This window comes from Collinsella ureilytica (assembly GCF_019795105.1).
Classification (GTDB): Bacteria; Actinomycetota; Coriobacteriia; order Coriobacteriales; family Coriobacteriaceae; genus Collinsella; species Collinsella ureilytica.
This window is the reverse complement of the sequence record NZ_JAIMFO010000006.1, coordinates 57,672-288,357: the sequence shown is the minus strand read 5'-3', so window position 1 is coordinate 288,357 and position 230,686 is coordinate 57,672. Positions and strand designations below refer to the sequence as shown.

The 230,686-nt window shown below is 51.8% G+C and carries 195 protein-coding genes and 6 tRNA genes (2 of these 201 only partly in view); 138 read left to right on the top strand and 63 right to left on the bottom strand.

Annotation, left to right across the window (positions count from 1 at the left end):
* Nucleotides 1-2,487 carry the 5' portion of a discoidin domain-containing protein gene (locus K6V98_RS05570; protein ID WP_222199531.1) on the bottom strand. It extends 2,343 nt beyond the left edge of the window, so only the first 2,487 of its 4,830 coding nucleotides appear in the window; the start codon lies at nucleotides 2,485-2,487; its stop codon lies beyond the left edge, outside the window.
* Nucleotides 2,488-3,122: 635 nt separating this feature from the next.
* Between K6V98_RS05570 and K6V98_RS05565 the strand changes: the two genes are divergently transcribed.
* The 3 genes from K6V98_RS05565 to K6V98_RS05555 all read left to right on the top strand — a co-directional run bounded on the left by K6V98_RS05565 (nucleotide 3,123) and on the right by K6V98_RS05555 (nucleotide 8,314).
* Nucleotides 3,123-3,674 carry a glutathione peroxidase gene (locus K6V98_RS05565; RefSeq protein WP_222199530.1) on the top strand — a complete coding sequence of 184 codons (552 nt, stop codon included), beginning with the start codon at nucleotides 3,123-3,125 and terminating at the stop codon, nucleotides 3,672-3,674.
* Between the two features lie 471 nt (nucleotides 3,675-4,145).
* Nucleotides 4,146-7,592 (top strand): MSCRAMM family protein, encoded by a 3,447-nt coding sequence (locus K6V98_RS05560; RefSeq protein WP_222199529.1) that lies wholly within the window; start codon nucleotides 4,146-4,148, stop codon nucleotides 7,590-7,592.
* 44 nt (nucleotides 7,593-7,636) lie between these two features.
* Entirely contained in the window at nucleotides 7,637-8,314 is a 678-nt protein-coding gene (locus tag K6V98_RS05555) for a class B sortase (protein ID WP_222199528.1), read from the top strand.
* Between the two features lie 85 nt (nucleotides 8,315-8,399).
* Here the strand turns inward: K6V98_RS05555 and K6V98_RS05550 are convergent, their stop codons facing one another.
* Complete coding sequence (locus K6V98_RS05550; protein WP_222199527.1) at nucleotides 8,400-8,666, bottom strand: hypothetical protein; 267 nt, start codon at nucleotides 8,664-8,666, stop codon at nucleotides 8,400-8,402.
* Between the two features lie 120 nt (nucleotides 8,667-8,786).
* On the bottom strand, nucleotides 8,787-11,516 hold the full coding sequence (locus K6V98_RS05545) for a M28 family peptidase (protein ID WP_222199526.1): 2,730 nt from the start codon (nucleotides 11,514-11,516) through the stop codon (nucleotides 8,787-8,789).
* Between the two features lie 197 nt (nucleotides 11,517-11,713).
* Here K6V98_RS05545 and K6V98_RS05540 point away from each other — a divergent pair, with 197 nt between their 5' ends.
* Both K6V98_RS05540 and K6V98_RS05535 read left to right on the top strand, forming a co-directional pair.
* Nucleotides 11,714-12,736: a helix-turn-helix transcriptional regulator gene (locus tag K6V98_RS05540; RefSeq protein ID WP_222199525.1), complete on the top strand. Its 1,023-nt coding sequence runs from the start codon at nucleotides 11,714-11,716 to the stop codon at nucleotides 12,734-12,736.
* Nucleotides 12,726-13,694: a helix-turn-helix transcriptional regulator gene (locus tag K6V98_RS05535; protein ID WP_222199524.1), complete on the top strand. Its 969-nt coding sequence runs from the start codon at nucleotides 12,726-12,728 to the stop codon at nucleotides 13,692-13,694. The genes K6V98_RS05540 and K6V98_RS05535 overlap by 11 nt, the downstream gene beginning before the upstream one ends.
* Here the strand turns inward: K6V98_RS05535 and K6V98_RS05530 are convergent.
* Nucleotides 13,691-16,549: a helicase C-terminal domain-containing protein gene (locus tag K6V98_RS05530; RefSeq protein ID WP_306792774.1), complete on the bottom strand. Its 2,859-nt coding sequence runs from the start codon at nucleotides 16,547-16,549 to the stop codon at nucleotides 13,691-13,693. The genes K6V98_RS05535 and K6V98_RS05530 overlap by 4 nt on opposite strands.
* Nucleotides 16,550-16,589: 40 nt before the next feature.
* Nucleotides 16,590-17,543 carry a D-alanine--D-alanine ligase family protein gene (locus K6V98_RS05525; protein WP_222199522.1) on the bottom strand — a complete coding sequence of 318 codons (954 nt, stop codon included), beginning with the start codon at nucleotides 17,541-17,543 and terminating at the stop codon, nucleotides 16,590-16,592.
* A gap of 146 nt (nucleotides 17,544-17,689) precedes the next feature.
* Between K6V98_RS05525 and rlmN the strand changes: the two genes are divergently transcribed.
* The gene (gene rlmN / locus K6V98_RS05520) at nucleotides 17,690-18,763 is read left to right on the top strand and encodes a dual-specificity RNA methyltransferase RlmN (RefSeq protein WP_222199521.1); all 1,074 of its coding nucleotides are present in this window, start codon (nucleotides 17,690-17,692) and stop codon (nucleotides 18,761-18,763) included.
* Nucleotides 18,764-18,921: 158 nt separating this feature from the next.
* Here rlmN and K6V98_RS05515 read toward each other — a convergent pair whose 3' ends face one another.
* The 9 genes from K6V98_RS05515 to rpmH form a co-directional block, all read right to left on the bottom strand.
* Nucleotides 18,922-19,173: a hypothetical protein gene (locus K6V98_RS05515; protein WP_222199520.1), complete on the bottom strand. Its 252-nt coding sequence runs from the start codon at nucleotides 19,171-19,173 to the stop codon at nucleotides 18,922-18,924.
* A 2-nt stretch (nucleotides 19,174-19,175) separates the two neighbouring features.
* Nucleotides 19,176-20,006 carry a ParB/RepB/Spo0J family partition protein gene (locus K6V98_RS05510; RefSeq protein WP_222199595.1) on the bottom strand — a complete coding sequence of 277 codons (831 nt, stop codon included), beginning with the start codon at nucleotides 20,004-20,006 and terminating at the stop codon, nucleotides 19,176-19,178.
* 43 nt (nucleotides 20,007-20,049) lie between these two features.
* Nucleotides 20,050-20,850, bottom strand: coding sequence for a ParA family protein (locus tag K6V98_RS05505; RefSeq protein WP_371734529.1), 801 nt, complete (start codon nucleotides 20,848-20,850; stop codon nucleotides 20,050-20,052).
* A gap of 108 nt (nucleotides 20,851-20,958) precedes the next feature.
* Nucleotides 20,959-21,723: a 16S rRNA (guanine(527)-N(7))-methyltransferase RsmG gene (gene rsmG, locus K6V98_RS05500; protein WP_222199518.1), complete on the bottom strand. Its 765-nt coding sequence runs from the start codon at nucleotides 21,721-21,723 to the stop codon at nucleotides 20,959-20,961.
* Between the two features lie 107 nt (nucleotides 21,724-21,830).
* The gene (locus tag K6V98_RS05495; RefSeq protein ID WP_222199517.1) at nucleotides 21,831-22,403 is read right to left on the bottom strand and encodes a Jag family protein; all 573 of its coding nucleotides are present in this window, start codon (nucleotides 22,401-22,403) and stop codon (nucleotides 21,831-21,833) included.
* 36 nt (nucleotides 22,404-22,439) lie between these two features.
* The gene (locus K6V98_RS05490) at nucleotides 22,440-23,216 is read right to left on the bottom strand and encodes a YidC/Oxa1 family membrane protein insertase (RefSeq protein WP_222199516.1); all 777 of its coding nucleotides are present in this window, start codon (nucleotides 23,214-23,216) and stop codon (nucleotides 22,440-22,442) included.
* Nucleotides 23,217-23,234: 18 nt separating this feature from the next.
* Nucleotides 23,235-23,477, bottom strand: a complete 243-nt coding sequence (yidD, locus tag K6V98_RS05485) for a membrane protein insertion efficiency factor YidD (protein ID WP_222199515.1) — start codon at nucleotides 23,475-23,477, stop codon at nucleotides 23,235-23,237.
* 3 nt (nucleotides 23,478-23,480) lie between these two features.
* Nucleotides 23,481-23,849: a ribonuclease P protein component gene (gene rnpA / locus K6V98_RS05480; protein WP_222199514.1), complete on the bottom strand. Its 369-nt coding sequence runs from the start codon at nucleotides 23,847-23,849 to the stop codon at nucleotides 23,481-23,483.
* Nucleotides 23,850-23,864: 15 nt separating this feature from the next.
* The gene (rpmH, locus tag K6V98_RS05475) at nucleotides 23,865-24,008 is read right to left on the bottom strand and encodes a 50S ribosomal protein L34 (protein WP_222199513.1); all 144 of its coding nucleotides are present in this window, start codon (nucleotides 24,006-24,008) and stop codon (nucleotides 23,865-23,867) included.
* A 315-nt stretch (nucleotides 24,009-24,323) separates the two neighbouring features.
* Here rpmH and K6V98_RS05470 point away from each other — a divergent pair, with 315 nt between their 5' ends.
* From K6V98_RS05470 to K6V98_RS05435, 8 genes are all read left to right on the top strand, one after another.
* Nucleotides 24,324-25,661: an ATP-binding protein gene (locus K6V98_RS05470; protein ID WP_222199512.1), complete on the top strand. Its 1,338-nt coding sequence runs from the start codon at nucleotides 24,324-24,326 to the stop codon at nucleotides 25,659-25,661.
* A 23-nt stretch (nucleotides 25,662-25,684) separates the two neighbouring features.
* On the top strand, nucleotides 25,685-27,448 hold the full coding sequence (locus K6V98_RS05465; protein WP_222199511.1) for a DnaA ATPase domain-containing protein: 1,764 nt from the start codon (nucleotides 25,685-25,687) through the stop codon (nucleotides 27,446-27,448).
* Nucleotides 27,449-27,675: 227 nt separating this feature from the next.
* A complete protein-coding gene (dnaN, locus tag K6V98_RS05460; RefSeq protein ID WP_222199510.1) occupies nucleotides 27,676-28,779 on the top strand; it encodes a DNA polymerase III subunit beta in 1,104 nt (367 codons plus the stop codon).
* Between the two features lie 9 nt (nucleotides 28,780-28,788).
* On the top strand, nucleotides 28,789-29,994 hold the full coding sequence (gene recF / locus K6V98_RS05455) for a DNA replication/repair protein RecF (protein ID WP_222199509.1): 1,206 nt from the start codon (nucleotides 28,789-28,791) through the stop codon (nucleotides 29,992-29,994).
* Nucleotides 29,981-30,535, top strand: a complete 555-nt coding sequence (locus K6V98_RS05450; protein ID WP_222199508.1) for a DciA family protein — start codon at nucleotides 29,981-29,983, stop codon at nucleotides 30,533-30,535. Before recF ends, K6V98_RS05450 begins: the two co-directional genes overlap by 14 nt.
* Before the next feature lie 127 nt (nucleotides 30,536-30,662).
* Nucleotides 30,663-32,684 (top strand): DNA topoisomerase (ATP-hydrolyzing) subunit B, encoded by a 2,022-nt coding sequence (gyrB, locus tag K6V98_RS05445; RefSeq protein WP_222199507.1) that lies wholly within the window; start codon nucleotides 30,663-30,665, stop codon nucleotides 32,682-32,684.
* Between the two features lie 120 nt (nucleotides 32,685-32,804).
* The gene (gene gyrA / locus K6V98_RS05440; protein ID WP_306792794.1) at nucleotides 32,805-35,519 is read left to right on the top strand and encodes a DNA gyrase subunit A; all 2,715 of its coding nucleotides are present in this window, start codon (nucleotides 32,805-32,807) and stop codon (nucleotides 35,517-35,519) included.
* Nucleotides 35,520-35,781: 262 nt separating this feature from the next.
* The gene (locus K6V98_RS05435; protein WP_222199506.1) at nucleotides 35,782-36,996 is read left to right on the top strand and encodes an iron-containing alcohol dehydrogenase; all 1,215 of its coding nucleotides are present in this window, start codon (nucleotides 35,782-35,784) and stop codon (nucleotides 36,994-36,996) included.
* 237 nt (nucleotides 36,997-37,233) lie between these two features.
* Here K6V98_RS05435 and K6V98_RS05430 read toward each other — a convergent pair.
* Together K6V98_RS05430 and K6V98_RS05425 are read right to left on the bottom strand one after the other, a co-directional pair.
* Nucleotides 37,234-37,309: transfer RNA gene (locus K6V98_RS05430), tRNA-Ala, on the bottom strand.
* A gap of 60 nt (nucleotides 37,310-37,369) precedes the next feature.
* Nucleotides 37,370-37,446 (bottom strand) — tRNA-Ile (locus K6V98_RS05425).
* Nucleotides 37,447-37,584: 138 nt separating this feature from the next.
* On the opposite strand from K6V98_RS05425, the gene K6V98_RS05420 reads away from it, so the two are divergent.
* The 3 genes from K6V98_RS05420 (at nucleotide 37,585) to typA (ending at nucleotide 40,570) form a co-directional block, all read left to right on the top strand.
* Nucleotides 37,585-38,103 carry a bifunctional nuclease family protein gene (locus K6V98_RS05420; protein WP_222199505.1) on the top strand — a complete coding sequence of 173 codons (519 nt, stop codon included), beginning with the start codon at nucleotides 37,585-37,587 and terminating at the stop codon, nucleotides 38,101-38,103.
* Nucleotides 38,104-38,113: 10 nt separating this feature from the next.
* Nucleotides 38,114-38,563: a hypothetical protein gene (locus K6V98_RS05415; protein WP_371734528.1), complete on the top strand. Its 450-nt coding sequence runs from the start codon at nucleotides 38,114-38,116 to the stop codon at nucleotides 38,561-38,563.
* Nucleotides 38,564-38,728: 165 nt separating this feature from the next.
* Entirely contained in the window at nucleotides 38,729-40,570 is a 1,842-nt protein-coding gene (gene typA / locus K6V98_RS05410; RefSeq protein ID WP_222199503.1) for a translational GTPase TypA, read from the top strand.
* Nucleotides 40,571-40,727: 157 nt separating this feature from the next.
* On the opposite strand, the gene K6V98_RS05405 is transcribed toward typA, so the two are convergent.
* A complete protein-coding gene (locus tag K6V98_RS05405; protein WP_222199502.1) occupies nucleotides 40,728-41,582 on the bottom strand; it encodes a trimeric intracellular cation channel family protein in 855 nt (284 codons plus the stop codon).
* 184 nt (nucleotides 41,583-41,766) lie between these two features.
* Between K6V98_RS05405 and K6V98_RS05400 the strand changes: the two genes are divergently transcribed.
* The 26 genes from K6V98_RS05400 to K6V98_RS05275 all read left to right on the top strand — a co-directional run bounded on the left by K6V98_RS05400 (nucleotide 41,767) and on the right by K6V98_RS05275 (nucleotide 71,667).
* A tRNA-Ser gene (locus K6V98_RS05400) sits at nucleotides 41,767-41,857 on the top strand.
* A gap of 46 nt (nucleotides 41,858-41,903) precedes the next feature.
* Nucleotides 41,904-41,994 (top strand) — tRNA-Ser (locus tag K6V98_RS05395).
* 204 nt (nucleotides 41,995-42,198) lie between these two features.
* Nucleotides 42,199-43,428 (top strand): DUF4013 domain-containing protein, encoded by a 1,230-nt coding sequence (locus tag K6V98_RS05390; RefSeq protein ID WP_222199501.1) that lies wholly within the window; start codon nucleotides 42,199-42,201, stop codon nucleotides 43,426-43,428.
* 333 nt (nucleotides 43,429-43,761) lie between these two features.
* Nucleotides 43,762-44,058 carry a 30S ribosomal protein S6 gene (rpsF, locus tag K6V98_RS05385; protein ID WP_222199500.1) on the top strand — a complete coding sequence of 99 codons (297 nt, stop codon included), beginning with the start codon at nucleotides 43,762-43,764 and terminating at the stop codon, nucleotides 44,056-44,058.
* A 51-nt stretch (nucleotides 44,059-44,109) separates the two neighbouring features.
* Nucleotides 44,110-44,589, top strand: coding sequence for a single-stranded DNA-binding protein (locus tag K6V98_RS05380; protein WP_222199499.1), 480 nt, complete (start codon nucleotides 44,110-44,112; stop codon nucleotides 44,587-44,589).
* Nucleotides 44,590-44,633: 44 nt separating this feature from the next.
* Nucleotides 44,634-44,900 carry a 30S ribosomal protein S18 gene (rpsR, locus tag K6V98_RS05375; protein ID WP_222199498.1) on the top strand — a complete coding sequence of 89 codons (267 nt, stop codon included), beginning with the start codon at nucleotides 44,634-44,636 and terminating at the stop codon, nucleotides 44,898-44,900.
* A 14-nt stretch (nucleotides 44,901-44,914) separates the two neighbouring features.
* Nucleotides 44,915-45,469 (top strand): 50S ribosomal protein L9, encoded by a 555-nt coding sequence (gene rplI / locus K6V98_RS05370; RefSeq protein ID WP_222199497.1) that lies wholly within the window; start codon nucleotides 44,915-44,917, stop codon nucleotides 45,467-45,469.
* Between the two features lie 1,090 nt (nucleotides 45,470-46,559).
* Nucleotides 46,560-47,948, top strand: coding sequence for a replicative DNA helicase (dnaB, locus tag K6V98_RS05365; protein WP_222199496.1), 1,389 nt, complete (start codon nucleotides 46,560-46,562; stop codon nucleotides 47,946-47,948).
* Between the two features lie 248 nt (nucleotides 47,949-48,196).
* Nucleotides 48,197-49,477 carry an adenylosuccinate synthase gene (locus K6V98_RS05360; RefSeq protein ID WP_222199495.1) on the top strand — a complete coding sequence of 427 codons (1,281 nt, stop codon included), beginning with the start codon at nucleotides 48,197-48,199 and terminating at the stop codon, nucleotides 49,475-49,477.
* Between the two features lie 70 nt (nucleotides 49,478-49,547).
* Complete coding sequence (gene purD, locus K6V98_RS05355; protein ID WP_222199494.1) at nucleotides 49,548-50,861, top strand: phosphoribosylamine--glycine ligase; 1,314 nt, start codon at nucleotides 49,548-49,550, stop codon at nucleotides 50,859-50,861.
* 68 nt (nucleotides 50,862-50,929) lie between these two features.
* Complete coding sequence (locus K6V98_RS05350; RefSeq protein WP_222199493.1) at nucleotides 50,930-51,565, top strand: NUDIX domain-containing protein; 636 nt, start codon at nucleotides 50,930-50,932, stop codon at nucleotides 51,563-51,565.
* A gap of 50 nt (nucleotides 51,566-51,615) precedes the next feature.
* Nucleotides 51,616-52,500, top strand: coding sequence for a hypothetical protein (locus K6V98_RS05345; protein WP_222199492.1), 885 nt, complete (start codon nucleotides 51,616-51,618; stop codon nucleotides 52,498-52,500).
* 403 nt (nucleotides 52,501-52,903) lie between these two features.
* Nucleotides 52,904-53,800 (top strand): pyridoxamine kinase, encoded by an 897-nt coding sequence (locus K6V98_RS05340; protein ID WP_222199491.1) that lies wholly within the window; start codon nucleotides 52,904-52,906, stop codon nucleotides 53,798-53,800.
* 1,090 nt (nucleotides 53,801-54,890) lie between these two features.
* Nucleotides 54,891-59,204 (top strand): beta-N-acetylglucosaminidase domain-containing protein, encoded by a 4,314-nt coding sequence (locus tag K6V98_RS05335; protein WP_222199490.1) that lies wholly within the window; start codon nucleotides 54,891-54,893, stop codon nucleotides 59,202-59,204.
* A gap of 172 nt (nucleotides 59,205-59,376) precedes the next feature.
* Nucleotides 59,377-59,847: a 5-(carboxyamino)imidazole ribonucleotide mutase gene (gene purE, locus K6V98_RS05330; RefSeq protein WP_222199489.1), complete on the top strand. Its 471-nt coding sequence runs from the start codon at nucleotides 59,377-59,379 to the stop codon at nucleotides 59,845-59,847.
* Between the two features lie 61 nt (nucleotides 59,848-59,908).
* The gene (locus K6V98_RS05325) at nucleotides 59,909-61,090 is read left to right on the top strand and encodes a class B sortase (protein WP_306792773.1); all 1,182 of its coding nucleotides are present in this window, start codon (nucleotides 59,909-59,911) and stop codon (nucleotides 61,088-61,090) included.
* A gap of 63 nt (nucleotides 61,091-61,153) precedes the next feature.
* The gene (gene purF / locus K6V98_RS05320) at nucleotides 61,154-62,830 is read left to right on the top strand and encodes an amidophosphoribosyltransferase (protein WP_222199488.1); all 1,677 of its coding nucleotides are present in this window, start codon (nucleotides 61,154-61,156) and stop codon (nucleotides 62,828-62,830) included.
* A gap of 87 nt (nucleotides 62,831-62,917) precedes the next feature.
* The gene (gene purM / locus K6V98_RS05315) at nucleotides 62,918-64,024 is read left to right on the top strand and encodes a phosphoribosylformylglycinamidine cyclo-ligase (protein WP_222199487.1); all 1,107 of its coding nucleotides are present in this window, start codon (nucleotides 62,918-62,920) and stop codon (nucleotides 64,022-64,024) included.
* 32 nt (nucleotides 64,025-64,056) lie between these two features.
* Nucleotides 64,057-64,953 carry a phosphoribosylglycinamide formyltransferase gene (purN, locus tag K6V98_RS05310; protein ID WP_222199486.1) on the top strand — a complete coding sequence of 299 codons (897 nt, stop codon included), beginning with the start codon at nucleotides 64,057-64,059 and terminating at the stop codon, nucleotides 64,951-64,953.
* Between the two features lie 99 nt (nucleotides 64,954-65,052).
* Complete coding sequence (locus K6V98_RS05305; RefSeq protein WP_222199485.1) at nucleotides 65,053-66,342, top strand: peptidylprolyl isomerase; 1,290 nt, start codon at nucleotides 65,053-65,055, stop codon at nucleotides 66,340-66,342.
* A gap of 98 nt (nucleotides 66,343-66,440) precedes the next feature.
* Nucleotides 66,441-66,884, top strand: a complete 444-nt coding sequence (locus K6V98_RS05300; protein WP_222199484.1) for a GatB/YqeY domain-containing protein — start codon at nucleotides 66,441-66,443, stop codon at nucleotides 66,882-66,884.
* A gap of 509 nt (nucleotides 66,885-67,393) precedes the next feature.
* Nucleotides 67,394-68,125 (top strand): amino acid ABC transporter ATP-binding protein, encoded by a 732-nt coding sequence (locus tag K6V98_RS05295; RefSeq protein WP_306792772.1) that lies wholly within the window; start codon nucleotides 67,394-67,396, stop codon nucleotides 68,123-68,125.
* Nucleotides 68,126-68,181: 56 nt separating this feature from the next.
* Nucleotides 68,182-69,024, top strand: a complete 843-nt coding sequence (locus tag K6V98_RS05290) for a transporter substrate-binding domain-containing protein (protein WP_222199483.1) — start codon at nucleotides 68,182-68,184, stop codon at nucleotides 69,022-69,024.
* Nucleotides 69,025-69,113: 89 nt separating this feature from the next.
* Nucleotides 69,114-69,866, top strand: coding sequence for an amino acid ABC transporter permease (locus K6V98_RS05285; protein WP_222199482.1), 753 nt, complete (start codon nucleotides 69,114-69,116; stop codon nucleotides 69,864-69,866).
* Nucleotides 69,867-69,869: 3 nt separating this feature from the next.
* The gene (locus tag K6V98_RS05280) at nucleotides 69,870-70,523 is read left to right on the top strand and encodes an amino acid ABC transporter permease (RefSeq protein ID WP_222199481.1); all 654 of its coding nucleotides are present in this window, start codon (nucleotides 69,870-69,872) and stop codon (nucleotides 70,521-70,523) included.
* A gap of 256 nt (nucleotides 70,524-70,779) precedes the next feature.
* On the top strand, nucleotides 70,780-71,667 hold the full coding sequence (locus K6V98_RS05275) for a cytidylate kinase-like family protein (protein ID WP_306792771.1): 888 nt from the start codon (nucleotides 70,780-70,782) through the stop codon (nucleotides 71,665-71,667).
* A 107-nt stretch (nucleotides 71,668-71,774) separates the two neighbouring features.
* Here the strand turns inward: K6V98_RS05275 and K6V98_RS05270 are convergent, their stop codons facing one another.
* The 7 genes from K6V98_RS05270 to K6V98_RS05240 all read right to left on the bottom strand — a co-directional run bounded on the left by K6V98_RS05270 (nucleotide 71,775) and on the right by K6V98_RS05240 (nucleotide 78,116).
* Complete coding sequence (locus K6V98_RS05270) at nucleotides 71,775-72,680, bottom strand: phosphotriesterase family protein (RefSeq protein ID WP_222199480.1); 906 nt, start codon at nucleotides 72,678-72,680, stop codon at nucleotides 71,775-71,777.
* A 5-nt stretch (nucleotides 72,681-72,685) separates the two neighbouring features.
* On the bottom strand, nucleotides 72,686-73,831 hold the full coding sequence (gene dgoD, locus K6V98_RS05265) for a galactonate dehydratase (RefSeq protein WP_222199479.1): 1,146 nt from the start codon (nucleotides 73,829-73,831) through the stop codon (nucleotides 72,686-72,688).
* A gap of 71 nt (nucleotides 73,832-73,902) precedes the next feature.
* Complete coding sequence (locus K6V98_RS05260) at nucleotides 73,903-75,171, bottom strand: PTS galactitol transporter subunit IIC (RefSeq protein WP_222199478.1); 1,269 nt, start codon at nucleotides 75,169-75,171, stop codon at nucleotides 73,903-73,905.
* Between the two features lie 30 nt (nucleotides 75,172-75,201).
* Entirely contained in the window at nucleotides 75,202-75,501 is a 300-nt protein-coding gene (locus tag K6V98_RS05255) for a PTS sugar transporter subunit IIB (protein ID WP_222199477.1), read from the bottom strand.
* Nucleotides 75,502-75,514: 13 nt separating this feature from the next.
* Nucleotides 75,515-75,961, bottom strand: coding sequence for a PTS sugar transporter subunit IIA (locus tag K6V98_RS05250; protein ID WP_222199476.1), 447 nt, complete (start codon nucleotides 75,959-75,961; stop codon nucleotides 75,515-75,517).
* Between the two features lie 22 nt (nucleotides 75,962-75,983).
* The gene (locus K6V98_RS05245) at nucleotides 75,984-76,613 is read right to left on the bottom strand and encodes a bifunctional 4-hydroxy-2-oxoglutarate aldolase/2-dehydro-3-deoxy-phosphogluconate aldolase (protein WP_222199475.1); all 630 of its coding nucleotides are present in this window, start codon (nucleotides 76,611-76,613) and stop codon (nucleotides 75,984-75,986) included.
* Between the two features lie 492 nt (nucleotides 76,614-77,105).
* Entirely contained in the window at nucleotides 77,106-78,116 is a 1,011-nt protein-coding gene (locus tag K6V98_RS05240; RefSeq protein ID WP_222199474.1) for a phosphoglycerate dehydrogenase, read from the bottom strand.
* A 469-nt stretch (nucleotides 78,117-78,585) separates the two neighbouring features.
* On the opposite strand from K6V98_RS05240, the gene K6V98_RS05235 reads away from it, so the two are divergent.
* The 10 genes from K6V98_RS05235 (at nucleotide 78,586) to K6V98_RS05190 (ending at nucleotide 88,795) form a co-directional block, all read left to right on the top strand.
* Entirely contained in the window at nucleotides 78,586-79,365 is a 780-nt protein-coding gene (locus tag K6V98_RS05235) for a GntR family transcriptional regulator (protein ID WP_222199473.1), read from the top strand.
* 375 nt (nucleotides 79,366-79,740) lie between these two features.
* On the top strand, nucleotides 79,741-80,445 hold the full coding sequence (locus K6V98_RS05230; protein WP_222199472.1) for a triose-phosphate isomerase: 705 nt from the start codon (nucleotides 79,741-79,743) through the stop codon (nucleotides 80,443-80,445).
* A 2-nt stretch (nucleotides 80,446-80,447) separates the two neighbouring features.
* Nucleotides 80,448-80,969: a YjbQ family protein gene (locus K6V98_RS05225; protein ID WP_222199471.1), complete on the top strand. Its 522-nt coding sequence runs from the start codon at nucleotides 80,448-80,450 to the stop codon at nucleotides 80,967-80,969.
* Between the two features lie 24 nt (nucleotides 80,970-80,993).
* Nucleotides 80,994-81,278, top strand: a complete 285-nt coding sequence (locus tag K6V98_RS05220) for a PTS sugar transporter subunit IIB (RefSeq protein ID WP_222199470.1) — start codon at nucleotides 80,994-80,996, stop codon at nucleotides 81,276-81,278.
* 368 nt (nucleotides 81,279-81,646) lie between these two features.
* Nucleotides 81,647-83,050: a PTS galactitol transporter subunit IIC gene (locus K6V98_RS05215; RefSeq protein WP_222199469.1), complete on the top strand. Its 1,404-nt coding sequence runs from the start codon at nucleotides 81,647-81,649 to the stop codon at nucleotides 83,048-83,050.
* 121 nt (nucleotides 83,051-83,171) lie between these two features.
* Nucleotides 83,172-83,714, top strand: coding sequence for a hypothetical protein (locus K6V98_RS05210; protein ID WP_222199468.1), 543 nt, complete (start codon nucleotides 83,172-83,174; stop codon nucleotides 83,712-83,714).
* A gap of 72 nt (nucleotides 83,715-83,786) precedes the next feature.
* Nucleotides 83,787-84,443: a class II aldolase/adducin family protein gene (locus K6V98_RS05205; RefSeq protein ID WP_222199467.1), complete on the top strand. Its 657-nt coding sequence runs from the start codon at nucleotides 83,787-83,789 to the stop codon at nucleotides 84,441-84,443.
* Between the two features lie 81 nt (nucleotides 84,444-84,524).
* Entirely contained in the window at nucleotides 84,525-85,421 is an 897-nt protein-coding gene (locus K6V98_RS05200) for a class II fructose-bisphosphate aldolase (protein ID WP_222199466.1), read from the top strand.
* Nucleotides 85,422-85,461: 40 nt separating this feature from the next.
* Complete coding sequence (locus tag K6V98_RS05195; RefSeq protein WP_222199465.1) at nucleotides 85,462-85,938, top strand: PTS sugar transporter subunit IIA; 477 nt, start codon at nucleotides 85,462-85,464, stop codon at nucleotides 85,936-85,938.
* A gap of 127 nt (nucleotides 85,939-86,065) precedes the next feature.
* Nucleotides 86,066-88,795, top strand: coding sequence for a Rib/alpha-like domain-containing protein (locus tag K6V98_RS05190; RefSeq protein WP_222199464.1), 2,730 nt, complete (start codon nucleotides 86,066-86,068; stop codon nucleotides 88,793-88,795).
* A 284-nt stretch (nucleotides 88,796-89,079) separates the two neighbouring features.
* Here K6V98_RS05190 and gltA read toward each other — a convergent pair whose 3' ends face one another.
* Both gltA and K6V98_RS05180 read right to left on the bottom strand, forming a co-directional pair.
* On the bottom strand, nucleotides 89,080-90,546 hold the full coding sequence (gltA, locus tag K6V98_RS05185; RefSeq protein ID WP_222199463.1) for an NADPH-dependent glutamate synthase: 1,467 nt from the start codon (nucleotides 90,544-90,546) through the stop codon (nucleotides 89,080-89,082).
* The gene (locus K6V98_RS05180) at nucleotides 90,534-91,370 is read right to left on the bottom strand and encodes a sulfide/dihydroorotate dehydrogenase-like FAD/NAD-binding protein (RefSeq protein WP_222199462.1); all 837 of its coding nucleotides are present in this window, start codon (nucleotides 91,368-91,370) and stop codon (nucleotides 90,534-90,536) included. Before K6V98_RS05180 ends, gltA begins: the two co-directional genes overlap by 13 nt.
* Nucleotides 91,371-91,656: 286 nt before the next feature.
* Here K6V98_RS05180 and relB point away from each other — a divergent pair, with 286 nt between their 5' ends.
* Both relB and K6V98_RS05170 read left to right on the top strand, forming a co-directional pair.
* On the top strand, nucleotides 91,657-91,893 hold the full coding sequence (gene relB / locus K6V98_RS05175; protein WP_222199461.1) for a type II toxin-antitoxin system RelB family antitoxin: 237 nt from the start codon (nucleotides 91,657-91,659) through the stop codon (nucleotides 91,891-91,893).
* Complete coding sequence (locus tag K6V98_RS05170) at nucleotides 91,877-92,140, top strand: type II toxin-antitoxin system RelE family toxin (RefSeq protein WP_222199460.1); 264 nt, start codon at nucleotides 91,877-91,879, stop codon at nucleotides 92,138-92,140. The genes relB and K6V98_RS05170 overlap by 17 nt, the downstream gene beginning before the upstream one ends.
* A gap of 183 nt (nucleotides 92,141-92,323) precedes the next feature.
* Here the strand turns inward: K6V98_RS05170 and K6V98_RS05165 are convergent, their stop codons facing one another.
* The 3 genes from K6V98_RS05165 to pth form a co-directional block, all read right to left on the bottom strand.
* Nucleotides 92,324-93,616, bottom strand: coding sequence for a hypothetical protein (locus K6V98_RS05165; protein WP_222199459.1), 1,293 nt, complete (start codon nucleotides 93,614-93,616; stop codon nucleotides 92,324-92,326).
* 281 nt (nucleotides 93,617-93,897) lie between these two features.
* On the bottom strand, nucleotides 93,898-94,407 hold the full coding sequence (locus K6V98_RS05160) for a hypothetical protein (RefSeq protein WP_222199458.1): 510 nt from the start codon (nucleotides 94,405-94,407) through the stop codon (nucleotides 93,898-93,900).
* A gap of 364 nt (nucleotides 94,408-94,771) precedes the next feature.
* Complete coding sequence (gene pth, locus K6V98_RS05155) at nucleotides 94,772-95,401, bottom strand: aminoacyl-tRNA hydrolase (protein WP_222199457.1); 630 nt, start codon at nucleotides 95,399-95,401, stop codon at nucleotides 94,772-94,774.
* 171 nt (nucleotides 95,402-95,572) lie between these two features.
* Between pth and K6V98_RS05150 the strand changes: the two genes are divergently transcribed.
* Nucleotides 95,573-96,412, top strand: coding sequence for a pirin family protein (locus K6V98_RS05150; RefSeq protein WP_222199456.1), 840 nt, complete (start codon nucleotides 95,573-95,575; stop codon nucleotides 96,410-96,412).
* A gap of 64 nt (nucleotides 96,413-96,476) precedes the next feature.
* Here K6V98_RS05150 and K6V98_RS05145 read toward each other — a convergent pair whose 3' ends face one another.
* From K6V98_RS05145 to K6V98_RS05135, 3 genes are all read right to left on the bottom strand, one after another.
* Complete coding sequence (locus K6V98_RS05145) at nucleotides 96,477-97,460, bottom strand: ribose-phosphate diphosphokinase (RefSeq protein ID WP_222199455.1); 984 nt, start codon at nucleotides 97,458-97,460, stop codon at nucleotides 96,477-96,479.
* Nucleotides 97,461-97,506: 46 nt separating this feature from the next.
* On the bottom strand, nucleotides 97,507-98,889 hold the full coding sequence (gene glmU / locus K6V98_RS05140; RefSeq protein WP_222199454.1) for a bifunctional UDP-N-acetylglucosamine diphosphorylase/glucosamine-1-phosphate N-acetyltransferase GlmU: 1,383 nt from the start codon (nucleotides 98,887-98,889) through the stop codon (nucleotides 97,507-97,509).
* 191 nt (nucleotides 98,890-99,080) lie between these two features.
* Nucleotides 99,081-99,284 carry a hypothetical protein gene (locus K6V98_RS05135; RefSeq protein ID WP_222199453.1) on the bottom strand — a complete coding sequence of 68 codons (204 nt, stop codon included), beginning with the start codon at nucleotides 99,282-99,284 and terminating at the stop codon, nucleotides 99,081-99,083.
* 17 nt (nucleotides 99,285-99,301) lie between these two features.
* On the opposite strand from K6V98_RS05135, the gene K6V98_RS05130 reads away from it, so the two are divergent.
* The 4 genes from K6V98_RS05130 to K6V98_RS05115 all read left to right on the top strand — a co-directional run bounded on the left by K6V98_RS05130 (nucleotide 99,302) and on the right by K6V98_RS05115 (nucleotide 104,853).
* Nucleotides 99,302-100,162, top strand: coding sequence for an energy-coupling factor transporter transmembrane component T (locus tag K6V98_RS05130; protein ID WP_222199452.1), 861 nt, complete (start codon nucleotides 99,302-99,304; stop codon nucleotides 100,160-100,162).
* Nucleotides 100,159-101,751 carry an ATP-binding cassette domain-containing protein gene (locus tag K6V98_RS05125; protein WP_222199451.1) on the top strand — a complete coding sequence of 531 codons (1,593 nt, stop codon included), beginning with the start codon at nucleotides 100,159-100,161 and terminating at the stop codon, nucleotides 101,749-101,751. Before K6V98_RS05130 ends, K6V98_RS05125 begins: the two co-directional genes overlap by 4 nt.
* Nucleotides 101,732-102,715, top strand: a complete 984-nt coding sequence (locus K6V98_RS05120) for a DUF6580 family putative transport protein (protein WP_306792769.1) — start codon at nucleotides 101,732-101,734, stop codon at nucleotides 102,713-102,715. Before K6V98_RS05125 ends, K6V98_RS05120 begins: the two co-directional genes overlap by 20 nt.
* 125 nt (nucleotides 102,716-102,840) lie before the next feature.
* Nucleotides 102,841-104,853, top strand: coding sequence for a monovalent cation:proton antiporter family protein (locus tag K6V98_RS05115; RefSeq protein WP_222199450.1), 2,013 nt, complete (start codon nucleotides 102,841-102,843; stop codon nucleotides 104,851-104,853).
* Nucleotides 104,854-105,081: 228 nt separating this feature from the next.
* Here K6V98_RS05115 and K6V98_RS05110 read toward each other — a convergent pair whose 3' ends face one another.
* Nucleotides 105,082-105,897 (bottom strand): exodeoxyribonuclease III, encoded by an 816-nt coding sequence (locus K6V98_RS05110; protein ID WP_222199449.1) that lies wholly within the window; start codon nucleotides 105,895-105,897, stop codon nucleotides 105,082-105,084.
* Nucleotides 105,898-106,078: 181 nt separating this feature from the next.
* Between K6V98_RS05110 and K6V98_RS05105 the strand changes: the two genes are divergently transcribed.
* The 3 genes from K6V98_RS05105 to K6V98_RS05095 all read left to right on the top strand — a co-directional run bounded on the left by K6V98_RS05105 (nucleotide 106,079) and on the right by K6V98_RS05095 (nucleotide 109,291).
* Nucleotides 106,079-106,831, top strand: coding sequence for an NAD-dependent protein deacylase (locus K6V98_RS05105; protein ID WP_222199448.1), 753 nt, complete (start codon nucleotides 106,079-106,081; stop codon nucleotides 106,829-106,831).
* A gap of 72 nt (nucleotides 106,832-106,903) precedes the next feature.
* Entirely contained in the window at nucleotides 106,904-108,646 is a 1,743-nt protein-coding gene (folP, locus tag K6V98_RS05100) for a dihydropteroate synthase (RefSeq protein WP_222199447.1), read from the top strand.
* A gap of 252 nt (nucleotides 108,647-108,898) precedes the next feature.
* Nucleotides 108,899-109,291: a DUF4298 domain-containing protein gene (locus tag K6V98_RS05095; RefSeq protein ID WP_222199446.1), complete on the top strand. Its 393-nt coding sequence runs from the start codon at nucleotides 108,899-108,901 to the stop codon at nucleotides 109,289-109,291.
* 102 nt (nucleotides 109,292-109,393) lie between these two features.
* Here the strand turns inward: K6V98_RS05095 and K6V98_RS05090 are convergent, their stop codons facing one another.
* Nucleotides 109,394-110,194, bottom strand: a complete 801-nt coding sequence (locus K6V98_RS05090) for a type III pantothenate kinase (protein WP_222199445.1) — start codon at nucleotides 110,192-110,194, stop codon at nucleotides 109,394-109,396.
* A gap of 317 nt (nucleotides 110,195-110,511) precedes the next feature.
* Between K6V98_RS05090 and K6V98_RS05085 the strand changes: the two genes are divergently transcribed.
* Nucleotides 110,512-110,588, top strand: a tRNA-Met gene (locus K6V98_RS05085).
* A 411-nt stretch (nucleotides 110,589-110,999) separates the two neighbouring features.
* Entirely contained in the window at nucleotides 111,000-113,123 is a 2,124-nt protein-coding gene (locus K6V98_RS05080) for an acyltransferase family protein (RefSeq protein ID WP_222199444.1), read from the top strand.
* A 279-nt stretch (nucleotides 113,124-113,402) separates the two neighbouring features.
* On the opposite strand, the gene K6V98_RS05075 is transcribed toward K6V98_RS05080, so the two are convergent.
* Nucleotides 113,403-114,302: a LysR family transcriptional regulator gene (locus K6V98_RS05075; protein ID WP_222199443.1), complete on the bottom strand. Its 900-nt coding sequence runs from the start codon at nucleotides 114,300-114,302 to the stop codon at nucleotides 113,403-113,405.
* A 239-nt stretch (nucleotides 114,303-114,541) separates the two neighbouring features.
* Here K6V98_RS05075 and K6V98_RS05070 point away from each other — a divergent pair, with 239 nt between their 5' ends.
* From K6V98_RS05070 to K6V98_RS05035, 8 genes are all read left to right on the top strand, one after another.
* On the top strand, nucleotides 114,542-115,981 hold the full coding sequence (locus K6V98_RS05070) for a non-oxidative hydroxyarylic acid decarboxylases subunit C (protein WP_222199442.1): 1,440 nt from the start codon (nucleotides 114,542-114,544) through the stop codon (nucleotides 115,979-115,981).
* Between the two features lie 16 nt (nucleotides 115,982-115,997).
* A complete protein-coding gene (locus tag K6V98_RS05065; protein ID WP_222199441.1) occupies nucleotides 115,998-116,204 on the top strand; it encodes a non-oxidative hydroxyarylic acid decarboxylases subunit D in 207 nt (68 codons plus the stop codon).
* A gap of 145 nt (nucleotides 116,205-116,349) precedes the next feature.
* Nucleotides 116,350-117,747 (top strand): SLC13 family permease, encoded by a 1,398-nt coding sequence (locus K6V98_RS05060; RefSeq protein ID WP_222199440.1) that lies wholly within the window; start codon nucleotides 116,350-116,352, stop codon nucleotides 117,745-117,747.
* Between the two features lie 228 nt (nucleotides 117,748-117,975).
* The gene (locus K6V98_RS05055) at nucleotides 117,976-118,548 is read left to right on the top strand and encodes a UbiX family flavin prenyltransferase (RefSeq protein WP_222199439.1); all 573 of its coding nucleotides are present in this window, start codon (nucleotides 117,976-117,978) and stop codon (nucleotides 118,546-118,548) included.
* Between the two features lie 74 nt (nucleotides 118,549-118,622).
* Nucleotides 118,623-119,615 (top strand): isopentenyl-diphosphate Delta-isomerase, encoded by a 993-nt coding sequence (locus K6V98_RS05050; RefSeq protein WP_222199438.1) that lies wholly within the window; start codon nucleotides 118,623-118,625, stop codon nucleotides 119,613-119,615.
* A 364-nt stretch (nucleotides 119,616-119,979) separates the two neighbouring features.
* Nucleotides 119,980-122,037: an ABC transporter ATP-binding protein gene (locus K6V98_RS08690; RefSeq protein WP_306792768.1), complete on the top strand. Its 2,058-nt coding sequence runs from the start codon at nucleotides 119,980-119,982 to the stop codon at nucleotides 122,035-122,037.
* Nucleotides 122,037-123,887, top strand: coding sequence for an ABC transporter ATP-binding protein (locus K6V98_RS05040; protein ID WP_222199437.1), 1,851 nt, complete (start codon nucleotides 122,037-122,039; stop codon nucleotides 123,885-123,887). Before K6V98_RS08690 ends, K6V98_RS05040 begins: the two co-directional genes overlap by 1 nt.
* A gap of 140 nt (nucleotides 123,888-124,027) precedes the next feature.
* Nucleotides 124,028-124,789 carry a tyrosine-protein phosphatase gene (locus K6V98_RS05035; protein WP_222199436.1) on the top strand — a complete coding sequence of 254 codons (762 nt, stop codon included), beginning with the start codon at nucleotides 124,028-124,030 and terminating at the stop codon, nucleotides 124,787-124,789.
* 139 nt (nucleotides 124,790-124,928) lie between these two features.
* On the opposite strand, the gene K6V98_RS05030 is transcribed toward K6V98_RS05035, so the two are convergent.
* Nucleotides 124,929-125,819, bottom strand: coding sequence for an ROK family protein (locus K6V98_RS05030; protein WP_222199435.1), 891 nt, complete (start codon nucleotides 125,817-125,819; stop codon nucleotides 124,929-124,931).
* A gap of 339 nt (nucleotides 125,820-126,158) precedes the next feature.
* Here K6V98_RS05030 and K6V98_RS05025 point away from each other — a divergent pair, with 339 nt between their 5' ends.
* The 7 genes from K6V98_RS05025 (at nucleotide 126,159) to K6V98_RS04995 (ending at nucleotide 133,419) form a co-directional block, all read left to right on the top strand.
* Complete coding sequence (locus tag K6V98_RS05025) at nucleotides 126,159-126,638, top strand: PTS sugar transporter subunit IIA (protein ID WP_222199434.1); 480 nt, start codon at nucleotides 126,159-126,161, stop codon at nucleotides 126,636-126,638.
* 41 nt (nucleotides 126,639-126,679) lie between these two features.
* Nucleotides 126,680-126,982, top strand: a complete 303-nt coding sequence (locus tag K6V98_RS05020; protein ID WP_222199433.1) for a PTS fructose transporter subunit IIB — start codon at nucleotides 126,680-126,682, stop codon at nucleotides 126,980-126,982.
* Between the two features lie 47 nt (nucleotides 126,983-127,029).
* Nucleotides 127,030-128,130 carry a PTS fructose transporter subunit IIC gene (locus K6V98_RS05015; RefSeq protein ID WP_222199432.1) on the top strand — a complete coding sequence of 367 codons (1,101 nt, stop codon included), beginning with the start codon at nucleotides 127,030-127,032 and terminating at the stop codon, nucleotides 128,128-128,130.
* 67 nt (nucleotides 128,131-128,197) lie between these two features.
* Complete coding sequence (locus K6V98_RS05010; protein ID WP_222199431.1) at nucleotides 128,198-129,058, top strand: class II fructose-bisphosphate aldolase; 861 nt, start codon at nucleotides 128,198-128,200, stop codon at nucleotides 129,056-129,058.
* Nucleotides 129,059-129,100: 42 nt separating this feature from the next.
* A complete protein-coding gene (locus tag K6V98_RS05005) occupies nucleotides 129,101-130,003 on the top strand; it encodes a ketose-bisphosphate aldolase (protein ID WP_222199430.1) in 903 nt (300 codons plus the stop codon).
* A gap of 236 nt (nucleotides 130,004-130,239) precedes the next feature.
* Nucleotides 130,240-131,106: a MurR/RpiR family transcriptional regulator gene (locus K6V98_RS05000; protein WP_222199429.1), complete on the top strand. Its 867-nt coding sequence runs from the start codon at nucleotides 130,240-130,242 to the stop codon at nucleotides 131,104-131,106.
* A 132-nt stretch (nucleotides 131,107-131,238) separates the two neighbouring features.
* Nucleotides 131,239-133,419 carry an LTA synthase family protein gene (locus K6V98_RS04995; protein WP_222199428.1) on the top strand — a complete coding sequence of 727 codons (2,181 nt, stop codon included), beginning with the start codon at nucleotides 131,239-131,241 and terminating at the stop codon, nucleotides 133,417-133,419.
* A 4-nt stretch (nucleotides 133,420-133,423) separates the two neighbouring features.
* On the opposite strand, the gene K6V98_RS04990 is transcribed toward K6V98_RS04995, so the two are convergent.
* Complete coding sequence (locus tag K6V98_RS04990; protein WP_222199427.1) at nucleotides 133,424-134,635, bottom strand: class I SAM-dependent methyltransferase; 1,212 nt, start codon at nucleotides 134,633-134,635, stop codon at nucleotides 133,424-133,426.
* 272 nt (nucleotides 134,636-134,907) lie between these two features.
* Here K6V98_RS04990 and K6V98_RS04985 point away from each other — a divergent pair, with 272 nt between their 5' ends.
* The 5 genes from K6V98_RS04985 to K6V98_RS04965 all read left to right on the top strand — a co-directional run bounded on the left by K6V98_RS04985 (nucleotide 134,908) and on the right by K6V98_RS04965 (nucleotide 141,264).
* A complete protein-coding gene (locus tag K6V98_RS04985; protein ID WP_222199426.1) occupies nucleotides 134,908-135,639 on the top strand; it encodes a GntR family transcriptional regulator in 732 nt (243 codons plus the stop codon).
* Nucleotides 135,640-135,847: 208 nt separating this feature from the next.
* A complete protein-coding gene (locus K6V98_RS04980) occupies nucleotides 135,848-136,690 on the top strand; it encodes a Cof-type HAD-IIB family hydrolase (RefSeq protein ID WP_222199425.1) in 843 nt (280 codons plus the stop codon).
* 420 nt (nucleotides 136,691-137,110) lie between these two features.
* Entirely contained in the window at nucleotides 137,111-137,569 is a 459-nt protein-coding gene (locus K6V98_RS04975) for a MarR family winged helix-turn-helix transcriptional regulator (RefSeq protein ID WP_222199424.1), read from the top strand.
* Nucleotides 137,562-139,349, top strand: coding sequence for an ABC transporter ATP-binding protein (locus K6V98_RS04970; protein ID WP_222199423.1), 1,788 nt, complete (start codon nucleotides 137,562-137,564; stop codon nucleotides 139,347-139,349). Before K6V98_RS04975 ends, K6V98_RS04970 begins: the two co-directional genes overlap by 8 nt.
* Nucleotides 139,336-141,264 (top strand): ABC transporter ATP-binding protein, encoded by a 1,929-nt coding sequence (locus K6V98_RS04965; protein WP_222199422.1) that lies wholly within the window; start codon nucleotides 139,336-139,338, stop codon nucleotides 141,262-141,264. Before K6V98_RS04970 ends, K6V98_RS04965 begins: the two co-directional genes overlap by 14 nt.
* 275 nt (nucleotides 141,265-141,539) lie before the next feature.
* On the opposite strand, the gene K6V98_RS04960 is transcribed toward K6V98_RS04965, so the two are convergent.
* The gene (locus K6V98_RS04960; RefSeq protein WP_371734526.1) at nucleotides 141,540-142,595 is read right to left on the bottom strand and encodes a YitT family protein; all 1,056 of its coding nucleotides are present in this window, start codon (nucleotides 142,593-142,595) and stop codon (nucleotides 141,540-141,542) included.
* 388 nt (nucleotides 142,596-142,983) lie between these two features.
* Entirely contained in the window at nucleotides 142,984-143,169 is a 186-nt protein-coding gene (locus K6V98_RS04955) for a DUF362 domain-containing protein (RefSeq protein WP_222199420.1), read from the bottom strand.
* Between the two features lie 692 nt (nucleotides 143,170-143,861).
* Between K6V98_RS04955 and dnaK the strand changes: the two genes are divergently transcribed.
* The 4 genes from dnaK (at nucleotide 143,862) to K6V98_RS04935 (ending at nucleotide 148,157) form a co-directional block, all read left to right on the top strand.
* Nucleotides 143,862-145,748 (top strand): molecular chaperone DnaK, encoded by a 1,887-nt coding sequence (gene dnaK / locus K6V98_RS04950; RefSeq protein WP_222199419.1) that lies wholly within the window; start codon nucleotides 143,862-143,864, stop codon nucleotides 145,746-145,748.
* Between the two features lie 66 nt (nucleotides 145,749-145,814).
* Entirely contained in the window at nucleotides 145,815-146,663 is an 849-nt protein-coding gene (locus K6V98_RS04945; protein WP_371734525.1) for a nucleotide exchange factor GrpE, read from the top strand.
* A gap of 92 nt (nucleotides 146,664-146,755) precedes the next feature.
* Entirely contained in the window at nucleotides 146,756-147,697 is a 942-nt protein-coding gene (locus tag K6V98_RS04940) for a DnaJ C-terminal domain-containing protein (RefSeq protein ID WP_222199418.1), read from the top strand.
* Nucleotides 147,698-147,743: 46 nt separating this feature from the next.
* The gene (locus tag K6V98_RS04935) at nucleotides 147,744-148,157 is read left to right on the top strand and encodes a heat shock protein transcriptional repressor HspR (RefSeq protein WP_222199417.1); all 414 of its coding nucleotides are present in this window, start codon (nucleotides 147,744-147,746) and stop codon (nucleotides 148,155-148,157) included.
* A 165-nt stretch (nucleotides 148,158-148,322) separates the two neighbouring features.
* Here the strand turns inward: K6V98_RS04935 and K6V98_RS04930 are convergent, their stop codons facing one another.
* On the bottom strand, nucleotides 148,323-148,463 hold the full coding sequence (locus K6V98_RS04930; RefSeq protein WP_222199416.1) for a hypothetical protein: 141 nt from the start codon (nucleotides 148,461-148,463) through the stop codon (nucleotides 148,323-148,325).
* A gap of 249 nt (nucleotides 148,464-148,712) precedes the next feature.
* Between K6V98_RS04930 and K6V98_RS04925 the strand changes: the two genes are divergently transcribed.
* The 3 genes from K6V98_RS04925 (at nucleotide 148,713) to clpB (ending at nucleotide 157,719) form a co-directional block, all read left to right on the top strand.
* Nucleotides 148,713-154,157, top strand: coding sequence for a glycoside hydrolase family 2 TIM barrel-domain containing protein (locus tag K6V98_RS04925; protein ID WP_222199415.1), 5,445 nt, complete (start codon nucleotides 148,713-148,715; stop codon nucleotides 154,155-154,157).
* A gap of 166 nt (nucleotides 154,158-154,323) precedes the next feature.
* On the top strand, nucleotides 154,324-154,806 hold the full coding sequence (locus K6V98_RS04920) for a hypothetical protein (protein ID WP_222199414.1): 483 nt from the start codon (nucleotides 154,324-154,326) through the stop codon (nucleotides 154,804-154,806).
* 297 nt (nucleotides 154,807-155,103) lie between these two features.
* The gene (clpB, locus tag K6V98_RS04915) at nucleotides 155,104-157,719 is read left to right on the top strand and encodes an ATP-dependent chaperone ClpB (RefSeq protein ID WP_222199413.1); all 2,616 of its coding nucleotides are present in this window, start codon (nucleotides 155,104-155,106) and stop codon (nucleotides 157,717-157,719) included.
* 100 nt (nucleotides 157,720-157,819) lie between these two features.
* Here the strand turns inward: clpB and K6V98_RS04910 are convergent, their stop codons facing one another.
* The 3 genes from K6V98_RS04910 to K6V98_RS04900 are packed head-to-tail and all read right to left on the bottom strand — an operon-like array spanning nucleotide 157,820 to nucleotide 160,643.
* The gene (locus K6V98_RS04910) at nucleotides 157,820-159,376 is read right to left on the bottom strand and encodes an ABC transporter ATP-binding protein (RefSeq protein ID WP_222199412.1); all 1,557 of its coding nucleotides are present in this window, start codon (nucleotides 159,374-159,376) and stop codon (nucleotides 157,820-157,822) included.
* Nucleotides 159,370-160,059, bottom strand: a complete 690-nt coding sequence (locus K6V98_RS04905; protein WP_222199411.1) for an energy-coupling factor transporter transmembrane component T family protein — start codon at nucleotides 160,057-160,059, stop codon at nucleotides 159,370-159,372. The genes K6V98_RS04910 and K6V98_RS04905 overlap by 7 nt, the downstream gene beginning before the upstream one ends.
* Entirely contained in the window at nucleotides 160,059-160,643 is a 585-nt protein-coding gene (locus K6V98_RS04900) for an MptD family putative ECF transporter S component (RefSeq protein ID WP_222199410.1), read from the bottom strand. The genes K6V98_RS04905 and K6V98_RS04900 overlap by 1 nt, the downstream gene beginning before the upstream one ends.
* Nucleotides 160,644-160,983: 340 nt before the next feature.
* Here K6V98_RS04900 and K6V98_RS04895 point away from each other — a divergent pair, with 340 nt between their 5' ends.
* A complete protein-coding gene (locus K6V98_RS04895) occupies nucleotides 160,984-161,256 on the top strand; it encodes a hypothetical protein (RefSeq protein WP_222199600.1) in 273 nt (90 codons plus the stop codon).
* A 201-nt stretch (nucleotides 161,257-161,457) separates the two neighbouring features.
* Here K6V98_RS04895 and K6V98_RS04890 read toward each other — a convergent pair whose 3' ends face one another.
* Together K6V98_RS04890 and K6V98_RS04885 are read right to left on the bottom strand one after the other, a co-directional pair.
* Nucleotides 161,458-161,922 (bottom strand): hypothetical protein, encoded by a 465-nt coding sequence (locus K6V98_RS04890; RefSeq protein ID WP_222199409.1) that lies wholly within the window; start codon nucleotides 161,920-161,922, stop codon nucleotides 161,458-161,460.
* Between the two features lie 52 nt (nucleotides 161,923-161,974).
* On the bottom strand, nucleotides 161,975-162,925 hold the full coding sequence (locus K6V98_RS04885; protein WP_222199408.1) for a DUF1177 domain-containing protein: 951 nt from the start codon (nucleotides 162,923-162,925) through the stop codon (nucleotides 161,975-161,977).
* 269 nt (nucleotides 162,926-163,194) lie between these two features.
* Here K6V98_RS04885 and K6V98_RS04880 point away from each other — a divergent pair, with 269 nt between their 5' ends.
* The 10 genes from K6V98_RS04880 (at nucleotide 163,195) to K6V98_RS04835 (ending at nucleotide 174,524) form a co-directional block, all read left to right on the top strand.
* Complete coding sequence (locus tag K6V98_RS04880) at nucleotides 163,195-164,628, top strand: C1 family peptidase (protein ID WP_222199407.1); 1,434 nt, start codon at nucleotides 163,195-163,197, stop codon at nucleotides 164,626-164,628.
* A 72-nt stretch (nucleotides 164,629-164,700) separates the two neighbouring features.
* The gene (locus K6V98_RS04875; protein ID WP_222199406.1) at nucleotides 164,701-166,326 is read left to right on the top strand and encodes an ABC transporter substrate-binding protein; all 1,626 of its coding nucleotides are present in this window, start codon (nucleotides 164,701-164,703) and stop codon (nucleotides 166,324-166,326) included.
* 275 nt (nucleotides 166,327-166,601) lie between these two features.
* Nucleotides 166,602-167,564: an ABC transporter permease gene (locus tag K6V98_RS04870; RefSeq protein WP_222199405.1), complete on the top strand. Its 963-nt coding sequence runs from the start codon at nucleotides 166,602-166,604 to the stop codon at nucleotides 167,562-167,564.
* On the top strand, nucleotides 167,561-168,451 hold the full coding sequence (locus K6V98_RS04865) for an ABC transporter permease (RefSeq protein ID WP_222199404.1): 891 nt from the start codon (nucleotides 167,561-167,563) through the stop codon (nucleotides 168,449-168,451). Before K6V98_RS04870 ends, K6V98_RS04865 begins: the two co-directional genes overlap by 4 nt.
* A 9-nt stretch (nucleotides 168,452-168,460) precedes the next feature.
* A complete protein-coding gene (locus K6V98_RS04860; protein ID WP_222199403.1) occupies nucleotides 168,461-169,483 on the top strand; it encodes an ABC transporter ATP-binding protein in 1,023 nt (340 codons plus the stop codon).
* On the top strand, nucleotides 169,480-170,553 hold the full coding sequence (locus K6V98_RS04855) for an ABC transporter ATP-binding protein (protein ID WP_306792766.1): 1,074 nt from the start codon (nucleotides 169,480-169,482) through the stop codon (nucleotides 170,551-170,553). Before K6V98_RS04860 ends, K6V98_RS04855 begins: the two co-directional genes overlap by 4 nt.
* Nucleotides 170,554-170,744: 191 nt before the next feature.
* A complete protein-coding gene (locus K6V98_RS04850; protein WP_222199402.1) occupies nucleotides 170,745-172,007 on the top strand; it encodes a M20 family metallopeptidase in 1,263 nt (420 codons plus the stop codon).
* A gap of 24 nt (nucleotides 172,008-172,031) precedes the next feature.
* The gene (locus tag K6V98_RS04845; protein ID WP_222199401.1) at nucleotides 172,032-173,360 is read left to right on the top strand and encodes a M18 family aminopeptidase; all 1,329 of its coding nucleotides are present in this window, start codon (nucleotides 172,032-172,034) and stop codon (nucleotides 173,358-173,360) included.
* A 54-nt stretch (nucleotides 173,361-173,414) separates the two neighbouring features.
* Nucleotides 173,415-173,490: transfer RNA gene (locus tag K6V98_RS04840), tRNA-Arg, on the top strand.
* Nucleotides 173,491-173,867: 377 nt separating this feature from the next.
* Nucleotides 173,868-174,524, top strand: a complete 657-nt coding sequence (locus K6V98_RS04835; RefSeq protein WP_222199400.1) for a hypothetical protein — start codon at nucleotides 173,868-173,870, stop codon at nucleotides 174,522-174,524.
* A 144-nt stretch (nucleotides 174,525-174,668) separates the two neighbouring features.
* On the opposite strand, the gene K6V98_RS04830 is transcribed toward K6V98_RS04835, so the two are convergent.
* Nucleotides 174,669-175,562 carry a Rib/alpha-like domain-containing protein gene (locus K6V98_RS04830; RefSeq protein ID WP_222199399.1) on the bottom strand — a complete coding sequence of 298 codons (894 nt, stop codon included), beginning with the start codon at nucleotides 175,560-175,562 and terminating at the stop codon, nucleotides 174,669-174,671.
* Nucleotides 175,563-175,610: 48 nt separating this feature from the next.
* Entirely contained in the window at nucleotides 175,611-176,192 is a 582-nt protein-coding gene (locus K6V98_RS04825) for a hypothetical protein (protein WP_222199398.1), read from the bottom strand.
* Between the two features lie 235 nt (nucleotides 176,193-176,427).
* Here K6V98_RS04825 and K6V98_RS04820 point away from each other — a divergent pair, with 235 nt between their 5' ends.
* From K6V98_RS04820 to K6V98_RS04775, 10 genes are all read left to right on the top strand, one after another.
* Nucleotides 176,428-176,934 (top strand): IS1634 family transposase N-terminal domain-related protein, encoded by a 507-nt coding sequence (locus K6V98_RS04820; RefSeq protein WP_222199397.1) that lies wholly within the window; start codon nucleotides 176,428-176,430, stop codon nucleotides 176,932-176,934.
* Nucleotides 176,935-176,952: 18 nt separating this feature from the next.
* Nucleotides 176,953-178,152: an IS1634 family transposase gene (locus tag K6V98_RS04815; RefSeq protein WP_222199396.1), complete on the top strand. Its 1,200-nt coding sequence runs from the start codon at nucleotides 176,953-176,955 to the stop codon at nucleotides 178,150-178,152.
* Nucleotides 178,153-178,562: 410 nt separating this feature from the next.
* The gene (locus tag K6V98_RS04810) at nucleotides 178,563-179,432 is read left to right on the top strand and encodes a MurR/RpiR family transcriptional regulator (RefSeq protein WP_222199395.1); all 870 of its coding nucleotides are present in this window, start codon (nucleotides 178,563-178,565) and stop codon (nucleotides 179,430-179,432) included.
* Between the two features lie 239 nt (nucleotides 179,433-179,671).
* On the top strand, nucleotides 179,672-180,538 hold the full coding sequence (locus tag K6V98_RS04805) for a ketose-bisphosphate aldolase (protein WP_222199394.1): 867 nt from the start codon (nucleotides 179,672-179,674) through the stop codon (nucleotides 180,536-180,538).
* A 17-nt stretch (nucleotides 180,539-180,555) separates the two neighbouring features.
* The gene (locus K6V98_RS04800; RefSeq protein WP_222199393.1) at nucleotides 180,556-181,008 is read left to right on the top strand and encodes a PTS sugar transporter subunit IIA; all 453 of its coding nucleotides are present in this window, start codon (nucleotides 180,556-180,558) and stop codon (nucleotides 181,006-181,008) included.
* A 32-nt stretch (nucleotides 181,009-181,040) separates the two neighbouring features.
* Nucleotides 181,041-181,355 carry a PTS fructose transporter subunit IIB gene (locus tag K6V98_RS04795; protein WP_222199392.1) on the top strand — a complete coding sequence of 105 codons (315 nt, stop codon included), beginning with the start codon at nucleotides 181,041-181,043 and terminating at the stop codon, nucleotides 181,353-181,355.
* Between the two features lie 49 nt (nucleotides 181,356-181,404).
* The gene (locus K6V98_RS04790; protein WP_222199391.1) at nucleotides 181,405-182,502 is read left to right on the top strand and encodes a PTS fructose transporter subunit IIC; all 1,098 of its coding nucleotides are present in this window, start codon (nucleotides 181,405-181,407) and stop codon (nucleotides 182,500-182,502) included.
* Nucleotides 182,503-182,567: 65 nt separating this feature from the next.
* The gene (gene xylB, locus K6V98_RS04785; protein WP_222199390.1) at nucleotides 182,568-184,088 is read left to right on the top strand and encodes a xylulokinase; all 1,521 of its coding nucleotides are present in this window, start codon (nucleotides 182,568-182,570) and stop codon (nucleotides 184,086-184,088) included.
* Nucleotides 184,088-185,152, top strand: coding sequence for an aldose 1-epimerase family protein (locus K6V98_RS04780; protein ID WP_222199389.1), 1,065 nt, complete (start codon nucleotides 184,088-184,090; stop codon nucleotides 185,150-185,152). The genes xylB and K6V98_RS04780 overlap by 1 nt, the downstream gene beginning before the upstream one ends.
* A 27-nt stretch (nucleotides 185,153-185,179) precedes the next feature.
* Nucleotides 185,180-185,887 (top strand): D-lyxose/D-mannose family sugar isomerase, encoded by a 708-nt coding sequence (locus tag K6V98_RS04775; RefSeq protein ID WP_222199388.1) that lies wholly within the window; start codon nucleotides 185,180-185,182, stop codon nucleotides 185,885-185,887.
* Between the two features lie 108 nt (nucleotides 185,888-185,995).
* Here the strand turns inward: K6V98_RS04775 and K6V98_RS04770 are convergent, their stop codons facing one another.
* Nucleotides 185,996-186,631: an Eco29kI family restriction endonuclease gene (locus K6V98_RS04770; protein WP_222199387.1), complete on the bottom strand. Its 636-nt coding sequence runs from the start codon at nucleotides 186,629-186,631 to the stop codon at nucleotides 185,996-185,998.
* Nucleotides 186,603-187,721 (bottom strand): DNA cytosine methyltransferase, encoded by a 1,119-nt coding sequence (locus K6V98_RS04765; protein ID WP_222199386.1) that lies wholly within the window; start codon nucleotides 187,719-187,721, stop codon nucleotides 186,603-186,605. The genes K6V98_RS04770 and K6V98_RS04765 overlap by 29 nt, the downstream gene beginning before the upstream one ends.
* A gap of 228 nt (nucleotides 187,722-187,949) precedes the next feature.
* On the opposite strand from K6V98_RS04765, the gene K6V98_RS04760 reads away from it, so the two are divergent.
* From K6V98_RS04760 to K6V98_RS04735, 6 genes are all read left to right on the top strand, one after another.
* Nucleotides 187,950-189,230 carry an O-acetylhomoserine aminocarboxypropyltransferase/cysteine synthase family protein gene (locus tag K6V98_RS04760; RefSeq protein WP_222199385.1) on the top strand — a complete coding sequence of 427 codons (1,281 nt, stop codon included), beginning with the start codon at nucleotides 187,950-187,952 and terminating at the stop codon, nucleotides 189,228-189,230.
* A 413-nt stretch (nucleotides 189,231-189,643) separates the two neighbouring features.
* Entirely contained in the window at nucleotides 189,644-190,453 is an 810-nt protein-coding gene (locus K6V98_RS04755; protein ID WP_222199384.1) for a glucose-6-phosphate isomerase family protein, read from the top strand.
* A gap of 70 nt (nucleotides 190,454-190,523) precedes the next feature.
* Nucleotides 190,524-191,150 carry a 3-hexulose-6-phosphate synthase gene (gene hxlA / locus K6V98_RS04750; RefSeq protein WP_222199383.1) on the top strand — a complete coding sequence of 209 codons (627 nt, stop codon included), beginning with the start codon at nucleotides 190,524-190,526 and terminating at the stop codon, nucleotides 191,148-191,150.
* Entirely contained in the window at nucleotides 191,147-191,713 is a 567-nt protein-coding gene (hxlB, locus tag K6V98_RS04745) for a 6-phospho-3-hexuloisomerase (RefSeq protein WP_222199382.1), read from the top strand. The genes hxlA and hxlB overlap by 4 nt, the downstream gene beginning before the upstream one ends.
* Nucleotides 191,714-191,803: 90 nt before the next feature.
* Nucleotides 191,804-192,556 (top strand): MurR/RpiR family transcriptional regulator, encoded by a 753-nt coding sequence (locus K6V98_RS04740; protein WP_222199381.1) that lies wholly within the window; start codon nucleotides 191,804-191,806, stop codon nucleotides 192,554-192,556.
* 112 nt (nucleotides 192,557-192,668) lie between these two features.
* Entirely contained in the window at nucleotides 192,669-194,528 is a 1,860-nt protein-coding gene (locus K6V98_RS04735; RefSeq protein ID WP_222199380.1) for a glucose PTS transporter subunit IIA, read from the top strand.
* A 47-nt stretch (nucleotides 194,529-194,575) separates the two neighbouring features.
* Here the strand turns inward: K6V98_RS04735 and K6V98_RS04730 are convergent, their stop codons facing one another.
* Entirely contained in the window at nucleotides 194,576-195,538 is a 963-nt protein-coding gene (locus tag K6V98_RS04730; protein WP_222199379.1) for an FAD:protein FMN transferase, read from the bottom strand.
* A 170-nt stretch (nucleotides 195,539-195,708) separates the two neighbouring features.
* On the opposite strand from K6V98_RS04730, the gene K6V98_RS04725 reads away from it, so the two are divergent.
* The 10 genes from K6V98_RS04725 to K6V98_RS04680 all read left to right on the top strand — a co-directional run bounded on the left by K6V98_RS04725 (nucleotide 195,709) and on the right by K6V98_RS04680 (nucleotide 209,002).
* Nucleotides 195,709-196,737 carry a twin-arginine translocation signal domain-containing protein gene (locus tag K6V98_RS04725; protein WP_222199378.1) on the top strand — a complete coding sequence of 343 codons (1,029 nt, stop codon included), beginning with the start codon at nucleotides 195,709-195,711 and terminating at the stop codon, nucleotides 196,735-196,737.
* A 561-nt stretch (nucleotides 196,738-197,298) separates the two neighbouring features.
* Entirely contained in the window at nucleotides 197,299-198,234 is a 936-nt protein-coding gene (locus K6V98_RS04720) for an ROK family protein (RefSeq protein WP_222199377.1), read from the top strand.
* A gap of 250 nt (nucleotides 198,235-198,484) precedes the next feature.
* Entirely contained in the window at nucleotides 198,485-199,564 is a 1,080-nt protein-coding gene (locus K6V98_RS04715) for a LacI family DNA-binding transcriptional regulator (RefSeq protein WP_222199376.1), read from the top strand.
* Nucleotides 199,565-199,891: 327 nt separating this feature from the next.
* Nucleotides 199,892-200,407 carry a Panacea domain-containing protein gene (locus K6V98_RS04710; RefSeq protein ID WP_222199375.1) on the top strand — a complete coding sequence of 172 codons (516 nt, stop codon included), beginning with the start codon at nucleotides 199,892-199,894 and terminating at the stop codon, nucleotides 200,405-200,407.
* On the top strand, nucleotides 200,404-200,883 hold the full coding sequence (locus K6V98_RS04705) for a type II toxin-antitoxin system death-on-curing family toxin (protein WP_222199374.1): 480 nt from the start codon (nucleotides 200,404-200,406) through the stop codon (nucleotides 200,881-200,883). The genes K6V98_RS04710 and K6V98_RS04705 overlap by 4 nt, the downstream gene beginning before the upstream one ends.
* 446 nt (nucleotides 200,884-201,329) lie before the next feature.
* Nucleotides 201,330-203,198, top strand: a complete 1,869-nt coding sequence (gene glmS, locus K6V98_RS04700) for a glutamine--fructose-6-phosphate transaminase (isomerizing) (RefSeq protein WP_222199373.1) — start codon at nucleotides 201,330-201,332, stop codon at nucleotides 203,196-203,198.
* Between the two features lie 206 nt (nucleotides 203,199-203,404).
* Nucleotides 203,405-203,716, top strand: coding sequence for a CDP-alcohol phosphatidyltransferase (locus K6V98_RS04695; protein ID WP_222199372.1), 312 nt, complete (start codon nucleotides 203,405-203,407; stop codon nucleotides 203,714-203,716).
* Between the two features lie 758 nt (nucleotides 203,717-204,474).
* The gene (locus K6V98_RS04690) at nucleotides 204,475-205,410 is read left to right on the top strand and encodes a hexose kinase (RefSeq protein ID WP_222199371.1); all 936 of its coding nucleotides are present in this window, start codon (nucleotides 204,475-204,477) and stop codon (nucleotides 205,408-205,410) included.
* A 12-nt stretch (nucleotides 205,411-205,422) separates the two neighbouring features.
* Nucleotides 205,423-207,213 (top strand): ABC transporter ATP-binding protein, encoded by a 1,791-nt coding sequence (locus K6V98_RS04685; RefSeq protein ID WP_222199370.1) that lies wholly within the window; start codon nucleotides 205,423-205,425, stop codon nucleotides 207,211-207,213.
* On the top strand, nucleotides 207,194-209,002 hold the full coding sequence (locus tag K6V98_RS04680; protein WP_371734524.1) for an ABC transporter ATP-binding protein: 1,809 nt from the start codon (nucleotides 207,194-207,196) through the stop codon (nucleotides 209,000-209,002). The genes K6V98_RS04685 and K6V98_RS04680 overlap by 20 nt, the downstream gene beginning before the upstream one ends.
* Before the next feature lie 131 nt (nucleotides 209,003-209,133).
* Here K6V98_RS04680 and cysE read toward each other — a convergent pair whose 3' ends face one another.
* A complete protein-coding gene (gene cysE / locus K6V98_RS04675) occupies nucleotides 209,134-209,841 on the bottom strand; it encodes a serine O-acetyltransferase (protein ID WP_222199368.1) in 708 nt (235 codons plus the stop codon).
* Nucleotides 209,842-210,159: 318 nt separating this feature from the next.
* Here cysE and K6V98_RS04670 point away from each other — a divergent pair, with 318 nt between their 5' ends.
* The 6 genes from K6V98_RS04670 (at nucleotide 210,160) to pyrE (ending at nucleotide 215,770) form a co-directional block, all read left to right on the top strand.
* A complete protein-coding gene (locus tag K6V98_RS04670) occupies nucleotides 210,160-210,816 on the top strand; it encodes a VTT domain-containing protein (protein WP_222199367.1) in 657 nt (218 codons plus the stop codon).
* A gap of 259 nt (nucleotides 210,817-211,075) precedes the next feature.
* Complete coding sequence (locus K6V98_RS04665; RefSeq protein ID WP_222199366.1) at nucleotides 211,076-212,116, top strand: branched-chain amino acid aminotransferase; 1,041 nt, start codon at nucleotides 211,076-211,078, stop codon at nucleotides 212,114-212,116.
* Nucleotides 212,117-212,566: 450 nt separating this feature from the next.
* Nucleotides 212,567-213,424 (top strand): amino acid ABC transporter substrate-binding protein, encoded by an 858-nt coding sequence (locus K6V98_RS04660; RefSeq protein ID WP_222199365.1) that lies wholly within the window; start codon nucleotides 212,567-212,569, stop codon nucleotides 213,422-213,424.
* Nucleotides 213,425-213,560: 136 nt separating this feature from the next.
* Nucleotides 213,561-214,214, top strand: a complete 654-nt coding sequence (locus K6V98_RS04655) for an amino acid ABC transporter permease (protein ID WP_306792765.1) — start codon at nucleotides 213,561-213,563, stop codon at nucleotides 214,212-214,214.
* Nucleotides 214,215-214,262: 48 nt separating this feature from the next.
* Entirely contained in the window at nucleotides 214,263-215,036 is a 774-nt protein-coding gene (locus tag K6V98_RS04650) for an amino acid ABC transporter ATP-binding protein (RefSeq protein WP_306792764.1), read from the top strand.
* A gap of 47 nt (nucleotides 215,037-215,083) precedes the next feature.
* Nucleotides 215,084-215,770, top strand: a complete 687-nt coding sequence (gene pyrE, locus K6V98_RS04645; protein ID WP_222199363.1) for an orotate phosphoribosyltransferase — start codon at nucleotides 215,084-215,086, stop codon at nucleotides 215,768-215,770.
* A 114-nt stretch (nucleotides 215,771-215,884) separates the two neighbouring features.
* On the opposite strand, the gene K6V98_RS04640 is transcribed toward pyrE, so the two are convergent.
* From K6V98_RS04640 to trxA, 8 genes are all read right to left on the bottom strand, one after another.
* Nucleotides 215,885-216,571: an HAD family hydrolase gene (locus K6V98_RS04640; protein ID WP_222199362.1), complete on the bottom strand. Its 687-nt coding sequence runs from the start codon at nucleotides 216,569-216,571 to the stop codon at nucleotides 215,885-215,887.
* Between the two features lie 204 nt (nucleotides 216,572-216,775).
* Nucleotides 216,776-217,804 carry a hydrogenase expression/formation protein HypE gene (hypE, locus tag K6V98_RS04635; RefSeq protein ID WP_222199361.1) on the bottom strand — a complete coding sequence of 343 codons (1,029 nt, stop codon included), beginning with the start codon at nucleotides 217,802-217,804 and terminating at the stop codon, nucleotides 216,776-216,778.
* A gap of 45 nt (nucleotides 217,805-217,849) precedes the next feature.
* Entirely contained in the window at nucleotides 217,850-219,028 is a 1,179-nt protein-coding gene (hypD, locus tag K6V98_RS04630; RefSeq protein ID WP_306792763.1) for a hydrogenase formation protein HypD, read from the bottom strand.
* Entirely contained in the window at nucleotides 219,025-219,291 is a 267-nt protein-coding gene (locus K6V98_RS04625; RefSeq protein WP_222199360.1) for a HypC/HybG/HupF family hydrogenase formation chaperone, read from the bottom strand. Before K6V98_RS04625 ends, hypD begins: the two co-directional genes overlap by 4 nt.
* 135 nt (nucleotides 219,292-219,426) lie before the next feature.
* Entirely contained in the window at nucleotides 219,427-222,441 is a 3,015-nt protein-coding gene (locus tag K6V98_RS04620) for a carbamoyltransferase HypF (protein ID WP_371734523.1), read from the bottom strand.
* Between the two features lie 21 nt (nucleotides 222,442-222,462).
* Nucleotides 222,463-222,945, bottom strand: a complete 483-nt coding sequence (nikR, locus tag K6V98_RS04615) for a nickel-responsive transcriptional regulator NikR (RefSeq protein ID WP_222199358.1) — start codon at nucleotides 222,943-222,945, stop codon at nucleotides 222,463-222,465.
* 2 nt (nucleotides 222,946-222,947) lie between these two features.
* The gene (locus tag K6V98_RS04610) at nucleotides 222,948-223,196 is read right to left on the bottom strand and encodes a hypothetical protein (RefSeq protein WP_222199357.1); all 249 of its coding nucleotides are present in this window, start codon (nucleotides 223,194-223,196) and stop codon (nucleotides 222,948-222,950) included.
* An 87-nt stretch (nucleotides 223,197-223,283) separates the two neighbouring features.
* Nucleotides 223,284-223,604, bottom strand: coding sequence for a thioredoxin (gene trxA, locus K6V98_RS04605; protein WP_222199356.1), 321 nt, complete (start codon nucleotides 223,602-223,604; stop codon nucleotides 223,284-223,286).
* A 132-nt stretch (nucleotides 223,605-223,736) separates the two neighbouring features.
* On the opposite strand from trxA, the gene K6V98_RS04600 reads away from it, so the two are divergent.
* On the top strand, nucleotides 223,737-224,378 hold the full coding sequence (locus K6V98_RS04600) for a hypothetical protein (protein WP_222199355.1): 642 nt from the start codon (nucleotides 223,737-223,739) through the stop codon (nucleotides 224,376-224,378).
* Between the two features lie 31 nt (nucleotides 224,379-224,409).
* Here K6V98_RS04600 and K6V98_RS04595 read toward each other — a convergent pair whose 3' ends face one another.
* Genes K6V98_RS04595 through nadA form a run of 4 tightly spaced genes read right to left on the bottom strand, consistent with a single transcriptional unit; the run spans nucleotide 224,410 to nucleotide 228,341 of the window.
* Nucleotides 224,410-224,952 carry a transcription repressor NadR gene (locus K6V98_RS04595; protein ID WP_222199354.1) on the bottom strand — a complete coding sequence of 181 codons (543 nt, stop codon included), beginning with the start codon at nucleotides 224,950-224,952 and terminating at the stop codon, nucleotides 224,410-224,412.
* On the bottom strand, nucleotides 224,949-225,830 hold the full coding sequence (gene nadC / locus K6V98_RS04590; protein WP_222199353.1) for a carboxylating nicotinate-nucleotide diphosphorylase: 882 nt from the start codon (nucleotides 225,828-225,830) through the stop codon (nucleotides 224,949-224,951). The genes K6V98_RS04595 and nadC overlap by 4 nt, the downstream gene beginning before the upstream one ends.
* Before the next feature lie 2 nt (nucleotides 225,831-225,832).
* Nucleotides 225,833-227,335, bottom strand: a complete 1,503-nt coding sequence (locus K6V98_RS04585) for an L-aspartate oxidase (protein ID WP_222199352.1) — start codon at nucleotides 227,333-227,335, stop codon at nucleotides 225,833-225,835.
* 28 nt (nucleotides 227,336-227,363) lie between these two features.
* Nucleotides 227,364-228,341: a quinolinate synthase NadA gene (gene nadA / locus K6V98_RS04580; RefSeq protein ID WP_222199351.1), complete on the bottom strand. Its 978-nt coding sequence runs from the start codon at nucleotides 228,339-228,341 to the stop codon at nucleotides 227,364-227,366.
* A 207-nt stretch (nucleotides 228,342-228,548) separates the two neighbouring features.
* Between nadA and K6V98_RS04575 the strand changes: the two genes are divergently transcribed.
* On the top strand, nucleotides 228,549-229,436 hold the full coding sequence (locus tag K6V98_RS04575; RefSeq protein WP_222199350.1) for an aldose 1-epimerase family protein: 888 nt from the start codon (nucleotides 228,549-228,551) through the stop codon (nucleotides 229,434-229,436).
* 226 nt (nucleotides 229,437-229,662) lie between these two features.
* Nucleotides 229,663-230,686, top strand: the 5' portion of a protein-coding gene (prfA, locus tag K6V98_RS04570; RefSeq protein WP_222199349.1) for a peptide chain release factor 1. It continues 47 nt past the right edge of the window; only the first 1,024 of its 1,071 coding nucleotides appear in the window; its start codon is at nucleotides 229,663-229,665; its stop codon lies off the right edge, out of view.

The window sequence follows — 230,686 nt, the reverse complement described above, 5'->3', positions numbered from 1 at the left end:
ATTTTCGCGGCGGCCTGTCATATCATTCCACACTGCAAACGAGCCACCGAGCATCTGTTTGTCGCCTGCCGGAATCGTAGTGCGCCCGATAGTGTTAATAGCGCTGTTATACACCGTTGCCGGATTGAGATAGTCGCCATAGTAAGTAGCATTCGGCACCATATAGTACGTTCCATCATTACTGTTAATGAGGCCGAATCCGAGCTTGTACATCTCTTTCATATCGGCCCATGTGCCGTTCCACAGATTGATCTCGCGCAGTTTACCTGAGGCTGATGTGCCCTGAACTGCTACATTACCGCTTCCGCGAATGTGAGACAGGCTTCCCCAGATACGTGTCGTTCGCCCTGTAGCTTCAATATGTGCAAACAAATCATTTACGAAACGACGGTATGCGTCACCATCTGCTTCAAACTCATCAGCACCAATATGGAGAGTTGTTTGTTCATCAAAAACAGGGTTTTCACCGCTTATATATTCATCCCACACACTTTTCACGAAGGAAAGTGACTCATCATACTTTGTCGCAATATTCAGATGATCATTTCCGCGGTGCGTCATGCTTCTTGGTGTTCTTAAATCGGGGCGCACTTTAGTAAACGCCAACGAATGCGCCGGGGTATCAAACTCCGGAACCACGTTGACACCAATAGCCCGTGCTTGAGTAATAAAATCACGGAAATCTTTTTTGCTATACCAGACATCTTTGCTGGTGAGGTCTGCCTTATTACGACCGCTATCGCCCCCGGCCTTTATATCAGACTCAAGACGAAATCCTGAGTATGCCTCATCAACCTTGTCGTCGGTATACTCTTCAACCCAGATATAGTTATCGTTGAGATGAACCTGCAGATCGTTCAGCTTATACCAGGCAAGCTCACGGCTGAGCTGTTTCAAAAAATCAAGCGTAAAGGTTTTACGCCCCACATCTAAAATAAGTCCGCGCACCCTATACAAAGGATAGTCGCGAGCAGTACCTTGCGGAATACTCTTGGTATTTGAGCCTACCAGCGCCTGCAACACCGTCCGCGTAGACCAGTAAGCACCCTGAGGGCCTCCCGCACGGACAGTAACCGCATCGCCAACCTCCATATAGTAGCCCTCGTTTCCCAATTCATTATGGTCAGTGCCTGCTGGCGTCAATAAGATGTCTCCTGCTTGCGCATCAGAACCTGCAACTACCTCGAGCTGTGTACCAAATAGATCGGAATAATCATTGGCAAGCTCGTCAGCTGCATGTTTATAAGCTGGATCAGCATAGAGAATACGTGAGGTTGGACAGATCGAAAACACTCCAGATCCACCCTTCCACTCACGTAGCTCAGGGATAATTTTTGGCGCTGGATTATCTTCAGCCTCCACGGTATGAGATCCAGGAACAGTAACGGGGATCTCGCGGAAAATCATATTTCCGGGGTTCTCTTTCTCAACAACCTTAAACGACACAACAACCTGAGTATCCACGATAGGCTTGTAAATCGTTAGATCGTCTCCGATCACCTGCTCATAATCAGTTCCGTTATATGTAGCCATAAAACGCTGCGACTGTGGGAGCTGTATGTTGAGCTTAGTGTCTGTGGGCCCTGGCGTGGTAAGGCTGATAGCTGCAGCCACATCTTCTAAGGTCTCAGATACAGGCGGTTCACCACCATAGGCTTCGATTTCAAACAGCGAGATATTTCCCCAGGCAACGCCACCATCGGGGTCTGCATAGGTATTTTCATCCACATACAGCCTCAAATAACGACCGGTCGCTACCTGATTCAGACGGATCATATCTCTGAGTGCCGATGGATGAGACGGATTTTCATACACCGTCTGCCATGCAGCGCTATCAGCCGCTGGCATCTGATCCCCTGTTGCAATCTGGATGCGGTATCCCTTGGCTTTACGCATTTCCCAAAAGATACGGACGGTTTTAATGCTCCGCTCTTTGCCAAAATCAATGGCAATCCAATGAGGTCCGCCGTTTCGGTTTTGGCTGGCATCTACCACACTGGACCAACGTGAAGAGCGAGAGCTGGTATCCCCATCCACCGCTTTTGATGCGGGCAAGCTCGGTGCTTCTACAGAATCAGCTACAACCTGCATACCTCGAGCGATATTTTCTGCAGGATCTTGTGCTTCGGCAGGAGCTGCTGCTAACACGGTATGAGATTTTTCGTTTTGCGATGCTTGAGCATCTGAGGATAGGGCGTCTGCGTGCGATGCTGTTGGTGCGAAAGTTGCATCAGATAATGCAGTGACTTCCGCTTCAGCAGTGGAGGTAAGTACTGCGGATGTATCGAGCGCAGAGGCTACTGTTGGTTCAGATACCGCTGCTAAAGCCGGACGAACACCTGTGGGGCTCAGAGCAAGGAGAGCTGCTACAAAAAGCGTAGCAAGACCGGAGCGTATACTCAGGTTTTTCGGTCGGCGTTTTTGTAACCACAGCTGATCCACTCTCGTGGAGCTGTTGCTTTGTACCGTCTTCCTTGCATCGCCCATACCGTACACCCCTTGTTATTCTCATGCTCTGTCTGCACATACGACGAGACCTCATGCTGCGACCTCATGTTGCGCAATCCTCATAATTTTCTGACTGAGGGTAAGGACGCTTAGGTTGTACGGAAATATATTTCGGTGAACGGTTTTATGAAGAGTATCAACGGTATTGAATTCCCGCCTAGATTCATACAGGTATTGCAGACTTATTACCAGTAGAACCGCTCTTTCATGCATAGGTTGGACACGCCTGTTTCTTGATCTTTCATCCATGGGCTGGGCGCGATGGGAGCGTTCTAGGACTGAGACTCTGTGCCCTCGGCATTTGTGAGCAAGAGGATGAATAAGGGCTGGCGAGCAATGGTGGCTTATGCGCCTTGCTGTTTTGTTTACAGGTTTTCTTACGCGCAGCTCATTGTTGTAGTCCATTGTTGTAGTCATCGCTGTAGTCCGTTGTTGTAGCCCATCGCTACATCCCATCGCGGTAGTCCATCGCCCACCCATCTCATCTCCCTCTGCAAAACAGCAACTCTCCTGCTGGCGTGCATAGATAGAAGAGCTTCCGGGCAAGAGAGATACAGGTTGGGCACGGAGGGTGCCCTCGTAAAGTCGCCTCGCGACTAGAATGGAGAGATCAGATGAGCTCCGTCTACGATTTCACCGTACAAGATATGCAGGGCAATGATGTACATCTTGCCGACTACCAGGGAAAAGTACTGCTTATTGTAAACACGGCTACCGAGTGTGGGTTTACCCCCACCTATGCTGATTTACAAAAACTGTATCAAGATCTTGGAGATCAGGATTTTGAGATTCTTGATTTTCCTTGCAACCAGTTTGGCAACCAGGCACCTGGTACCGCTCAAGAGATTCACACCTTTTGTACAGGGCGCTTCGGTGTCACCTTCCCGCAGTTTGCCAAGGTAGAGGTGAATGGCGAGCATGAACACCCCTTATTTACTTGGTTAAAGAAAGAGCAGGGTTTTGCTGGTTTTGACCCGAACCACAAACTCACACCCATCCTCACGAAGATGTTTGATGAAGATGATCCTCATTGGAAGCAAAGCGCTGATATTAAGTGGAATTTCACGAAGTTCTTGCTCGATAAGAACGGCCAGGTTGTTGCACGCTTTGAGCCTACGGCAGATATTGCCACCGTTGTGCGTCCTGCAGTGGAAAAGCTGCTCTAGGCTTTGAAGCACACCCTCGCATGCCAAGCCTACTCAGGCCTAGTAACCTGTTCCTGTTAGTGTTGCAGCTTTGTAATGTGTTTGTACACGCACTCGCTCAGGTGGACTCAGGGTTCAACCACCGCATACATACATGCTGTCCCCACTCATACGGGTATGTGGGCTCAACCATCACAAAGCACATGCACCCATGAGAATTGCAGCTGTCTGTTTATTGGCACGCGGTCAAAGGGTCTACGTAGATGCAGACACCACCTCCAAGAGGTGGTGTCTTTTTTGAAGAGACTCCGCTCATGTAATGGATCACTTTTTTCCTATATTCCATATGAGCCGACCCAAGGTACTGGCTTGTTAGTTTTTGCTGAGTTGTCGGATCATCCACTGTGAGCATTCTGCCCGTCTCCACCTCTATTTTGTAAGAACTCCTACGGTACGCTCAGCCTCCAATCTCAGTGAAGAAGGGGGCTTGTTGTGGTTAAGAAAGCGTATCTACCTGCATGTGCACTCATCGCACTACTTATTGCAGGAATTATGTTGCTCAGCCCTGCACGTGTTCGTGCGGAAGCTGATGAAACAGTTACCGTCACCTCAATTACGGTCGGGTACTCTCATCGTGACCCACCGCCTCAGTTCATCCGTGTAGACGGCAACAGCGCAGGCAATATTGGTTACTGTGCACAGGGTTACTTAAAGATTCCCCTTGAGGGACAACGTCTCACATCTGGAGGAAAGCTCGGAATTCCAGAGGTCGATTATGTGCTCTACCACGGATACGACGGTGAGATTGTTCGTGAGATAGGAGGACTGCAAGGTGAGCGTGCGGAGCTTGCAACCGCCTTGGCAGCGTGGCTCGCTATTGCAGATCAACGGCCAGATCTTTTGACCTTCACCGGTAAGACGACAAGCTATCACGGTAATCGCTACTACTATGAGCGTTGGGCAAAAGAGCCTGATCCCGAAGTGAAACAAGTTGCGTGGGATTTATACCAGGCCGGTCTTGCGTACCGCAATCAAGGTGAGAAAGCTCCTGAACAAGGATGTGCCCATCTATGGCTCCAAAGCGAAGGGAGCTCTTCTCCCCATCAATCAATCCTCACTGCCACCAAAAAGATCCCCATTATCATCGAGAAACGCTCAAGCTCACCTGAACTGACTGGTAACAATCCATCGTATTCACTTGCCAACGCGCAGTATGAAATCTTTCGTTCAGACACCCATGAGCGTGTAGCACATCTGATAACCGACGAGCAGGGAAATGCTCACTGCTCACTTGCTCCGAATCAAAACTACTACGCCGTTGAAACGGCGGCATCCCCCGGCTATCTCGTAAATCCTGAACAGCTGCGTGTGAATGTTGAAACGACTCCGCTCACGGTACACGCGCCTGAGCAGCCAGCATGTGCCCGTCTCGTTATCAGTAAACGCGACTCTGCCACGCTTGGAATCGCTCAGGCTGGCGCCACGTTAGAAGGTGCTGTCTATCACATCAGCTCACGCTCAACCCCAGGCTGGGAAGCCACGGGAGCAACCTCAGCAGAAGGTGTAGTAATTTTTGAAAATATTCCTTTAGGCACCATCGACGTTCGAGAGCTTAAAGCACCGGTGGGCTATCTCTTAGATGAGCGTGTGCATACCTATGAAATTACCCCGCAAGGTCAGAATGAGGCGGGCATCATTGAGCTCATTCCTGAGGCAGACTTTGTAGAGCATCCCCTTACCTTTGATATTGAGATTTCTAAATTCCTTGATGCCCGTGATGATCAAGGATCCAAACTGGAGCGTCCTGGGGTTGGGATCTCGTTCGACATCATCTCTGGAACCACGAATGAAACGGTAGGAACGATTACCACTGACCACGATGGCCATGCTACAACTGCAGGCCAATGGTTTGGTGCTGGGGATCACCACGAACACATCCACGGTGCCTTACCTTACGATCAAGCAGGCTATACCGTGCGAGAGCGTGCAGAAACCGTACCAGAAGGCTTTGCTCCTGTTTCAGATTGGACAATACCGGCAGATCAGATGGTTAATGGAGCAACGCTGCGCTACACGGTAGGCAACCGAGCGCGTGCGTCACGTCTACAAATCATTAAGACTGACGCAGAAACAGGAAAGACTGTACCGCTCGCTGGCTTTTCATTTCAGATTCTAGATTTTGAGGGAAACCCTATTGTTCAAAAGGCTTGGTATCCATCACCTTCGCATCTCGATACCTTTACCACCGGCGATGATGGAACAGTCACGCTTCCCGGCCTGTTGCAGGCAGGCTCATACAAGCTGCGTGAAATCGCCGCCCCAGCACCTTATGTAGTCACAATAGAAGAGCTTCCTTTCACGGTTGAGGGAGAAGACCAGGGCGATCCCTTCGTGGTCATACGCGTGGCTAATGATCGCGCTTACGGTCGCCTCCATATCCTAAAAACACCTCAGAACAGCGACGAACCACTTGCTGGCGCTCGCTTTGACATTGCCGCTGCGCAAGACATCGTTTTACCAGATGGCACGGTCATAGCCACAGAAGGCCAGGTTATGGATCATATTGAAACGGATCAAGATGGCAGAGCCGAATCTCGCCCCCTGCCACTTGGAGGCCATACAACCCAGTTCCACCTCATCGAGCGCAAGGCTCCACTCGGATATGTCATGCAAGCTGAGCCGATTCTAATTGAGTTCACATGGCATGATCGGGATACAAAAGAGGTTGTGTTGGAGCAGGTTGTTGCTAACGAGCCGACCAAGACTGAATTGAGCAAGCGTGATGTGAGTACAGAAAACGAGGTTGCCGGAGCTGAACTTGCTCTTTTTGATGCAGAGGGCAACGAGATTGCTTCTTGGACCTCAACCACTGAACCACATCGGATAGAAGCGCTGCCCCCGGGAACATACACACTCGTTGAGCGCATGACACCCAGAACCTATGACCTTGCTAACCCTGTTGAATTCAGCATTTTAGAAACGGAAGAAATTCAAACGGTCGTAATGCATGATGCTCCGCTCACGATTTCTGGCGAGGTGGATAAACAACAAGAGGTAGCACGGCCCTTGGCTCAACACGTAGAAGCAGCCTGTGAGGGAGGTGTTCCTGCGCAAGAATCCGAAGATGGATCGTATGCCTATACGATCGCCTTTCGGAATACCTCGAACTCCTGGACAGATGAGTGCACCGTTGAAGACGAGTTGCTTGCAGTAAAAGAAGGACGGGCAACCTTAGTTGCCGTCACCACTCCAGTTACGGTTGGCGACGCTGACAATAAGATGAATCTGTGGTTTCAAACCAACCACTCGCAGAGCGAAGATGCAGTCCAGGCATCCGATGCCAATGCAACGCTTACAGACGGTGTAGACAATCCTTGGCTGAGCCATCCTGAAACCAAAAAGACCTTGGGCGACGATGGGCGTGCACTTGATTACACCGGCTGGAGGCTGTGGAAACAAGACCTTCCAACGGATAGCAGTACGACACTGTTCGTTAGCGATCTTGGGCTGGACCCAGATGAGCACGTAATTGGACTTAGGTTCGAATACGGACGAGTTGAGAAACATTTCACCACTATAGGCACAGACTGGAACCGTCCTGATCGAAAACGCCCTCATGACGATATCAAAAGCGCTCAAAGCCAACGCGCACATGATGCAGAGGCAGCAGAGCCGGCACGTATTCAGCTCAAGGTTACCGACTCCTATACCGAAGGCTCACCTTTGGAAAACTATGTACAGCTGTCTTTGTATCGCAATGGGGGTGGAACCGGCCTTGAAGGACACGATGAAGACCATGTTATTCAGCGTGCCGTGCCCAAACATACGCCTTTGCCGCAAACCGGCACGACGAACCTGCTCCCAGCCATCGTCACCACAGCCACCATTGGTTGTGTCTCCGTTATACAGCTCCTCTTGCATGTGAGACCAAGACTATGAGACGTACGTATACGCGTCGCATATTTGTAGCAGGGAGTCTTTTTGTGAGTGGGATTTTGGGAGCATGGGCAACGCACTCAGAATCCCACTCCACAAAACCCGAACATGCCTCACATCCCAAGAGGCTGCTCGATGAGAATACCCCTCCAGAAACAGGAGCTGATTGGGAGAATCTTCAGCAGCTCAACCCGGATATTGTTGCCTTTCTCGAGCTCACGAAAAGCTCCCTATCCCAGCCTATACTTACCCCTCGTGACACAGATGACAAAGAGTTTTATCTCTGTCATAACCGTAATCGTCAGCCCGATCCCTATGGCTGCCTCCAGCTTGACTACCGTTGTAATCTGTTCAGCGATCACGCGCTGGTGTATGGGCACCATATTCTCGATGATGAATATGTGGGATTGGGCACCATCTACCGAGCATATGAGCCAGAGGTATTTCAAAGTTTGGGTACGCTTAAAATCACACCAAAAGGCAGCGCTGATCCTTTGATATATTTCCCACTGCTTGCATGCAAAGTTGATGCCTCATACACCACAATTCAGCGGTTTGAGTTTGAGAGTGCACATGAAAAAGCAGCCTGGATTGGCGAGTTGCAGCGCTACGCTTCAGCTCGCGCCGAAACGTCACCTTTGTCCGATCACCTTATTACCCTTTGTACCTGCTCTTCTGATGTCACTGGGCAACGAGACCGCACCCTGGTAGTTTTTGCTCGCTGAGTCTGTGACTATACCCGCTCAGCGTAAATCCTCGTAGGGGATCTACTCACACACAGCCAATTGATGTACGTGTTAGCTCGTTCACTTACTCAGCTGAAGCGTTACCTGATGCCTCACTACCGACCTTAGAAGAAGGTTCAGCAGACCCTTCAGCGTTTGCTGTACTGGAAGCCAAACCTTCACTTCGCTCAAGTACTGTTTGTCCCTGCTCGGCTGCTATGCGCTTTGCACGCAACTCAGGAGGCGTAGATCCTTTTACACCCACAATATAGGCTGCCGCTGCACCTAAAAGGACTGCCGTAACAGCCAAAAAAACGTACACTTTCCAGTGCATTTTAATAAACTGAATCACGGCACCTCCTTTTGTTCCATCTACATCCATTATCTACCGAACCAGCAAGCATGCATACAAGCAAACATGCATACCAGCATACGCAGGCCTCACCTCCTGCGTATGCTCAAAATTCTCTACCTATGAGCGACGAATTACCTCAGTAACTACATCAGCCACAACCTGAACATTTTCTGCATCAACGTTGAACGTTTGGTCTTCATCAGTTCTTGCACACGCCAAGCGAGTGCCATCCATACCAGCGATCGTCAACGAGCGCAGGCTCATTTGCATGGCAGCATAGGCATCGGTATCAAAGGGAAGGTGTGCGGTTGCAAAATCATGATGGAAGTCTGCAGACACACGCGAGACCAACTTCATGATACGACGATCCCCCTTGAGCTGGCGCTTCTCCCCTTCGGTGGTAATGATTGAAAGCTGGCCAGCACCCACCGATTCAAGGTTGATGAGAAAGACCCCGCGCAACTTATCGCGATGTTCAGCTAAGAAGGCATTGATGCCAGCATTGCCCCACTCAGATGAGCCGGTTGCTACAAACCAAATATCGTGGCCGAGAAGCTCATCGTCGCCAAGCGAGGTAATTGCCTCAACCAGATCAGCGGACTCTGAGCCTTCAGGGGCGGCGGCACCGCCCTTCCAGCTTGAGTCATCATCCGAGTCAAAATTGTCCCAAGATCCAATCTCTCCACCGGTTTTCTTAGCGTTAAAGTCCTTATCAACGCCGAGCCACTCACTCATGCTCTCGCGCTTCTTTTTCTTTCTTCCACCAAACAGGCGCGCGAGCCCCCGAGGCTCGGCAGGCTCATATGGCTGTACTTCATCTTCAGTATCTACCGCAACAGGAGGTATTACAGCAACAGGCTGCTGAGCCTCAGGCTTTTGCTCTGGTGCCTTCGCCTCCACGTGAGGCGTCCTCTGACCAGCATCCACAACCGAAAAACCAGCGCGCGATGGTGTGTGTAGTGCTGAGAAAGGATCTACTGTAGTATGCGATGGATCGGGAACATCAAACAAGACATTTCTGGTCGCTGAGTGGCAAGTCTGCAGTGCAGAGGCATCGGGAACGACTGGTGGAATCTGACGTGGAATCGAGCGGGTACTATCAACCCCTCTTGTTCCTGTCTCAGCGGCGTTGATCTCTGCCATCAATGAGTCAACGGTCTCTGTTGGATGATAGAGCTGCGTTTTCCCCGGATCAGCAGTAGTTGCATCCTGGTCATCTCGCGCGGTTTTCATATCCCGTGCGGCCGGGCTATTCTTCACCTGAGCGACTGGTTGAGAAGCCTCGTCTTGCTCAACACCGGCAGTCTGATCAGAAGTAGCATCACCAGCCTCATCTTCATGCGCATGCTGAGCCGATGCTTCATGTTGAGCCTCACAATGCTCGTCGGCTGCCACAGACGCCTGGTTGTCCTTGACCTCCTCGTGCAGCTCTTCACCCTCAGCAACCAACTCAGCCACCGAGCTGGGAACAGAAAGCCCATCTTCGCCACGTGACGCATCTCCCTCGAGATACTCATCGTTGGTCACATCAGCATCTTGATCGATTGCGTGCACATCTGCCGAACGATCATTAGCTGCAGCTATAGCAGAAAGATCTCCGGCCTCATCGGGATCATCTTCAGTGCTCTCATAGACAATCCGACACGCATCTGACACCATACCGAGCGAACGAATAATATCTTCACCAAAGCGCAGGTTGCCATATGCATTTACTGGGAGCGACGAGACGGGATGATCCTCAACTTTAGCGTCTAAGCCGCCCTCGTTTGAAGACCCACCATCTTCATCTTCCGTAGTCGCCATTTCAACCGTTGCATCAGAAGACTTTATCTCAGCATGTACGGTGGAGAAAGCTCGCGTTGATGCGGCGTCTCCATCACTCATGCTCCGATCTTGATCGTATTGATCATCGGATGCCGCTTGCGCGCCCTCGTCATCAATATGAGAAGCAGCATCGGAGATGAGGCCGGTATCAGAAAGGTCACGTTCCACCTGATCAATCTCCTGCTCTTCTTGCTCATCATCTAAAGCAACTGCTGCTTGTGCAGCAAGATTCGCTGCCAACTCTTGCTGTTCGGCCATAAACTCATCAAAGGGCATGTCATCAGGAAATTCCACTTCTCCTTGATACGGAGAGGTTGCTTCCATAACACCCAACATGGCTGCAACAGATGACTTATTGCAAACTGCGCCTGAGGTGTAGGGCAAAATGAAGCGATTTGCAATAATCGCCACTGCATATGACAAAGGTACAAGCGCCACCAGCAAAGAAAGTAACCAGAGCAGCGTCTTAGCAGCACCCGGGAGGGGCAACAAGTTGAGAACGGAAACTGCAGCAGGAATGATCATGGCTGGCAAAAGCGCGCGCATCAAAAGCGAACGATATTGAGCAAAGGGCATCTGCGCTAAGAAATCAACCCGAGGAGAGTCGTAGTGGGCAACAATGACCACCGGGCGATTGCGCGGGGAAGCCATAGGCCCTGAAGCCTGGTGGTAGGCAATAACATTTTGAGAGAGTCCACCGTTGCCCAGATGCGTTAACACCGGACGCCCCATGCGCTCAAGGCAATATATAACTGCTGCTGCAAGGTTCAGCAAAAAGCCAAAAATACCAACTGGCCCGCCAAAGCCCATGAGCAGCGTGCCGAGAAATACAGCCACTCCCAAGACAGCTTTTGCATAGGTAGCGGTTGAGCTTGAGGTGAACTCTTGAATTTGAGGATCAAAACCATGGTGCTTGAAGATCGCGGCAAGACGCTCAGCTGCTGAGCGCTCCTCCTCACTGCATGCTGGGGTAATACCCACCTGCTGGAGGAGATGGTTAAGATACTTCTGCGTACTGGCCATACGGGCTCCACATCAGCTGTTCGTTATCCAGACCATTGCACATTCAACAATGGATGCACATATGAAAAACTATACAGCTAGCATTCTATCAAATGACATAGCGTCGCTGAAATGCAGGAATTCTATCGCGTGGCTTTCGTGTAATAGAATGAGTACGCCTCACTTCTATCCCCTTCTTGCTGGAAGGTTTGATTTTTATGCGTCATAGGCAAACAACCAGATCTACTGATGCGATTTCAGCAGCTCAGCGCCTGATGAATCTTATTTTTATGGTATCGGTCTCGCCAGTTCCTCCAACAACTGAAGAGATTATTGCCGACTCGGATCTTGGCTATGGATCAGAAAATCCTGAGTCTGATAAAAAGAAGTTCCAGCGCGACCGAGCAAATCTTCGCGAGCGCGGCATTATTATTCGAGAAATTAAGCCTGATGGGTCGCTCCAAACTGATTCCAGCACCTGGATGCTTGATCGAGAGGCTACCCATGCTCAAATGGGTGTCATCCTTCCTGAAGATATTGCTTTGCTTGAAGACGCCCTTGAGCTCTATCAGAGGCGCTCTGATATCCCTTATTCACAAACGCTGGATCGCTTGCGTATTAAACTTGCTGCCGCCCAATCCGGTCGAGTTGATCTTGGTCACAAACATCTGGATACAAACAAACAAAACGAGACAGATGCAGGTGTACGTGAGGCTGTATGGGCAGCGCTTTGTATGCAAAAGCGCCTGCCTTTCTCCTATCAAGATGCTTTAGGTAGAAAAACTGATCGCACTGTAGCTGTCTATGGCATCACGATGCAAGATGGCCATTGCTATTTTGTTGGTGCTGATGATGAGAACAACATACGAACGTTTCGCACAGATCGTGTTTTGAGCGTGCGTGCCCCGCAAAAACACTACGAAATCCCAAATGACTTCACTGCTGCAGACTATCTCTTCTTACCCTTTGATTTTCCTGCTGAGCAACCAGCTGAAGTTGTTTTCTCGTTTCCAAGAGGCACTGGAAAGCAAGAGCTTGAAGCGCTTATACAAGGTCGTGGCATCCTTACATCGACCGATGAGGAGTGGCTCTGGAAGACTGAAGTGCAGAACCTTACGGCAGCTGCGGCTTTTGCTTTAAGCCATGCCTCAAGTCTGGGTATGCGTCCCGTAAGCCCACCGCAACTGCAACAAGCATGGAGCGAGCACCTCAGAAAGGTGGTTGAGGCTCATGTCTCATAACACGCAAGACACGCGGCGCACACAAGCTCACTCTGACGACCTTACGGTCGCGCTTGATCTTCTCACGATGCTCTCTGCTGCTCCTCACCATACGCTCGATCGCACAGAGATTGCCCGTGTCTTACAGCTCGATCAAGACCAGATTGGCCAGGCGCTCAAGATTATTGGCTCGTTGGCTGATCGTATGAGCGGAGCACGAGCTGCTGTGCGTGATGAGGATGGCACCGTTGAGCTGATAGGAGACGCAGCTCGTATGAAGCCTATGCGCCTCACCTTGCCTGAAGGTATGGTGTTGAGCCATCTCTTAGATGTGCTTCAGATTGACGAGGCTGTTAAAGCACGTATTTTACGGTCGTTACTCCCACTTGATGCCTCACCTTCCACCGCTCATCTGTCGCAAGGAAGTGAGCCGGGGAAATACTACTCCGTCCTTACCGAAGCAATACAAGATGGCGTGCGGTGTTCTATGCTCTACCGCAAACGTGGAGAAACAGCACCATCTTGGCGTTCTATTGATCCTGGTTATATTGAATTCGAAGCAGGAACGGCGTATCTCATTGCCTGGGATATTGATGCAAATGCTGAGCGTCGCTATCGGATAGATCGTATCGCTGAGCTTTCCTATACCGAAGACTCGGTCATATCGCACGATTGGTCACATACCAGCACCGCAGAAAGCCTGCACCAATCCGGCCAGGTCGCTCATATACGGTTTTCGTCTGCCGAGCTTTTAGCATCGCGCACCTGGGCTGGCATGGGCAAAACAACTGCCGAGCTGCAAGATGACCACCCTACCGGAGCCCTTACAGCCGAGCTTGCCTATACATCTGAGCCTTGGCTTTTCGATCAAATCCTCGCTGCAGGGGGAGAAATTCAGCTCATAGCCCCACTTGATCTTACCGAGCGGTTTATATCCTATGCACGCGCCCTCATAGATAGTGCAAAAGAGCTCGCCTAGTGTTGATCAAGATATTGTTGCCAGCGAACAATGCGATCTCCCACCTCTTCTACGCGAATACGCTCAAAGCCTGCCGGTAAAGACGATAAGAATTTCTTACCGTAGCCCTTACTCACGAGGCGAGAGTCCGCGAGCACTAAAACGCCCGTATCGGTTGACGTCCTCAGTAAGCGACCAGCTGCTTGCTTCACCGCAAGAACTGCCTCTGGTAGGTCGTAATGAGCCCATGCGCGGGGATCTCGACGGCGGCGCTCAAGTGAGAGCGGGTCGGTGGGAATGGCGAAGGGTAGTTTTGGAATCACTACACAGCGCAGGGTGTCTCCAGCTGCATCAAAACCCTCCCAAAAAGACTTAAGGGCAAACAGCGAGGAGGCTTTATTGTGGATAAACTCATCGCGCAGACGACGCGTGCTTATTCCTCTCAACTGACACGTCAGTGCTAAACCCTCCCGAGCAAGCAAGGGCTGGATGCTCTCAAAAAGCTCCTCCATATCGCGGCGATTCGTAAAGAGCGTGAGCACCGAGCCATTCATACTCCGATGAATATCAACCAGCATGTCTTTGAGAACTGCCAGATATGCATTCCGATTGCGTGGATCCGGCAGATCTTCTGCAACAAAAATCGCCATATTCCGCTTAAAGTCATAGCTTGAGTTGAGGTGAAGCGACCGATGAGCGTTGCGTGTTAGCCGACTCAAGCCAATCGAGCTTACGAAATGCTCAAAGGAGTCTGACACACTCATCGTAGCTGAGGTAAAGGTAACGCTTTCCATCTCTGGAAACCACTGATCAGCGAGCATTTCCCCAACGTCGAGGCATTCTGCGCGAAACCGCTCTCCCCCGGCTCTCACACGAAGGGGCACGGTGAGTGAATATACATACCGTTGGTCAGTACCTGCACATATGAGATTTAAGGCTTTTTTCATCTCACGAATACGGCGCACACAGTCTGCCACATCACCGATCATCTCGGGTTTTTCAGCGCCAACTGTTTCAACAAGTGCCGAAAGATTTAAAACAAGCTGATCAAGCGCACGAATTGCAAGCTCCTGTGCTTGCGCAACCGGTATCCACTGTGGTTGAGCTCGCAGCTCTTCTCCTATCCATATGCTTGGCGCGGATGACTCAAGATCTTGAGCCACCTTGCGAGCCTCCTCGAACAAGGAAGCCATAGCAGTTGAAGCCCGAGTAGCTGCTGCTACTGTTTTAGAAGAGATGCCCATGAACAGCGTTGCTGCATCTGAGCCTGCGAGTTCACGAATCAGATGACCTAAGGCACCACTTCGCTGTCCACCCACATGCTCAAAGATTGACCGGGTTTCATCAGCTGAAACCTCCAGCGCCCATTGTCGTCGTGCTTCAGCTTCTGCAGAATGTGCCTCATCAATTACCCAGTGCCGAATTGGTGGCAAAATCCTGCCTTCTGCTGCAACATTGCGAAAGAGCAGTGAGTGATTAGTTACCACCACGTCAGCTGAAGCCGCGCGTCGGCGCGTACCATGGATAACACAGCGATCAGGAAAGAATGGGCAGAGTCTGCGCGTACAATCTTTTGAGGTAGTTGTCAGCTCTGAACGATCAATGCGACGCCACCGAATCCCAAGGGTATCCAAGTCAAAGCTTGATCCCTGGCAAGCTGTGGCAAAAATAGTAGCAAGCGCTGTCATAAACGCTTCAGGATCCTTTAGGCTCGCTGCATCTTGCGCATGAAGGGCACGTTCCACCTTCTTTAAACAGGGGTAATGGTCATATCCTTTAAGCGCAACAAAAGACAGATCATCTCCTAATTCCCGCGCTAAACGTGGCAGCTCTTGATTCATTAACTGATCAGCAAGGTTATTTGATTTGGTTGCAATTCCAACCGTAATCTTATTGAGGCGAGCTGCAGCAACCAGAGGTACGAGATAGGCAATTGACTTTCCAACACCTGTTCCTGCTTCAATGACTCGATGCGTGCTGGTCGCAATCCCATCACGTATCTCGGAAGCCATCGTTACCTGCTCGGATCGCATCTCAAATCCTGGATACATATGTCCTACGAGACCATCTGCATCAAACTGCGACTTCACCTCATCACGACTTGGCATGAGAAGGCCTGATACATCGGACGCATCCCGCTTAGGTTCTCGCTCCGTTTCGCGGATAACCTGTCCCCGCTCATCAAGGAAAGAGAAGGTGGCACCGGGGTTTTGTCCAGCTAGAAAAGAAAAAATTGGGCGATAACTCCAGGTATGCTCAGGATGCATATTCGCAAGCGCGCGGAGCAATCCGCTTGGTAACTCAGACAAGGCAGTCAACAAGATTCGCCACACACCCGCCAAGGCACGAGCGTCATCAATTGCCCGGTGAGACACAGCAGAGATATCAAATATCTCTGCTAAAAATGACAGACGGTGCGAGGTGAGACGTGGTAAGGCAATACGTGAGAGTGCCAGTGAATCTATCCATATTGAGCTTACCTGCTCACCACCGGCAACCGCCTCGATAAACGCTCGATCAAAACTTGCGTTATGAGCAATGACTGGTGCCCCACCAACAAAGGCTTCCAATTGCTCAATAACATCCGTTGCTGCAGGAGCATCTACAACGTCTGTATTGCGAATGCCGGTGAGCCTTGTTATTTCTGCTGGTATTGAGGAATGAGGCTTCACAAAGGTACTGAAGGTGTCGATCACCTCACGACCACGAAGGCGCAAGGCTCCAACCTCAATCAACTCGTTTTCTGATGACGACAGACCAGTAGTTTCGGTATCAAACACCACGACATCGTCTTCGATGAGGCCAAACGATCGAACTTTTGACCATTCACTCAGATTCTCATAGATCTCCCGCACGCGGTCAGGAGTATCTGGCAATAACGCCTCTTTAATTCGTTGCATCCTTACCGTCAAACGATCAAAGTCCCGCACGGCGGCGTGCTGCGTGTATGAGTTGAGCGCAAGCTTCAGGAAATGTCAGATCTCCTGTGTGGGCAATCTCATCTGGAAACAGCGACGCGTCCGTCATACCAGGAATACTATTGGTTTCCAAAATTACCGGACCATCATCAGTCACAATAAAGTCGCTGCGTGAGAGACCCGAGCATCCAAGCGCTCGGTGAGCACGACAGGCAAGCCCTTGCACCATCAGATTGTTTTCCTCTGAAATCTCCGCAGGAATACGATGAATTTTTGCTGGATCGATATACTTCACATTTAAGTCGTAAAACTCAGCGCCCTCATTCTCGCAGCATACTTCTACGACTGGCAGCGCACGCAAGTCACCGGTATCCAAGACACCAACCGTAACCTCAGTGCCACACACACGCTTCTCTACCAGCACTTTATCCCCGTACTCAAATGCCTTGCGAATAGCAGCATCGAGATAGCGTCCATCCTTAACCAAGGTAATACCGTAGCTGGATCCATTATCTGCGGGCTTCACAAAGCACTGGTCACCCAAGTTCAAAATGATCGTTTCCACGTCATACGACTCATCTTTTACGATTGCAACGCTTGGAGGCGTTGGGATACCCGCTTTGCTATAAAGCAGTTTTGCTAAATCTTTATCTGCACACGCAACGCTTGCAGCTACGTCCGAGCCAGTATACGGAAGACCAATGAATTCCAAAAATCCCTGAATAATACCGTCTTCTCCCCCTGCGCCATGAAGTGCGAGAAAGGCGGTATCCCAGTGCTCGGTTGTGATCCTGGCAACAAAATCTGTGGCAGCGGTATCAAGCAACTCAACATAACCAAACCCAGCTGTCTGAAGCGCTCGTGTAGCGTTTTGACCTGATGCAAGCGAGATCTCGCGCTCACTTGATGAGCCGCCGGCAAGAACCGCAATCCTCATCTCAGAGACCCTCATCGACCCTCACATCCTTTCTCGTTCACACATGTGTAAACGATGCGTCAAGTATGGAGCCTGAGACCCAAGACCTATGGCGGGCGCAGGCAGCTGGCTGTTCAAGTATTGTAGAGGTACACGCGCGTTTTTTCCTTGAAAGGAACGGTATGCAACGATCCACCACGTACCAAGATATTCGTACCCTCTCACAAAAAGAGTTAGAAGAACTCACCCATGAGCTTGGACAACCTTCTTTCCGGTCTAAACAGCTTATATCGTGGCTGTTTGAAAAGAACGTATGTTCGTTTGATGAGATGACCAATCTACCAAAGTCTTTTCGCAACCAACTCGCAGAGCGCTTTTCCTTTAATGTGCCAACCGAGAAAGCTCAACAAGTATCCCGTGATGGATCACGTAAATATCTTCTTGAGTTTTCTGATGGCACCTCGGTAGAAACAGTCGGTATGCCGAATCGCAATCGCTTGGCGGTATGCATTTCCACACAAGCAGGATGCGCTATGGGTTGTGCATTTTGTGCCACTGGTTTGCACGGTCTTGCTCGATCGTTGGCCGCCCGTGAGATGGTGGACCAGGTTCTCCATGTGAAAAAAGACTTTAACGAGCGTGTGACGAGCGTTGTGTTCATGGGACAAGGCGAGCCGTTTGCTAATTTTGATGAAACACTTGCTGCACTTCGCATACTCAACGACCCTCAGGGCCTCGGTATTGGAGCCCGGCATCTCACCGTTTCTACCTGTGGACTCATTCCTGGAATTCGAAAATTTGCCACGATAGAAGAGCAATTCACCCTTTCCGTCTCGCTACACTCCGCTGTGCAAAGCACACGCAACTTATTGATGCCTGGTGTAAAGAGGTTCACGCTGCTACGCCTTTATGAAACCCTACAGGACTATACAGAAAAGACCGGACGTCGCCCCAGCTATGAATATGCCATGATTGATGGAGTGAATGACACAACCCCTGAGATGAATGCGCTCATTGATTTTTGTCAGGGTACCCTCTGTCACGTGAATCTCATTCAGTTAAACGATATTGCTGATAGCCCTCTTAAACCCTCTCCTCTTGAGAAGGTTAAGCTCTTGCAACGTCGTCTCAAGATGCACGGTGTTGAGACCACGATTCGAAACTCTCGCGGGAGTGACATTGATGCTGCTTGCGGACAGCTTAAACAGCGCTTCTCGGTGCCGAATCTTGGCTACCTTCCATCTATAGTGAGTTAACCTTCTCTATTACACCTTTCACTGGTAACAATAAGTTCATGAGGACGAGCGCACAGTCGTATGACTTCAAAGAAAAAGAGAGCAGGATACAAATACCTGCTCTCTTGTTGATTGAATATTAGTTTGGTACCTAACTAATAGCTATAACCAAACTTTTTTTATATGCCAAACTGATCCCATTGCTTTGCAACCCATGCTTGATTTGCATCCGCATCATTCATGAGCTCAGACTTAATACGCACGATTGATTCATCAACGGTCTTCATGACTCCATATGCCTGGCTTTGAAGCCCCCGGATAGTATTTGCCGCTTGCTCACGCCGCTTAGGATTCTTTAATACCTCATATCCAAGGAAAACACCAATTCCAACCGCTACCGTACTAATAATAAGCTTCGATATCAACTTCATCTCTACACCTCCTCTGACGAGGCTCCAACCATAGTTTCCATAATCCGCGTAAGGTCGTCTTCGTCTTTAAACTCAATCTCAATCTTATGCTTTCCGCGTAAGGTTTTAACACGAACATTCGTATCAAAAAGCTTTCTTAATACTCGTGAAGCCTTTTTAAAGGATTGAGGTGTTGGAGGTCTTCCAGCTTTTTGCTGATTTCCGACTGAAAACAATGGAGCAAGGTTTTCAGTCGCACGAACCGATAGACCCTCAGTTACAACTTTATCAGCTAGCTTAACCCTTTGTTCATCAAAAGGAACTGCAAGGATTGCACGAGCATGACCAGCGGTGAGCGATCCAGCAAATAGATAGTCCTGAACTGCTTGTGGTAGATCTAAAAGTCGTAAAGAGTTTGTAATCGTCGAACGTGATTTTGAAACGGCTTGGGACAGTGCCTCTTGAGTCATGCCGCTTTGTTTGATTAATTGCCTGTATCCACGCGCCTCTTCAATAGGATTTAAATCCGAGCGCTGGAGATTCTCAATCAATGCAATCTCGAGCATTGTTTGATCATCAACATCTTTAATAATTACAGGCAGTTCATCAAGCCCAAGCTTACATGAAGCCTGATATCTACGCTCGCCAGCAATTATTTCGTACTTCTTACCCTTTTTGCGTACTAGAAGCGGTTGCAACACCCCATGAGCTTGAATTGAGTCTGCTAGCTCTTGTAGTTCATCCTCATTAAAATGCGTTCTTGGTTGGTTGGGATTTGGGTTGATTGAACCGAGTGGAACAGACACAGGCCCACTTTCACTGGTAAAGCCTGTTTCTGATTGCGCTTCTCCCATCAACGAACCAAGCCCGCGGCCGAGTGAAGAGCGTTTTTTTGGACTAGGCACGTTTGATCACCTCCCGAGCAAGACTAATATATGCCCGCGCACCTTTATTCATGGGCGCATACGTAATGACTGGTTCACCAAAAGATGGAGCTTCGGATACTTTCACCGATCTTGGAATAACAGTTTTAAAAGCTTGATTTCCAAAATATGCTCTGACTTCCTCGACGACCTGCTTTGATAAGCTTGTACGAGAGTCAAACATAGTCATCAACACACCAAAAGTCTCCAGGCTTGGGTTAATGCGCCCTTTCACCATGCGCATTGACTCTAGCAGCTTGGTAACACCCTCAAGTGCGTAGTATTCACATTGAATTGGTATTAATACGCTATCAGCAGCAGCTAATGCATTAATAGTGAGAAGACCCAATGATGGAGGACAATCAATAAGGATAAAGTCAAAGTCATCACGAATCGGGTTTAAAAGGTCTTTTAAGCGTGATTCACGAGCCATTGCTGATACAAGCTCAATTTCTGCTCCTGCTAACTGGATAGTAGCTGGAATAACAAAGACTTTTTTATAGGCGGTATCTTGAATAATCTCTTCTGCTGCAACATCATGTAGCAATGCATCATATACGCAGTATTCAAGCTCTTCTTTATCTATTCCAAAACCACTCGTACTATTACCTTGAGGGTCAAAATCTACGAGTAGAACTTTTTTATATTGTTCACCAAGGGCAGCAGCTAGGTTCACTGCTGTTGTAGATTTTCCTACTCCACCTTTTTGGTTAATGATTGCAATTATGCGAGTTTCTTTCTCGTTTTTTGATCGCGGAACTTCTTTGAAACCCACGATCCCTCCTTTACATGCAGTATTGGATATCATCACCTATGTTTCACGTGAAACATCTTTCTATCCTTTAGAAGAATACTTTAACTCATTATGTTTCACGTGAAACACTCAAGCAAGGGGTTTCTTACGAGCTAATCCAGTAATGCGCGGTAAGCTCACTGAAGAGTCATCTATCACCTTAAATGAAAGCAAAGTCCGATGTCCTAAACCAAGAGGGAGATTAAACTCTTTTGAATATACTGAGGAAAATCCAAGAACCTGTACAACCTTATAAGCAGATTCAAGTTCATCCTGCTCAGGGATACCCTTAGAGACAATCAGCTTTCCACCAATTTTTAGAAATGGACGTGCATATTCCAATAAGACTGGCAGAGGAGCAAGAGCTCGTGCAGTAACAACATCAAACTGAGCCTTCTGCTGTCTAGCAAAGTCTTCAAGTCTTGCATGCACAGGAACACAGTTCTGGAGCTCCAACTCATTACACACTAAAGATATGGCAAACACTTTCTTCTTTACTGAGTCAAGCAGTGTCCATGTACCACCTTTTGCACGAGCGAGCGGGATACCTGGAAAACCAGGACCTGTACCCATATCAAGAGCGAAGGAAAAAGTATCTGGCATGAGTGAAATAAAAAGAAGGGAATCGAGAATATGAAGCACTAACGCGTCTGGGAATTGCGTGATCCTGGTAAGATTGATGATCTTATTAAGCTGAAGTACATATAACAAATGCTTCACACAAGATTGAACGTCCTCATACTCCAAATCAAACTCATAGGATCCGTTTTGTATGAGTGAGAGGAGCATCTGGGTATAGTCATCAACCTGCTTTTGATCTAGCTCGGATAAGGATAATGGTTGGCGCTCATTCATAATCTTCCTTCCATTCTTTTGCCTCAACTTAGCGTACCAAGAACTTGAGACAAAAAGAGGGGTGACATGCACCCCTCAAGAGAATCTCTGTATGTAAACGAAACTGATTAGACCGGCTCAACTACCACATGACGCTCGGCATCCATACCCTCAGAATGAGTTACCACATCTGCACGCTCGCGCAAACTAATATGAACAAGCCTGCGCTCATACGCGCTCATCGCTGGAAGTGAGATGGAACGATCCTGACTGACCGCACGATCAGCTGCAGACATTGCCATCCCAACAACCTTGTCATGGCGACGCGCTTTATATCCCTCTATATCAACAACAATAGGGAAGCGGAAACCAATCTTTCTGCTCACAATTAATGAGAAAAGCATCTGGAGAGATTCAAGTGTCCGACCATGGCGACCAATAAGTACCGCAAGATCAGATCCATTGATATCAAAAATCAACTCTCCATCATTACCTTCAAACTCATCAATGGTTACATGATCAACCCCAAAAGACTGAAGCAGCTCTTTTAAAACGTTGAGAGCGAGATCTGCAATACGATCAATATCCTCATCCTGAAGGCCTGCTCCAGAACGATATCGTTCAGCAATCAGCTCAAAGAGTGATGCGTCTGTATCTAATGTGTCTAATTCCTCGTGCAACTCTAATTCTTGTTCATCCATAGTTACCTCCATAGTAAGGTACCTAAATATATATGCTTACTTCTTTTTTCGGGGGCGAGGAGCGCGTTCACGACGTACAACATCGACCTCGATAGGTTCGTCTGCAAACCGTGCCTCTTCATCTTGCTTCGCTTTTTCCATAACACGCTGGGTGACCAGAAGCTGTTGCACAACCTGCCAAAGCGACGATACGTCGTAGTACAAAAGGACGCCCGCAGGAAGATTCCAGCCCATCCAAAGCATCATAATAGTCATAACGATAGCCATTACACGCATACTTTGAGCCTGGGTACCTGTTTGATTGCGCGACTGATACAACGTTGGAATCAGTGTGAGGACTGCAAATAACAGCAGCACCACCACATACGGAAGAGCCACCTCGACACCGTGCGTAAACGCAAGCGAGGGCGTCATCGTTAAGTCAGGAAGAATATTGTAAAAAGAGAAGTGACTGGTTGAATCGGGGAAATAGTCTGGAAGGTTACGTAAGAGTGTAAATAAGGCAAAAAGTATTGGCATCTGCACCAGCAGCGGTAAGCAGCCAGCAAGCGGATTAAACTTATTCTCACTATAAAACTTCTGCATCATCTCTTGCTGACGCTGAGGATCGTCAGCATAACGCTCTTGAATCTCCTGCAGCTTAGGCTGCAAAACCTGCATGCGCGCAGAAGCCTTGGTAGACTTCAGAAGCAGTGGGGTTAGGATCAAGCGAATAATTAAAACAAGAATGATGATTGAAAGTCCCCAGTCAGTTGCAAAGCCCTGAATGAGCTGCAACACCTGGAAGATAATATTAACGATCCAATCCCACATGAGATTCCTTCCAAAGAACTACCGTGCCGGAGGCACTGGGTCAAATCCACCAAGATGAAATGGATTACAACGAAGAACACGGCGAAGAGCAAGCCATGATCCACGAAGAGCCCCGTGAGACATAAGGGCTTCAACAGCATACTGTGAACAAGTCGGTATGTATATACAGGCGTCTGGAAGCAAAGGAGAGATAACCTTTTGATATAACTTGACAAGCGCGATTAATGCGTGCGTACCAAGATTTAAACGGTTCTTACACATCTTCTACCAGCATTCTTTATTCGTATTCAAACACTGGTTAACCTGAGCTGTAGCTCCTGAGCGTCTCACGAGCTTTTGCAACGCTTGAGAGAGTTCATCTATATGCGCCGCAGCAGTGTCTTTCGTTGCAAAGAGAATGAGGTCATACCCCGGTAGTGGGAAACCGCATTGATATGCCGCTGCTCGCAGCATACGTTTCGATCGGTTTCTAAACACCGCTGTTCCCAGTCGCTTTGCAGCAACAAAGGCGACCCGACCAGGATCGCCTTCATCTAAACACGTTTGAATGACCATACGGAGTAAGGGATGGTTATATCGTTTACCCCGTGAAAACACCCGCTCAAAATCTTGAGGGGACTTGATGGTCCTCATAGGTTCGCGTTGCTCTTAGTTATCGCTCACTGTGAGACGCTTGCGTCCTTTTGCACGACGACGAGCGAGTACCGCGCGGCCGCCTTTCGTAGCCATACGTGCTCGGAAACCGTGAGTTTTGGCGCGCTTGCGATTGTTCGGCTGATAGGTGCGCTTCATGGTGGACATCCTCCTGGTGCATATGGATAGCCTGTTATTAAGGCTCGTGAGCTAAGAGATTGTAGGGAATGCGCTGTTCGACTGTCAAACGAAGGTGAGGAAATACCGAGATGAATCGCAGTGTCCTCACAGAGATCTCATTCAGTCTTTTTTTCTTTTCATGATTCTTTCAAGGTTTTCCACAGGTATTTCCATATATGTTGATAACTTTTCTTTCTTTTCTTCATCTTTCCACAATTTTGGAAAACATGTTGAAAACTTTGGAAGCCTCGGTCGTTGTATCCTAGACGGGCACCTACGAAGAATGAGAGTGTGATGACCGACACGTTCTATCCGTTCGTCGATTCAGGCGATCCGGTACCAGACAACTCACATCTCAAAAGCCTTGCAGTACAGCAGGGTACGGAACGTGCTATCGAAGTTAATTATGACAAGCATGTCAACGAGGGTACTGATCAAGATTCTGACCTTGTATCTCACCTAGCTACAGAAGCCACATCTGGAGCAGACGGCTCAAACCAATCAGAACAGCATGAGCTCAAAACAGCTGAACAGGTACGTTACGCCACTCGTATTGCAGTGTATGACGATATGCTTTCCACCCCGCGCGTCATCATTATTGAACCGCGTGACGTCCGAAGCTACCTAGAAGACGTTACCAATACTGTTTATCGATGCATGAGAGAGCAGGGTGGACGAATCTCACTCATGGTGATCCGAGAGATTGTCGAGAACTTTATCCACGCGCACTTTGTTGAACCGATTATTTCGGTTTTAGATGATGGAAACACTGTTCGGTTTGCAGATCAAGGACCAGGTATTGCAGATAAAGAGCGTGCCTTTGAGTTTGGTATCACCTCTGCAGATCGTGAACAGAAGCGCTATATCAGAGGAACTGGCGCTGGGTTTCCGATGGTGCAACAGTATTTAGAAAACGCCGGTGGAGCCATCTCGATTGAAGATAATCTGGGAAAAGGGACCGTGGTTACCGTCACCATTGATCCTGCTCGAAAAGACCAAGTCACCCAAGCAGGTGGAAGAGGTGCTGCTGTTCGCGGAGATCACACACATACTGCAGTTACCGCAAGCCCTACTGATATAAGTAACACGAATCATCAGACTCCGGCGCACGTATATGGCACAACCTCACCAGATACACCCTACTCACCAACACAGGTAGTATATCCAGAACAGACTACATATCCAGAAACCGCACCCGCTGCACCATCATGGGTACCTCCTACACCACCCAACCAATCCCAGGTACCACCTCGCACAATTTGGGATCCCATCACACAACGATGGTATACGCACAACGTACAAGCACCTCCATCATCAGCCCCTATAATGTATCACGGATCATATGGAACACCGTATAGCTATCCTGCTCCGTATGAAGTTCCGGCTCACGCAGTCTCACCGACTATCACCGAACCACAGATTTCTGAGCGCGGCATGGCTGCTCTTCAGTTTCTTGCAACTCACACCACTGCAGGACCCACCGAACTTACCGCCGCACTTGGATTATCAAATGCCACATGGTCACGCGAGCTTGAAGCACTTACAAAAGCAGGCCTTGTTTTGAAGTCAGGACAAAAGCGGATCTTGACCGAGATGGGCAAGATTTGGATAGAACAACATGCAGGTAGATGACGTTAAGATGATAAAGGATTGATATGGAAAGCGAAGCGAGTATCCTTCTCACTGATGCTGTGGCTTATCTTCAACACGACGGACACGACGAGCGTCTGGTACAGATGCTCGCTCAATCTCGTGCGGCTCACCTCACCGATCATAAGCTCACCATTGAGGCACCGAGCCGCTTTGCAAGCTCATATCTCGAACGTAATAAGAACCTCATTGAGGGTTATCTCGAGCAAATTGCCTTTACTCCACTCACATTGGTTATCTCAGAAGAAGGGGTTATTCCTCCTCCAACCTTGCCAACTCCCCAATCCTCACCAATACGTACACCAGATCAACGGCAGCGCGTAACGCATCAAACAGCACAATCACAGTCACCTCTTTTATCTGTCAGCAATACCAACACGGGTGAGTCGCACGCAGAAGACGAGCTCTATGACACACCAACAAACGCGCATGCTGGATCAGTGATAAACGCACGGGCAACACTTCCGGTAGCACCTCATCAAAAGAGTGGCTTTGCAGATCAGCCCGAGTTTGAGCGCGATCAGCAAGAACGTGTAAAAGAGCCGGCAATTAAGGTTCAAAACACGCTGAGTCATGAGGACTACCTCAGGATGATTAAACGGGTTCAGGAAAGTCCCGCAGTCGAGGTAACTCCTACCACAAGCACAAAGGCACCGTCGGTTCATATCAATTCAAAATTTACCTTTGATACCTTTGTATATGGTGATGAGAATAAACATGCCTATCATTCGTCTCAGCGCTTTGCCGCCTTTGCAGATGAACCAGGTCAGTGCAACTCTCTTTTCATCTATGGGGGGTCAGGTCTTGGAAAGACGCATCTATTGCTCGCAATCAAAAACTATCTTGCCGAGCATAAGCCTCACATCCGCGTAAAATACGCTAACTCTCAGGCGTATATTGATGACTTTATTAATGAAATCGCACGACAAAAAACTGAGAATCGAGCAATCTTGCGCGACTACCATGATGCAAATGTTTTGATTATTGACGATATTCAAAACATCATTGGTAAGCAGGCCTCAATTGAGTACTTCTTTAGCCTAATGGATGAATTTATCCGCGAGAACAAAAAGGTTGTTATTGCCTCAGATCGAGCTCCGAAAAAACTCGGTATGGATGAGCGACTCACCAGCCGTTTTAACGCAGGCATGCTCTGCTTGGTTTCTGAGCCGGGCTTTGAGATGAAGTACACCATCTTAAAGCGCTACTACGAGACTATTATTCTCGGGGGTGATAAGGCTGCTGAGATGAATGTTGACGCAAGTCTTCTCGGAGCCTTCCAGACTCATGAAGGCAAGCTCACCGACGAACAGCTTCGTCATATGTCTGAAATTTCAGGAAATAACATTCGAGAGCTTGAAAGCTTCTGCGAGCGTTGCGCAAGCCTCTCGTTTGAAAGAGAGCAATCCGGTACAGAGCTTACTGCTGAAGATATTGAGCGTGTCGCAGATGAGTACTTTGATACAGCTCATAAGATCATTCATATCGATACCATCCAGGCGGTGGTAGAGGAGTTCTACCATATCAGCCATGAAGAACTGATTGGGCCTCGCCGCTCACGCGATATTGCGTTTGCGCGCCACGTCGCAGTCTATCTTGCAAATAGCCTCTGCGATTTAAGCTCAAAGGCCATTGGTGAGCAGTTTGGAGGACGCGACCATTCAACGGTTATCAATAGCTTGAAGGTTGTTGAGAAAAAGATTAAAGAGGATCGACGAATCTGTGAGGATCTCCAGCAGCTCAAGAACAAGATCACCCTCCGTTCATGAGAGCTGTTGAAAAGTCGGTGGAAATGATTGGGAAAAGTCGTGCATAGATCACGTAAGCTAGGGGAGAGATACAGACGCATGTCAGAGATGTTGAGAAGTCGAAAAGTTTCCCACACCTTCGTTGGGTATCTTTTCCGCGTATGAAGTGAGGGAATGCTCCTTATCCACAAGATTAACGCCTTTATTATTATTGTTACTAGTATTTACTTAAGGAAGGAAGAATAGGGATGCAGTTTACGGTCAGCCAAGCCTCACTCGCCAGTGCTCTCTCAGTTGTTATGAAAGGAGCTTCTGGAACCTCAACCCTTCCCATCCTAGCGGGCGTTTTGATCCGTGCTGAAGATGGAGTTATTGAATTTCAAACATCAAACTACACGATCTCGATTCGTCATCGCATTGCTGCGCGAGTTGATGAAGCAGGGGCTGTGGTTATACCTTGCAAAATCTTAGCCAATATCACCAAAACCCTTCCGGATGCCCCCGTGTCTTTCACCACTGAGGATCGTCAGGTTTCTATCACCTGCGCTAAAAGCTCATTTCGCTTAAGCACCCTCGATGTGGGCGATTTTCCTGAGTTTCCAGCGTATACCCTCGTGAATTCAGTAGAGCTTCCTGCAGGGGTTTTATCTGAAATGGTCGGGCGTGTCTGGCGTGTGACATCAACTGATCGCAATCGTCCTGTTTTAAATGGTGTGTTTACCACTGTCGAAAACAATACGGTGCGTCTGGTTGCTACCGACTCATACCGGTTAGCGGTCTGTGACACACATGTTGAGACATCCTCGCTTGAGGGTGCTTTTGAGTTGAACGTTCCAGCAGAAGCCTTATCTGATGCACTCTCAATAACGGGTGGTGAAGGATCAATTCTCATTGGTGCCACTGAGACACAGGTTGTGTTTGTTGCAGGAGACACCACCTATATCGCTCGAAGAATTGAGGGTACCTATCCAAATTATCGAGCTCTTTTGCCGTCTACCTGTGCGACCATGGTAAAAATTGACGTCGAAGCGCTGAAAGCTGCTCTTAAGCGTGTGGCAGTCATTGCTCAAAATAACTCCGCCGTGAAGTTTGATATTGACGCTGAGGCAGGCATTCTGGCACTTTCCGCCATCTCAAATGATCAAGACGCTGCACACGAGACGCTTGAGGTTGAGGTTCAAGGGGAGTCGGGCGTTATTGCCTTTAACTACCACTATATTTTTGGCTGCTTAAACGTGTTGTCTCAAGAGAAGGAGATGACGCTCGAGTTGCAAAGCTATACGCAGGCAGGTGTGTTTAAGAGCGCAGATACGATCAATTATCTCTACCTCGTTATGCCCGTGCGTATATAAGAGCAGTACATGTCGTTAATTGCTCGCACGCTTGCTCTTAATTTATTTCGCAGTTATACAGCGTTTGACCTTGCCTTAGGGCGTGGTACAACCATTTTGGTGGGACCGAACGCTTCCGGTAAGACCAATCTTATTGAAGCAATTCAGCTGTTAACAACCGGTCAGTCGTTCCGCCGTCCCGCTCCTCAAGATTTGATTCACGTAGGTGATATGCGAGCAAACATTGAACTTCGCCTTGAGGGTGAGGGACGACAGATTGATATGGCATGCGAGATAGAAAAGGCAAGAAAACGTTTCACGATAAACACGAAGGCAGTTCGTGCAAACGGCGTGCACGGCATATTACCAAGCGTCCTGTTCTGTCCTGATCATCTTGATATGATCAAGCGATCTGCTCATATACGGAGAGATGCGCTTGATGATTTTGGATCTCAGTTAAATGGAAAATACGCTGAGCTCGTGTCTACCTACACAAAAACGCTTGAGCAGAGAAATGCACTCTTGAGAGATGGTTTGACTGATCAGTCTCTGCGAGCTGCGTGGGATGAAGCGTTGGTTTCTGCAGGGTCCCAACTCATGATTCACCGAGCGCGTCTTCTGACTCGGATTGCTGAGCGGATGCATGAAGTACATGCTCGTTTCGCACCTCAGGAGCGGCTATCGATACAGTATGCTCCTTCTGCTCCTATAGTTCAGCACGTGCATGAATACGATGAGTTGTCTGGTGAAACAGATAAAGATCAGGTATATGAGGGCTTACAAGACAAAGAGTATCTATTCAATTGCCTTCAGCTGGACTCGAATACAATCGAGCTGAATCAGGAAGAGATTAAGCGAGGGTTTTTAGATGCATTGCATACTCGCCAAGCTGAAGAAGATCGTCGTGGACTGACCCTCACCGGCCCTCATCGAGATGAAATTCTATTTCAGATTAACGACTGTGATGCACGGAGTTTTGCGAGTCAAGGTCAACAGCGCACCTTAGTACTTGCATGGAAGATAGCCGAGGTCATGGTCACAAAAGATATCCTCGGTCACTATCCTATCTTGTTATTAGATGATGTCATGAGTGAGCTTGATCAAACGCGAAGAGCTGCCTTTATGACACTGCTTGATGATGGGATTCAATCGGTTATTACAACAACAAACCTCGGGTATTTTGAAAGCGATATGGTAGAGAGGGCTCAGGTGGTGAAGATTCATGGCACATCGTAGTTCTTCAGCATCTGAGCACAGTACTTTTTCTCTTGGTGATGTTGCAAAAAAGATGGCTCAAGACATCTATCGCCAAGCAAAGCCTAAAGAGCAAGCTCAGATGGATGCGGCACGTCGGAGAGTTCTGGTCTTTCGTGCGTGGAATCACGTTGCTCAACATACTCGAGAAGGCAGACATGTGACTGGTCTGCATTATCTGCCAGAAGATAATGTGCTGGTGGTATATGCTGACGCAGCTGCGTGGGCGCAAGAGCTCTTTATGATGCGTGAGATTATTCGAGCGCGTATGGCTCACTATGGAGTGCATATCAGTTCGATCCAGGTGAAAACTTCACGCCCAGGATATGTACGGCCAAAAACCTGGGCTTCAAAACCTACGAACTCACAACAAAAAGCTCCTGTTCTTACCACGCCACTTACGCAAAAAGAAGAAAAGCAGCTCGATCAAGCACTCTCGGTGGTTTCTGACAAACGCCTCCGTGAAGCCTTAAAAAAAGCCGAGAAGGCACATCTTGAGTGGAAAAAGAGCCAAAAACCGTAAAGCAAGGCGTAGAAGGCATTGTGTTGTCTTGTAGCCCTATTTCCAACCAAGAGACAGTACGGCTGTTTTCCGGTAAACTAATACAGTTGTGAAGATAGAGAAAAAGATTTTGAGAGGAGCTGCAGGCGTGGCAAAGAAGAACGAGTACGGCGGTGAGGAGATCAAGATCCTCGAGGGCCTTGATGCAGTGCGCAAGCGCCCTGGCATGTATATCGGTTCCACCAGTGCAAGTGGCCTGCACCACCTCGTCTACGAGATTGTTGATAACTCCGTTGATGAGGCAATGGCAGGATATGCAACCCGCATTTCAGTGACCATTCATGCTGATAATTCCATCACGGTTGTTGATAATGGTCGAGGTATTCCGGTTGATCGTCATCCCGTGAAAAAAATCCCAACCTTAGAAGTGGTTATGACGATCCTTCATGCTGGAGGTAAGTTTGACAACTCAGCCTATAAGGTGTCTGGTGGCTTGCATGGCGTGGGTGTTTCGGTGGTAAATGCACTCTCAAAACATATGGTTGTTCAAGTCAAACGTGATGGCAAGATTTATGAGATGCAGTTCTCACGTGGCCATACAACCGAGAAAATGAAGACCGTTGGAACCTCGAAAGCAACGGGTACTACAACAACGTTTTGGCCTGATGAAGAGATCTTTGAGACGACGGTCTTTAACTACGACACTTTGCGTGATCGCCTACAAGAGACAGCATTTCTTAATAAGAGTTTAAAGATCACCATTACCGACGAGCGTGAACTCGCTCCCCGGGTTGAAGAGTTTTGCTATACCGGCGGCATTGTTGACTTTGTCAAATTTCTCAATGAGGGTAAGTCAGTCCCTGATGGGCTCAAGCGGCCAATCTATCTCACAGGTGCTTCTGAACCGGATGCTCCGGTTGAAAGAACCGGTGAAGTAGAAGTTTCTATGCAGTGGAATACCTCGTATTCCGAGACGGTGCTCTCATTTGCAAATGACATTAATACGCCTGAGGGTGGCATGCATCTAGAAGGGTTCCGCACTGCGCTCACCAAGGTGATTAATGACTATGCGCGCAAGCAAAATATCCTTAAGGAAAAAGACTCAAACCTTACCGGTGATGATGTTCGTGAGGGTTTAACAGCGGTTATTTCCGTCAAGCTTTCTGATCCCCAGTTTGAAGGTCAAACAAAGGCTAAGCTTGGTAGCTCGTTTATGCGTACACTCGTACAAAAAACCGTTACTGAGGGTCTGACGGACTACCTTGAGGAGCATCCCAAACAAGGTCGAGAAATCGTTAAGAAGGCTCAACAAGCAAGTAAGGCTAGAAATGCCGCCCGTAAAGCTCGTGAGGCAACACGGAGAAAGAGCTTGCTTGAGACCGCGAGCCTGCCTGGCAAACTCGCTGACTGTTCCGTGCGCGATCCCGAGATGACTGAGCTGTTTATCGTAGAGGGTGACTCGGCAGGTGGCTCTGCAAAGGATGGTCGCCGCCGCGATATTCAGGCAATTTTGCCACTCCGTGGAAAGATCTTAAATGTTGAGCGCGTAGGCGATCACCGAGCCTTTTCATCAGAGACGATTCAGTCGCTCATTACCGCCATTGGTACTGGTGTGACCACGGGTCTAGGTGATGGGGGAGACTTTGATATTACCAAGGCGCGCTATCACAAGATTATTATCATGACGGACGCTGATGTAGACGGTGCTCATATTCGTATTCTTTTACTCACCTTCTTCTATAAATACATGCGTCCGCTCATTGATGCCGGCTATGTGTATGTGGCATGCCCGCCTATTTTTGGCGTGAAAGTGCGTAACAAGATTCACTACGTCTACCCCAATGGACGCCAAGCAGAAGATGAGATTTTGGCTGAGACTATCACTGAGCTTGGTCTTGCACCTGAAGAGCCTGAAGAAACCAAAGATGGTAAGCCGCAACGCCGCCGCCGTGGTTATACCGTTCAGCGCTATAAGGGTTTGGGTGAGATGGATCCCAAGCAGCTCGCTTCTACCACAATGGATCCGAAGACCAGGATTTTACAGCGCGTCACCATTGATGATGCGGTGATGGCTGAGCGGGCAGTTCGTGAATTGATGGGTAGTGAAGTGAGCTACCGCCGCGACTACATTGAAAAGCATGCTCGCGACGCCCGATTCCTGGATGCGTAAACACACCCAAGTCCTTACCTAAGGCACTTGAACATATGAGCGATCTGCTAGGAGGATGCAGTGGCAGACGATATCGTCAATGATGGAAATGAGCACAACACCGAGGATACTCATGAGGGTATGCCTGAAGATCTTCGCCGCTTACTTGAGCGAGCGGAGCATGATGAAGATAGTGATGTGTATGATCCAGACGCGCGCGCAGAGGATGAGATTGATCAGGATGAGGAGCTCGAGGAGAGTTTTGGCGAGGTAGATCGTGGTGAGCACGCAGGAGAAGATCTTCACGGTGGTCGCTTACAGGTCTCTGAGTTCGGCCAAGAGATGAAACAAAGCTTCATCGAGTACTCCATGTCGGTTATTACTGCTCGTGCGCTTCCTGATGTTCGAGATGGTTTAAAACCGGTTCATCGCCGCATTTTATATGCCATGAATGAGAGTGGTATCTTCCCTAACCGCGCGCACAAAAAGAGTGCGTGGACGGTTGGTGAAGTAATTGGTAAGTACCACCCACACGGAGACTTGGCTGTCTATGACACGATGGTGCGCCTCGCTCAATGGTTTTCGATGCGCACACCTTTAGTGGATGGTCATGGTAACTTCGGAAATATCGATGGTGACTCTGCGGCTGCCATGCGTTATACCGAAAGCCGCCTTGCTAAGCCTGCCATGGAAATTCTCCGCGATCTTCAAAAAGAAACGGTAGATTGGCAACCAAACTACGACGAGTCGCTCTTGGAGCCTCAGGTTCTACCAGCGCGCTTCCCCAATCTGTTGGTGAATGGTTCCAATGGTATTGCGGTTGGTATGGCAACCAATATGCCGCCGCACAATCTCTCTGAGGCGGTTGAAGCAACCTGCTATTTCATCGACAACCCAGAGGTGAGCGTCGATGAGCTGATGAAGATTATGCCTGGCCCGGACTTTCCAACCGGTGCCCTCATTATGGGTAGAGACGGAATTCGTCAGGCGTATGAGACGGGTCGTGGATCGATTACTATCCGCGCGAAAGCTCATGTTGAGTCAACTAAAACCGGTAAGAACCGCCTCGTGTTCACTGAGGTTCCTTACCAGGTGAATAAGGGCACCTTACAAGAGAAGATTGCTCAACTGGTGAATGAAAAGCGCATTGAAGGTATCTCTGATATGCGCGATGAGTCCACCTCAAAGGGCATTCGTCTGGTGATTGAGCTCAAGAAAGGGATTATCCCTCAGGTTGTTCTCAATAACCTCTATAAGTACACCTCGCTGCAAACGACCTTTGGTGTGAATAACCTTGCCTTGGTCGGAGGCGTACCAAAATGCCTCTCCCTGCCCGAGATTTTGCATCACTATGTGAATCACCAGGTAGATGTTATTACTCGCCGCACACAGTTTGATCTGAAAAAAGCACGCGCACGCGCTCATATTCTGGAAGGATATTTATTAGCCCTCGATCATATCGACGAGGTTATCTCAATCATCCGGTCTTCTCAGACGGACTCAGAAGCATCGAGTCGCCTGCGTGAGCGTTTTGGATTCTCACCGGAGCAGACAACGGCGATTTTAGAGATGAAGCTCCGCCGCCTCACCGGTCTTGAGCGTGACAAGATTGAGGAAGAGCTTGAAGGTCTCCGCCGGGCGATTGCCTACTACGAGGATCTCTTGGCTCATGAAGACAAGATCTTGGCAGTTATTAAGGAAGAGATGCGAGAGATCTCAAAGAAGTTTGGGGATCCGCGTCGTACCGAGATTACGCAAGCCGAGCGCGATTTAGATATTGAAGATCTCATCGCTGATGAGGATATGGTGGTGACGATTACTCACACGGGCTATGTGAAGCGTATTCCTGTTGCTACCTATCGCAGCCAGCGTCGTGGTGGCAAGGGTGTCTCGGGTGCCAACTTAAAAGAAGATGACGTGATCGATGAGATGTTTATCGCGAGCACGCATGAGTTTGTTCTCTTCTTCTCAAATCGTGGCAAGGTATACCGCTTGAAGGTACATGAGCTGCCCATTGGATCTCGCCAGGCGCGCGGTACCGCTATCGTGAACCTACTGCCGTTCAGTGAGGGCGAAAAGATCGCAAGCGTGATCTCCTGCCGCGAGTTTCCAGATACTGATTTCCTGATGTTCTCAACAGCTTCCGGCATGGTGAAAAAGACGGTGATGAGTGCTTATGGTCGCGTGCGCCGCGATGGCATTATTGCCATTAAGCTTCGTGACAACGACCGCTTGCTTGGTGTTCGCCGTGTTCGTGAGAACGATAAGGTCATTCTTGCAAGCTCTGCAGGGAAAGCCATTATGTTTGAAGAGTCTGATGTACGTGCAACCGGGCGAGATACCTCAGGTGTTCGTGGCATGACCTTAAAGGGCAATGCTGAGGTATTAGGTATGGAAATTACCAACGGTCGCGGTGACCTCTTTGTGGTAACTGAGCGCGGCTATGGTAAGCGTACACCGATTGAGGATTACCCCACGCAAGGTAGAGGTGGACAAGGCGTCTATACGATCCAGATGACGGATCGTAAGGGTAATCTTGCTGCTATGAAGGTCATCGGTCCTCAGCATGAGCTGTTCATTATTACGGAGGAAGCAACGGTCATCCGCGTGAAGACCGCTGAGATCTCTCAGACTGGGCGTGCAACACAAGGCGTCAAAATGATGAATGTGTCTGATGGTGACAGTATCGTGGCAGTCGCTCGTATGACGAGTGCAAAGAAAAAGCCTAAGGCAGCAGGGGTCGCTGAAGGTCAACGTGCGCTTGATTTAGATGCCGCAGGAGGAGATGGATCTGATGATGAGCGCGTTGATATTGGCTCAGGTGATGAGGCACTCGAGGATCTGATGGATGAATAAACCAGTGTTTGTGTAACAACATGGTGCAATAGGCACTACCTCTCATATAGGTAATAATCGTCGCCCGCCGTACGCTCATTCTGAGGTGTATGGCGGGCGATTGGTATGTGATATGCAGGTACGCCCGGTGCTATACTTATAGATACACCAAACGTGTTGCGTCATATGTTCGCCGTTGCGCACAGAGGGCTATTACGGGGCCGATTCGGTGCCCCGTTTGTAATTCGAAGGCCATGTGGCCTCGGAGTGGGAGGGAATCGATATGGGACAGTTTACTAACCCACGCGACCTGTTCTTTGGTGAGGGTGCTCGCCATGAGGTCAAGAAGCTCAAAGGTGAGCGTGCCATGATTGTCACCGGTGGTGGCTCCATGCGTCGCGGTGGCTTCTTGCAAGACATTGAGGCTGACTTACAAGAGGTTGGTTTTCAGGTTGAGATTTTTGAGGGCGTTGAGTCTGACCCTTCAGTAGAGACCGTGATGCGTGGCGCAAAGGCTATGCAGGACTTCCAGCCTGACTGGATCATTGGTTTGGGCGGAGGCTCACCGATCGATGCTGCAAAGGCTATGTGGCTCTTCTATGAGTATCCTGATGAGACCTTTGAGCAGGCCGTCGTGCCCTTTAGCTTCCCTGAGCTTCGTCAGAAGGCAAAGTTCTGCGCTATTGCCTCTACCTCTGGTACCGCAACTGAGGTAACGGCCTTCTCTGTTATTACTGACTATGAGAAGGGCATCAAGTACCCGCTCGCAGACTTCAATATCACGCCTGACGTGGCTATTGTTGACCCTGAGCTTACCTATACGATGCCGCAAAAGCTTTGCGCACACACCGGCATGGACGCACTGACTCATGCAATTGAGGCATATGTATCCACTGTCTCCTCAATGTTTACCGACGCCAATGCTCTGCACGCAATTCGTGAGATTGTTGAGTGGCTGCCCCGTTCGTATCAGGGTGATCATGAGGCACGCCGCCACATGCATGAGGCTCAGTGCATTGCAGGCATCGCCTTCTCGTCAGGTTTGCTGGGCATTGTTCACTCTATGGCTCATAAGACCGGTGCTGCCTTTACGGGTGACCACATCATCCATGGTTGCGCAAACGCCATGTATCTTGGCAAGGTTATTCAGTTCAACGCAAAAGATGATCGTGCTCGGAGCCGGTATGCCTATATCGCTCGCGAGGTCTTGCATCTTGATGGCGAGACTGACGAAGAGCTCGTATCCTCTCTGGTACAAAAGATCCGTGAGCTCAATGATGCCCTCAATATCCCGCAGGGTATTAAGAACTACGGTGCTGGTGGCGTGAAGGCTGACGAGTCTGTCATCGACTATGAGGAGTTCAAGTCCAAACTGAGCGACGTGGCAACAAACGCCATTGCAGATGCTTGCACGCTTTCCAATCCGCGCACACCTACGCAGGAGGAAATGGAGCGTCTCTTGGAGTGCGTCTACAACGACCAGGACGTTGACTTCTAAAACAACTGAGTACGCCTGATCGCTCTAGGAAAGAGTAGCGAGCGTACACAATGAGGATACGCTCGCCTTAGATGTGTTGGAGCTGTGGGGGTAAGCCCCGCAGCTCCAATTCGTTTGATGAGCCGTTTTGAGAGGACAGATTAGGGTTATAGGTTGAGTGCGAAGCTAAGAGCGTATTCGCACCCACAACACTCAAAACGATATTCAGATGCATGATGTAGGTGTAAGAAAGAAAAATGGTGGAGGTTAGGGGGATCGAACCCCTGACCTCAGGCTTGCAAAGCCCGCGCTCTCCCAGCTGAGCTAAACCCCCACGGTAATAAACACTCCAGCGGCGACTCGGCTCTCGCTGGAGTGTTTATTGCGAAAGAAGTGGTGGACCTGACAAGATTCGAACTTGTGACCTCCCGGTTATCAGCCGGACGCTCTAACCAACTGAGCTACAGGTCCATCGCTCGATCGATAGTAGCCTAGGTGTTCTCGATTCGTCAACACTTTTTTCTGGGTAGATGAGAAACATGGGTTGAATCACAGAAATCGGGTACGATACCGTCACTCTATGAGACCGGATGGAGCAAGGAGGAGAGCATGATCCGCGTCGATATTGAAACTATTATCATGGCGGACGGCCCTGTGCCATCCGTTGTTATTCTGCGAGAGCGGGGAGACCGTCCAGATCCCACGACGCCCCTTCGCGCCTTATCAATCAGAACAGGTACGGTGGAAGCGGCCTCAATTGGTCGAGGGATTGACCGATCTGCCAGCAAAAGGCCGATCACGCACGATCTGATGACTGAGGTAATTTCTAAATTAGGTGCCAAGCTGGAGCGCGTCGAGATTGACCGGGTCGATGCTCCCATCTTTTATGCCAGCCTTATTATGGTCGACGCAGAACAAGAGCATGGAAGCTCTACTCGTGAACTTCGCATTGATGCGCGCCCAAGTGATGCCTTGGCACTTGCTGTACGTTCTAACACGCCAATCTATGTTGATGATGATGTGATGAATCGTGCAGGAAATATCGTGAGCGGCACTGATAGCAATACTGATGATGAGATTGGTCGCTTCGATGATTTCGTAAAAAACCTCTCTCCAGATGACTTTTAAGGAAGATGGCGTGAAGGATCACAGCGAGAGCACCGATAAGGTTTCGCTAGAGCTTGATACCATGGTGCAAGACATGCTCAACCATATGCTTGATGCGCTTGCAGAAGGCGAGTGGGATGGAGTCATCTTGTGTTATGAGGACGCTCAGGCAAATCGGTATGACGCGACCTTTACCGAAGATGGGCTAGAAGCCTGCCTTAGTGCTGCTGAGCGTATGGTTGTTCATGATGCTGGGAGTACTCCTTCGCAAGGGATCGGAAAGATTGTGCGCTATGCCATTGCCTATGTGGGCATGGTGCAAGATGGCGATACCTATCAAGATGCGATCCTCGTGAGCTTTTACGAGCGTGGGCAAAAGAGTGGATACTCTGCCTACCTTCCCATTGCAAACATTGGTGAGGGTGATCGGTTTGTGTGGGGAGATCCACTCCCAGCTGGCGCTGAAGATCCGCTCATCTAAGTGTGAGATACCAGATAACACCCTGAAAGAATTCCGTGAGAACCGTGGTGGCTCTGTGATGGTCAAGTGAGGGTAGCCTCCTTGTCTTGCATCGAGCGTGCTCGTCGGTATGATTTTCACGTTTGAGTGGCAGACGGCCACCATATTTTGAGTAGAAGGATATGCATGCGCATCGAGAATCTTCGTAATATCGCAATCATCGCTCATGTCGATCATGGGAAAACAACCATGGTTGATAAGCTTTTGCGCGCAACTGATGCATTCCGCGCCAACCAACAGGTGCAGGAGCGAGTACTTGACTCAAATGACCAGGAGCGCGAGCGCGGCATTACAATTCTCGCAAAAAATATTTCAATCGAATACAAGGGCGTCAAGATCAATGTGATTGATACGCCTGGCCACGCCGATTTTGGCGGTGAGGTTGAGCGTGTGTTGCGTATGGCAGACGGTGCCTTACTGTTAGTGGATGCCTTTGAGGGACCTATGCCGCAAACTCGTTTTGTCTTGCGTCACGCCATTGATACTGGCTTAAAGATCATGATTGTGATTAACAAGATTGACCGGCCAGGTGCTGAGCCTGAGCGTGCGTATAACGATTGCTTGGATCTGATGGCTGATCTGGGCGCTACCGACGAGCAGCTTGAGTTTGCAATGGAGCACGTTATTTTCGCCAGCGCGGTGAATGGTTTTGCCCGCCTGCATCCGTCTGATGAGACGATGGATATGTATCCTTTGCTCGATATGATCTTGGATGACATGCCAGCTCCTGATGCAGATCCAGATGCTCCTTTGGCGATGCAATGCGTAACCGTTGATCATTCTAATTTTGTTGGCCGTATTGGTATTGGACGTGTGTGGTCAGGCACGATTCATGCAGGAGACACCCTGCTTGTGGTCAAAAACGATGGCAGTACACAGACAGCACCAGTAAAACAACTCTTCACCTTTGACTATCTAGGCCGCACGGAGTGCAATTCGGTTTCTGCGGGAGATATTGCTGCGGTTGTGGGAATTGAAGGTACGGATATTGGAGATGTGTATACCGATCCTGCATCCCCGGTTGATCTGGATCCTATTGAGATTGATCCACCAACACTTTCTATTGTATTTGAAGCATCAACGTCTCCTTTGGTGGGACGTGAGGGTGATATTGTTGGAGCTCGCCAGCTCAAGGAGCGCTTGTTTGCTGAACGTGAGAACAATGTCACGATGAAGATAGAAGAGTTGGAAGATAAGAGTGGTGTCGAGGTTTCTGGCAGAGGCATCCTTCATCTTTCAGTTTTGATGGAAACCCTTCGTCGTGAAGGTTTTGAGTTTCAGGTTGGCCGCCCTCAGGTACTCATCAAAAAAGATGAACAAGGGCGTACGGTGGAGCCAATCGAGCAGGCAGTTGTTGAGTGTCCCGATGAGTATGCGGGCAAGGTGATTGAAGTATTTGGTAATGCCGGTGGCACAATGACTAATATGGCAACCGGCACAACGGTTACCCACTTGGAGTTTACGATCCCCACACGTGGAATCATGGGACTAAAGAATCGCGTGCTCAATGTCACACATGGTGAGGGCGTCTTTTACCATAACTTTTTAGAGTATGGTCCGTATGCCGGAGATATTGGTGGCCGCAATAATGGTGCCATGATTTCTATGACAACCGAAAAAGCGGTTGCCTATGCCCTAGGTACCCTGCAAGAGCGCGGCTCGCTCTTCGTGTCTCCGGGCACCGAGTGTTATGAGGGCATGCTGGTAGGAGAGCGCAATCAGCCAGGAGATATGGTCGTCAATATTGCCCGTACAAAAAACCTGGGCAACCAGCGCTCATCGACTGCGGATATTTCCGTTCAATTGGTGCCACCTCGTACCTTCTCGCTGGAAGAAGCACTCGAATACATTATTGATGATGAGCTGGTCGAGATTACTCCGAAAACGATTCGGATACGCAAGCGTCTCTTGAATGCAACCGACCGCAAGAAGGCAGCTGCTCGCGCCCTCAATTCCAATCGGGCGTAAGTTTTCCGCTCACTACTGCTGTCGTTACTGTTGTGTGAGGCTTCTGCGTAGCTTGATCTGCATGCAGATATACGGTCTGCGGCTGAGATGTGCCTGAGATATATGGCTGGCTGTGCACGTACGTTACCGAACAGTGAGTGAGGCGTCAGGTAGTTGCCTATTCAGCCTTCGATTTTGCCTGCCCTCGCCGTTTTGAGCGTCGGCGGGCAATTTCTGCTTGAACTCGTTCACGACGCTCATCAAGAGCTTTTTCTGATCGCGGAGGCTGTTCAACACGGGTAATGGGCTCAATGGTTTTTCTGCTACCAATTTGGCGGAGCGGTCGTGTTATGCGGCCAAGATCAGCCTCGGTAGGGCTCAAGATGTTATATCGAAGGGACAGCCAACGCAGCACCATGGTGAGTGCCGTACAAAGAATCAAAGCAGCCATCTTTGGCATACCAACAAGCTCAACTCCACCTACGAAGGTGATCGCCCCAGCAATAGCGGCAATTGCATAGAGATTGCTCTGTCGAAAGATTACAGGAACTCGGTTCAGCAAAACATCGCGGATCATGCCACCGCCCACTGCGGTAAAAAATCCCATCATGACGCAGATGAGTGGTACATGCCCAAATCGCATTGCCTTCTCTGCTCCCATGGCTGCATAGAGGCCAACGGCAAAAATATCCAAAATTGCCAGGCTTTTATCTGATCGCTCCACCAAATCGGGAAACGCAAAGGTAAGTGTGGCGGCACCGATAGCGATAGGAAGCGCTAAGGGTTGACTGATGATATAGACATCGCCTTGCTGCAAAATCATATCGCGCAGCAGGCCTCCGCCTAAACCGCAGGCAATGGCAATACCGACCGTTCCAACATAGTCTAGATCATCTTTTCTCGCACTCATCACGCCTGCCGCTGAAGCGGCGATCACCGCTAGCATCTCGATGGCCACGGGTACCGAGACAGGATCAGCTGAGATATGAGGAAACACCGCAAGCAATGTGGGGAGTGAATGAAAGAGCGCCATTCTCAATAACCTCCAAAGCCTGTTGCCATGAGTGCTCTATACGCACGAATCTATGGTGAAATACGTACTGATGGTAGTTCATATACGGTATGCAAAGTGCTACGACTTGTCGCGATTCGGAATATGTGTAATCCGACCTCTTGCGCACTGCTCCGATTCCGCTAAAATTACCTGTGCACTTCACGGAGAGTTGTCCGAGTGGCCGAAGGAGCACGATTGGAAATCGTGTAGGCGCCAAAAGCGTCTCCAGGGTTCAAATCCCTGACTCTCCGCCAGTATTTCTCGTCATGCTAAAACGCATACATGACGTTCACCCCATGCGGAGGGGTGGCAGAGTGGTTGAATGCGGCGGTCTCGAAAACCGTTTACGGGTGTTCCCCGTACGAGGGTTCGAATCCCTCCTCCTCCGCCAGCTTTTTCATGTTCTCGCACTCATACATCGAAGTATCTCTATATCGAAACGGTTCTGACTCAATCGAGCCAGTCGTATTTGACGATTAACCGTATCTGATCAGGATTTATAACTCGTCTAATGAGCTGGAGTTTACTGAGTGCTGAATTGTTTCTTACGTTTTATAAATATAATTAAGAAATGTAATGTATGAGAGGAGCACCTATGCAAGCGCAGAATCCAAGCTTTATGAGCTCTTGGAAGTCACTGACGCGGGATAAAGGTTGGATTAAGCCCGTACTAATACTTGCCGTATTATCATGGATTCCTATCTTTGGATCGATCGTATTTTTAGGCTTTGCAAATGAGTGGGCTCGTCTGAGTGCCTGGGGTGTAAATTCTGCACCTAAGCAGTCTGGTGTTGATCGGAACAAGATTCTTACTACCGGAGTCCGCGTATTTTTGGTTCGCCTCAGCATGGGTTGTGCGCTTGCCATCATTCAAAGCATTCTCTTATTTCATTCTTTTGACTGGCTGAGCTTGGCATATGGGAATACTGATCTTCTTCCCTTAGCGTTTGCAAGCAAAGGCTTGTCTTACGCTATTGTTGCGGTCGTGTTCAACTCACTGATTTCTGTGGTCATCATGGCCGCCTCGCTGCGCGCGGTTCTGTATGACCGATTTCAGGCCGGTTGGCGTCTCGATCGTATCTTTGAAATGATTTCTCGCGATGTTCGGGGATTTTTTAAGACCTATTTAGTTGCGGTGATTGCAGGCGTGATTGCTGCTGTATTCGCAGCCTTTGTGAGTTTTCTCGCGATCATTGCGTTCTCACTGTTCTTGATGAACAGCCTATCTGCTGCCTTTATTGTGCAGTCTGCTGAGTTGAGTAGCAGCGAGTTTATCTCTCTTTTAAGCCGTGAACTTCTTACATCAGGGGGAGGTGCGGTGATGGGATTAGTTGTATTGGGCATCGTAGTGCTCTTTATTGGGGCTGTCTTAAATACCGCGCTGAACTTGGTGACGGTACATGCTGTGGGACAGTGGTTTTCTCGCTTTGATGTAGAGCATTGGGGTAAATCGGAAGATCCACTGCCAGCAGGTGTGCCAGTGCAGGTCCAGCAGGCATCTACAGCTCCTACTGAGCCAGCTCAACCTGTGACCCCTGTTGCGCCCACTGTCTCAAAGCCTACAGAAGATGTAAATGTAGCAAACGTAGCCTCTTCTGCAACACCTACTACCAATGAGCAAGCAACAACCGTGCTTGCGCCAGAAGCTGCCGGAGATGCTCAGCAACAAGATGGTGTTGAGAAAGCTGAGGAAACCGAGGGATCTCAGGAGCTTGATGGCGACGCTCAGACGGAGCACATCGTGAGCCCAGCGAGCTCGCTGCCGCTACCTCAGAACGATAATGAGTCTTCTCAATCCTGTGGAGATGTTTCGGAAAAAGAGTAGCTAATCCGATGCTCACGCCTCGCACGCCTGCCTGTGAGCTGTGGTGTTAAAACACCGTGAGACTACCGTGAGAACATGCATAGGCTCTACAGGTTATCTGTAAGTTCTTGCAGGTAAGATGGCTGATGTGGTATGGAAGAGAGCGTGTGAGAGCGCGCATAAGCACCTCGCTTGCAGAAGCTATGTGTACATAGGCTGAGCACATGGGCGCTTTGATGAAAGAACAGCTCATATGCTTGCAGGCAGCAGGGTAGCCGTCTATACTGTCCTGCGTCTTCCTGCTCCAGGCGCACCTTCACGACCTGGAGCCTTATGCCCAGAGGAGGTGACACTATGAAGGCTTATGAACTGCTGTTCTTCGTTGACCCGTCCCTGGATCCCGAGACTCGTCTCGCGGTCATGAAGCGTATCGATACCACGATCACTGAGGGTAACGGTAAGGTCGACAATGTTGACGAGTGGGGCAAGCGCCGTCTCGCCTACGAGATCAACAAGCTCACCGAAGGTGATTACACCCTCATTAACTTCCATGCCGATTCCTCTACGATCGCTGAGCTCGATCGCGTTCTCCGTATTACCGATGCGGTTGTACGGCACATGATCGTCCGTCGTGAGAATGTAGCGGAGTAAATACATGGAAGTGGGCGCGTACGCGCTTTGATTGAGAGGCAGTGAAACAAGATGAGCATCAACCGAGTTGTCATATCTGGAAATCTCACCCGCGATCCTGAGATGCGCGCCACATCTGGTGGTACGCAAGTCATGTCGTTTGGCGTTGCCGTGAATGATCGTCGGCGCAATCAGCAGACCGGCGAGTGGGAGGACTATCCCAATTTTGTGGATTGCACCATGTTTGGCACCCGCGCTGAGGCTGTTTCTCGCTACCTCTCCAAGGGCGCGAAGGTAGCAATCGAAGGGAAGCTGCGTTACAGCTCCTGGGAGCGTGATGGTCAACGCAGAAGTAAACTTGAGGTCGTTGTAGACGAGATCGAGTTTCTTTCTCGCAACCAGCAAGGTGGCCAAGGAGGGTATGCTCCGCAGGGCAACTATGTTCAGCAGCAAAACTCCTATACCAATCAGGCTCCTTCCGCTCCTGCACCCGCTGCGCCTGTACAGACCCCACCTACGGTTGAGGTCTATGATGAGGATATCCCGTTCTAGCCTAACGGCGCGGGGTGTCCGAGGTACATGAAAGGTATGTAGACATGGCTAATGATTACGCAACACGTCAGCCGCGTCGCAAGTACTGCCAATTCTGCAAGGAGAACACTGAGTTTATCGACTATAAGGATACTCAGCTTCTGCGCAAATATATGACTGATCGCGGCAAGATCAAGCCGCGTCGCGTCACTGGCGCTTGCACACAGCATCAGCATGACATCGCGAACGCCATTAAGCGCGCTCGTGAGATGGCACTGCTTCCGTACACCGTCCCCGTGGTTTCCTCCCGTGGTAACCGCAATCGCGACTAGGGAAGGAGGCAGCTATGAAAGTCGTTCTTCTTGACGAGATCAAGGGCAAGGGCGGCGAGGGTGACGTCATCGATGTTGCCCAGGGATACGCCGAGAACTACCTGATCCCCAAAAAGCTTGCCGTTGCCGCTACAAAAGGTAACCTAAAGCAGCTTGAGCAGCGTCGCCGCAACATCGCAAAGCGCGAGGAGGTTCGTATCTCCAACGCCAACACGATGCAGGAGGCACTGTCTGGCAAGTCTGTAAGCGTTGACGTTAAGGTCGGCGAAGAGGGTGTGCTTTTTGGTTCAGTGACTGCTCAGATGATCGCTGATGCCATCAAGGCTCAGCTTGGGGTTGAGGTTGACCGTAAGCGCGTTGAGCTGGGTCGCCCTATTAAGCTCGCTGGCGTGTATCCGGTTGAGATCTCGCTGTATCGCGAGATTCGCGCTGAGGTAACTGTGCTCGTGGGTGCTCCTGAAAAGGATCAGGATGAGGAGGCTTCTGAGGAAGCTGAGGCATCTGAAGAGGCAACCGATATGCCCGCTGAGGCAGCTACCGAAGAGGTAGAGGCTCCCGCCGCTGAGTAAGCGCTTGCTGATATACACTCACAGAGGTGGAGGTGAAAGGATCCAGGTGCTGAGCATCTGGATCCTTTCCTTATGAAGCAAAGTCTGTCTCTTTGCTTTGGCGTGTATGCAGCATCATGCCAGTATGGTTGTAAGTCCAATCTCACCGAAAGAGGGCAAACTCATACACCCTCATACGTATACAGTCACTTCATTCCGTGTATCCGTTTTATTGTTGCTGCCTTGGGTACGGCCACATAATTTCGCTGAGTCATCGTATTGTGGTCACCTTGGGCACAGCACACTGGCTTAATGGTGACATGACACGCGCTTGATTCAACCAAAGTATGCTCTGCGCGATTCTGCTTGACTTTTAGATGGTGATAGATTTCCACAGGTAGAAACCGTAAGAAGTGGAATAGTGGCTACAGAGCACGCAACCCTCATAATTCCTAACACCAACGCTCTGACCATAGGAAAGACGAAACGCGATGAGTTTCAAGGAATACTTGAATACGTTTACCAGCTGTTTCACGAAATACACATATACCTGTATCATCCAGCATTGCTACCTGTCGGTGTAAAAAGAAGCGTCTCAGGCCTAACGATGAGCCTGTGGAAAACTTTTCCTCCAGCAGAGATCTCCTGTGGAAAGTGTTGATAAGTATCATTTCCCCCGCTCGTTTGCGGCAAGCTTATCCCCAGTGCTCTGTGGAAGATGAAGTCAGTAAACTGTTTTGAAAACATTTTGACCGCTTTGTTATAGGGCACATACGTGGCACGCCGATGCACCAGCTCTGTGAAAACCTGCATCCACCGAGCCGCCTCGGAGTGCGTGACTTGCGTAACAACGCAACCCTTCCTACCATGGAAACCCTTTCTCGCTCCGTGCCGAAAAGGCTGCAGGCGTAATCTCTGCTTGTTTAGCTTTGAGTGTGTGGGCAAGAATGGAAGCAGTGAGAAAGATGTTTACTCTTGTGGTAGGTGTGACGGGCATATAAGAGTGCGGCTCAAGACACACGGCAGATGCACAAGTGAGCATCAAAGGTCGTAAGCTCAGGCTCGAGTGAGCCAGAGTTTTAACATGCAGGTAGACACGCGGGGGTCTCGTATGGATGCAGCAGAATACGCATGGGCACCTTCAGGCGTTGCTGAGCGCGGTGCTCGCTTGCAACCTCCCCATAACCTTGAGGCGGAAGCCACCGTGCTTGCAGCCATGCTCTTGGCACATGAGGTCGTCGAAGAGGCCTTGGTTGAGCTTATGCCCGATGACTTTTATCGTCCGGCAAATCGCACGCTCTTCTCTGCGATGCATGATATGTATGAGCGGAACCTTCCGATCGATTCAATTAGCCTGATCGACTACCTTACCTCGATCGATAAGTTAGCTGCAGTGGGTGGCGAGGCGTATATCCTCGAGCTGATTGGGAATACGCTCGCCCTTGTAAACTGGCAACACCACACCGGAATCATTCGCCGCGATGCCATGCTGCGCGAGATCATCGGTGCGACCAATCAAATCAATGCCCTTGCATACGATGCTCCAACCGATACCAAAGAGGTTATTGAGCGTGCTGAGAGCATGCTGCTGTCTGTTACCGCGCGTGAGGTAAAAAGCTCATATAAGCCTCTGCAAGAGTTTATGATCGAGGCATATCAAGAGGCAGAAGAAGTAGCAAATGCAGGGGGAGAAATCCAAGGCGTGCCTACGGGATATCCGAGCCTTGATCGTATGCTCATGGGTCTTCGTGAGGGACAGCTGGTCATTATTGGTGCTCGCCCAGCTGTTGGTAAAACCTCATTCGCCTTAAACCTCGCGCTCAATGCTGCTGCAGAAGGATATACCGTTGGATTCTTCTCGCTTGAGATGAGTGGAAAAGAAATCGCACAACGCTTTATCTGCGCACACGCTCAGGTTAATATGTCCAACTTTAGAACCGGGCGCATTTCACCCCAGGAGTGGGCAAATATTAATGAAGCAACCGAAGAGCTCTCAAAACTCGATATTTTGATTGATGATACGCCGGGTACGACCGTGACCGAGATTCGTGCAAAAGCGAGGCGTATGTTGCACAACCGCGAGAAATCGATCGTGATCCTAGACTATTTGCAGCTTGTGAGCCCTCCGGCAGGCAGACGCGCTGAGAGCCGTGCCGTTGAGGTATCGGAGATGTCTCGCGCCTTAAAAATCATGGCCAAAGAGCTTGGGGTACCCGTCGTTTCGCTCTCCCAGCTTTCCCGTCAGGTAGAGAGCCGAACCGGTAAACGTCCACAACTTTCTGACCTGCGCGAATCGGGATCTATCGAGCAAGATGCAGACATTGTTATGTTCTTGGATCGTTCGAGCTCTGAGCAAGAAGCCGCTCGAGACGATCGACCTGATGAAGGAATTACGCGCGTTATTTTGGCCAAGAACCGTTCAGGCCCGATTGGCGATGTTGATCTGGTCTTTATGCCAGCCTCAACCAAGTTCTTTGAGCTGAGCGACCGAGAAGTGTAGTAGTGTCGCCGCGATTCGTACTGTATGAAGTGCGAGCGCTGCACCGTATGCGCCAGACGCTACCCTCACCAAAGCTGGAGAATTGTGAACGCTCGCCCCTTGATATGTGCGAGGAGCCAAATTAAGCCCACTCGCGCATCTTGCCTCTATAATAGGTATGCCAAAGCGCGGCCGGTAAGTGCCTTGGATCAGATCTTTTGGGTATCTACGTAAAGGTCTGAGTGCGAGCTAACGATCAAGGAGATGGCATGGGATCAACGGTGCTGGTTGGAACCCAGTGGGGAGACGAGGGCAAAGGGAAAATCTGTGACCTCATCGCACCTGGGTTTGATGCCGTCGTGCGCTATCAAGGCGGTAATAATGCGGGGCATACCATCGTAGTAGGCGAGCGTAAGTATGGCTTGCACCAAATTCCATCAGGCATTATGTATCCTGACTGCCTCTCAGTTATTGGTAATGGATGCGTCGTAAATCCCAAAGTTTTGCTTGAAGAGATTGCCATGTTTGAGCATGATGGCATCTCAACTGCAAATCTTAAGGTTTCAGGTAACGCGCATATCATCATGCCGTACCATATCGCGCTCGATGGTGCCTTTGAGCACCGGCTTGGTGAGAAACTGATTGGTACTACCAAACGCGGAATTGGACCGTGCTATCAGCATAAAATGGATCGCATTGGTCTGCGTATGCAAGACATGCTCGATGAACAGCGCTTTCGCGAGAAGCTTGAGCTAGCTTTAATTAAGGTAAATCCCGAGCTTGAGTATATTTATCAGCTCCCAACCTATACGGTTCAAGAAATTTGTGATGAGTACCTGCCGTATGCAGAGCAGCTGCGTTCGTATATTGCAGAGACGGGCATGATCTTAAACGACCTAGCAGAGTCTGGTGGGAGCATCCTGTTTGAGGGGGCTCAAGCAACGCTGCTCGATATTGATCATGGTACCTATCCGTTTGTAACTTCGTCCAATTGCACGGCAGGTGGAGCGGTTACCGGTTCAGGCGTTGGTATGGGTCATATTGATCGCATTTTAGGAATCATGAAGGCTTATATCACACGCGTTGGCTCAGGTCCTATGCCAACCGAGCTTGACTATGATTCCGATCCAGCAGGACACACCCTCACCGAAGAAGGTGGAGAGTACGGTGTTACCACTGGTCGCCGCCGGCGCTGCGGGTGGTTTGATGGCGTCATCGCAAACTATGCTGCCCGAGTAAATGGCTTGACCGATATTGCCCTCACCAAGCTCGATGTCCTCTCTGTTTTTGACACGATCAAGGTCTGCATTGCCTATGAGTGTGAGGGTATTCGCTATACCTGCGTTCCCGAGCATCAGGATCGCTTTGATAAAGCGGTGCCCATCTACCAGGAAGTACCTGGTTGGAAGTGTGATATCACGGGATGCAAGAGCTTTAATGAGCTTCCTGAAGAGGCTCGTTCCTATGTGGGCTTGATTGAGGAACTGGCGCATACTCCCGTTTCGTATGTCTCGGTAGGTCCTGCCCGCGAGCAGACCATTATTCGCTAAATCTGTCCGAGTCTCGCTGCCTACGGCGGAGAGGCTCGCCGGCTTTTATCCTGACCTGCAAGGAGTGATCATGAGCGCCACCGAGCAAACCAGCGACCCCATCGATATTCTCATTGTTGGAAGCGGAGGAAGAGAGCATGCCTTAGCGCTTGCACTTGCTGCGAGCCCACGCTGTGGCTCTCTCTATATTGCTCCGGGCAATGGTGGTACCGCTGAGGTGGGAGAAAACGTTGCGCTGAATGCGGAAGACCCTGAGCAGGTGGCTGCATTTGCGCGGGAGACCGGCTGTGGTTTGGTAGTCATCGGCCCTGAGGCCCCTCTTGTTGCTGGCGTGGCAGATGCGGTGCGAAACGAAGGCATTCCGTGTTTTGGTCCAGGTGCTGCTGGTGCTCAAATCGAGGGCTCAAAGCGCTTTTCAAAGCAGATGATGGATCGGGCAGAGGTTCCTACTGCTGCCTGGGCTTCATTTACCGATGAGGATCAAGCTCTTGCGTATGTGCGCGAGCATGCTCATCCGGTGGTAGTCAAAGCCGATGGTCTCGCTGCTGGCAAAGGTGTGATCATTGCTGACCATACCAAAGAGGCGGAAGAGGCCATTCACTCATGTTTCTCGGGTGCTTTTGGAAGTGCTGGAACAACGGTTGTGATTGAAGAGATGCTCACCGGTCCTGAGTGCTCGCTTTTGGCATTTATAGATGGAAAGAGCATGTATCCGATGCTCACCTCTCAAGACCATAAGCGTGCGCTTGAAGGTGATGAGGGTTTGAACACCGGTGGTATGGGTGCCTATAGCCCTGTTCCGATTGTGACAGACGCTGAGTATGAAGCCATGGTTGATGCGATGGAGCGTACGGTTGCAGCCATGGCAGATGAGGGCATTGATTATCGAGGCTGCTTGTACGGGGGCTTTATGCTCACTCCTCAAGGACCTCAAGTGCTCGAGTTTAATGCACGCTTTGGAGACCCAGAGACGCAAGTGGTACTACCGCTCTTAAAAACCGATCTCGTAGATGTGATGCTTGCCGTTGCTGATCAGCGCTTACACGAGATTGAGCTTTCTTGGGACGAGGGGTCTGCACTGACCGTGGTGTTAACGAGTGCGGGCTACCCTGGGTCGTATGAGTGTGGCAAGCGTATCTCAGGCATTGATAAGGCATCGTTGCTTCCGGGGATAACGGTATATCAGGCAGGAACTGCCCTGACGGATGAGGGTGATCTCATTACATCCGGCGGGCGTGTGTTGGCAGTTACCGCTGTTGCTTCAAGCCTTGAGGCAGCGCGGGAGAGGGCGTATGAAGCCTGTGATCTCATTGGTTTTGAGGGAAAGACTCTGCGCCGCGATATTGGTGTTCGCGCCTTAGCTGGCCGATCTGCCTGGGCATAGGTAGCAGCTGAGAAGCAGCTTAGTTTGCTGATACGTGTGGTTATGAGGGGACGAGCAAGGAGACTGGCATGGAGACGCCCAGAGATGCAAAGATCGTCGACGAAGAGAGTGAGGCTCATACCGAAGAGGTAGGCCTCGTGCTTGGGGATGAGGATCCTGAGGATGCTGCCCTGCATGAAACAATTTTAGACGAGGAGCCATCCTGGAAAGGGAGAATCCTCGATGTACGCACCGTGAAGGTTGAGCTACCAAATGGCCGCATCACCACCCGCGATGTCGTGCGCCACCCAGGTGCGGCGGCGGTCGTTGCGCTCACAGAGACAGGAAAGATTGCCCTGGTGCGCCAATATCGCACAGCAATTGATCGGGTAACGGTTGAGATTCCAGCAGGTAAGCTTGATCCTGGCGAGGATCCTGAGGTATGTGCCGCGCGTGAGTTGCATGAAGAAACCGGTTTTCGAGCAGGCAAGATGCGTCATCTCACCAGCATTCTTACTACCTGCGGTTTTTGTGACGAGATCATCCACATCTTTATGGCAACAAACCTTACCTTTGATGGTGCCACGCCTGATGAGGATGAGTTTGTAAACGTGGATCTCGTGCCTTTAACCGAGCTCATCGATGCGGTGCTTGATGGCAAGATTGAAGATGCAAAAACCGTGGTAGGTGCCCTTGCCTGTGACGCAATTGCTCATCGCCTCTAATTAGGCAGGCAATTGAACAAGGGAGTTTCGTGTGTGTTGTGGGAGGTATGGTGGCTAAAACATCGAAGCTTAGCGATGAGGAAGTCATCGAGCTCTTCTCTCAACTTGATGAGACGGGTGTGGTTAACCCGCAGGTAGATGGTGCGGCCAAAGCCGGTAGTTTGCCGCAGGTTGATCCGCTTTCAATGGCAGATCCTTCCGGATCGCGCACAGGTGAGGCAATCTCTCGTACCGCACTTGTGGTAATTATCGCAGCTATTTTGCTCATTGTTGGTTTGCAGGTGGGCTATGGTGTGAGCCGCCGGTTAAATACCGCCAATTTGTCTGCCAGTGCCACTACCGACTCGGTACGCCATGCCCTTGAAAGCGGTGTGGAATGGGGAAATGGATTTACCCAGTTTCCAGAGACCTTTGAAGTTAACGAAGCAAATGAGAAAACGGGTGCGGTAGAGGTTTCGGTCACCGATACCCGTTCGCACAATGAGCTTGAGCTGCTCTCAAACTCACAGATTCAAGCAGCAGCTCTTGCTACCAATGCGTTGCTCAATGACAAGATTAATCGGGTTACCTATCGCGTGTTTGCCTACGTACATGAGGATGGAAGCTATCAAACCGATCAGTTCTTTGGTTTTCTGAAAGCGAAGGGGCAGCGTCGTCCCATTCTTACCTTTATCTGGACAAAAGAACGCGCTGCATTTACGGGCGATATTAATTGGCAGCTGAAGATCATTGGTATGGATGACAAGACTGCCCTTCGGATTCAAAAGCAGGTGAACGCGGTGAGCTCGCTGATTGAATACAAGGGTATCTCCCAGCGCAAGCTTGACAAAGAGTTCGATGAGGTTCGCCGTGAGCATCTCCTGCATGGATCAGAGATCTTCTGGGGAGGAGCGCCAGAGAAAAAGCCCGATAAGAAATGGGCAGAGCGGCGCTAGAGAGCTGTGTTAAGAGATGAGCTGTCGAGCAGCGGCAGGAAGCTGCGCGCAGAGCACCGCAGGCGAAATGCGTTCAAGGAAAGTTCAGAGCTGCGTTCGGAAGAAGTGCTCAGATACGAGAGCTAGAGAAAATCTCAGAGCCAGGCTAGGAAGAAGCGCTCGAGAAAAGCGCCAAGCGCAGCTCCAGTCAGCAGTGTCAAAGCCGCGCTAGAGATGAGCTAGGAGGAAGTGCTCAGAACCACCAGCCCAGAGCCGCACGCTCAGAGCCTCACCTCAACCCACCAGAGCAGAGCCGCATCTAAAGAAATGTAACAGATCAAAACACAGTGCCCGCTCATGCTGATCGTGCTATCCTGAACGCTCGTACGCAGGTCCATAAGTCCGCGGATGAAAGAAGGAATCCATGACCAGCCGAATTGCAGGCGGCGATTCTGCCGTCCTCTACCACCGACGTGGGACGTATATCCCGCGCGTTGCCGCTGTACACGATATGTGCGGCTACGGGAAATGTTCGCTCACGGTGGCAATACCTGTGCTCTCTGCAGCAGGTATCGATGTATGCCCGGTGCCAACAGCACTTTTTAGTGCGCATACCAAGTTCCCTACCTTTTATATGCATGATACGACCGAGATTTTGTCGGACTATCTTGATGCATGGAGAAAAGAACAGGTAGATCTTGATGGCGTGTACTCAGGGTTTTTAGGTTCGGCTGAGCAGGTAGGAATCATTCGTCGTCTCTATACGGAGTACCCCCACGCTCTTCGCATTGTGGATCCCGTAATGGGAGACGCTGGAGAGATCTACCCCACCTATACCGATGAGATGTGTGAGGCAATGCGGAGCCTGGTTGCAGGTGCTGATATCCTGACTCCAAATCTCACGGAAGCCTCAATCCTTACTGGTCTTGCGTATGAAGGCCAAGATATTTCGTCTGAACAAGTACGTCGTATCACCGATGCTCTGCTTGATATGGGCGCTGGTGCTGTGGTGCTAAAAGGTATTATTCGAGGCGATGAGTCGATCATTCGTAACTACCTTGCATGTGCTGACCGCGATGGCGGAAAGCCTGTTGAGGTTGCTGGCGAGTTATTGCCGTATATGCTCCATGGAACGGGAGACTTATTTGCAAGCGCGCTTTGCGCTGCCGTCTTTGCTGGTCATAGCCTTGATGAAGGCGTGGCATTTGCAGGAGAGCTGGTGCGTGAAGCGATGCAAGTTACCCGTGACCAGCCTGAGTATGAGATGCGCGGTGTGAGCTTTGAGACAACCCTTGGAAAGGTTGCAGCACTGCTGAGCTAAGGTAGAGAGAGCCTTTGATTTACCTGCCTGGGGAGCTGTCTTCTGATTTCCCTACTGGGAGAGACTGCAGCATTGCTGAGCTCGGGGAAAGTTCCTTTTGAGTTCCCTCTGGGAAAGGTTGCGACACCGCTAAGGTAGGGGAGCTGCCTCCTGATTTCCTTACTGGGAGAGGCTGCAGTACCGTTGAAGTAGGGCGAGCTGTTTTTTGATTTCCCCATCACGTTTGTTTATATGAGCGCAAGCGTACCCGCGTGGCAAGCCGAGAGAAATGGTTTTGCGGGTGCGCTTGCATTTCTGTGTGCGTGATCGTGCCTGCGCGGCTGGTACGTTTACGCACGCCTAAGTTTATGCCACACGTGGAGCTGCGTGTGTGCACTACTCGCACACGCGTGCGTGTCTGCTAGTGCGTTGGGCTGCGGTGTGTGCACCTCTTGCCTATGCGGTGTGCGTAGTTGTGGGTGTGTGATCACATACGTACGCTCGCGAACACGTGTGTTCATGCTTCCCGCACCCTTCTGAGCGGATGCGTCGCTCCCATATACCGTGCGTGCATTTTGGTGTCGTGAGGAGCATTTTTGCCCGCACTTCGCGTCAAATCGTTGCCTCGAGGGCAATAAATGTACTAAATTAAACCCCCTATGCGAGATGGAGATCGATAGCTCACCTGAATTGTCGTGAAATTCAGCTCCTCTCAGGCGCATCGCGTCGTCTGCCAGGCATACCTCAGCCACCCGTCAAGGCATCGCAGCTTCATGTCAGGCCATCTCATCTCCTCTCAGGCGTGTCTCTGCCATGATCATGCTAACGACAACATCACAATAAAATAGAATAATACTGGAAGAAAATCAAAGAAAACGAATCAGAGGTGACGAACTGAGAGCTCAGAAGGTATGATTTCCACCATACCTGCTGGCTTTATCTGCCCATACCACCTGCCATTCACCGCGTCCAATCAACCGTTTACGGGTCGACAGACCTCAGCATCTACGCGCGCATTTCTACACTTGCTTTATCCGTATGTTGGGAAGATATATCGATCCTGGCGCAGATTCACAAGCGTCTGCGGCAGGAGTTTGGGAGAAGGAGACCCATGGGCAGGCATCTCACGTTTACGCGCGCGGCACGTCTTGCGTTCACGGTGCTAACGGCGTTTTTCGCCCTTGTTTTAGTGCGACCGGCAGCTGCAGAGACCAGTGAGTATCAGATCTATCCTACTCCGCACGATATAACGTATAACGAAGGTACCGCTACCTTAGGTTCAACGGCTACCCTTGTTTTTGACGCGGGCATTGATGAGGCAACGCAGGCTCGAGCCACGGAAGCCTTGCGCGTCAAAAACATTGAAGGCACGGTTGCAAATGCGGCAGGAGAGGGCACGAACCTCCTGGTCGGCATTGTGGCAAAAGATGGAACTGCGCAAGGGGTAGCTGAGCGTACGCTCGTGGCCGCAGGCATCTCTCATCCGGCAGAGCATTTTGCCAAAACCGATGCATACTCCCTAGACATTTTGGCAAACAAGGATGGGTCGGCCACGATCGTTGTGATTGGTGCAGATACCGATGCAGCCTTCTATGGCCTTTCCACCCTCTATCAGATTTTCCAGCAACTCGACGGTGCATCAGTTCGCACCCTGACGCTCGAGGATCACGCAGACATTATTACGCGCGGTTTTATTGAGGGCTACTACGGTGAGCCGTGGAGCACTGAGGATCGCGTGAACCTTATGAAGTGGGGTGGCTACTACAAGCTCAATGCCTATATGTACGCCCCGAAAGATGACCCTAAGCACAATAGCGCTTGGCGTGATCCCTATACTGACGAAGAGCTTGTTGAGAAGATCGAGCCTCTGGCAACGGCTGGCAATAATTCAAAATGCCGCTTTGTGTTTGCCTTGCATCCCTTTATGCACAACCCCATTACCAGCGCAAACTATGATGAGACCGTGCCTATTTTGAAGGAAAAGTTCAAGCAGGTCATGGATCATGGTGTGCGCCAGATCTGTATCTTGGCAGACGATGCACGTAACCAAGGTGCTGATCTGTATACACGCTTGCTGCGCGATATGACCGATTGGGTTCATACCCAGCAACAAGCTACCGGCCAAGATGGTCAACTTTTGTATCCCGGTCTTAAAGACACGATCATTTTCTGCCCGGTGAACTACATGGGCTTTGGCGAGGGCTGGTATGCCAACTTGCCAGCGAATATTCAGGTCATCAACACCGGTGGCCGCGTATGGGGCAAGGCAACGAATAGCTTTACGACCCGCTTCCAGTCCACCTCTGGTGTAGCTCCTTTCATGTGGATCAACTGGCCGTGCACCGATAACACCAAGAACAGCCTTTCTATGGGAGGCTACAAAAACGCCTTAGGTGACGATGTGCGCCCGGGATCTGTGAAGGGCGTTGTGCTGAATCCCATGCAGCAGTCTGAGCCTTCTAAGGCCGGCATCTTTATGAATGCAGACTTTAGTTGGAACCTCTGGAAGAGCTACGATCACGCTGATCAGGTTTGGCAAGACTCCTTTAGCTATGTTGATCACGGCTCACCTCTTCCCACCGAGGCCTCCAATGCGTTGCGGGCACTCTCAAACAATATGCGCTACTACAAAGGCGGTGGGGTCGACTTCGTTTCTGAAGAGTCGGAGCTCGATGTGGATGGCCGTCCGGTAGTCGAAGGTGCGCGCTCAGTGCGTGCTCGGATTGAGGCGCTGAGTGCCAAGCTTACTTCTGGCTCTTTAGCTGCTGAGGATATTGCTGAGGGCAAGGCACTCTTCTCAAGCTTGCTTGCACACGTAGATGCCTACACCAAAGATCCAGGCAACGCCGCTATGGCTGCTCAGATTGAGCCCTTCATGGGAGCGTGGCGCGATATGTGCACAGCTGCCATTGGGTATTTTGATGCCTATGAGGCCTCGCTCACCAATGATGCCACGGCTCTAGCCGAGCGTTACTTTGCTGCCCGTGCTGCCTATATGGCCATGGACGGACACGGATATCCGTATGTCAATCACACCGAGTATGCCTCGGTGGGTAACCGCTATATCAAGCCGTTTGTGAAGGCGCTCAATAAAGAAGTTACCGAGCGCGCACAGCGCGGCATTGATCCGATGCCCACTGCCCCTGCTCCAGAGTCTCAGGCTACGGCTAGCTTGGTTGGCCTGAATGTGTACAACTCCAACTCAGTTGACCGTGTGGTAGACGGTAGTGAGTCAACCTATGGCTGGTTCCACCACAACAATGGCAATATTCAGACGAACGATGCCGTGATGGTGAGTTATGAGCCGGCAAAAACCATCGGCTTTGTGCGCTTGGTGCAGGACTCGGGCGATAAGCTGGTAGCTGGTGCTCTTGAGTACACCGAGGATGGATCCTCCTGGCATAAGCTCGCCGATATTTCTGGTGAGGCAGTTCAAGAACTTCGTTTCCCCAACGTAGTTGCAAAGGCGATTCGTGTTCGTGCAACACAAGGAACTGATCGCTGGTGGAAGGTGGCAGAAATTATGTCTGCCGCTGGTAAGAGCACCGGCGATGCAGGAGCTATTGTGTCTGATGCTTCCGATGAGCCGGGAATTTCTGGAGAAGTCCGGAATGGTTCGGGAAGCATTCACGATGGTACGGTGGAGCTGAAGGCCAATACCTATCTTGCTATCGATCTTGGTGCAGTTCGTACTCAGGTGATGGTGAATCCGCATGCTACGACCCTGCCTGATGGGGCTCAGTTGGTCGCATCAGTGAATCGTCTTGAGTGGACGCCACTTGTTGCAAACAAGCCGCAGACTGCTCGCTTTGTCGGTGTGCGTATGGGCAAAAAAGATGGCAACGTTGCATTCAAAAACTTCGCACTCAGCTACGCGTTTGCCACCGATCCATCCATCGATGCTTCATCAACGCTTCGCCGCACGGATGCCATGGATGTCAACGCCATCTTTGACGGCAAGCTTTCTACCGCTGCGAAAAACGCTCAAACACCGCGTACTGATGACACGATTGTGTTCGACCTGGGTATGGAGCGAGAGATCAACTCAATTGCGTACTATATTACTGAGGCAAGCCTAGATCCCGTCCGCAACGGTGTCATTGAGGCGTCGATGGATAAGTCGAGCTGGACGCCCGTGCTATCAATCAATGGAACAACGCCGGTATCTGAAGACGGCTGGCAAACGGCCACCGCCAAAGACGCCCCGTGGTTGACGCACGATGCGGATAATCCGGGTTATATGTACACCGCAAGCCCCAAGACCGAGGCAACGAAGGGGAATGTTCAAGATCCCAACGGCACCGATCCGCTTTCGGTTAAGGCTCGCTACCTGCGCCTGCGCTTCACCGCTGGCTTCTCAAAGCGCTGGGTTGAGATAAGCGAGATTGTGATTAACAACGGTGAGTATGTTTCAAACTATCGCGATGCCGACATCAGCGCGTCGAGCCTCGAAGAGCGTGGACACAGTCCTCATAACGCCATCGATGGTGATCTGAATTCAACGTGGGTCTCTTCTGGTAAAACCGCTACCGGTGAGGACGATACGACCAAGACACTTACCTATAGCATTTCTGAGCCGCTTGATTCAGATGACAAACCCATGACGGGCGTGCGCATCATTTCGCTTCCGTCTGCTGCTCCGCACCGCGTCCGCCGCGATGTGTCTGCTCAAGCGCAGATCGAGGAACCCCGGGTCTATGCTGATCTGTATACCGATAACACCTACACCAAGACAGATCGTGTTGAGCTTGGCTACCTTGATGGCAGGGTGAAGGACTTTGGTTTTGGTGGCAAGGTTGCTCAGCGTGTGGTGATCGATTGGTCTCATGGTGGAGCTGCGGCTCCAGAGGTCGGCGAGATCTACTTAATCGGTGCCGCTTCAAAGGTTCAGGCTCCGGCCTTGCCTGAGCAACCCGTCTTCCCGAAGGACGCGCCCGATCCAGGCGAGACTCCCGATCCAGGCAAGCCGCATGATCCTTCAACCGATGAGCCGGGTTCAGGCGAGACCCCGAACCCAGGTGAGACTCCGAACACGGGTGAGACGCCTGATCCTCACACACCTGGCTCAAGCGAGACGCATGAGTTTATGATTCGCTTTATGGATGGCGAGAAGCTCTTGTACGAGGTACAGGTTGCTGATGGAAAGCAACTTGCAGTCCCAACGGCACCTACACGCGAGGGCTATAGGTTCGTTGGTTGGGAACTGCCAGATGGCACGCTCTTCGATTTCTCCAAGCCCGTATCTGCTGATATGACACTTGTAGCACGCTTTAAGAAGAAGGATGAGACTAAGCGGCCTCGCCGTAAGAAGTCAGCTGCTAAGTCCCAGCTGCCAAGAACCGGGGGTAACTCCTTGGTTGTAGTTGCAGTTTCTATGGTTGGCGGTATGGGAGCTCTGTGGGCAGCTCGCCGTCGCCGGAGCTAATCTCGCTTCACAGGGTATGACAGAAAGGAGTCCTTCGGGGCTCCTTTCTTCTTTTCAAATAAGCCCTCCTTATGAGTGGGGGCTTTGAGGATGTGAAGATGAGAGCCTGGGACAGATGAGTTCTCTGTACTATCGTATGTGCAGGTACGCTCAACGTATAACTGGAGGAAGTATGGCTGAAACCGGAAAGACTCCACTTGTGGGTATTATCATGGGCTCTACGTCCGATATGCCTGTTATGGAGAAGTGCACCGAGGAGCTTGATCACCTGGGTATCCTGTATGAGCTCATCATTGCAAGTGCTCATCGCAGTCCTGCTAAGGTGCACGAATGGGCATCGACCGCAGCTGATCGTGGCATAAAGGTCATCATTGCTGCCGCAGGTAAGGCAGCGCATTTGGGAGGCGTGGTTGCTGCATATACACCGTTGCCTGTCATTGGTGTTCCCATGAAGACCTCGGACTTAGGCGGCATGGATTCTTTGCTTTCTATGGTACAAATGCCCTCCGGTGTACCGGTGGCATGTGTGGCCATCAACGGTTCTAAAAACGCTGCAATCTATGCTGCTCAGATCTTAGGCACTGGCATGCCTGAGTATCGCGAGCGCATCTTTGAGCTCAAGCAGCAGATGGCTGAGGCATAACACGTGCGTGTGCGGGTAGAGTCTGCCCGCTGTTGTATTCCTTACGAGAAAGAGATCCGCGATGACGCGCTTTCGCTCTGATAGTCAACCTGAAAACCCTGTAGGGGGTCGTCACTTTAGCTCAGATAAGGCATCTGGGCAGTCTGCAGGCAGCGTAGGTGGGCGACCGGCAGGTGCTCACCCAGCTGGGATCAAGCCTGTTGGAGCTCGCCTTGCAGGTGGTTCACGCTTTGCTCGCTCCTCTCACGGGAGTGTATCTGAATCCACCGCGCACACGCAGGCTCGAGGCGTACGCCCGGTCACGAGGTCAACGGGTAGGCGTTTTGCTACCGCCTCCGATGCCCAGTCTCCAAAGAAAGAGAGAGCGTCGCGAGCCACGTATGGCAGGCCTTCGAAAAATAAGCAAGGCAAAGGGCCGCGCGACATCATCTCAACTATCTTGATTGTCGTAGGCATAGCTCTGTTGTTGGTAGCTGGTGGCATCTTTATCCACGCTCAGCTTGGGTATCGTGAGGCGCAGGCTTCCTATAAGCAGCTTGAGCAGTATGCGGTAAAGGATAAAGAGGGCGATGGCCTGCCCCAGGTTGATTTCGATGAGCTTTCCAAGATCAACCCCGATATTGTGGGCTGGATCTATGTTCCAAATACCGTGATCAACTATCCCATTGTGAAGACCAACGATAACGAGACCTATCTATATCGGCTCTTCGATCGCTCGGGCAATGGGTCCGGCACGATCTTTATGGATATGGACAATGCAGCTCCGGGCATGATGGACGAGCAAACAACTGTGTATGGCCACCATATGAATGATGGCAGCATGTTCAACTATATTGACCAGACGCTCAAGCAGGACGCTTTCAATACCATCAAGACGGTCTACTACATCACGCGTGATGCAACCTATACCTGTACGCCGCTTTATACCATGCAGGTTGAAGACACGTATAACGATGCCCGCGTGCCCAATTTTGGCGATGGGAAGAGCTTGGAAGACTATCTACGCGATGGTCTTACCAAGGCGAAGGCTCAGGCACCAGACGCTGAAAGTCGTATTGGATCTACCAAGCAGGTATTCTCACTCATTACGTGCGCAGGCGAGATTATTCCGCGTACCACGCGAGCAGTGATGGTGTGCTCGGTGGATAAGAAGACCGATCGCGCTCCGGCAAGTCCAGACCAGACTCACGAGGGTGAAAACGCTGGAGAAGCTGCGGGAGGCGAGGGCAGCAACGAGGGTTAAGCTTCGTGTGCAAGATGGTGCACGAGTAGTTTTTAGATCATCCGATCTGATCGAGGGGAAGTTATGTCTCAAGAAACCGTCCGTGCGGCTGAATTGGCTGCTGCGCGTACGCAGGCTCTTTGTGCGACAGCAGATGATCTTGAGCGCGATGAGCTCCATGAGGAGTGCGGTATCTTTGGTGTGTGGGCTCCCAATCGCGGTGTTGCTCGTCTGACCTATTTTGGTCTTCGTGCCCTGCAGCATCGTGGCCAAGAGTCAGCAGGTATTGCAGTGGGAGACGGCGGAACGGTTATGGTTCGCAAAGATCTTGGCTTGTTAGGCCGGGTCTTTTCTGACGCGGATCTTTCTGCTCTAGCAGGAGATGTGGCCGTTGGGCACGTGCGCTATGGCACGGCGGGAGCGAAGAGTTGGGAGGCAGCTCAGCCCCATCTCTCAACAATCAACGATGTGATCATCGCACTTGCTCATAATGGCACCTTGGTGAACACCGATGAGCTGCGCCGTCAGCTCATTGAACTGGGAGTTCCCTTTCTTTCTAATTCGGATTCAGAGGTAGCCGCGAAGCTGATTGGCTACTTTACACAGCGCACGAGCCACTTACGCGAGGGAATTCGAAAAACCATGGAGATCGTCCGTGGCGGCTATGCAATGACCCTCATTACTGAACAAGCCTTGTATGCCTTTCGCGATCCGCACGGAATTCGCCCCTTGGTATTAGGGCGTTTGGTGGATCAGGGCCTCGATCAGCTCGACCTAGAGGCCGTCTCAACGCTGCCTGTTGATGGAGATCCGGCGGCTGCTGCGGCAGATGAGCCGGTGGTAGGCATTGGCGGCTGGGTGGTGGCTTCTGAGACCTGCGCCTTAGATATTGTGGGAGCCGAGTACGTACGTGATGTGCGACCCGGAGAGATCCTGCGTGTGAATGCCGAAGGCTTGATATCTGAACAGGGCGTTCCTGCTGAAACCCCGGGAGCAAGTTGTATTTTTGAGCAGGTATATTTTGCTCGCCCCGATAGCATTATGGATGGTAAGTCGGTATATGCCTGCCGCTATGATATGGGTCGCCAACTAGCAATTGAGGCACCGGCTGAGGCAGACCTCGTTATTGGTGTGCCAGATTCTGGCCTGCCGCCGGCCGAGGGCTTTGCGCATGAGAGCGGCCTGCGGTTTGGCGAAGGCCTCATCAAGAATCGCTATGTTGCCCGTACCTTCATCGAGCCCACTCAAGAGCTTCGTTCCATGGGTGTGCGCATGAAGCTCAATCCACTGCGCGATACCATTGCGGGCAAGCGCTTGGTAGTGATTGACGACTCAATCGTGCGCGGTACGACGATGGTGCAACTCGTGCGTATGCTTCGCCAGGCTGGTGCCCGCGAGATTCATGTACGTATTAATTCTCCTGAAGTGATCTGGCCGTGTTTTTATGGCATTGATACCGATGTTCAGTCTCAGCTTATTAGTGCCAGCAGAAGTGTTGATGAGATCTGCGAGATGATCGGCGCAGATTCACTCGCCTTTCTCTCTATGGAAGGACTGCTCAGGTGTATGCCTGAGCGTTCGTATTGTGCCGCCTGCTTTACGGGATGTTATCCCGTGGCAATTCCTGAAACATTTGGTCGGGAGAAGTTCATGGATGGGTATCGTCCGCGCAACCTTGGAGAGGACGCCGTGGTAGACGAAGATGCGGTTGTTCAAAAGGGGAAGGATCGCACCTGGGAGCTGGCACATCAGAGCTCGTAAGAGGGGCAACTTTCTGTATGGCGTGTGATTGCTCAACGGGGCACATGGTAGTATTAGCTCGTGTTTGCGCAGGTGAAAGGGGAGTTCATGGCTGATTCGGTCGGACATATTACCTATGAAGACGCAGGGGTAGACACAGCGGAAGGTGCGCGAGCGGTTGATGCGATCAAGCGCATGGTGAAAGAAACGGCTCGTCCAGAGGTGATCGGTGGTATCGGCGGCTTTGGTGGGCTTTTTTCCGCTGCTGCCTTGAAAGACATGGAAGATCCGATTCTGATCTCTGGTACCGATGGTGTGGGCACCAAACTCGTGTTAGCTCAACTGCTTGATCGTCACGATACCGTTGGCCAGGATCTGGTTGCCATGTGCGTGAACGACATTTTGGCCTCAGGTGCTGAGCCTTTATTTTTCTTAGACTATGTTGCCATTGGCCACATTGAGGCTGAGCATATGGCCAAGATTATTTCTGGCGTGGCAGAAGGGTGCAAGCTTGCAGGCTGTGCTCTTATTGGTGGAGAGATGGCTGAGCATCCTGGTGTAATGCGCGCAGATGATTATGACCTCGCTGGCTTTACTGTTGGTGTGGTCGACAGACCAAAGATGCTGCAGGTAGAGAATGTACAGGCAGGGGATGTAATCCTCGGTCTTGCAAGTTCAGGTATTCATTCCAACGGATATTCGCTCGTCCGGCGTGTACTGGGAGTGGATGGTCTTTTGCCAGGTACACCTGAGGCGGAAGCGAAGCGGAAAGAGCTGGAGCAGTCCCTTGCTGAGATTGGTGGTAGTTCGCTGGCCGATGCCTTGCTCGCGCCCACTCGAATCTATGTGCGGCCGGTGCTCGATCTTTTGCGCTCTGGTGTGGAGGTGCACGCGCTTGCCCATATTACCGGTGGTGGCATTTCTGAAAATCTCAATCGAGCTTTGCCGGGAAATGTCGATGCCTTAGTGAATCGCGGGAGCAAGACGATGGGTTGGGATGTTCCGCCCATTATTACCTATATTGCCGACGCCGCTCAGCTCAGCCTTGATGAGGCCTGCCGTACCTTCAATATGGGTGCTGGCCTTATGCTCATCGTGGCTCCTGAGGATGAAGCGCGTGTATCTGAGGCGTTAAGCGCCGCTGGTGAACAGGTATTCCGCGCCGGTGTTTGCGTGGATGGTACGGGCGAGGTGCGCTATACCGACCAGGCATAAGGGTATGCACAGTTGTATGTGAGAGGAACTACATGTCTACGCTTGATGAAGAGTATCGTCGGCTCATTGAGGAGGCGGGGCTTCCGGCAGACGCGCTGCCGAGCGATTTGTTTTATAGCGGAGCTGCTGAGCGAGAGGTTGATCAGGCTCGTGCAGATGCGGTAACTCAAGAGCAAGTTGGTCTTTTGCGCTCAGAAACGACTACGTGGGACGGGAGCTGGGAGACGCTCGCTGAGCTTGCGCCCGGCTCGTTAAGCAGCAATGATCTGCAGCAAGGTATTGCCGAGCGCAGAGCTGCTGGCGATGTCATGCAGCCCTTACCGATCGCTGTTTTGATCTCCGGTTCAGGTACCAATCTTCAGGCGATGATTGACCAAATTGCTGCAGGTACACTTAATGCAGAAATCAAGCTCGTCGTAGCAAGTCGCCCTGATGCGGCTGGTCTTAAGCGAGCTGAGGCAGCGGGGCTGCAAACACTCACCTTATCGCGAGAGATTTACAAAGATCCCATTATGGCTGATGAGGTGATAGCCACCGAGCTGTATCGAGCTGGTGTGGCCTATGTGGTTATGGCTGGCTATATGCGCAAGGTTCACGCGCCGCTGCTCATAAGCTTCCCGGATCGCATCATTAACTTACATCCTGCACTCTTGCCGAGCTTTCCAGGAGCCCATGGCATTGAGGATGCCCTTGCTCGTGGCGTGAAGGTAACCGGCGTGACCGTACATATTGCCAATGCAGCCTATGACGCAGGCCCAATTATTGCTCAGACACCCGTGACGATTGATGAGGGTATGGACGCAGAGGCGCTCGCTCAGCGCATCCATGCCGTGGAGCATGATGTGTATCCTCGGGTCGTGCAGATGCTGAGTGAGGGACGTGTGAGCATTCGGTCAGATCGCACTGTGGAGATTGCGCCACAGGTATAGCGTGCCTCAACGCTCGCCACGTTTGCTGTGCGACAATTAATCCAACTCTGAACATCTGCCCAGAGCATGCTGCCCGTCCATGAGAGGAATGTCTCATCTATGAAGATCAAGCGCGATCATTCCACCGAAACCGTTTCCGCCGCTTCTGAGAAGCGCCTGCCAAATCGCAAGCAGGTAAAGGCTGGCCTATCAAAAACAGGCAAGATTATTCTTGCTCTTGTGGGCGCGGCTGCCATGTTGCTGTCGGTAACTGCCATGGCGTGCTCTGGCGTGCTCAACCAAATCAGCTCAAAGCAAAGCTACCAGCTCACCGGTGGTGTTGCGGCTGTGGTAAACGGAACAAATATTACCGAGGATACCGTTACCAAGCAGATTATGAATGCCAAGATGACTGGTGGGTTTGAGAAGGATGAGGTGTGGGCGAGCTTTTTGGTGCAGCAAGGTCTGACGCCTGAGAGCTATCGAGAACAGGTCATCAAGAGCATTGCAAAAGAGTTCCTCACCAAGCAGGCAGTACACGAGAATCATGTGACGATTTCTGATGAGGAGATCGATGAGTCGTATAAGAAGGTTGTTGAGCAGTACGGCGGCATGGACTCATTTAAGAAAATGATGCAGGCCACCGGTAATACCGAGAAGAGTTTCCGCGAGTCGTTGCGCGAGAGCTTGCTGCAAGACAAGCTCCGCGACGTGGTAGCACCTGATCGTGAGCCAACGGACGGCGAGATTATTACCTTCTTTAACGAGGGTTTTGATACGTACAACAATGCGCGCCGCTCTGAAAACCTCCTTATAAAGGTCGATGCTTCAGCCGATGAGGCTACCAAGACTGCAGCACGTGAAAAAGCAACAAAGATCCTTGAGCAGATCCGATCTGGAGAGATCTCTTTTGAGGACGCCGTGAAGGAAAACTCCGATGATACGGGCTCAAAGGAGTCTGGCGGAGACGTGGGTTGGGATAAGCTCACCTCGTTTGTGCCTGAGTATCAACAAGCCTTAGCTCAGCTTGGAAAAGACCAGGTGAGCGATGTGGTTGAGACCACCTATGGCTTCCATCTCATTAAGTGCACTGAGGTATTACAGCTCTCTGATCGAGCAACCTCGATTGATCAGCTGCCTGAGAGCTTCCGTACCTATATTGCCAATGTTTTAAAGACGCGCTCCAAGACTGAGGACTATAACGCGTGGATGGATGACTACCTTAAGAAGGCTGATCTTAAGATCAATCCCATGCCAGAGAATGTGCCCTATAACGTGAGTCTTGAGGGTGTGAGTCCGCTCGACGAGAGCAAGCCTGACCCGGCTTCTCCAAATACTACAGACTCCTCGGCTCAGGTGAGCTCGTCCACTGAGGTGAACGCTGGTAAGGAAAACTCAGAGCAGAAGTAGGTGTGATTCACTGAACTGTTTGCAGGTCTAAATATCTGATACGGGTGCGGGCTGAGCATGTGTACTCGCTCGCTGCCGTTTGATACACGAGGTGTGAGATGAAAAAAGAAGAGCTTAAGAGCCAGATGATCGCCGCTATGAAGGCAAAGGATAAGCCGAGGCTTTCAATCATTCGCCAGGTTATGGGAGAGGTAACCAATATCGAAGTAAACGAGAGGCGCGAGGCTTCTGAGGCGGATGTTGACGCGATGATTAAGCGCCTTATTAAACAGACGGGCGAGACGCTCGAGATGTCAAAACAGGCAGGAAACGATCCTGATCGTACAGCTCTGCTGGCTACCCAAATTGAAATGCTTGAGCAGATGCTGCCCGAGCAGGTTTCTGGTGAGGCACTTGAGGAGCTCATCAGCCGTGTGCTTGAAGAGACGGGTGCCACAACCAAGCGTGAAATGGGTCAGGTCATGGGCGCGCTCCACGGGGCAACAGGTGGAAATTTTGACAAGCCTGCCGCTGCTCGCATATTGGGAGAGCGCTTGGCATAAAGCCTCTGCATCTCTGTTTGTCCAGGGCGTGCGTGACGCGATGTCATATCTGTTTGCGCATCTTGCGTGCGAGAAATTTAAACCGACGGTCATTATAATTTGAGCGATGTGCGCGAAGGTTTTCGTTGTGTGCTGGCGGGGCGATAAGCGGTCGCGTCAAAGGGTTTCGTTGCGTATGCGCGTAGCGCCCACATTCAATTCCGTAATTTTTGCCTCGTTGGCCAAACGCTGCGAGGCAAAGTCTTCTGCGCACCTGACCTCGTGATATTTCCATTCAATGGCGAATTCGGGCACGTAGACCCGCATGGGGTATAATCAACCGAACGCATAAGCTGCACCTGCGTCACCGGGCTCGGCCACTGTTTCGTAAGTTTGCAGGTCATGCATAGTGCGGGGACGTGTCCGAAGCCATACATGATGGATTGGGAAGCCTGACGGCGTGGTTTGGCGTGATGCAGATTGTATCAACGCCCTCTGTCCGGCAGCGTTATCCGGGAAGGAACATCTTCATGGCAGATATGATCCAGATTAAAGGGCTCAACAAGTACTTTGGCGATCTTCACGTATTAAAAGACGTGAATCTAAACGTTAAAGAGGGTGAGAAGCTCGTTATTATTGGGCCTTCAGGCTCGGGTAAGTCCACGCTTATTCGCTGCGTTGACTTTTTGGAAGAGCCCACAACGGGTGAGGTCATTATTGATGGTACAACGCTCACCCGCAAAAACCATCTAGAGATGGCTCGCCGCTATTCCAGCATGGTATTTCAGCAGTTCAACCTCTATCCCAATATGACGGTTTTGGGCAACCTCACCTTGGCTCCCATTAAGCTGCAGAAGAAGAAAAAAGCCGAGGCGAACAAGATTGCGATGGCAGCCCTTGAGCGCGTTGGGCTTTCAAACAAGGCGGGGGAGTATCCGCAAAATCTTTCCGGCGGCCAGCAGCAGCGCGTAGCAATTGCCCGAGCACTGTGCACGAAGCAGCCCATCATCCTGTTCGATGAACCCACGAGTGCTCTGGATCCTGAGATGGTTCAAGAAGTGCTCGATGTTATGGTTGAGCTTGCGCAAGAAAATATCACCATGATGTGCGTTACGCACGAGATGGGTTTTGCTCGCCAAGTGGCAGATCGCGTCATCTTTATGGATGATGGGCAGATTTTAGAAGAAGGCACGCCCGATCACTTCTTTACTGCACCGCAAAACCCGAGGTGCCGTGATTTCCTCGCGAAGATTCTTCACTAATACCTTGCCGCACATTGCGGTGCTGCCAGAAGTAATACCTAGAAAGGGGTATGGATATGAAACTCTCACGTCGTCAATTTCTACAGGTCGCTGGTATGGGAGCACTCAGCGTGGCAGGCATTTCTGCGCTGACCGGCTGCGGAGGCTCAAAGTCTGATTCTGGCTCCAAGCTGGAGACCATTACGTCTCGCGGCAAGCTGAAGGCTGGCGTTAAAAAAGACGTGGTAGGCTATGGCCTGCTCGATACGGCAACGGGTAAGTATCAGGGGCTTGAGATTGATCTTTGCTATCAGATTGCTGCTGCTACGCTTGGTGTGAGCTATGAGGAGGCAAAAGAGAAGGAGCTCGTTGAGTTTACTGACGTAACTCCTAAGACCCGCGGACCTCTTATTGATAACGATACGCTCGATATTATCTGCGCGACCTATACCATTACTGATGAGCGCAAGAAGAGCTGGGACTTCTCTACTCCTTATCGCACCGACCATGTGGGTGTGCTGGTGAAGAAGGCTGCCGGTATGAAATCGATGGGCGACCTAGATGGCAAGACCATTGGTGTCTCTCAGGGTTCTACCACCAAGGATCTTTTGATGAAGATGCTTGCTGATCAGGGCTTGGACGCCAAGCCTGAGTTTAAGGAGTTCCCGGACTATCCGTCCATCAAGTCTGCTCTGGATGCAGGGAATGTTGACGCCTTTGCTATGGATCGCTCCACCCTCAAGACTTACACCACCGATGATTGTGAGCTGTTGCAGCCCGAGATCGAGTTTGGTTCTCAGGACTATGGCATTGCGACCAAGAAGGGTTCAGACCTTTCTAAGGTGGTAGACGAGACCGTGGTTAAGCTCAAGGACGAGGGCTGGCTTGACGAGGAGTATAAGGTCTGGGATCTGCTCTAAGACCGAGCCTGCAGGTAGATCTGCTCGGTTTGTGTGATGGTAAGGCCTGATGAGGCGGGTGGCTTGCCCGAAGCTCGGAAGGGAACACTATGTTCGAAGGAATTCTTGATCCCATGCGATGGGAGATCACGTTGGCTCAAATGCCGGCCTTCTGGGAAGGCTTTGCATTTACGCTCCAGGTGGTCATCGCTGGGCTCGTGCTTTCGATTGTGCTTGGCACCGTGCTGGGCGTTTTCTCAACCACCCGCTCTGCTATTTTGCGTGGCATCAGCCGTGTCTACGTGGAGTTTTATCAGAACACACCGCTTCCGGTGCAGGTCTTTTTCATGTATATGGCAGGTCCTAAGATTTTGCAGGTCATCACTGGTGCTCCGACTCCGGTGCGTATCAGCTCATTTGCCCTTGGTTTTTTAGGCGTGGGGCTCTACCACGCAGCCTATATTTCCGAGGTTATTCGAACGGGTATTGAGTCGGTTCCGCGCGGACAGATGGAAGCCGCGCTGTCGCAGGGCTTTAGCCGGATTCAAGCATATCGCTACGTGATTTTGCCACAGACCTTCAAGATCATTCTTCCGCCTATGACCAACCAGGCGCTGAACCTTGTTAAGAATAGCTCGGTGCTCGCGCTGATTGCTGGCGGAGACCTGATGTATGCGGCAGACAATTTTGTTTCTACCTGGGGTTATCTCCAAGGCTATTTCTTGGCGTGTTTGATTTACTTCATTATCTGCTTCCCGTTGGCCATGCTCGTGCAATTTCTTGAGCGCCGGTCGAAGGAGCGCCCAAAGGCCAAGGTGATTCCTGGCATTACCGATGTCGCAGCTGCCGGAAGGGAGGCGTAAGCAATGGATTTCTCTATGTTTACCGCCGCCAACGTCAGCTTTATTATGAACGGCTTTTTGAAGACCGTTCAGATCTCTGCCTTGGCAATCATCTGCTCGCTCATCTTAGGCACCGTGCTCGCTATGGTGAAGCAGTATGCCACTGGAAAGCTTCGCCCGCTTTCTTGGCTGGCGAGTATGTATATCGAGCTATTCCGCTGTACACCTAACCTCTTGTGGATCCTGTTCATCTACTTCACGGTAAAGGGTTCCGATCTTTTTATTTCCGTGCTGGCGTTTACGATCTTTACCTCGGCAGTTATGGCAGAGATTGTCCGTGGTGGTTTTAACTCGGTTCCCAAGAGCCAGTTTGAGGCTACTCAGTCACAAGGGTTTGGCTTTTTTGCTGCCATGCGCTACGTGATTTTGCCGCAGACGTTTAAGAAGATCATTCCCGCGCTGTTCTCGCAGTGCACCACAGTCATTAAAGACAGCTCGTATCTTGCTGGCGTGAACGTTGCTGAGTTTATGTACTCATCACGCGTGGTCATGGCTCAGACCTCTGATTTGGGCGGAGTGCTGACGCTCTATGGGTTTGTATTTGCCATGTATTTTATTTTGAATTTCAGCATTTCGCTGATCGTTCGCGCCTATCAGCGTCGTCAGGTTGCTGCATAAGGTGGTTACGTGCGAGTGGGTGTATGGTAGGCTGAGCTTGCAAAGTACGCTGTGCGTGGCTGGGCGCTCACTCGGGCGTGAGAGCGTGTTTGGTTGAGTGTTCGGCTGGGCGTCCCGTTGAGTGTTCGGCTAGCCGTTCGGTTACGTGTTTGGTTGCCTAGCTGAGTGCGTGGTCGCGTTAGACTACACGCGCGCGACTTGAGTGAGATTGAGTAAGACATCGCCTTTCCCAAAGGGGAGCTGAGGAGGCACAACAATGGCTATGTTCAAGAAAAGCGTCACCTCTGACCGTTGGGGTATCGAGGAGCCGGTCATTCAGGGCGATGTGATGCGTGCTGGTCAGCCGGTCGTAATTACGATTGCGCGCGACTATGGCGCTGAGGGTCACGAGATTGGCAAGATGCTCTCAGAGGAGCTGGGTATTCCGCTCTACGATAACGAGCTGCTCGTCCGTGCATCACTGCGCAGTGGTGAGGCCATTGATGAGCTGGCAAATTACGATGAGCGCATGGCACCAGATTTTATGGCCTTCTTGCCTGATCGTATGGACACTCGAACCCTGTCCGATCGTCTTTTTAGCTCAATGTCTGAGGTGATCGTTGATCTGGGTGCGAGCGAGAGCTGCATTATTGAGGGTCGGCTGTCTGACTATCTGCTGCGTCAAAATCCCAATCATATTGCGGTCTTGGTCACTGCGCCGTTCGATGATCGAGTACAGATTGTGGCAGACAAGCGTGGTCTTTCTAAGCGTAAGGCCACGCGTTTGGTGCGCCGGATGCAGCGCGCTCGTGAGGCATTTTATAAGAGGTACTCAGCGGGTAAGTGGCGCTTGTCTGACGGCAAAGACTTAGTGGTAAACCGCTCAAAGTTGGGTCGTGCTGGTTGCGTAGAGGTTATTGCTGCTGCGTACCGCTCAAAACTTGCTGCCCTTGGTTTATCTGAAGCGCCTGCACGAGTTTCGAGGTTTGCTCCCTTGAATGCTCAGGCTGCTGTGGAGACTGCCTCTGCGAATGAGGGCACTGGCGGTAAGCCTGATGCTGACGGCTCTGGCGTTTTGAATGGGGCGTGCTCCAGCGCTTCTGAGCCTGAGGTGGCTGGTGAGGCGAGTGTGAGTGCTGCTGAATCTGAGGCTATGACCGAGTAGCGCCTTTGAAATTCCCCTGCGTGTTTTGCGACCACTCTGCAGCTCTGTGCTGGTACGAGTGGTCGCTTTGTTTGGTTCTGCACGAGCGACCGGCATGCATTGCGGATTTATGACCAATCGAGTACCCGATGAGGATTATCTACAAGCATATTCCAGTAATCGTCTTCGTTGATCTCCTTAAGTAGGCGATCTTTGAAGTCGGTCAAAATATAGTCAAGACCTGGCTTCCCGCCGTACGATTTGAAATAGCTTTTCTTCCCCATATCTCCTGCAAGGCATACCTGGCCACCAAAGCCTGACTCCACGAAATCGCGGAGGATATGTATCCGATCCTCATCAAATCGAACCAAGTCCCTACCGACGTGATCAAAGGAAAGTGATACTCCTCGTTTCATTAGCTTTTTCATATATACGGGATCCAATGTCAGATCTGTGTGGGAGAGGCAAACGTGAGCCAGGTTCATATCCTGGGCATCTAGTAAATCAATCTGCTCTAATCCCATTGTGCCCTTATCGCAATGGGTGATCATTGGGAGTTGGTAGCGCACCGCAATAGATGCAGCTAGTTTTATTGCTCGTTTCTCTCGGTATGTAATCTTAGAAAGTGAAGTTCCTATTTTAATTGCGGCGGGTTTTACTTTTGAGTAACCAATTCCCGTCTCAACCTCTCGCGCGAGCTCACTTAAGATTTCTTCGTCTGAAAGATCATCAAACCAGCGGGGAAGCCATTTATCTTTGTGAAACCCTGTGACGCAGAGAATGGTGACGCCAGTTTGTTGAGAAATCCAGCGAAGAGCCTCTGTGTTCCTGCCGTAGGACAGAGGTGTCAGATCCACGATTGTGCACCCTCCCGCATCCTTGAAAAGCTTCACCTCATCGACGCTTTTCGAGGGCACATCCAGGGTATAGTCATAGTATCGTTCAAGCTCATCAGGGGCGACGTGCAGATGTTCGTGGATATACGTCACTCCTAAATTGCTCGATGATCTTTCACCAAGCACAGTATTGATCATTGTCCCTACCATTCCGCAATGGTGCCATCATAATTCTTCCAGCTTGGATTCGTCCAAACGAGATTCTCAGCGGAGACTGCTCTAACCTTTTCTTCGTCAACGTGGAGACCCAATCCCGGCTCTGTAGGTACGGCAACATAGCCATCTGAATACTGGAATATCTCTTTGTTTTCCACGAAATCGAGAAGATCAAATCCTTGATTGTAATGAATGCCGAAACTCTGCTCCTGTATAAAAACATTAGGAGAGCATGCATCCACCTGCAGCGTTGCGGCAAGCGCGATCGGGCCGTAAGGAGCGTGAGGTGCCGCTGCAATATCAAATGCTTCTGCCATAGCAAGAATTTTCCGCATTTCAAGTATTCCGCCACACAGAGAAACATCAGGCTGGATGATATCTATGGATCCTTGAGTAAAAAGATGCTTAAAATCCCACCGTGAGTAGAGACGTTCCCCTGTGGCAATAGGAATGGGCACTTCGCGTGCAATGTGATCGAACGATTCCCAGTTCTCCGGGAGCACGGGCTCTTCGATAAACATAGGATGATAAGGAACAAGGGCATGCGCAAGCACTTTCGCCATAGGCTTGTGTACGCGTCCATGAAAGTCGATGCCAATCTCAATGTCGCTACCACAGGCTTCTCGGATGGAGGAGACCCTATCAACCACCTGCTTGACCTTATCATACGTATCAACATAATGTAGCTCTTCTGATGCGTTCATTTTCACCGCACGAAAGCCCTTTTGTAGCCTATCCATTGCACCGTCAGCAACATCTGACGGTCGATCTCCGCCTATCCACGAATACACGCGAACGCGATCACGAGCCTTACCGCCAAGCAATTCCCAGACCGGGACGCCGAAAGCTTTGCCTTTGATATCCCACAGAGCCATCTCGAGTCCAGATACAATTGTTCCGTTAATTGGTCCCCCGCGAAAAAAAGATCGGTGAAGCTCTTGCCAAATGCGTTCAATTTCAAAGGGATTACGACCGAGTATTCGCTGAGATAGCTCTTTCGCTCCCTCGACAACTGCTCGTGTCTTGGTTCCAGAAACCAGCTCTCCCCATCCGCTTATTCCTTCATCAGTTTCAACCTTGCAGAAAATCCAACGTGGCTTGACTTCAAAAACATTCACTCCGGTGATTTTCATCGTATAGTCCTTCCTATTAGAGAAGAGGGGTAAGGTTTCATACCTCACCCCTCATAGGATCGCGTGATTATCTAGACGAAGAACCCTGCAATCAGCTGTTGGAGGTAGCCAATAAGGTGCTCACCCGCATCTTCTGTCGAGATAAACTGCATGCCATCAGGAAGGTTAAAGCCGCCAGCAATTGCCAGTTCTGTATGAACGGGAGCAAGTGCCGTCGCGATCCAGAGGACTATGCAAGTGATAATGGTTGTGGAGAGTATCCCGCGGAAAATATTTCCTTTGCCGAATGCAACAGGCCACGCTGCTAGCCACATAGCCTGATAAGCAATATCAGCGATAGGTAGCAGCTTATTTCCTGGCAGTACTGCTGCTAGGATCAATGTGATAGGAACCATAATGATTCCAACCGTAATTGCCGATTCGTTGGCGACGGTAAGAGCCGCATCGATTCCCATAACAAAGCTGGCTCCGGGAAAACGTCTCTGAAGGATAGATTTAATTGCGTTGGCGAAGGGGAGCAGACCTTCCATAAGAATCTGCATCATTTTAGGAGTGAGGATCATTGTTGCGGATGTACTCATAGCAACGACGAGAATCTTATCGATTGAGTCTCTTGCGAGGAGTCCGATAGCGCCACCGATGATAAAACCCATGAACATAGGTTCGCCAACAAAGCCAAATCTTTTTTGAACACCTCTAGGATTGAGATCAATCTTATTGATGCCGGGAATTAAATCCCAAACTTTATTAAGAGCAAAAGCGAGTGGTGCCCAGATTACAGAATTCGATGTCGGGAAGTTGACCCCTTCGAGCTCGAAATAATCTTCCACTACAGGCGTTGTCCAGTCAGCAATTTTTATTGTAATGATGAAATCAATAGCTGATGCAATGATCGATAGCCATGGATTACCGTTTGTCGCGTACCAAACGAGTGCACCGGTAAAAATAAAGTGATTGTAGGACCAGAAGTCGACCATGACCGTCTTTGTTGATTTGGTCACTAGCATAAGAGCGTTAACTCCGAGCACGACAAAGACTACAATCGCAGCGAGAGGAAATGCCCAGGTCGCAGCTGCCCTAGCCGGCCAACCTACATCCATGATCGAAGTCTGAATTCCCCAGTTCATAACCATGTTGGTTACAGAGTCCGCAACTTGAGTTACGAACCAGTTGATCACCATGTTGACTCCGGCGAAGCCGATTCCGACCAAAAGAGCCGATTTCAAGAGGACATTTATCTTTACTCGGAAGATGAGTCCGAGAACCAGAATGATAATCGGCATCATGACCATAGGGCCCACTGAGGCGATTGTTTGAAGACCAATTACAGCAAAGTCCATTGTCGGTACCTCCTTAGTTGCAGCCTGGGGCTATGATTCAAACTGAGCTTCGATTTCTCTTACTACTTCTTCCTCTCCGACACCGGTAACAAAGGCCGTACCCTTAATTACAGGTACGTTGCCTGTTTCGACTCCTTTTAGCTTGCCGGTTGAAACAATAAAATCGACATCGTTCGATGCAAGATTTCCTTGAACCTCTGAGAACTTACATTGAATGATATGAGGTTCTGGCAGGCCGCATGAGTCTGCTATCTCCTTAACTTTGGACACCGCCATAGTTGATGTGATCATTGATGAGGCGCAACATACGATGACCGTTTTTTTCTCCATAATGGCATCCTTCCTAATTGAAAAACTCAATTACCTGTTGAGCGTTACTGGCGGAAATGATTTGCTTGACGAGGGTCTGATTCTGCAGAGTGCCTATGATTTTCTGAAGAGCTTCCAATTGATATTCAGGTTTATCAAATACGGATAAAACTACGAGACGTACAGGGATTGCCTCTTCCGCATCCGCCATGTTGTGCCAGCTAACTTGCGGATTAAGGGTCATTACCAGAATCTGGGTAGTATTTGCGTGTAGATAATCGGTATGGGGAATTGCAACATTGAAATTGCCCATTTTCAGTCCTGTCGGATACTCTCGCTCACGCATTAGTAAGCTCTCTGCGTAGGATTGCTTTACTTTTCCTGCTTTGAAAAGGTGGCTAGAGGCGATACGTAGCGCCTCCTCATAACTCTCTGCTTTTACATTAAGAAGCACATCTTCTAGAGGCAGCTTAAGAGACATTTGAGCCTATCCTTTCTATCGTCTACCAACGGATCTTCTGCTCAAAAATTTCGATATCTTCTTTGAGTCTTTCAACATCCATTCCAACAATATGTATAGGGTCGAAAATGCCGGAGCCTATGCCTGCATACAAAGCTCCCTCATCGAAGAACTGCTGACAGTTGTCTCCATTGACACCTCCAACAACCATGATTGGCATTGGATTGAGCGGTGCTTGAATATCCCTGATGTACTTTGGCCCGAGGGTGCCTGCTGGGAATATCTTCAAGATGTCAGCTCCCATTTCAAACATGTGCCATGCTTCAGATGGAGTAAAGGCGGAAGGAACGGTCAAGAGACCATTCACTTTGCAGATTTGAAAAATTTCATTTGTAAAACAGATTGGAGAAAGAGCGAACTTGGCACCGGCTTTGACTGCTTCGTTTGCACGATCTACAGATGTTACTGTTCCTGCACCGACTAAAATAGCATCACCAAACTCTTCGGTGATCTTCTTGATAATTTGGCCTGCGTCAGGCGTGTTCATTGCGACTTCGACAGCGCCGAGCTTGCTGCCAACCATGCTCTTAACGACGCAGCGAACCTGGTTATATTCGTATCCACGGAGGATTACTGTAATTTTAGGAAATTCAGTAAGGCTTGGATCTATCACTTCTGTCCTCCTACTCGGCCTACCATCAATTCTTGGTTTGAATCATTTCTTATTCTAATAAAAATAAGTCACATTATGAACATAACTAAGACTAGCTTTTTACTATTGAATTATTTCTTAGTAGTTTAGTATTAAATATTAGAAACAACTGGTAATAGTATTTAGAGTATGTATATAGTAGTTAATATAATATTGATCAACACACTATTTCTACATACTAATATATTAAATAAAGGATACCTCGTTTTTAGTCTATGAATAAAAATCTTTATTTTTGTATATTCGTAGGCATGATCAACCGTATTACAGTGACAGATCTTTTGCTCTACTACGCAACGAAGTTTGCATATGGCGGTATCAGGATCTCAATAGCTACAGGGCGCATTCGTCTTGTACTGAGATCCCCCGTGTCAGCTCTATAGCAAGCGAGGTTCAAACGCGGCTGCGTATGCTTGACTCCTAGTTGGTTGCTTAGAGGACAGTACAGGATGATCACTTGTCGTTAACGGGTTGACCGGTTAGCAACATAGATTCGTATAAGTGCTGGGGTGTGATGGGATCAGGCGGGTCGACCCCCGACATTACTGCAAGAATATTATCGACAACAATATTTCCCATGCGCCGGCTACTTTCATAGGTATTGCCTGCTACATGTGGGGTTACGAGCACATTATCATATTCATAATAGGGTTGGTGTTCAGGCGGCTCTGTAGAAAAGACGTCGATAGCAAAGCCTGATAACCGTCCAGATTGGAGAGCGTTGTCGAGAGCGCCGTGACGAACAATGCCTGCGCGTGCAGTATTGACAAGAATGGCTCCAGATTTAACAAGCCTAAGTTCACGTGCACCTATTAGATTTTTCGTCGTTTCGTCCAATGGTAGGTGGATCGTAATGATGTCAGCTCTTCTTAACAGATCATTCAGGGTAGTGTAAACAACCCCATAAACAGTAGCCTCGTTACGATGTACGATATCGTAGCCGAGAATGTCCATACCAAAACCCATTGCCCTTCGGGCAACGGCGCATCCGATCTGTCCAACACCGATGATGCCGATCGTCTTGCCATACAGGCTTCTGCCGGTCAGTTTAGTCCATCCACCTGAGCGGGTATCGATCACCATCTGCGAAATGTGACGCTCTAGGTCGAGAATGAGTCCGAAGGTGAAATCCGCCGTTTCTTCTCGGTTTGAAGCGGGGGCATAGGTCACTTCAATACCAAGCGCGCGGGCTTCAGCGACGTCCACCCCATCGAAGCCGACTCCGTAACGAGCAATAATCTTCAGTCTTTTAAGTCGGCGAATGACGCTCGTTGTCAGATCATCGTTACCTAGGATAATAGCGTCAGCATCTCCCGCAAAATCAAGCATTTCAGATTTTGTGAGAGGCCTTCCAAACGGATTGAGCCGTACCTCGCATCCGGCCGCTTTAAGACGCTCAATTGGTTCGCTTGATCCACGCCCGAAGGTTACTGCCGTAGAACAAACAATCCAATTCGAACCCATGTCTTTCTCCATAGCAAGTCATAGTAGAGTGCTCGTGTAACGTCTTATCGCTGTTGGCCTGATCGTATACTATAGATGAACTCATTGAGAGAGGTGTTTCGAGGTTTATCGAATGCCTACATATACAGTATGTAGCTGCGACGCAAGGTAAGAGACTGTCTTAACTTATCTAAGGTATCGACTTGGTGAAGGTATGTCCACCAATGAGTGCTGATCCTTACATGCTGCTGGGCTTCAATATGCTGTTTGCGAGAGCGCGCTCAATATCTCTGCCCCACTCCCATGCGGCTTACACCACCGCAGACACTTTCTCGATGCCCTAAACTTGTGCATTAAGTTGTACACACGTATACTCAAACAGCTTTGATATATACATGGATGGTCTCATTTCTGATGGCGTGCTCACGTCCGCTCAGATTTGACCGTTTCAACAATTGAAGAGATACATAGAAGAGATACGAGCCTCGAGATGCAGAAAAAACTAGCGGCGAATTGCAACGGGTGCGCACAGCAAGCTCAAGGTGATCGAGATACGGAAAAGCTCCTTTATCTCCAGCTTGCAGACTTTATTCGAGAAAAGGTTTATGCAAAAGAGTGGCGAGCGGGGGATCGGATCCCTTCTGAGCATGCACTCATGTCGATGTTTGAGGTGGCGCGAGGCACCGTGCGAAAAGCACTCAAATTGCTGGTTGATGAAGGGATGCTGCATCAAGTACGAGGGAGCGGAACCTATGTTTCTGAACCCGGCATTGCTCACCCCGTTGGCGGCAGACCGCTCTCGTTTGCAGATTCTTTAAAGGCACAAGGAAAAGACTTCACAACGCGCGTAGTTGATCAATGGATAGGTCCTGCATCAGACGATGTTGCGAGCGCTCTTAAGGTGCCGATTGGTTGCACGGTCATGTTTATGCGGCGCGTCAGAAGCGTGGATAATATCCCAATTATCTGCCAAGAGAGCTGGCTGAATCTCCGCGAGTGTGCTGGCTTGCAAGATATTGATTACACCCAGGAGTCTCTCTTTAATGCTGTGCAGCAATGCTCAAAAAGAAAAATTAAAACCTCTGATATGCGCTATACCGCTCGTGTTGCAGGCAGTGAGCATGGAGAGTTATTAGACTGTGATGAGTCAGCGGCCTTGCTCATGCTGGAGCAGGTTATTTCTCTTGAAGATGGAACACCCATTGAGTGGTGCAGCACTTGGTTTACGCCTGGCCAATCGGTTGTAGGCACTGCGGTACAGCCCGACTAATACAGCTCGATTAAGCATCTCAGAACACAGAGGCGCTTGCGTCCCGGAGGATATTGACAGTGACCCTGTATGCAGAGCCTCCGAGTCCAATTTCTGTACGCGTGCCTATCGGGTGATCCTGGTAGCGGCTCTCTCACTGCGCATTCCTGAAACAAATGCCCCGGTTATCGGTGATCCAATGCAGCCCAACTCAGTCTTTTTTGCTCAAATACCGCTCAGCGACAAACTCATACCGCTCGCGCTGATCCTCTTGATACGGCTAAAGTTGTTCAGTATGGTGTAGACAATTAGTTGTATAGAAGAAAATATACAACTTGTATTCCGTTGGATGTCGCCGCTGAAGATCGATCCGAATCAAGAGGGAAGGTCGGTGTCATGGAAAAGGCAAAGCTCAGAGCCCCGTTTTTTGTTGTAAACCCAAAGTCATACCTGTATGGAGAGGAGCTCCTGCGTCTTGCGCGCAAGGCGGATGAGCTCGCGGCAGCCTATGATTTTGACGTTTTGTTTACCGCTCAGCTCATCGATTTGCCGCGTGTGATTGATGCATGTCCGCATCTCATCCCCTGCGCACAGTTCATGGAGAGTTTAAAGCCAGGACGTGGCATGGGACATGTTTTGCCCGAGGCACTGGCAGAGGCAGGAGTGCGCGCTACCTTTTTAAATCATGCAGAAAACCCTTCCGGCGTGCATGAGCTGGCAGCGGTTATTGAGCGCGCAAACGAGGTTGGCATTCTTACAGTTGTTTGCGCTGATTCTGTTGAAGAGGGTAGATGGATCGCAGGGCTTAAACCTGATGTCATGGTCTGTGAACTGACTGGTTTGATTGGAACCGGCACGACAGCAGATGAGGCCTATATGCGAAGCTCTACCAAGGCAGTCAAAGCCATCTCGCCTACGACACAGGTCTTGCAAGCGGCGGGCATCTCGTCAGGTGAAGATGTGTATAACGCCATCAAGTTTGGTGCCGATGGTACCGGTGGCACATCGGGAATCGTGGCTGCCCCAGATCCCTTTGCTGCCCTTGATGAGATGTTCGCAGCGCTTGATCGCGCGCGTACGGATTTTTGTCAGGAGGCATAAACATGGCTGTGTACAAAGACGTTATCAGTATGGAGACAGAAGCCGGGAAGCCCACGTATGTAGACATTACAGACGAGGTAGCAGAGGTTGTAGCTGCATCGGGTGTGCAAGAGGGCATCGTGACGGTCATTTCATGTCATACAACCTGCGCTGTATTCTCAGAGGAATTTGACCACGATCACACGCCTTCGGGAGACACCTTTTTGCAGGCAGACTTAAGTGAAGGCCTGAACCGGATCTTCCCCGAACAACATGACTGGAACACCTACCGCTACCCAGGTGTGCAACATTTTGAAGAGGTTGAATCCTGGCCTGATCCAGAGTCGTGGCTACCAAATCTTGATCGCACCATGCTCTGGAACGGAGATGCGCATTTGCGCTCAACGCTTATTGGAAGCAGCCAAACCTTTGAAGTTGCAGATGGCAAGCTAGAAATGAACGGTCTTGCAAGCATCTTCTTCGTAGATTTTGATCGCACGCGTCCCAGAACGCGCCGCGCCAAGGTCTGCGTGATAGGGGAGTAGTACTCAATACTAAGGAGGAGCACGATGAAGAAGATATTGTTGGCCTGTGGTTCGGGAATCTGTACATCGACGGCGGTAAATAAAAAAGTTGAAGAAATGCTTAACAGCAAAGGCTTTGCAGGTCAATTTGAGATTACTCAATGCAAGGTCTCCGAGGCTCCGGCTAAGTCGGCAAACTATGATTTCTTAATCGCCACTACCATGGCACCGGCCGGGCTAAAATGTCCCTATGTGAATGGAATTCCTTATCTAACAGGCGTTGGCGTTGATGCTGCCGAACAAGAAATTGTTCGTCTCATGAACGAGTAGCTGAGCGATCACTCGTGTATCTCATCGGCTATTGAAAGCGCTCTGCAGTCGTGTGTGCACGCACGATGCAGTAAGTCTATCAATGAGCAGTCGATCAGCTAACCTAGGAGCTGTTCGGTACTCACAAACTTTGTTCTTGCATGGAACGGCAGCTGAGTCCAAGCAGGAACGCGATCATCCAGTATTCAAAACAGGTATTAAAAACAAGGATTGTCCGCTTCATGTGATGTGTAGCTGAGCGGGATAGGGTTTCGCCTAGCTATACATACGGCACTGGCATCACGGTACTGAGGGAGCCTTTCAGATAATTGGGTGTCTGACGATTGGCTTCGATATGGCTCCTCCAGACAAGACAAGGGGTCGCTGAAATGGATGCAGTATTAGGTTTCTTTTCATTCATTAGTTCTTTGGGTGTATCAGTGGTTATGCCCATCGTCATTACCATTCTTGGATGTGTGCTCGGCGCTGGTTTTGGAAAGAGCCTGCGCGCCGGTCTCACCGTTGGTATTGGTTTTATTGGCCTGAACCTCGTTATCAATAGCCTGCTGGGTACTACCTTGGCACCAGCAGTGCAAGAGATGATTGAGCGGTTCGGCTTCAATCTCTCAGTCATTGACGTAGGCTGGCCAGCTGCAGCAGCAATTGCTATGGGATCAGTTGTGGGAACGATCATCATTCCACTTGGTCTCATCGTGAATATCGTGATGCTGCTGACCAATACGACACAAACGGTTGATGTAGACATTTGGGACTATTGGCACTTTGCTTTTACCGGTGCCCTAGTTGCGATCGTTACCGACAACCTGGCTTTAGGTATTATCGCTGCAGTTCTGAATATGATCATCATCATGGTGCTCGGAGACTATACGGCACCGCAGGTAGAGAAGTCGCTCGGCATGCCTGGTGTTTCTCTGCCTCATGGATTTACCACGGCATATGCGCCCATTGCTATGCTTTTTAATGCCATCTTTGATCGTATTCCTGGCGTTCGCGATATCGATATCAACATCGATGAGATGCAGCAGAAGTTTGGTATCTTCGGTGAGCCGATGATCATTGGTTCGGTTATTGGTCTCACGATTGGCGGTTTGGCATATTGGGATTCCGCTATGGTGCAAGAATCGATTATTAAGGTACTTACCACGGGTGTATCGCTCGGTGCCGTATTGGTGCTCATCCCCAAGATGGCTGCCTTGCTCATGGAGGGCTTAATCCCTATTAGTGATTCTGCGTCGAGCTTTGTGCAGGAGCGCTTTAAGAATCGTGGAAAGATTTATATCGGTCTCGATTCTGCAGTTGGTGTTGGTCATCCCACCACGCTCACGATCGCATACATTTTGGTTCCTCTCATGATCGTTCTCGCCGTGTTGCTTCCGGGGAATAAGGTTTTGCCTTTCGCAGATTTGGCAGTCGTGCCTTGGATGTTTGTTTTGATTACCCCCATTGTGAATAACAATGGCTTCAGAGGCATTATTATCGGAATTGTTGTACTTACTATTGGACTGTATATTGCAACCGATTTGGCTCCGCTTATTACGCAGGCAGCAAACAATGTTGGGTTTGATATTGCGGGAGCTACGGGAGCTGCGGACACGATGATCTCTTCCATCTGCGATGGAGCGAATCCGCTGACCTGGATTATTACACGCATGAACGGCTGGTTTGGCTATGTAGGCGCAGCTGTTGTCGGCGTTCTCACGATCGCGCTGGCCGTGTGGAATCGTGGTCGTATTCTCAAGGAAGCACGTGAGATGCACGCAGCTGAAGCGTGAGACAGCGCGATGAAGGCTCGTTCATCTCTATAAACCCGATCGGCTCGGCAGATTTCACGTATACGTGTTGGCTTCGGCGCGACGCTTCATCTAAACGTTGCGCCGAGCTACGGGGAGAAGCATGAAACGTTATAGCTATATAAGAAGGTATTTTGTAATCGAAGTACTGCTCACAGGCCTGTTATCTGGTGCGGTAGTCGTTGTTGCCCCCATCTTGGCGTATCGAGGATTCTATCCAGGAATCATGCTTGTCCTTATGGTGCCGGCCGTCTATCAGCTGTGGAATACCTTTATTGCAATTTCGAACCCTCAGACTGTTGCACTTGATGAGGAAGCAATTGAGTTTTCTGCCTGGGGAAGAACTGATCACTGGGAGTTGGCACAGATTCAGAGTTTTCGTGTGCGTGAGTTTCCCAGTGCGGGAAAGATGTATATACGCATCAACGGCGGCGGCATGCTGCGGGGAAGATACTGGTTGCAGACGCGTGTGATGACAGAGGGACGAGAGCTCTTCCAAAAAATATGCGATCTGGAATATAAGATGCATCCCAATACGCTCAAGGCATACGCGCGAAGAACGAGCAGCGTGCAGAAGCGGACGAATCCTAAAGCGAAGGCCAAGGATACACAAGCTCAGACAGCAAAAGCACAGCCTCATATATAAAAGTACTGGAGCATTTCTGGGCTTATGTGCGCGCTCATGCTGCGTCTCGTTCTCATTCAAAAAGGAGCAAGAATGTTTGAAAAAGAAAAAGAGATGGTACTTGAGGCAGCGAAGAAACTCGATCGATATGGCCTCATTGCGCTCTCTGGTGGCAATGTAAGTTGGAGGATGTCTCAAGATGAAATTCTTGTCACTCCTTCTGGAATGATCTATGACGACATGGTGCCCGAGGATGTGTTGGTGGTTGATTCGGCGGGCACGGTTGTTGAGGGTAAGCGGAAGGTGTCCGTGGATACCGAGGCGCTCCTCTATATTTTTCAGCATAAGCCCGAGGTGCATGCAATTATCCATACACACCAGCCGTATGCTACTGGCTTAGGTCTTGTCATGGATGAAATTCCCTGCAACTTGTCAACGATGGCGAATGCTACCGAAGGGCCAGTGGCAGTGGCGGCATATGGGGATCCGGGCAGCTTGTCTATGGGTGTAGAGGCAGTGCGGTCACTTGGTGATCGGCTGGCGGTTGTCTTGAAGCACCACGGTGTTATAGCGGTTGGTCGTGATCTGAAGCAGGCTCTCTACTCATGTATTTATCTGGAAGAGGCTGCAAAAACGGTGGCAGTTGCTATGTCTACGGGACGCCCCATGGCCACGATGACCGAGGCACAGATAAAAGAAGCGGTTGCGGTATTTCATAGATATGGTCAAACACCTGAGGCTACTCAGTAAGAACGCAGTGTAAGAGTGCAGGCTTAATTTGTGAGTTGATAGTAAGAAGCAAGAGAGAATCTACGGTTGAAAGGGGTTTTCATGCTGATTAATTTACGTGATATCTGTGCGATAGCCGAACAGGCACAAATTGCAATTGCTGCATTCAACGTGCCGAGTCTTGAGGCTGCTCGAGCGGCGATTGATGCCGCAGAAAAGACAGGACTCCCGGTTATTTTGCAACATGCTGAGGTGCACGAAAACATTGTTCCACTTGATGTGATGGGCCCTGCCATGATTGCGTTGGCTGCGCGATCTGAAGCGCAGATCTGTGTTCATCTTGATCACTGTGAGCACCTCTCCTATATGCGTCGTGCGCTTGAGATGGGCTTTACCGGAGCCATGTACGATGGCTCCATGCTGCCCTATGAAGAGAACGTTGCAAATTCCGCTCGTGCTGCGGCTATGTGTGCGCCTTTTGACTGCGGGCTTGAGTGTGAGCTGGGAAGCATGGGTTCGCGCGAGGGTGATGTGGTTGAGGGTGAGCAGACTGCCCCGCAGCAAGCTGCTGTGTACACTGATCCTGCGCAGGCAGCTCAGTTTGTAGCAGATACTGGTCTGGATATCCTTGCATGCTCGTTTGGCACGGTGCATGGGCTGTATAAAGGAGAGCCTCATTTGTCATTTGAGGTGCTTGAGCAGGTTCGTGCTCACGCGGGCGTTCCGCTGGTTATGCACGGTGGTTCTGGCGTTTCTGATGCTGATTATCAAAAGGCGATTGCTGCGGGTATTCGAAAGATTAACTATTACACCTACGGCGCTAAGTTTGCTGGAGAAGCCGCTGCAGAACTGGTGCGCCAAGCTGGATCTGAGCGTGTGGTGTATTGGCATGATCTCACGAGGGTAGCCTACGAGCGTTTGCTTGTAGATGCAGAAAAGGTCATTACCACGTTTGCTGGTCGGGCGGATGGTAGTGAGCCAACCTGCTCAGTAAGCTAATGCGAGAGACGCTTAGACGATACGCGAAAGGGGCTCACCGATGAGCGCAGTAGATATTGATCTGTTCAAACCAGAGCTTGTCTTTTTTGATTTTGAGGCGAAGGATCGGGCGGAGTTTTTCCAGAAGTTAGCAGTTGAGCTCAGCACTCGTGGCTATATCAAAGATACCTGGCTTGATGCGATTGTTCAGCGCGAGCGCGAGTATCCGACCGGTCTTGCGTGTCAGGCAATGAGCGTGGCGATTCCGCATACTGACCCAGAGCATCTGCAAAAACCGTATATTGCAGTCATAAAGCCTCAACATCCCATTACGTTTGAAGCTATGGCGCATATGGGTGATGATGTCTCGGCAGAGTTGATTGTGAACCTTGGCCTGCTTGCTCACGCCGATGAGCAGGTAGCGGTCTTGCAGGCGTTAATGGGCATGTTTATGGATGAAGCTGCCTCACGAGAGATTCTTGAGCAAACTACACCTGAAGGTATGGTAGAGGTGATGTGCCGCCGCTGTCAGGCATAAGCACTGATAACGCGCAGTGCCTGGTGATAAGCAACCCCTTCACTACATTAATAGACATAAATAGAACTCTGTCATATTATCTACTCTAGCAAAACGGAGTATGTTGCCTATGGCGGAGGAGAAGTGCGTGAGCCTTAAAAAAACGCCTGTCGTTCATGCTGCAAGCAACTGCCAGTCGGAGGCGTGCAGCGTGCAAGCAGCTCAGGATGTCCCAGTTCAAGCAGGGTCTGAAAACCTGCAGTTCAAAGAGGGTACAGCAGGCAAACGAGCTCAGGATGCTCGCGTGGGCACTGCGCCTGGCATTCGTCCAGCTTCAGTGGTATCAAGCTATCCAGCTTCCATCTTGGGACCTCAGCGCGTCGGAAGAAAGATTACAGCATCGTTTACTTTGCTAACAAAGGCTGCTGTGTTGACAACGCTGCTGGCGAGTTCGCTTTTTGCTCCCGTAACAGGAGCATATGCTGCTGAGCTTTCAGGCAAAGCGAGCGCCCCGGTAGCAGTTGCGCTTCATAGTACATCTGCATCAGGAACAGAGGGCGACCAAGCTGCAGGCACCGCTGAGGTGTCTGCCGTCTTGCCTGCAGCGGCGTCTGCTCCCGAAAGCGCGGACTCCACAGCAGACTCATCTCAGGCGGCGCGTCCGGCACCTGCGGCATCGGAGAACGAGGCTACAGGCTCAGCTGTTGCAGATACTGGCATCCTAGCTCCTTCTGGCACGGCAGGCTTACGCGCAAACGCTGCAGGTGCGAGCTCAACAGCGGCAGATCCAAAAGACGCGCAAGCTGCCGCCACAGATCCCGGTGCCGCAGCACCTGGAGATGCCACTGCTGCCGAGGCAGTATCGCCAGCCGCTGTACCAGCAGATTCCGCGCCTGTGCCGCTCACGGCAGAAACCGTCCGCCTCATCGCAGAGGGAAAGATCCGCCTAGAAAACTCCCACGTCGATTCTTTGCTCTATGGACAAGCTGCTCTTGATCCGGGTGCGGATGATGATGGGGATGGCAAGACGAATGCCGAGGAGGTCTATACCTATACAAAGGGTGGGCGCACCTACTATGGCTACCATAGTCATCCTCGCATTAAGGATTCCGACGGAGATGGCCTGCCAGACGGCGCTGATGATCAGCCGCTTCGTTGGAATGTGAGCGCACGCGATGCAGCGCTGATGATGGAGCTTGCCTATACCGGAGATGCTGAGGCGGCAAACCTCCTCACCGAGGGTGCTGAATCAATTGACACTCATGGTGGCAATCATACGTATGATTTGATTCATCGGGAACTGGCTCCGTTTTGGACGGTTGTTGAGTCGTTTCATCTCGACAATGGCTATGATGCACACCTACTAAAAACCGCGAGTCGCTTTCCGTATCTTGAGCAAGGTACAACCCAGATGCTCGCGATTCGCGGAACGGACAGCTCGTCTGACTACGATGATGACGCGAAACTTGCCCTTGGCTTCAATCCAGGACAAGCGACGAGCCAAGAGAGTGTGCTGGATTCAATTCACGCCCGTGGACTCGCAACCAATCTAACCGTAACTGGACACTCCCTTGGTGGCTATCTAGCACAGCGCGCGCTTATCTATGCGAGCGGAAAAGGCTATCCATGGATGGTGAAGTCTTATACCTTTAATGCACCGCGCATTATTCGGAGCTTCTTTTCATACACCATGCGCCGCCTTGCCGACGCGGGTGATCGCCTCACACAAGAGGGCAAGGCGGTTCACTATAAGGTGGATAACGACAACGTCATCCGTCCTGTTGGTTGGTTTGACGGAGCAGTGAGCGTTGGATCAAGCGCCCATGGCCATGGATCGCAAAGCTACTACGAGCCTGCTATGGACACCCGCCCGGACTTCAATATTGGAGATCGCCAAGGCATGAGCGGCGTGGGCTATGTGAATCCACTCCTTGCTCAGCTGAACTTTGATACGTCACTTACCGATGCTGACGTATATAGCTTCACGGCAGCTCCTGAAGAGCTCGTTGAGGGAAGCCCAGCCAATTTGCTCGATAATCTTGATTTAAAGAGCTTGCCAGCAGGAGCAGAGCTGCACGACGTAACTGATTATGCAGCAGTGGATCTTTCAAACCCGGGTGATTATGAGGGTACGCTGCGCGTCGTCTTTCAAGATGGTAGCAAGAAGGACATCCCGGTAGCGATTCATGTGAAGGCAAAGCCTTTCAGCGAGCTCTATGACGTAGTTGCCGATGCATCTCTTGTGCAGCCAGCTGGTGAGGTGCCAACTGCTGAGCAGATTATGTCTCATGTGCGCGTGGTTCTGAAGGGCACCAGTGAGTTGGCTCCCGCTTCAGCATATACAGTTGAGCTGGTAGGCTCTGTGCCAGAGAAGAATGGAGCGGCACAGGTACAGGTAACGTGGTCAGATGGTAGCGGTACCGTTGTTCGGTCGATCAGCGTTCAGTACAAAGAGCCGGCTGCACCAGCACCGGCACCCGGGGATAAGCCGACGCCTCCTGCTGATAAGGGGATCATTGAGCGCATTTTGGATGCGATATTCGGCCCATCAGAGCAGCAGCCTGATACAAGCCAATCTGATAAGCAGAAGCAGAAAAAGGATAGTCAGGTATCGGATAGCGAGCGTAAGAACGACCCGCAAGCTGGCGACCAACAGAAAAATGGACGGAAGCCAGACTCTCAGCAGCCAGGCGATTCGAAAACCGGCAAAGGACGCGTGCCGACAGGTTCAAAGGAAGCTCTGCGTAAGAAGAAGCAGGCGAAGCGCTTGCCTCAGACTGGAGACGCAGTCGTGCTGAGCACCGCAAGCGTTGCGCTTGTAGGACTCGGAGCAGGAGCGGCTGGAGTGTATCGGAGCCGTCGCCGAACGAAGGCATAAGTAGGCGCGAACTATCGGGCGCGAGCTACCGCCTCAGCTCACCTCAGCAGATAAGAGCGCGGAAGTAGCCCGCGCAACGTGAGATAGCAAAACGGGTCGCAACCTTGAGCTGCGACCCGTTTGTTTATGCGTCTGCATCAGAGCGGGCGTAAACCCCCGTGCTACTCCTGAGCCTTCTCTGCAGCGAGCGAACAGCTGAGTGCCGAGCATGCGTCGTTGCAGCCTTGCAGTCTTTCTCACATGTTCTGCCGCCTGCACGATTGGCTACAGCAGAAAGCTCGCTTCTACTCGCCAGCCTTGTCTGTGGCTTCGGTCTCCTCGGTCTCAGCAGCAGGGTTTGCAGCTGCCGAGTCTCCCAAAAGCTCACGAGCAATAGAGCGAGCAGCGCGCTTACCGGCACCCATGGCCAAAATAACCGTGGCAGCACCAGTTACGATGTCTCCTCCAGCCCAAATGCGCGGATCAGAGGTGCGCCCGTCCTCATCGGCTTCAATGAGACCCCAGCGATTGGTGTCAATATCAGCCAAGAGGGTGGCGAACGGATTCGCGCGCGTGCCAATAGCGGTAATTGCTACATCACAAGGAATCTCAAAGGAAGAATCTGGCACGGGAATCGGACGGCGACGTCCAGAAGCGTCAGGCTCACCAAGCTCCATGCGCTCTAAGGTGACTGAGGCCACAAAGCCATCTTCGTCTGCGGTGAACTCAAGCGGGTTGACCAGCTCAAGAATGTGGACGCCTTCTTCCTTGGCGTGGTGCACCTCAGCCAAACGCGCGGGCATCTCTGCTTCAGTACGGCGGTATGCCAAGGTCACGCTTTCGGCACCAAGGCGAAGGGCTGTGCGTGCAGCATCCATAGCAACATTGCCGCCGCCAAAGACCACAACGTTGCGACCATGGCGAATAGGCGTGTCATAGAGAGGGAACTGATAGGAATGCATAAGATTCGTGCGCGTCAGGTACTCATTTGCGCAATACACACCCGGCAGATTCTCGCCATCAATGTGTAAGAAGCGGGGAAGTCCTGCACCGACTGCGAGATAGAGGGCGTCAAAGCCATCTTCCTCAAAAAGCTGCTCTGCCGTAAAGAGGCGACCAGCAACGGAGTTGTACTCAAAGGTTACGCCGAGCTGCTCCAAGCCCTCAATTTCGCGCTTTACGATGTCTTTCGGCAGACGGAACTCAGGAATACCATAGGTGAGCACGCCGCCGCCGGTAAAGAAGGCCTCAAACACCGTGACTTCAAAGCCTGCACGAACGAGTTCGCCTGCACATGCAATGCCACTCGGGCCAGAGCCAATCACGGCAACTTTGCGGCCATTTGAAGGCTGGTGCTCAGGCTCTTGTCCGACCTCGTCGGCCATGTCGCCCAGCATGCGCTCGAGCTGGCCAATAGCCACCGGCTCGCCCTTGCGACCCAAAATGCACTTACCTTCGCACTGATTCTCCTGCGGGCATACGCGTCCGCAAACAGAAGGCAGGAGGCTGTCTTCTTTGATGATGGCCAAGCCGCGAGCCCAGTCTTGGTCGCGGATTGCCTCAATAAACCGGGGGATCTGAATGCCCACCGGGCAGCCCTCAGTGCAAAATGGACGCTTGCAGTCGAGGCAGCGGTTAGCCTCAGCCACAGCGTCTTCTTTGGTAAAGCCTGTGTCTACGGGACGAAAATCGCGAGCACGCTCGGCAGCAGGCTCTTCGTTTGCCGCAATGCGTGGCCCGCGGCTTGGGCGGTATCTGGTTACCTGTGACATGCGCACGCCTCCTCATAGCGGCTGAGTGAATCTGCTTCCTCGCGGGTGTAGGTTGCCTGACGGCGTGCCAGGTCATCCCAGTCAACGAGGGTTGCGTCAAAGTCAGGGCCATCAACGCAGGCAAACTGCGTCTCGCCTCCAACTTCAACGCGGCAGCACCCGCACATGCCCGTGCCATCTACCATGATGGGGTTCAAGCTGGCAACGATGGGAATATTGTGCTCGCGGCAGGTGAGCGTTGAGAACTTCATCATCGGAACCGGCCCCACCACAAAGGCGGAATCAATCTCTTCGTTATCACAGAGACGGCCGAGCGGCAGGGTAACGACGCCCTTTTCTCCCATAGAGCCATCGTCGGTGGTGACATAGAGATTCTTGAGCGGTAAAGCAGCAAACTGCTCAAAGAGGATCATGAGGTCTTTTGAGCGCGCGCCCATGATGACGCTTACCTCTTTACCCTGTTCACAGGCGGTGCGTGCTACGGGATAGGCTATAGCTAAGCCAACGCCGCCGCCAACGACCGCTACGCGGTCACCTTCAATCTCGGTGGGCTTTCCCAAAGGACCGGTTACATCGCGAATAAAGTCGCCCTCTTCAAGCTTGGATAAGCAGCGGGTGGTTTTACCGATCACCATAAAGATGAACTCAACCCAACCCTCTTCTGCATTCCAATTTGCAAAGGTAAACGGGACACGCTCGCCCGTTTCATCAACACGCACCATAAGGAACTGACCGGCGTGGGCTGCCCGAGCCATCCGTGGTGCGTGGACGCGGAACTCGAAGACCTTCTCCGAGAACTGCGTCTTTCTCAGGATCTTAAACATGAGCCCCCTCTTCCCGGGATCGCTGCCAACGGCACGGCAAGCCTTGAGCGCAATTCCCGTATCTATGGTTCAGAGCGTCTGGTGTATGACGCACGCTAACTGCGATTATAGCGCAACGGGGGTGCTGGACGGACGCTCTGCTGGGAGCGGTAGTTTGCTGGGCAGAAAGTGACACTCAGGCTATGGATCGCTCTGAGAGGTAATCCCTTGTAGGGCATGAAGCCTCGTGGAGAAGTGTTAACATGTATTACGTGTAATACAGCTGATAGGCAGAAGAAGGATGAATATGGCAACAAAGACTGCAGCGTTACGACTTCCAGAAGATCTGGCTTCCCGCTATGACCGCTTAGCACAGGCTACCGGCCGTACTAAAACGTATTACATGACTGAAGCGCTCGCCAGCTCAATCGATCGGCTTGAGTACGAGTATCAGATTCTAAAAGCTGTTGAAGAGTACCGTGCTGGAACTCTTGAGACGGTAAGCCTTGACGAGTTGGAGGAAAGCCTTGGCTTGGAGGATTGAGCTCGACAAGCGCGTTCAGCGAATGCTGAAAAAGATAGATAAGCAAACTGCTCGGAGGATTATCGCAAAACTGCGTGAAATTTCTTTGCTTGAAGACCCCAGGAGTACCGGCAAAGCGCTGGTAGGAAATGTAGCAGGATTATGGCGCTATCGAGTAGGAGATTATCGAATCCTTTGTCTCATCGACGATGACGTACTGGTGGTGCTGGTAGTTGATATTGGCCATAGGAGAGGCGTATATCGGTAGGTCTACGTAACAGAAAACGGCTTCGCTTGTTATGAAGCATGCGGAGCCGTTTTGTTTGTTGATCTGGTAGGAGAGCTGCCAGATCTGTGTGGGCTATAGCTTACGCGTTGGTGCGGAAGCGACGACGCGCAATTGCTGTGGCGCAAGTCGTAAAGATACCCGAGGTAGCGAGGGCAGCAGAGACTACGGCAGAAGCATCAGAGATCTGAGGCAGAGCTTTGTCTGACTTCTTGTTCTTCTTACCGGCCTTGGTGTTCTGATCTGCTTGGTTCTCTTGGGTCTCCTTTTGCTGCTGTTCTTGCTCACGGAGTTGCTGCTGGCGAAGAAGCTCCTCTTGCTGAGCCTTTTCGGCTGCCTCCTGAGCGGCCTTTTCAGCGGCCTTGCGAGCGGCCTCTTCAGCAGCCTTCTTCTTAGCAGCTTCCTCTGCTGCCTTTCGCTCAGCCTCTTTCCGCGCAGCTTCTTCCTCAACAGCCTTCTTCTTGAGAGCGTCAAGCTCCTCAGGGGTTGGGTCTGCTCAGTAGGGTTCGTGGAATCCTTAGGATCAACTGTTGGAGTATCGGAGTTGGTCTCGTCATGGTTTGGTGTCGGCTCCGGTGAAGTTCCTGGCTGATCGCGCGAAGGACCAGGAGTGGGATCTGGATCGTCCGGCTCCTCCTCCCTGGGATCCGGAACACCTGGATCCTCGGGTTCCTCATCTCTAGGATTTGGCATTGGATCCGGATCAGTTGGTTCCTCAGGAACAGGCGCAGGAGGCCGAGTCTCCTCGTCTTTTTCAAGGAACCATGATTCAGCTCTTTTTAGGACAGAATACACGTTGCTAGCGCATTTGTATGCGCAGTCGGCATCATCTCGTATCGCTTTGCGATCCTTGAGGTCTTTTTCAGCGGTGGCAAGAGCAGCTGCAGCCGGTGCCTTGGTGTCGTTGTACGCTGTCTCAGCGGCAGTGCGGGCAGCGGCGGTCTCAGTTACCTTATCCTGAGCGGTCTGCTGAGTCTGTTGAGCGGCTGTTAGATTGGCATTCGCATCAGTTAAGGCTTGAGCCTTTTGTTTAAGGGTGGTTAGATGAGCGTTAGCTGAATTAACTGTTTGGTTGGCATTTGAATGTTTGATGGTAGCGGTCTGGACAGTATGCTGCAGAGGGCGAAGCTCAGCCTTTTTAGCGTCGAGGGCGTGCGCTGCATTATCGAGAACCTTCTTCTTCTCGGTTTTCTTTTTCTGTGCATTGATAGCCTCGCGCGCAGCAGCTTCCTTCTTGGCTTTTGCCTGGTTAAAGGCATCAGTAGCAGCTTGATATGCATCGTGGTTGTTGCGATCAGTGCCCCGCAGACGCTCTTGTGCCTGGTTTAGTCCTTGCTGAGCATCAGCTGCTTTCTTGGTAGCAGCAGCTGTTTCCTTCTCAGCGTTGGCATAGTCCGAGGCAGCTGCCTCATGGGCAGTATTGAGATCATTTACCTCAATGAGCTTCTCACCAGCCAAGCACTTTGCTTCGTCAAGCTCAGCCTTGGCAGTCTTGAGATTATCGAGGGCGTCATTGACCTCATTCTTAGCCTGGTCAATCGTGTCTTGAGTTGCTTCCTTGGCAGCCTCAGCAGCAGCGGTCTGAGTTGTTTGAGCCTCCTGGAGAGCCTGCTTTGCCTCCTCAAGCTTTTGTGAAGCGGTATCACGAGCAGCGGTCTTCTCATCAAGCTCAGCCTTGGCAGCCTTCTCGGCATCAGTCTTGGTCTTGGCATCTGCCTCGGCGTTATCAACTGCTGCAGTTAGACGGCGGCGTTCTGAGCCTCTTTTAAGGCGTCGTTTGCCTTGACGTGAGCAGCATCGGCAGCCTTATGAGATTCTTGAGCCTTTGCAACTGCGGCCTCAGCATCGGCATGAGCGGTCTTCGTGCGCTCTACTTCCTTCTGGGCATCTGCAGCCTCTTTCTTGAGGTCGTCAAGGCTCTTGGAAGTCTTGGGCTGGTCTGTAGGAGCAGCGGGAGTCTTGGGGTCTGCGGCCGGAGCGGCAGGCGTTTGCTCAGCAGGCGTGCTCGGTGTGGGAGCTGCCGGGCTTGGTGCCGGAGTAGTCTCTGCAGTCACCGCAGGTGCTTGAGCACCCGGTGCAGCCGGAGTTACGGCAGGAGCAGCTGGAGTGGTGCCAGCAGCATCTTGGTTGCCCTCAGCAAAAGCGATCTGAGCGCCGCCCATAAGCGGATTACCAATTAATGCGGCAGACACAGCGGCCACCGCAAGGCATGATCCAATTCGAGTTCCGTTTAAGCCTTGCTTCCTCATTCGGTCTCCTTTTTGTTCGTGGCCGGGGCTTCGACCGGATTTTTCGAAAAAATCGAAGATGCATAATAATAAAAGTATGGAACGTTCCGAATGACCAGCGAATGAGTTTGTTGCACAACTCACTGAAAATATACGGACCTTTAAAATCATTGAATCGACACGCGAAATAATAGGCTATCTACCAGCTATTATGTACAGATGTAACTAAGGTATCTCTCTAGGAATACATGCACTGTCTTACGCCGGATTGCGATGATAAAAAATGTACCTACAAAAGATTCAATTTTGTTAGCCCGCACTCACTGAGTAAGAAACTAGATAACACCTGTTCAATAAAGAAAGTGATGCATAAAAATTTTTAACCCTAGTGCTTGCCGTTGTTGGCTGCGCTTCCATTAATATGGTCGCGAGCAAAAATAACACCTTGGGTAATTGCTAAGCCGGCAGCATCTGCCGCGCGTATGCACGTGTCTGCAAAAGCCTCAATCTCACGCGGGCGGAGCTGCTTTAACACAAAGTCAGCAACGGCCATGCGTCCTGGAGGATCGCCGATTCCCACGCGGATTCGGCTAAAGTCTCGGCTGCCAAGTTTTTCAATAATTGAACGCAGTCCATTGTGGCCAGCGTGACCGCCGCCGACCTTGACACGAACATCGCCTTCAGGAATATCTAACTCATCGTGGATGATGAGAACCTCTTCTGGGCGAATATTGTGCTCGCGGCAGAGCTTGGAGATCGGTCCTCCGCTGGTATTCATAAAAGATTGGGGCTTTACGAGCAGTACCTCGCGGGTGCCACTCTCTAACGACGCATCGTTTACAGAAATAGACGCAACCTCGGCACCAAGACGTGTTTTCCAATATGAGACAGCTGTCTGGTGCGCAAGGGCATCAATGACATGAAAGCCGGCGTTGTGGCGCGTGTCGGCATATTCGCTTCCGGGATTGCCAAGCCCTGCAACCAGGCGAATAGATCCGGGCACTCCTGCTGCCATGCGGCTCCTTTCTGAGATGTATCCACCCGATCATACCTCAGGGAGCAGAGGCTGGAGTTGGTGATGCAGCTGATGCAGCCGTGATGGACTCATGAGGAGGCGAGGGGGTTGGGGCTTAGTCTGAAGAACTCGGGTAGAAGAAGAGGGACATTCACAAAGAAAGAGGGGACTATGAAACGCACGATTACACAACAGGTTACGGGGCATCGCACGGTAGATGGGGCTGGCGTGAGTTTAGTACGCGTGTTAGGCCACGACACGGTTCAGGCATTCGACCCTATTTTGATGCTCGATTCGTTTGATAGCACTAATCCAGATGAGTACACGGCGGGCTTTCCGCTGCATCCGCATCGTGGCATTGAGACCATTAGCTATGTCTATAAAGGCAAGATGAAGCATAAGGACACCATTGGTAATACCGATACGGTGAGCGATGGCGAGGTGCAGTGGATGAATTCTGGCTCGGGCATCATGCATGCTGAGGAAGTGCCTGCGGCAGACCGCTTGCTGGGCGTTCAGCTCTGGCTCAATTTGCCAGCTGCACAAAAGATGAGCTCTCCTACCTACCGAGCACTTCATGTTGAGGATATTCCTGAAGTAGCCATAGAAGGTGGCAGGATTCGCGTGTTGGCAGGTGCGTATGGTGAGGTAGAAGGCCATAAGAGTGAGCATCTGCCCTTCACCTATTACGATATCCACCTCACTAAGGGAGCAAAGATTGGGCTGCCTACCGTGCATGACGATTCGATCATGCTCTTTACCCTAAAGGGCGAGGCCATCATTGATGGCGTGGTTGTACAAGAAAAGACAGCTGTGAAGCTCAGTGAGGGAGATTCGATTCTTATTGAGGCTGCAGGTGATAGCTCGCAGGTTTTGTTCATGGCGTCGCGTGCGCTCAAGGAGCCGGTTGCCTGGGCAGGTCCCATTGTGATGAATACACAAGAGGAACTTGCCCAAGCTTCACGCGAGCTGCAAGACGGCACCTTCATCAAAGAAGGTATGGAGTACTAAGAAGTACGTGCAACAGAGGAATCCCTGCTTGCAGGGAAGGATCCTGGTGAGAAGGGAGCCCTCTTTACAGGGCAAAGTCTCCGCCAACAATCTTGGAAACCGACTGTTCGTTGTACACGGCTGAAATGGCGTTGGCAAACTCATCTGCCACGGTGATGGTTTTGATTTTGCCAGCGCACTCAACCGCAATGGCGTCGGTTACGACACACTCCACAATGGGAGCGTCGTTTAAGCGCTCGATCGCAGGGCCTGAGAAGATGCCGTGAGTAGCGCAGACATAGATGTCGCCTGCCCCCATCTTCTTAAGTTCACGAACGCTTGCGCAGAGGGTGCCAGCGGTATCAATCATGTCATCGTTAATGATGCAGGTCTTGCCATCAATATCGCCAATGATGCCCATGACCTCGGCGGCATTGTGGCGCGGACGTCCCTTATGGGCAATTGCCAAGCTACAGCCGAGCATGTCTGAGAGCTTCTTAGCGGCCTTTGCGCGACCCACGTCAGGAGAAACAACAACGAGGTTTTCGGTATCAAGACCCATATCGTTGTAGTAATCGGCAAACAGCGGCAGGGCAGAGAGGTGGTTGACCGGAATATCAAAGAAGCCCTGGATCTGACCCTGATGCAAGTCAAGCGTAATAATGCGGTCAATGCCGGAGGTCTCTAAAAGATCAGCTACCAAGCGAGCGGTAATTGGCTCGCGAGGACCTGCTTTGCGATCTTGGCGCGCATAGCCGTAATGCGTAATAACAGCGGTGACCGAGCGAGCCGAGGCGCGCATGGCGGCGTCTGCTGCAATGAGGACTTCCATGAGCATGTCGTTCACACGACCAGAAACCGATTGCACGAAGAAGACATCTGCTCCGCGAATGGTCTCATCATAGCGGGCATAGATCTCGCCATTAGCAAATTGCTCGAGCGTAATAGGCGCGAGCTCGACACCAAGACCCTGGGCAATCTTCTCGGCCAGCGGGCGGTTTGATGAGCCCGAGAACAGGCGGAGGCTCTTGCTTACGCAAAGGGCTTTCTTGGGATCGTGTGTCGGCATAGTCTCCTTCTCCTTCGCTGATAGCCGAACCGCCGGATGCGGAACGTTATCGAGCCTGCCGTTTTTTGGCATAGCCTTCTATGACGCGCTGAGGTGAGCGCTCAAGGGCAAGCGCCTCCTCAGGAACATCCTTCGTAATGCAACTCGCAGCACCGGTGATTGCGTGATCGCCAATGGTTACGGGTGCAACCATCATGGTATCGGAGCCAATAAAGACCCCGTCTCCAATGATGGTGGAGTGTTTACGCGCTCCGTCGTAGTTGCAGGTAATGGATCCGGCGCCTACGTTTACATCAGAGCCCATGGTGGTGTTGCCAATATAAGAGAGGTGAGGAACTTTGGAACCCTCACCGATGGTTGATTGCTTGATTTCTACGTGTGTGCCCGCCTTGGAGCCGCGCTGCATATGCGTGCCAGGACGAAGATAAGCCCTGGGGCCGCAGGTTACGTCGTCGTCCAACATGACATCAATACAAATGGTCTCATCCACGATGCAATTCGAGCCAACCTGGGTATTCGTAAGGCGCGTGTTGGGGCCAATCTGGCAGTTTTCACCAATGATGACCTGGCCAATCACGTGCGTTTGCGGCCAGATAATCGTATCTTTTCCCACCTGTGCATCAGGGCTTATCCAAGCTTGGGAAGGATCAATAAAGGTCACGCCTTCTGCCATTAAGCGCGTGTTAATACGGTCGCGAGCAATAGCAGAAACCTCTGCAAGCTGAGCGCGGGAGTTAACGCCGAGTCCGTCTTGATAGTCTCCACAGCGGCTTATGCCTACGCTCAAACCCGCCGCCTGCAAGATTTCCACCATATCGGGCAGGTAATACTCTTTCTGAGCGTTATCGCAGCCAATCTTTTTAATATGAGCAGTGAGTGCTGCGCCATCAAAGGCGTAACAACCGGCATTTGCTTCACGGACGGCCGCCTCTTCTGGCGTGCAATCTTTTTGCTCAACAATGCGTTCAATCTCGCCTTGGGCGTTGAGGAGGATGCGCCCGTATCCAAAGGGATCAGGCGGGGTCATAGTAAGGACGGCACCCGCCAACGTGCCAGAAGAAACTGAGTTTGCAAGATCGGCGATGGTTGCGGGTTGGATGAGGGGGAGGTCTCCGTTTAAGACAACAACAGAGCCAGCAGGAGACCCAATCGCATCAAGAGCGATGCGAACAGCATGCCCGGTGCCCAAGCGTTCAACCTGCTCAACCGTTTCTACCGGGGCCGTGGCATAGGAGGAATGGATAATGGAGCGAACCTCATCTGCGTGGCTGCCCACGACCACAACAATACGATTGCACTCAGCTGCTAGGGCAGCATCAATAACCCAGCTAATCATGGGCTTACCGAGAATTTTATGTGCCACCTTGGCATGCTTGGATTTCATGCGGGTACCCTCGCCAGCGGCAAGGATGATGGCGGTGACGTCCATAGGGCTCCTCAATGAATGCGTGCGATGCATTCCGATAATACCCCATGGAGATCAACCAAAGTACGCCCGGACCGTTTGTTCGCAAACAGTACGCTTTCCACGCACTGTCTGAGCGGGACTGCGGATTATGTGTTTGAGCGGCTACACTAGCAAGGAAGCAAACATGGGTGCGCAACAGGGGGTGACAGTCTCTAACATGAGGTACAATCGAGGTTCGACAGGCGCTGGATGGCCTCTTTGGCGAGTCCCGATACATCGGGCATATGCTTCTGGATTCTCGTCCATACGCCTGTCTTTTCGTTTGTATAGATATTTCTTTGAGCGCCAATCGCATCTAAAGCAAATTCAAACAGCAGCGCCAGATCATTTCCGTGACAAGAGCGAACACTCGTCATATGAGTCCGACCAACACATGAGTGAACCTCCCGCTTCCTCGCTTCATCCGGCTGTTTTGGCTGCGTATTTGATCTTTACTCTGGCGTTTACCATGTTTGCGCTGGAGCCGGTTCTGGTCGCATTGTCCTTTGCAGGCGGGCTTGCAGCCGTTTGTGCTCTTCACGGTTTTGTTGATGGCATCGCTTCTTTGCGCTGGCAGCTGCCGCTCGTGCTTATCGCTGCTGTGGTCAATCCATTCTTTTCTGCTGCAGGCTCAACAGAGATTGTGCGCCTTGGTGTGAGAGCCATCTATCTTGAAAGCCTTGCTTGTGGAGCCACGATGGGAGCCATGTTGTGCGCTGTTGTGCTGTGGTTTCGTGTTCTTGATTCACTGCTGCCCTTCGATCGCGTGATGACCTTATTTGGCAATCTGCTTCCGGTTTGCACGCTGATGGTTGCTATGGTGATGCGTATGATTCCTCGCCTCGTGCGCCAGGGAGCCTCGATTTTGAACGCAGAGCGAGTAGTTACGCGTAGTTGGAGAAAACATACCGATCCGGTGCGTTCGCGCCTGAGAGCATCTGGCGTCTTGGTGGGATGGGCGCTTGAAGATTCACTTGAGACGGCTGATGCTATGCGGGCACGCGGTTGGGGTGCCAAGGCGCGTCGCACGAGCTATTCGCGGTATCGGATGTCCACCTTTGATCTGGGGTTGCTTGCTGTGGTCGTTATCTCTGGCTGTGTGTTGGGCATGGCCGTGCTCAATATGGCGGCTTCATTCAGCTTCTTTCCCGTGCTTTCGCCGCTGAAGTTTGAGCGTGCCATGCTTGCTGTGGCCGTGTGGATGCTTGCCCCCGCTATATTGCTCCTGCTCAACAAGTGGGTGTGGGACATATGATTCAAATCAACCAGCTGAGCTTTACCTATGCGGGAACTCACGCCCCACTCTTGCATGACCTTTCATGGGAGATTGACGATGGGGCGTTTTGTTTGCTAACAGGCTCAACTGGATCAGGAAAATCAACCCTGCTTTCTTTGATTAAGCCAGAGATTGCTCCGAGGGGTATGCGTGAGGGAAGCATCCTGGTAGCTGGTCGTGAGACCGCTCAGCTTTCTGTTGAGGAATCTGCTCGCCTCATTGGCTATGTGGCACAAAGTCCCGAGAACCAAATTGTGTGCGAGCGCGTGTGGCATGAGCTTGCGTTTGGCCTTGAGAATCTGGGAACTCCTCCGGATGAGATGCGAAGGCGCGTGGCAGAGGTCAGTTATTTATTTGGGATGGAGAGCTGGATTCGCTCGGAGACTGCAAGCCTTTCTGGAGGGCGCAAGCAGTTGGTAGCGCTCGCCTCCGCTCTTGCCTTGCAGCCTTCGGTGCTTCTACTCGATGAGCCAACTGCTCAGCTCGATCCTATCGCCGAGAAAAACTTTTTGCATGCGCTCTTTCGGATTAACCGCGAGTTGGGCTGTACGGTCGTGGTTGCAACGCATCGGCCTGCTCCGATGGTTGATTATGCGACCTGCGCGTGGGAGCTCAAGTCAGGTCGCGTACGAAAGATTGAAGATCTTGAGGTGCTGAGACGCCGTGAGTCCCTGCTGGAGGCCTCGGGGCGGAGCGTGAGCGGCGCGGGAGCTGGCGCGTTTGCCGTTGCGAGAAACGTGCGAGCGTCCGGCGAGCGGGCGAGTGCAGATGGAGGCTCTATGTCGGCGGATGTGCCGAGTCGCCAGCGCTCGAACCGTGCGCCTACAGGTGTGCAAGCCTGCATACGTGATGAGTCTTCGCATGCGGTTAGAGGTGCTGGGCAAGTTGGCTCGTACGCCGTAGAGGTGCGAGATGTGTGGTTTCGCTATGAGCGATTAGCGCCTTGGGTTTTGCGCGGACTCTGCTTGATAGTTGAAGCAGGTGATGTTCCTGCGAGGCTGGGCTGTATACACGCGGTGGTTGGCGGGAACGGATGCGGCAAATCAACCTTGCTGGCAATCATGGCTGGTGTGCATAGGCTGCGCCGAGGTTCGGTGCGACGTGGTAGCCGTGCGTGCGCTCTTTTGCCACAAGACCCTCGCGCGTTGTTTGCAAAAGATACAGCGCTCTCAGAGCTTATGGAGTGGTCAGACCAGGCGGGCTATAGCGAGCACGATGCCAAGGTCATCCTTGCTCAACTGGGGCTTTCAGCCTCCCACAAGGTGCACCCGCTGGATCTTTCGGGAGGGCAGCGCCAATTGCTTGCCTTAGGAAAACTGTTGCTCCTTCACCCAAAGCTCCTGTTGCTTGATGAGCCAACCAAGGGGCTCGACCTTGCCTCACGTCGGCTCATCGCCGGTGCTCTCAAGCGTGCTACGGCTGAGGGGGCAAGTGTGATTCTGGCTACGCACGATTTAGATTTTGTAAGCCAAGTGGCCGATGTTGTATCCATGATGTTTGACGGAGAGATTGCTTCAACGTCGTTAGGGGAGGAGTTCTTTCGCACGAATGTCTACTACCGACCCTGAAAACATCTCGGCTGCAGGCGCGGGTGCTTTGGAAGATGAGCGTGCGTCCAAGGCTCAATCAGCGGATGAGCGGCCTGACGATCCGTCAGCTGCGCCTCAACATTCCCGAATAGAGACCAGCTCATATCATGCAACTCATGCAAGTGTGCCTGCGAGTGTAAGCGCGCCTGCGGTGCCTGCGGCAGATGCTCTTCTGCGTGTAGGCACGCCTCAACATTCCCAAAGAAAGCCAAGGTCACATCACGCACCTCTGAGCCTCGGTGCTCGGATCCTTTCAGTGCTAGAGATTCCGATTCTCGTAGTTGTACCTGCTGTAATGGTAGCCTTGCTGTTCTCGTCTCGCCAAGATGCGGCGGGGATACAGCTCTTGGTGGCTATCAGTTCGCTTGGCTTGTTTTTTGGTGGCTACGAGGCATCGCGCTCGTCGCTTCGCCAAATCATGCCAACAGTTGTGCTTGCTGCTTTGGCTGCAGCTTCGCGCATTCTGTTTGCGCCCATCCCGAGCTTTAAGCCTGTTTCTGCCATTGCGATTATTGCGGGTGCAACCTTAGGGCGACGCAGCGGCTTTATGGTGGGAGCCCTGGCTGCGCTCACGAGCAATTTCTTTTTTGGCCAGGGCATGTGGACGCCTTGGCAGATGTACGCCTGGGGTTTGGTTGGCTATATGGGCGGTGTGGCAGGAGCGGCTGGTTTTTTTCAGGATCGTCACGGGCAGGTGCGGCGCTGGGTGCTTCTCGTGGCTGGCCTTTGCGCAGGCCTCTTGTTCGGTGCAATTATGAACACCTATGACATCCTGGGTTTTGTACGACCGATTACCCTTGAAGGTGCTCTGGTGCGCCTTGGTGCCGCGTTGCCGTTTGATGTGGTACATGCTGCTTCAACGAGCCTCTTTTTGATCGTCCTGTATGAGCCGTGGGTTAAAAGAATCGAAAGAATCGTGCGTAAATTCGCGCTAGGCGGGTAGGAGAAGATAGACTTATTTAGACACACATCCGATGAGACGCCCGCTCTCAGCTCCATTTGCTCCGCTTGGACGCGCGGGGATATCTATGGTGGATGCGAATCTTTTACGACGCCTCTGGAGGTTCTATGCACGGAGAAACCATTCTGCTTCTCACGTTTGTACTTGCGCTGGTTGCTGCTTTTGCTGGCGGTATGGCGGCGCGCATGCTCAAGCTCCCGCCCATTGTGGGCTACCTGATTGGTGGCCTTGCGGTGGGGCCGTTTACACCGGGCTTTATTGGCGACTCTGATGCTATGGCTCAGCTCGCAGAAATTGGTGTCATGTTCATCATGTTTGGCACCGGTCTGCATTTCTCGCTAAAAGACTTAAATGAGGTTAAGGGCTTGGCGGTGCCTGGTGCGGCCGTGCAAATTACGCTGGGAACACTCGCTGGTTATGCCCTGGGTCTTTCCTTTGGATGGACTCCTGAGGCAGGTATTGTGCTGGGTCTCGCGGTCTCTGTTGCTTCAACGGTGGTTTTGATTAAAAACCTCACCGATGCGGGGCTTTACCAAACAGTTGGTGGGCGTGTGGCAACCGGCTGGCTCATTGTTGAGGATCTGGCCACCATTGTGATTCTCGTGGTGCTGCCGGTGGTCTTTGGTCCTCAAGAGGTTTCTGGTGCAGAGCTTGGCATTCAGATTCTGATTGCGCTCGCCAAAACGGTTGCCTTTGTGGCGCTCATGCTGGTGGTAGGTGCTAAGGTCTTGCCCGTTTTGCTCTCTCGTATTGCTGCAGTTGCTCCGCGCGAGCTCTTCCAGTTGGCGGTTGTAGTGGTGGCCTTGGGTACCGCTATGCTCGCCGCAGTGATTTTTGATCTTTCTGTTGCCCTTGGGGCATTTTTGGCAGGCGTCGTGGTTTCGGGATCGAAGATCTCTCACCGCGTGGCAGCTGAGTCCATCCCATTCCAAGATCTTTTCTCTATCATCTTTTTTGCCTCGGTCGGCATGATGGTAAACCCCATGATTTTTGTAGAGAATCTGCCCCAGCTCTTAGCCCTTGCCGCCCTGGTGATGGTGGGTAAGTGGTTCATTAACATGGGGCTCGGTATGATCTTTTCTGCCGGGCTTCATACCTCGCTGACGGTCGGTGCTGGTCTTTCGCAGATTGGTGAGTTTTCCTTCATTATTGGCCAGGTTGGCATGGCACTCGGTGTGCTCAATCCCGATCAGTACAGCTTGATTTTGGGAGCGGCGGTTGTATCCATCGCACTGAACTCCTTTGTCTTTAAACTTGAGGAGCCCTTTGAGCGTTGGGTTCGCAAACATCCGGCTTTGGCTCGCCTGTTTGAGCGCCACGCTAAGACCTTTGATGCGCCGGATGAGAACTTGGCGAACCATGTGGTGGTTATCGGCTATGGCAGAGCTGGAGCCGCTGTTACTGAGGTCTTGTCAGATTTAGACGTTCCTGTTTTGGTGGTTGAGCGGGATCTTCCTACAGCCGAAGAGGCTGAGGAGCGCGGGGTTCCCGTCTTGGTGGGAGATGCAGCAAATTCCGAGATCTTGTCTCATGCTCATTTAGACCGTGCAAGAAACCTGGTGATTACAACCAGAAACGAGAGTTCGGCAATTAAGGTTGCCCTCGATGCTCGCGCAGCAAATCCTGAGCTGCCGATGGCTGCCTTGGCAATTACTGATGAGGGCATAGAAGAAATGGTAGCTGCTGGTGTGCGCGAGATTATCCGGCCTGACCTTGAGGGCGGTATCGAGCTGTTGCGCTACACCTTGCTCGATTTGGGCCTGCGCTCTCGCCAGATTCAAGGCTATGTTGATGAGTTGCGCTCTCAAGGCTATGAGGCGCTTGATGAGTCGGCGCGTCCCCTTCGCAAGAGTGCCTTTGAGCACATGATGGCAAGTCTGGTTGAAGCTGATATGACCTGGGTTGAGGTTGGCGCTGCTGAGGTGTTTGGCAAGACGTTGGCCGAGCTTGATCTGCGTGTGCGTACTGGCGCTCAGGCGGTAGTTGTGTGCCATCAAGGCGAGGTTGCACCCATTGTGCGAGCTGGCATTCCTATTGCTCAAGGCGATGCGCTTGGCCTCATTGGTACCGATGAGGAAATTGAGGCTGCGGTTGAGTTGCTTGGTGGCAAGGCGCACTAAGGGATTACGGGATTGCTAGAGGCTCGGGTTATCGCTGCGCGCAATAAGAAGCGGCACGCATGTGACGTGCCGCTTTTCTTCGCGTGTTGAGGTGGCTGCAGCTGAGGGCGGTACCAGGTGCGCGGGTTCATGGCTCGTCTGCCTCCTCGCGCGCCGCAGTAGCTGCAGCTGAAAGACATGCCAGGTGATCAGGCTCGCGCTTTGTCTATCATCTCGCGGTTCACTTTGCTAGAGCTCGATGGTCAGGGTAACAGGGCAGTGATCTGAGCCAAAGATGTCACTTCGAATGCTGGCATCTTTTACCTGGTCTGCAACGGAGTCACTCACCAAGAAGTAGTCAATCCGCCAGCCAGCATTGTTCTTGCGAGCATTAAAGCGATAACTCCACCAGCTATAGGCACCCTCAAGATCGGGATTGAGGGTACGGAAGGTGTCGGTAAAGCCGGCATCGAGGAGTTCGTTGAACTTGCCGCGCTCCTCATCAGAAAACCCAGCATTGCCCCGGTTCGATCGTGGGTTCTTAAGATCAATCTCGTTATGGGCAACATTAAAGTCGCCACAGGTGATGACCGGCTTTTGTGTCTCTTTCTCAAGACCAGAAAGGAAGGATCGATAGGCGTCGTCCCAGGCCATGCGCACGTCAATGCGGGCAAGCTTGTCCTGGGCATTGGGTGTATACACGTCTACAAACCAGAAGCGGTCAAACTCGAGGGCGCAGACGCGTCCTTCACGAGACGCTTCATCTACGAGCGCAGCATCTTCGCCATCGGCGTGTGCCAGCACGGCATCTGCGTGGCGAACCGAGCGGGGTTCCTCGCGGCTAAAGACTGCTGTGCCCGAGTAGCCCTTGCGCTCTGCATAGCTCCACACCTGATGGTAGCCGGGAAGCTCCAGATCAACCTGGCCTTCCTGCAGCTTGGTTTCTTGCAGCGCTAAGATATCGGCATTCAGGTCGTCGGCAACATCTAAAAAGCTTGGGTCTTTTTTCAGTACGGCGCGCAGGCCATTTACGTTCCACGAAGCAAAGGTATAGGTTTTTAGCACTGAGGCTCCTTACGCATAATCGGACGAAATGAACGACCCCATGGTAGCAAGGTATGAGGCACATTGAGCTTCCTGCAAAGAAAGCAGACAGGCAGAATACGAGCACCCAAGTTATATTCTGGGATAATGCAAGCTCAGAGTAGAGGTTCAGGACAGAGGTATACGGTTTGAGGAGAAGCATATGAGACGGGCAATTTCTGATACAGCGCAAGCACAGGCAGCCTTAGCGGATGTATTCGCATCACATGAGCGTGTGGTCTTTTTTGGAGGCGCTGGCGTGTCTACCGCGAGCGGCATTCCAGACTTTCGCAGTGTAGACGGCTTGTACCACCAGCATTTTGCGTATCCGCCTGAGATGATGCTCTCTCACGAATTTTTTATTGAGCATCCATCTGAGTTCTTTGAGTTTTATCGGACACGCATGATCGCGCCAGATGCAAAGCCGAATCAGTGTCATAAAAAGCTGGCTGAACTCGAGCGTGGTGGATCTCTTTCGGCAGTCATTACACAAAATATTGATGGTTTGCACCAAGATGCAGGCTCTCATACGGTTTGGGAGCTCCATGGCTCGGTGAGGCGAAATATCTGTCAGAGCTGCAAGGCTTGCTATGATGCTGATTGGATTCTTGCACGCGAACATGAAGATGAACAAGGCGTTCCTCGGTGCCCCGCATGCGGCGGGCGCATCAAACCAGAGGTTGTCCTCTATGGTGAGCAGCTGAATGATCAGGTGATACGTGGAGCCGTGGGAGCAATTGCTCAAGCGGACGCCTTGATTATTGGTGGAACCTCGCTGGTGGTGTATCCCGCTGCTGGCTTTACTCGGTATTTCTCAGGCTCTACCTTAGTGATTGCCAATCGCGATCCAACGCCACAAGATAGCAGGGCAGATCTTTTGATTTCCTGCGATATTGCAGAGGCTTTTGATTTCTGATGTGTGCTGTCTACGTGGCAATGTCTGACTTGGATACAATAGAAACAATCGATCGAACGTGAAAGGATCCCCATGGCAAATGACAGCAAATCATGGCGGTGCGGCAAGTACACGCTCACCTTCGACCGACCGCGAATTATGGGTGTGCTGAATGTTACGCCTGATTCGTTCTCGGACGGCGGTGAGCATTTTGACCATGAGGCGGCGATTTCGCATGGCCTTGAAATGCTCGATCAGGGAGCAGACATTATCGATGTAGGCGGCGAGTCTACTCGTCCTGGCTTTGAGCCGGTCTCTCCTGATGAGGAGGCGCGCCGGGTGTTGCCGGTGGTTCGCGCCTTGGCTCAGCACGGCGCTCTGGTTTCCATTGATACGCGCCACGTTGAGGTTGCCAAGGCAGCGGTGCGCATGGGTGCGAGCATCGTAAATGATGTGACGGGATTTACCGATCCGCGCATGATTGACTTTGTAAAGAACAGCACCTGCGGCGTGATTATCATGCATGCGGGCGATCCCATGGAGGAAGTGCCGCGCCGCCACACGGCGGTGCAGCTGGATACCTCTGCCGCTGCTTTTGCAGCCGAGCGAGCACGAAAGATTGCGGAAGCTGCTCGTGAGTCTGGTTCAGGTAAAACCCGTCGCAAGGGCGTGTTAGGCGGCCTTCAAGGCCAGCTCCCTTTTGCGGGCATGCAGGCTCCTAACGGATCTGCTGCAGGGGTGGAGGTTGAATCTCTAGCGGAAGATGCTGCTGGCAAAGATGGCGCTCAGGTACAGCAGCGAGCTTCTGGAGAAAAAAACGCGTTGCCCGAGCGCGAGACTGCTCCTGAGCGAGGCTCTGCTGAGGCTGCAGCAGATGAGCTGGCTGCCATTATGGCGCGTTCAGCCAAGCGAGATGCAGCTACAGGAACCACCTCACAGCTTCGCCGGTTTACCTTGCCAGATTCTGCCCCCATTATGCGGCGTGTGATGGGCTTTTTGTCCGACCAGGCGCGCGCTCTTATGCAGGCTGGCGTAGATCGGAATCGTATCTGCATCGATCCTGGCCCGGGCTTTGGTAAGGATGCAAACGAGGATATTGTTATTCAGCGTGAGACCGCCAAGCTGGCCTCACTTGGCTATCCATTGCTTTGCGCCGTATCGCGCAAGCGTTTGGTTGGTGCGGTCTCGGGAGTGAAGGCTGCAGGAGATCGCGATGCAGCTACCTTTGGCGTGAGCTTAGGTGCGATTTTGCTCGGTGCCAATATTGTGCGCGTGCACGATGTGGCAGGATTTTCTCAGTTCCTCAACGGCTTTTGGGCAATTGCTCGCCCACAGCCTCGCCGTGCCTTTGTGGCTCTGGGCTCCAATATGGGTGCGCGCACAGATAATATCCGCGCTGCCAAGGATCTCATTGCAGAGATTCCAATGACCTGCGTTTCCAATTGCTCGCGGATTTATGAGAGCGAGCCGGCATATGAGGAAAGCCAGGATCCCTTTGCCAATGCAGTCATTGAGATTAAGACCGAGCTTGCTCCTTTGATTTTGCTGGATCAGCTCTTGAGTGTTGAGGAAAAGCTCGGTCGTACACGAGGTCCAGAGGTGCGTGAGAATGGCCCTCGCACGATTGACTGTGATTTGGTGTGGATGGACGGAGAAATTCACGGCGGCTCCAAGCTGCAGCTTCCGCATCCGCGGCTCGGTGAGCGTGATTTTGTATTGGTGCCACTGGAAGATCTCATGCATGATCCAGCGCGGTTCTTCCGTTTTGAGGGCGTTGATGTAAAAGAACCTGAAGAGCGCCTGGGGCATGTGATTGGTGAGCTGGGAACCATGTAGGCTTTTTGGCTCGCCGTTCATTGGCAAGCTTGGAACGCCGTAGGCTTTGGCGCGCCGCGCACGAGTGCGTGTGTGGATGTGGGCGTGTGTGCGTGAAGCGTGCGTGTGACGTGAGCTCGTGGTCGTGGATGCGAGCGTACGTGCGGCGTGAGTGCGAGCGGATGCAAGGGCGTGTGCGAATGCGAACACGCATGAGTCGTGAGGTCGCGGCCGCTTGGATGCAAATGCGCATGAGTTGTGAGAGCATGCCCAGTGTCGAACTATCTGCATCAGATTGGCGCTGGGCATCTTGGCATGTTAGAGCTTTGGCACAATGAGCTCGACGCTCGTCTTGAAGGGATGGTCATGAAAGAAGATGTGATTTGTTTTGAGCGGATTTTAGACGAGTCCAATGAGGTGCTTGATGGAGTTGAGGCGGCCTTAGATCGCCTGGATGCTAATCGTGAAAACTACCAGGCGTTTCTGGAGTATTACGGCAGCGAAGCCTATATGAAAGACGTTGAGATCTCAGATGAGACAGATGACTATGCCGACATTGCTCATGGGGTACTCAGCGAAGATCTGCCATACGACCTGGTAGGACGGATGTTTCAGACCTCTATTCGGATGCTTGAGCTGGCTACGACCTTAATCAAAGAGCGCTAGGCACAAGGGCAGTGCGGGGTCTTGAACTTGGCTGGGGTGAGTGCGGGTGAGCAGCTCTACACGGTAGGGCGCCGGTGCGAGCGTGAAGTTCTACGCGGTGAGCTACCGGTGAGCTTGTGCCCAGATCTCGCAGATACCTTCTAGGGTGAGCAGCCGATCTACCGTGTCAAACAAATCGGTGCAGCTGGCAACGAGATCCGCCATGCCTCCTGTGGCAATCACCTGAATCTTTTGAGCTGCTTCGTTTGACTCGTCGGTCTTGTCCATAAGAAGCATCTCTTTTGCAATGCGGGCAACCAGGCCTTCTGCCATAGCCGCCGCACCAATAACCGTGCCGCTTTGCAGAGCTTCGGTGGTGTTGCGCCCCAGGGCGTGGTTCGGTGCCTCGAGCGAAACGCTCGATAGCTTTGCCGCGCGAGCCACCAAGGCATCGAGTGAGACGCCAATGCCTGGAGCAATAGCTCCTCCAATATAGAATCCCCGCTCGTCAATCACATCTACATTAGTTGCTGTTCCAAAGTCCACGACAATGCATGGTGTGCCATAAAGGGTGGCTGCAGCAACCGCGTTTGCAATGCGGTCTGCCCCAACTTCTTCGGGATGAGGGGCATCAATATGAATTGCTGGGCTGCACCCGGGCTTAACCTGCATGAACTCAAGACCCATCTGCGCAGCAACTGCCTTCCACTCCCGCAGAAGCTGAGGCACTACGCCGGCAAAGGCAATCGCTTCAATTACTTGAATATCGAGGTTATATAGGCTAAAGAACCCTAAGAGCCGAACATGAATATCGTCTTTGGTAAGGCTGCGATCAGTTGGCATACGCCACGATTGAACGAGCTGCTTTCCATCAAACAATCCAAGGGCTGTCTGGGTGTTTCCCATATCGACTGCCAGCAGCATATCGTTCCTTCCTGATGCTTGCGCGCGTGATTGGTCGTGTGTTCGCGCATCTTTTGATCAGCGCTCATTGTATACTGACTCGTCGCTGAGGTCGTTGTTGGTGTGAGTGCGGAGGGTTCGCTCGCTGGTGCGAGCTTGCGTAACAGCCGGGGCATATGCGGGCAGCTGGATGGGGCTTGCTCCGTGATGAGTGCATGTGAGTTTGTGTTTTGGCGCGCGAGGGAGCATGCGCAAGATGTGGAGATTCTGCCAGACCCTTGCGTCTGCCGTGCATTTCACGTAAGGTATTTTCTTGCGCACTAGATGCGCCCAGATATTGCGGGGTGGAGCAGTCTGGTAGCTCGCCGGGCTCATAACCCGGAGGTCGTTGGTTCAAATCCAGCCCCCGCGACCACGAACTCTGAACTACCTGCGACAGCGCGGGTAGTTTTTTTCTCAGCCTGAGCTTTGCTCAGCCTTTAGAGCCCTATAGCCCCCTTTTGTCCTATAACCCTCGTTTTTCAAGTAGAGGTGTTTGTGAAGCAGATAAAGCAGCTCATAGGCGCGAGCTTGCGGGACGCTTTAAGTAGAAAGTGGGACGACTTTCAGTAAAATCTGCCTCTTCGCGCACTTGTGATACCTCGAAGTAGAGAATCGGTGTTTTAGCTTCAGAGCAGCAGAAAGTGATTATTCGTGCAGCTGTGTGCCGTGCTGACGATACAGGCTGGAGCGAGAAAACGTGAATCCGTAGTTGATTCGAACAGGTCACCTTGTCTTGGATGCATGCAATAATCAATATACTTTGAGAGGGAAGAAAAGGAGTCACATGAATTCTGCTCGTCAGCGTCGCCTGCGTTATATTCCGTCGCTTGACGGCATCCGCGCGCTCGCTGTAGCTGCAGTGGTTCTCTATCATCTCAATCCGGGCGCGGCTCCCGGAGGCATGATTGGCGTTACCGTTTTCTTCGTTCTCTCTGGGTATCTGATCACACGCCTGCTTATTCGAGAATTTGTTCTCACGTGCGACATTGATTTCAAGAGTTTTTGGAAGCGCCGCCTGCGCCGGCTGTTGCCTGCAACAGTTGTTGTTATTGTTGCGACGGCGGCACTTTGCACGATATGCAACCATGTCATGCTCACTAAGATGCGGACAGATATTCTGCCCTCGCTACTGTTTTTTAATAACTGGTGGCAGGTTGCACATGAGGTTTCGTACTTCAACAATATTGGCAATCCTTCGCCGCTCACGCATTTCTGGTCGCTGGCAATTGAAATGCAATTTTATCTTGTTTGGCCTGTGTTGCTACTCATCTCGTTTCGCCTGCGTGTGACACGGAGAGTTTTGCGACGTGTAACCTTAGCGTTGGCGCTTGCATCGGCAGTCGCTATGGCCTTGCTCTATAGCCCGGGCGCTGATCCAAGTCGGGTCTATTACGGCCTTGATACAAGGGCATGTTCTCTTTTGATGGGGTGCTGGCTTGCACTGCTCCCAGCTCAAGCGCTATCAGTGAGGTGGATATACCAGCGCCTGCAAAAGGCTAGAGTTCTTGCTCTCCAGCATGCTGAGGCAGCCGGAGGCGCTTCTGCTGCTTTTACTCCTGAGGCCGCTTCGATGGCTGCTGAGGAGACCTCCAACGAAAATAACCTGCCCACAGCCGCTCGCGTTGGTGACAAGCTGCCAAGGTCGAAGCGCGCTGATAACGGCTCTGCTCGACATAGCACGCGGACTTCTTTAGACGCGCTTGGGGTTATTGGCCTTGTCGGCCTTGTTCTCATGTCCATCTTTACGAATGGCTACGACGCCTTTTCTTACCGTGGGGGCACCTTGCTGGCAACCATGCTCACGCTCGCGGTTATTGCTGCATGTGCGTGGCCAGGAAGTCGGTTGGCGCGCATCTTTTCTAACAAGGCGCTTGTATGGATTGGTCAGCGATCTTACAGCATCTATCTCTGGCATTATCCGTTGTTGCTGTTAATGAATCCTGCGAGTGACGTTTCTCAGAAGCCGTGGTGGGTGCTTGCCCTTCAAGTCGTGCTGGTGGTTGCGATTTCTGCTCTTTGCTATCAGTTTATTGAGACGCCGTTTAGGCAGGGTGTCTTTGATCAAATGCTTACTACAATTAAAGGGCATCGTGAGGAGATACCCGCGCTTGCTCGCCGTCATGCTGCTGTATGCCTTTCTGTTTCCGCTCTGCTGTTGGTCTCTATAGGAGGCTTGCTTTTCGTGCCGGATACCTCGGCACTGAGTGCGGAAGGCGCAGCCTTGCTTCAAGAGAGCGGGTCAGCGGAGTCTGAGCAAAAGGACAAGGCTGACGATAAGGATGGTAAGTCGACTTCGTCAAAGGATGAGAAGTCGGACAGTAAAGATAAAGCGGACGAGGACATATTCCCCGCAGGCTCTTATGATGTGCTGCTGATCGGTGACTCGGTCTCATTACGTGCCGTTCCTGCTTTTCAGGAGACCTTTCCACATGGGCAGATAGACGCACTCATAAACCGGCAGTTCAGCGCTGGTATTGAGGTTTTTGATAGCTATGTGCAAGAGAGCCTCGCTGGCAAGATTGCTGTATTTGCCTTGGGCACGAACGGGCCGGTAGACGATGCAATGATTGATGAGCTTATGTCTGAGGTTGGCAATAAGCGATCGGTGGTATTTGTAACTACGCGAAGCCCTACCTCGTGGGAGGGTAGCACGAACGTCGCGCTGTGGAATGCAGCTAAGCGCTATGCCAACGTGCGCATTGTGGATTGGTACGGCTACAGCACTGATCGAAGCGATTTGTTCGATGGAGATGGTACGCATCTGTCCGAGGGCGGCGCACAAGAATATATCCAGCTCATCTACAACGCCATTGCTGATGTGCTGCCCAAGCACCCCGAAGATGCGCAGCAGACGGAAGAAGCGGCCTCCACGGATGCCGCTGCTGCTCAGGATACGTCGGGCTCCTAGCTTATAGCGAGTATCTGGGATGCACCGGGTACTAAGGATGCGCTCGGTGCCTGGGATGGTTCGGGCACCAAGGCCGCGCCAGGTGCCTAGGGCGCGAGATGACGTACAGGCGTGCGTCCTAAAATCAATTTTTTACCCGGGGTTGCGTACATTTTGGTGTCGTTACGACCATTTTTGCCCGCACTTGGCGTCAAATCGTTGCCTAGAGGACAATAAATGTACTAAATCAAACCCCCTCTATCAGAAATGGACGTGTGATTTCCCCTTGTGCCGCTCCGGTTACGCTTCTTTCTCCGTATTGTTATGCAGGTGTTCAGCAATAAAACTAACGAAGTTCTGGGCAACTTCATTCAAGGGCTTGTCGGCGAGCCAAGCAAATCCAAGCGTAGAGTAGAGGGGATCCTGAAGAGGAATGCCAACGACGTCGCTCGCATGTGCGGTTGTAATAAGACGGCGGGGGAGAAGTGAAACGCCCATGCCGCGCTGAACTGCCTTAATAACCATGTTGTGGCGCGAATGGTGAAGCGGCATGCTCGGGAAGAATCCAGCCGCTTCGCAGGCACGCTGAAACAGCTGAGTGATGTCCGACTTTTGCTCAAGCATAATAAACTGCTGATTTCTGAGGCTGCGGATATCAATTTTGGAGAGGGAAGCGAGCGGATTGCGCACGGAGCAAACAAACATCAGCTCATCGGTTACGAGCGGTGTGGAGTCAAATTCTTCATCAAGCAAATCGAGACGAATGAGTGCGAGATCTACGCGATGTCTACGCAGTTTATCGATGAGATTTTCTTGGCTACGCTCAATGAATTCAATTTGAACTGAGGTATTGCGAACCCAATATGAGCTAAAGCAATCTGATATTCCGTACTCATCAGTTAGCGGAAGCGCCCCAACGATCAGGGGGTATTTGTTGTCTTCACGGTAGAGCTGCAGGCGCGCAACGGCATTGCGGTACTCAGGAAGAGCGCGATGTGCATATGAGTTGAAATCATAACCGGCCTGGGTGAGCTCAACCCCGTTACGCGTTTTCTTAAACAGTCTTACCCCGAGTTCATGCTCGAGTTGTGACATCTGCTTCGAAAGTGATGATTGTGAGATGAATAGCTTCTCTGCTGCTTCGGTGAATGTGCCGGTAGCTGCAATGGTGAGAAATGCCTCGAGCTTCCTAATTTCCACCGACGTCTCACCTCCCAGTGAGCATGGTTGTTGCTCCTTTCAATTTGAACGGTATCAGCTGAAAACCTTTTGCCGATATCGATTGTATGCGATTCATCTTTCCAAAATGGAATAACGGCCGATCAGAACGAGGGATTATGCCATTTACGAAAGCGCATATTCCTAAGTCGAATTACACGGATGAATAGCCCCCATGAAGATGGTGGTGTCGGATCACAGACCCTGGGAAAGGAGCTTTCATGGCCAAGGTCTATCAAGATCTCCGTACGTTCCTAGATACACTTGAGAAGGAGGGTCAGCTCGTACACATTACCGACGAGGTGATGCCAGAGCCAGATATTGGTTCTGCTGGACGTGCTGCAAGCCGTATGCCCAATGGCCCTGCGGTTATGTTCGACCACATCCATGGTTACCCTGCGGGCAGGCGCGTAGTCACGAACGTTCATGGATCCTGGGCAAATCACGCTCTCATGATGGGCATGCCAAAGACTGCCAGCACAAAAGAGCAGTTCTTTGAGCTGAACCGGCGCTGGGATCTGTTTCCAGTAAAGCCAAATGTTGTATCTCGTGATGAAGCACCTTGCAAAGAACATGTGATTGATCACGACGTGAACCTCTTTGATCTCCTACCGCTCTATCGAATCAATGATCAAGATGGCGGCATGTTCATTTCAAAGGCATCCATCATTACTGGGGATCCTTCTGATCCTGATAATTTCGACAAGATGAATGTCGGTACATATCGAATCCAGGTTAAAGGCAAGGATCGTATCGGCATGCAATGTCTTGCCATGCATGATATTGCCAAACAGCTCGCAGAGGCTGAAAAGCACAATGAGCCATTCCCTATCTGCGTTACGTTGGGCAATGCGCCGTTGGTCACCTTTATGGCTTCTACGCCTGTGGGTTATGCGCAAAATGAATATGAGTTCGTTGGCGCGTTGAACGATGGCGTTCCTGCTGATGTGGTCAAATCTGATTTGTACGATCACCTCTATGTACCAGCAGGATCAGAGGTTGTTCTTGAGGGCTATATTATGCCGCGCGTTCGTACGTGTGAAGGGCCGTTTGGGGAGTTCCCTGGCTCATACTCGGGCGCTCGTGCTCAGTGCGAAGCAAAGATTACGCACATTACGCATCGCACAGACCCAATCTTTGAAAACCTGTACTTAGGGATGCCGTGGTCTGAGATCGACTACTTGATGGCTCTGAATACATCCGTGCCAATCTTTAAGCAGCTGCAGCCTGATTTTCCTGAAATTGTTGCAGTGAATGCCATGTATACACACGGGTTCACAGAGATTATTTCAATTAAGCCCCGCTATGGAGGCCAGGCAACAGGCGCAGCGTTCAGGCTACTGTCTACGCCTCACGGTATGCCGTATTGCCACAATGTGATCCTTGTAGACGATGTGGTTGACCCGTTCGATCTCAACCAAGTTATGTGGGCACTATCTACTCGCGTGCGCCCGGATAAGGACGTTAAGGTCATTCCAAATTGTGCAGGCATGCCGCTTAACCCATCAGAAGAAGTTCCTGGTATGACGGCCAAGCTCATCATTGATGCAACAACTCCAGTTGATCCAGAGCCTAATAAGCGGTCTGTTGAGTTGCTCCGCGATCCAGTGAAAACCGCTGAATACACCAAGATCATTTCTGATCTTATGAGCCAGAAATAATAAAGGAGGATGGAATATGAACTGCCCTCGCTGTGATCATGATGCGATTGAAACAATCGCCACTTCTCCTGTAAAGGGAGCTTGGGAAGTCTATCAGTGTGAGACGTGCTTTTATTCGTGGCGTTCAACCGAGACTCCTCATGTAGATGATGTATTCAAGTTGAACGATGAGAAGATCGCCAATCTGCAGGTTATTCCTGCGGTTCCTCCGCTTGAGGCGTAGCAGTATGGTGAGCCGACCCGGAAGCGATAGGCGGCCGGGTCGGCTTTTCTTGCAGAGCCTTTGGAAGCGCATGGACGCTCTAAGACTCGCGATTGTTTAAAACGTATTAACTGAATTTCCTTAAGTACACAGGAAGGGAGGAAGCATGGGAGTTGCTGGCCTAAAACTTGATAAGCGCCTCATTGGCTTTGTGCTTGGGATCGTAGCTGCGGTTGTTATTTGGATGCTTCCTTTGGATGGCCTGCCAGATGAAGGCAAGAAATGTCTTGCGCTTACGATCATGACCGTGATTTTTTGGGCGTGCCAAGTTGCGCAAGCGGGGTTTGTATCAGGCATTCTGCTGGCTTTGATGGTCATATGGAAGGTTGCTGAGCCGGCGGTTGTTTTTAAATCATGGACAGGCTCTACCATGTGGCTCGTGGTGGGAGCATATTTGATTGCGAATGCCGTCAAAACTTCTGGTTTGGGTGAGCGCATTGCATATTCCTATATGCTGCGCTTCGTAAAAGATTACCGAAGCATCATCGTCGGTATCTTTGTATTAACGCTTGTGTTGTCTCTGCTCATCCCGCATCCATGGCCACGTGCATTCCTGATCATGTCGATCATGGGAATTATCATTAAAAGCTCCGGTATCCCCAAAGAGGATGCTGTAAAAATAGGCTTTGCGGTCTTTGCAGCTTCTGTACCGCTATCTCTTGTATTTCTTACTGGAGATTCGGTCATTAACCCGCTCGCAGTTGCTAACTCGGGTGCGGAGGTATCCTTCATCGACTGGCTGCTTTACATGGGACCGCCTTCATTGGTGGCTGGCCTTTTGACCTGCGTCCTCTTTCTGATGCTCTTCCGCCCCGCTCGTGAGATTGAAGTAAATAAGCAAGAGATACAGGCAAAGCTTACATCTCTTGGCTCCATGAGCGGTGTTGAGAAGCGCACGGTATTTTGGATTGTCCTGGCTATTGTGCTCTGGCTGACTGACTCAATCCATGGGATTGATATTGGATGGATCACGCTCATTATTGGAATGCTCATGGCAATGCCTATCATTGGCGAGGTCGTGAAGGCTCCCGACTGGGCGTCTGTCCCTATGCAAGTACTCATTTTTCTGACTGCAGCAATTGCGATTGGTGTTGTTGGTGGAGCTACTGGTATGAATGCGTGGATTGCCCAGACACTGTTCCCAGCTTCTGCCCCAGAGAACATCTTCGTGCTCTCTGCGTTTATTACGGTCATCTCAATCGTGCTCCATATGGTGCTAGGTAGCGTTATTGCGGTTATGGGCGTTGCTGTTCCAGCGATACTGGCCTTCACGAGCTCGATGGGATTAAATCCCGTGGTACCGACTTTCATATGCTATATGGCGATCGCGATGCATTATCTATTCCCGTTCCAGCACTTAAACGTGCTTGTTGGTGCGAGTGAAGACACGGGTGGATATACACAGAAAGAGACGCTGCGGCTGGGCATTCCGCTTACTGTCGTTGTTTTTGTCGTAACGATCGCCGTGATGCTGCCTTGGTGGATGTTGATCGGTTTGATTTAGGCGTGAGCTTGCCTGCAAGAGGATTCTCAGGCAATAGCTGTTCGGATATAGGCATATGTATGCTGGTCAGACGGTGTATGGATGAATGATTGTAGTGGTCAACTGCTGGCGCGTTCCAACGTGCTTGGGCATTCTTTTCCGCGCTGATTATGAGGCTGCCCGTCTGGCCAGCTGCGCCCGTTTTCAAATGCTGCGAATTATTCGCACTCGATGTCTATAGGAGGAACAATGGAGAAGCGGCGGATAGTCGTTGGTGTTTCTGGAGCAACGGGTGTTTGCATGGCTCGCTACCTTCTCACGGAGCTTGCTTCACATGAGTGCGTAGAGACACATCTTGTTGTTAGTGCTGGCGCGCGCCGCACATGGGAGTTGGAATGTTGCGAGCCAATCGACGCCTTGCTTGCCCTAGCAGATCATGTGCACAGCGCTGAAAACCTTGCTGCTTGTATTTCTAGCGGCTCATTTCAAACGGACGGCATGATCGTGCTTCCTTGTTCGATGAAAACGCTGGCTCAAATAGCACACGGCATTGCTGACAATTTGTTATCCCGATCTGCAGATGTTTGCCTCAAAGAAGGACGGCGGGTCGTCTTGGCTCCACGTGAGATGCCGCTCGGCGCTGTTCATCTGAGAAACCTGAAGCTTGCTGCTGAGCTTGGATGCGTCATTATGCCTCCTATGCTGACCTTTTATAACGGGCCTGTCTCCGTGGAGGATCAGATTTGGCATATTGTTGGAAAAATCCTTCGTCAATTCCATATTGAGCCACAGAGGTTTCATGGCTGGGAAGGTGCGGAGTAGAACCAGCGGAAGTGGATACAGAGATCCTAGAGGTGCTGGATGCGATGTGCAGAACATGCTAGGGCGGAGATCGTATGCAAGAGATAGCCATAGTTGAGGTGCAGGTAGGTGAACCACCATTTGCTCTGGGGGCTGTAGCGGTGGTTATGCCTCAAGGGATTACCGTAACTGCTTATTCACCAGCGCATGCACACCTTGGCGCCACCGCTCAGGCAATTCCGCGCCCAGAGCCCGGCAGAACTGCGACCGTGAGCATACTGGCCGTGCCCTGCCATCGCGATGAAATACCAGCACGTGAGATTGCCGCTGCGCTTGCGACGCGTTTTGATGTACCGGTTGCTGCAAGTGCTGGCCTGCATGTTGATGCAGCAACCGAGGACGATATCCATCAGCTTTTAGACGTAACACAGCAGCTCATTAAAAAGCTTATTGAAAGAATCGAGCGGATTCGGCGGGCGACATGGGCTAATGAAGAGCAGGTTGTTGCAGTTGATTCGTCTGGAAAACCAGTGCGACCAATTTCTAGACACCTGGCACACCAGGGCGACGGGATTCTTCATCAAGCGTTTATGATATTTCTTCTGCAGCGCACGGAGCATGAGCCACAGCTGTTGCTCTGCAGGCGCAGTCGCTCGAAGCGGCTATGGGGAGGTGTACTCGCTGATACCTGTTCGGGGCATCCTTTGCCTGGAGAAGAGCTCGCAGCGGCTGCAGTGCGCCGCCTCAAGGAGGAGACCGGAATTGAGCTCGGCTCGCAGGATGTATCTATGCTGGGCCATGTGGTGTACCAGGAAGATTATGGTGATGGCAGCTGTGAACATGAGTGGTGCGCGGTTTTCGCCGCTGAATATGATCAAGCCGATGTTGCGATACGTTCGAGCAGGGGCTCTGGCGCAATGAATGGTCTTCCAGTCAATACTGATGAAATTGAGGAAGTTATTCCGGTCAAGCTGCATGAGATTCCAGGGTATTTGTGTGGGGATCCAGAGCCGCTTGCGCCTTGGACGTTGGCAGCCTTGTCTGATCCTCAGATTCAAAAAGCACTTGAAACGTTTGTATACAGCTGAGATGTATGGCGCTCTGGGAACGCGTGCATTTTGGTGTCGTTACGACCATTTTTGCCCGCACTTGGCGTTAAATCGTTGCCTAGAGGGCAATAAATGTACTAAATATAACCCCCTCTATCGGAAGTGGACGTGTGATTTCCCCTTGTAGCGCTCAGAATTGCATCAGGGGCGATTGCGAAAATCGAAATGGATGTGCGATTTCACCTTGCACCGCTCAGAATTGCATCTGTCTTTGCCCCTACCATCGGTAGGTAAGCACTCTGTAGTCTTTTGGCAGCGGAATGACCCATCTGCGCTATGATGGGTTGACGTGCTCGTGCACCAGTCCGTGTGCGTGTGAATCGAGATAAGGCATCGAGGATGCATGCTTGAGCTGCTTAAACGATATGGATCTGCATACCGCCGACAATTGGTAGTAGGCCCTGCCTGCAAGATTATCGAAGTGGTCTTTGACCTGCTGACGCCCTTAGTCATTGCATACATGATTGATAGGGGGATTGCCTCTCAAGACACAGGACTTATCCTTCGCTGCGGTGGTCTTCTATTTATCATGGCCACCACGGGCATGTTGTTCACCTTTATTTGTCAGAAAATGGCCGCCTTGGTGTCACAAGGCATAGGCACAGATGTTAGACGTGCCTTGTACCAGCGCATCAATGCGCTTGCTTTTGTTGATTTAGATCGATTCGGCACTCCCTCGCTTATTACGCGCATTACGAGCGACGTTAATCAAGTGCAGCTTGCTTTAGCGCTTGGAGTTCGCCAGCTCATTCGCTGGCCGATTTTGGCAATTGGCTCTATGGGTGCATCTCTGCTCATTGATGTACAGCTTGGTATCGTATTTTTGATTTCTACTCCCCTTATTGGCCTGGTGTTTTGGGGCATCATGGCAGCTTGCGTCCCGCTTTTTGGGAGGATTCAAGCCGCCCTGGATCATATTGGTTTGCTCACGCGCGAAGGGCTATCAGGTGTTCGTGTGATTCGTGCCTTTGTTCGCGAAGATCGGGAGCGAGCACGTTTTCGCGATGCTGCACGTGACCAAGCAGGGCTTTCTATTGTAGCTGGACGCTTAAGTGCGATTCTCAATCCTGCAACGTTTCTTGTAATGAATCTGGGCGTATGCGCTATTTTGTGGCAGGGGGGCATGGCCGTTCAGATTGGCCGACTCACGCAGGGTGAGATCGTGGCGTTTGTGAACTATATGACCCAGACCCTGCTCTCTATTGTGTATGTAGCAAATCTTGTCATCGTTTTTACTCGGGCAAGTGCGAGCGCCACGCGCGTTGTTGAGGTGCTGGATTGCGAGCCGAGCATTGTTTCTCCTGTAAACGGCGTAGACGTGGGGGAGGCTACAGGGGAGATCGAGCTGACCGCAGCTCGAGATATTGAGAGGGGATCTGAATCTGACCAGGCGACAAAGGGAAATGCGTCTACGCAAGATACGGTGCCAGCTGAGCGTGTCGCGCCGGTGTCAGACGCGGTGTCGGTTGAGCATGTTGAACCCGCGCAACGTACGGTGTCAGTCGCCTCTTCGGCTGCCCGGCAAGTCGCCCCTTCGGCTGCCCGGCAAGTCGCCCCTCACGCTGCCCCGCAAGCTGCCCCGCCAGCTGAGCATTTCGCGGCAGCCTCAGAACAGCTAGCACCAGCCCTGCGCTTCTCTCATGTGAGCTTTTCCTTTGGACAGGCAAGCACACCTGCCCTCGATGACATTTCGCTCGAACTGGCTCAAGGTCAAACCTTGGGGATTATCGGCGGTACCGGTTCAGGTAAGTCCTTGCTCGTTTCTTTACTGCCTCGTCTGTATGATGTCGATTCTGGATCAGTTGAGGTGCTCGGAGCTGATGTGCATACATGGAACCTCCAGGCACTTCGGCGCGCAATTGGCTTGGTGCCGCAAGGATCCTCGCTGATCTCAGGCACGATTCGCTCTAATCTACTATGGAGAGACGCTCAAGCAACAGACGATGAGCTTTGGAATGTGCTTGAAACTGCGCAGGCTGCTGAGTTCGTGCAGAAGCTCCCTTTAGGTCTTGATGCACCGGTAGAGGCAGGGGGTCGCAATTTTTCAGGCGGCCAGCGTCAGCGTCTTACTATCGCACGCGCATTGGTGGGACGTCCTCGTATGCTTATTTTGGATGATGCTGCCTCAGCGCTTGATCTTAAAACCGATGCAGAGCTTCGCCGAGCAATTCATCATCGTACAGGGCAAGCAGCTGTAGCAGGCGAGCCTCTCAGTACGGTTATCGTGTCGCAGCGTGTGTCATCTGTTCGAGAAGCGAACCTCATTTGTGTGATGAGGCGCGGTCGCACAGTCGGGCTTGGCACCCATGATGAACTGCTTGCGACCTGTGAGGTGTACCGGGAGATTTGCTCCTCACAAGGCATCGCGCTTCCCGAGCCATCTGAAAGAGGGGAGGCTTGATGAATCCGTATACCTCCGCAGGCTCGGTCTCCACCGTTACTGCCTCCGCTGCAGGCGCAACTGGCAGAAACGACACGGTGAGCTCGCTGGCTCCTCCCATGTCTGGCACCGATCTGCTTCGCCGTTTGATCGTCCTCATCCGTCCGCGAGCAGGACTAACCATCCTCGCGCTTCTGTCTGCCCTTACTGCCGTGAGCTTGGCGCTTTTTGTTCCCATTCTTATTGGACAGGGTATCGATATCATCATCGGCGCTGGTCAGGTCAACTTTACTCAGCTCATGTCACTCTTGTTTGAGCTGGCAGCAGTTGTTTGCCTCGTTGCCCTTGCCCAGTGGATCCAAGGCATCACCTTGAGTCGGCTGGCTTATGGCACAACCTGTGATTTGCGAATTGCCGTGAGCGAAAAAATTGGGCGCATGCCTCTTTCGTTCATTGATTCACACCCGCACGGGGATCTTATGTCCCGTGTGGTGAACGACGTTGACCTGGTGGGCGATGGTCTGCTACAAGGGTTGACTCAGCTGTTTACTGGGGTGGCGACCATCGTTGGAACCCTTCTTTTTATGCTTTCGATTTCGGTTCCCATGGCGGTCATTGTGGTGTTGGTGACACCGCTTTCGGTCTTAGCCGCCTGGCTGATCGCACGTCTTTCAGATCGCAGCTTTGCCGCTCAGCAGGCAATTTTGGGTCAGCTTGGAGCTCACGTAGAGGAGTATGTGGGCAATCAGCGCCTCGTCTCTGCCTTCGCATTTGGAGATCGAGCCCAGGCGGGGTTTAACACTATCAATGCAGAGCTCTATGACGCGGGTGAGCATGCGCAATTCTTAAGCTCACTCTCAAATCCTGGGACGCGCTTCATCAATAACCTCATCTTTGCCATCGTGGCAGGCATCGGTTGTATCTCGGTGATCACCGGAAAGCCGGCGGTGCTGACTGTAGGCGGCGTTCAGGTCTTTTTATCCTACGCCAATCAATACACACGCCCCTTTAACGAGATCACAAGTGTGATTACGCAGATCCAAACGGCTCTGGCGAGTGCGCGCCGCGTATTCTCCTTGCTTGATGCAAAGGAAGAAGATCCCGACCATGCGTCAGCCATAGAAATAACGGCACCGCAAGGCCGTGTGGATCTGAACCACGTAGATTTTTCGTATGTGAAAGATCGACCCTTGCTCCAAGACATTTGCGTACACGCGTCTGCCGGACAGCGCATAGCGTTGGTGGGGCCTACGGGCTGCGGCAAAACAACCCTCATTAACCTGCTCTTGCGCTTTTACGAAGTTGATGCAGGTGAGATTTTGCTAGACGGGCAGGATATTCGAGGGCTGACCAGGCGGAGTCTGCGTACGAGTTTTGGAATGGTTTTACAAGATAGCTGGCTTTTTGAAGGAACGATTCACGATAATATTGCGTACGGACGTCCCGGTGCTACCCGCGAAGAGGTTCAGGAGGCTGCCCGCCGCGCTCATGCCGATGGTTTTATTAATGCGCTGCCCGAGGGCTTTGATACCCTCATTATCGATGATGGTAGTTCGTTTTCGCAAGGTCAGCGCCAGCTGTTGTGCATCGCTCGCGTTATGCTAACCGATCCCGCAATTCTGCTGTTAGACGAAGCAACGAGCTCGATTGATACCAGAACAGAACTCCAGGTACAGGCAGCTTTTGACGAACTCATGCGTGGGCGAACGAGCTTTGTAGTCGCTCACCGTCTCTCAACCATTCAAGACGCCGATATGATCCTCGTTATGCACGAAGGGAACATTATTGAGTGTGGCACGCATGAGGAGCTCTTAGCTCGAGGTGGCTTCTATGCAGATTTGTATGAGGCTCAATTTGCCAGCACAGAGTAGATAAAGTTAAGATTATCTAACTCGTCCTGCATGGGATTGGTAAGGGAACGGTTCTGACCCCGCATGAGTGCTGAGACTCGAGTATAGTTTTAAGCGACGGGCGCACGTGTTCCGAGTCGTGCCCCTTGTTTTGGAGGAACATGCCGCAAGCCCCAGATCCCGAGCCGATCCCGCTGCGCTTTGTTAAGAACCTGCGCGATTTGGGAGGCTATCCCTTTTCTCGCCCTGATGGCACGACAGGGCAAACTGCCTTTGGCGTATTTTTGCGCTCAGGCTCACTCTGGCTTTTGACCTCTGCGGGAAGAGAGGTGCTAAGAGCTTGTGGTGTGAGGCGCGTTGTGGATCTTCGTAGTGCTTTTGAGCTGCGATATTGGCCAGGGCCGTATCTGAGACATCCGGATCCTGAGATCGCATATACGAGTGTTCCGATGCTCGACCAGATGAATGTGATCGCGGACTCTGGCAATCTGCCCGAGTCAATGTTTGAGATCTATCGGGATCTATTGGATGACGACGCTCAAACGATTACCTCGGTCATGCGCGCCTTAGATGGACCTGGCTGCTCGCTGTTTCACTGTCGTGCTGGTAAGGATCGAACCGGCGTAATTGCCATGCTGCTCTTAGGGCTTGCCGGTGTGGATGACGATCATATTGTTGAGGACTATGCAGCAAGTGGAGAGCATATGAGTCCTGGCAAGGCATTGCAATTTGTAGGCCTGAGTATCCTGATGCGGAGGCGCGCCCCAAAGAGCCTTTTTGTAGCTGAGCCATCTCAGATGCGCCAAGCCCTTGCTCACCTGCATGCGCATTACGGAAGTGCTCGCGAGTATCTGCTGCACCACGCGGGATGTGAGGCAGAGGTGCTCGATCGCTTGACTGCCCGTTTGCGCGGTGACGCGTGATTACGAGAGGGATGCCTAGCCACGAGAGGGTCGCTCGTGTCGAACTCACGGGTGTGATGCGATGCGAAAAACCTATCCTGTTCGTGCACGGGCGTCATGCGAGCGTGAGTCCGCACCAGTACAAAGTCCTGCGAGCCGATTAGCTTTCAAGCGCGCGGCGTGCGAGTTCTAAACAACCCAAAATTCCCTGACGGCCGTCCAAGCTATTGTTCACGATGTACGTGTCAATATTTTCAATTTCAGGCGTTACTAAATAGCCGTTAAGCAGCTCGCGTACGCGTGGACGCGCCAAGGCTACAAGGGGTGTGTGGTCTGCAACCCCTCCGCCAATAATGATCTTTTTTGGGGAGTAGCAAAGAATATAGGTTACCAGCGCCTGTGCTAAGTACCCAGCTAACAGAGCCATGGCCTTTGGATCATCTGCAAGCTCACTTGCACGTTTGCCACCCCAGCGCCGCTTAATCGCAGGGCCTGCGATTAAACCTTCAGCGCAGGACGCATGATAGGGGCAGCCGCTCTCAGTTCCAATGGGGTCAGCGGGATCGCGAGTGAGCAGGATGTGACCTGCTTCAGGATGCATCATGCCGTGCACGAGCTGATGGTTCACCATAACGCCAGCGCCAATGCCGGTACCAATGGTGAGGTAGACCACATCAGACATGCCCTGGGCGCATCCAAAGATAGCCTCACCTAAGCAGGCTGCATTTACATCGGTGTCATACCCACAAGGAACTCCAAGTGGTTGCGCAAGTGCGCCAAGCAGATCGACATTCCTCCACGCAGTCTTAGGAGTTTCAAGAATACTTCCAAAACGTGGCGAGGCGGGATCTACGGCAGTCGGTCCAAAGGCTCCAATACCAAGTGCTTGAATATCATGACTGCTAAACCATGCAACAACCTGCTCAAGCGTGGCTCCCGGATCAAGCGTTGGAATTTCCGAGGACTCGAGGATTGTGCCATCTGCATAGCCAGTGGCACAAACCATCTTTGTTCCACCTGCCTCAAGGGCTCCTAACAGTGGCTGATCCATCATTCGTCCCCTTTCACACACGCCTGTATTGCAACCATATCTGCGACTAGATGGTTATAGGAATCATTGTAGCCGTTTCTCAAATACTAATTAATAGAAACAAATACGCAGCAACAAAGATTGATCCAGAAAGTATTCGCGCTCATAGAATGTAGCAACATACAACTCAATACAGATATAAAATACCAGAATAGAAACTAAATAGGGTCTGCAGATAATCAGAACCGCTCACCCACAGAAGCGCTACCGTTCACCAACTAGTCAGACTGTGAAACAGCTATTTGTTTCACAAATTGATATAAATATGAAATAAAGAGGAACGACATGAAGGGAGGGAACATGTCAGAATTCAATATTTCCTCAGTCATTGATCAGGATCTCATAGCGCTCAATCTCAACGTTTGCAACAAAACAGAAATGATCGAGAGCTTAATCGAGCTTCTGGTAGCAAAAGGCAAGGTAGCGGATAGACAAGCGTTTTACGACGACGTGATGTGGAGAGAGCAAGAGGGAGCAACTGGAATTGGGGAAGGGGTTGCAATACCGCATGGTAAATCTCCGGCGGTGACACAGACGGCACTTGCAATCGGGACCTCCCGCTCACCGATCGTGTGGGAGTCGTTGGACGATGCGCCGGTCAGCGTTGTCATTTTGTTCGCGGTCACTGATGGTGATTCAGATGTTGTTCATCTCAAATTACTTCAGCACGTCGCAAAGCTCTTAGCGCATGAATCTTTTATTAGACGTCTCCATGCGGTGAAGAGCAGAGGAGAAATGCTTGAGTTGCTCACGCTAGATCCTGATGTATTTGAGGCATGAGATGTGCCCTGTTTGTACATCCGAGAGAAAGGAGAGGTGCGATGAAATTGGTTGCAATCTGCGCATGCACATCGGGGATCGCCCATACCTATATGGCTAAGGAGAAACTCCGCCGTGCTGCGGAGTCGCTCGGTCATGAGATTCGTATTGAGACCCAAGGAACGATTGGCGTTGAAGATGAGCTCACGCCAGAAGAGATTGCAGCTGCTGATGCTGTGATTCTGGCGGTCGATATCAAGGTTGATACCAGCCGCTTTAAAGGTAAGCGCGTGATGGAAGTGCCCACTAGCCTTGTGCTCAAGGCAGCAAAGCAAATTGTTAGCAAGGTGGAGGCAAGTCTTTAGACCTGAGTCGCTACGGGTCTTGTTTGCGCACGTAAGAAGGGAAGACCATGAAGAAAGTCCTGCACGATATTAAGAAGCATGTGCTGACATCAATCAGCTACCTGCTCCCGCTCGTTGTTGCAGCGGGTCTTTTGATTGCCATCGGCAATCTTCTTGGCGGATCGGTTATGGAATCCTTTGAGGAGCTATCGGTTCCGAGTGCCCTCACAACGGTTGGCGTCTTTGGTATGGGATTGATCCCATCGTTTATCGGCGGTTTTATTGCCTACTCAATTGCCGACAGGCCAGGCATTGCCCCTGGTTTTCTTATGGGTCAAATTGCCTCATTTTTAAATGCTGGCTTTCTTGGCGGTCTGATCGGTGGACTCATCGTAGGTTATATTGCCCTGGCGATTGAGAAGAATCTTAAGGTTCCGCGCTGGGCTGAGGCGCTCATGCCGATGATGATCGTTCCTACAGTCTCCACCATTCTCGCAGGCCTGATTATGCTCTTTGTGCTGGGAGCGCCTCTGGTTGCCCTTACGCAGGCACTTAACGACTTCATCATCAATCTTGATCAGTCACAAAAGCTTGCATATGGCTTTATTATCGGGTGGATCGGCTGCATCGATTATGGTGGAGCTATCTCAAAAGTACCGAATCTGATCTGCGATGGCCTGATGGCAGATGGCATTTACGGCCCTGAGGGAATCAAGGTACTTGCCGCCATGGTTCCTCCCTTTGGAGTAACGTTCGGCTTGTTGCTCTCCAAGCTGGTCAAGAAGCCCATTTTTAAGAAGACCGAAGAAGAAAATATCAAAATTGCCTTTCCTATGGGCGTCTGCATGATCTCTGAGGGTGTTATTCCCATAGCTATGAACGATTTGGTGCGAACCGTTATTTCAACCTCGATTGGCTGCGGTGTTTGTGGTGCTATCGCCTTTTCGATGGGGGTAGAGAGTCGGGTTCCATCAGGCGGTGTATTTGTCATTCCAGCTATGGCAGAGCCTTTGTGGGCAGTTGTTGCTCTTTTGGCCGGGTCGTGTGTTACGGCACTTTTGCTTGTACTAATCAAAAAGCGCCTCGCTCCCGAAGAGATTGATGACTTGGGTCTTGAGGTTGAAGAAGTTGAGCAAGAGGTTGATCTCTCTGCATTCAATCTTTCGTAACGGGTGTTGATCGGGCTCGAAAGAGCCCGATCTGTATGAGCGGCGCTGTATAAAGAAAGGTCACGAGATGTATGAGTCCATGAAAGATATGCTGCATCGTGCGCATGAGGGCGGCTACGCTGTGATGGCAATTAACGCGATCAATCTAGAGACAGCGCGCGGTATTATTGCTGCCGCTGAGGAGCTCCGTGCTCCAATCATCATTGATCTGTTGCAAGACCAGCTGAAAGCCTATTTTGATGGGGATCTGTTGATTGCTCCGTTGCGCCGCATGGCCGAAGCCTCGCACGTGCCTGTTGCAGTGAATCTTGACCATGGACATGACATTGCACATCTGAAGCGTTGCTTGCATGAGGGATTTTCAAGTGTCATGTGCGATGCGTCAGCCTTGCCTGTTGAGGAAAATATTCGCATCACACAAGCGGTTGTAGAGCTTGCTCAAATCTATGGTGCAAGTGTTGAGGCTGAGGTTGGCTGTATGGGATGCTCGCAAGGTGCGGGTGCACACTTTACCGATGCAGCAATGTATACAGATCCACATGTTGCTATTGATTTTATTCAGCGCACGGGTATTGATTGCTTGGCTGTGAGCTATGGCTCAACGCACGGGGATTATCCACCTGGTTATGTGCCAACGTTTCAGTTTGAGATTGTAGAACAGATCAAGGAAGCGACAGGTTTGCCGTTAGTGTTGCATGGTGGATCTGGAGCTGGAAAAGAAAACATACAAGCGTCAGTACGTGCAGGCATCAATAAGATTAATGTGGGCACAGATTATATGGTGACACAGCGCGATCATGCCGCGCGCACTCTAGCAGCTAACCCAGCCTGTGATTGGCCTCAATTGCTACAAGACTGCTGGGCTGCGGGATCAGAAAAAATCAAAACCTATATTGAGCTATCAGGTTCCGCAGGAAAAGCTCACTAATGCTTTATATACAAGCAAAACGAATGGAAAGGTTATACGTCGATGCTCATTACTATGAACCAAATGCTCTCGCTCGCTAAGGATCGTGGCTTTGCTGTTGGAGCGTTCAATATCTCAGAGTCAAATCTTGTGCGCACGGTAATCGAGGCTGCAGAAGAGAACGATGCCCCAGCCATTATCTCGGTGCATCCGACTGAGCTTGCTTACTGTAAAGATGAATTTATGGGCTACGTTGCTGCTCGTGCGGCAAATAGTCCGGTGCCATTTGTGATTCATCTTGATCATGGAGACAGCATTGAGAGTGTCATGCGTGCGATTCACTGTGGCTTTACCTCAGTCATGATTGATGGCTCCATGCTTCCCTTTGAGGAAAATATTGCAAAGACTGCAGAGGTCGTGCGTTACTGTCACATGCTCGACGTGTCGGTAGAAGGTGAGCTAGGAACCATTGGCGACACGGGCACGTCCATTGAAGGCGGTATGACTGAAATCAAATATACCGATCCTCAAGATGCACGAGTATTTGTGGAAAAAACCGGCGTGGATACACTGGCGGTAGCGATTGGAACGTGTCACGGTCTGTATCCGAAGGGTGTAACACCAAAGCTGCGCATGGATGTGCTGCGTGAGATTTCCTCCGCTGTTGATATCCCGCTGGTTCTACACGGCGGCTCGGGTAATCCGGATTCTGAAATTGCTGAGGCAGTGCGCATTGGCATTCAAAAGGTGAATATTTCTTCCGACTATAAGAGTGCATTCTTTGCCAAAGCTCGTGAGATTCTCTCGCAAGAGAGTTCAGGCTGGGATCCCAATACAATATTCCCGGAGTGCATTGTTGCAGCAAAAGCAGTGATCCGCCAAAAAATGGAGCTTTTTGGCTCCATTGGTGCAGCTGCGTTGTATCGGGAAGCGCACGTGCGTCAATGGCGGAGTGAGTTCTGCTAGATAGGGCAGGGGCAAAGGAGATGTATCGAGCAAAGGGGCTGTATCGTCAAAACAGCCCCTTTGTGCTGTGGTTTATGCCAGAAGAGCGCCGCTTCATATATCCGACTAGAGCTCAATAGTTCTCGTGCAAGATGCAGCGTGCCTCATGGATTCAGATGCTGCTCCGTTTGTGTGATCCGCTTTCATGATTGAGGTGGGATATGATGGGTTTCACACAAATGAGGAGCGTGTTACACATGGGGACAAAAGGCAGCGTTATTAACGTAATTTGCTCTCTATACGATCGTTTTAGCGAGAGCGAACGGCAAATTGCCGATTTTGTCTTAGCAAATCAAGCAGAAGTTCTTTCGATGACTACGCGTGAGATTGCTGCTGCGAGCACAACATCGGCTCCGACTGTCTCACGTTTTGTGCGCACGCTTGGCTATTCAAGCTTTGCTGAGATGCGCGCCATGATGAAGCTCGAAGATGAGGATATACCTGGCGGAGCTTCTGCTGGCGCAATTTCTATTGCTGAGCCACGAGCCGCTATGGAGACGGTGCTTACAGCTAAGGTTCGCGAGCTCTACGATACACTCAGTCTCATTGATGAACAGACGCTTGTTGGTGCCGTTGAGCTTATCGAGCGGGCGCATTCGATTGAGTTTGCTGCGGTGGGCAATTCAATTCCTGCAGCACTTTCGGCCTCGTTTCTCCTTGCGCAACTCGGCATTCGAAGCAGTTGCGCGCCAACTACTGAAGCAATGATGCTTTCGACACTTGCCATGAGGGACGAGGATCTGTTGATCTTTATTTCAAAGTCAGGCCATTCCAAGCGCCTGAGTACCATGATGGATAATGCGATTGCTGCAAAAACGCCAACGATTGTGATTACGAACATCCCGGATTCCCCGCTCGCACAACGGGCAACCTGCGTTTTACATGCGGCAACACGCGATAGGATGCTCAATAGCGAGCTTCCGTTCTCGCATAATTCAATCAACTACATCATAGAAGTCCTCTTCTTGCTGCTCTGTTCTAAGGCTGCAGATTTTGATGCGCACTCTGGTGCTATGTGGCGAGCCTTGGGCGATGACAAGGGAGTTGAGCACGAGGTCTTCTAGGTCGTGAGGCGTTGCCTCCGAGCACCGCACTGGGTAAAATTGCGTTCTTCGCGTTTGATTCACACCTTACGGCTATGATATGCGGATGCTTAGACGGACGGGTCGAGCATATTCGATTTTGCTAGGAGCCTCATGCTCATTTCTCTTCTTTTTGCTGCTACCGCCTTAGGCATTCCGATTGCGCTGAGCGTATACGCTCGCACGCAGGCACGTACTGAGGCAAGCTCTTTTCCGTGGGCATCGCTTGGATTTGCCTTGGTTCCGGCGCTTTTATGTGTGCTTTCGCTTCTTGGCTTTGTTGATACGCATCCTGCGGCTGCTCTTTTCGTATGCCTTGTCTGCGCCTCTGGAGCAGTTCTGCGGATGAGCCGAGGCCATCTAGAGCGGCTTCGCGAGCGATTGGTACGGCCTGGCCTCATCCAGATCCCGCTGGTACTGCTTGTGGGCGTGTGCGCCACGCTCAGCCTTGAGTTGCCATCGAACCCAGCAATTCTTGACATGTATCCACTTTGCTTTGTGCTTGAGTGGTGGCTGCTCACCTCCGGTGTGCTCGCTCTCTTTTTCTTAAGCCAGCGCCGTGGCATGCCAGCATCAATCGTGGTGGCTATCGCATTTCTTGGAGGCCTCGCTCAGTATTTTGTGATTGCCTTTAAGGCTCAGCCCATTCAGCCCGGTGATCTTTCTGCTCTGTCTACTGCAGCGGCGGTGGGGGCGGGCTATCAGTATGTGCTCTCCACAACTTGCCTGGTGGGTTTGGGCTTTGCGCTTATGGCGCTTGTCCTGTTAAACCTTGTTGGAACGCTTCGTCCTCGGCACCTTGCTGGTTCGGCGCAGCGGGGTCGCGTGGCGCTTAATCTCGCGCTGGGGCTTGCGTGCGTGGTAGCTCCTGTGGCGCACGTTACGTTCATTGACTATTACAACACCTTATACGTGCGGGTATACACCTGGCGACCGCTCGATAGCTATGCTCATCAAGGCTTTTTGCCCTGCTTTATCTCTTCTGCTCAAACCATTGCGCCTAAGCGTCCAGCTGGCTATAGCCTTGAGAGCGCCAAGCAGCTTATTGCTGAGCGTGCGGCTGAATATAATGAGACTCAAGGCGGATCAGAGGCGCGCACAGCAGCAGTGGCCCAGTTTGATGAAGAGAAGCCCTGCGTGATCGCTGTTATGAACGAAACCTTTGCTGATCTCTCTATCTATCAGAATATGCATGCAAGCTATGAGGGGCCGAGCTTTTTCAAATCCTTGTCTGATACCCTGGCGCGAGGCCGCCTGTTTGTTTCTGCCTATGGTGGTGGCACGGCCAATAGTGAGTTTGAGTTTTTGACCGGCAACTCCATGGCATTTTTAGGGCCGGGTGTGTACCCCTATACGATTTATGATCTCACGCGGACGGAAAACCTCGCGGCTCAGTTCAAGCAGTTGGGATATAAGACGCTGGCCATGCATCCCAATCATGCAAGCAATTGGAATCGCGAAAATGTCTATCGACACTTTGGCTTTGATTCCTTCCTTTCCATTGGAGATTTTCAGGGCGCGGAAACGCTCCGAGGCATGGTGACCGATCGAGCAACCTATGATCGGATCTTGCAGGAGCTTGAAAACGATCCAAGCCCACAGTTCATTTTTGATGTGACGATGCAAAATCACTCAGGCTACGACACAGGAATGCTGCCAGCAGATAAGCGTCTCTCCTATCCCATTGATGGGGTGGCAGATCCTGAGGTAGACGAGTTCTTATCCCTTATTCATCAGTCTGATGAGGATCTGCGTTATCTCATCAGTAGGCTGCGCGCCATGAAGCGCAAGGTCATTTTGGTCTTTTTTGGCGATCATCAGCCGTTTTTCCCAGATCGATATAACGACGCCTGGTTTTCCGGCGAGTCTGTGGCTGAGCATGCTCAGCGTCTCTGGCAGACGGACTATATTATCTGGGCGAATTATGAGGTTGCTGGCAGTGAGGTTGGCGGTGAGCCAGAGGATCTCTCAACCAACTATCTTTCGTCTCACATGATGGAGATCATTGGTGCTCCGCTTTCTGACTATCAGCGTGCGCATCGCGTGCTCAGGCACCAGCTGCCGCTTATTAACTCAACGGTGCTGGCTGACCCGACAGGCAGGTGGCATCTCTCTCAAGGAGATGGGGGAGGTACGCTTCCACAGGCGCAGGTTGATGCTCGCCGCGAGCTCGCTGTTATACAGTTCGCCGAGCTTTTTGGTGATGGGTCTTCTATTTTTACGAAAGACTTGCAGAGCGCTGCGAACGAAACAAATCCAAACTTGGCACCAAAAACAGGACAGCGCGCCCAGTAGCTCGCTAGCTCTGCGCGTGCCGAACAAGGTAGCAGTGATGGATGCGCGCGTTTCTTGAAAAGTCTTCAGGAATTGTTTGATCGGTAATCTCGGTGAGCTCAACACCAGCGGCCTCAAGAGCTTCAAGATCTGGTTTGAAGCGCCTGAGGTTGCAGCAAAAGATTGCTTCACCATCTTCAGTTAACAAGCCTACGATTCGAGTGAGCAAGCCTACGTGATCGCGTTGTACATCCCACGTGCGCACGCCCATTTTGCTTGAGTTAGAAAAGGTTGGTGGGTCGCAAAAAATAAGATCCCAGCGGTTGGTGCCTTTGAGCTGATCGTCCATCCAAGCGAGGCAATCATCACGTACAAAATGGTGATCTGGACCACAAAAGCCATTGAGCTCCATATTGCGCTCAGCCCAGTCTAGATAGGTGTTTGAGAGATCAACCGTTACCGTTTCTTGCACACCTGCATCGGCGGCATAGCAGCTGGCGGTGCCGGTATAGGCAAAGAGGTTTAAGAAATAGCGTGCATGTCGTTTCTGCGCGCGGCTGCGAATGAGCTTTCGAACGAGCCGAGTGTCCAGAAAAATCCCGGTATCAAGGTACGATGCAAGATCAATTTCAAAAGTGAGCCCGCCTTCTTGAATAAGGGCGTGTCCCGTGTCTGGCATAGCTTCTGGAGCTTTGCGCTTTTGAGCATACTGGGAGCCACCACGCGCTCGACGCCTAGTGCGATCAAAGGTGCAGTTCGGCTCCACATCTAAAATGGCAGGAGCGAGGTTCAAAATATCCGCCATACGCGCTCTCGCCAGATCTTTGTCAACGGTGGCGGGCGGAGCGTATTCAGCGATAGAAAGCCAGCGCCCCGGGGTTTCTGGGCTGCCTTCATACAGATCGATAGCAGCAGCGTAATCGGGGAGATCGGCATCATAGACTCGATAACAGCTCACACCCGTCCGCTTTGCCCAGCGCCTGCGTACGCGAGCGTTCTTGCGCAAGCGGTTTGCAAATTGCTCGGATTCAGGAATGATCACCGGGATCTTTTTGCCATTGCCTAGCTCAACTGTGGCAAGGTGTTCGCTTGGCTTTTCGGAGTTCGTGAGAGGAGAAGTGGGAGGAAAGATCATAAGATCGGCCTCTTCGTTTGTGGCTGCAGTCCGTGTGGCAGGCGCTCTATCAGAGCTGAGTTGGATGGCAGATCCATTTTGAGAACTGTTTTCAGAGCTCATCAGTCCAATCTCTTTTCAGGCATATGTGCATAGAATACCCGCTTGGGAGATTATCTCACGCCCGGCCGGCACCATGCCCTCAGAGCGACCAAAGAGGTCTCAATGAACCCCGCAAGGTAGGTCTGTATAAAGATATATTCACTGCGGGGTTGATTATGATAGCCCTGTGATACTATAAGCACGGTAACATCTTCCGTATTGAACATGTTCGCAGTACAGGTGCGTAAACGAGGTCAAGATCGGGTCCGCACCAATAGATCGGGGGGACTGCGATGCTGGAGCTTGATTTCAACGGCAAGAAAAGATTGTACGCGCAACTCTACGATATTTTGTATCAAGAGATTGCTCAGGGAACCTACGGGATCGGGGATCTTATTCCCTCTGAGACCGAGCTTATGAAAACGTTTAACATATCGCGCGCCACGGCCAGAAAGTCCATGGAGATGCTCGCAAATAATGGACTCATCCGTAAGCGGCGCGGACATGGCTCTGAAGTCATTGCGGATCGGCCAAATATGATCCCACGCAAAGTCTCGAGCTATGTACGCAAAAACCCTGGTGTACCTGAGCCTGATACGTGTGTACAAATGGATGCCTGCGTCATTCCTGCAGATGAAGAGATATCTGCTCAGCTTGATCTTGCTGAGGGAACCGAACTCTTTTCTCTTCGCTTGCTGCACGGCACCAAAGACGAGCCCTACTATGTTGAGGACATCACGGCTGAGCTGGCATATGTTCCAGCCGCTCCTGATCGAGATTTCGAGCAGCTGTCGTGGAGAGATTTCTTAACCGATGAATGCCAAGTTCGCTGGAGCCGGGTATGCCAGCGTGTAATTGCAGTAGCGGCAAGTGAGGAGCAGGCAGGTATTTTAGGCGTTCCTCCGGGTTTCCCGCTCATGCAGGCTGAATGCATCCTGTATGACATAGACAAGGTGCCGCGTGAGGTTGTTCGGGCGGTATATCGCTCCGATCTCTATCAGGTGGCAATTGAGATAGAAGCATAAAAGTCTCAGCAGGCGTGATGCTCTGCGCAGGTGTACCGCCAGGTGGTAATTGCGATAGAAGCGTACAAGCAAGAAGAGGGGCTATGATCGCTCCGCTACCTTGTACGCGCTGATCGCGAGCGCTACCTGCTCTTTTAATTTCGCATCGTGTTCTCGGCTCATCTGCAGCGGCGATGGGTATGATGAGGTGGATGCGAGAGGAACATGTATGTATGATCAGATGAAGCAGAAGAGTCCCCAGGGGGCTTGCGCTCTCTTTTTTGATGTTGATGGAACCCTAGTTGATGCAAGTGGTGCCTCTGATCCGGGAGCAGATATTACCGCAGCGCACCCCTCACCGGGCGTGGTAGATGCCTTTGCTCGCCTTCGCAAGCGTGGTCACGCGACATTTATTTGTACAGGTCGTACCCACCATATTGTCTCTGATGAGCTGCTTGCACTCGGTGCCACGGGCATGATTTGTGGCGCAGGAGCGAGTGTGTATATAGGCGATGAACTCAAATACAAGACTGAGATTGCTCAAGATCTTTTGCGCGAAAGTACAGAGCGCTTACTGGATGCCGGTGTGCATGCCATGCTTGAGGGAGAAGAGACGAGCGTGGCGCTCTCTGCAACCGGTGAGACGTATGAGGGCATCCCAGGAGTTAAAACGGCGAGCACCTTTGCTGAGGTTGCTACCTTTGCCCCTGAGCTTTCATTTAGCAAAATTGTGTTTGATGCTGCCTCGTTTGAGGCGTTTCGGCCGCATGAGGAGTTCTTCCGTTCGCACTATACCTTGTGTGACTTGGGCGTTGGCCTGATAGAAATTAGCATGATTGGGGTCGATAAGGGCTTTGGCGTTCGCCATGCCTTAGCGCTCTTGGACTATCGCCCTGAGCGCGTTTTTGGGTTTGGAGACTCAGAGAACGACCTGGCAATGCTTGCGGCTGTAGAGGTGCCTGTTGCGATGGGAAATGCTTTACCGCAGGTAAAGGCTATTGCTGATCACATTACTGATCCCGTGCAAGAAGATGGAGTAGTGAGTGCGCTTGAGCACTTCGGCCTGATCTAAAACCTGCCTGAGTCCACAATCGCCGCGCGCGTGGTGCGTGTTCTTTTGCGCGTTGGCTCGATCTTAGCCGGCCGCTCCTGAGTTGGATATGCGGATTGCGCGCGAACGGGCATGCGAACGTGCGCGCAGTCGCTCCCCGCACCAATTTGTTCTTGACATCATTCGGTACCTTACTAGAATGGTGCGGTACCAAACTAATGACTCGAGCTGCTCGGCGATTTGCAGCCAGATAGACGCTTGGTTTATTTCGAGCGAGCGTACATGGGCTGGATGCAAGCTTGAGCTCCGCGAGCCTTTGTGCGGTGCAAGCGCTCGGCCAAGGCGAGCAGGTCGCTGCAAGGCCTACGCACATGATCCGTTTGACCAACTCTCGTGAGGCGTTGCTTATCGCTTACCTCATGCCAACAAGAGGGGAAACTCATGAAACATCTCAAACCAATACCTAACCCTGCAGAAACTCCTGAGGAAAAGCGTGCTCTTTCAATTCTCGAACTGTTGGGCTTTTGTGGGCACTACCTGCACTTTAGGGTAGGTGGCCGTTCTGGACAGTCCCCGATTCTCTGCCTTTTGGCGCTCAATGGTGGGCGGCTTTCACAACGCGAAATCGGCCTCAATTTTGATCTCAAACCCGGTTCGTTGTCAGAAATTTTGACGAAGCTTGAGGCGGCTGGCTTAGTTGAGCGCGAGCGCGTAGAAGCCGATCGTCGCCAGCGTATTGTGAAACTCACCGAGGAGGGTGCCGTCACTGCTGAGCGTGAAATGCAGGCACGGCGGGCTTTTCGAAATCGTGCGTTTGCTGTTCTTAGCACGGAGGAGCAAGAGCAGCTTATCGCCTTGCTTGGAAAGGTGAGAACAAGCTGGGAGGAGCAAGATGATTAAAACCCTCGCGAGCAGCATCCGCCAATATCGTGGTGCAGTTATTGTAACGCCGCTCCTCGTGATGGGTGAGGTCTTATTTGAAGTCTTGATTCCCTTTGGCACGGCGGCTCTCATTGGTCAGGTGAAAGCCGGAGCCCCCTTACCCGAGCTCTTTGCTTCTGCTGGTGTTTTGGCGCTGATGGCACTCATCTCACTTGGATTTGGAGCAGCTGCAGGCCTTACCTGCGCTCGGGCTTCGGTTGGATTTTCTAAAAACCTGCGAACAGATATGTTCCGCGCGGTTCAGTCCTTTGACTTCTCCACCATCGATTCATTCTCGAGCTCTTCGCTTGTAACGCGCATGACCACCGACGTGCAAAATGTGCAAATGGCTTTTATGATGCTCATCCGCACCGCCTTTCGAGCACCCCTCATGATCATTTTTGCCTTTAGCGTGGCCTATGTCATGGGAGGCTGGCTTGCCTTTATTTACCTCGCGGTCATTCCCGTTTTGGGCATTTCTCTTTTTGCCATTATTCGCACGGCTCGGCCGATCTTCAAGCGCATCTTTCGTAAGTACGATCGCTTAAACGAGTCTGCAGGAGAGAATCTTGCCGGCATTCGTGTCGTAAAAAGCTATGTGCGCGAAGACTATGAGATTGAGAAGTTTGATGCGGCGGCCGAAGAGGTGCGCCGAGAGTTCACACGAGCAGAGCGTATCTTAGCGCTCAACTCGCCCATCATGAATTTTTGCGTCTACACCGTCATGGTGTTCGTCATTGGCATGGGCTCATTTGCCATTATCGATAGTCGTGCAACCCTGATTGACGTTGGGCAGTTCTCAAGTCTCATCACCTATGGCTTTCAGATTCTTATGAGCTTGATGATGCTATCGATGGTTTTTGCCCTAGTCACAATTGCAGAAGAGGGCGCAGGCAGAATTTATGAGGTGCTCACTGCCAGCTCACAGATTACAAGCCCCGAGGGAGGCTTAACCGAGGTCTCCGATGGTTCAATTGATTTTGAAGGCGTGGGCTTAAGCTATGGCGGCGCAAAAGATCGCGAGGCTCTCTCTGATATCAACTTGCATATTGCATCCGGAGAAACCATTGGCATTATTGGCTCAACTGGCTCGGCAAAGTCGAGCTTGGTGCAGCTCATTTCTCGTCTTTACGATGCAAGCCGGGGGCGGGTGCTCGTGGGCGGCCACGATGTTCGTGACTATGATCTTGATGTCTTGCGAAGCGAAGTCGCCATGGTGCTTCAGAAAAACCAGCTCTTCTCCGGCACGATTGCCGAGAACTTGCGGTGGGGTAACCCCGAGGCAACCGATGAAGAGGTGCGTGAGGCAGCAAAGCTGGCGCAGGCGGATGAGTTTGTGCAAGGCTTTCCTGATGGCTATGACCATATGATTGAGCAGGGCAGCACCAATGTCTCTGGTGGACAAAAACAGCGCCTGTGTATTGCGCGGGCGCTCTTGAAGCGGCCTCAGGTGCTCATATTGGATGACTCTACCAGTGCTGTTGATACCAAAACCGACCGCCTCATTCGCGATGGACTGAAGAACTATTTGCCCGAAACTACCAAGATCATCATCGCGCAACGAACTGGATCAGTAGAAGACGCTGACCGGATTATTGTGATGAACGAGGGAAAGATTGATTCCATCGGTACGCACGAGGAGCTATTGCACGAGAGCGAGATTTATCGCGAGGTATATATCTCTCAAAACAAGCAGAGCCACGACGAGCGTGTTGATGAGCTCGAAGAGGAGGAGGTGAGCGAAGATGGCAACAACTAAGCGTACACCGAATGCATCGCGCCGTGGTGCATCGCGCGATATGGGCGGTACTGCCCTGCGAGTTTTGAAGATGATCAAGGGTTTTTACCCAAAGCTGCTTCCGGCGGTAGGTGCGGCAATTGTCTTAAATGCGCTCGTACAAGCCGCTCCAAATGTGTTTATGCAGCGCGTGCTCGCGATCGTGCAGGACTCCTGGGCAGCTGGTCAGTGGGATCCCGTATCGGGCAAAATTATTGCCAATGTTGTCATGCTCATCGTGTTCTACCTAATTGGCCTGATTTGTAACGCATTTGGGCAGCAGGCTATGGCCATCATTACTCAAGGCTCGCTGAAGAAGTTCCGCTGTGCCATGTTTGAGCATATGCAAACCTTGCCAATTAGGTATTTTGATTCCAATCAGCACGGCGACATCATGAGTTATTACACCAACGATATCGACGCGATGCGCCAGATGATCTTTCAAAGCCTGCCCATGCTTACCATGACCGGCCTTACGATGATCTCCGTTGTGGGCATCATGATTTATTACAGCATCCCCATGGCGCTGATCGTAACCGGTGGAGCGATACTGATGGCCTGGGCAACCAAGTTTTTGGGAGGTCGCTCAGCGTGTAACTTCTTGCGCCAGCAGCGCGCGGTCGCCAGGCTTGAAGGCCACGTGGAAGAGATTATGAGTGGACAAAAAGTCATTAAGGTCTTTACGCACGAGCGCCAGGCAGAAGAGGATTTTGAGCGCATTAATGCTGCATGGGAAGAGACGGCGCGCACAGCCAATAGCTATGCCAACACGCTCATGCCCATCCTGTTTAATATGGGCAATTTCCTCTACGTTGTTGTGGCAATCTCGGCAGGTGTGCTCATCACCTTGGGTGCTCCAAATCTTTCCCTCTCAGGCCTTCCGCTCACCATTGCGGTTGCGGTTCCATTTCTGAACATGACGCGACAGTTCGCAGGACAAATTGGGCAAGTTTCCAACCAAATTAACGCAGTGGTTATGGGACTCGCGGGTGCTGAGCGCATCTTTGAGTTGCTTGATGAAGCGCCCGAGGAGGATGCAGGCTACGTGACGCTCGTCAATATGGCCGTTAAGGGCGGTGCGCTGGTAGAGAGCGAGGAGCGCACGGGGCTTTGGGCGTGGAAGCATGCCCACCAGGCCGATGGATCGGTTGAGTATGTTCCGTTGCGCGGAGATGTGCGCATGGAGCATGTTGACTTTGGCTACCAGCCTGATCACGAGGTATTGCACGATGTTTCGGTCTTTGCAAAGCCTGGCCAAAAGATTGCCTTTGTTGGAGCTACGGGAGCGGGGAAGACCACGATCACCAACCTCATCAACCGCTTCTACGATATTACTTCTGGAAAGATTCGCTACGACGGCATCAACGTGCAAAAGATCCGAAAAAGCGATCTCAGGCGGTCGTTGGGCGTGGTGCTCCAAGACGTGAACCTGTTTACAGGAACCGTGATCGACAATATTCGTTATGGCAAGTTAGATGCTACCGATGAGGAATGCATTCGGGCGGCCAAGCTTGCAGGCGCAGATGGATTTATCTGCCGTTTGCCTGAGGGCTATAACACGGTGCTTACCGATAATGGCTCACAGATCAGCCAAGGTCAGCGCCAGCTCATTTCTATTGCGCGAGCAGCGGTGGCCGATCCTCCTGCGATGATTCTGGACGAGGCAACTTCGAGCATCGATACCCGTACCGAGGCAATTGTGCAGCGCGGTATGGACGCCCTCATGCAGGGGAGAACAACCTTTGTGATTGCGCATCGCCTGTCGACGGTTCGCAATGCCGATGCGATTATCGTGCTTGACCACGGGCGTGTGATTGAGCGCGGCACCCACGATGAGCTCATTGCGCGCAAGGGCTACTACTACCAGCTGTATACCGGAGCCTTTGAGCTGGAATAAGCTTTGCGAGACTTGGATCCTCAACCGCTTTGTAGCCCGATCGGGTACCCTTCGGAGCTGTCTTCGCTTCGCTGCGGAGGCGCTTGCGGGAACCCGATCGGAGCTGTGGGCATGGCTCCCGTGAAGGGAATGTCTTATCAGGCGGTGAAGCGGGCGTTCTCCACTGCCCAGTGGACGTCGCGGATATAGTCCCGCGTGGCAGCGGCGTCTCTACTGCTGTGACGGTGTGCTGTTCTTGCTTTGCACACATCCCAGTTCGCAGGAGAGGGGCGCATCTACTGCTTGGAAGGCGTGCTGCTCTTGCGCAGATGTCTTCTTGAGCGTGGGCGGCGAAGCATCCGAGGTTCAAATCCGGCACCCCGGCGCATGCGGCTCATAGCAGCAAGCAGGGGATCCACCTCGGGAGTTGCACGCACGTGTGCCGGCAGCGGCTCATCAATACCTGCGCGCCTGAAGTTGCCAACAAAGTCTTCGTTTGGCATGACGTTAATAACGGCAAAGGGGTCAACTGAGCGTACGAGCTTGATGGCATCGCGCACCTCATAGGTTGAAAGCACCGCGTGAATAATGCCTACCGGCTCTCCGCTAAATGCTCCGGTTGCGTCGATGATGCTCGCGCCATGATCCATTTCTCGGGTGTATGCGCGAGCAACCTCGGTTGGTTGCTTGGTAGTAATGAGTAGCACAGAGCGCTTGTATCGATGGTAAAACCCGTCTACCGTACGCGTGGCTATAAATTGAAAGATGATTGAATATGCCGCTGGCTTCCACCCAAAAAGCCAGCCAAAGATGGCGAGCATCAAGGCATTGACTACAAATACCGAAGTCCAGATCGTTCGCCCTGTTTTGTTTGAAACATACAGAGCAATAAAGTCAGTTCCTGCGGTGGAGGCACCGCCCCAGAGAGCGACCAAGGTAGAAATGCCAATGAGTACACCACCAAAGAGCACCTCAATAAAGGTGTCTCCGGCAAGTGGCTGAGGAAAATCGAAGAGATTCAAAAACAAGCTCAAAAGGGCAACTTGCAGCATGGAAAAAAATACAAAGCGCGTAGAAATGCTTTTGCGGCATGCAAGAGCAACTGGGATATTGAGGGCGAGCACACCGAGCCACGTAGGAAAGGAGAGCCCAATGAGTGAGGCTACGCGGTCGATGAGAATTGCTGCTCCCGTAAAGCCTCCGGCCAGCAGATTGGCTGGCTCTACAAAGGCCTCAATCACATAGGCCTGCATAAAGGATGAAAGCGTAACGGCTGCCAACGTGATAGCTCGACGCACACTGGCATATCGACCCAGCGACCGTATTCGTTCAATGAGCTCAATCGGCGACACGCTAACCCTCCCCATTGCGTTAGATGTGAACTACCTGATGAGGGTACCAAGATTTTTGCCCAAAAAAGTCTGATCTAAAGACTTCGCCGTTTAGCCACTTCTTGGAAATTATTTTTGGGATGTAGTTGCACGCGGCCTGCAATGAATACATAAACTGTTAAGAGTTTATGGGCAAGAAATAGGAAAGAAAACAGCCACCTCTCGCTGGAACGAGAGATGGCTTGAGTGCGTTCTACTGTTGTAGGATAGCTGGTTGAGCGCGGTTGCTACTGCTGCGCTGCAACAATGGCTGCCACTACGCTGCAACACCGACTGCCACCTTTGGATGGTGGCTGCCACTACGCTGCAATAGCCGCCGCCCTTGAGCGATAGCTCCTGAAAGCGGTTGCTACTCCTCGACGATCTCGGTGATGGCACCGGTGGGGCAGGCGTCCTGGCATGCCGCACAGGCAATGCAGGAATCCTCGTCTGCCACGGTGGCAACATCGTTCATTTCGAGCACGTCGGTGGGGCAGGCGTCAACGCAGACTCCGCAGGCGATGCACTCATCAGCTTCAATAACTGGATGCGACATAGTGATTCCTCTCCTCTTATGTTTGACTCGCGGTGCACGAGTCAATCCCTCGACGCTACGATAGCACGCAGGGACGTCAAATCAAGGCTCGTGACCCGCTCAAATTGACCGTTCGCCGAGTCACCTGCTACTAACTAGCTGGGATTCCGTCACATCACGTCACAAGGCCGGTGTGACGCGAAGCTCAGCGCCGCAGATGCGAAGCGCTTGCGTGAGTTTGGGTGAGTTTATGAGGAGTGGCATCGCGAGCGTTTTCAATTGTGCGACTGAGCGCCTGCAGTAGCTTCTGTGCGTAAGAGGAGCGGCGCAGTTGGCAATCCTGCGATTGAGATGTCGCAGCAGCCTCTGCGTATATGAGAAATGGTACAGCCACCAGCCTGTGATCGCGTGCATGAGCGCCTACAGCAGCCACTGCGCATATGAGAGAAGGCGCAGCCGCCAGCTTTCGATCGCGCGTGTGAGCACCCGATGCTGCTTCTGCGCGCACAAAAAAGGAGCGCATCCGGCAGTTTACAACCTGAAAAAGATGCGCCCAAACGGGTGTCTGACCAACCTTATAATGTAGAGATCAAGAAATCTTATAAAGACTGACTTAGATTTTGTATATCAAGTCGTATAAGAGGATATAGTAGCTGAGATGAGAGAAACGGGGAGCGGCCATTGGGCGGTTTCCGGTATAGGAAGGAATTACTATGAGCAAGATTCTTGGAATCGACCTCGGAACAACGAACTCTGCCATGGCCGTCCTTGAGGGCGGGGCACCTACCACCATCGTGAACGCTGAGGGCGACCGCACCACCCCGTCTGTCGTTGGCTTTCGCTCAGACGGCGACCGCATTGTAGGCAAGGCTGCTAAGAACCAGGCTGTTACGAACCCTAAGAACACGGTGTTTTCTATCAAGCGTTTCTTAGGCCGTAAGTTCTCAGAGGTAAAAGACGAGCTGAAGACCGTTCCTTATGAGGTGCGCGAGGGCTCAAATGGCCGCTGTGTGGTTGTTATTGAGGGTGAGGAGTTCACCCCTGAGCAGATCAGTGCGATGACGCTTTCTAAGATGAAGGCAGATGCTGAGAAGTACCTGGGCGAGACCATCACCGATGCAGTTATTACTGTGCCTGCATACTTTAACGACATGCAGCGCCAAGCAACCAAGGACGCTGGCCGCATTGCTGGCTTGAACGTCAAGCGTATTGTGAACGAGCCTACGGCATCTGCTTTGGCATACGGCTTGGATAAGAAGGATCGCGAGCAGAAGATCCTCGTCTTCGACCTTGGCGGCGGTACCTTCGACGTGTCCTTGCTTGATTTAGCAGACGGCGTGTTTGAAGTTCTTGCAACCAACGGCGATAACCACCTGGGCGGAGACGACTGGGATCAGCGCGTTATTGATTGGCTGGCAGATAAGTTCAAGAGCGACAACGGCATTGACCTGCGCCAGGATCCCATGGCACTGCAGCGCCTGAAGGAGGCTGCAGAAAATGCCAAGAAGGAGCTTTCAAGTGCTCAGCAGGCACAAATTAACCTGCCTTTCATTACGGCAGATGCCACCGGTCCGAAGCACCTTGATTATTCGCTGAGCCGCGCTGAGTTTGAAAAGATCACCCGCGATTTGCTTGAGCGCTGCAAGGCTCCGGTTACGAAGGCGCTCGCCGATGCTCACGTTGCCCTCTCTGAGATCAACGAGGTCATCTTGGTTGGTGGCTCCACGCGTATGCCAGCGGTGCAAGAGCTCGTGAAGAATATGACGAGCAAGCAGCCCAATATGTCGGTAAACCCCGATGAGGTTGTAGCAGATGGTGCTGCAGTTCAGGGCGGCGTCTTGACTGGTGACGTTGAGGGCATCTTGCTGCTTGACGTGACTCCGCTTTCCTTGGGTGTTGAGACCTTGGGCGGCATGATGACCAAGATGATCGACCGCAATACCACCATCCCAACCTCTAAGACCGAGATCTACTCCACTGCCGCTGATAACCAGACGAGTGTAGAGATCAATGTCTTGCAGGGTGAGCGTGAGCTTGCGCAAGACAATAAGAGCCTGGGCAAATTCCAGCTCACTGGTATTCCGGCTGCCCGTCGTGGCATGCCCCAGATTGAGGTTACCTTCGATATTGATGCGAACGGCATTGTGAAGGTTTCTGCAAAGGACAAGGGCACGGGTAAGGAGCAGTCCATCACGATTTCTGGATCCACTGCACTTTCCGATGAGGAAGTGGATCGCATGGTTAAGGACGCTGAGACTCACGCTGAGGAGGATAAGCGTCATCGCGAGCAGGCTGAGGTTCGAAATCAGGCCGATTCGCTCGTCTATAGCACTGAGCAGACCCTTTCCGAGCTCGGAGATAAGGTGCCGGCAGATTTGAAGGGTGACGCTGAGGCGGCAGTGTCTGATACCAAGACCGCGCTTGAGGGCACCGATCTTGAGGCAATCAAGACATCGAGCGAGAAGCTGCAAGAGGTTGCCTATAAGCTTGCTCAGCTTGTATATGCAGATGCTCAGCAGCCCGCAGGCGATGCCCCGGCTGGTGGCGATGACGTGGTTGATGCCGACTATGAGGTCGTAGACGATCAGGACGAGAACTGATCAGAGACCACGTGAGGGGTCTAAGGGGGTATTCCTACCCCCTCGATCTCGAAGAAGGAGGAAGCTGTGAAGATACCTGTGGGAGGTGCTGAGGAGCGCCCCAAAAAGCACGTGGATGCTGATACACCAGATTCCCGTAAGGGGCAGGTGTCGGCAGATGCTCATAACGCGTCAGCTCAGATGGAGGCCGAAGATACAGTTCGTGCAGATGAGGCCGTCGCCGCAGGCGCAGGTGAGGCTCAGGCACATGGTCAGGTCGATGGAGCGTCTCAGGCGCTGACTGAGGAAGAGATGGTGGAGGCTGCAATTCGCGCAGGCGAGCAAGCAGCTGAAGACGATTTTAAGCTCGAGCTTGAGCGCACGCGGGCAGACCTGCTTGCAGTTCGTGAGGAGCTGAATGCGGCAATTGATGCTCGCACTGAGGCCGATGTCCGCGCACAAGACGCTGAGGAGCGCTGCGGCCGCTTGCAGGCTGACTGGGAGAACTATCGTCGCCGCACGGCTCGTGAGCGCCTGCAAGAGCAGGAGCGCGCAACCGAGAAGCTCATCGTGGCACTCTTGCCGGTGGTTGATGATATTGAGCGCGCGCTCGATCACGCTCGCGCTCAAGAGATGGATGAGTCCTTCTCTCAGTTTGTTGATGGGGTAGATGCGGTTCGAACCAAGCTGCTTGGCGTATTTGAGCACGAAGGTGTTGAGCCAGTTGATCCGGTTGGTGAGGCCTTTGACCCTGTGATTCACCAAGCGGTTGGCCGTGTGGAAGACTACGACCAGTTTGATGAGACCGTAAACGACGTGTACCAGAAGGGCTACCGGATGGCTGGCAAGGTGTTGCGCTCAGCCATGGTAACTGTCACGCACGGAGGCCCTGCTCGTCCGGCGCCTGAAGAGACCGATTCAGACGAGAAGGAGTAACCCAAAGGCTCTGGGAGCTGGCTTGATTTTGATGGTCGGCTCTCAGGGCAGCTCTTCTTGTTCACGTTCGTGTAATGAAAGGAGGCAGACGTATGCCTGCGGCAAAGAACTTTTACGACATCCTGGGTGTATCAAAAGATGCCTCCGAGGACGAGATCAAGAAGGCGTTTAGAAAGCTCGCCGTCAAGCATCATCCCGATAGCGGCGGCGATGAGCAGAAGTTTAAAGAGATCAGCGAGGCGTACGAGACCCTCTCAAATCCCGATAAGCGCCGTGAATACGACCAGCTCCTCATGTTTGGGGGCATCCCAGGACATGGCGGTGCCGGTGGGTATGCGTATAGCGGCCAGGCAGCAGGTGGCTGGAACGATATTCTCGACAGTCTCTTTCGGGGTGAGGGTGCCTTTGGTTCCGATTGGGGCCAAGGCTTTGGGCATCCCGGTGCCGCTGCTCGCCCACGGAAGGGAAGCGATCTGACGCTTTCGGTTGACGTGAGTGCCGAAGAGGCGTTTCGTGGCGTGACGCGCAAGGTTACGTATCGTATTCCTTCAACAGGTGAGCAACAAACGATTTCTGTTGCGGTGCCTGCAGGCGCGGTGAATGGCGGAAAGCTTCGCTATGCACGGCGGGGTGAGTTTGGAGCAAACGGAGGCGAGCGGGGAGACCTGATCGTTGTTACGAATGTTGCTGAGCATCCCTTGTTTAAGCGCAAGGCCGCAAACGTAACTATGAAGCTGCCGATCTCTATCTATGAGGCGGCTCTGGGTTGTACCGTTGAGGTACCCACGCCGGGTGGTGCGACGGTGCGCTTGAAGGTGCCAGCAGGCACACAAACCGGTCAGACCTTCCGCTTTAAAGATATGGGCGCACCCGATGTGAAGCATCGCGGAAAAACGGGAGCGTTGCTGGTTACCGTAGTTGTTCAAACGCCTGAGCATCTCTCAGATGATGAGCGAGCAGCGCTTGAGCGCCTGCGTGATGCTGATATGAGAGACTATCGAGCTGAGATTGAGCGCTTTCGCGCTACGATATAACCGACAACGGAGCGCTTACATACGCGCAGGAAGAAGGGTATGGGACATGGCACGAGAGGGACGTGATAAGCCGCTGTATATGATCAGTGTGGCCGCCGAGCTCACGGGTATGCACCCGCAGACGCTTCGCGTGTATGAATCAAAGGGTCTGGTGAACCCCAAGCGCTCTGGCGGCAATACGCGGCTGTATTCCCAAGGGGATATTGAGCGGTTAAACCTCATCAATCAACTGACCGGGGAGGGTATTAACCTTGCTGGTGTGATGCGCATTCTTGATATGAAAGAGCGTGCAGATGAGCGAGAGCGTGAGCTCAGCCGCGTGCGCGAGCAGCTTCGCCGTGCCGAAGAAGAGCTGCACGAGCTTCGGATGCAAAAGAAAATTACGGCACTGGTACCGCTTGACGGATCGGCTGATCCTCAGCAGGTATTGCGTGGTCTCCTTGGAGGAGATATTCACTAGGAGCGCCTGTCGTGAGGCGTGTTTGGAGTGAGATTCAGCTGTCGTGCGGCGCGTTTGTAGCGAGAGCTGCCCATAGTGAGGGGTACCCGCAGTGATGCGTGCCTGCGGTGAGGCATGTCTGTAGAGTGAGGTGTGCCCGCAGTGGAGGTGCACCTGTTGCGAGAGCTATCCGCAGTGAGGCATGTCTGTAGAGGTAGACGCACCTATAGCGAGGGATGCCTGTAGCGAGGCGTGTCCGCAGTGAGGCATACCGGTAAAGCTAGGCATACCGTCAGACTTGAGCATGCCTGCGATCGCGATATCCACAACTTGTTGCTGCGCCTTGGCGCGTAAGGGCGGTGTCGTACATTGGGTCGCACTGGTTTTTGAGTTGCTATACCTCTTTCCCTACCCGTTTGCTCAAATCTACCATCAGCGCCTCCTCTGATACCGTTCACCGGTGGCTTTATCCCGTCTATCCAAGAGAGCCGTCAGACCCCACCGTAAAAAAGTTAACGTTAACAACACCTGTATGCCGCCGAGAAGGTGGCTTGTTGAACGAACGGTGGAGGTACCATGGCACGTATCGCCGAGTCCGCAAAGAGAATCGCTGAGGAGCACACGCGTGTGCCTCAGTGTTTCAGCTATCTTGCTGCAGCGGCTCTGACCGGTGCGCTCCTCTTGGGCTCACCCCTTCATGCAGTCTTTGCAGATGCGGGCGATCCAACAGTGAGATCGCAGTCTACAGAGCAGATGAGCTCAGCTCCTGAGGTTGTCCATATCAATGCGGTAACGGATCCTGCCATTCGCCGACAATCATTTAATGAGAGTTGGAAATTCAAACTTGGCGATCCATCTGGTGCAGAGGTGGCTACCTTTGATGACTCGTCGTGGTCTCAGGTTAACCTTCCACACGATTTTAGTATTGACCAGCCCTATACCCGCTCTGGTGAGGCGGAAAGTGCGTATAAACCCGGCGGCGTAGGCTGGTATCGCAAGACCTTTGAGGTATCAAAGGCGTTACAGGGCAAGCGCGTCTTTCTTGATTTTGATGGCGTGTATATGGACTCTACGGTTTGGGTGAACGGCCATGAGCTGGGCAATCATCCCTATGGATATAGTCCGTTTGCCTTTGATATTACCGATGAGGTTGTTTTTGGCGGCCAAAATACCGTGGCCGTGCGCGTGAATGCCCAGACGCCTTCGAGCCGTTGGTACTCCGGCGCAGGAATTGGGCGCGATGTGGATTTGGTTGTAACCGATCCGGTGCACGTTGAGCGCGATGGCGTGCGTGTTACCACGCCAAACCTTGCCAATGAGGCTCAAGGCTCTGTTGCTACCAAGCTTGCAACTTCTATTAGAAATGATGGCAAAGAGGCCGCTACGCTTCGTGTGGTGCAGACGATCTTTGCCAAGGGCGCAGACCCTGCAGCCCCTCTTGCAAGTGTTACCACCGAGCGCAACGTGGATGCTGGTGCCACCGATACCTTTGAAGCAACTGCGACTACAACTGCTGCTCCAGCGCTTTGGGATACCGAGCATCCCAACCTCTATATTGCGCGCACAACCATTGAGCGCGATGGCAAAACGATCGATACCTATGACACGACCTTTGGCTATCGCTTCTTTACTTTTGACGTCAATCGAGGCTTCTCGCTCAATGGACGCCCCGTAAAGATCAAAGGCGTATGCATGCACCACGATCAGGGTGCCTTAGGTTCAGTAGCTACACGCGATGCAATAGCACGCCAGGTGGCAATCCTCAAAGATATGGGTGCAAATTCGATTCGTACCTCGCATAACACCCCTTCTCGCCAGCTTGTCGAGATCTGCAATGAGGAGGGCATCCTCCTTGATCTGGAGTTCTTTGATGGCTGGGCGGCTCAAAAGAACGAGAACTCAAAAGATTACGCGCGCTTCTTTGGAAAGACCATTGGAAATTCGCGCCTCATCGGTGCTCGTTCAGAGGATACATGGGCAAAGTTTGATCTTGAGCAAACGGTAGGCCGCGATGCAAATTCTCCTGCCGTTATTATGTGGTCGCTCGGCAATGAAATGAACGAGGGTACAGTTTCTGGCGTGCCCAACTTTAATCAAGTTCAGAATAATCTGATTGCCTGGACGCGCGCCGCCGATCCAACGCGCCCGGTTACCACCGGAGACAATCGTTTTAAGCGCAATGGTTCGCTTGAGTACAATCCTGCGGCTCTTGCAGCAGCCGGTGGCGTGAATGGTTTTAACTATATTGATGGCGGCCAATATGAGCGGGCGCATCGCAATGCTGATTGGAAGATCATCGGCTCCGAAACCGCTTCGGCCATTAATAGCCGTGGTGTGTACCACACGCATGGTCAAGATAATGGCGTTCAGCAAATGACGTCGTATGACTATAGTTGCGTGAGCTGGGGTCACGTTGCCTCACAGGCCTGGTATGACGCGATTACTCGCGACTATGTAGCAGGCGAATATGTGTGGACGGGCTTTGATTATTTGGGCGAGCCGACGCCTTGGAATGGTACGACGCCGGGCGTACGTGGTCGCTGGCCGTCTCCGAAGAATTCGTATTTTGGCATCATCGATACTGCTGGCTTGCCGAAGGATTCCTTCTACCTGTATCAGAGCCAGTGGAACGATTCCAAGCACACCCTGCATATTCTGCCCGCATGGAACAGCAATGTAGTTAAGCGTGATGGGCGCGGCAATGTGGACGTCGTCGTGTATTCCGATGCTCCAACCGTCAAGCTCTTCTTTACACCGGCAGGCTCTACTGAGCGCAGAGAAATTGGGTCTAAGACCTTTACGCACAAAACAACACCGGACAATCACTTCACCTATCAGATTTATGAGGGACAAGGGGCTGACCGCGCACAGCACCGTAATCTCTATCTCACTTGGAAAGTTCCTTACGCGGATGGAACCATTACGGCTGAGGCCTACGATGAGCATGGCGATAAGATTGATACGTCTGACTGGGATGGACGTCAGTCGGTTACCACTGCAGGGCCTGCCGCCAAGCTGGTGGCAACGGTCAACCGCACGGGTATGAGTGCCAACGGAGTGGATCTGGCTTACGTCAGGGTGAGTGTGCAAGATGCTGCCGGTAATTTGGTGCCAAATGCCGACAATCGCATTGCGTTTGAGGTGAGGGGCGCAGGCTCTCTTGCTGGTATTGATAATGGCTGCTCGCCCGATCATCAGTCCTTCCGAGATGCTGATCGCAAAGCCTTCTCCGGTGAGCTGGTTGGCATTATTCAAGCTGGCACTGAGGCGGGAACCGCCACGGTAACGGTAAGCTCAGAAGGCCTTGCTCCGGCAACGGTAACCATTCCGGTTGCTGCGGTTGAAGGTTCTAGCTCTACCGCGCGCCGCGTTGATAGCCTCTTCTACTCTCGTCATATCTATGTAAAGACGGGCTCCAAGCTGAGCTTGCCTGAAAAGCTCGAGGTGCGCTATTCAGATGCTACGGTTGCTGACGAGACCGTTGCGTGGGATGCCTATGACGAGGAAGCGCTTGGTCATGCAGGTACCTTTACGGTGACCGGTACGGTTGCCGGTGTGCGTGCAAACATCTCGGTTACCGTCCTTGATGACATTGTGGCGCTCATGAATTATTCAGCCACAACGCCGGTTGGCCGTGAGCCCATTCTTCCCGATGCACGCCCTGCCATCCAAGCTAATGGCACGGTGCTACATGCAAGCTTCCCGGTGACGTGGGAGGATCCTGCAAAGGGTGCGTATGATCAGGAAGGAACGGTTGTTCTCAAGGGAACGGCTACGGTCTTTGGACGCGATCTTCCGCTGACGGCAACCATTCGTGTGCAGCGCGAGACGATCAGCATCGGATCAAATTTGGCTACCGTGTCCACGCCTTCGCAAGATATTCCTGAGGGCAAGCAAAACGATACCTTGTCTGCAGTTGTTGATGGGTCAACTGAGGTAAGCGCCAACGCTGGTGGCGGCATTAACCCCAGTGGCTGGACCAACTTCACGTGGTCTCAAGAGGGGCATACAAAGGCTGCCATTACGCTCAGATTTGCAACACAGCAGCGCATTGGCCAGGCTCGTGTGCACTTCTTTGTTGACACGTATTCTGCTCGTTTGCCCAAGCCGGGAACGACTGTGCTTGAGGTATCTGAAAATGGTCAGGACTGGACACCGCTTACCGTAAAAGAGACGGTAGGCAAAGCTGCTGGCCGCGTTACTCCGTATACCTATGAGTTCACGCCGGTATCGGCAACCTTTGTTCGCATAACGGTTACGAACTCCGATGAGGTGCTTTCAGGCCCCAAGCCTTGCACGGGCATTAGCGAGATCGAGCTCTTTGGTGTTATCGGCCGCTTTGATACGGGAGATGCAGCTGAGCTTTCTGCCCTGACTGTAAATGGTAAGAACGTTTCTGAGCAGGCGCTGAGTGCAGGCCACTTTGATACGCCGGCAATTATTGCAAACGTAGATGCCACAGGAAAAGACAATGCTGCGGTTACCGTGTTGCCCGCCCATGAGCAGGCAGTAAAGATCGTGCTTGAGTCTGAAGATCATATGGTTCGTGGTCTCTATACGATCAATTTGGGCACAGAGGCTGTGGTAACCCCAGACGATAGTTCTCGGGATTATCCGGTTGCAAAGATTACGGCAACCGCTGGTAGTGAGGTTGAGGATCGTCACGCTTCTGCAACTGAGGGCAAGATTGCTCTCGCCTTTGACGGTAAAGAAGAAACGCATTGGCACTCAACCTGGGCTCCCACCCCAGCTTCTGATCACTGGGTTGTTATGGAGTTGGCAGAGCCGACGGCCATCGATGGCCTGCGGTATCTGGCACGTCCTGGTTCCGCTTCTGCCAATGGCGTGGTAACTGAGGGTGTACTTGAGTACAGCACCGATGGCGTAGCGTGGCAGGCAGCTGCTCCGACAGCTGCGGGTGAGGCGGTAGCCCCAGTTCGTGCTCGCCGCAGTGCCGAGCGCACCTGGGTTGAGGCTGGACGGGCAACATGGCCGTCTCCGAGCGATTCGGGCTATGAGCGTGCATGGCGGCTGATTCAACTTGATCAGCCAGTAACGGCAAAGTACTTCCGCTTCCAGGGTCTTAACACCTACGCCGATGGCGGTCGAACTAATCAGTTCGTTAGCGCGTCTGAGATTCGTCTGCGTATGGCAAAGCAAACGACAGATATTTCTACGGCGACCCTTGAAGCCCCGAATGATCTGGGAGTCTTTGTGGTAGATGCTGAGCACCCAGCAACCTTTGATCCCTCCAAGGTGAGTGTGAGCTTGGGAGACAAGAAGCTCGCCTATGGTATTGACTATGTCTTGGAGTACGAAGGCAATACGGATGCGGGCGAGGCAACGCTTCGTGCACGCGGTATTGATGAGTATGCTGGCCAGACCAGTGCCCATACTTTTACGGTTCAAATTGTGAAGCCCGAGGTTGAGGGCATTTCGGTAGCTACTATGCCAACAAAGCATGTGTATCAGGTGGCCGAAAAGCTTGATCCTGCAGGTCTGGTGCTTACGCTTGCGATGAGCGATGCATCGAGTGCACAGGTGGTATACGACGATACAACAAAGGCTGATGTGAGCTTTGAGCCATCACTGGATACTGCCTTTGCAACTGCTGGATCTCAAGATATTCGGGTGAGCTATAAGGGTCATACGGCGACCTTTACCGTAACGGTGCTTCCCAAAGACAATGGCGGTACCGATAACGGTGGCACTGATACTGGAGGTACGGGTAACAGCGGTACCAACAACGGTGGCACTGGCAATGGCGGCACCGGTGGGTCAACAGGCAATACGGGAACCGGCCAAGGTACAGGCACGGGTACCAATGGCGGTACGGGTAACACCGGCCAAGGTGCTGGCCAAGGTGGCGATCAAGGTAGCGGCCAAGGTAAGCAGCGCCAGAATCGTAAGCACCATCACCTGCCACGCACTGGCGATATTGCTGGGCTTGCGGGTCTTGCCGGGCTTGCAGGTGCTGGAGCAATTCTCGTAGCGGTTGGCGGCAAGAAGCGCTCTCGCTAAAGCAGTCAGCTCTACAACGAAGATAGGGGACGTCCCAGCGGCGTCCCCTTTTTCATATCGATCAAATGGGTGTTTGAAATTCTATAAAACGGTAGCCTATGAGGTGTCTCTTTTTCGATAGAATGGGTGGTGAAATAGTATGGGCTTTGCGATAGGAGGTCGAGCCGTGCGCTCCTCAACACATAAACTAACCAGCCCTGCTTCGCTTGCCTTTCGGATTGCTGTCACCGTATGCTTTTTTGCTACCTTCTATATCCGGGCTACGTGTCAGTATGTTGGCTATGATGTGGGATTTACTGACTATGGCTTGCGCCTTGAAGGCCTATGGCTTGATGACTATTTGTTATATGGCAGCATTATCGCACTGCTTCTTTACGGAACATGGAGAGAGCGCGTGCCTGTCCGCGCTCTTATTATGCAAGTAATTGCTGTGGGAGCAATGTTTTTCGACGACCCTTACAGCTTGATTGGCTGGTGGTATCCCGGGTACCCAAAGAACTATATTGATAATTCCAGCTTAATGATTACCGAGTATACGCAGCCTGCTTTTTGGGCGGTACGGGCAATCGAGCTCGGTATTATCGTAGCTTGTATCATTCGTTGCTTGGTAGTGCGGCAGCGTCAGTACCGTGGTGCTCACGCTGCGTAAGTTTTGAGCAGCCTGTACATCGGCTGTATGCGTGATCTTTTGTGTGCTCGACCAGGGTGCCGGGCTCGGACGGTTGTGAGATGCAAGCAGCCTGCTTTGCGTGGATGGGCTCCGTGCGGACATGGGATAGCCTGCTTAGGCAGGCTATCTATTTCATCACTTAGAAAATCTTATATGAAGTCACTTAGATTCTGATTAAAACGCTCAAGAACGGCAACAAGAGCCTTGACTGTATGACGCTGCCCCGTAGGGCGGCAGCCGCGAGACCTCGAGCGGCATGTGGGAAAGGTAAGGCCTATGAGAATCGATAAGCTGGCCATGACTGCGCGTCAGGCTTTACAAACAGCAATTGGAATTGCGGGAGACGCCAAGGCGGGCGCGGTTGAGCCAATTCACCTGCTTCTCGCACTCTTTGAAGCAGAGGAGCGCAATATCTCCGTCATCATTGAGCGGATTGGCGCTGATCCCCGTCGTTTGGCAGCTGATGCAAAAGAAGCCATAGGCCGGGCTCCGCAGGTGGAGGGTGCCCAAATCGGCCTTTCAAATGAGCTGACGCGGGTGCTTGAGCGTGCAGAGCGCCGAGCCTCTGAAATGGAAGATAGCTTTGTGGTGACCGAGCACCTGCTGATGGCCTTGGCCGAAGATAAAGGGGTTGCTGGGCGCATCTTGGCGGATGCAGGTGTTACGCGCGTGCGAATTGAGGAAACCTATCGAGAGCTGCGTGGGGACGACCGCGTTACCAGTGAGGATAGTCAGCTGCAATTTGAGGCACTCAAGCAGTATGGCCGCGATATTTGTGAGCTTGCTCGTGCGGGCAAATTGGATCCGGTGATTGGCCGCTCAGACGAAATTCGTCGAACGATCCAAGTGCTCTCGCGCCGTACGAAAAACAACCCGGTTCTCATTGGTGAGCCTGGTGTAGGAAAGACCGCCATTGTAGAAGGCATTGCTCAGCGAATTGTTGCTGGAGATGTGCCAAGCACCCTGCGTGATCGCGACCTCATTGAGCTGGATATGAGCGCGCTCGTGGCAGGAGCAAAATATCGCGGTGAGTTTGAGGATCGCCTTAAAGCGGTGCTCAAAGAGGTTGAGCAGGCGGCAGGTCGCGTCATTCTTTTCATTGATGAGCTGCACACGATTGTGGGAGCCGGAGCTACTGAGGGCTCGATGGATGCGGGCAATATCTTAAAGCCCGCCCTTGCGCGTGGTGACCTACATGCCATTGGCGCTACCACCTTGGACGAGTATCGAAAATATATTGAGAAAGACGCAGCGCTTGCCCGGCGCTTTCAAACCGTGCTGGTTTCTGAGCCGAGCGTCGAAGACACCATCTCAATTCTGCGTGGTCTCAAAGAAAAATATGAGATCTTCCATGGCGTGCATATTGTAGACGGAGCGTTAGTTGCTGCGGCAGACCTCTCTGATCGCTATATTGCTGATCGCTTCTTGCCGGACAAGGCCATCGACTTGGTAGATGAGGCGGCAAGTCGGCTGCGCATGGAGCTCGATTCCATGCCTGCAGAGATTGATGCCTTAACGCGCCAGCTCACGCAGCTGCAAATTGAAGAGCAAGCGCTCATGAAAGAGACCGATGAGGCTTCTGCTGAGCGGCTCGACGTGCTCCGCCAAGAGATTGTCTCCTTGCAAGAGGAACTTGATGTTGAGAAGGCAGGCTGGCTCAATCAGAAGAATGCGATCGACCGCGTGCGCGAGCTCAAAGGTAAGCTCGATGATGCTCGCGGAGAGCTTGACCGGGTTACGCGTGAGGGAAATCTTGAGCGCGCCGGAGAGCTGCGCTATTCGGTAATTCCTGGTCTTGAACGCGATATTGCAACAGGTGAGCAAGAGCTGGCAGAGCGATCGGCAGCTGGTGAGGGAGGCTTAAACGAGCAGGTCACCACAGAAGAAATTGCACAGGTGGTAAGTGCTTGGACAGGCGTGCCCGTGTCCAAGATGATGCAGGGCGAGCTTGATAAGTTAAAGCATCTTGAAGAGGTGCTGCACCGCCGGGTTATTGGTCAAGATGAGGCCGTGCGAGCGGTCGCGGCGGCAGTGCGTCGTTCTCGTGCAGGCCTGTCTGATCCCGATCGGCCTATTGGCAGTTTCTTCTTCCTCGGTCCTACCGGCGTGGGTAAAACCGAGCTTGCTCGAGCACTTGCAGAGAGCCTGTTTGACGATGAGCGGGCGCTCGTGCGAATTGACATGTCTGAGTACATGGAAAAGTTCAGCGTGCAGCGCCTTATTGGTGCCCCTCCGGGATATGTGGGCTACGACGAAGGTGGGCAGCTCACCGAGGCTGTGCGCCGTCGCCCCTATTCGGTCATTCTCTTTGATGAGATGGAAAAGGCTCATCCGGACGTGTTCAATGTCTTGCTTCAAGTCCTCGATGACGGTCGGCTTACCGATGGCCAAGGTAGGCAGGTCAGCTTTAAGAACACGATTATTATCATGACCTCAAATGTGGGATCGCAGATTATTGCTGAGCTTGCAGGTGTGGATGAAGAGGAGATGCATCGTCAAGTTGATGACCTGATGGCGCGCACCTTTAGACCTGAGTTTTTGAACCGTATTGATGAGATTGTGACCTTCCATCCGCTTGCCATGGCGCAGATCGAAAAGATCGTGGATATCCAGCTTGATGATGTACGACTCCGCCTTGCGAAGGATCGCATGACACTTGAGGTAACGCCGGCAGCCAAGCAGATGCTTGCAGTTGGTGGTCTCGATCCTGTCTTTGGCGCACGTCCGCTTAAGCGCCTGATCCAGCGTGAGGTGGTTGACGCAATTGCGAGCGCCATTATTGAGGGGCGAGTTTCTGAAGGCGACCACATTACCTTAGGCGTTGCTACCAATGGTACCTTCACGGTAGATGTGGCTCCGCAGGCTGACTATGACGTGCCCGAGGAAGCATAAGGTCTTGTGAGCCTCATGCTCAGCGCCTGCTTAGGCATGAAGGATTGTAAGGGGATCGAAGCAGGGTAGTTGCGTGAGCCGGACGTTCACGGTGTGAGTGTCATGCACCGTTGAGCGTCCGGCTCTCAGCGTCGTTCGAATACGTCTCTAAATCAATCAGGTAGTCGGCGGTACAGTTGAGAAACTCTGCATCATGGGACACGATCAGGATGAGACTATCTTTTCGTGAGTACTTTTTAATCAGTGTTGAAATGCGCATCATGTTGCCGTAATCCATGCCGCTTGTAGGCTCATCTAAACAGATGAGATCATGGTTTGTTGCAAATGCAGCTCCTATGGCAACGCGCTGTTTTTCTCCACCTGAAAGGCTCATAGGATGGCGATCTTTGAGCTCTAAGATTCCTAAGGTGGTTAAGATCTCATTGAGTTCATCATCGGAGAGCTTATGTTCGAGGTTGATTTCTTGCGCAACTGAATCGGTAAATAGCTGGTGATTGACATCTTGAAACACCGAACTGCTGCGTTTGATGCGCTCCTGTTTATTCACTCGTCTTCCGTCAACACTCACGACGTCATGCGTTGTTTTTTCAAGCCCTAATAGTGCCCGCACAAAGCTCGATTTTCCAATGCCGTTTCTACCTATGATTCCGTAGATTGAGCCTCTGCACAGCTGAAGATTTGATACAGAAAGCGTCTGCTTTGGGTAGGAGTTCTGAGAACGCATCATCCAGTCAAAGGGCTTTTTTTGAGCAGAAGAAAACTCTATGGTGAGCTCATCGATCTTCCACTGACCTTCATGAGGTGCCGCGCTCAAAGTAAGAGGCTCTCGCTTGGATCCGCGCAAGCCTCGTGCATGCAGATCCTGTTTCGATAGTGCGCAAAATTCATCGCGCGTATAACGCTGTGCAATCTTTCCGTCTTGCACTACATATACGGTATCTACTACATCCATAACGTAGTAGAGCCGGTGCTCTGCAATGATGAGAGTAACGCCTTGGCGCTTCAGTTCCAGAAGCATCGTTTCAAGCACATCAATTGATGCGGCATCTAAATTAGAGGAAGGCTCATCTAAAATAAGCGTCTGAACACCCGAGATATATGCTGCCGCCACGCATAAAATCTGCTTTTCTCCACCTGATAGCTCAAAAATTGAGCGGCCAAGTAAATGCTGAATGGGAAATACCTCAAGCAGATGCTTGAGTCTTTTTTGCATTTCGTTTAACGGAGTGCCCAGATTTTCTAGATGAAAGAGCAATTCCATAGTGGTATCAACATTGAAGAAGTGCGTCTTTGGATTTTGAAATACGTTTGCAAGAAGCGCGGCTACTTCGTAGAGCTTGAGTTCCGTTATGGGCTTGCCACAAAGTACTATCTCTCCTGTATGAGTGCAACCATCGTAGGCAAAAGCAAGACCATTGATGGAGTTAATAAGCGTTGACTTTCCTGATCCACTTGCGCCTGCAAGCAATACGACCTCACCTGGAGCCACGGTAAGATTTACATCGTGTAGTCGGGTTTTATCGTTTTGGTAGGTCACGGACGCATTACGGATAACTACAGGTGCGGTGTTTTCTAACGCGTTTGATCTGCTACAGGCTGCACTTGCTTCAGGTACTACAGGTTTTAGTGCAGCTCCGGCTTTCTGCTCATCTACCATATCCATCCTCCGATCATGAGCAGAGCGGAAAGCCCTCCAAATCCAGCATCGACCAGACCTAAAGTAGCCGAAACATATCGAGTTTTTTCTACAGGATTTTCAATGCCTTTTGTCTCAGCGGCCTTTGCAATATCGTCGGCAATGTTTGATGAGATGATAAGAAGTGGCACTGAAACGTACTCAAGATACTGTAGGGGATTAAGAAGGTTTATACCTCGAATGTTCATAGCTCGGCGCACGTGTTTGCGCTCTTCGCTAAATGCAGGAAAGTATCGAAACATAATGGCCACAGGAATGCTTACTGCAAGGGGAGCATGGATCTTATCAAGCGAGCTTAAAACACCACCAACATCTGCTGTTTTAACAAAAAATACGCCAGCAAAGAGCGGAAGATAAAACATGTTTGCCATGAGCAAGACACCAATAGGAATTTGCAGCACTACAGGAAGGGCGCTTGCCGTATCTAAGCTGGGGAGAGCCGAGGTAATTCCATAGCCCACAATACCCTTAAGAGCCGTTGCTGTGTGGTTATTCAGCACCAGAAAAAGCGCAATAAGGAGTGCCATGCCCCACGAACTTATCTGATTGAGCGGGTGCATAATGTTAAACCCCAATGCTATGACCACTGCAAGTTTGACCAATGCATTGGGGTTCAGCCCATGACTAAAACGTATAGGTTCCACTACACAACACCTGCTTTTTCAAAGTGCTTTTTAAGCATTGCTTTGCCAAGGAATGCACCTGCGATGCCTCCCAAAAAGGCACCAAGTGCAACGAGTGCCATGCTGGGATACGTGATGAGCTTTTCAAGTGCGTTCAAGTAGTCGGGACCCATCATGGTGGCAACCATTTCCATATACCGCTCTTTTACAAGAAGTATTTGGCTGAGGGACGAACAAGTCCATAAAGAAAAGAACGCATATGAAAGCATATTACACTTGAAAGACTTGTAGTCTCCCATGCGCCGAATAAACTCTGCTATGAGCATAACGATTAACGAGATGAGCGGCACAATAAAGGTATACCCCATTGCAAATGTAGCCAGAGGGACGATCATGCCTAAGATGAGCAGAGCCCATGGTTTTTGAACCTTTGCCATAAACAGCATGATTACAACGCCGCCAACAATGGCGCAAACCGTTGGCCATACTAAGTAGAGGATGGGAACAAACCCCATGCATCCGGTAACAAACATCACCACAGAATAGACGACCGCAAAAATACCAATGGTAACCAGGTCTTTTACGGTCAAGTTCTTTTCTCTCACTGCCGCCTCCTTGTAGCCTCTGCATTGCACTGGTATATACGCTGCATCTGCTCTATCAAGCGCGACTCAATTCATATACACGCGTACATCCCGTACAGTCATGCCGCCTAACTATCTGTCCCGAGCTGCATATAGTTAAACACAGGTAACTCTTTATTAGAGTAGCGTTCTGATTTGAAAGATTCAATAAGAAGTTGTGCGCAGTTTTGTATGAAACGGGGGAGGCCTTATTGCTCAGGTTGTGCTGTAGGCTGTCTTGGGCGGATACTGAGGAATGCTTACTTGTAAGGTTGTGCTGCAGGAAGGCAAGGGCGGATAATCGCCGTGGTAAGGAGGCGCGATGACGAGGCAGATCCAAGGACATCCGTACGCAGATGAGCTCGGCGCTCAAGTACCGACTGCTGGCTCATATGTCGACTGTGGTGTTGATTCACAAGCGAGCAAGCTGCCCAAGAAAAGCGATCAGAAGCGCACGCCCGTGAAGCAGAAGAAGCTTGTAGAGCCGACCGATCCGTATATTCGAGCAGAGGCCGAAGACGACGATGGGTATGACCCCTATTCTGATCGTCGTCCAGAACCCGAGCCCTTATTTGAGGCAGATCCCTGGCGATAGGCGCGCTGAGAACTGGCGCAAGCGCTCCGTCACGCCTGTGAGCATGGAACCGCTGCGGACGTTTTGTCGTGGCTTTGAACACGGATCTGGTGCAGTCGCTGCGCTAAGGCCTTGAGTGCAGCAATCATGAACGCCGGGCAGAGCAATGTCGCGCTAAGAAAGTCGTGGTTTGAAGCGCGTGTATCATGCTCCGTGCACCGTCTACAGCGTAATTTCTCCCTTAACGCGCTTGTCCAAGATGGCCGCTGCAATGCTCAAGATAAACAGCAGTGTCCCGAGCCCCATGAGATTGATATTCATGATGAAGGCACTTTCTGCCAGGGTATCTTGTACGTGTGCCAGGATGCAGATACCAGTTGTGCACGCACCAGAGATGGCACCGAGTATGGCAATCAATCCATGCGAGCCAAGTGAGCGTGGCCGGTTTGCTCCACGGATTCCTAAAACCGAGGCCATAGTGCACAAGAGGCCAGCTGCGAGCGTAACAACACCGCTGCCAAGGCTCAGCTGTACGCTTGCTCCGTTTGTAGATGCAGTAAGGCTGGCATGCGAGCTGCCGTCACTGAGCACTCCCACAAAGACGAGTACGCCGAGGACGATGAGGGCAACGCCTAAGGGGAATTGAATGAGGCTCACGATTTTGAGCAGCTTGCGATTCTGAGACATCAGGCCTCCTTGGGATGTACGGGGCGCGGGTTGCTTGTGTGTATGATACCCATCAGTTTGCTTGCTGCCCAGACGTTCCCTTAGTCTGGAGATGCTTCATGGATCCGTACAGATCAGTGAGGCGAGAGAAATCCTCCTCATCAAAGAAAGCACAGCTGCGCGATCCAAATACCTTTGTAACTTCGAGCGCAAAGCGAGCAGCGAGCTCGACATCTTGGGCATGTGAGGCTCCCGTGGCGCAGCCTGCTACCATCTGCTCGGTGGTAATTGCCACGCCAACCACTGGAGCGGTCGTGGCAGTTGCAGGCTGCAAGATGCTATTCAGGTGATAGAGGTTGTTTCCATAGGGGGTAATGTCTTGCTGCGAGAGCGCAAAGACTGCGGGCATCTTGCCGGTTACGCGCGTTTGAATATCGAGTAAGTCTGGAGCTACGGGCAAGATCCAGCCCTGGCGCACGGTGGGCGATATGGCAATGCCGTTTTGATTAATTATGCGATTCCCCTTGGTGGTATCGATGGAGAGGATTGCCTCCATACGCGGATCAACCTCCATCCGATTCATGGCATCCATATCAATGGGGGAATCCATGAACGGAACCGGATCGTGCGGAAGCGTAGGAGCATCCGGGCAGATATGAGTTGCCACAATAACGTCTCCCGGCAATACATCGCCTTGTTTGTGCATCTCAGCGAGCTTGAGTGCGCAGGTAAGCGCTGCAATTGCTCCATCGCCATCAGAGACGGCACCAATCATTTCTGGTCGAGCACCGAGCCCTCCGAGTCGTCCAATTACGCCAAGCGTGGGCGCATCTCCGCCCGATATGCGGCCGTTTGCACCGGGAATACAGATCTTGATGCAATCGGTTGAGCCCCTGCCATTTCCAACACTTCGCACAACAACATCTGAGGCACCGCGCGAGCGGATGAGATCGGCTACAGCATCTCCTGTTGCATGAGGGGTATCAATCAGGTCATAGATTTCAAGCAGTTGTCGTAAGAGCATGGGCTCTCCTTTCAGTCGCGCCACGGCAGTTTTCGCAGGTATTCAAGGGAGTAGCAGTTGTATAACTCTATACACAAAAGCGAATGTAGACCCCAGAATGCCTTGAGTATGCAAATCGACATCCATAGTGTTTCACAGCTATGAAAACATCCTGATGAAACTTTAACAGAGAAAAGTACCCGATATACTGAACAACGAACGAGGTGCTTTTTTGAGCATGCGTACGAGCTTACTTTCGTGCTCAGGTAGGGTTTTCAAGGAGGGGTGACGTGCAGGAATCAGCCGGTAAGGTGGTTTTGGGAGAATCGGTAGATGTTGGGCGCATGCAGGATCTTGCGCGCACATTCTCCACGGATCGTGCAAACAGAATCGCACGTAATGCGGTTACTACGACCGGCATCGTAGGTGCCGCTCGCGATCAACGAGCCGTTCGCTCCTATACCGATACGTATGGCATTGAGCTTGCCGCTGCACGCACGGTAACCGATCAAATGCAGTCGGGTCGCTGCTGGATGTTTTCTACGCTCAATGTCATTCGGGCGAAAACCATGGACATCCTCGACCTCGATGACTTTGAGTTTTCTCAGGCCTATCTCACCTTTTATGAGAAGCTTGAAAAATCAAATGCCTTCTTAGATCGCATCATCGAAACGGCTGAACTTCCACCTACCGATCGCATTGTGAATCACCTCACCATGCATGCGGCTTCAGATGGTGGCCAGTTCATGTTTTGCGCCAGCTTGGTTGAAAAGTGGGGGCTTGTTCCCAAAGAGATCATGCCTGAGACGGCTTGCTCGCGCGATACAAAGGCTATGAACGAGGTCTTAGGCGAGCTTTTGCTGCACGATGCTGCTCAGCTGCGCGTCTGGTATCGCGAAGGCGTGAGTAAAGAGGAGCTCTGTGAGCGCAAGGATGAGATGCTCAAAGCGGTGCACCGTGTTCTTTCGTGTTGCTTGGGCGAGCCGCCTGTGACCTTTGACGTGCTTATGCGCGTAGGCCCTGCCGCTCAGGTGCCTGCCCATCGCCTAGAGATCGATGCTCGTCGCGATCGGCGACTACTCAGTGAGCACGGGATCACACCTCAGGAATTTGCTTGCCGCTATGCTCAATTTGATGCGAGTTCCTATATTGAGCTTTCGAGCTTGCCAGGTGAGACCCGCCCCTTTAGCCACCTCTATAGTTTTAGGTGGTTTGATCCAGTTATTGGTGGACGACCGGTCAAGTATCTAAACGTTGAGATGAGCCGACTTGAAGAGGCTGCAATTGCGTCGCTTCGCGGATCTACACCGGTGTACATGATGTGCGATGTGGCGAAGCGAAGTCTTCGCTATGCAGCAGACCATTCGGGAGTTCTCGCTCTTGATTGCATGGATCTTGAGGGTCTATTTGACATCGATTTGAGCATGAGTCGAGCCGCCGCTTTAGATCTCAACGCTATGGGCATGTCTCATTGCATGGTGTTTCAAGGCGTACAGCTTGATGGCGATGGCCGCCCGCATGCATGGCGTGTTGAGAATAGCCATGGCGCTGCTGAGAACAAAAACGGTTACTACATCATGAGCGGAGATTGGCATCGAGCTTATGGCGGTGTCGTGGTTGTAGAGCGTCAGTTTGTCCCAGAAGACCTGGTAACGCTTTGGGACACACTTCCAGTTGAACAGGTGGATCCCTGGACAGGATTTATTAACTATCGGCCGTGGTAGGCCTCAGATGGCTCTAACGGCTGGAGTGCTTCTGGCCGCAGCGCATATGCACATATACAGAAAGGTACAACCATGAATCAGATCAACACCTATCTCACCAAGAAGACGATCTCTCGCCGGGGCTTGCTTGGTGGTCTCGGCGCCCTTGCGCTTGGTGGTGCAGCACTTTCGCTCGCCGGTTGCGGAGACTCTTCAGGGGCTGGATCGGGCACTGGTGGGGGCGGAGCTGGCGGCACACTTGCCATTTCTCTTGCTGCTTCTCCTGCGTATTTGGATCCCATCAAATACACCGGCGTGTATGAGTCGCAGGTCATCAACAGCGTCTGCGATACCCTCGTGCAGTACTCCATGGATCTCTCCAAGATCGCGCCTTGCTTGGCTACCGTCTGGGAGATCTCAGAAGATGGAATGACCTACACCTTTGATTTGCGCTCTGACGTTGTGTTCCAAAAGGGCGAGTATCAAGACGGGCGCGCAATGACGGCGGAAGACGTGAAGTTTTCACTCGAGCGCTCAGCTCAGCAGTCTGCTCTCAATCGCTTAGCCATGCTTGATCACTGCACGGTTATATCTGACACGCGGGTTGAGTGCGTACTCAAGACTCCTTCAGCCTCGTTTTTAGCAGCCCTTACCGACGCGGGTAACGCCATTGTTCCCAAGGAAGAGGTTGAGGGCTGGGGCGATGCCTTTGGTGAGCACCTCATTGGCACCGGTCCTTTTGTGCTCAAGGCCTTTATCCGCGATCAGCAAACTGAGCTTGCGCGCAACGATACCTACTGGGGTGCGAAGCCTAAGCTCGACGGCGTGGTGTGGAAGGTGATTACCGATAACACTCAGGCTGCAAATGCCCTGTTCACCGGTGACGTGGATATGGTGACCGATCTTTCTGGCGAGTCGCTGCAAACGGTTAAGGCGAATGACGCCTATGAGGTGGAAGAAAAGCAGGCGCTGCATATTAGTTATATCTATATGAATAATGCGAACGGGCCTACCGCAGACCAACGGGTGCGCAAGGCAATTCTTATGGCGGTCAAGCGCGAAGATCTTGTTGCTGCAACCTTTCCCTATGGTGGTGGCCGCGAGGCAAAGCTCCCCTTGCCAGCAGAGAGTTGGGGCTATGACGCATCCGCAGAAGAACTTGTTCCGGCCTATGATCCTGAGGAGGCAAAGCGCCTGCTCGCTGAGGCTGGGCATGCGAATGGCTTGACACTCAACCTCTATATCACCAATGCGCCTGACCGTGTGGATATGGCAACGGTCTTTCAGCAGCAGCTCAAAAAGAATTTGAATATTGACGTGAAAATTAATACGTCTGACTGGGGCACCTTCTCTGCTACCGCTGCCTCAGGTACCGCAGATATCTACGCCATGTCGTGGACGTGGTATCCGGATCCGTATTTCTTCCTAAACCAGATGTTCCATACGACCAATATCGGCGCTTTGGGAAATGGTGCAGGCTTTAATGATCCTGAGGTCGATGCCTTGCTTGATGAGGCAAATCGGGTGATTGATCAAGACGAGCGCGCCAAGGTGTATAAGCAGGCGCTTCGCAAGATTGTGGCCAAGGATCCCATTTTGGTGTATGGATCGCGCGATATGTGCACAGGCCTCAACAAGCTGGTTGAGGGCTATGTCCCTCGTGCTGATGGTCATGTCCGGATTGTGAACGACGAGGTAAACGTTGGTAAGCGCTCCTAGGCATGCAGGCGGGGCGCGGCTGATGCTGACACATACGCGCCCCTTCCTGTTTGTATGCGTGGCCACGCGGTAGATGCGTTTGGGCTTTTGCTGGCGGGCAGGTGCTCCTGCTATGAACTGCGTTGTTCGGGTCGTCCAAGCGTCAAGAGGCTGAGGTTACTCGCTTGAGCCAGCGTTTAAGCAGTTCATGGGTGGTTGTTCATGAAACGTAAGGCGGCAGGCAGCTTGCAAAACCTCGGCACGCTCTCAGCCAAGATATGAAGGGATTCGATGACGTGGCAAGAACAATTTTGAGGCGCGTGCTCCAGGCCATACCGGTTCTGTTTGTTGCCATTAGCACTACGTTTATCTTGACGCGCATGATTCCCGGGGATCCGGCAGCTCAGATGCTCGGTCCCCAGGCACCTCCTGATGCGATTGCGGCGCTTCGAGTCCGGCTAGGAATCGACCAGCCAATTCCCGTGCAGTATATGCAGTATTTTGCGGGGGTCTTACAAGGAAATTTTGGTTGGTCCACCTCGTATAATCAGCCAGTTATGCCGCTCATCTTACAGCGCTTACCTGCAACGCTCATGATCACGCTGACGGCTCTTTTGCTTGCGGCGATTGTTGGTATCCCGCTTGGGGTCGAAACAGCGCTTCGGCAAAACACCTGGTTTGATTACCTTTTTATGGTGCTTGCGCTCGTGGGCGTATCAATGCCAATTTTCTGGCTCGGCCTTATGCTCGTACTGACGTTTAGTGTAGGGCTCGGCTGGCTTCCTGCCATGGGCATGGGTTCGTTTTCAAATGGCGTGCTCGACGTAGTGAGCCACATGGTGCTCCCCGTGCTTTGCTTGGCAACGATTCCCATGTCTACCTTTGCTCGGATATCACGTTCAAGCATGTTAGATACTATAGGCGCAGACTATATTAAGTCCTTGCGTTCGCGGGGCATTAAAGAGTCTGCAGTGATTTGGAAGCATGCGCTCAAAAATGCTCTGCCGCCTATTGTGACTGTGTTTGGCCTGCAGCTTGCTGCGGCGTTTACGGGCGCGATCCTGACCGAAACCATCTTTTCGTGGCCAGGGCTTGGCACACTTATCGTCAATGCTGTTAATGCCAGAGATTACTCCTTAATCCAGGGCATTGTGTTGTTCTCTGCCGTTGTGTTTGTAGGGGTCAATTTGGTTGTAGACATTGTATATGCCCTGATCAACCCACGTGTTGGCTTAGAAGAAGGGGGTGAGGGCAAATGATGAGCAAACATGACCACACAGCACAGCTTGAGATGATCCGAGCTGAGCGTCGGGCAAATAGCCCATGGGCAAAGCTGCGGCGCAATAAGATGGCGGTTGTTGGGTTGGCGATTGTTGCCAGTATGGTTGCGATGGCTCTTTTGGCTCCGCTCCTTGCTCCGGCAGATCCGAATCAAGTTGATATGAGCAAGACATTTTTAGCTCCAGGCACGGTAGGACACCCCTTAGGAACCGATGCCTATGGCCGTGATCTCTTATCGCGCATTATCTTTGGGGCACGGATTTCTATCTTTGTGGCTGTTGGCGGCACGGTCTTAGGCGCCGTGGTCGGTGTGCTCTTAGGACTTGCTGCAGGCTTTTTTGGCGGCATCCTCGATACGCTCATCATGCGAGTGATGGATGGCATGATGGCATTTCCCTTCATCTTGCTCGCTCTGATTTTAATGACCATCTTAGGCCAGGGCACGGTGAACGTAATCATTGCAATTGGTGTGGCGAATGTGCCCTACTTTGCTCGTGTTGTGCGCGGCCAAGTGCGGATTGTAAAAAACGAAGAGTATTGCAGTGCTGAGCGGGTGTTAGGTGCTTCTCCTGCCCGTATCTTGTTTGCTCATATCCTTCCAAACGCCATCTCTCCCATCATTGTGTACTTCACCTTAAATGTGGCTGGAGCAATTATTTCTGAGGCGGCACTTTCCTTTTTGGGCATGGGTATCCAGCCACCAACGGCGTCCTGGGGCAATATTTTGGCAGGCGGTCGTACGAGTCTCAGAACCTCTCCGCATATAGCAACGGTTTCTGGCTTGGTGATTTTAGTAACCGTGCTCGGCTGCAATCTTTTGGGAGACGGTATTCGTGACGTATTCGATCCAAAACAGAAGCGGTAGGTGGGTGTAGTGAAGCAAGCTATGGAATCAACTGCCGCACCGCTGCTGTCCGTGCACAATCTGAAGGTACACTTTGATACCTCTGCAGGTGTTGCGCGCGCGGTTGATGGCGTCAGCTTTACGCTGGATGCCGGTAAGACCTTAGCGATCGTGGGAGAGTCAGGCTCAGGCAAAAGCGTGACTGCCTCCTCGGTCATCAGACTGTTGCCAAAAAATGGCTCGATTGTGGACGGATCTATCTCGTTCGACAAGACGGATATGCGAGAGATTGACCTGCGCGAGCTGCTCGCAATTCGTGGGCGCGATATTGGCATGATCTATCAGGATCCTATGACCTCGCTTGATCCGGTTTTTACCATTGGATCTCAGATGATTGAGCAGATCATGACGCACGAGCAGGTGAGCCGTGGTGAGGCGCGTGAGCGTGCGATTGAAATGCTTACCCGCGTGGGCATCCCTGAGCCTCACCGGCGGATGGATGCCTATCCATATGAGCTCTCTGGCGGGATGTGCCAGCGCGTGATCATTGCTATGGCTATGTCGTGCCATCCTAAGTTCATTATTGCCGATGAGCCCACAACGGCGCTTGATGTGACGGTGCAGTCGCAGGTGCTCGATCTGCTAAAAGACTTGCAATCAAGTTTTGGAACAGCGATTTTGCTCATCACGCATAACCTCGGCATTGTGTGGAAGATGGCGAGCGACGTTATGGTGATGTATGCAGGTCGCACGGTGGAGTATGCATCGGTATCCGCTTTGTATGCAACGCCGTTACACCCGTATACCTGGGGCTTGTTAGATTCAATGCCGAGCTTGAGCGGCGAGGCACAAGAAGACTTGAAGGCTATCCCGGGAGCCCCGCCCGATCTGCGCCTTACGGGTACCTGCTGTAATTTCTACAATCGATGCCCGTATGCCATTGATCGGTGCAAGCACGAGATACCGGAGCTGATCGAAGTTGCTCCCGGTCATTTGGCTGCTTGTCATCGTCAAGGTGCTGGATCAGTACTTACGCGGGAGGGGCACCAATGAGTGAGCGCCATGCAGCTATGAATCAGGGATCGGGTGTGTCAGCCCAGCTTGGGCAAGACGAGAGTGCAGCCGCGCCTGCGGGTTCGTCTGAGCCGATCCTCTCTATTCGGAACCTTTGCCGAGATTTTTCTCTTCGCAAGGTTGGATTGTTTGGAGCTCAGCGTACCCTTCATGCGCTCACAGACGTATCGCTTGATGTGTACGAGGGAGAAACGCTCGGCCTTATTGGAGAGTCGGGTTGCGGCAAGTCTACGCTTGGGCGCTGCGTGGTGCAGCTTCACCGGGCTACGAGCGGCGAGATTCTCTATCGCGGACGAGAAATTAATGGCCTTACGGGCTCTGATCTCAAGGCTATGCGGCGCAATATCCAGATGGTGTTTCAGGATTCATTTTCTTCGCTCGACCCTCGATTTACGGCAGCCCGCGCCATAGAGGAGCCGCTGCTCATTCATGGAACAGAGGCAAGTCGCGAGGCAAGAGAGCAGATCGTTTTAGACATCATGCGCGAGGTTGGCCTCGATATTCAGCATCTTGAGCGCTATCCGCATGAGTTTTCTGGTGGTCAGCGCCAGCGAATCAATATTGCACGTGCTCTGGTGCTCGATCCTAAAATCATTGTGTGCGATGAGCCGGTGAGCGCGTTGGACGTGTCTATTCAGGCACAGGTGCTCAATCTCTTCCGCCGCTTGCAGCGTGATCGTGGTCTGACCTACCTCTTTATTAGCCACGATCTCTCGGTGATTCGGCATATCTCAGACCGGATTGCCATTATGTACCTTGGTCGGGTGGTAGAGATCTGTCCGGCGCATCGGGTGTACGAAAACCCGCTGCATCCCTATACCCAGGCCTTGCTTTCGGCCGTACCGCCTGAGAGTCCTTTTGAAGTGGCGGCAGAGATTAAGCTCACGGGAGAGATTGCAAGCCCGATAGGCGAACAGGTGGGGTGTCCCTTGGCGGGGCGCTGTCCATTTGTGATGGAGCGCTGTCGGAAGGAGTGCCCGGCGCTTCGGGAGGCTGAGCCTGAGCATCGGGTGGCATGTTTCTTGCACGGTGATGAAGCGGCGGCATAGGGTTGTTCGAGTTGTGGAGCTGAGACGTGTTTCTTGCAGGATGATGAGGCAGCAGCTTAGATTCGCTCAACGCATGTGACTCAGGTGTGCTGCCTGCATGATGATGAGGCTGCGGCGTAGATTCGCTCGGCGCGTGGAGCCTAGGCATGCAGGTTGTTGCAAGGTATGCAGCTTGTTATGGGAGGTAGAAGGTGGAACTAACAAAGGCTGATTTACATCGTGAAGTGTTAAAAGCAAAAGATGAGCTGATTGCCCTCTGCTGCGATCTCATCAAGATTAAAAATCAAAGCCCAATCGATTCTCAACGCCCCGCAATTGACTTTGTGCGCGCATACCTCGCATCTCAAGGCATTGAGTCGCAGGAGCATATTGGAGACGCTGGAGAGGCGTATCCAATCGTAACCGCGCGCATTGGATCGGATGAGGGTTTTCGGGTCGTGCTGAACGGGCATGTGGATGTGGTGCCTGTCGGCCAAGCTTCTGGGTGGCGCTTTGATCCATTTCTTGGTGAGGTGGTTGACGGCAAGATCTGTGGGCGTGGAGCCTCAGACATGAAGTGTGGCCTGGCTGTGCTGCTTTTTTCTATGGCGATTCTTAAGCGGAGTGGCGCGGTACTCGCTGGAGATATTCGCTTGCATATGGCCTGCGATGAAGAGATTGCGGGCACCGGTACGAAGTGGCTCTGTGAGAACGGCTTTGCTGAAGGCGCGGATGCCGTTATGGTGGGCGAGCCAACCGGGCATGACACGATTGAGATCGGACAAAAGGGCATCTTGCATCTCACACTGACCGCTCATGGTGTGCCCGGGCACGGCTCTACCGGGAAATACAAGGGAGAAAACGCTATTCTCAAACTTGCTCGTGTCCTGTTGCATGTGGATCGTCTGACTGAAGTAGCGGGGCATTTTGACCCTGAGCAGGCGCAAGCTGTTGCAAACTCAAAGATTATTGCCAAGCGCACGATTCAGGCACCGGGCGTGGGAGATGTGATCGATCATCTCTCGGCAAATGTCGGTGTTATTGAAGGTGGCGGCAAGATCAACCAGGTGCCCGATTTGGCCACCGCAAAGATTGACGTTCGCCTTCCGTACGGTACGGTGCGTGAAGAGGTTGTAGCAGCGGTTGATGATATGCTCGCCCAAGCTGGGGCGGAAGGCGTTGAGGCTAGGTATGAGTGGATTGCTGAGGGCAATGCTACGGATGATGCCAGTCCGCTTGTGGTGAGTTTGAAGCGCAATATTGAAGCAGTTTGGGGCGAGGAGTGCTTGCCTGCATACCAATGGGCTTCAAGCGATGCTGCCCATTATCGGAAGCTCGGCTGTCCGACGATTCAGTTTGGGCCTGCAAACAATGCGGGGATTCATGGCTACAATGAGGATGTAGATGTGGAAGATGTAGTCCGGGCTGCAGAGATCTACATGCTCACCCTGTGTGATCTCTTGGGCGTGGAGTAGCGCATACGAGAAAGGAAGCCAGCCATGGCTCACGGTGTTTCTACCAAGCTGATTGAGTTTATTGAGGCATGTCCGAGCATGTTTCATACAACGGCTACGATTCGCACACGCCTTGAGGCGGCGGGCTTTGAGCACCTTTCTGAAGGCGATTCGTGGAACATTGCCGCTGGTGGGCGCTATGTGATCACGCGGAACAACTCGAGCGTTATTGCGATACGAGTTGGCAAGCAAGCCCTTAATCATGAGGGCGGAATGCATTTTCAGCTCACCGCCGCTCATGGCGATTCGCCTACGTTCAAAATTAAATCGACCGGTGAGCTTGAAGGCCCTGGCAAGGCATTGCGCCTCGACGTTGAGGCCTATGGCGGCATGATTGACTACACGTGGTTTGATCGGCCGCTTTCGGTAGCGGGTCGGGTACTCGTGCGTGAGGGAGACTCAATTGTGAGCCGCCTGATCGCTCCTGACCGTGATCTGGCAATTATTCCGAGCTTGGCTATTCATCTGGACCGCAGCGTCAATAGCGAGTTCTCTCCCAACCGAGCAGTCGATCTGGTACCACTCATTTCGGTAGGTAAGCTTAAAGCTGGCGATTTTGAGGCGTATATTGCCCAAGAGGCTGGGGTCGATCCAAGCCAGGTGCTTGCCCGCGATCTCTTTTTGGTGAACCGCCAATCTGGCCGCATTTGGGGAGTTCAGCAGGAGTTTGTGTCGGCACCCAAGCTCGATGATCTGATGTGCGCGTTTGCATCGCTTGAGGCATTCATGCAGGCAGAAAATGAGCACTGTGTAAGCGTGTATTGCTGTTTTGACAACGAAGAAGTTGGTTCAAATACTAAGCAGGGTGCCATGTCTACCTTTTTGGCAGATGTTTTGAGTAGAGTCTCGACTGCTCTTGGTTTAACGGCCGAGGAGCATCTCTGTGCTATTGCCCGCTCTATGTTGGTGAGCTGCGATAATGCTCATGCCCTGCATCCGAATCGCCCCGAGCGCTACGACGAGATTAATCGCTGCTATCTCAATGGGGGCGTGGTCATTAAGGAAGAGGCTGGTCAGCGGTATTGCACGGATGCCTTTAGCCGCGCGGTCTTTGTGGCTCTGTGTGAGCGTGCTGGTGTGCCATGGCAGAGCTTTGCGAACCGAAGCGATAGCGTTGGTGGATCAACGCTTGGCAATCTTTCGAACATGCAGGTGAGTGTGCATGCCGTTGATATTGGCTGTCCGCAGCTGGCCATGCATGCTTCTTATGAGACGGCTGGCGTGCGCGACGCGGCATATATGATCGATGCACTCACTGCCTTCTTTGAAGCAGATCTTGCAATTGATGGAGCTGATGCTGTAAGCATAGGCTAGGTGGCGATTCGGGCTCGATGTGGGTCGGGCTTTTGCTACACTGTGTAGCTGTGCGCCTCCGTAGCTCAGGGGATAGAGCACCACTCTCCTAAAGTGGGTGTCGGCCGTTCGAATCGGCCCGGGGGCACCAGGCAATCTGTCGGGTCAGAGACATATCGCTCTGACCCGTTTTGCTTGCATGTTCTAACCTAGCGTGGTTGTGCTGGGACTGCAAACTGGTATGGAAATCAAGATATATGTTGGTCTTCTGCTGATAGGGCTTGAATGGTCTGTTGTGGTGCATACAAGTGAGAATTTGGAGACAATGATCGCATAGAGGAGGTTCGACCTGCAGCTCGACTCTCCGTGAGCCGGAGTGAATCCGGAGCACACTGAACCCGGATGTCTCGGAAGCATTCGGGTTCATGCTTTTTGTAGCACGGCTGCGCTTACAGCCCTTGACCTTATAAGCGCCTCAGCTCATGATGGCATAACCCCCTTTGCACGCGCCTCATTGAGGAGCGTGCTATGAATTTGTTCCTAGAAACTCCAGAGCAGATAGCGGCTCGGGCTGCACGAGCCGGATCGTCTTCAGGCGGAGCTGAGGCTTTGGCAATGAGGATCTTTAAAGATCCTGTACCTGCGCTCAAAACTGATGCATCTGCGCAGCAAAAAAGAAGGTTGAACGTAGATCGCTCAACCTCAGAGGGCTCAATACTGGGTGCGCTGATGGGACTGAGACTCCCATGGCGCCAGAGCGTTGAGCTCCATGACGCGCAGGCAAAGTCTTCTCAAGCCAGGAGCGGATTTCAGTATCCCTCGGCGGGTTATGAGCAGCGTGAGCACGGAGCGTTACGGAGTCAGCCGGGGTTCGGGCGCAATTCGATGAACGTGCGACGGGAGCAACGAGGCTTCAGCTCACATGAGCGCTTGCCCTTGTATGAAGAATATCGACAAGAAATGGCTTATGCACGTAAGCGAGCCATGCATACGCGCCTTGCCCTGATTGCGCGCTGGGTTATTATGGCGTTACTGTTGCCCATTCTGCTTGCAGTTGTATTTTTAGCATCCTATGCCGTGACAATCATTGCAAGTGGGGCGACACCAGATGACGTAATGATGAGAATGACTCAGCTGATCTCGCGCTTGGAAGGCTTTGTGCGCACCGCGCTGGGCTTGCTATAGGACGACTCAGGAGTGTTCGGGCAAGAGCATCTGGGAGAGGCTGTAGACGTAGAGAGATACAACAAGACCGGAAGACTGAGCCTTCCGGTCTTGTTTACGGTGCTATGTCGGGCGGGCGAGCCCGCGTGCCGAGCGGCGATCTACTTATGCGCGCTTTTTGCGAAGCACAGAACCGGCTACGAACATGCTTGCTGCGCTCGCAGATGCGAGCAGAGCAGCGATGCTGGACGCATCGGAGGTTTGCGGGAGGCTCGTACCCTTGTCCTTCTTGATGGATTTGGTCTTCTTGGTCTTAGGAGTCTTCTTCTCAGAGTCCTTCTTCTTGATCTCAAGCTTGATCACGATGCGATCAATCGTGCCATCAGGCTGTGTGACAACAATTACCTGATCGGTGGTACCGATCGTGTCGGTAGAAGGTGTGTGCTCCCACGCAAAGGTGGTGCCATCTGGCAGGTCATTGGCGTTTGCAATACCGGTCTTTGCATCAGGTGCCGGGCTTCCCTGCTCAACCGTTACCGGCTGGCCAGTTGGAGTCACATGCTTTTTGGTGACCTCAAGCTTTACGGTGACGCGCTCAGCGGGGCTATTGGGCTGTGTGACAACAATTACCTGATCGGTGGTACCGATCGTGTCGGTAGAAGGTGTGTGCTCCCACGCAAAGGTGGTGCCATCTGGCAGGTCATTGGCGTTTGCAATACCGGTCTTTGCATCAGGTGCCGGGCTTCCCTGCTCAACCGTTACCGGCTGGCCAGTTGGAATTAAGCGCCATACGGCCTGGAGCTTATAGGGCTTTTTGACGGCAGTCGTGAAATCAAACTTTTTGCCGGTTGCAAGGTCTTGCCAGTACACAAATGTATAGCCTTCACGCGTGGGGTCTGCGGGACGCTTAGCGTACGGTGAATTGGGTTCAATCTCTTGCTGAGCATCTTCTGGCTTTGCTAAGACACCGCCGTTTACATCAAAGCTAACGAGCGGGTTGTAAGAAGCAATGTAGCGAACGAAGTTCCTGAACTTGCATTTTTCTGGACCGAATGGCAAGGAGCGATAGCCCCGGTCAAACCATCCTTTAAATACATAGCCCTCAAACTACTTGCCCTCAGGTAAAGCACCCGTAAGCTCGTGCCCAAAGAGGTGCTCTTTAACCAGAGCGGGAGTTGGGTTTACAGCAAGCGTGCCGTCATCCTGCAGATCTTGCTGATAGAATGCAACACGAGGAATGTAGACAACCTGAAGCCACAGGCTGGACTTCAGCTTTCCATCGTTCATGTGATCGCGGATCAGCTGCTTGAGCTCGTCGCTCGTAGTAAACTTCTTGTTGAGCGTTTGCGCTTCAAAGTAGGCACCAAGCGTGGACTCCTTATAGCCTCGCTCGTACTCCCAAAGTGGCGTGGGAACCGAGATCTTATCAATATCGTCCTCGCTGTTGAGGACGAGTTTTGCATTAAATTCTCCCTTGTTTCCAGGCCATTTCTCTGCATTGGGGCCAGCGTTGGTAATGTCCAGATCCGGCTTGGTCTCAGTCGAGGATGCAGGGGGCAAGAATTGAATCTCGAAGGGGTACGAGATTGCGGCAAATGCCGGTACCGTAAAGATAAAGAACAACACTGCGGTGAGTGCCGATGCGCACATCATTTTGACGTGCTGAGAAGGAGGCAAGTAGTGCTTCATAGTGACCCGGTTTTCCTTTCTTGTACAGGTGGGTATAGATAGCGGTTGGGAGGATAGATTTCCTCAGGCTGATAGATGCTCTAAGAGTAACACCTCCACTTTTCCGCAGCAACTTTATCTAGATCTCTTTGAAAAGATATGCCGTGACCTGCCCGTTTAGGGCTTTTTTCTTGTGTGGTATTGCGTGGTATGTTGTATGCTTATGGGAATAAGGGTGGAAGGAGCCTGGATATTTTTGAAGCAGATTCCGCAAGCAAACGGACGGGTTAAGCTCGCTATCTATGAGAGCTTTCGTGAAGGAGCTCGCACAAGACAGCGCACGGTTCGCTCTCTTGGCTATCTTGATGAGCTTGTTTTAGAACATGCTGATCCTATTGCGTGGGGAAAGGCTGTAGCGCGCGAGATGACTCGGGCCAAACAAAGCGCTGAGCGACCAGTCACGATCGATATCCATCCGATGCAGCGCCTCGATAAACGAACACCTTCGGTTAAAAACATCGGCAGTGCTGTAGCGTTTGCCTACTACTCTGCTTTAGGTATTGGAACTACCTTGAAGCGTGCTGCTCGAACATCGAGTACAGCGTATAGCTTAGATGCCGTATGTAGGCTTCTGGTCTTAGAGCGCTTAGTTGATCCTGGATCGAAGCTTTCTGCTTGGAATCATCGCGAGCGCTATTTCTTTCGCAGTCCCTTTTCAGATGATGATGTCTATCGCGCACTTGATGGTCTGGCTCTTGCCTGAGATAGCGTGGTGTCTTCTATGAACCGCTCAATTGCAAAAGGGTGTACGCGTGATCTGTCGTCGGTGTACTACGACGTGACCAACTACTACTTTGAGATAGATACGGAAGACAGTCTGAGACGTCGCGGTGTTTCTAAAGAGCACCGAAAAAGCCCGATCGTGCAGATGGGGCTTTTGCAAGATGGGCGTGGCATACCGATTGCGTACCGCATATTTCCCGGCAATACATCTGATAGCAAAACGATGATACCGACCTTACAAGATCTGAAGTGTGACTACGGTCTTGAGCGTGTGGTGACAGTTGCTGACAAAGGACTTAACTGTTCGGAAAATATCGCAGCTACCCTCGCTACAAAAGATGGCTTTGTCTTTTCCCAGTCACTTCGTGCAACCAAGTCAGACAACGAGCTCAAAGCATGGGTCTTAGATGAGGCGGGCTATACGGCTCGGAGCGACTTTAAGATGAAGTCCAAACAAGGAGTAAAGACCATACATCTCAAAGCCCAAGATACAGCAGACAACACAGCAAAAGACGTCGTGGTTGAGGTGAAGTATGTCGCGTTTTGGTCACGGAAGTACGCTGAGCGTGCCAGGCGTGAGCGAGCACGAGTGATTGAAAAGGCAAAGGCTTTAATTGCAAACCCTGGTGCTTATACACGCGCCACGAGCTTTGGTGCTGCCAAATACGTACGAGGCTTGCACTTCGATACAGCAACCGGAGAGATCGCAGATGCTCGCGCACTTGCTCTCGATACAAAAGCCATCGCTCAAGCAGAAGCCTTAGATGGCTACTATTTGATTGTCACCAGTGAGACCTCCTGGTCAGCTGAGCAAATCATTGATACCTACCGAGAGCTTTGGAGAATTGAAGAGTCATTCAAGATCACCAAGTCAGAGCTTGTGGCTCGCCCGGTATACGTCTGGACACCAGCACATATTGAGGCACACTTTCTCACCTGCTATATAGCGCTGGTGATCTTGCGACTCTTACAATGGGCAAGTGGGCTCACGTGTGCGCGCATACGAGAAGAAATCGCACAGATGAACTGCGTGAACATTGACGCAAACTGGTGGGTATGTACGCACCGAAGTGATGACTCAGACAAGCTGGTAGAAACTGTTGGTCTCGAAGAGCTCAAGCTTAAAAACCTACGTACAAAAGATGCCAAAGCAATTATGGCAAAAGCAGCAAAGGCCAAACTACCACACAAGAAATGATCAGGAAAAATCGCTCGTATTCGCAGCTCAGTGGTATTGTTTCCTAAAATTTGCTACGGAAGTCAGGCTTCATAGTGACCCGGTCTTCCTTTCTTGTACAGGTGGGTACAGATAGCGGTTGGGAGGATAGATTCCCGCAGGCTGATAGATACTTTAAGAGTAACACCTGTGCATATAGTTTTGTGCGGCACGGCAGTTTATTGATGCGCACATCATTTAGCTGTAAACGGTTACGCTCGTGCGCTTAAAGCAATCGAGGTAGATTAAGGCTTTTTTATATGCGTGATCAGGAGCAGTGTTTCCCCCTTACCGAGGAGTAGCAGCCGTGTATAGGCCGGCTGACTCAGCATGCTCGTCTTATTGCCTATAATGCACAGATAAGGAAGCAGTATCGACGAAAGGGGGTTTGCATGGCGGTTCCGCAGAGCCCTCCTGAGGAAGCCATGCGCTCGGTGGTTGATACGCTGGCAAGTGGTTTTGATCACTTTTCACGCGCTGAGCAAAAGGTTGCCCGCAAGGTGTTAGAAAACCCCTCTGCCATTGCTGAGCTGAATGTTTCTCAGCTTGCTGAGCTTTGCCAGGTAAGCGATGCAACTGTTGTTCGTATGAGTCAGCATGCAGGGTATTCTGGTTACTATCAGATGCGCATTATGTTGATGAGCGACCTCAGACAGCAGGCGGAAGATATTGACGGAGGCACTCCACGAGATCCGGTAACGTATTCTTTTACGCAAAGCCTTCTTTATCTCAAGCTCTTGTGTAATCCAAAAAATGTCGCCTGTATTGATCAAGCAGCTGAGCTTATTTTGGAAGCTCCGACAGTTTATGTTGCCGCTATTGGTAACTCAGCTCCACTGGCAGATGACCTTGAGTTCAGACTGAATACGCTCGGCGTTCGTGCGTTTACTGGCAGTAGGATTGAAACGAAAATTCGACATCTTTCCAATGCTGAGCCGGGAGATGTGTTGATTGCAATTTCTCGATCGGGTGCATCTACGGGCTTATTGCGGCTTGTAGAGCTTGCGCATGAGAAACAGGTTGAGATCATCGCGATTACAGGGGATAAGGTATCGCCTCTTACGCGCCAATCCAAAGTTGTAATCTCCTCTGCTAACCCTGCTCGCGTTTTTCAGCCGATCGCGCCGCGCGTGGAGTCGCATCTTGGCGAGTTCTTCTTAATTGATGCGTTAGTCTTGCGCATTGATCTCATGATGAGGTCACGGGGGGATGAGCTGAGTGCCGATGAGCTGGACTTGCTCCTCTCAGAATTTAAGCTGTAATAAACTTTCATCAAGCTTCGCTCTGCTTAAAACTTCATATAAGACAGCTTGAATATAAGTTGAAGAGATGCCGTTCGCGCGTCAAAACATACCGCTTACGGTTTAAATTTCCCCAATTACCAATACGGGATCTAAAAATCGTAGTATCTAGGTGAAATGAAATTACAAAAGTTAAGTCAATCTCAATTTATAAGTAATTTCATTCCATATCTAAGAGGCTCGAAGAAAGGATCACACTCATGTTGCGGAATATGGCAGACCTCTTACAGGTTGCTCATGAGAGGAACTTTGCAATACCTGCATTCAATGTTTCTCAAGACTCTATGCTCAAAGCTGTTATAGAGTGCTGCGAAGAGGAGAGCGCCCCAGTTATTCTTGCCATTCATCCCAATGAGCTGGAGTGGGTTGGCGACAGTTTTGTAGAGATGGCAAAAGATCTGGCGCACCAAGCGAGCGTGCCGGTCGCTATCCATCTTGATCATGGTGGCTCACTTGAGCAGGTGTATCGAGCTGTACGAGATGGCTTTACTTCCGTCATGATCGATGCATCTTCAAAGAGTTTTGATGAGAATGTAGCGATTACAAAAGAAGTTGTGGCAATAGCGCACCCTCTTGGAATTTCTGTTGAGGCAGAGCTTGGAACCATCGGAACTGCGGATAATAATCCAGAAGGTAATTGCGATGAAATCATCTTCACCAAGGTGGAAGACGCCATCGCTTTTGTACAAGAAACTAAGGTCGATTGCTTAGCGGTTGCTATCGGAACAGCGCATGGCCTGTACCCAAGTGATTTCCAGCCGCATCTCGAGCAAGAACTGCTTTCAGAAATTAAGGCAGCGGTAGATATTCCACTTGTGCTGCATGGTGGTTCTGGCAATCCTGATAGCGAGATTGCTGAGGCAGTAAAGCGCGGAATCAACAAGATCAATATCTCTTCTGACATCAAGGCGTCTTTCATGCAGCAAGCCCGCATTGTGTTGGAAAATCCCCAGGTTCGCGAGCCGCTGGATATCTTCCCTTCGTGTGTGGAGGCGCTCAAAAAGACTGCTGCTCATAAGATTCATCTGTTTGGGGCGAACGATAAAGCCCACTTTTACACCTGCTAACCGGTGAGGGGGAGGAAGTGGAGCTCAAGGATATTCTTCGTCCAGAAAATATACGGCTCAATGTGAGTGCTGCAAACAAAGCTGACGCATTGCGACAAATGTGTGAGGTGCTTGCGGGTAATGGCCTTATTCCAGATGCAGAAGCTTTTTTAAACGACGTAATCGAACGAGAAAAGCTTGGCCCAACTGCTATTGGGCAAGGCATCGCAATTCCTCACGGCAAGAGTCCGCAAGTTGTCGAAGCGACGATGGCAGTTTTTAAGCTCCTTCATCCTGTGATTTGGGAGTCGCACGAGGGAGATGCAGACGTTGACATCGTGATCATGTTTTGTGTTCCCGCCAGTGTTGAAGGTGCTGAAGAACACCTGAGACTTTTGGCACAAACGGCTAGAAGGCTGGCACACGATGAGGCAGTTAAGGAGCTGAGCTGCGCTGAGAATCCGCAAGAGATTATTTCAGCGTTGGTGTAACGAGCTCGAGAGTAAGAGAGGGGTGTATCCACATGAACATTGTTGGGGTTTGTGCTTGCGTTGCTGGAATTGCTCATACGTATTTGGCGCAAGAAAAGCTTACTCAGGCAGCAGAAAAGCGAGGGCATGTCATTCATGTAGAGACGCAGGGGGTGATTGGACAGGAGAGCGCACTTACGCAGGAGGAGATTGATCAGGCAGACGTTGTGATCCTTGCTGTGGATGTTTCCATTTCTGGTAAGGATCGGTTTAAGGGAAAGAAAGTAATTGAAGTTCCCACTAAGACTGTGGTTCACAACTCAGATGAATTGATCCAGAAGATAGAAAACTTGCTGGCAAAGAACTAGTACGAACTATCAATCCAGTCAGATACCTCAGATGAAAGGGCGTGTAGCCATGAAACAGCTTCAGCTAAAGAAGCATATGATGACCGCCATCGCCTACCTAATTCCTTATGTAGCATCCTCCGGTATGCTCATGGTCATCGGCAATATTATGGGCGGCAGTTTTGTCGACAGCTTAGGTGCAGCGACTCCTATTCCAGACCTTCTTACTACGCTTGGTGGAACCGCTCTTGGATTTATTCCAATCGTTATTTCAACGGGCATCGCATATTCCATTGCTGATAAGGCGGGTATTGCACCTGGCTTTGTACTCGGCTTGCTCTGCAAGGTAGATGGATATGGCTTTTTAGGTGGATTGATCTCGGGCTTCCTCGTAGGCTTTTTGACCAAGTGGCTCCTGAAGGTTGTAAAAGTTCCTGCTTGGGTGCGTGGCCTTTTGCCTCAGTTGATCCTTCCACTGCTTGTTGCCTTAATTATTGGCCTTGCCATGCAGTATGTAATTGGAGTTCCCATTCTTTGGCTCACTGAAGGAATTACCTCCCTTTTGAGGAGCATGCAGGGAAATCCCGGTGCACAGGTTGCCTTTGGTGCACTTGTTGGAGTTTTGTCGGCAGTAGATTATGGTGGGCCCATTAACAAGGTAGTCTTCACTTTTGCTATTGGCTTGCAGTCTGAAGGAATTGGTGGCCCCATCGCCAACCTTATCCAAGCTTCGATGATCGCGCCACTTGGTCTTACGATGGGATATTTCATCTCACGCGCACTTCGCCGCAACCTCTTCTCTGATCAAGAGACCAACGCCCTCAAAACAGCTTTTGTCATGGGATGCTTCCAGATCACGGAAGGATCGTTCCCAATCATCTTGAATGACTTGCTCAGGATTACCGTTTGTACGGCGTTGGGATCGGCAGTCTCCGGTGCGCTTTGCGGCTTCTTTGATGTCGCATCAAGTGTTCCTTCTGGTGGATTCCTTGCAATCCCGGGCATGAATCATCCAGTTGAATGGGTAGCTTCGATGCTTATTGGCTCGCTGGTGTTCGCCCTTGCCTTGCAATTCCTCAAGCGCAATCCAAACACCCTAGCACCAGAAGAGCCTCAGGAGTCCGCATCATCAGATGCCCTTGATGAGCTTACGTTCACTGAGCTGTAAGAATGACTTGAGGGGTACGGAAGGTGTTTCGTACCCCTTTCTTCTTTCAATAGAGAGGAGGAACTATGAGTCTGTATATTGGCATTGATGTTGGAACATCTGCAACCAAGGTGCTTATATGCGACGAGATGGGAAGGCTACAGGCTCAGGCTAGCGTTGCATATACATGTGAGCACCCGCACGACGGTTGGTCTGAACAGGATCCGGATCTTTGGTATCGCGCAGCGATAGAGGCAGTGAGCACAGCGGTTTCAGGAGCTGATCTTAATGCAGCAGAAGTATGCGGCATAAGCTTCGGTGGGCAGATGCACGGGCTTGTACTCCTAGATGAGTATGATCGTATTATTCGTCCAGCGATTCTTTGGAATGATGGGCGGAGTGAGCAAGAGAGTGAGTGGCTTAATGAGGTAATTGGCCGCAATGTGCTAACTGAGCGATGTGGAAATATATCGTTTCCAGGCTTTACAGCATCAAAACTACTCTGGATGCGCGATTACGAACCTGAGAACTTTGCTCGCATTGCCAAAATATTGCTTCCCAAAGATTATCTTTCATATCGCATGACCGAAGCCTTTGCAACGGATGTGTCCGATGCGAGCGGTACGCTATTTTTTGATATTTCAAATCGATGCTGGTCAGACGCAATGCTTGAGGTGCTTGGTATTTCAGTCAAGCAACTTCCCCGTGTGTATGAGAGTTGGGAACGAGTAGGTTCTTTGTGTCCGGCCGCTGCTGCAGACCTTGGGCTTGCAGAAACCGTACAAGTCATTGCTGGTGCAGGGGATAATGCCGCAGCTGCGATTGGCATGGGGATTGTACGACCGGGAGACTGCAATATTTCATTAGGAACAAGTGGAACGGTATTTTTGCCAACGTCTGAAATGATGTGTGATGCAAACAATAGTCTACATTCATTTGCAGATGCTTCTGGGCGTTGGCATGTTATGGGCTGTATCTTATCTGCGGCAAGCGCTAATTCATGGTGGATCAAGTCTATTTTAGGATCAGAGTTTCACCAAGAACTTGCGTGTATCAAATCAAAAAATCTTGGCCGTAACCGCATCTTTTTCCTCCCATATTTAATGGGGGAGCGATCACCTATTAATGATGCTGCTGCTCGTGCTGCATTTATTGGTATGTCTGGGGAGTCTACGCGCGCCGATATGGCTCAGGCAGTTTTGGAAGGCGTTTCCTTTGCGCTCCGGCAGTGTGTTGATGCAGCTCTTGCAATGGGAGTTGAGATTCAGCGCGTCACGCTCTGTGGCGGGGGAGCAAAAAATCCAATCTGGCGTGAGATGCTTGCTTCGATTTTGAACAGGCCAGTATATCTCCATGCTCATGAAGAGGGTCCTGCTTTTGGGGCATGCATACTCGCGATGGTTGGGTGCGGCCTGTTCCCTAGCGTTGAGGCAGCATCCGAAGCGCTCGTACCGGAGTCTATCGAAGTGATTGAGCCTGATTGTGAAGCCACCCGCGCCTATCAGAAACGCTACGAAACGTATTGTCACATCTATCCTGCCTTAGCCCAACTCTTTCGTGAGCTTCCGGGTCATTCACATGGGAAATCTAGGGAGGGGCAGTCGTAATGGAGCTTTTTGGTCGTGCATATGATGCAGCTGCTCGAACTCAGTATTTTGGGGATCCTTCTGTACTCGCTGGCGTGCGTCGATATACCTTGCGCGAAGGTAGCGCAGCAGGATGTAAGATTACTCAGATAAAAACCGGATCAGGCCTTTCATTTGAGGTCAATGAGTCCCGTGGTATGGATATTGGTCGTGTTGAGTTTCAGGGAATACCAATTAGCTATGCCTCGTATGTAGGTGAGGTACATCCAAAATATCGTGAACTCGTTGCTGATGGCTGGCTCCGGTCATTCGCCGGAGGCTTGCTCGTTACGGGTGGACTCGCTTCTATGGGGTCTCCGGAAATTGATAAAGACGAAATGCTGCCGCTACACGGGAGGATTTCACATATTCCAGCTGAGCGAGTAGCAGTAGTAGAAGATTGGGATGCAGGCGGAACTCGAATCTTTTCGGTTTCAGGTGTTATACGGGAAGCTAAGGCGCTTGGATACCATCTACAGCTCCAGCGTACGATTCAAGCACGTGAAAATTCCAACACGATAACGATTCGAGACCGAGTTCAAAATGTAGGCTGGTCGCCATGCGAATGGATGTTGCTCTATCACATGAATTTGGGGCACCCAATTCTTGATGAGGGAGCGCGGCTACTCGCACATTCAAAGACCGTTTTCCCTCGTGATGAGATTGCAAGCGCCCGAACTGAACCGCATAACGAGTATCTTGCCCCTACTCCCGGCTACCAAGATGTGGTCTATTACCACGATATAGAAGACCAAGAGGGGCATGTTAATCTGGCTTTGGTAAATGAAAAAATCGGTATGGGTCTCGCTCTTTCTTATGAGAAGGAGCTGCTGAGCTGTTTTACTCAGTGGAAGTTTCTTGCCCAGGGCAACTATGTTGCTGGGATTGAGCCAGGTACCGCGTTTGTAGGCGGTAGATCTGCTGAGAGGCAGGCAGGCCGTGTGCATACACTGGAGCCGCAAGAGTTCAAAGATATTGAAGTAGAAATAACTATCTTGAGCACGCCTGATGGGCTGCTTGTCTATAAGCAAAAGCATGGGTTTTAGCACTCAGGAAGTATGAAGGGGATACCAATGAAGCGATCTGAGATTAATGCAGCCATCGATTATGTCATTCAAGCATGTGAAGAATTCAAGCTCCCATTGCCACCATTTGCATTTCGTTCGCCAGATGCGTGGCGCGACTCGGATGAGGAAGAGCGAGAAATTGTAGATACCATGCTTGGCTGGGATGTAACGGACTTCGGAACGGGCGAGTTTCTAAAAACAGGGTTGACGGTCTTTGTTTTCCGAAACGGCAGCTATCATCATCCCGAGCGCTATCGGAAGCCCTATTGCGAAAAGCTACTTTTCGTACGTGACGGACAAGTGCTGCCTTTTCATTTTCACTGGCACAAAATAGAAGACATCATCAACCGAGGTGGCGGCGATCTTGAAATTACACTTTGGCAAGCTGATGAGGAGACAGAAGAAATTACCGATCGCAATGTTGAAGTGAGTATGGATGGGTGCCAAGTGCGCGTTAAGGCAGGTGAATCCGTCATTCTGCGGCCTGGTCAGAGTATTACGCTGATGCCTTATCAATACCATCAGTGGCAGGGAGTTCCGGGTACGGGCGATGTCATGCTTTTTGAAGTGTCGATGACCAATGATGACCATACGGACAATCGCTTCAAAGAGGCGAGTGATCGTATTCCAAGCGTGGAAGAAGATGAGCCACCACGCTATCTCATGTTTGCTGATTACGATCAATATGTGCCCTATGCTCGGGCGGAAGAATAATTCGGGTTCAATAGCGCGGGTGTCAAGCCGGGCTGTACGCCCGCGCAAGCATTTTGGTTACAGGCCTGTTGAGAGTTCAGAAGCGTCACTCAGGTTAGAGATTGAGAGCTAGATTCTGAGCAGCCGGATGCGCTCATGGATAGCGGATTGAGCTTCTACACAGAGGTCGGGATACGAGATACCGGCCTCTGTATCTGTTTCGCGCCCACGACCTGGATGTAGGATGTCCCATCGTGAGATTTTTCCCGCTGCCCGGCCTTTTCCCGGAGGATGATTGCCAAAGCCGGGTACGACTGAATTCCAAATCTGGATGTACCGAGAAATAAGAGCAGACTCTGTGAGTGCAACCCATACGGGATTAAGTATTAGCATACGGCAGGAAAAATCAGCTATATCTAAATTGGTTGCCTGCTCAATAGACCTTCGATGCTCTCTAGCTACTCGATCGTAAAGGCGCGTGCTCATATCAGGGGTATCTTTTGTGCTGACTTGCGGGTCGTGGCCAGTCAGTGTTCTTGGCGCAGCTTTGCCAATATAAATGGGTAAGCACCCAGGTTTTTTACGATTAGCCTCTGATAGTTCGGCATACGCTGGGAACTCGCCACAGTAGAACAGCGCATAAACACCATCGCCGTAAAATTTATCAATCCGATCAAGCGGAATGACGTCAGACCCCATAAGCTCATGGGCAATTGACTCAGAAAGCGATGTGTAATCAAGCGGATTGTACGAGCGGGGCTTCATTTCGCACCAGCTTTTCTGATTCAAAAGTAAGGAGCTGGTTGAGTTGCTTGCGCGCTGTGTCTTCATGCAAGGCACAAGCTACTGAGGATGCAACAATGCGTGCAAGCTCAACAGGAACGGCGTTGCCAATCTGGCGCATACCTTCTGACCATGCTCCAGTAAATTCATAGCCATCAGGAAACGTTTGTACGCGTGCAGCTTCACGAACCGTTAGGTAGCGCAGTGAGCCATCGGGATAACGAATCATGTTTTCGCCGCCAGGCACTCCGTGTACGCCTGCTTTGATTGCCTTGCTCGGCTTGTCAAGCTCAGATCCTGTATGGCCGGGATACGATCGAGGCGTACCGCCACCCGTCTCGTTGTTCAGACCTGGAACGTTCTCTATTGCTGTTCGAAGTGTTACATAGGGTTCTAAGTTGTGCCCATGTGTACGTTCAGGAAAAGCCCAGGCCGCTTCAACATCAGAGCGAAAGCCAACGATGAACACTCGATAACGATTTTGCGGCACGCCGTAATCAGCTGCGTTTACTACGGTTGGTATAACCTCGTAGCGAAGACCTTCATGATTCGCGCTCGTGTGAGCTCGCGAGAGACGAATCGCATGCTGTTGCCACGTCTCATGATCGTGCTGCAGCAATGAAGGATGCTGTAGCCGCAAAAGGATGTATTCGTAGTACTGATGGAATGATTCGCGCGTGAGGCCTTTTACGTTCTCGCAGATAAAAGCACGCGGTTTGAGCGTTGCAAGAGCTGAGGTAAATGCAGGAAACATATCACGCTTATCGGTTTCAGCGCGAGATAGCCCACCCAACGAAAAAGGTTGACATGGGGGTCCGCCGGCTAACAAGTCAATGTTTTTAGGCATGGATGACCAATCAATCGATTGAACATCTTGCTCAATGATCTGCAGGTCAGGATGAAGTAGTGGATAGTCCTTTGCTTGGCTTAGGCGGAGTGTATTGCAGCAGTTATGCTCACGCTCTACTGCGACGAGATGCTTGAAGCCCGCAAGAGCGGTGCCTAAAAGGAGCCCGCCTGCTCCTGCGAACAGCTCTACTGCAGTGAGATTGCCGCTGCCATCCATGGGCATCGTCCACCTTCAAACTCGATACTCAGATACCATCATAGGGCAGTTCTTTGAGATTCTCACTACCTGCGCTCTGGATGCCCGGATGGTTTCCGATCTGTATCCATTTGAATACCCGCTACTGCACGGTACCTGAGAAGTTGCACAAGCGAGTAAGATGGCTCGCATCGTGTGCTACCTTCAAATGAGTAGCGCCGAAGTAGATCGTACGAGCCGGATGTGAGGAGAGCTATGAGCCAGTCACTCGATACCACCTGCGTGCAAGGTGGCTACCATCCTGGAAATGGTGAACCTAGGCAGGTTCCTATTATCCAGAGCACAACGTTCAAATACGATTCCTCCGAACACATGGGCAAGCTTTTTGATCTTGAGGCGTCAGGGTATTTTTATACGCGCCTGCAAAATCCTACGAACGACTATGTTGCTGGTAAGATTTGTGAGCTTGAGGGTGGCTCTGCCGCGATGCTCACCAGTTCTGGCCAGGCAGCAAACTTTTATGCCGTTTTTAATCTTGCAAGCTGTGGCGATCATGTCGTAGCAAGTTCGGCAATCTATGGAGGAACGTACAACCTCTTTGCTGTCACTATGGCGCGTATGGGCATCGAGTTTACGTTCGTGTCTCCCACTTGTACGGATGAGGAGCTTGAAGCAGCATTTCGTCCAAACACCAAGGCTGTTTTTGGAGAGACGCTCTCAAATCCGTCACTTGCGGTTTTAGATCTTGAGCGCTTTGCACGCGCTGCTCACGATCATGGAGTGCCTTTGATTGTGGACAATACATTTCCCACGCCAGTGAATTGCCGCCCGATTGAGTGGGGAGCAGACATTGTGACGCACTCAACCACGAAGTATATGGATGGGCATGGTGCAGGCGTAGGCGGTGCCATTGTGGATGCTGGCCACTTTGATTGGACGGCTCATGCGGATAAGTTCCCGGGGCTTTGCACACCTGATGAGTCCTATCATGGCGTGACGTATACCGAGCGCTTTGGTCTTGCTGGCGCATTTATTACTAAGGCAACAACACAGCTCATGCGTGACTTTGGAAGTATTCAAAGCCCGCAAAACGCTTTCTTGCTCAATTTAGGTCTTGAGAGCTTGCATGTTCGTATGGCTCAGCATTGTAAAAACGGTCAGGCCATAGCTGAGCATCTTGCAAGCCACCCACAGGTAAGTTGGGTTCGCTATCCAAATCTGGAAAACGATCCCTTCTTTGACCTTGCTCAAAAATACCTTCCTGGTGGCTCATGCGGCGTCGTCAGCTTTGGCGTAAAGGGCGGTCGTGCTGCTGCAGAGCGCTTCATGGGAGGCTTGAAGCTGGCGCAGATTGCTACCCACGTGGCCGATGCTCGCACCTGCTGCTTGCATCCTGCAAGCTCCACGCATCGTCAGATGACCGACGATGAGCTGGCTGCTGCTGGTGTATCTCCAGATCTTGTGCGTTTCTCTTGCGGTATTGAGGGCACCGAGGATCTGATTGCAGATGTAGATCAGGCACTCGCTCAGCTGTAAGGCGGTGGGCTCCAGGGGCTGCTGCTGTGGATGGCTGATGGCGTGCAGGCTTGCCCAGTTGTAGGGCTGAGGGCGTGCAGCTTCTGCTCAGTTCGCGCGTGACGGTGCGCCGCAGCTGAGGTTCGCTGGCGCTCGGTGTCGTAGCGTCTAGCTCCGCAGCTCCTGCGCGCAACATCCAGCAACGTAGCATCCAGTAGCGCAGCATCCAGCGCTACATATAAACCCTGCACTTAAGGATCGGCTTTTGCTTGTTTATGGCCTTGTGCTCGTGGCAAGTGTAAAGCCGATCCTTTTTGTTCCTACCTACCATCCAAATTCATACACGAAAATGTGAAACGCACGTTCCTATCACTGTGACAGCTGTCGGCCTAGGCTCAAATCTAAGAGGCAGCGAGATAGGAAAGGCGGCTGCGATGATCCTGCACCATTCGGGGCTTCCCATAATCATGGATGAGCAAACGGGTGAGCTGAGTTTTTATGATGGCCTACTGCATGATGGGAATTCAGCAAAAACACTTGATGCAATGCAGGGCTTGTTTAAGCTCAACGAGATTACCGATTCAAAAACAATTGCATACCGTGCATATAGAAACATTCGCTTTGCAGGTGATGAGCAATATTTTGAAAAGAGTGGGCTTTCGTACGATATGACGGTCGTTTTACCCGGCACGGTTGGTGATGAGTATTTTAAGACCTCTGGTCATTACCACAGTTATGCTGCAGGAGACAGCGCTCCCTATCCTGAGGTTTATGAGGTCATAGCCGGAGAGATCATTTTTGTGCTTCAAAAGAGCAAGCGCTTTGATCAAGATGATCCTGGCCGGTTTGAATATATTCGAGCTATTCGAGTGAAGGCAGGAGAAGCGATTATTATCCCGCCATTCTGCGGTCACTGCTCTATTAATCCGCTGAATACGGTTTCAGCATTTAGCAATATTGCAGCTACAGCATGTAGCAATTCATATGACCCCATTCAGCGTGCACATGGTCTTGCTGCCTATGTTTTGCATGACGGCGGCGAGATCCGTCTTGAGGCTAATCGGACGTATGGAGAGCAGCCCGCACCAGCGTTGTTTTATCCCATAGAGAATCCAGGTCTTGGCATTGAATTTGGATACCCCTGCTATACGAATTACATACGTCACCCGGAACGATATGCCTATATGTTGCAGCCAAGTAAGTTTGTTGATCGGATTGATGCCATGATGCGCTGCGCGGTCTAGCGCGATTGTCTATGGGATATCGAATAGTTGGTTTCAGCGCGTACGCATGCCTGTTAGGAAGGGTAGATCCATGAAGTTACAAATTGCTGTTGATAATGCAGATCTTGCACTTGCTCTTGAGTACGCAGACAAGATACACGACGTAATTGATATTTTTGAATGTGGAACGCCGCTGCTGATGCGTGAGGGTGTGCACGTTATTCGCTCTTTAAAGGATCGCTATCCCAAGATGTGCGTGCTTGCCGACTCAAAGATTATGGACGGCGGAGCCATTGAGACGGCTGATCTTTGTGAGGCCGGAGCTGACATTGTGACGGTTTTAGCGGTATCAGATAATGCAACGATCGCGGAAGTGATCGAGGCCGCTCATGCTCACGGCAAGCTTGCTATGACCGATCTGATGTGTGTGGAAAATATTGCTGCACGCGCAAAAGAGTTGGTAGAGATGGGCATTGACCTTGTTGCAGTTCATACCGGTGTTGATCAGCAAGCGCAGGGTCGCACGCCATTGGGGGATCTGCAACAGCTCGTAGGCGCTATTGATTCTAAGATGTCAGCTGTTGCAGGTGGCGTCTCTATGGATACAGTGGCTGACTATGTTGCCCTCGAGCCTGGCATTGTTATTGCGGGTGGCTCTTTGTATAACGCCGTTGATGTGCGCTCCGCTGTAATTGAAATGAAAGAGGAACTCTCATGAGTGAGATTAAGGCGATCATGTTGCAAGTCGCCGATGAGCTGACGACAACATTTTCAGAGCTCAATGAAGCGCAGCTCAAAGCACTTGAGTCTGAGATTCTATCGGCAAAAAAGATCTTTGTTGCTGGAGCTGGTCGCTCTCTCATGATGATCAGAGGTCTAGCGATGCGCCTTATGCACATGGGCTTTGAGTCTTATGTAGTGGGAGAGACGGTAACGCCTGCTATTGAGCCGGGGGATTTGCTCGTTATCGCTTCAGGTTCGGGGGCTACAGGCACCCTGCGGGTAATTGCGGAAAAGTGCAAACAGCTCGGTGCTGCTCTTGCGCTGATTACTACGCAGCCAGAATCTCCTATTGGTAGCCTGGCTGATGTGGTGGTCGAGGTAGGGGCTGTTTCTACAAAGGTTGAACAGCACGCTCGCTCTTCTATTCAGCCCGGATCGAATACATTTGAGCAGACAGTTCTGTTGATTGGTGATGCAATTATTATCGATATTGTGTCTGATGAGACAATAGCTCAGAGAAACGAAGAGCTTATGAGAAGGCATGCCAACCTCGAATAGCTCTTAAGCGCAAGGGTCTTGATTGATAAAACGATCAGCACGCCGGATGCAGTATTTGCCGGCGTGCTTTCGGGTTTTAGGGAAGGCGCGATGGACGAGCTTTTTTCGTATGACAGTGTGCGCAAGTTTAATGAGACTGATCTGCATATTTATAAATACGTGCTCGCTCACGCGCAAGACGTTACCTATATGAGTATCCGCCATCTCGCGAAATGTGTATCTGTTTCAACAAGTACGATTCTGCGCTTTTGCGAAAAGGTCGGATGCGAAGGTTATGCAGAGCTCAAGGATCGCCTACGAGAGCATCTAGAAAGTGGAGAGCGTCGTGAGCCCGGTGGCGATACACGCGAGATTCTTGATTACTTCGAGCGCACGTATACCGCAGCCTTTGAGACGGCGATTGCTCGAGCAGTTGAGATGATCAGCTCTTCGCACATTGTAGTCTTCATGGGTCAGGGAGGTTCAGGTTTGCTTGCGCGTTATGGCGGAAGATATTTTTCTGGAATGGGGAAGCTTGCCCTGTCCATTGATGATCCCTGGTATCCCATTTCAGATGAGCTCGGTGAGCATGCTTTGGTGATTGCGTTATCGGTATCGGGAGAATCAAAACATCTTATTTGCCAGCTTAAGGATTGCCAGCGTTCAGGAGCTCGGATACTAGCGATTACCGGAGACTCTGCTTCCACTGCAGCTCGCATGGCTGATCACGCTATCAGCTATGACATGACTGCAGTACGCAGCTCATCTGATGCAAATCTCACAAGCCAGGTACCGGTTATCTACATCATCGAAGTGCTTGCGCGCCGTTGGCATGAATCCCAGGTTGGAAAGCTAGCTGAATAGGTACCGTTCAACCGAACTGTAACAGGTGTTTCTTTCAGTGGAACACGAGCCTTCATATCGTCAGAGATAGACAGACGACAGGATGTCGGCGACGATCATGAAGGGGGTTCGCATGAGATACGAGCAACTAATTCACGGTGTGGTAGAGGGAGTGGGAGGGCTGAAGAATATTTCTTTTGCTACCCACTGTGCTACACGCCTGAGATTTCGACTCGCCGATGCGCGTGCTGTCAATATTGATGGGCTCAAAGCGCTTAAGGGCGTTTTTGGCGTTCGTGATGTAGGTGGTGGAGAAATACAGGTTGTCGTAGGAACCGATATCGAGACAATCTTCCAGGAATTTTTGACTATCACTGGCTATAGTGGCGCGCGCGAAGAAAAAAGCTTATCAACCGATCAGCATACGGGCAGCCTAAAAGAACGCATGCAAGTCTTGGGTCGCAAAACTATGGACTATTTGGGAGCCGTAGTTGGAACGATTATTCCCATCTATATGTGCTGCGGAATGATCATGGCATTCCTAACCATCTGTACAACTTTTCTAGGGGTCAATGCCGAATCAGGGGTCGTTACGATTTTCAATGGAGTGGCTAACGCTGGCTTTTATTTTATGCCCATTTGTCTTGGATGGGCTGCAGCCGATAAGTTGGGGGTGAGGCCGGCGCTTGGTGCTCTCTTAGGAATGACCCTGCTCTTTTCCACGATTAATGGGGTTCCTGGGCTGGACATCTTGGGGCTTCCGGTATACCCGGTTACGTATAGCGGATCATTTTTGCCAATCATGCTCGGCGTACCGTTTATGGCTCTGGTCTTTAATGCATGCAAGAGGGTTATTCCTTCAAGCGTTCAGTATTTTCTCCTTCCGCTTTGTACCATGCTAATTAGCGTTCCTGTGGTACTGATTGTGATTGGCCCGATTGGCTATGTTGCGGGTACAGGCTTTTCTGCGCTCTTCCAATTTCTTGTTGCTCATGTGCGTTTGCTCGCAAGTGCTCTGTGGGGAGCTTTCTGCCCGATCGGAATCATCACCGGCATGGATAAGGCTGTATATGCCATTAATATGCCAACGATGAATGCAATGGGATATGACAATATCTTCTGTCCCGGTGGCCTTGCGGGCAACTCAGCAATTGGTGGAGCCGCTCTTGCAATGTTTTTGCTGACTCGCAAGTCAGAGGTGAAGCAGCTGTCTTTGTCTTCGGGCATCACTGCAATTCTCGGTATTACTGAACCTGCGTTGTATGGTATCTGCCTTGAGTTTGGTTACCCATTTTTGGGGGCAACGCTTGGAGGCGCTGTAGGTGCTGTGTTTGGAGCCTTGTTTGATTTGAAGCAGTTTAGCTGGGCAGGGCCAGGTCTGATGACTTCACCAACCTATATTGGTACCGACGGGAGCATGTTTAACTTCTGGATGTGCCTTGCTACGATTGCTGTTTCCGCTACAGCGGGCTTTTTGTTTACACAGTTGCTCGCTCGGCGTCACGCAGCGGCTGAGCACGCACAAAACACCGAGCCTACGATGAGTATCGCTGCTCCTATATCAGGCCGCTGTCTTTCACTTTCTGAGATTGCTGATTCGGTATTTAGCTCTGGAGCATTGGGAGAAGGGGCGGCAATTGAGCCTGATTCCGAGGTCATTGAGTCGCCCGTGTCTGGCGAAGTGACGGCTACGACTCAAACGAATCATGCCATCGGTATTACAACAGCAGATGGCGTAGAAGTATTTATTCATATCGGAATTGATACGGTTGATATGGGCGGGATGGGATTTAACCGCTTTGTTGAACAGGGTGACCATGTTGAACTCGGTGTTGATTTGATCGCGTTTTCTAAAGAATTGATCAGGCAGTCCGGGCACAGTGACGCAGTTATTTGTACCGTCGTGAATTCAAATGAGTTGGCATCTGTTGATCAGGTGGCACAAGGAAAGGTGCAAGCGGGCGAGAAGTTCTTGCGTATTGAACGCTCGTAATACCATTCGGTATTTGCTCAGGTGCTTAAGGATCGGCTTTTGCTTGTTTATGGCCTTGTGCTCGTGGCAAGTGTAAAGCCGATCTTTTCTGTTCCGACACCAGTGGTGGCCAACACATCTCCGGCAGTGTCGACAATAACGGCTTCCAGCCCATCAACGCGCTCTGCGTAGTTGATTGCTGCTTCAGCTCCCATCGCAACGAGAGCGGTGGTATAGCCGTCTCCATCAATCGAGCGCTCAGAAATAATGGTTGCGCCGAGTACATCAGTTGGTACCGGCATGCCAGTTTTAGGCGAGAGAATGTGGTGGTACGTCGTGTTATCTCGCTCAAAAGCACGCTCATACACACCGCTTGTAACCACAGAGCCCGACTCAATGCTTACAACAGCAAAATGGCGTACCGGGGAGGTGGCAGAAGAGGCTACCGGCTCACGTAGGCCAATTCGCCAGGGCGTAATATCTCCGGTCTGCTCGTCTGGCTTGCCACCGCGCATTGCAACGTTGCCTCCAAGGTTTACGAGCGAGTGCCGAGAGCCGCCATCTTCCAAAAGATCAAGCATGCGATCGGCAATATAGCCTTTGGCAATCCCTCCTAAGTCAAGGCAGGGTCGTGTGCCCGTGGCGCGAAGGTAGCCATCTTCAATCGTGAGATGCTCCCAGCCGACCTGCTGTAAGGCGCGAGCGAGTTTGTCAGAATCCGGCACAATACCTCGGCTCATATTCCAAAGACGTGTGACGCTTCCCATGGTGATGTCAAATAATCCACCGGTCGCCTCACAGTATGCAAGGGCAATTTGTAAGACAAGCTCAAGCTCTTGGCTTAGCTTGGCTCCCTCGCCGCGACGCAAGGCCTCATTGACGCAAAATAGCTCGCTTGCGGGATTGAATCGAGAAAACATCTGGTCATAGCGGTCGCAAAGTGCAACTACCTCATCCAGTAAGCCTTCGTTTTGAGTGTCTGCAACGACAGTATTTACTGTATTAAAGTGGCGAAACTCACGCGTAAGCATGGGTACTTCCTCTCGGGAAGGTCGTGGTCAAAGAACGCTTCTTGATCAGTATAGTTGCTTGCTCAACCTGCACATCTTGCTTCATTAATAGGTGCTCGATAATTGCTTAACACCAGGGGATTATATAAAATAAGCAAATAGCTATGATCGTCCAGAATAAGGAGGACATGATGAGTATGAATCTAACGCGCCGGAACTTTTTGCGTGGAACGATTGCTGTGGGTGCAGGTGTGCTTGGTGCAGGAACTCTAGCAGGATGCTCTAAGAATGATGCCAAGGCTCCGGCTGCAGCCGGTTCAGGTGCTAAGGGCGCATCTGGCAAGGTGGTCTTGCATCGTGGCTATGGCTCAGCCCATGGTGATAAAGCCTTCACACAGGTGGTTGTTGCTGTAAAGGAAGATGGCACCATTGCTGCGGTTAATATTGATGAGTATCAGTTTGTTGCTGCAGACACTGAGGGAATTACTCCGGTTCCCAATTCTGATGAGAAGCTAGCCAAGTGCTATGCCGAGGGTCAGGTGCTTATCTCTAAGGCAGATAACAATGAGTTTTATTCCAAGCTTATGGCCGAGCATGCCAAGGCTACCAAGGGCTATCTTGAGTCTATGAAGGCAGTTGAGGCGTTTGCAGTTGGCAAGAAGGCATCAGAGCTCAAGGATGTTGATGTAGACGCTATCTCTGGATCCACGCTGGTAGATGGCCCGAACTATTTGGCTGTTGTGGCAGAGGTTGCGGCAGACGATACGCTCACGAGCACCGGCGAGCTTGCTGAGGGCGAAGCGAAGTTTGGCCGTGTGGTAGAGGCAATTCACAGCAAGATGGCCTTTGGCAGCGCCGTTTCTTTGGTGCAGGGCGATACCTTGGTTGCCACGAGCATTGATGAGTTCCAGTTCTTTGATGCAAAGACTGAGGGCGTAAAGCCGGTGCCTAACTCAGATAAGGGCTTCGGTGCAGGTTATGCCGAGGGTCAGGTCTTGGTTTCCAAGGGGACGAACGACTCTATCTATTCTGCCCTTATGAAGGAGCACGGTAAGGCCACCAAGGGCTACCTCGAGTCCCTCCACGCCTTGGAAGACGATATTGCTGGCAAGAAGCTTGATGATTTGGCAGACGTTGATGTAGACGCTATCTCTGGCTCCACGCTGGTAGATGGCGGCAACTATATTGCTGCTGCACAGCATGCTGGCAAACTTGCCTAAGGTACTCTCAGCCATCGCTCGTGCCGCTGGTTCTCGCGAGATGATCGGTGCTCTCAGCTGCTGACTTGCACTGAACCGATGAGCAGTCTGGCTGCCTTGTAGTTTTGTGCCTAGGGGAAATGACGCGCTGTGTGAGTGTGGTTCGGCCGTACGTAGATCTGACCGCCCGCTGTGGCTGATCTGCGTACGGCCATTTTGCTGAGCAGTTGGGCAGGCTCGCGGTGTACCCAAGCAGGCTCGCGAGTGAGGAGTTCAGCTGCTGAGGAGGCTCGCGGTGTACCACGAACGGCTCTGCGTGCGAAAAGCCGAGTAGCTGAGCAGGTAGCGGTGTACCACGAGTAGTCTTGCGTGTGAACAGCCGACCAGTTGAGAAGCCGAGCAGCCGGGTAGCCGAACGCCCGAGCAGGTGTGCGGCGCACCACGAGCATACGACTGAGCGAGCGCGCGACTCTGAGCAGCTGAGCGGCGCATAACAACACGCGATACCCTCGCAAACACATCGACCATGGGAGCAACAGGCTCTACAATATGGGCATGCAGCACCATCCGGAAGGGGAGACCATGAAGCGCTTGTTTGGTATCGACCTTGGTGGCACTACCGTCAAATTTTCGATTGTGGATGAGGCAGGTAGGATCCTCGATCGGTGGGCAATTCCTACCGATGTGAGCGATGGCGGTGCCAATATCCCCGGAGACATCGTTGAGCATCTTCGCGCCAAGATGTCAGAGCTGCCAGAAGATGAGGTTCCGGTTGCCGTGGGAATTGGCGTTCCCGGCCCCATTATGGGCGATGTGGTTGAGCGTGCGGTTAACCTTGGTTGGAATGGCATGCCGCTTGGTCGTGTGGTAAAGGCTGAGCTGGGGCTTCCGGTCTCTTTGCTCAATGATGCAAATGCTGCAGCGCTCGGTGAGGTCTGGATGGGTGGAGACGCCGAGGGCATGGGCGGCAACGCGGTTTTTGTAACGCTCGGAACAGGCGTGGGTGGCGGCATCATTGTGGGCGGTCGCATCATGAATGGCGACCATGGCTGTGCTGGAGAAATTGGCCACTCACCCGTTGATGCCTCTGGTGTGCGCCAGTGTGGATGCGGTAAAACAAACTGCCTTGAGTGCTATGCATCTGCCAGCGGTTTTGTAAAGACGGCCAACCAATTGCTTGCTCGCGCGGGCTCTGCTCATGCGTATGCATCAGGTAAGGAAGTGTTTGATGATGTGGCGGCGGGAGACCCGCTGGCTATTGATGCTCGCGACATAACTGTTGAATACCTTGCAAAAAATCTTGCGGCTATCGTTAATACGGTCGATCCTCGCGAGATCATCATCGGTGGCGGCCTTTCGTATGCAGGGGATCTGCTCATGGGTCCTTTGTCAGAGCGCCTGGGCAAGTATGTGTTCCCAGGCATTCGCGATCGCTATGTACTCCGTCGCGCCATGCTCGGAAACGACGCGGGTCTGCTTGGTGCAGCTTACCAAGCGCTCTTGGATTTGGATGCCTAATACGCACTGCCGAACGCGCAGCGTTGATCGTGGGCGCATGGGATGCGAAGCCCTGAGTTAGCTTGGCCGCCGGCGATGTGTTCTGCCTTTGTGGCACAGGCATGAGGCATGGCTGATACGCGAGGTGCAATGTACCCGGTAGCTGCGTTGGACGACGGCAGGCGCAATACCGTGCGAAGGATCGCTACCCTTACTCAAGCTGATACAATTCAAGCATCTTGAAGCGCATCAACTATGAGCGAGGGAGCTTATGGCCAAGGTTACGATCCAAGAGGTTGCTCGCGAGGCGGGAGTTGCCCTCGGCACCGTATCCAATGTGCTGAACCATCCCGATCGGGTGCGCCCAGAAACAATTGAGCGGGTACGCGCAGCTATGGATGCTCTCGGCTATGCGCCTAATCAGAGCGCTCGCTTGCTTGCAGGTGGCAGCTCTGCAGTATTTGGCTTGATTCTTCCGCATATGACCCATGGATTTCCGCTGCAAGAGGCTTCAGGCGCTCAAAGTGAGGCGCGTCGTGCTGGCTACGACCTCATTATGTTGAATTCAGCTGGAGACCCTGAGATTGAGCGCGCGAACTTGCGCTATCTTGCGGGTTCACAGGTAGCGGGCATTCTGATTCATCCCTTATGCGCCCAACATGTGGAGCTGCCTGCTTCGCGCCGCGCAATTCCCATGGTGTATCAAGGCGTGATTGGGGAGGGGCCGGGCTGCCGCGTTGCTGCAGATCGAGAAAAGCAAGGAGCCCTGGTAGCGGAGCATGCAGCACGGTCTGGAGCTCACCATATTGCGGTGTTTGGGCGCTCATTTGCTCCTGCTGAGGTTGATCGCGCGCGCGGAATTATTCATGTGGCTCATGATGCAACGGTTCAATTTGAGTTTATTGATGAGGGTGCGCCCGATCGGTCACGCGATGGCTTTGAGGTTGGGTCAAAACTGATGCGTCGTCCCGCGTGCGAGCGCCCCGATTTTATTATCGGCCTGACCGATGCCCTCGCTTCAGGAGCGCTTGCTGCAGTTCGCGCAGCGGGCTTGCGTGTGCCGGGAGATGTTGCCGTTGCAGGATGTGACGGTAATCCACTCGCCTGGATTGGAGATATTCCTCTCACCACGGTTGTACCTTCAGGCTATGAGGTGGGCAGGCGTGGCGTCCAGTTGTTGATTGAACAAATTGAGCTCGAGAAGTTGGCTGCATTCTCGGGCGAGCCCATGGATCAGGATCTGAGCCGTCAAGAGTTGATTCGACCATTTTTACTGCAGCGCGCAAGCAGTGTAGCAGGCGCTTCGCTCGTAGGCGGCATGGACTTTGATGTGGGTGCCTACCTGGTATAATAGGGGTGCCATTTTCAATCTCGTCGTGTGCGCTTGTGAATGGGTAGGATTCATGTATTAAAGAAGGTTGCATTATTGATGCGTATGAGTATGAAGTGCTTACGTGAGAACTATAAAGTTGAGCAGGTACAATGCTAACTTAACAGCATCGTGCTTACAGGCTTGTAAATAGGTAAGTGGCGCTAGGTACGAGGGTTTTCCGAATTCCTAGCGCCGCTTAGCTTTATCCATACGCGCTTCGCTGTTTTTATCGTCACTTCCTTTTCCCAGTGCCTTGTTCACGTCCGGGCGATAAGGTAGAAATAGATCAAAGAGAAAGGGGGAACCATGAGGGCTATCGAAGTTGCTAACTTCATGATTGTTAAGTTCGGTCAAGACTTGCAGATTACCAACTTGAAGCTGAATAAGTTGCTTTACTACGCACAGGTCGAACAATTGCGGCGTGATGGCACGCGTTTGTTTTCTGACGATATTGAAGCGTGGACGTATGGCCCTGTGGTTCCTTCTGTGTATCAAGCATTTAAGCATTACCGTAGAGACGTGATCAGCAATCCTATAGAAGATGTCGCTCAGCTACCCGCTAGCGTCATTCTTACGATTGAGCATGTTGCAAACACTTATGGCAAACTTTCAACCTTTGATCTTGTTGAGTTCTCGCATCGTGAAGCGGGGGCATGGAACAAGGTCTATTCCAACACGCCCGGAGCCACTATTAGCGTTGAGGACATTCTCGCGTCTGATGATGCCAACGGGCTAAAAAACCTTGGAAATACGGTTGAAGAGGATATTCAGGCCGTGATCAGCTCTATTCCTAACGCCTTGCGTCTGCTCGCTAATTCATGAAGTACGATACGCAACCAACTGAGTTTGCTACAGAAGAGCACGTTTACGGCTTCGCTGAAGCAATTCTAGATGCACATGCCGCCATCGAAAGAGAGCAAGCCTGTTTTTGTGAGCTCACTGCTCACCAACATAGGCAAGAGCTTATCGGTAAGCTCAGCTCGTTAGTAACGAATGTGTTTGTTGGTTATGGGGGCAGCACGCCACATGATAAATACGCTGATATTTTTGAGCAAGTATCAGACATCGGATTAAAGATTGCCAAGCTCCATGCCTTTTTAGATGGAAACAAACGTACAGCCGTCTCAGTTGTTTTGTTGACACTGCGCAGAGCAGGCATCATGGTCAAGTTGGAGGATGGGGAACATTCTAAAAACAACGAGGTTTATCAGTGGATTCACAGTGCGGTATCTGAGAACAAAGATATTAGAGAGCTTGCGGAAGTACTGAGAAGCAAGGCAGTCTATTACCAGTCTTAGATACCTCAAGAGAGCCTCGCCTGCGGGTGAGGCTTTTCTTGTTGGCAAGCGATGCGCGTTTCCGATGCGTGGATCTATGTGTCTGCTTATTAGTTGCCTCATGCCCTGGTTTTCTCAAGGTCGTGTAAAGCTCGATGCCGTCCGTAAGTTACTGCTCGTCGCAACAATCTTCAATCTCGTCGTGTGCGCTTGTGAATGGGCAAGATTCTTACACTAAAAACGGTGGCAAGTCCTTTAAACTCACCGATTCCTAGTTGTCGAATGGATAGGATTCTTGCATTAAAAAAGGCACATACAGCTAGTAGATGTGAAGCTGGTTATTTAATGAAGATACCAGCTTTTGAAACGAAAGTCTTTCTCTCTTATTAGTATGGTTCCCGTCCAAATCATGCGATTGGACGCCAAGTACCACGCTCGACGTCCAATCGGATGCGGAGGGAGCTTGTATGTGCGGAATTGTAGGATATACCGGAGAGCAACGAGCTGCTGAAATTTTGGTTTCAGGGCTTAAGCGATTGGAATATCGCGGGTATGACTCAGCAGGAGTGGCTCTTGAAACGGCCGATGACCAGGGGACTTGCGCGCTCGATATTGTAAAGCGTGTGGGCAAGGTAGCAGGGCTTGAGTCTGAGCTTGCTGGCAAAGACTCAGACGCCACCTGCGGCATTGGTCATACGCGCTGGGCAACACACGGTAGACCAACACGCGAGAATGCTCACCCGCACGTGAGCTGCAGCGGACGAGTTGCCGTTGTGCACAATGGCATTATTGAAAACTATGCAGACCTGCGCTCCAGGCTGATTCAGAGCGGCCACGTATTTGTAAGCGAAACAGATACTGAGGTCTTAGCTCACCTGATTGAGGAGGCGCTGGATACGAGCGCTGAGGCGGGTACTACCTGCGATCTGATGGAGGCGCTCCGCATTGCATGCGGGCAGATTGCAGGAGCTTATGGCATTGCGGTGGTCTCGGCAGATGAGCCGGGTGTGATTGCGGTTGCTCGCAAAGATAGTCCGATTGTTATTGGTCGCGGCACTCAGGGCTCATATGTTGCTTCAGACGTTATTGCGCTTATTGATGCAACACGCGATGTGGTCGTGCTGGAAGATGGCCAGTTTGCACGTCTCACTCCAACAGAAATCACCTATACCAATGCGGCGGGAGAGGCTCTTGAGCCGGTAGTCACCCATATTGATTGGGACATTGACCTGGCAGAAAAGGGCGGCTACCCCGACTTCATGATGAAAGAAATCTACGAGCAGCCCCGTGTCGTGCGCGATACCCTCGTGGGCAGGCTTTCTGGTGCTGGCGAGATTGACATTGATGAGCTGGGGCTTTCATTTGAAGAGCTGAACCTAGTTGATCGCGTATATATCATTGCGTGCGGGACGAGCTTGCATGCTGGCCTCATTGCAAAAAATAATATTGAAAGCTGGGCGCGCATTCCTTGTGAAGTAGAGGCAGCGAGTGAGTTTCGCTATCGCGATGCCATCATTACACCGTCTACCTTAGTCGTTGCTGTTTCTCAGTCTGGAGAGACCGCCGATACCTTGGCTGCTATTCGTGATGCCCGCATTAAGGGGGCAAAGGTTTTTGGCATTACCAATGTGGTGGGATCGCCCGTAGCTCGTGAGTCTGATGGTGTCATTTACACAAAGGCAAACAAGGAGATTGCGGTTGCAAGCACGAAAAGTTTCATTGGTCAGGTTGTGAGTTTAACCCTGCTCGCCATGCTATTAGGCCAGGTAAAAGGAAGGCTCACGCCAGGTCAGACTCGCATGCTCTTCCGTGATCTCGGAGATACCGCAGGCTATATTCAAAAGGTTCTAGATACACAAAGCGCGGCAATTGCTGAGGCTGCAGCAGCCTGCGCTCACGCATCTTCGGCGCTATTTGTTGGCCGTGGCATGGGGGCTGCAGTGAGCTTCGAGGGAGCACTCAAGCTCAAAGAGGTGAGCTATCTGCATGCAGAGGCGTATGCAGCAGGTGAGATGAAGCACGGCCCTATTGCTCTGATTGAACCGGGTTTTCCAGTCATTGCAGTTGCTACAAAAAGCGCGGTATACGACAAGCTGGTCTCAAACTTAAAAGAGTGCGAGGCTCGCGGTGCCAAGATTATTGCTGTTGCAACTGAAGGTGATGAGGAGATCGGACGCATTGCTGACCATGTGATCTTTGTTCCAAAGACCTGCGAAGCTTTCATGCCTATCGTGGCAACGGTGCCATTGCAGCTGCTGGCACGTGAGGTTGCCTTGATGCGTGGTTGCGATGTAGACCAGCCGCGCAATCTCGCGAAGTCGGTTACGGTGGAGTAGAAGCGCCACGGGGAGTGCCCTGGGCAGTGTGTAGCGCGTCACGCGCTCACAGCTTCTGCATCTTAGCGGTGCAGATCCACCGCCCACCTCTATGAACTGAACCGCCCGCCTATTTCTCGGAATAGATGAGTCATGCTTAGGGTTAATTGAAAGTAACGGTTGGATGAGCGCCGTGTTATGGCGGCGCGTGAAGCAAGGAGGATCCCATGGGAATGAAGGCAGACGATGCACTCGCGGTTAATTTCGAAGAGCTCCTCTCATACTTGCGCTCTAAGACCCGCGTGTTCATGACTGTTGATGGCCATGATTATTACGTGACTCACACGGATGGGTATTGGCGGGTTCAAGATTGCGAGGAGCTCAACGAGAGTGGTCGTTTTACCGATTGTTCAGAGTTGGTAACAACCTTATCTGAGCTGGCAGAGCTTCCGTGGCTGAACGGCAAAAGCATCCATGACCTGGTGCCAGATGCGGTCTTTTATGAGTCAATTCAAGAGGGCTGGGTTCGTCCGGAATAAGCTGAGCTAACTGGGCTTGGTGCCTCTCGTTGTTGCGGCACTTGTTTGCGATGCCTCGCGGTGTGGTTCGAACAGGCCAGCTCATTTAGATACATAGAAAGCCTTGTTATAAGGGCGGGATCTACTGGGTTCCGCCCTTATTGTTTGACTGGACGTTGAGCGAACGTGCACGGGAGTTCGTTGTTTGAACGAACGTGCGCGTGGGGACTCGTGTCACCTGTTTCAACCCGCATTTGCGCGAGCTTTTCCGAACGTGCGCGTGGGGACTCGTGTCACCTGTTTCAACCTGCATTTGTGCGAGCTTGTTCGAGTGGGCGCACGAGCTCATCCCTTATTTCTCACATTGGTTTCGTACATGCACGGAGCTACACCTCATATTTCCAATATGAATCTGCTCCAGTTTCCAAGCCGAGCGTATTTTAGGCCGAGCGTGCATTTCGGTGTCGTTAGGAGCATTTTTGCCCGCACTTCGTGCCAAATCTGTGCCTAACGGGCAATAAATGTACTAAATATAACCCCCTATCGAGATTTCGAACCATATTTTCAATTTGGCGGGCATCAGCACAATCACCGCGCATCGTCTTTAGGTGCGTTTTTTCTAGTGAGGTTCGGGATACAATGGAGCAGGTGCATAGCTTGCTCGCGCCGCCCTTGAGCTCGTGCCTCGCTCGCATGTGCCTTGCACGCGCGCGCCCAGTCGCACCGTGTGACATAGAAAGACTTGCGGTAATTGAGCCGCATGGTTGAAAGGAGTTCCCTTGATTCTCACCGTAACCATGAACCCTTCAATTGACACGGCTTACCACCTGGATCATCTGGTGATAGACGATGTAAACCGCGTTACGCCAGAGAAGACGGCAGGTGGCAAGGGGCTCAACGTCAGTCGTGTTTTGTGTCAACTCGGAGACGAGGTTATTGCTACGGGGCTGATGGGCGGTCATATGGGTGCGTATATGGCTGAGCTCATGAAGGCGGATGGTATCCCGAATGATTTCACGCCCATCGCAGGAGAAACGCGTATCTGCCTGAATATCTTGCATGAAGGCAACCAAACTGAGCTGCTTGAGAGCGGTCCTGAGGTTTCTGCTACAGAGCTTGCTGAGTTTGGAAAGAAATTTGAGGAGCTGGTGGGTCGCGCAAACTGCGTAACGATCTCTGGCAGCCTGCCGAAGGGAGTTCCAGCAAGCTATTACGCCGAGCTCGTAGCGGTTGCTGCAAAGGCTCAGGTTCCTGTGCTGCTCGATACGTCAGGCGCGGCTCTTGATGCAGCTCTGGCTGCCGAGGTAAAGCCCACGCTTGTGAAGCCCAATCTTACTGAGATCAACGGTTTGCTTGGCACCTCCTACACGCCCGATCAGGCCTCAGAGCTCGCCGCTGCTCTCAAGGTAGACAAGCGATTCGCGGGCATTCCGTGGGTTGTGGTTTCTATGGGAGCGGCAGGCTCGTTCGCCTTCCACAACGAGAAAATCTATCGCGTAACCACGCCGCCCATTGCTGCGCTAAACGCCACCGGTTCAGGAGACTCAACCATCGCTGGTTTTGCTCATGCAATCGCTGCCGGGGCAGATGATGTAACCATTCTCACCTATGGAAATGCCTGCGGAAAGCTCAACGCCATGGATCCCAGAACGGGTCACTTGGTGATGGAGCGTTTTGATGAGGTATACGCTGGTGTTGCGGTCGTTGAGGTCTAGGTAGGATCTTTGATGGCTCGGCAATCTCGGTCTCAACCTGTAGCCTCGTCGCTTCGCCTGCTGGGGAGTTTCATACGCCCCTATATGCTGATTGCCGTGCTCACGGTGTGCTTTATGGCGCTTTGCATTGCAGGCATGCTCTATATTCCTACCGAGCTTGCAAACCTTATGAACGCGGCTTTAGATCAGGGTTCCCCCGAGATTCTGCTCGCGCGGGTGGGAGCAATGGGGCTCGCGGCAGTTACTGGTTCTGGCTCAGCTCTGGTAACCAATTATTTTGCCGCGCGTCTTGCCGCTCACGTTGGTCGAGATCTGCGCGTTGCAATCTATCAGGCCTCGCTGGCCTTTTCTGGTTCAGACTTTGAGCGCATCGGTACCGGCTCGATGATCACCCGCACCTTATCTGATGTGACCGTTGTTCAGCAGACCTTGCTCATGTCGATTGTGATGATCTTGCCGGTACCCTTTACCTGCACGATCTCTATTGCACTCGCGTTTAGCATTGACGCGTGGATGGGCTGGATCCTGCTTGCTGTGACATTTGCAGTGCTGGCTATTTCACTCATTGCACTTCGCGCGTCTGCCCCAATTTTTATGCGGCTTCAAGGCTTTATTGATCGGATGAACGCGCGGCTCCGCGAGGCCATTACGGGCGTTCGTGTGATCCGTGCCTTTGGAAAAGAGGATGATGCACGCGCTCGTCTCGACACCACATTTTCTGAATATGCAACCGGTGCGATTAAAGTAAACATGCTGTTCGCGGCTGCTGATTCGCTCACCTTTTTTCTGATGAACAGCGTGGAAGCGCTCATTATTTGGGTGGGAGCGGATCGGGTGGGTGCCCATGCAATGCAGATAGGTTCGATCTCTGCCCTCATCCAATATGCCTTGTTCATCATGTTCTTTATGATGATGGCTCAAATTGCCCTGCTTTCAGTTCCACGTGCACTGGCGTGTTTGCAGCGAGCGCAAGAGGTGCTCACGCTGGTGCCCGAGATTCAAGATCCTGCCGAGCCTGCTGCGCTTCCTGCCTTTTTGGCACCTTCCGCTCCGATAGCCGCCTTTGTTCACGCGGGTTTTCGGTTTGCGGATGCTGATGAAGACACTTTGCATGATTTGAACTTGGAGCTCAGACGCAACGAGACGACGGCCATTATTGGCAATACGGGCTCAGGCAAGTCGACCATTGCAAAGATGCTTTTGCGCTTTCACGATGTAACAACCGGTCAGTTGTTGTTTCAAGGCATTGACGTGCGCGATCTTGCTCTGGTTGAGCTGCGGGCAAAGATCGCTTACGTGTCTCAGCGAGCCTGGCTTTTTTCTGGCACGATAGCCGAGAATTTGAGACGAGCCGATCCTCATGCCGATGACGCACGGTTGTGGTGGGCTCTCGATGCTGCACAAGCTGGTTTTGTAAGAGATTTACCTGATGGTTTGGCGTCTCATGTATCTCCTGGGGGCACAAACTTTTCTGGTGGTCAGCGCCAGCGCTTAGCGATTGCTCGAGCCTTGGTGCGCAAGGCTGATCTCTATATTTTTGACGATTCGTTTTCGGCGCTGGATGCAAGAACCGATGCAGCGCTCCGCCATGCGTTGGCGGCCGCGCTTTCTGATGCAGCGGTTCTGGTAATTGCTCAGCGCATTTCTACCGTTCGTGATGCAGATCAGATTGCTGCCTTTAAAGATGGGCGAATTGTTGGTCTTGGCCGTCATGAGGAGCTCCTCGAGAGTTGTTCGGTCTACCGAGAGATTGCTGAGTCTCAAAATCGGGGAGGTGAGAGCGGTGGCGAGACATCAGTCTAGCCAACAAGAGCAAGTGTCTAAGATTTCACCGCTCAAAACCAGTCTCGCCCTTTGGCATGCGGCGGCAGGTCTTCGTTGGCGTCTGGTTATAGCTTTGCTTGCGACTCTTGCCTATGTAGCTTGCGCTCTTATGACGCCGGCACTGAGCGCGCATATCATCGATGCAATCTGGACGGAGATTCAAGCCTCATTTGCAGCCGGAAAAAACTTCGTGTTAACGCTTGAAAATGGTGGAACAGATCTCCTGCTTTACCTCGGTCTTTGGACGTTTGCGTGGATCTTTTACAGCATCCAGGTTGCAGTGATGGCGAGTTTTTCTGAGCGTCTCAATTTGAATCTGCGCACGCGTATTTCAAAGAAGATCGCACATTTGCCGCTTTCATATCTGGATGACAAAAAGCCGGGCGATCTGATTAGCCGCGCTACCAATGATCTCGATAAGGTGTCTGAGGTCTTGCAGCGCGGACTTTTGCAGCTCGTGCTTGCAGCCTGCATGCTCATAGGATCCGTCATGATGATGGCTCAGTACAATTTGCTGCTCACAGCTGTTTTTGCTCTGTTTATTATCCTTTCCGTCTTAGCGACTCATGTGATCGCCACTCATACCTTGAAGGTTTCCGATCAGCGCCAGCGCGCTACTGGAGTGCTTACTGGCAATGTGGAAGAGGCATACACGGGGCGTGCCGTCCTGCTCGCCTTTGGCGGGGAAGAAAAAAGCACTGCTGCTCTTGCGGCTGATGCGGATGAGTTGGCTCGTACAAGTTTGATAGCCGACTTTTTGATCAACTCTTCAGCGCCTGCCGTGCGCTTCTTAATCCGTATAGCCTTGGTTATCATTGCAATTTTGGCGGGTCAGCTCTTAGTAGCAGGCGAGATTACCATCGGAATTTTCCAGGCGTTTTTCCACTACGTTGGCATGGCGTCCGAGCCGCTTACGCAACTTTCTCAAACGGTGAATCTGATGCAGGCGGCTATCGCTGCCGCTGCGCGTGTTTTTGAGCTGTTGGATGAAGAGGAAATGGAGCCTGATCCCGCTTCACCTCGGGTACTGCCTGCTCAGGCGCCTGGTCGGGTTGTGTTTAGCCATGTGCGTTTTGGATATGATCCCGCCCGTCCGCTTATGCACGACGTTTCCTTTGTTGTGGAGGCGGGACAGAAAGTAGCTATTGTGGGGGCTACGGGGGCAGGCAAAACAACCCTGATCAATCTGCTGATGCGCTTTTACGAGATTGACGGAGGCGCTATTGAGCTCGATGGCGTATCTACGCGAGAGATGAGGCGTGCAGATCTGCGGCGTCGTTTTGGCATGGTCTTGCAAGACGCATGGCTTTTAGAAGGCACGATTGCAGAAAACATTGCGTATGGACACACGGGAGCGAGCCGGGAAGAGATTATGGCCGCCGCTCGCGCAGCTCACGTGGACTACTTTTTGCGAACCTTACCGCAAGGCTATGAGACTCTGGTTTCAAATGATGCAGAAACCATCTCCCAAGGCCAGCGCCAGCTCATTACCATTGCGCGTGCCATGCTTTTGGATCCTGCGATCTTAATTCTCGATGAGGCTACTTCGAGCGTGGACACCCAAACGGAGCAAGAAATTGTAGCGGCCATGGAAGCCCTTATGTATGGTCGTACGAGCTTTGTAATCGCGCATCGGCTCTCAACGGTGGTGGATGCCGATATGATCCTGGTTATGGAGGCAGGGAGCATTATTGAGCAGGGTACACATGCTGAGCTGCTCAAGCGAGGCGGTGCCTATGCCAAGCTTTACCAAAGCCAGTTTGCCTAAGCGGTAGCGTGAGGGCTGTTCGTTTGAGGGGCGCTTGCCTTACCTCAAAGGCAGCGCTAGAAAAGGCGGGCTAGCGTTTCTCGTTTGAGAGGCGCTTACCTTGCCTCACAGGTAGCACTAGAAAAGGCGAGCTAGCGTTTCTCGTTTGAGAGGCGCTCTAACGCTTCGGTCAGGCGCTGCACCTGATCTTCAAGCTCAGAGATGCGGTCGCGGTTTTGTGAAATGCCCTCGCGGTTGAGCAGGCTGGCTTCGCGCACTGGGTCGGGGAGGTGCTCAAGGTGGCGACCGGAATCTGCCTGCTCTTCTAGAACACGACAGCCACCACGGCGAACAATCCGTCCCGGAATACCCACGACCGTGCTGTCTGAGGGTACGTCTTTGACGACGACTGAGTTGCCGCCAATGCGTACGTCGTTACCAATCGTGATATTGCCCAGCACCTTGGCACCTGTACCAACGGTTACGCGATCGCCAAGCGTAGGGTGGCGCTTGCCGCATTCATTGCCGGTGCCGCCGAGGGTGACTCCTTGGTAGAGCACGCAGTCATCCCCAATAATGGTGGTTTCTCCAATGACGACGCCCATTGCATGGTCAATGAATAGCCTTTTGCCAATCTGTGCTGCTGGATGAATTTCTACGCCTGTAAAAAATCGAGTGACTTGAGAAAGCACCCGGGCGAGTCCTTTCAACCCGTGATTCCAAAGCCAATGCTCAGGTGTGTGAGCCCAGGTAGCATGCAAGCCAGGATACGAGAGAAAAATCACAAGACCTGACTGGGCAGCGGGATCATGGTGCTTTACCGCTTGAATATCCTCACGTATCGTGCGAATGAAGCCCATCAGCTTTCCTTCCATTCGTGATCTTTCTTGGCGGAACAGTGCATTGGTGCCGCCATAGCTCGCATACAATTTATCAAGGGTACCACCTGAGCCGCGATGTGGCCGCCGTATCCTCAGGGTTCGTGAGTATTCAGAACACTTCTGCTGAGATGCTATCTTGCTCCTTAGCAAGTCGGGTAAAATGGCTGTTCGATTGGGGAGCAGGCCGCTACGTCATGTGGAGTGCGCTCTTATATTGCAAGGATGGGGTAGCGTGCCTCGTCAAATCGAGCAGAGGCTTTGCTCAAAAGCTGCTGCACAACAAGGGAATCGATACCGATGAACCTCATTCATCTGTTAGCTGAGTTACTCAAAAACCCACGTGCTGCCATTGCAGCTTGGATTGCCATGGGGCCGCTCTATGCGTATGGCTTTATCTTTTTGATCATCTTTATAGAAACCGGCGTTGTCTTTATGCCGTTTCTACCAGGAGATTCTCTGCTATTTGCGGCTGGTATTTTTGCTCATGAAGCGTCTGGTCCGCTCGATCTTTTGCATCTACTTATCTTGGTTTGGATTGCCGCCATTGTGGGCGACCAATGCAATTTTATGATTGGTCACTTCTTTGGTAAGCGGATTATAGAGTCTGGCAAGATCAAGGCTATGACCCCGGAGCGCATTGAGAAGAGCGAAGCCTTTCTTGATAAGTGGGGTCACCTTGCAATCTTTTTGGGTCGATTCTTCCCGTTCATTCGTACCTTCGTGCCGTTTCTTGCTGGCGTCGGCGGTATGAAGTGGCATTCTTTTGTTCTGTATAACATTTTGGGTGGTATTACCTGGTCGAGCATCTTTATTCTCTTGGGTTATTTCTTCGGTGGGATCCCTGCAGTTCAAGAGCACTTTGAAGTCATCGTAGTAGGCATCATCGCCATCTCTTTGATCCCGGCGGTGTTTGGTGTGATTCGCGCGAAGTTCGCTGGTAAGCGCTCGGCGTAATGCGGGCGCTGCTCTGACTGGCAAGCGCTTGGCGTAATGCACACACCGCTTTTGCTGACCGGTACCCGGAGGCATGTACACGCCGCTCTGGCAGACAAGTGCCCGGCAATCCACGCGCCTATCTGACTGGCAAACACGCGACATAATGTTTCTACTTGGCTACAGCCTCGCTGGTCTTGCACCCGCGCTCCTAAAAGGAGCTGGCATAACGGTAGAATGCCCTGCATAGGCTCATTGGGCAACCGGAGGGAAGTGCAGTATGGCTGGCGAGAAGAAAGATTTGGACTGGGGCAACTTAGACTTTGCGTACCGCCCTACCGATTTTAGCTATGTTTCTGATTGGGCAGATGGATCTTGGGATGAAGGCGGCCTGACGCGTGAGCATAGCATCACGCTTTCTGAGTGCGCAGGCATCTTCCACTATTGCCAGGAGGTTTTTGAGGGTCTCAAAGCCTATACCACGGCCGATGGCAGCATCGTGACCTTCCGCCCAGATCTGAATGCGAAGCGCATGCGTGACTCTGCTGAGCGCTTAGAGATGCCGGCTTTTCCTGAGGATCGTTTTGTTGAGGCGGTCAAAGAGGTAGTTGCTGCAAATGCCGCATGGGTGCCGCCCTATGGCTCAGGCGCTGCGCTATACGTGCGCCCCTTCATGATTGGCTCGGGAGAGGTTATTGGCGTGGCACCAGCACCGGCCTACCACTTCCATATTTTGGTAACGCCCGTAGGCCCTTACTTTAAGGGCGGCCTTAAGCCCATCTCGTTGCGCATTGCTGAATTTGATCGAGCAGCGCCTCATGGTACCGGCAATATCAAGGCTGGCTTGAACTATGCCATGTCTTTGAAGTCCACCATGGATGCGCACCGTGCGGGCTTTGCCGAGAACCTCTACTTGGATTCTCAGAGTCGCACCTATGTGGAAGAGACGGGTGGAGCAAATGTGCTGTTCGTAGATACTGCGGGCACGCTGGTGGTTCCTAAGAGCCATACCGACTCTATCCTGCCTTCAATCACTCGTCGCTCGCTGGTCGAGGTAGCTCACGACTTGGGCATGAAGGTTGATGAGCGTTTTGTCACCTGGGACGAGGTAAAAGAGGGTGCATTTACTGAGTGCGGCTTGTGTGGCACTGCTGCTGTGATTTCTCCTGTTGGAGAGATTCATGAGGGTGATTTGGCGGTGAGCTTCCCGGCTGGCCACGATGAGATGGGGCCGGTTATGACGAAGCTCCGTGAGACCTTAACGGGAATTCAAGATGGTGCAGTTGAGGATACTCATGGCTGGCTGGTAAAGATCGCCTAGCGGTTGCGGAGTGTGGAGTGGTTGTTGCTCCGCGCTCGGACGAGGGTCTTATGGCTGTTTGGGCACCCATGGCTCGCTGACACAGAGTACGTGGTGGTTGCGGCGCAGCGTGTACCGGTTCGGTTTTCGCCGAGCCGGTATTCATGTCTTGAGTGATGCGTCTTGGCTGTCAGTATTGGTTTTTGTGAAATCTTGCGGAAACACACTTGCACTGAGTACTTTAGTAAAGTAAAGTACTCACACGTCGAACACCAAAGCGGTGCGTGCGAAGTCAACCTGTGTTCTGAGGAAACTTTGCACCTGCAAAATCGATGCTTTTGAGCCTGTGATCTGTCGTGCTGAAAAGTTCCGGTATTGCTCATACGCTCCAGGTGAGAGACTGGAGTGCTGGCCAACACTCCGCGAGACGAAACTCAGGGTGCTTAAGCGCCCAGCTGAAAGGGGATCACGATGAAAAAGCGAACATTTCTTGCTCTATACGCCTTCTTCTCACTCACACTCGCCTTGGTTCTCACTGCGTGCGGTGGCTCGCCTGCGCCAACAGGTACCAAGGCTGGCACTGGATCTGAAGCAGCAGGCAAAGATACCTCTGCGGTAGCAACTGGTAAGCTCATTGTTGGTTTTGACCAGGCCTATCCTCCTTATGGTTATGTTGGTGATGACGGAGAATTTACCGGCTTTGATCTCGATCTTGCTCGTGCTGTTGCAGAGAAGAATGGCTGGACGGTAGAGCTGAATCCAATCGACTGGGATGCTAAAGATACGCTTTTAAACTCTGGTGCCATTAACTGCATTTGGAACGGCTTTACCATGGAGGGTCGCGAGGATGATTACAGCTTCTCCAAGCCCTATATGCTGAACAAGCAGGTTATTGTGGTGAAGAAAGATAGCGGTATTACCAGCGAGGCAGACCTTGCAGGTAAAAACGTTATTACGCAGGTAGACTCTGCGGCGTGGGATGTGCTTAAGGGCGATCAGGCCGATCTTGCTGCTACCTTTGGCGCACTCGAGACCCGTCCTGATTACAATACGGCCTTCACAGAGCTTGCCAGTGGTGCCACTGATGCGGTAGCCTGCGACCTTTCCATTGCTCAGTACCAGCTTGCTACCAATCCTGGTGCCTATCTCCAGCTTGACCAGGCGCTTTCTACTGAGAACTATGCCGTTGGTTTGAAGAAGGGCGATACTGCCACCGGAGATAAAATTAGCCAGGCCTTGAAGGAGCTCTATGAAGAGGGCACCATCGAGAAGCTTTGCAAGAAGTATGAAAAGGACGGCCTGTCTTTTGAGAACTGGATCCTGAAATAAGGATTGAACGAGTTTGAGATCCCCTTCGACCTCAACTCCTGACCTTGAGAAACCCGGGTACTCAGGTGTCCGGGTTTTTCGGGCGAGCAGTGAGGTTGCGAGGTCAACGAAACGTTTTTGATACGAGAGAGACCACATGCCAACAACTACCATGGTAACCCTGCTTGGAAGCGGATTTGTCACAAGCCTTGCGATCTTCGCCTTTACGCTGGTGGGTGCTTTGCCCCTTGGTATCCCAATCGCGCTGATGCGCATGAGCCGTGTGGTACCCGTGCGTCTGGTTGCGCGAGCGTATATCTCAATTATGCGTGGCACCCCACTGATGCTGCAGATGTTCGCTGTATATTTCGCCCCGTATCACCTCTTTGGCATCCAGCTCTCTCCTGATTCAAAGTGGCAGGCCTGCCTTGTGGCCTTCATCTTGAATTACGCAGGCTATTTTGCTGAGATTTACCGATCCGGCATTCAGTCAATTCCGCAAGGGCAGTATGAGGCGGCAGAGGTATTGGGATACTCTCGTACGCAAACGTTTATGCGCATCATTTTGCCTCAGGTAGCCAAGCGCATCATGCCCGCTCTCGGCAACGAAGTCATTACGCTGGTAAAAGATACCTCGCTTGCGTTTTCTATTGGCGTGGCAGAGATGTTCTCAACGGCAAAGGCGTTAGTGGCAGCTCAGCGCACGATGATTCCTTTTGGTATTGCTGCGGCGATCTATTGGGCATTTAACTTCTTAGTTGAGGTCGCCGTTGGTCGCATTGAGAAGAAGATGGATTACTACCGCGATTGATACGGTGGTAGTGATCGTATGAGGATTGTAAAGCGAGCGGAGGAAATGATGGCTACTGCACGTCCAGTTGTGAAGCTCGAAAATGCATATAAGGCCTTTGGTGGTACGCCCGTGCTGCAAGGAATTTCAATTGAGGTCTGCCCCGGTGAGGTGGTAGCCATCATAGGTCCTTCAGGCGGTGGAAAATCCACGCTTTTGCGTTGCATGACCTTACTCGAGACGCTGGATCAGGGCTCGCTTACCTATGGAGACATTGATGTGGTGATTCCCGGCGCGGATGGCAGTGCCGTATATGGCACGTCTGACACACTCGCCCTCGCTCGCCAGCGCTTTGGCCTGGTATTTCAGCAGTTTAATCTCTTTCCGCATATGACCGTAATGCGCAATATCATTGATGCGCCGCTGGTGGTTCAGGGTCGAGATCGCGCAGAAGTAGAGCGTCAGGCACGAGCGCTCATACAGGATATGGGTCTTGAGGGCTGTGAAGAAAAGGTGCCCTATCAGCTCTCAGGCGGTCAGCGTCAGCGTGCCAGCATCGCGCGGGCGCTGTGTATGAACCCCCAGGTTTTGTTCTTTGATGAGCCGACGAGCGCCTTGGATCCTGAGCTAACGGGTGAGGTACTCAAAGTACTTCGTCAACTTGCAGCAGAAGACATTACGATGATCGTGGTGACGCATGAAATGTCTTTTGCGCGCGAGGTTGCCGATCGCGTGGTCTTTATCGATGAAGGCTGCGTGGTGGAAGAGGGTTCGGCAGAGCAGGTCATTGGTAACCCGTCTGAAGAGCGAACACGCGAGTTCTTGCTGCGCAGCTTGACCTAGGCCACGGTATACTCTTACACACGAGCCAGCCACACTAAGGGGGATCCGTGGAGCAGTACAAGCAGGAATTCATTGAGTTCATGGTTGAGTCTGACGTGCTGAAGTTTGGCGAGTTTACGCTCAAGAGCGGAAGAGCCTCACCATTTTTTATGAATGCCGGAGCGTACGTGTTCGGTAGCCAGCTGAAGCGGTTAGGCGAGTACTATGCCCGTGCAATCCATGATGCCTTTGGCATGGATTTTGATGTACTGTTCGGGCCTGCCTACAAGGGAATCCCGCTTGCTGTGACTACCGCCATTGCCTTTTCTGAGCTCTATGGCAAAGAGGTGCGGTATTGCTGCAACCGTAAAGAGGTAAAAGACCACGGGGCAGACGCAGGCAATCTGTTGGGAGCAGAGCTTGCCGACGGTGATCGGGTCATCATGGTGGAGGACGTAACCACCTCAGGCAAGTCGATCGATGAGACCTACCCTATCTTGAAATCCGCAGCAGATGTAACCGTATCTGGCCTGATTGTCTCGCTGAACCGCATGGAGGTCGGCAAGGGTGGCCGCGTGAGTGCTCAGCAGGAGATTCAAGAGCGGTATGGCTTTCCGGTTGCTTCGATCGTTAGCATGCAAGAGGTAGTAGATCACCTGTTTGAGCGCGAGCTTAATGGCCGCGTTGTTATTGATCAGGCGGTAAAAGCTGCTCTCGATGCATACTATGAGCAGTGGGGTGTAAAAGAGGCGTAAGGTGCAGCTCTTCTGTGCTCAGCGCTCTCCTGAGCCCGGTGATCTTCTTTGCGCGTTGTTTGTAGAGGGGGCGAGGCGTACGGTTCTCGCCCCGCCCTCGGACGCATTCTGTATCTAGGCGGGCAAAACGAGAGAGATGAGCTCTTCAGGCGTGTCCACAATATAGTTCGCCCCGGCCTCTTCAAGCTCTGTTCTGCCTCTAAAGCCCCAGGTAACTCCTGCAACCGTAAGCTGTGCATTATGCCCGCAGGCTACATCGACGTTGCTATCGCCTACGTAGAGCGTGTGCTCGGGATCGGCATTGAGTACCTCGAGTACATGGAGGGTTACGGGAGCTGCAGGCTTGGGAGGAAATTCAGGTATCCGCCCCTGAATATACGCAAACCGATCTTTTCCAAAGAAACGCTCAACTAACGGCACAGCTGCACTGTGGTCTTTGTTTGTGAGAACAGCCACGGTGATGCCAGCTGCATGAAGGGCATCGAGCATCTCAATAATGCCTGGATATGGCCCGGTATGATCTTCTTTGTGCTCGCTGTAATACGCGCGAAACTCCGCCAAGCTTGCCTCAAAAAGCTCTTGGTTTGACACGAGCTCTGCTGGCATAAACCGCTCAACAAGCTTGAGCATTCCATTGCCAACTTTATGACGGTATTCATCAACCGCAAAGGTTGGCCAACCGTGCTGGGTGCACACGTGGTTTCCGGCGGTGGCAAGATCCTCGAGGGTATCGAGGATGGTGCCATCAAGGTCAAAGATCACATGAGTGTAGGCGTCCGTTGTCCGAGCTGGCTCGGGCATATGGTCTCCTTTCGGAGTAGGTACATGGTTGGCGTGCGTCTCGTGAGGCAGGCATGCGCCCTGTGAGGTCGGCGTGCGCTTCGTGAGGCTGGCGTACGCCCCGTGAGACTGGTACCCGCATGGTGGGGACGACACGTGCCCCGTGAGGCTAGTGCCCACAAGGTAAGACTTCCCCCGCATGGTGAGACGGCTGCACCGCTCAGCCTAGCAGATTCGAGGAAGTTGTTCGCCTACAAGCATGTCGAGGATGCGGGTTGAGCCCCAGGCGGTGCGAACCTGAACGAGGCCGCTTGAGTCAGCTATGGGAGCGCTTTCAAGTACACGACCGATGATAGCCGCGTCTTTTCCATAGGGCGATGCTTGCATGGCAAAAAGAGCTGCCTCGGCTTCCTCTTCCGGAACAATCGCTACCATTTTGCCTTCATTGGCCATCTGCAGCACATCGTAGCCGAGCATCTCACAGGCTCCGCGCACGGCATCGCGTACTGGTATAGCCTCCTCATCAATCTCAATGGTGGTCTGACTGGCGAGAGCAAACTCATTGAGTGTGCTTGCAAGGCCGCCCCGAGTGGGGTCGCGCAGGCAGCGCGTATGGGGCGCTGCTGCAAGAACTGAGGAAACAAGATGGTTTAAAGGCGCGGCATCGCTTTTGATATCAGTTGAAAACGAGAGGCCTTCTCGCTGGCTCATGATTGTAATTCCGTGGTCGCCTAAGGTGCCCGATACCAGCACACAGTCGTGAGGCTTACACGCAGCGCCCGAGAGCTCTATATGAGAGGGAACCTCGCCCACGCCGGTGGTGGTGATATAGATCCCATCCGCTCCGCCACGCTCAACTACCTTGGTGTCGCCTGTAATAATCGAGACACCGGCCTCACGCGCCGTGGCTGTCATGCTGGCTACAATGCGGCGGAGGTCTTGAAGCAAAAAGCCCTCTTCTAAAATAAAGGCACAGGAGAGATAGCGTACCTGAGCTCCAGAGGTGGCAACGTCATTGACGGTGCCACACACCGCGAGCCGCCCAATATCGCCCCCTGGGAAAAAGTGTGGTGTTACAACAAAGCTGTCGGTGGAAAGCGCAATCCGAGCTGAGCAGCCAAGGGATGCTACACCTGCGTCATTGCCTGCATGCAGGGCATCTGAGTCAAACGCCTCAAGAAAGATCTCATCAATCAGGCGCTTCATCATCTGCCCGCCTGACCCATGGCCTAAGAGTACGGAGTCTTCGCTCATGTCGTTCCTTTCTGAGCGCTCGGGGTGTCTTTGAGCTGGGAAACGTTAGGGACGGTCAGGGAGAGATGACGGTGAGCAGCAAGGGGTGTGATGGTGAGTAGGCGCGTGAGCGGGCTCACGATATCGATAATAGGCAGCACAGCTTCCTTCGCTCGATACCATACAAGGACCTATAGCATGCTCAGGCGTGCAGGCCTTTCCAAAGAGCGGGCAGGCGTTTGGGAAGATCCGGCCGCGCAAGACATCTCCGCAGCGGCATCCTTTTGGCTCAACGGTCGGTTCAACCGCTACCTGAAAGCGCAATGCAGCATCAAAGCGAGCAAAATCAGGACGGATCTTGAGACCAGATTGAGGGATTACGCCAAGGCCACGCCACGTGGCATCTACTGGTTCAAAAACACGATCGACCACAGCGCGGGCAACTGCATTGCCCGCTCGCTCGACACCTCGCCGATAGGCATTGGCGATATGCGGCGTGCCCGATGTGATCATGCGAACAAGCTCAGCGATACCTTCGAGGATGTCTACCGGTTCAAATCCTGTGACCACGCCAGGAAGGCCAAAGTCGTCAGAGAGAAAGCGATACGGCTCAACGCCCGTAATGGTAGAGACGTGCCCTGGCAGGATAAAGCCATCGATAGCAGTTGCGGGATCTGCCGCGATTGCTCGAATAGCTGGCGGGGTGAGCTTGTGAGCGCAGAGAACAGAAAAGTTTTTGAGATCGCGCTCCGCTGCTTCAAGAATACAAGCGGCGATAGTGGGCGTAGTTGTTTCAAAGCCCACGCCTAAAAACACTAGCTCTCGATCGGGATGTGCTTGGGCAAGTTCGAGAGCGTCGAGCGGCGAGTAGACCATACGAATATCGTGACCTTGAGCCTTGAGTGCAGCAAGCGAGGCAGAGGATCCGGGAACCCGCATCATGTCACCAAAAGTTGTAATGGTTACGTTTTCCATGCGGGCGAGAGCAATGGCGTGATCGATATCGTGGTTTACTGTCACGCAGACCGGGCATCCAGGGCCTGAGAGCAGCCGTATGCCAGATGGCATCATGGAGCGAAAGCCGTAACGACCAATGCTGACGGTATGCGTGCCGCAGAATTCCATGAGTGTGATTGGGCGCTCACCTGCCATCTTGTGGATGTGCACAATGAGCTCGCGCACCAAAGTGGGATTGCGAAAGGCAGAAAAGTCGATAGACGAGCTGGGGGCTGAGGTCATACTCATACGCGTGGCTCCGAAGATGCGCTCATATCTGGCAGCTCGTCAGATAACATATCAGGCATTTCACTCAAGAGCTCGAGCGTTGCTTTTGCCTCATCAGGGTCAATGACTTGAATACCAAAGCCAGCGTGTACGAGAACAAAGTCCCCCTTTTTGGCTTCTGGAACGAGGCGCAATGATATATCGCGGCTCGCCCCCATCATATTGACCAGCGCACGATGTTCTTCATCAATCCGCTCAATTTTTCCCGGTACTGCAAGACACATGAAGACCCCTCTTCATTCGCGGTGTGAAACGATGGTACCCCTTGGCATGGCACCCGCCAAGGCTCAGCGATGATCGTGCGCTATGCACATGGTTGCCATGCAGCGGTGTTCCTGATAAACGATGGTGCGGTGAGCTTATTGAGGAGAGGCAAGGTGCGCGTGGGCAACAGCGGCCTGTCCATAGGCAATGCAGCCATCATTGACCGGAATCTGCTGGGGAATGAGGACGTGGAGCCCTTGGGATTTCAGTCCATCAGCTATGCCAGCAAGGAGAATCCGATTCATAAATACACCACCCGAGAGGGCACAGGTGGTAAGGCTGGTAGCTTGAGCTATGCAACGTGCAGCATGAACGGTGCCTTGGATGATGGCCTGGTGGATACAAAGCGCAATTTCTTCTGGGGGTCTTTTGACTGCGATGTCATCAAGTGCGGCAGCAAGCAAGGGTGTTGGGTTGAGCTCCCAGGTGGGCGCGTTACCTCGCTGGCATGAGCGAGCGGCAGGTGAGCTTTCCTGCTGGCTCCCATGAGCGTCTTCATACACAGGCTGCGGAAGATCCGAGTTTGTAAGCTCCCTGAATTCGAGCTGATAGCGCACTTGATCGCGCTGGCTCATGGTTTGTGCAACCTTGCCTGATCGCCATGCGGCCGCTTCCAGCTCAATCGCGGGCTGACCTTCATAGCTGGCCTTCACGCAGATGCCGAGTATGGCGGAGAGCCCATCTAACAAACGACCCATGCTGCTTGTGAGCGGGCTATTGATGTTGTGCTCATACATGTGCTGTAAGATGCGCGTTTCTTTGTCTGTAAACGCCGAGCGTAGACGCTCTGCTCCGGGATGTTCTAAAAGATTCACACAGGTAAGGAGCGACCAGGCGCACTTTTTGGGATCCAAGATAGCCCCTGCTCCGCCTAAGAGCTTCCACGGGCTGAGGCGTGCGGCTCGTGAGAATCCGGTGAAATCAGCTATGAGCATCTCGCCACCCCAGACGGTGCCGTCGGTTCCAGCACCGGTTCCATCAAAAGCAATGCCGAGTACCTGGCGGCTGGCGTCTTCATCACCACTTGCACGTGCCTCGGCAAGCACGCTTGCAATATGGGCATGGTGGTGTTGGACTTCAATCAAGGGTAGGTGGCGTTCAGCGGCTGTTGCTCTTGCCCAGCGGCTGGTGAGATAGGCGGGATGAAGGTCACAAGCAAGGGCTGTGGGCGCAATGTCAAACAGGCGCTCCATATGGAGACGAGTCTCATGCCATGTGTTGAGTGTGCTTCCCTGATCAATATCACCGATATGCTGAGACAAAAAGCAATTCGTATCGCGCGTGAGTGCAAACGTAGCCTTTTGCTCTGATCCGGTGGCAAGAAGCGAGGAGGTGGGCTGCGGGCGTTGTTCGGCGGCATGCGTACATAGATGTGCTGGTTGGTGTGGGTGTAGTTCGGCGCACTGAGCCTGCGCGTGGCCGGCGCACTGTGTCTTCGCGCGGTCGGGTTGCTGTTCCAGTGCGTGGCCGGCGCACTGCGTCTTCGCGCGGTCGGGTTGCTGTGCCTGAGTGCTAGAGGGACAGGCTGTGTATGTGGGTAGTGGCAAGGGTGTGGGGGCATAGCCTCGCGAGCGCCGAATGGGGAGGGCGCGCCCGGCTACAACACGCAGAACTGAGTCGTCAAAACGGGTAAGAATTTGGCGATTAAAGCCCAAGAGCGCATCAGCCAAACCGCCCTCAACGAGGTTTCTCCAAGCAGATGTATCGTCAATTTCTATAGGATCGCCGGAGCGATTACCACTGGTCATGACAAGGGCGGTAATGCCACGAGCGGCGCACGCCTCCATGAGGAGGTATTGCAGCGGAGTATAGGGCAGCATGATGCCAAGCTCAGGAAGTGTACCGGCAACCTCCGGGCTAATCTGGATAGGGTCCCTCTGCGTTGTGCAACCATGGGTATGAGATTTCTTTTGAGCAGAGCTGGCTGGTATGAGCGTATGTTCTGACGCGTTAGTAAGACGAGATCCTTCACGCGCGTAGTGAGGCTGAGCTATTCGTACATGTTCTGACGCATCGCCATGGGACAGCTCTGCGTTCTCTCTTGGTGAGCTGCAAGTCACTTGTTTTCTTTTGAGTAAGACAATTGGCCGCACCGTACCGGTCAGGAGTCCTTGCTCGAGCGTATTGATTTCAGCAAGCTGGCTTGCCGCCGCAAGATCTTGAACCATGATTGCCAAGGGCTTATCTCCCCGGTGCTTGCGAGTCCGAAGTGTATGCACAGCTCTGGTGGATGCGGCGTTGCAGGCAAGATGAAATCCACCAAGTCCCTTGATGGCGATGATGGAACCTTTGGCAATTAGATCGGCAGCTCGATCAATAATGGCATCGCTCGCCAGACGGGTATCTCCGATGGCTGGAGCCGGACTGTGCCCACGAGCCTCTCGCCAGCTGAGATGAGGCCCGCATACAAAACAGGCATCAGGCTGGGCGTGAAAACGCCGGTCAGCCGGGTTTGTGTACTCAGCAGCGCAGACGGGGCAAAGATCAAAATCCTCCATGGAGGTCTTTAGGCGGTCGTAGGGAAGCGCGCGAATGATCGTAAAGCGCGGACCGCAATTGGTGCAGGTAATAAAGGGGTAGTGATACCGCCTATCGTTTGGATCGAAGAGCTCTTTGAGACAGTCGTTACAGATAGCAATATCAGGTGAGACGAGCGTTGTATGCGCTCCGGCATCTTCAGATTCCCTGATTGTAAAGCCCTTGTTCACCCTCGGGGGCATTGAGCTGGCAGGGCTGTCCTGTTCGCTTGTGGACGCGCGTCTTGGTTGTTGAGTTGACCCCACGTGAGCGTGTGGATGGGCACCGGTTACTTCCTCTTCATGAGTGCCATGATCGCCCTGGTAGAGAGCAGCACTCGCATCTCGTTCCTCCCCAGCATCAACGATATGCGTCTCGATGTGTTCAATGCGAGCCGCTGCCGGGGCATGTGCACTGAGAGCTTGGATGAAGGCATGCAGGTTATCATCGCGACCGGCAGCCTCAATGTGAACCCCATCTGCGGCATTGAGTACCCAACCAGAAATCTGGTGGGCACAAGCCTCACGGTACACAAAGGGGCGCATTCCCACACCTTGGACGATGCCGGTGATATGGATGCGCAGGCGCGCCACAGTAATGATTACGCTCGGTAGCTAGAGCCCGAGGCTGTTCTCGGTTGCTGCGCAGGCAAGCTTGCCGTGCGAGACGCCACGGAGACCCAACAAGTGATCGGCGAGCTCATAGATGCGACTGCCACGGCCTTTCAAAGCCAAGATTTCAAGGCAGTTATGGTGATCAAGGTGCACGTGCATGGTAGAGACAATTTCGTCCGTGTAGTCGTGCTGCACCTCATCGAGCCTGCGGGTGAGGTCTCCAATATGGTGGTCGTAAATCATGGTGAGCGATCCAATAACTTCAACCTCAGGAGTGCGCTGGCTCTCCTCTACGAGTGAAGCTCGAATGAGATCGCGAATGGTGCTTGAGCGATTGACTACATCGCCTTTGCGCAGGATGCGATCGTCAAAAGCGCGCAATAAGTCTTCAGGTACTGTCACAGAAAAGCGGACGAGCTGGCTGGAATCGCCGGGGGCGTCGTCTGTAGAAGGGGTTGTTGAGGCCTGATGATGGTCGTCCATGATTACACCAACCTTACGGTACCGACGGCATTATGGTCAGATTCTATGGCATCAGGATACCCGGCAAGCGCTTCGCGTGCATCTGAAAGGCTTGCCAGTGCAGCTTCAAGCTTAGATCCAATTGCTTCCATACCAGTGCCCTCGGCATCTTCGAGGAGGCGCTTTCCCCAAGCGCTTGCGAGCTGAATAACGTCGTCCATCTGGCGAACGCTCAGCTCGAGCTGGCCTGCGTTTAATCCAATATCATGCATTGAGGCCTCCTCGAAATATACAGCCTAGATTGTGTGCTCATGCGAAGCACACACGCTTCGCAACATATAGAACTGCGAGTTGAGAACTTAGAGCTTAGAGGTGATCTCAGAAACGAGGGCGTCTTTTGGCATAGCGCCCACGGAGCGATGGATCTCCTTGCCATCCTTGAGCAGTACGAGCGTAGGAATAGACATAACGCCATACTTCATGGCGAGCTCTTGGTTCTCATCAACATTGCATTTCACAACCGTGAGGCGATCTGCAAGTTCTCCAGCAACCTCATCAACGATCGGGGAGAGGGTGCGACAAGGGCCGCACCACGGTGCCCAAAAATCAACGAGTACCGGCAGGTCTTGCTTCAAGACCTGCTCAAAATTCTCAGCAGTAACCTCAGTAACGTGTGCCATGGTTCCTCCCAGGTACGATCCGCTTCAGCGGATGAATGACGACTGTTGTAATCGAAGCCAATATACCCACCTATCGGTGAGTCTTGCACGGGCGCGGTAGAATAGGGCGCAAGACGAAAGGAGGCACACGCCATGGTCACAGCTGTCGATGAGATAAAACATGCCCTGGTAGCTCAGGCAGAAGCGGAGTTTTCCTCCCTTGCTTCGCGTGGTGTGGTTGTGGTGGGAAACGGCTTTTCAAGCCTGTTGGCAATCAAAGGTCTGTTTCATGTGGGCGTATCAGATCAGGTAGATTCAGAAGATCAGCTGAGTAGGGATGACCAGCAGGATGCGCCCGATCACGCAAGACAGTTTCAGAAGAGCGAGCTTGAAGATGGCAGGCTCTTGAGTGGTTCTGACGGAATTGCCTTGCGAGCAGGTCTTGAGAAGCTCGGCTGGGATCCCTCAGATTTTTGCGCCATGGCTTCATGCGCTGCGGATGGATCCGACCTCGAAGATCACGTATTTCGTGAGGCAATTGAGGCTGTTGATCCTGAGTCCATTATCTTGCTCGATGAGGCAGCAGCTGAGCGATTCAAGGCTGTGTTTTCTGAGCAATTCGCTGAGCTTATAGACGCAAATCAAGCGCGTCTCATGGCAGGCCTGGTGGTGCCTGTGCTTGGTAGACGCGTGCTTGCCCTTGGTGGCTTTGAGGCAGCGCTTGCTCACGAAAAAGATAAGCAGCGAGTCTGGGCGTATCTCAAGCAGCTGGCACCCTTGGGCGCTCCCTATTAAACGTGCCTCCCGCGCTCTCTCGCGACGCCGCTTACGCGTCTTCTTTTTCGTACGGAAAAACCTCAGCAAGAAATCCGAGCTTACCTAAAGCTTCTTCAATTTCGTCAAGGAGCTCTTCGGTATCTGCGGTAATGCGGTGATAATGGTATCCGCTGGTTACGGTCATCAAAGGAACGCTTTTGCCGCTTCGAATGCCCTCGAGGTAGCGAGCAACGTCTCGCCGGGAGCGTATATCTAAGTCGGCGGTAATTTTTCCGTAGACGCGGTGGTTCACCATGACGGTTTGTACGGCACCACCCAAATCAACGATGCAGTTGAGTTCGGCGGCTAGATCGTCCTCGCCATGGCGCACCTTAATAAGACGAGCCGGAAGAGCTGGTTGCCCATCTTCGCGCAAAACATATCCGCGAGCGGTCGCGACCAGATCGTGTCCGTTGGCTCTCAAAAGCGCAATGTCTTGGACGATGACCTGTCGGCTGACACCTGCCTCTCGAGCAAGAGCTGTGCCGGAGATGGGCGTCTTTGAGCCGGCAAGGGCTTTCAGAATGGCGTCTCTGCGAATCTCTCCTCTCATGCCTGAGCACCCACTTTATGGGGAGTATCGAGTATGCGCAGGTGCTTCATGGAAAGGTCGAGAATGCCAGCAGAGTGCGTGAGTGCTCCTGAAGAGATAAAGTCCACACCAAGATCTGCAAGCTCGCGTATACGCTGCTCATCGATATTCCCTGAGGCTTCAATGAGGGCGCGCTCGTTGATAAGGGCAACTGCTTTTGCCATGGTTGGAGTATCCATATTGTCAAGCATGATGATATCTGCCTTGGCTTCAAGCGCCTCGGATACCATCTCAAGGTTTTCGCACTCAACCTCGATCATGCAGGTAATAGGTGCAGACTGGCGTGCTTGGCAAACGGCGGTGCGGATACTTCCAGCGGCATCAATATGATTGTCTTTGAGCATGACGGCAGACGAGAGATTAAAGCGGTGGTTCGATCCGCCGCCGATGCGCACTGCCTCGCGCTCAAAGATGCGCATGTTTGGGCAGGTTTTTCTGGTATCTACCAGGCGCGTTTTGGTGCTATTGAGGGCTTTGACCATATGCGCAGTACGTGTGGCAATGCCGCTCATGCGCTGTAGGAAATTGAGAGCGACTCGCTCGCCAGCAAGCAAAACTCGCGCATCTCCACGCACAAAAGCAATGAGGTTACCAGCTTGTACCTCGTCGCCGTCAGATTTTTTTCGATCGACAACCGTCGTAGCATCGAGGAGGAAAAACACGCGTTCAAATACATCGAGGCCAGCAATGATGCCATCTTGTTTCGCAATGAGCTCCACGCTTGCTGCCCGAGCATGCGGGCAAACCGCCTGGACAGACACGTCTTCATAGGTAATGTCTTCTTTGAGTGCCTGCAAGATGAGGTTGTCTGCAACGAGTGTTTGGGTAATTGGATTCATCACTACTCCTCGCTGGAATTGGCGGACGTGTGTTTCTGCGGCAGATGGCCACAGGAGGTCGAAGTCATTCTGCTACAAGCTGCGGGCGCATGCAGAGCCTGAGGCTGGCTGTGCGGCTCCGCGTGCGTCTCATCTGAGTTGTGTGCCGCCTGGGGCGCGTGAGGGCGTCCTAAGGGCTCCCGGGGCTCGAAGGCAGGGAGGGAGCTGCCATGCGCGATGCGGTATGCAGCCCGGCGTGCCCATACCATGGCCTCAAGCAGGCTATTGCTAGCAAGGCGATTAGCCCCATGCACGCCATTGCACGCTGTCTCACCTGCTGCAAACAGGCCAGGCATACTGGTTGCTCCGTCAAGATCCACCTGGATACCACCCATAAAATAGTGCTGCGTCGGTGCCACCGGCACCGGTTCGTTGAGTATGTCGATCCCTAACTCCTGTAAGCACTGCTCACGGATGGTTCCAAAATGGTTCAAAATCACGTCTCTATCCACGGGTGCAAATGAGAGCCAGACATGGTCGGTTCCATCTTGCCTCATTTGCTTGCGAATAGCGGCAGATACGACGTCTCGCGGGGCTAGCTCATTGGTAAAACGCTCGCCTGCTTGATTGAGCAGGATTGCACCCTCACCTCGGCAGCTCTCAGAAATCAGAAAGGTGCGCCCGGGTTTTCCGGTATACAGGCCAGTGGGGTGAAACTGCACATGGTCGAGGTCTTTGAGGGCAACCCCGTGCTCGCCAGCAATGAGGCAGGCATCTCCTGTGAGCTGAGGATAGTTTGTTGAAGACGTAAAGAGGCCACCAATGCCACCAGCGGCTAACAAACTCGCGTTGGCGCGAATGGGAAACGGGGTGAAGTTCGTAGCTGGGCATGCATCAACTGGCTCAAAGGCGAGAGAAAATGCCTCACGGAGCTCACGGGGAACAAGGTCATGTGAGGTTTGCCGTAGTGCACAGGATGGCAGGCGGGCTGCATGAGCGTCTACGGCGCATGCAAGAACTCCGGTACATCTGCCATTTTCTACCAGGAGATCCACCATGGCGGTGTGTTCAAGAATCTGAATGTTTGGCCGAGCTCGAACAGCCGATAAGAGCTTTGTTGTAATTTCTTTTCCGGTGGTGTCTGCATGGTAGGCAATCCGCGGGCGGCTATGAGCTCCTTCTCGTGTGAATGCAAGCTCGCCTCTTGCATTTGTTTCAAATGCAACGCCTATATCCATGAGGTCATTGAGGACTCGTCTGCTTGCAGAGATCATGACCTTCACGCTGGTTGGATCATTCTCCTGGTGCCCTGCCACGAGCGTATCTTCAAGAAAAGCATCATAGTCGGCGTCGTTGGCAAGCACACATATGCCACCCTGGGCAAGCATGGAGTCACATTCCTCAACAGAGCCCTTGGACAGCATAAGAATGCGGGTAGATGCTGGAAGGTTGAGGGCAGCATAGAGCCCCGCTACTCCGCAACCTACAATAACAACGTCACAATCTCGACCCTCCGAGTCATCCATACAAAGCTCCTCTCGGTGCCGTCTGAGCTTAGCGGGCGGCGTATTCCAACATTCGATCCAGTGTGAGCGCGGCACGTGTTCGTGCCTCATCATCAAGCTGAATTTCAACCTCGCCCGAGCCCGTGATCAAGCAAGAGACCAGCTTATCAACGGTGACCATATCCATATTGATGCAGGTCGGAGGTGTTTTAGTAAAGAAAAACTCTTTGTTTTGACCAGCTGTGCGACGTTTGAGCTCATGAAGCACGCCGCGTACGGTCACGATGATGAACTTGCTTGCCGAACTTGTGGCTGCGTATTCAATGATGCCGGAGGTAGACCCAATATAGTCAGCTTCTGCAAGTACCTCTGCGGTGCACTCAGGGTGAGCAAGAACCAAAGCATCTGGATGCGCTTCTTTTATATCGATGAGCTCATCAAGGGCAATGACCTCATGGCGCGGGCAAAATCCCGGATTCAAAATAATATTTTTCTCGGGCACCTGGCTTGCTACATAGCGGCCAAGATTGCGATCAGGAATGAACAAAATATTGCTCTGGGGTAGCTCGGAGCAAATTTTGACTGCATTTGAGGAGGTAACACAGACGTCGCACCAGCTTTTTACCTCAACAGTTGAGTTGACATAGCACGCAATGGCAAGGTCATCACCAAAGCGCTCACGCGCTGCATCAATGGTGCGGCGGCTCACCATATGTGCCATCGGGCAGTCTGCGGCAGGCTCGGGTAAAAGCACGGTCTTTTGGGGATTTAAGAGCTTGGCACTCTCGCCCATAAACTCAACACCTGCAAGCACAATGGTGGACTGAGGCAAGGTCTTGGCGAGTTTTGCGAGGTAAAACGAGTCGCCCACATAGTCTGCCAGATCCTGCACCGCAGGCGGCACATAGTAGTGTGCTAAAACCACAGCATCGCGGTCTTCTTTCAAGCGGGCGACGAAGGCCGGGAGCTCGGCGGGCAGTTCGGCCAATGGGCCATCCAATAGATATTTGATACGGGTGTGATTCATGGGCTGCGACCGTCCTCCCCGATCGGCGGCTTTGCAATGGGTCGCAGTATGTCACAGGTCAGCGTATATGACAAGACAGCTGTCAAGACGGTGTGAACAGAAGGAGGCACGACCTCAACAAATGACGGCGGCGCGTCTGCGGAGGGCGTACAATTAAGGCAATGGCTGGCACAAGAAGGTGTCGCGCTCTTTGGGGAAGGAGAATCTATGCTCACCACGATTACTCACGAGGCTCTTTCAGCTTCAATTGACTCTGCAGGCGCTCAGCTTATGAGCCTCTCGTTGCATGGAGATGAGTTCTTGTGGCAGCGCGACCCTGCCTATTGGGCAAAAACCGCGCCCAATCTCTTTCCCAATGCCGGAGCTCCTGGCTTTGACGTATTGCGCTCGGCCGTAGGTGAGTGCCGCCTGCCCAAGCATGGGTTTGCCCGCGACTATGAGCATGAGCTGATTCGCACAGCTCCAGATGGAACGTCGGTGACATTTGAGCTGACTGATCGTGCAGAGACCCGCGAGATCTTCCCGTATTGCTTCTCTTTGCAAACAACCTATGAGCTCAAAGGAGCTTCGAGCTTAGCTCAGACCTTTGTTGTAGAAAATCGAAGCGACACACCCATGCCCTGCTCAGTGGGTGGCCATCCTGCGTTTAATGTGCCGATCCCCGGAGATGGTGGCAAGGCGTTTGAAGATTACGAGATTGCATTTGAGCAGCCGTGGAGCGCTACCTCTCCTAAGATGATCGAGGGTGGCATTATGTCGTACGCCGATCCGTTTGAGGTGCTTACGGATTCTGACGCCTTGCCGCTCACGCGTCCTTTGTTTGCCTATGACACCGTTATGCTGGCCGATGTTCCCAAGAATACGGTGACGCTCAAGAGCCGCCAGGGTGGGCGGGCGATTCGAATGGAGTTTCCCGGCTTTGGCTTTATTGGCATTTGGTCTATGGCTCCAGACGCTCCGTTTGTAGCACTTGAACCTTGGATGACGCATGCAGCTCTTGATACCGATGATGATGTATTGGAGCACCGAGAAGGCATGATGGTACTCAACCCTGATGAAAAGAAGAGTGTAACCTTCACGATTACAATCGTGTAAGCGCCGCTCGCACGCTTGGGTTTTCATACGCGCAGCTACGAGCAGGTAGTAGGGATTCATCCTGTGGTAAGCTCTTCTGGTTTAATCTCGAGGCGCGTGGGTATACGTGCACGGGAACCGTCGATGCAAGGAGAGGTATGTCATCCACCCTCGATAAGCTCTAGCTCAGCTGAAGGGCATAGATTGCCCGCCGCTTCCGCCCGCCTATCGAACGAAGGAATGACCCATGCGCGACAAGTTAGAAAAACTCATCAATGCCTATCTTGAGCTTGAAAAGAAGCTCTCGGATCCAGCTGTTGTTGCTGATCAAAAAGAGTATATGCGCCTTGCAAAAGAGCATTCGCATCAGGCCGATCTCGTAGCTCATGCCCGCGAGTACATTGGCGCTCTTGATGATATTGAGGCTGCTAAAGAGATGCTTCGCGATACCTCTGATGCAGATGAAAAAGAGATGCTTCAGATGGAGATCTCTGAAAATGAAGCAAAGCTGCCACAGCTTGAAGAAGAGATTAAATTCATGCTCATCCCGGGTGACCCGAACGATGAGAAGAACACGATTGTAGAGATCCGCTCTGCTGCAGGCGGCGATGAGGCTGCCCTGTTTGCCGGCGACCTCTTTAAGATGTATCAGCATTTTTGCGAGCTGCATAAGTGGAAGATCGAGGTGCTCGATTCAAGCCCCAGCGAGATTGGCGGCTTTAAGAGCATCGAGTTTAAGGTCACAGGAGACAAGGTCTACTCCGTTATGAAGTACGAGAGTGGTGTGCATCGCGTGCAGCGTGTACCAAAGACTGAGAGTCAGGGTCGTATTCAGACCTCTACGGCAACGGTAGCTGTTTTGCCTGAGGCCGAAGATATTGATATTAAGATTGACCCAACGGATCTGCGCATCGATACCTATTGCGCTTCTGGCCCGGGTGGTCAGTGCGTGAACACCACCTACTCGGCGGTGCGCATTACGCACCTGCCAACCAACACGGTGGTTCAGTCGCAAGAGCAGCGTAGCCAGATTCAAAACCGCGAGGTCTGCATGCAGATGTTGCGCGCCCGCCTCTATGAGCAGGAGCTTCAGCGCCAGCAGGCAGAGCTTGGGGCGGAGCGTCAAAGCCAAATCGGACATGGTAATCGTTCGGAGAAGATCCGCACCTATAACCAGCCGCAAGATCGCGTGACCGATCATCGCATTGGCTTTAATAGCACGTATAACGGTGTCTTGCTCGCCGATCAGTTGCCGCAGGTCATCGATGCTC

Bases quoted from the DNA above. Each gene is read 5' to 3' on its own strand.
- K6V98_RS05565 (WP_222199530.1), top strand. From the start codon at position 3,123: ATGAGCTCCGTCTACGATTTCACCGTACAAGATATGCAGGGCAATGAT.
- K6V98_RS04780 (WP_222199389.1), top strand. From the start codon at position 184,088: ATGGAGCTTTTTGGTCGTGCATATGATGCAGCTGCTCGAACTCAGTAT.
- K6V98_RS05495 (WP_222199517.1), bottom strand. From the start codon at position 22,403: ATGGATGAACAAGAATTAGAGTTGCACGAGGAATTAGACACATTAGAT.
- rlmN (WP_222199521.1), top strand. From the start codon at position 17,690: ATGCAACGATCCACCACGTACCAAGATATTCGTACCCTCTCACAAAAA.
- K6V98_RS05230 (WP_222199472.1), top strand. From the start codon at position 79,741: ATGGAAAAGGCAAAGCTCAGAGCCCCGTTTTTTGTTGTAAACCCAAAG.
- K6V98_RS05235 (WP_222199473.1), top strand. From the start codon at position 78,586: ATGCAGAAAAAACTAGCGGCGAATTGCAACGGGTGCGCACAGCAAGCT.
- K6V98_RS05200 (WP_222199466.1), top strand. From the start codon at position 84,525: ATGCTGATTAATTTACGTGATATCTGTGCGATAGCCGAACAGGCACAA.
- K6V98_RS04685 (WP_222199370.1), top strand. From the start codon at position 205,423: ATGGCTCGGCAATCTCGGTCTCAACCTGTAGCCTCGTCGCTTCGCCTG.
- K6V98_RS04755 (WP_222199384.1), top strand. From the start codon at position 189,644: ATGATCCTGCACCATTCGGGGCTTCCCATAATCATGGATGAGCAAACG.
- K6V98_RS04810 (WP_222199395.1), top strand. From the start codon at position 178,563: ATGGCGGTTCCGCAGAGCCCTCCTGAGGAAGCCATGCGCTCGGTGGTT.
- K6V98_RS05350 (WP_222199493.1), top strand. From the start codon at position 50,930: ATGGAGACGCCCAGAGATGCAAAGATCGTCGACGAAGAGAGTGAGGCT.
- K6V98_RS05150 (WP_222199456.1), top strand. From the start codon at position 95,573: ATGAAACGCACGATTACACAACAGGTTACGGGGCATCGCACGGTAGAT.
- K6V98_RS04970 (WP_222199423.1), top strand. From the start codon at position 137,562: ATGATTAAAACCCTCGCGAGCAGCATCCGCCAATATCGTGGTGCAGTT.
- hypE (WP_222199361.1), bottom strand. From the start codon at position 217,804: ATGAGCGAAGACTCCGTACTCTTAGGCCATGGGTCAGGCGGGCAGATG.
- K6V98_RS05070 (WP_222199442.1), top strand. From the start codon at position 114,542: ATGGCCAAGGTCTATCAAGATCTCCGTACGTTCCTAGATACACTTGAG.
- K6V98_RS04740 (WP_222199381.1), top strand. From the start codon at position 191,804: ATGGACGAGCTTTTTTCGTATGACAGTGTGCGCAAGTTTAATGAGACT.
- K6V98_RS04600 (WP_222199355.1), top strand. From the start codon at position 223,737: ATGGTCACAGCTGTCGATGAGATAAAACATGCCCTGGTAGCTCAGGCA.
- K6V98_RS05260 (WP_222199478.1), bottom strand. From the start codon at position 75,171: ATGGACTTTGCTGTAATTGGTCTTCAAACAATCGCCTCAGTGGGCCCT.
- K6V98_RS05305 (WP_222199485.1), top strand. From the start codon at position 65,053: ATGAAGATCAAGCGCGATCATTCCACCGAAACCGTTTCCGCCGCTTCT.
- K6V98_RS05080 (WP_222199444.1), top strand. From the start codon at position 111,000: ATGAATTCTGCTCGTCAGCGTCGCCTGCGTTATATTCCGTCGCTTGAC.
- K6V98_RS05020 (WP_222199433.1), top strand. From the start codon at position 126,680: ATGAAATTGGTTGCAATCTGCGCATGCACATCGGGGATCGCCCATACC.
- K6V98_RS04835 (WP_222199400.1), top strand. From the start codon at position 173,868: ATGAATTTGTTCCTAGAAACTCCAGAGCAGATAGCGGCTCGGGCTGCA.
- K6V98_RS05135 (WP_222199453.1), bottom strand. From the start codon at position 99,284: ATGACGAGTGTTCGCTCTTGTCACGGAAATGATCTGGCGCTGCTGTTT.
- K6V98_RS05295 (WP_306792772.1), top strand. From the start codon at position 67,394: ATGGCAGATATGATCCAGATTAAAGGGCTCAACAAGTACTTTGGCGAT.
- recF (WP_222199509.1), top strand. From the start codon at position 28,789: ATGTCGTTAATTGCTCGCACGCTTGCTCTTAATTTATTTCGCAGTTAT.
- K6V98_RS05060 (WP_222199440.1), top strand. From the start codon at position 116,350: ATGGGAGTTGCTGGCCTAAAACTTGATAAGCGCCTCATTGGCTTTGTG.
- K6V98_RS05145 (WP_222199455.1), bottom strand. From the start codon at position 97,460: ATGCCGACACACGATCCCAAGAAAGCCCTTTGCGTAAGCAAGAGCCTC.
- K6V98_RS04650 (WP_306792764.1), top strand. From the start codon at position 214,263: ATGGCTACTGCACGTCCAGTTGTGAAGCTCGAAAATGCATATAAGGCC.
- folP (WP_222199447.1), top strand. From the start codon at position 106,904: ATGGCAAATGACAGCAAATCATGGCGGTGCGGCAAGTACACGCTCACC.
- K6V98_RS05490 (WP_222199516.1), bottom strand. From the start codon at position 23,216: ATGTGGGATTGGATCGTTAATATTATCTTCCAGGTGTTGCAGCTCATT.
- nikR (WP_222199358.1), bottom strand. From the start codon at position 222,945: ATGGACGACCATCATCAGGCCTCAACAACCCCTTCTACAGACGACGCC.
- K6V98_RS05335 (WP_222199490.1), top strand. From the start codon at position 54,891: ATGGGCAGGCATCTCACGTTTACGCGCGCGGCACGTCTTGCGTTCACG.
- rplI (WP_222199497.1), top strand. From the start codon at position 44,915: ATGAAAGTCGTTCTTCTTGACGAGATCAAGGGCAAGGGCGGCGAGGGT.
- K6V98_RS05300 (WP_222199484.1), top strand. From the start codon at position 66,441: ATGAAAAAAGAAGAGCTTAAGAGCCAGATGATCGCCGCTATGAAGGCA.
- K6V98_RS05025 (WP_222199434.1), top strand. From the start codon at position 126,159: ATGTCAGAATTCAATATTTCCTCAGTCATTGATCAGGATCTCATAGCG.
- K6V98_RS05160 (WP_222199458.1), bottom strand. From the start codon at position 94,407: ATGAGGAAGCAAGGCTTAAACGGAACTCGAATTGGATCATGCCTTGCG.
- K6V98_RS05105 (WP_222199448.1), top strand. From the start codon at position 106,079: ATGAGACGGGCAATTTCTGATACAGCGCAAGCACAGGCAGCCTTAGCG.
- K6V98_RS04710 (WP_222199375.1), top strand. From the start codon at position 199,892: ATGAGGGCTATCGAAGTTGCTAACTTCATGATTGTTAAGTTCGGTCAA.
- glmU (WP_222199454.1), bottom strand. From the start codon at position 98,889: ATGGACGTCACCGCCATCATCCTTGCCGCTGGCGAGGGTACCCGCATG.
- K6V98_RS05210 (WP_222199468.1), top strand. From the start codon at position 83,172: ATGAAACGTTATAGCTATATAAGAAGGTATTTTGTAATCGAAGTACTG.
- K6V98_RS04655 (WP_306792765.1), top strand. From the start codon at position 213,561: ATGCCAACAACTACCATGGTAACCCTGCTTGGAAGCGGATTTGTCACA.
- rnpA (WP_222199514.1), bottom strand. From the start codon at position 23,849: ATGAGGACCATCAAGTCCCCTCAAGATTTTGAGCGGGTGTTTTCACGG.
- K6V98_RS04975 (WP_222199424.1), top strand. From the start codon at position 137,111: ATGAAACATCTCAAACCAATACCTAACCCTGCAGAAACTCCTGAGGAA.
- dnaN (WP_222199510.1), top strand. From the start codon at position 27,676: ATGCAGTTTACGGTCAGCCAAGCCTCACTCGCCAGTGCTCTCTCAGTT.
- K6V98_RS04805 (WP_222199394.1), top strand. From the start codon at position 179,672: ATGTTGCGGAATATGGCAGACCTCTTACAGGTTGCTCATGAGAGGAAC.
- xylB (WP_222199390.1), top strand. From the start codon at position 182,568: ATGAGTCTGTATATTGGCATTGATGTTGGAACATCTGCAACCAAGGTG.
- K6V98_RS04625 (WP_222199360.1), bottom strand. From the start codon at position 219,291: ATGTGTCTTGCAGTACCGGGAAAAATTGAGCGGATTGATGAAGAACAT.
- K6V98_RS05380 (WP_222199499.1), top strand. From the start codon at position 44,110: ATGAGCATCAACCGAGTTGTCATATCTGGAAATCTCACCCGCGATCCT.
- K6V98_RS04855 (WP_306792766.1), top strand. From the start codon at position 169,480: ATGAGTGAGCGCCATGCAGCTATGAATCAGGGATCGGGTGTGTCAGCC.
- K6V98_RS05525 (WP_222199522.1), bottom strand. From the start codon at position 17,543: ATGAGGGTCTCTGAGATGAGGATTGCGGTTCTTGCCGGCGGCTCATCA.
- K6V98_RS05280 (WP_222199481.1), top strand. From the start codon at position 69,870: ATGGATTTCTCTATGTTTACCGCCGCCAACGTCAGCTTTATTATGAAC.
- K6V98_RS04965 (WP_222199422.1), top strand. From the start codon at position 139,336: ATGGCAACAACTAAGCGTACACCGAATGCATCGCGCCGTGGTGCATCG.
- K6V98_RS05255 (WP_222199477.1), bottom strand. From the start codon at position 75,501: ATGGAGAAAAAAACGGTCATCGTATGTTGCGCCTCATCAATGATCACA.
- K6V98_RS05450 (WP_222199508.1), top strand. From the start codon at position 29,981: ATGGCACATCGTAGTTCTTCAGCATCTGAGCACAGTACTTTTTCTCTT.
- K6V98_RS04985 (WP_222199426.1), top strand. From the start codon at position 134,908: ATGCTGGAGCTTGATTTCAACGGCAAGAAAAGATTGTACGCGCAACTC.
- rpsR (WP_222199498.1), top strand. From the start codon at position 44,634: ATGGCTAATGATTACGCAACACGTCAGCCGCGTCGCAAGTACTGCCAA.
- K6V98_RS05250 (WP_222199476.1), bottom strand. From the start codon at position 75,961: ATGTCTCTTAAGCTGCCTCTAGAAGATGTGCTTCTTAATGTAAAAGCA.
- K6V98_RS04660 (WP_222199365.1), top strand. From the start codon at position 212,567: ATGAAAAAGCGAACATTTCTTGCTCTATACGCCTTCTTCTCACTCACA.
- K6V98_RS04610 (WP_222199357.1), bottom strand. From the start codon at position 223,196: ATGCATGATATTGGATTAAACGCAGGCCAGCTCGAGCTGAGCGTTCGC.
- K6V98_RS05220 (WP_222199470.1), top strand. From the start codon at position 80,994: ATGAAGAAGATATTGTTGGCCTGTGGTTCGGGAATCTGTACATCGACG.
- K6V98_RS04760 (WP_222199385.1), top strand. From the start codon at position 187,950: ATGAGCCAGTCACTCGATACCACCTGCGTGCAAGGTGGCTACCATCCT.
- K6V98_RS04670 (WP_222199367.1), top strand. From the start codon at position 210,160: ATGAACCTCATTCATCTGTTAGCTGAGTTACTCAAAAACCCACGTGCT.
- purN (WP_222199486.1), top strand. From the start codon at position 64,057: ATGTCTACGCTTGATGAAGAGTATCGTCGGCTCATTGAGGAGGCGGGG.
- K6V98_RS04925 (WP_222199415.1), top strand. From the start codon at position 148,713: ATGGCACGTATCGCCGAGTCCGCAAAGAGAATCGCTGAGGAGCACACG.
- K6V98_RS04955 (WP_222199420.1), bottom strand. From the start codon at position 143,169: ATGTCGCATCCAGTTATTGAAGCTGATGAGTGCATCGCCTGCGGAGTC.
- typA (WP_222199503.1), top strand. From the start codon at position 38,729: ATGCGCATCGAGAATCTTCGTAATATCGCAATCATCGCTCATGTCGAT.
- K6V98_RS05130 (WP_222199452.1), top strand. From the start codon at position 99,302: ATGAGTGAACCTCCCGCTTCCTCGCTTCATCCGGCTGTTTTGGCTGCG.
- K6V98_RS04940 (WP_222199418.1), top strand. From the start codon at position 146,756: ATGCCTGCGGCAAAGAACTTTTACGACATCCTGGGTGTATCAAAAGAT.
- dnaB (WP_222199496.1), top strand. From the start codon at position 46,560: ATGGATGCAGCAGAATACGCATGGGCACCTTCAGGCGTTGCTGAGCGC.
- K6V98_RS05055 (WP_222199439.1), top strand. From the start codon at position 117,976: ATGGAGAAGCGGCGGATAGTCGTTGGTGTTTCTGGAGCAACGGGTGTT.
- K6V98_RS05090 (WP_222199445.1), bottom strand. From the start codon at position 110,194: ATGCTGCTGGCAGTCGATATGGGAAACACCCAGACAGCCCTTGGATTG.
- pth (WP_222199457.1), bottom strand. From the start codon at position 95,401: ATGGCAGCAGGAGTGCCCGGATCTATTCGCCTGGTTGCAGGGCTTGGC.
- K6V98_RS05470 (WP_222199512.1), top strand. From the start codon at position 24,324: ATGACCGACACGTTCTATCCGTTCGTCGATTCAGGCGATCCGGTACCA.
- K6V98_RS05285 (WP_222199482.1), top strand. From the start codon at position 69,114: ATGTTCGAAGGAATTCTTGATCCCATGCGATGGGAGATCACGTTGGCT.
- K6V98_RS05420 (WP_222199505.1), top strand. From the start codon at position 37,585: ATGATCCGCGTCGATATTGAAACTATTATCATGGCGGACGGCCCTGTG.
- K6V98_RS04665 (WP_222199366.1), top strand. From the start codon at position 211,076: ATGGCTGGCGAGAAGAAAGATTTGGACTGGGGCAACTTAGACTTTGCG.
- K6V98_RS05405 (WP_222199502.1), bottom strand. From the start codon at position 41,582: ATGGCGCTCTTTCATTCACTCCCCACATTGCTTGCGGTGTTTCCTCAT.
- nadC (WP_222199353.1), bottom strand. From the start codon at position 225,830: ATGAATCCAATTACCCAAACACTCGTTGCAGACAACCTCATCTTGCAG.
- K6V98_RS04910 (WP_222199412.1), bottom strand. From the start codon at position 159,376: ATGGTAGATGAGCAGAAAGCCGGAGCTGCACTAAAACCTGTAGTACCT.
- gltA (WP_222199463.1), bottom strand. From the start codon at position 90,546: ATGTCACAGGTAACCAGATACCGCCCAAGCCGCGGGCCACGCATTGCG.
- cysE (WP_222199368.1), bottom strand. From the start codon at position 209,841: ATGGGCTTCATTCGCACGATACGTGAGGATATTCAAGCGGTAAAGCAC.
- rsmG (WP_222199518.1), bottom strand. From the start codon at position 21,723: ATGAATGAGCGCCAACCATTATCCTTATCCGAGCTAGATCAAAAGCAG.
- K6V98_RS05000 (WP_222199429.1), top strand. From the start codon at position 130,240: ATGGGGACAAAAGGCAGCGTTATTAACGTAATTTGCTCTCTATACGAT.
- K6V98_RS04730 (WP_222199379.1), bottom strand. From the start codon at position 195,538: ATGCTTACGCGTGAGTTTCGCCACTTTAATACAGTAAATACTGTCGTT.
- K6V98_RS05270 (WP_222199480.1), bottom strand. From the start codon at position 72,680: ATGATCAATACTGTGCTTGGTGAAAGATCATCGAGCAATTTAGGAGTG.
- K6V98_RS05015 (WP_222199432.1), top strand. From the start codon at position 127,030: ATGAAGAAAGTCCTGCACGATATTAAGAAGCATGTGCTGACATCAATC.
- K6V98_RS05005 (WP_222199430.1), top strand. From the start codon at position 129,101: ATGCTCATTACTATGAACCAAATGCTCTCGCTCGCTAAGGATCGTGGC.
- K6V98_RS05035 (WP_222199436.1), top strand. From the start codon at position 124,028: ATGCCGCAAGCCCCAGATCCCGAGCCGATCCCGCTGCGCTTTGTTAAG.
- K6V98_RS05325 (WP_306792773.1), top strand. From the start codon at position 59,909: ATGACGCGCTTTCGCTCTGATAGTCAACCTGAAAACCCTGTAGGGGGT.
- K6V98_RS04725 (WP_222199378.1), top strand. From the start codon at position 195,709: ATGAGTATGAATCTAACGCGCCGGAACTTTTTGCGTGGAACGATTGCT.
- K6V98_RS04990 (WP_222199427.1), bottom strand. From the start codon at position 134,635: ATGAGCTCTGAAAACAGTTCTCAAAATGGATCTGCCATCCAACTCAGC.
- yidD (WP_222199515.1), bottom strand. From the start codon at position 23,477: ATGTGTAAGAACCGTTTAAATCTTGGTACGCACGCATTAATCGCGCTT.
- K6V98_RS05115 (WP_222199450.1), top strand. From the start codon at position 102,841: ATGCACGGAGAAACCATTCTGCTTCTCACGTTTGTACTTGCGCTGGTT.
- purE (WP_222199489.1), top strand. From the start codon at position 59,377: ATGGCTGAAACCGGAAAGACTCCACTTGTGGGTATTATCATGGGCTCT.
- K6V98_RS04575 (WP_222199350.1), top strand. From the start codon at position 228,549: ATGCTCACCACGATTACTCACGAGGCTCTTTCAGCTTCAATTGACTCT.
- K6V98_RS08690 (WP_306792768.1), top strand. From the start codon at position 119,980: ATGCTTGAGCTGCTTAAACGATATGGATCTGCATACCGCCGACAATTG.
- hxlB (WP_222199382.1), top strand. From the start codon at position 191,147: ATGAGTGAGATTAAGGCGATCATGTTGCAAGTCGCCGATGAGCTGACG.
- K6V98_RS05125 (WP_222199451.1), top strand. From the start codon at position 100,159: ATGATTCAAATCAACCAGCTGAGCTTTACCTATGCGGGAACTCACGCC.
- K6V98_RS04770 (WP_222199387.1), bottom strand. From the start codon at position 186,631: ATGAAGCCCCGCTCGTACAATCCGCTTGATTACACATCGCTTTCTGAG.
- K6V98_RS04845 (WP_222199401.1), top strand. From the start codon at position 172,032: ATGGCTCACGGTGTTTCTACCAAGCTGATTGAGTTTATTGAGGCATGT.
- gyrA (WP_306792794.1), top strand. From the start codon at position 32,805: ATGCCTGAAGATCTTCGCCGCTTACTTGAGCGAGCGGAGCATGATGAA.
- K6V98_RS05205 (WP_222199467.1), top strand. From the start codon at position 83,787: ATGTTTGAAAAAGAAAAAGAGATGGTACTTGAGGCAGCGAAGAAACTC.
- dnaK (WP_222199419.1), top strand. From the start codon at position 143,862: ATGAGCAAGATTCTTGGAATCGACCTCGGAACAACGAACTCTGCCATG.
- dgoD (WP_222199479.1), bottom strand. From the start codon at position 73,831: ATGAAAATCACCGGAGTGAATGTTTTTGAAGTCAAGCCACGTTGGATT.
- K6V98_RS05535 (WP_222199524.1), top strand. From the start codon at position 12,726: ATGTCTCATAACACGCAAGACACGCGGCGCACACAAGCTCACTCTGAC.
- K6V98_RS05195 (WP_222199465.1), top strand. From the start codon at position 85,462: ATGAGCGCAGTAGATATTGATCTGTTCAAACCAGAGCTTGTCTTTTTT.
- K6V98_RS05545 (WP_222199526.1), bottom strand. From the start codon at position 11,516: ATGGCCAGTACGCAGAAGTATCTTAACCATCTCCTCCAGCAGGTGGGT.
- K6V98_RS05065 (WP_222199441.1), top strand. From the start codon at position 115,998: ATGAACTGCCCTCGCTGTGATCATGATGCGATTGAAACAATCGCCACT.
- hxlA (WP_222199383.1), top strand. From the start codon at position 190,524: ATGAAGTTACAAATTGCTGTTGATAATGCAGATCTTGCACTTGCTCTT.
- K6V98_RS05215 (WP_222199469.1), top strand. From the start codon at position 81,647: ATGGATGCAGTATTAGGTTTCTTTTCATTCATTAGTTCTTTGGGTGTA.
- K6V98_RS05515 (WP_222199520.1), bottom strand. From the start codon at position 19,173: ATGAAGTTGATATCGAAGCTTATTATTAGTACGGTAGCGGTTGGAATT.
- K6V98_RS05510 (WP_222199595.1), bottom strand. From the start codon at position 20,006: ATGGGAGAAGCGCAATCAGAAACAGGCTTTACCAGTGAAAGTGGGCCT.
- trxA (WP_222199356.1), bottom strand. From the start codon at position 223,604: ATGGCACACGTTACTGAGGTTACTGCTGAGAATTTTGAGCAGGTCTTG.
- K6V98_RS04890 (WP_222199409.1), bottom strand. From the start codon at position 161,922: ATGTCTCAGAATCGCAAGCTGCTCAAAATCGTGAGCCTCATTCAATTC.
- K6V98_RS05180 (WP_222199462.1), bottom strand. From the start codon at position 91,370: ATGTTTAAGATCCTGAGAAAGACGCAGTTCTCGGAGAAGGTCTTCGAG.
- K6V98_RS04795 (WP_222199392.1), top strand. From the start codon at position 181,041: ATGAACATTGTTGGGGTTTGTGCTTGCGTTGCTGGAATTGCTCATACG.
- K6V98_RS04995 (WP_222199428.1), top strand. From the start codon at position 131,239: ATGCTCATTTCTCTTCTTTTTGCTGCTACCGCCTTAGGCATTCCGATT.
- K6V98_RS05465 (WP_222199511.1), top strand. From the start codon at position 25,685: ATGGAAAGCGAAGCGAGTATCCTTCTCACTGATGCTGTGGCTTATCTT.
- K6V98_RS05030 (WP_222199435.1), bottom strand. From the start codon at position 125,819: ATGGATCAGCCACTGTTAGGAGCCCTTGAGGCAGGTGGAACAAAGATG.
- K6V98_RS04705 (WP_222199374.1), top strand. From the start codon at position 200,404: ATGAAGTACGATACGCAACCAACTGAGTTTGCTACAGAAGAGCACGTT.
- K6V98_RS04980 (WP_222199425.1), top strand. From the start codon at position 135,848: ATGTATGATCAGATGAAGCAGAAGAGTCCCCAGGGGGCTTGCGCTCTC.
- K6V98_RS04595 (WP_222199354.1), bottom strand. From the start codon at position 224,952: ATGAGAGGAGAGATTCGCAGAGACGCCATTCTGAAAGCCCTTGCCGGC.
- K6V98_RS04585 (WP_222199352.1), bottom strand. From the start codon at position 227,335: ATGGATGACTCGGAGGGTCGAGATTGTGACGTTGTTATTGTAGGTTGC.
- K6V98_RS05340 (WP_222199491.1), top strand. From the start codon at position 52,904: ATGACCAGCCGAATTGCAGGCGGCGATTCTGCCGTCCTCTACCACCGA.
- hypD (WP_306792763.1), bottom strand. From the start codon at position 219,028: ATGAGTATGACCTCAGCCCCCAGCTCGTCTATCGACTTTTCTGCCTTT.
- K6V98_RS05050 (WP_222199438.1), top strand. From the start codon at position 118,623: ATGCAAGAGATAGCCATAGTTGAGGTGCAGGTAGGTGAACCACCATTT.
- rpsF (WP_222199500.1), top strand. From the start codon at position 43,762: ATGAAGGCTTATGAACTGCTGTTCTTCGTTGACCCGTCCCTGGATCCC.
- rpmH (WP_222199513.1), bottom strand. From the start codon at position 24,008: ATGAAGCGCACCTATCAGCCGAACAATCGCAAGCGCGCCAAAACTCAC.
- relB (WP_222199461.1), top strand. From the start codon at position 91,657: ATGGCAACAAAGACTGCAGCGTTACGACTTCCAGAAGATCTGGCTTCC.
- K6V98_RS05360 (WP_222199495.1), top strand. From the start codon at position 48,197: ATGGGATCAACGGTGCTGGTTGGAACCCAGTGGGGAGACGAGGGCAAA.
- K6V98_RS04790 (WP_222199391.1), top strand. From the start codon at position 181,405: ATGAAACAGCTTCAGCTAAAGAAGCATATGATGACCGCCATCGCCTAC.
- K6V98_RS04865 (WP_222199404.1), top strand. From the start codon at position 167,561: ATGATGAGCAAACATGACCACACAGCACAGCTTGAGATGATCCGAGCT.
- K6V98_RS04825 (WP_222199398.1), bottom strand. From the start codon at position 176,192: ATGAAGCACTACTTGCCTCCTTCTCAGCACGTCAAAATGATGTGCGCA.
- K6V98_RS04765 (WP_222199386.1), bottom strand. From the start codon at position 187,721: ATGCCCATGGATGGCAGCGGCAATCTCACTGCAGTAGAGCTGTTCGCA.
- purM (WP_222199487.1), top strand. From the start codon at position 62,918: ATGGCTGATTCGGTCGGACATATTACCTATGAAGACGCAGGGGTAGAC.
- clpB (WP_222199413.1), top strand. From the start codon at position 155,104: ATGAGAATCGATAAGCTGGCCATGACTGCGCGTCAGGCTTTACAAACA.
- K6V98_RS05240 (WP_222199474.1), bottom strand. From the start codon at position 78,116: ATGGGTTCGAATTGGATTGTTTGTTCTACGGCAGTAACCTTCGGGCGT.
- K6V98_RS05040 (WP_222199437.1), top strand. From the start codon at position 122,037: ATGAATCCGTATACCTCCGCAGGCTCGGTCTCCACCGTTACTGCCTCC.
- K6V98_RS04735 (WP_222199380.1), top strand. From the start codon at position 192,669: ATGAGATACGAGCAACTAATTCACGGTGTGGTAGAGGGAGTGGGAGGG.
- purD (WP_222199494.1), top strand. From the start codon at position 49,548: ATGAGCGCCACCGAGCAAACCAGCGACCCCATCGATATTCTCATTGTT.
- K6V98_RS05275 (WP_306792771.1), top strand. From the start codon at position 70,780: ATGGCTATGTTCAAGAAAAGCGTCACCTCTGACCGTTGGGGTATCGAG.
- glmS (WP_222199373.1), top strand. From the start codon at position 201,330: ATGTGCGGAATTGTAGGATATACCGGAGAGCAACGAGCTGCTGAAATT.
- K6V98_RS04695 (WP_222199372.1), top strand. From the start codon at position 203,405: ATGGGAATGAAGGCAGACGATGCACTCGCGGTTAATTTCGAAGAGCTC.
- K6V98_RS04885 (WP_222199408.1), bottom strand. From the start codon at position 162,925: ATGCTCTTACGACAACTGCTTGAAATCTATGACCTGATTGATACCCCT.
- K6V98_RS04775 (WP_222199388.1), top strand. From the start codon at position 185,180: ATGAAGCGATCTGAGATTAATGCAGCCATCGATTATGTCATTCAAGCA.
- purF (WP_222199488.1), top strand. From the start codon at position 61,154: ATGTCTCAAGAAACCGTCCGTGCGGCTGAATTGGCTGCTGCGCGTACG.
- K6V98_RS05120 (WP_306792769.1), top strand. From the start codon at position 101,732: ATGTCTACTACCGACCCTGAAAACATCTCGGCTGCAGGCGCGGGTGCT.
- K6V98_RS04720 (WP_222199377.1), top strand. From the start codon at position 197,299: ATGAAGCGCTTGTTTGGTATCGACCTTGGTGGCACTACCGTCAAATTT.
- K6V98_RS05225 (WP_222199471.1), top strand. From the start codon at position 80,448: ATGGCTGTGTACAAAGACGTTATCAGTATGGAGACAGAAGCCGGGAAG.
- K6V98_RS05390 (WP_222199501.1), top strand. From the start codon at position 42,199: ATGCAAGCGCAGAATCCAAGCTTTATGAGCTCTTGGAAGTCACTGACG.
- K6V98_RS05435 (WP_222199506.1), top strand. From the start codon at position 35,782: ATGGGACAGTTTACTAACCCACGCGACCTGTTCTTTGGTGAGGGTGCT.
- K6V98_RS04640 (WP_222199362.1), bottom strand. From the start codon at position 216,571: ATGCCCGAGCCAGCTCGGACAACGGACGCCTACACTCATGTGATCTTT.
- K6V98_RS04895 (WP_222199600.1), top strand. From the start codon at position 160,984: ATGACGAGGCAGATCCAAGGACATCCGTACGCAGATGAGCTCGGCGCT.
- nadA (WP_222199351.1), bottom strand. From the start codon at position 228,341: ATGAATCACACCCGTATCAAATATCTATTGGATGGCCCATTGGCCGAA.
- K6V98_RS04715 (WP_222199376.1), top strand. From the start codon at position 198,485: ATGGCCAAGGTTACGATCCAAGAGGTTGCTCGCGAGGCGGGAGTTGCC.
- K6V98_RS05010 (WP_222199431.1), top strand. From the start codon at position 128,198: ATGTATGAGTCCATGAAAGATATGCTGCATCGTGCGCATGAGGGCGGC.
- K6V98_RS05290 (WP_222199483.1), top strand. From the start codon at position 68,182: ATGAAACTCTCACGTCGTCAATTTCTACAGGTCGCTGGTATGGGAGCA.
- K6V98_RS04935 (WP_222199417.1), top strand. From the start codon at position 147,744: ATGGCACGAGAGGGACGTGATAAGCCGCTGTATATGATCAGTGTGGCC.
- K6V98_RS04875 (WP_222199406.1), top strand. From the start codon at position 164,701: ATGAATCAGATCAACACCTATCTCACCAAGAAGACGATCTCTCGCCGG.
- K6V98_RS05540 (WP_222199525.1), top strand. From the start codon at position 11,714: ATGCGTCATAGGCAAACAACCAGATCTACTGATGCGATTTCAGCAGCT.
- K6V98_RS04815 (WP_222199396.1), top strand. From the start codon at position 176,953: ATGAACCGCTCAATTGCAAAAGGGTGTACGCGTGATCTGTCGTCGGTG.